Here is a 227,370-nt window from a genome sequence, read left to right on the forward strand (position 1 = left end):
GGGCTGGAGCCACGACGAATGGCTGGCGGTCCACGCATCGCTGCGTGGAGGATTGGACATGCTGGCCGAACCGACCATCGACTACCGGCAGCATGGCAACAACCAGATCGGTGCCAGTCGCCGCGGTTTCCTGCAACGCCTGCGCCATCTCGATCTGTTCGATTCGCAGGCACGCCAGCGCACGGCCCGGCGCCTGCTCGCCCTGGCCGATCTGCTGGGGCAGCGTGGCGTGGTGGTGGCGCCGGAGCGCTTCCAGGGACTCCACGCGCTCGCCTGGCGCATGGCGTGGTCGCGACTGCAGCTGTATCGCCGCGTGGATGTGCCGGCAGGCTGGATCGCCCATGATGCGCCGCGGTTGATCGCACGCCTGGCCAACGTCTGCCTGGCGGGGGGCGGCTGGAAAGGGGGCTGGGCAGCGCTTGCGGGCGCCTGGGCCGGGTGGCGGGCGCCGCGCGCTGCTTGAACTGCAGTGAAACCGCGGGCCATCGCCTGCCAGCCACCGCGGCGCCTGCGTTAGACTCGCCAGACCCTACCTGCCTGCATCCCCGTGCCCCGACGCTACGATTCCGACGACATCGACGATTTCGACGACGACGACCAGCAGGACGACAGCCCGCTGTGGCGGCGTCGCCTGATCACCTGGAGCATGGCTGCGGTCGCGTTGGGATTGGGCTTCCTGATCCCTTATACGCTGTACCTGAACCAACAGGTGACCCAGCGCTTCGGCGAACTTCGCTGGCAGATTCCGACCCGCGTGTACGCACGCCCGCTGGTGCTCACGCCGGGAAAGGCGATGGACGCGGCGACCCTGAAGACCGAGCTCGCCGCATCCGCCTACCGCGATGACGGGCAGGGCAAGGAGCCGGCCACCTATGCGGTGAACGGCGGGCGTTTCGTCATTTCCAGCCGTGGCTACAACGACGTGGATGGCCGCGTCGCACCGCGCCGGCTGGAACTGTCGCTGGCCGACGGTGCGGTCGCCTCGCTGCGTGACGCCGACAACCGCAAGGCGCTGAAGGCTGCGCGCCTGGACCCGGCACGCATTGCCACCCTGTACGGGCAGAAGCAGGAAGAACGCCGCCTGATCCGCATGGACGAGGCGCCGGACCTGCTGGTGACCGGCCTGCAGGCGGTGGAGGACAAGGACTTCAATCGTCACCACGGCATCGATCTGTCCGGCATTGCGCGCGCGGTGTGGGTGACGATCCGCTCCGGTGGCCAGAGCCGCCAGGGTGCTTCCACGTTGACCCAGCAGCTGGCCCGCAGCGGTCTGCTCGGGATCGGCAAGGAACAGACGGTCACCCGCAAGTTCAACGAAGTGCTGTACGCGCTGATCATGGAAGCGCGCTACGACAAGCGCACCATCTTCGAGGCCTATCTCAACCAGGTGTACCTGGGCCAGCGCGGCAGCCAGGCCATCCACGGCATGTCTTCCGGCGCCGAGTTCTGGTTCGGCCGTGACCTGCAGTCGCTGGAAACCGAGCAGATCGCGCTGCTGATCGGCCTGGTCAAGGGCCCGTCCTTCTACGACCCGCGGCGCAACCCGGAACGCGCGCTGGATCGCCGCAATTTCGTACTGGGCAAGCTGCACGAGGCGACGCTGATCGACGATGCCGAGTACCAGCGTGCGCTGAAGGCGCCGCTGGGCGTGCCCAAGACGCCGGGCCTGGTGGCAGCCAACCGCTTCCCGGCCTATGTGGACCTGGTTCGCCGCCAGCTCGGCCATGACTATCCGGAATCGGCGCTGCAGGGCGCCGGCCTGAGCGTGATGACCGGCATGTCGCCGTCCGCGCAGGCCTATGCCGAAGGCGCGGTGACCCGCACCATCAAGTCGCTGGAAAGCAAGCGCCGTCCCGAACTGCAGGCCGGCATGGTGCTGACCGACGTGCACAACGGTGACGTGCTGGCGGTGATCGGCAGCCGCGAGGTTTCCGAAGTCGGCTTCAACCGCGCGATCGAAGCACAGCGCCCGGTCGGCTCGCTGCTGAAGCCGTTCGTCTACCTGCTGGCGCTGGCGCAGCCGGATCGTTACTCGCTGGCCAGCTGGGTCGATGATTCACCGGTGACCGTGCAGCTCGGCCGCGGCCGCAACTGGAACCCCGGCAACGCGGACAACCGCAGCCACGGTACGGTGCGCCTGATCGATGCGTTGGCGCATTCCTACAACCAGGCCACGGTGCGCGTGGGGATGCAGGTCGGTCCCGAGCGCGTGACCCAGCTGATCCATGTGCTGGCGGGCATCAAGGCAGAGGCCAACCCTGCAGTGATCCTCGGCTCGACCGACCAGAGCCCGTACGCGATGGCGCAGCTGTACCAGTTCCTGGCGTCCGGTGGCGAGATCCAGCCGCTGCACGCGGTGCGTGGCGTGCTCGATCCGCAGGGCAAGCTGCTCAAGCGTTACGACAAGACCCCGGCACCGGCGCAGGAGGGCGACTCGATTGCCGCCAACCTGATCAGTGTCGGCCTGCAGCAGGTGGTTGCCAGCGGCACCGCGCAGCGCTTGAACGCCGATGGCCTGGGCCGCCTGCAGCCCGCCGGCAAGACCGGTACCACCAACGATGGTCGCGACAGCTGGTATGCCGGTTACACGGGTGATCACCTGGCGGTGATCTGGATCGGCAACGACCAGAACGAGCAGGCCGGCCTGTACGGTGCCACCGGCGCGATGCGGGTCTGGTCGGGCATCTTCCAGCGCCTTCCCAGTGCGCCGCTGCGGGTCAGCAACAAGGGCCTGGATTGGCAGTCGGTGGCCGCCACCGGCCTCAACACGACTGATGAGGGCTGCCCGGGAGCGCGCCGCTTCCCGTTCGTGGTCGGCTATGCGCCGGCCTATGCTCCGTGTGCGCCGGCGGTGTCGCCGGACGGGCAGGGTGCCGAAGGCGAGGGCGGTGGCTGGCGCAGCTGGTTCGGCCTGGACCGCAAGCCGGAACCGCCTGTCGAACCTGCTGCGGCGCCCGCCGCCGCCACTCCTCCCCCGAGCCGATGATGCCGATGAACATGCGATCCCTGCTGCAGCCCCTGGCCCTGACCGGCCTCAGCCTGGCCCTGGCCGCCTGCGTGAGCAGTGCACCGCCGGTGATCAAACCGGTCGATACCACTACGCCGGCACAGCGCCTGGCGGCGGTGGATGCGGCCGCAGGTCCTGACGACAAGGAGCTGTCGGTGCAGCCGCTGCGTGATTCGCAGGTGGAAGACCTGCGGGTGACCGCGCAGGCGCAACGCCAGGCGAACGACCTGGCCGGTGCCGCCAGCAGCCTGGACCACGCGCTGGAAATCGTCGCCGGCGACCCGGCAGTGCTGCAGGAACGTGCCGAACTGGCACTGCTGCAGGGGCAGTGGGCGCAGGCGGAGGCGTTCGCGCGCAAGGCGGTGGATCTGGGCTCGAAGACCGGGCCGCTGTGCCGGCGGCACTGGGCGACGATCGAGCAGTCGCGCCTGGCGCGGGGCGAGAAGGAGAATGCGGTGTCGGCGCATGCGCAGCTGGAAGGCTGCACGGTGCCGGGGATCAAGCGGTACTGAGTTATTCCACTCCATCGGGCGCTGCCCCCTCTGCGGCGCGCGCTCGCACTGATGGATGCTGGTGATGGGCCGGGTAGGTGGGGCGTGCAGGACACGCCGTAAACCCATCCTTGGGGGCTCGATGGCGCCATCCATGGCGCCAACGGTCCTGCACGCCCCACCCACCCGGCCTGCCATACATCGCGCGGGCCGCAGGCAAGAACAAAATCAAAATCAAAAGCGGGTCGCGCGCTGCGCGCGCTCGCTGCCATTTCTTTTCTTCTTTCCCCGTTACTCCCATCGCTTCTGAGCTGCCAGTCGAGCAGGCTCGGCTTTGCGAAGTCTGTCCCTCCGTCACCGGGAAACTGTCGAAGGCGGGGGACTGTGGGTTTGCGGGGTGTCCGCGGCATGGATGCCGCGGCCAAGCCCCCAGGGACGGGTTTACGGCGTCCCCGCAAACCCACAGTCCCCCGCCAGTCCCCAGTACAACCCAGAGCCATGAACACCGCTGTTGCTGTTGCTGGTGCTCTGGCTTGAAACGGGTGCCGGGCAGCGCCCGGCCGGGTATCCTTTCCCTCTGATGTCCGACCTTGTCCATGCCAGCCGCGAAGCCCTCAGCGACGGCGGCGCGCTCGCCTCGCATCTGGACGCCTTCGTCCCGCGCCCGGCCCAGCTGCGCCTGACCGAAGCCATCGCCGACGCGATGCAGCAGCGCGATCTGCTGCTGGCCGAGGCCGGTACCGGCACCGGCAAGACCTTCGCCTATCTGGTGCCGGTGCTGCTGTCCGGGTTGCGCACCATCATCTCCACCGGTACCCGCGCGCTTCAGGACCAGCTCTACCACCGTGACCTGCCGCGCGTGCGCCAGGCGCTCGGTGTCGGCCTGCGCAGTGCGCTGCTGAAGGGACGCGCGAACTACCTGTGCCGTTATCGCCTGCAGCAGGCGCGGGGCGAGCCGCGGTTCTCCAGCCCTGAACAGGCGGCGCAGTTCCAGCGCATCCTGGCGTGGTCCGGTCGTTCCGAGTTCGGTGACATCGCCGAACTGGAAGGCCTGGCCGATGATTCGCCGCTGCTGCCGATGGTCACCTCCACCGTCGACAACTGCCTGGGTACCGACTGCCCGTTCTGGGATGACTGCTTCGTGGTGCGTGCGCGGCAGCGTGCGCAGGCCGCCGATGTGGTCGTGGTCAACCATCACCTGCTGCTGGCCGACCTGGCACTGAAGCAGGACGGCTTTGGCGAATTGTTGCCTGGGGCCCAGGCCTTCGTCATCGACGAGGCACACCAGTTGCCCGAGCTGGCCGCGCAGTTCTTCGGCGAAGGTTTCGGCATGCGCCCGTGGCAGGAACTGGGCCGCGACTGCCTGGCCGAAGCGCGTGGCGTGGGAGGCGCGCAGTCGGCGCTGCAGGAACCGGTCGATCAGTTGCAGCAGTCGCTGTTGGCGCTGCGCTCGGCGATGGAGGGACTGCCGTCGCGTGGCACGCAATGGCGCGCGCTGGCGATGCCACAGGTGCGCGACGGATTCGATACGGTGATGGCGGGGTTGGTGGCCCTGGAGCGGGCACTGCAGCCGCTGCGCGAAGCGGCAGCGGGCCTGGATGCCTGCCACGCGCGGGCGCGCGAGGCGGTCTCGCGACTCAGCCGCTGGCTGGGCGATGATGAGCCCACGCTCGACTTCGATACCGATCCGGCGGACACAGCCAGTGTCGCTGATGTGCTCTGGTACGAGCTCACGCCACGTGGTTTCCGCTGCCAGCGCACGCCGATGGATGTCTCTGGCCCGTTGCGTGAGCATCGCGAGCGCAGTCGCGCGGCATGGATCTTCACCTCGGCGACACTGACCGTGGGCGGTGGCTTCGACCACATCGCCACCCGCCTGGGCCTGGACGACCCGCATACGCTGGTCCAGCCGAGTCCATTCAATTGGCCCGAGCAGGCGCTGTGCTACCTGCCCGAAGGCCTGCCCGATCCGGCCGCACGTGGCTTCGGCACTGCGCTGATCCAGACCCTGCGGCCGGTGTTGCAGGCCTCGCACGGCAGGGCATTCCTGTTGTTCGCCTCGCACCGTGCATTGCGCGAGGCCGCCGAGGCACTGCGTGATGGGCCATGGCCGTTGTTCGTGCAGGGCGAGGCGCCGCGCGCGACGCTGCTGCAGCGCTTCCGCGAATCGGGCAATGGCGTGCTGCTGGGGTCGGCCAGTTTCCGCGAGGGCGTGGACGTGGTGGGTGAGGCGCTGAGCGTGGTGATGATCGACAAGCTGCCGTTCGCGGCACCGGACGATCCGGTGTACGAGGCACGGCTGGAGGCGATCCGCAGCCAGGGCGGCAATCCGTTTCGCGATGAGCAGCTGCCGCAGGCGGTGATTGCGCTGAAACAGGGCGTCGGCCGCCTGATCCGCAGCGAGAGCGACCGTGGTGTGTTGGTATTGTGCGACCCGCGCCTGCTCAACCGTGGCTATGGTCGGGTCTTCCTCGATTCACTGCCGCCGTTCCGCCGTACCCGCAGCCTGGCCGATGTGCAGGCCTTCTTTACGCCACAATGGGCGCCCGTGGCCGATGATGCGGCTGCCCCGGCCGCTGTTGCGACCGGCCTCGAGCCGGCGCCCGGTGCCACGTTCCCCCTGTTCTGACCCGATCCGATGAAACTGCTCGCCTTTGAAACCGCCACCGAAGCCTGTTCCGTTGCCCTGCATGTCGATGGGCAGGTGCTGGAACGCTTCGAGATCGCCCCGCGCCGGCATGCCGAACTGAGCCTGCCGTGGGCCGAGGCGCTGCTGGCCGACGCCGGCATCAGCCGCCGCCAGCTGGACGGCATTGCGCTCAGCCGCGGCCCCGGTGCGTTCACTGGCGTGCGCCTGGCGATCGCCATTGCCCAGGGCATCGCACTGGCTCTGGACCGCCCGCTGTTGCCGGTCTCGACGCTGCAGGTGCTGGCGCTGCGGGCACCGGCAGAAGAAACGCAGATCCTGTCGGCGATCGATGCACGGATGGGCGAGCTGTATGTCGCGCGCTTCGAGCGTGTGGACGGCCTGCCGGTGGCTCGTGATGCCGAACGCGTGTGCGCACCCGCTGCGGTTGCGCTGCCGGGAGGGATGTCGGCCTACGGTGTCGGCACCGGTTTCGGTGCAGCAGAGGGGGCACTGGTGGCCCAGCTGGGCAACGGCCTGCGCGGCTTTGATGCGACGGCGCTGCCGCGGGCATCGGATGTACTGGCACTGGCGGTGCCGGCGTTCGCTCGCGGCGAAGCCATTGCACCGGAGAAGGTCGAGCCGGCGTACCTGCGTGACAACGTGGCACTGACCTTGGCCGAGCAGCAGGCCGCGCGCGAGGCGAAGGCGAAGGCCAACGGCTGAGCCCCTCGTGGCGGAGGGCGAAAGCACAAGCCGTGGTTTGGCCGGGCGGGTGGGCTGCGCAGGGGGCGCTGCAAGTACGTCCATGTGAGCTCGGTCGCCGCATCCATGCGGCTCACGCCCCTGCGCAGCCCACCCGCCCGGCCTCTGACAGTTTCCGTGAGCGTCCGCCACGGAAAATCAAAAAGAAAATCAAAATCAGAAGCGGGTCGCTTCGCTCGCATCCACGCATGGCGTGGATGTGTGTCGACCAAGGTCGACACCTACCAAAGCAATGGTGCGCCGCGATCTGTCAGAGGCGGGGCGGTGTCGAGTTGCGGGGTATCCGCGGCATGGATGCCGCGGCTAAGCCTACAGGGACGTACTTGCGGCGTCCCCGCCACCCGACACCGCCCCGCCAAGCCCAGCATCCTGACCGCTGCTGTTGACGTTGATTTTGACGTTGCTCCAGCCTTGCAGCGGGTCCCGGGCCGCTGGCCCGGGCAACAAACCCCTACCGGTCGTCGTGCAGGGTGCCGCCCGGCAGGAACACCCACGTACGGGTGACCTGCAGGATGTCGATCTCATCCTCGGTCTTCGGCAACGGCGGGAACGGCTGCGCCAGCTTCACCACCCGCAGCGCCGCCTCATCCAGCAACGGCGTCCCGCTTGAACGCAGGATCCGGCTGCTCTCCACGCTGCCATCGCGGCGCACGCCCACGCTGATCACCACCTGGCCGCCGAGGCGGCGCTGCCGGGCCTCGTCCGGATAGTTCAGGTTGCCCACCTTCTCGGCACGGTCGACCCAGGCGCGCAGGTAATTGGCGTAGGCATACTCGCGCGTGCTGGCCGACACGAACTTGCGGTTCGGACGCTTGGCGTACTGCGCCGAGCGCAGATGCACTTCGGCAGCCAGCCGCGCCATCTCCACATCGCGCTGCTCGCGTGCGCTCAACGGCGCATCCGGTTCGGGCTGATCCGGCGTGGGGCGGGACTGTGCCTGCGCCACCACCTCTTCGCCATTGCGGCTGCTGACCACCCGTGCCTGTGGCGGTGGAACCGGCGCGGCCGATTGCTGCTGCTGTGGAACCGGGCTGATTCCGGACTGGGCCTGCGGCACGATGCCGGCCTGGTTGTCGCGCGGACGCTGCGCGCGGTCGTGCTCGCCACCCCCTTCCTGGTTGGCCGCAGCCAGGAAATCGGCCTGTTTCGGGGTCAGCGCGGTGCGGGTCTGGCTGAAGATCACTTCCAGCGTCGGCACCAGCGGCGCATCGCCCTTCACGGCGAAGCCCACGCCCAGGATCAGCAGGGCGTGGACCAGCACCGACAGCGCGATGGTTGCCCCCAGCCGTTGCGCTTCGCGCGGCGGCGGGGGCAGTACGGCAGGTGCGGACGGCATCAGCGCAGGCCGGCCTCGAGTGCGTCGAACAGGGTGCCGGCAATGTTCAGGCCGTACTGCGCATCCAGTTCGCGCACGCAGGTCGGGCTGGTCACGTTGACCTCGGTCAGGTAATCGCCGATCACGTCCAGGCCGACGAAGCGCATGCCGCGGCGCTTCATTTCCGGGCCGACCTGGGCGGCGATCCAGCGGTCGCGCTCGCTCAGCGGGCGGCCTTCGCCACGCCCGCCGGCGGCGAGGTTGCCGCGGAATTCATCACCCTGCGGGATGCGCGCCAGGCAGTAGTCGACCGGCTCGCCATCGACCAGCAGGATGCGCTTGTCGCCGGCGGTGATGTCCGGGATGAATTTCTGCGCCAGTGCCATCCTGCGGCCGCCGTCGGTCAGGGTTTCCAGGATGACGTTCAGGTTCGGGTCGCCCTGGCCGCTGCGGAAGATCGAGCGGCCACCCATGCCGTCCAGCGGCTTCAGCACGGCCTGGCCATGCGCCAGCGCGAAGGCCTTCAATGCCTTGGCGTCGCGGCTGACCAGGGTCGGCGGGCAGCACTGCGGGAACAGCAGGGCGGCCAGCTTCTCGTTGTAGTCGCGCAGGCCCTGCGGGTTGTTGACCACGCAGGCGCCGGCCGCTGCGGCCACGTCCAGCACCTGGGTGTCATAGATGTATTCGGCGTCGACCGGCGGGTCCTTGCGCATCAGCACGATCTGGCCGGGGCCGAATTCGGTGCGGCTGAACGCGCCCAGCTCGTACCAGCCGGCCGGGTCGTCGCGCACCTGCAATGGCGCGGTCTGGGCCACCGCCACGCCGCCCTCCAGGGCCAGGCCGCCCGGGCGCACGTAGTGCAGGGCATGGCCGCGGCGCTGGGCTTCCAGCAGCATGGCGAAGGTGGTGTCCTTGGCGATCTTGATGTGGGCGATGGGATCCATCACCACGATGACGTTCAACGGCATGGGCGCACCTGTCAGGCAAGGCGTTGATGGTAGCGGCAACGCCGGTCGCGCGCCTCCCCGCCGTACTGCAACGCAGCGTCCGCCCGGCGCTCGCGCAGTCATTGCGAAACCCGTCACGTTCAGGAGGGTGCCATGCCCCGCGCCATGGGGCGGCCTTGAAGCGGGCGCGGAAAGTGCGATATAGATACGCTTTCGTAGCGGCCCCCGCCAGAGATCGGGCCGTGCGCTTGGGGATAGGCAATGACTGAAAACACGACTGCGGGCGGGGAACTCGCAGGACTCCGGGTGATGGTCATCGATGATTCGAAGACCATCCGCAGGACTGCGGAAACGCTGCTCAAGCGCGAAGGCTGCGAGGTGGTGACCGCCACCGACGGCTTTGAAGCGCTTGCGAAGATCGCAGACCAGCAACCGCAGATCATCTTCGTCGACATCATGATGCCGCGCCTGGACGGGTACCAGACCTGTGCGCTGATCAAGGGCAACCAGCTGTTCAAGGCGACCCCGGTCATCATGCTCTCGTCCAAGGATGGCCTGTTCGACAAGGCGCGGGGACGCATCGTCGGCTCGGAGCAATACCTGACGAAGCCTTTCACGCGTGAAGAACTGCTGGGTGCCATCCGCACATACGTCAACGCCTGACCAGGGGGGAAAGGCACAATGGCTCGTATCGTTCTGATCGAGGATTCACCGACCGACCGCGCGGTGTTCACCCAGTGGCTGCGCCGTGCCGGCCACGAGGTGCTGGAAGCGGACAACGCCGAGGATGGACTGCAGCTGGTCCGCGACCAGGTGCCGCAGCTGGTGCTGATGGACGTGGTCCTGCCCGGCATGAGCGGCTTCCAGGCCACCCGCGCGATGGCCCGTGATGCGGCGATCAAGCACATCCCGGTGATCATCGTCAGCACCAAGGCGATGGAAACCGACAAGGCATGGGGCCTGCGCCAGGGCGCGGCCGATTACATCGTCAAGCCGCCGCGCGAGGATGAACTGATCGCGCGGATCAACGAACTGGTGGCCTGATGCGCTCGCCCTTCGACATTCTTGAAGCCTACGAACGGCGCAGCCTGGCCCATGCGGTGCAGCTGCCCGAGCGTCAGTTCGCCCAGGACCTCTGGCGTGGCGTGGGGTACCGCGTCGGCCAGCGCCGGCTGGTGTCCGATTTCCGTGAAGTGGTGGAAATCGTGCCGATGCCGCCGGTGACTCCGGTGCCGTGCGCGCAGCCGTGGCTGCTGGGCGTGGGCAACCTGCGCGGCAACCTGTTCCCGGTGGTCGACCTGAAGTACTTCCTGGAAGGCACGCGTACCGTGCAGCAGGAAGGCCAGCGCGTGCTGATCATGCGCCAGGCCGGCGGCGACGTCGCCCTGACCATCGATGAACTGTTCGGCCAGCGCAGCTTCGAACTGGACCAGCAGATCGCGGCCGGTACGTTGGCCGAAGGGCGTTACGGCCACTTCGTCGATCGCGCCTTCCACGCCGACGGCCACGACTGGGGTGTGTTCTCCCTCTCGCTGCTGTCGCGTACCCCTGAATTCCGGCAAGCCGCGGCCTGAGGCCGGGCATCGCCCCCTGCATTGAAGATCGAGGTTGAACGATGAGTACTGCTTCGGACGCCACCAAGACCGGCAAGCTGCGGCTGGGCGGCAGCAACCTCTGGCTGTTCCTGCTGCTGGCATCGATGATCCTGTTCGGCGTCAACACCGGCGTCGCCACCTGGCAGGGCAGTCGCCTGGCCGATGCCGGCTCCAAGGCCGCCGACCTGCAGGTGCTGTCGCAGCAGCTGGCCAACCAGGGCCGTGACGCGGTGGGCGGCAACGCGCAGGCGTTCACCGCCTTCAAGGCGACCCGCAACGCGATCGAACAGAACGTGTCGACCCTGCAGGGGCGCTACGGCAAGGAGCCGGGCGTGTCCGGCGCGATCACCACGCTGGGTGAAACCTGGGCGCCGCTGGGCAAACAGGCCGGGCAGCTGGTCGCCAGCGAGCCGGCGGTGTTGGCACTGGCCGGCAACGCCAACAACTTCACCGGCGCGGTGCCGGGCCTGCAGGCCCAGCTGAACGAACTGGTGCGTGCGATGTCCGCCTCCGGCGCACCGTCGGCGCAGGTGTACAGCGCGCTGCAGCAGGTGGTGGTGGCCGGTTCGATGGCTCGCCGCGTGACCGAAATGCGTGCCGGTGGCAGCGCCGCTGCCACCTCGGGCGATGCACTGGCCCGCGACATCACCGTGTTCTCGCAGGTGCTCGACGGCCTGCGCAATGGCAACGAAGAACTGGGCATCACTGCCGTGCGCGGTGCCGCCGCCGTGGCCGCGCTGGAGCAGTCGCAGCAGAAGTGGCAGGCGATGAAGCAGGACGCCGACGCGATCCTGGCCAGCTCGCGCCAGCTGTTCGCCGCGCAGTCGGCCGCCACCGCGCTGGGCCAGGGCTCGGCGCACATGCTGGACGACAGCCGCAAGCTGTTCGAGGCGTTTTCCTCGTTCGGCTCGGTGTCCGATACCCGCCTGTTCCCGAACTTCTGGATCGGCGTGGTCTCCGGTGCGCTGTCGCTGATCGCGATCATCGGCTTCGTCTCGACCAACGTGCGCAGCCGCTCGCGCGAGCAGGAACTGCGCTACCAGACCCAGGTGGAGTTCAACAGTCGCAACCAGCAGGCGATCATGCGGCTGCTGGACGAAATCTCCTCGCTGGGTGAGGGCGACCTGACGGTGAAGGCCTCGGTGACCGAGGACATGACCGGCGCCATCGCCGACGCAATCAATTACGCGGTCGACGAGCTGCGCCACCTGGTGACCACCATCAACGACACCTCGGCCAAGGTCGCGCTGTCCACCCAGGAGACCCAGGCCACTGCCATGCAGCTGGCAGAGGCGGCGGGCCACCAGGCCAACCAGATCACCTCGGCGTCGGACCGCATCGGCGAAATCGCGGCGAGCATCGAGCAGGTGTCGCGCAACTCGGCCGAATCGGCCGACGTGGCACAGCGTTCGGTGGTGATCGCCGCCGAGGGTGCAGGCGTGGTGCGCGAGACCATCCAGGGCATGGACCAGATCCGCGACCAGATCCAGGAAACCTCCAAACGCATCAAGCGCCTGGGCGAGTCGTCGCAGGAAATCGGCTCGATCGTGGAACTGATCAACGACATTTCCGAGCAGACCAACATCCTGGCGTTGAACGCGGCGGTGCAGGCGGCTTCGGCCGGTGAAGCGGGCCGCGGTTTCGCGGTCGTGGCCGACGAAGTGCAGCGCCTGGCAGAACGTACCTCCGGCGCGACCCGACGCATCGAGAACCTGGTGCAGGCCATTCAGGCCGATACCAACGAAGCGGTCACCTCGATGGAGCAGACCACCGCCGAAGTGGTATCCGGTGCACGCCTGGCCGAGGACGCCGGCACCGCGCTGACCGAAATCGAGCGCGTGTCCAATGCACTGAACACCCTCATCAAGAACATCTCCATCGCCGCCCAGCAGCAGTCGGCCGCGGCCTCGGACATCACCCGCACCATGGGCGTGATCCGGCAGATCACCGGCCAGACCTCGCAGGGTGCCGGGCAGACCGCCGAATCGATCGGCCACCTCGCGCAGCTGGCGGCCGACCTGCGTCGTTCGGTCGCCGACTTCAAGCTGCCGGCGTGACGCGGGCAGGGCGGCGAGCAAGGAACCAGTCGATGAAGCATTTCCCTTCCCCACGCCAGAACTCGCGCGGCTTCCGCGCGGCGGCGAACGGAGCGCGTCCATGAGCAGTCTGCGCGATGCGATGAGCCACGCAGCGCTGGGCTGGGTCAAGCCGGAGCTGGACGAGACCCTGCGCCAGGTGCGCAACGAGGTCGAGTACTACGCGGAAGACCCGACCGATGCCAGCCGCATGCGCATCTGCGCCGGCTACCTGCACCAGGTGCAGGGCACCCTGCGCATGGTCGAGCTGTACGCCCCGGCGATGGTGGCCGAGGAGCTTGAACAGCTGGCCCATGCCATCGGCGCCGGTGGCGTGGCCGACCGCGATGAAGCCTGCGCGACCCTGATGCGCGGCAGCGTGCTGCTGCCCGACTACCTGGAGCGCCTGCAGAACGGCCATCGCGACATTCCGATCGTGTTGATGCCGTTGCTCAACGAGATCCGCGCCGCGCGTGGCGAGGAAGGCGTGCATGACAGCGTGCTGCTGGCGTTCGCGCCGGACAGCGTCACCGCCACCGAGGCCGAACTGGACCACGCGCGTGGCAGCCTGAGCGGGCGCAACCGCGAACTGCTCGACACCGTTGGCAGCGCGGTGAAGGAAGAACTGCTGCGCATCAAGGATGCACTGGACCTGCACCTGCGTACCGGAGGTGCGCCGGAACAGCTGCAGATCCAGGCCAATGAACTGGGCGCGGTGGCCGATACGCTGGGCATGATGGGCCTGGGCGTGGCCCGCGGCGTGGTCGTGCAGCAGCGTGATGCACTGCGTGGCGTGGTGGAAGGCCGCCAGCAGATCGACGAGAACCTGCTGCTGGATATTGCCGGTGCGCTGCTCTACGTGGATGCCTCGCTGGATGACCAGGTCGCCCATCTGGGTGCCGACGGCAGTGGCGAGGACGATCCGAGCGCAGTGGAGAACCGGCGCACGGTAGAGGTGCTGGCGCATGAGGCCATCGCCAACTTCGCCGCCGCCCGCGAGCATTTCGTCGCTTTCATCGAAACCGGCTGGCACCATGCCGAGCTGCAGGACGTGCCGCGCCTGCTGGGCGATGTCTCCGGCGCGCTGCGCATGCTGGATCTTGGCACGGCTGCCGATTACCTGCGCGGTGTGCAGCAGTACATCGAAGCCGAGCTGATCGGTCGCCAGCGCGTGCCCAGTGGCCGTCAGCTGGACACCCTGGCCGACGCCATGGCCAGCCTGGAGTACTACCTGGAAGCCCTGCGCGACCGCCGTCCGGGCCGCGAGGACATCCTCGACATCACCCGCAGCAGCCTTGAGGCGCTGCGCTACTGGCCACTGCCGGACCGCGATGCGGCCGAGGCGGCAACGTTTACGCCGCAGTCCATCGAGCGCGAGCCGGTTCCGCTGCTGGCCACGGCATTGCAGCCGGAGCCCATTGAGATCCCGGTACAGTCTGCTGCGCCGGCACCCGGTGAGGTGCCGGTACCGCTGCCGGACTTCACCTTCGATCCGCCACCGGCCACGCCTTCGCCGGCGGCGGTGGACAACAGCTTGATGTTCGGTGGGCTGGGGTCCGTCGCCGCCGCGCCGCTGTCGCTGCATGACGAGGCGGATGCACCGCTGGTCTTTGCCGCTTCCAGCGCGCCGGCGCCCGAAGTCCCGCAATGGGATCTGGCACCGTTCCATCCGGAGGCCGATCCGCTCGCTCCAGTGGACGATGAGCGCAGTCCGACGTTTGCCAGCTTCGATCCGGTCAGTTTCGAACAGGCCGATGCAGGGCAGGGGGCCGCCACGCAGTGGACGCTGTCGGAGGCGACGCTGCCGGTGCAGTCCGATGCGACGACTGGCCTGGACGTCGAGGACGCCGCCGACGCGACGCTGTCCATCGAGACCGGCACGCATGCCGCACCGGTGTTCGACCCGGTGGCCGCCGAACATGATGCGGTTTCTGCAAGCGACGACGTCGTGTTCCGTTTTGATGCCGATGCGCTGGACAATGCCGACGACGTGCTGTCGCTGCATGCGATGGAGACATTGTCGCTGGAGGACGCTGCCGGGCCGCATCCGTCGCTGGAGAGCGTCGATGCCACCGCCCCTGCGGTGGTGGAAGAAAACCCTGTTGCCGCAGAACCGGACATCACCCCGGTGGATGTGCCGGTGGAAACGCCCGCACCGCTTGGCGATGTACCGGCAGCGGCAGTGTCGATGATCGACATCGACACCATTGCGCCGATTGATTTCAGCGAAGCCGACGCGCAGTTCTTTGCCGAGCTGAGCGCCGCGGCGGCCGACTTCAATCCGCAGGCCACGGCGGCTCCGCCCACTGCGGACATCCCGGTCGTGGCAGGGACCGAGGCCGGCTTCGAAGCGGGTTTCGACGACGATGCCGAGAACATCGACGAGGACATCCGCGAGGTGTTCCTGGAAGAGTTCGACGACGAACTGGCCAACCTCGGTACGTTGCTGCCGGCATGGCGCCTGCAGCCGGACAACATGGACCGTCTGCGTCCTATCCGCCGCATCTTCCACACGCTCAAGGGCAGTGGCCGACTGGTCGGTGCACGCACCCTGGGCGAATTCGCGTGGAAGATCGAGGGCATGCTCAACCGCGTGCTCGACGGCAGCCGCGCGGCGACGCCAGCCGTGCTGGCCATGGTCGACAACGCACATGCCGCGCTGCCGCAGCTGAACGCCGCACTGCGTCATGGCCAGCGGATCAGCGTGGACCTGCAGGCGATGCAGGCCATTGCCGATCGCGTCGGCGCGGGTGAGGAAACCTATTACGTACCGCTGCCGGTTGCGGCCGCGCCCGCCGCACCGGTGGTCGAAGCCGATGGCGAGGACGAGATCAGCCGCATCCTCGAGGCCGAAGCAATGGCGTCGGTACAGGCTGAAGCCGATGCGGACCCGGCGCCTGAAGCCTTGGGCACGCCGGCCAACATCGACAGCGTGCTGCGCGAGATCCTGGAAGCCGAAGTGGAAGTCCACCAGGCGACCCTGCAGGACTGGCTGCGCTCGGCGCAGCAGGCGCCGCAGCCGGTCAGCGACGCGCTGCTGCGCGCGGTGCACACCATGAACGGCGCCTTCGCAATGACCGAAGTGCCGGAAATCACGGCCGTTACCGGCGGTGCCGAGTCCTACATCAAGCGCGCGCTGGCTGCAGACGTGGTGCCGGGGGACGAGGGCGTGGCTGCGCTGGATGCGACCGCGCAGGCGATCACCGCGACCATGGAAGCGCTGCAGGCCGAACAGCCGCGCATCACGCCGCAGGAAGCGCTGGTGCAGCGCCTGCAGGCGCTGGCCGGTGAACTGCCGGAAGCGCGCTGGCCGATGGTTGGGCTGGAGGACGACGACGAGGATCTGGCGCTGGAGACCGGTCCTGCGTTCGAAGCTGCCGCGCCTGGGGTCGAACCTGCCGGACCTGAGCCGGAACCGCTTGCGGTCGACGCGCAGGCCGCCGGGACCGCGGGCGTGATCGGCACAGGCCTCGATGTCGGCGAATTGACCGGCAGTGATGATCTTTCGCGATACTTCGATGCCGGATGGCCATCGGTACCGGGTGAAGGCGAAGCCACCACCGAAGGCACCGGATCGATTGAATCGATCCAGCCGGTCCAGAGCGAGCCGGTTGTTGCGACGACCGACCTGAACGTCGCAACGACGCCGGTCGCGGAGGCCGATCTGACCGCCGCGGACGACCTGTCGCCCTACCTGGATGCCCGCGCGCTGCCGGTGGATGACCGCGACGCCGATGAGATGCCGGCGTCCGTGGAGATTGACGCAATCGACCTGAATACGTCGATGTCCGCTGACCTGGGCGATGCCGACGCCAGCCTTGACGACGGCGCTGCTGCACTGCCACTCGACAGCGAGCTGTCGAGCCTGCAGGATGAAATGGCTGCGCCGGGTTTTGCAGAACCGGTCACGCTTGCAGCCGCGCTCGAGGCCGGCCTGCACGTGATCGACGAAGAGCAGACCCTGGACGACGACGGGCAATGGCCCGTGCTCGGCCTCCAGGCCAGCGAACTCGCGCCGGGCGAGGCGGAAGCCTTTGCCGAGGATGCGGACGTCGGCGGGGAGGCGGCGGTCGGCGAAGGAGAGAGCGCCGATCAGCCGTCCCCGGCGACGGTGAACGAGGTGAGCGCTGCCGAAGCACTGCAGGCCACCGCCGAGCCGGTACGGTTCTTCGAACTGGAAGATGCACCGGGCCAAGGCACGGCCCACGCCGATGCCGAACCTGCCGAGGCCGACGCTGTGGAGCGTGCACCGCTCCACGAAGAAGCCTCCACTCCGGAAGAAACCGCGGACGGCGCCGATGCGCTCGACTTCAGTGTGTACGACCGCGAGCTGGTCGACATCTTCGTCGAGGAGGGCAAGGATCTGCTCGATCATTGCGATGGCCTGATCAGCGAACTGCGCGATGCGCCGCAGGATCGAGAGGTACTGGCCGGCCTGCAGCGTGACCTGCACACCCTGAAGGGTGGCGCACGCATGGCGGGCATCAATGCCATCGGCGACCTTGGCCACAGCATCGAATCCCTGCTGGAAGCCGTGGCGGCCGGCCGCACCGAGATCGAACGCCGCGACGTGCAGCTGCTGGAGCGCGGCTTCGACCGCCTGCACCAGCTGCTCACCCGGACCGGTGCCCACCGCGTGGTGGAACCTGCACAGGACCTGGTGGAGGTCTTCGAGGTCCGCACCACCACCGATATCGCGGCAGCCGCTGCGGCCGCGCGTGCGGCCAGCGAGGCCGAGACCGTGCCGGCGCAGGCTGCGGGCCCGCTGACGCCGCCGGCCGATGCTCCGCTGTCGGCACCGCTGCCGGCCGAAGGCGTGGCCGACGAAGACCCGTTGGCCCGTCCGCAGCAGGAACAGGTGCGCGTGCGCGCCGACCTGCTCGACCGACTGGTCAACCACGCCGGTGAAGTGGCGATCTACCGCTCGCGTCTGGAACAGCAGCTCGGTGCCTTCCGTGGCGCGATGGGTGAACTGGAGCGCACCAATGCGCGTCTTCGCGACCAGCTGCGCCGCCTCGATCTGGAAACCGAGGCGCAGATCGTCGCCCGCTACCAGCGCGAGCAGGACCAGGCTGACCAGAAGTTCGATCCGCTGGAACTGGACCGTTTCTCCACCCTGCAGCAGCTCAGCCGTGCGCTGAACGAGTCCGCCGCCGACCTTGGTGGCCTGCAGGGCGTGCTGGACGATCTGTCGCGCCAGTACGACTCCCTGCTGCAGCAGCAGTCGCGCGTAAGTTCGGAACTGCAGGACGGCCTGATGCGCGCGCGCATGGTGCCGTTCGATGGCCTGGTGCCGCGCCTGCGCCGCGTGGTCCGCCAGTCCGGCATGGATACCGGCAAGCAGGTCCACCTGACCCTGGAAGGCACTCACGGCGAACTGGACCGCAACGTCCTCGATCGCATGGTCGCGCCGCTGGAGCACATGCTGCGCAACTCCGTGGCCCATGGCCTGGAAGCGCCGGAACAGCGTCGCGCCGCTGGCAAGCCGGAGGAGGGCGAGATCGCCATCCGCCTGCACCGCGAAGGCTCGGAAATCGTGCTGGAAGTGGCCGACGACGGCGCCGGCCTGGACCGCGAAGCGATCCGCCGCCGCGCCATCGACCGTGGCCTGCTGGCTGCCGATGCGCAGCCGAACGAGCAGGAACTGGACAACCTGATCTTCGCCTCCGGTTTCACCACTGCCGACCAGGTCAGCCAGCTGGCAGGCCGAGGCGTGGGCATGGACGTGGTGCGCAACGAAGTGCGCCAGCTCGGTGGTTCGGTCGACATCCAGTCGGTGCGTGGCCAGGGCGTGCGCTTCACCCTGCGCCTGCCGCAGACGCTGGCCGTCACCCAGGCGGTGTTCGTGCAGATCGGCGAAACCACCTTTGCGGTGCCGGTCGCCTCGGTCAGTGGCATCGGCCGCCTGTCGCGCGAGCGTTTCGAAGCGGCCGACAGCAGCTATCGCTACAGCGGCGAGGACTATCCGCTGTACGACCTCGGCAGCCTGGTCGGGCAGGCTCCGGCGCGTGCCGATGGCCAGGACCAGGTGCCGTTGCTGCTGGTCCGTGCCGGTGACCTGCGTGCCGCCGTGGCGATCGACCAGGTGCTGGGCAACCGCGAAATCGTGGTCAAGCCGGTCGGCCTGCAGATTGCTTCGGTGCCGGGCATCTACGGCGCCACCATCACCGGCGATGGCCGCGTGGTGGTGATCCTGGACGTGGCGCCGCTGGTGCGCCGCTTCCTCGCCAACCCGACGCTGCCGGTGCTGGCCAACGCGCCGCGCCAGGAGCGCCAGGTGCCGCTGGTGATGGTGGTGGACGATTCGCTGACCATGCGCAAGGTCACCGGGCGCATCCTCGAACGCCACAACTTCGAGGTCAGCGTCGCCCGCGACGGTGTGGAAGCACTGGAGCGCCTGGAAGAACGCGTGCCCGACCTGATGCTGCTGGACATCGAGATGCCGCGCATGGATGGCTACGAGCTCGCCACCGCGATGCGCGCCGACCCGCGCTACAAGGACGTGCCGATCGTGATGATCACCTCGCGCAGCGGCGACAAGCACCGCCAGCGCGCCTTCGAGATCGGCGTGCAGCGCTACCTGGGCAAGCCGTACCAGGAGCTGGACCTGATGCGTAACGTGTACGACCTGCTGGGGATCGCCCGTGTCCGTGAGTGAAGCCCAGGCGGCCCCGGCCGTCGCCCTGCTGGCCCGTCCCGGCGCGGCGCGCGAGCGCCTGCGCGAGGCGTTGTCGCATGCCGATGTGCAGCTGGTGCTGGAAGACGACCCGAACGGCCTGGAGCCGCAGCTGCTGCAGGACGCGCGTCCACAGTTCGTGGTGATCGCGCTGGAGGCGGCCATCGAGGATGCTCTGGAGCGGCTTGAAGCGGTGCTGTCCGCACCGGGCCTGACCCTGGTCTTCGACGAGGCCGAACTGGCGGCGCGCCGTGATGGTTGGGAGGCACAGCGCTGGGGCCGCCACCTGGCCGCCAAGCTGCACGGTCACCAGCAGGTGCTGCCGCCGGGTGCGGAAGACGAACCCGCCCTGCAGCTGGAACCGGGTCACCCGGCACCGCCGCCGGTACCACGGGAAGAAGCGCTTCTGCCGCATCTGGACCAGGCATTGAGCTGGGCCGACGAGGTACCGGCGGACAGCCTGTATGCGCCACCGGCGCACCTGCACGAACCGATCGCGCTGGAGCAGGCACTGGCCGCGCTGCAGCCGGTCGTGCCGGAGCCGCTGGATGCAGCGCCGATGCAGCCGGTTGCCCCGCCGGCCGCAGCGGCCCCGCCGCCGGTCTCCTTCGACCACACCGCGTGGTCGCTGGTCGAGGACGTAGCAGACGTATCCGCAGCCACCGGCCACAGCGCCGCGGTGGAAGCAACGCTGCCATCCTTCGATACCGATCACCTCAGCCTGGTGGACCTGGATGCTGCGGCGCCCGCGGGCGCACGTGCCGGTTCGCTGCTGGTGCTGGCCGGCATTGGTGGCCCGGATGCGCTGCGCCGTCTGCTCGGTGCGCTGCCGTCGTCGCTGAGCGTGCCGGTGCTGGTGCACATGCGCCTGGATGGCGGCCGTTATGGCAACCTGGTCAAGCAGATGGCACGCGTGTCGCCGTTGCCGGTGCAGCTGGCCGAAGCCGGCCAGCGGGCCGTCCCCGGTGAAGTACACGTGCTGGCCGATGACATCGGCGTATGCGTGACAGCCGACGGCCTGCATTTCCTCAGCGATGCGCAGGGTATCTCGCTGGCTGCGCTGCCGGCGGAACACACCGCGCTGGTGCTGCTCAGCGGTGCCGATCTGGCCCACGTCGGGCCGGCACTGGACCTTGCTGCGGCGGGTGCCTGGGTGGCCGGCCAGGTCGGGGAAGGCTGCTACGACCCGGCCGCGGCGACCGCCGTGGTGGCTGCCGGCATGGTGGCCGGCGAACCGCAGGACCTGGCGCAGGCCATCGCCGCGCGCTGGGGCGAGCAGGACGACAACGGAGACGCACCATGAGCTATGCCAGCAATGACGAAATCCGCGGCGTCCTGATCCAGGCTGGCAACGAGCGCGTGCTGCTGCCCAATGCCACCGTGGCCGAAATGATGTCGCGGGTGCCGGTGCAGCCGGTCTCCGATGCACCGCGCTGGCTGGTCGGCGAGATCGGCTGGCACGGCTGGCAGGTGCCGCTGGTGTCGTTCGCGCGGCTTTCCGGGCTGGGCGAGGAAGCGGTGGGCGGCCACAACAAAGTGGTGGTGCTGAAGGCCCTGAGCGGCAACGCACAGCGCCCGTACTACGCGCTGCTTACGCAGAATTTCCCGCAGTTGATCTCGGTGCCGCGCGATGGCCTGCTGGCCGATGCTTCCGAGGAAACCCTGCCGCAGATCGTGCACATGCGCGTGTTGCTGGGTGAGCAGAGCGCATTGCTGCCAAACCTGGACGCGCTGGAAGCCGCACTGGATTCGCTGGCGGCCTGATCGGGAATCGGCCGGTCGGATTCCCGGTAGTGCCGGCCGCTGGCCGGCAACCGCATGATCCCGTGGATGCCGGCCAGCGGCCGGCACTACCACCCATCAGCCTTACCCCAGATCCCCCAGCCGCGCCTGCAATGCCGCGATCGCGGCCAGGCCGGCCGTCTCCGTGCGCAGGATGCGCGGGCCCAGCTGCAGCCCCTGGAAGCCGGCCGCCGCCAGTTGATCGCGGTCGCGCGGCGACCACCCGCCTTCCGGGCCGATCGCGATCACGATGCCGCCCGTCGGCGCAGCGTCCAGTGTCGACAGGCGATGGGCGCCCAGGGGGTCCAGCGTCAGCCGCAGCGTATCGGCCGGCAGCGTCGCCGCAGCCTGCGCCAGTGACAACGGCGATCCCACCTGGGGAATGCGCGCGCGCCCGGACTGGCCGCAGGCCGAGGTCACCACGTTGTTCCAGTGCGCTACGCGCTTCTCCGCGCGCGCGGCATCCAGCTTCACTTCGGTGCGCTCGGCATTCACCGGAACGATGGCGCTCACGCCCAACTCGGTGGCCTTCTGCAGGATCAGGTCCATCTTCTCGCCACGCGCGATGCCTTGCAGCAGGGTGATCGCCAACGGTGATTCATTGTCGATGGCCTGCACTGCATCGATGCGCACCTGCACCTCGCGCTTGCCGGCCGCGGTCAGGGTGGCGCTGTAGTCGTGGCCATCGCCGTTGAACAGCACGCAGGTATCACCCTCGCGCAGGCGCATCACCCGCACCAGATGGTTGGCCGTCTCTTCCGGCAGGGTCACGGTCTGGCCGCTGTGCAGCGCCAGGTCGATGGGGCAGCGGGTCACGCGCATGCAATCGCCTCGTCAATCGCCGCCAGCGTGGTATGTGCCAGCAGCTCCAGTTGTTCGTCGTCCACGCAGTAGGGCGGCATCCAGTACAGCACGTCGCCCAGTGGACGCAGCACCACGCCACGCTTCAGCGCGGCCTTGTAGGCATGCAGGCCCAGTCGCAGCGCCGGGTCGAACGGGGTCCGCCTGTTGCCATCGCGTGACAGTTCGAAGGCCACCACCATGCCGGCCTGACGCACATCGGCCACATGCGGGTGATCGGCGAATGGCGCTGCCAGCGTGCCCATCACCGAGGCGATGCCACGGTTGCGGGCGATCACATCGTCGTCGCGGAAGATGTCCAGCGTCGCAAGCGCAGCCGCACAGGCCAGCGGGTTGCCGGTGTAGCTGTGCGAATGCAGGAAGGCGCGCTCGCGCGAGTCATCAAGGAAGGCGTCGTACAGCGCCTGCGTGGCCAGCACCGCGGCCAGTGGCAGGAAGCCACCGGTCAGGCCCTTGGACAGGCACATCAGGTCCGGCATCACCCCAGCCTGCTCGCAGGCGAACAGGGTGCCGGTGCGGCCGAAGCCGGTGGCGATCTCATCGGCAATCATGAATGCGCCGTGCGCATCACACAGTTCGCGCACACGCTGCAGGTAGACCGGGTCATGCATGCGCATGCCGCCGGCGCACTGCAGGCGTGGCTCCAGGATCACCGCGCAGATCTCGCCCGGATGCTGGTCGAACACGGTGGCCAGGCCATCGGCGGCCTGGCGTGCACGATCAGCCGCACTCTGCCCCGGCTCGGCCAGGTAGGCATCGGGCGAGGGCGCGAACAGGCCTTCGGCCAGAAGCGGTGCGTAGACGCGGCGGTACAACGGGATGTCCGCCATCGCCAGTGCGCCAAGGGTCTCGCCGTGGTAGCCGTTCTCCAGCGCGATGAAACGCGTGCGCCGTGGCTCGCCGCGGTTCTGGAAATACTGGAAGGCCATCTTCAGCGCGACTTCCACGCCGGCCGAGCCGTTGTCGGCGTAGAACACCTTGGCCAGCGGTTCGCGGCCGGGCTGGCGTGGCGCCAGCGCCAGCAGGCGCTCGGCCAGGGTGATTGCCGGCTCGTGGCCGAAGCCAGCCAGCATCACCTGTTCCAGCTGCCCGGCCTGCGCCGCGATGGCGCCGCCGATGCGCGGCTCGGCATGGCCGAACAGATTGGTCCACCAGCTGCTGACGGCGTCCAGGTAACGGTTGCCGTCGTGGTCGATCAGCCATGCGCCTTCACCACGGGCGATCGGTACCAGCGGCAGGGTATGCGGGTGCTCACGCATCTGCGTGCACGGGTGCCACAGCACCTGCAGGTCGCGTTGCCGCCAGTGCTGGGCCAGCGGGGAGGGGGTTGGGTCTGCTAGCATTTCGGGCTCATGAACATGTTGCTGCCTGCACATTCTATCGGCCCCGGCGCTGGCGCCGGCCGCCGCGGAGATTCCGCATGAACGATGACCGTGCCGGCCGTCGCTTGCCGATCATCCATCGGATCACCGATGAGGAGAACGGCCCCTTCCAGCGCCAGCACCTGGACCTGGAGTTTTCCAACGGTGAACGCCGCCGCTTCGAACGCCTGGTCAGCCGTGGCCATGGTGCGGTGGTGGTGGTGCCGATGCTGGACGACGAGACCGTGCTGCTGGTACGTGAATACGCGGCCGGCATGCACCGTTACGAGCTGGGCCTGGTCAAGGGCCGGATCGACGCCGGCGAGACTCCCGAGGAGGCGGCCGACCGTGAGTTGAAGGAAGAGGCCGGCTATGGCGCGCGCCAGGTCGACGTGCTGCGCGCGATGACCCTGGCCCCCACCTACATGAGCCATCAGTCGTGGCTGGTGGTGGCACGCGACCTGTATCCGGAAAAGCTGGCCGGCGACGAGCCGGAAGAACTGGAAGTGGTGCCGTGGAAGCTGGCCGAACTGGACCAGCTGATGCTGCGCGAGGACTTCTCCGAGGGACGCTCGCTGGCGGCGCTGTTCATCGCGCGCCAGTGGCTGCAGGGAACGCGATGATCAAACTGACCACGGACCTGCGCGAGACCGCCATCGCCATCGCCCAGGAAGCCGGACAGGCCATCATGCAGGTGTATGCCGATGGCTTCGAGGTGCAGATCAAGGATGACAACAGCCCGGTTACCGCCGCCGACCTGGCCGCCAACCTCGTGATCGAGCAGGGCCTGCAGCAGCTGACCCCGGACCTGCCGATCCTGTCGGAGGAATCTGCGCAGGTGGGGTGGGAGCAGCGGCGCCATTGGGGCGCGTACTGGCTGGTCGACCCGCTGGACGGCACCCGCGAGTTCGTCAAGCGCAATGGCGAGTTCAGCGTCAACATCGCCCTGATCTACCAGGGCGCACCGGCGTTCGGCGTGGTGCTGGCGCCGGTCACCGGCATCGTCTGGCACGCCATGCGTGGCGAGCTGGCCTATCGCCGGCAGGGCCTGCACGACACCGTGCTACGCACCCGCACGCCGGCCACCGCCCCGCTGCGCGTCGCCGCCAGCCGTTCGCACCGCTCGCCGGAAACCGAGGCGCTGCTGGCGCGCATGGGCCGCATCGAGACCATCGCACAGGGCTCGTCGCTGAAATTCTGCCGGATCGCCGAAGGCGGCCTGGATGTCTATCCGCGGCTGGGCCCGACCTCCGAATGGGATACCGCTGCCGGCCAATGCGTGCTGCATGCCGCCGGCGGCGCCGTGCTGTCGGCCGCGACCGGCAAGCCGTTCCGCTACAACCGCCGCGAAACCCTGTTGAACGGCGATTTCATTGCCCTTGGTGATACCAGCCTGCCATGGCGCGACTGGTTGTCCGACTGACCCTGGAGGCCGCATGAGCGCGCACGACACCCGCACCACCGGCAGCGCCGCCACCCATGAGCTGGAGCGCCTGCTGGCCATCATGGCGCGCCTGCGCGACCCGCAGGGCGGCTGCCCGTGGGACCTGGAGCAGAACTTCGCAACCATCGCGCCATACACCATCGAGGAAGCCTACGAGGTGGCCGATGCGATCGACCGTGGCGACCTCGACGACCTGTGCGACGAGCTGGGCGACCTGCTGCTGCAGGTGGTGTTCCATGCGCGCATGGCCGAAGAGCAGGGCAGCTTCGCCTTCGCAGACGTGGCCCGCGCGATCAGCGACAAGATGCAGCGCCGCCACCCGCACGTGTTCGCCGAGGTCAGCGTTGACGATGCCGATGGGGTGATGCGCAACTGGGAGGCGATCAAACGCGCCGAGCGCGCCGCCAAGGGCGAGCAGGACACCTCCGCGCTGGCCGGCATCTCGCGCGGCCTGCCGGAATGGCAGCGGGCAGTGAAGCTGCAGTCGCGCGCGGCCAAGGTCGGCTTCGACTGGCCAGGCCCGCTGCCGGTGCTGGACAAGGCGGCCGAGGAACTGCAGGAACTGCGCGAAGAGTTCGAGCGCGGCGACATCGCCGGCAACAAGGCGCGCCTGCAGGAAGAGCTGGGTGATCTGCTGTTCGTCTGCGCCAATCTCGCCCGTCACGCCGATATCGACCTCGGTGCCGCGCTGCGCGGGGCCAACCACAAGTTCGAACGTCGTTTCCGTGCGATGGAAGCGCAGGCCGACGCGCAGGGTGAAACGCTGGCCGCGATGGACCTGGATGCGCAGGAAGCGCTGTGGCAGCACGCCAAGGCGGCGGAAAAGGCGTGAAGACACTCGGCCTGTTCCTGCTGACCGCGCTGGCCGAGATCGTCGGCTGCTACCTGCCGTGGCTATGGCTGCGCAAGGGCGCCAGCATCTGGTTGCTGCTGCCGGCGGCCGCCAGCCTGGCGCTGTTCGCCTGGCTGCTGACCCTGCACCCGACCGCCAGCGGCCGGGTCTATGCGGCCTACGGTGGCGTCTACATCGGCACCGCGCTGTTCTGGCTGTGGCTGGTCGATGGCATCCGCCCCAGCCGCTGGGACATGCTGGGCGCGGCCCTGTGCCTGGCCGGCATGGCAGTGATCATGTTCGGGCCGCGCACCTCATCAGTGTAGAGCCGAGCCATGGTCGGCTGCTCTTCCTTCCGACCGCGCTGGCGCGCGCAAGCCGGGCATGGCTCGGCTCTGCAAGGGCAGCGATCCCTTCCCGGAAGGTGCATGATGGAGGCGCCCCCTGGTCCCCGGAGCACGCGCATGTCCCGCTTCGCCAGCTTCCGCGAGTTCTATCCGTTCTACCTCAGCGAGCACCGCCACCCGGTGTCGCGCCGCCTGCACTTCATCGGCAGCTGCGGGGTGCTGCTGCTGGTTGCGGCGGCGATCCTGCGCGGGCAAGCCATCCTCGTGCTGGCCGCCCTGTTCTGCGGTTACGGCTTCGCCTGGGTCGGTCATTTCTTTTTCGAGAAGAACCGTCCGGCGACATTCCAGCATCCGCTGTACTCGTTCATGGGCGACTGGGTGATGTTCGCCGACATCCTGCGCCGGCGCGTGCCCTGGTAGTTCCACTGTGCATGCGGCCTTCACGCGCTATGCTGGGGCCTGGACGTCATAGATAAGGAAAGCGCGATGTTCCCGACCATGTTCTTTACCGTGGTACTGGCCTTCGTGGCCGTGGTGGTCCTGTTCAAGGCGGTGCGGATGGTGCCGCAGGGATACGAATGGACCGTCGAGCGCTTCGGGCGCTACACGCACACCATGACCCCCGGCCTGCACTTCCTGATCCCGATCGTGTACGGGGTCGGGCGCAAGGTGAACATGATGGAGCAGGTGCTGGATGTACCCAGCCAGGAAGTGATCACCAAGGACAATGCCGCCGTGCGCGTGGATGGCGTGGTGTTCTTCCAGGTCCTGGATGCTGCCAAGGCGGCCTATGAGGTGGCCAATCTGGAAGTGGCGATGATCGCCCTGGTGCAGACCAACATCCGTACCGTGATCGGCTCGATGGACCTGGACGAATCGCTGAGCCAGCGCGAGGTTATCAACGCCCAGCTGCTGAGCGTGGTCGACCATGCCACCAACCCGTGGGGCGTGAAGGTCAACCGCATCGAGATCCGCGACATCCAGCCGCCGCGTGACCTGCTGGATGCGATGGCGCGGCAGATGAAGGCCGAGCGCGAGAAGCGCGCCCAGATCCTTGAAGCCGAGGGTTCAAGGCAGTCGGAGATCCTGCGCGCCGATGGCGAGAAGCAGGCCACCGTGCTGGAGGCCGAAGGCCGCCGCGAAGCTGCGTTCCGCGACGCCGAGGCGCGCGAGCGCCTGGCCGAAGCCGAAGCGATGGCGACCAAGGTGGTGTCGGCGGCGATCGCAGAGGGGGACGTGCAGGCGATCAACTACTTCGTTGCCCAGAAGTACGTGGAAGCATTCAGGGAGCTGGCCAGTTCGCCAAACCAGAAGCTGGTGCTGATGCCGATGGAGGCCAGCGGCGTGATCGGCTCGATTGCCGGCGTGGCCGAACTGGCCAAGCAGGCGTTGGCCAGCCAGGACAACAAGGCCGCCGGCAAGCGGCCGCCGCCGATTGGAGGTTGACATGCGCTGGGAGGTCGTAGGCTGGGGCGCGCTGGCACTGCTGCTGTTTGCCGCAGAGGCGTTGGCACCCGGGGCGTTCATGCTGTGGATCGGCATCGGCGCGGCGGCTGTGTTCGTGCTGGTGGCCGTGTTCAGCGGCATTCCATTGCTGTGGCAGGTCGTTGCCTTCGTCGTGCTGAGCGTGGTCTCGATCCAGTGCTACCGGCGCTGGGGCAAGGCAAGGGCGCGGCCCAGCGATGCACCGTTGCTCAACCGTCGCGCCGAACAACTGGTCGGACGGGTGGTGCCGTTGCAGCAGGGTATCGTTGGTGGGCAGGGCCGGGTCAGCATCGATGATGCGTACTGGCAGGTCAGTGGGCCGGAACTGCAGGCCGGCAGCCTGGTGCGGGTGGTGGCGGTGCAGGGCAGCACGCTGCAGGTCGAGCCGGCAGACCGCCCCGTGTAGAGCCGCGCCCACGCTCGGCTCCCACACGAAGAGCCGCCGAGCCTGGGCACGGCTCTGGAACTCCGCCGCTGCGCTGCGGCACGCCTGCGGGCGACCGATCTGGGATAATGGGGATTCTTGTTTCCTCTGCTGCCGGACCCGGTCATGACCCAGAAGACGCTGCTCAACGATACCCACCGCGCCCTTGGCGCCAAGATGGTCGATTTCGGGGGTTGGGACATGCCCATCCACTACGGCTCGCAGCTGGACGAGCACCACCTGGTGCGTCGCGAGTCGGGTGTGTTCGACGTCAGCCACATGACCGTGGTCGACCTGCGCGGTGACCAGGTCAAGCCGTTCCTGCGCCGCCTGCTGGCCAACTCGGTCGACAAGCTGAAGGTGCCGGGCAAGGCGCTGTACTCGTGCATGCTGAATCCGCGCGGCGGCGTCATCGACGATCTGATCGTCTACTACCTGGGCGACGATTTCTTCCGCATGGTGGTCAACGCCTCCACCCGCGAGAAGGACCTGGCGTGGCTGCGCGAGCAGGCCGCGCCGTTCGGCGTCAGCGTCGAGCAGCGCCCGGACCTTGCCATCCTCGCCGTGCAGGGCCCGCAGGCGCGCGACATCGTGATCGGCCTGGCCCGCGAATCCGAGCGCGAGGCGCTGACCAAGCTGGGTCGCTTCGCCGCCTTGCAGGTGCAATCCGACGACGGCGTCGAGCTGTTCGTCGCCCGCACCGGCTACACCGGTGAAGACGGTTTCGAGATCCTGCTGCCGCAGGATGCCGTGGTCGCCTTCTGGAACCGCCTGTTGGCGGCAGGCGTGAAGCCGGCCGGCCTCGGCGCGCGTGACACGCTGCGCCTGGAAGCCGGCATGAACCTGTACGGCCAGGACATGGACGAAGAGATCAGCCCGTATGAAGCGGCGCTGGCCTGGACCGTGTCGCTGGACGAAGGCCGCGACTTCATCGGCCGCGACGTGCTGGAAGCGCAGAAGGCTGCCGGCACCGCGCGTCAGATGATCGGCCTGGTGATGGACGAGAAGGGCGTGCTGCGCCACGGCCAGGCGGTGACCACCGCGGGCGGCCAGGGCGAGATCCTGTCCGGCACTTTCTCGCCGACCCTGGCCAAGGGCATCGCCTTCGCCCGCGTACCGGCCGGTGAACTCGGCGAGGTCACCGTCGACATCCGCGGCCGGCAAGTGCCGGTGCGCGTGGTCAAGTTCCCGTTCGTGCGCGAAGGCCAGGCCCAGCCCGGCGTGCTCGCCGACGCCTGATCCGAACATGCCGGTCGTCACTGACAGCAGTGGCGGCCGGTTGGTTACACTAGCCCCGTTTTTTCCACCCCTGCATATCTCTGGAGCAGTCCCATGAGCGAGATCCCCGGCGACCTCAAGTTCCTCAAGTCCCACGAGTGGGCCCGTGTCGAAGGCAATGGCCGTGTCACCGTCGGTATTTCCGACCACGCCCAGGGCCTGCTGGGTGACCTGGTCTACGTCGAACTGCCGGAAGTCGGCGCCGACGCCAAGGCCGGCGAACAGATCGCCGTCGTCGAGTCGGTGAAGGCCGCCTCGGACGTCTACAGCCCGATCAGCGGCAAGGTTGTCGAGGTCAACTCGGCCCTGTCCGACAAGCCGGAAACCATCAATGAAGATGCCTACGGCGAAGGCTGGATGTTCGTGGTCGAACTGACCAACGCCGAAGAGCTCAACGAACTGCTGGACCCGGATGCGTATGCCGAAGCCCTGGAAAACGACGACCACTGAGTCGTCGTTTCCGGGTTCTGGAACGGCCACCTTCGGGTGGCCGTTTTTGTTTTGGCGAGCACGTCGGCTCATGACGCAGGGTTTGCTGCGCGCCCTCGACGCGGCATCAGCAGACCCGCGAACGGTACCGAGGGGTGTGCGCAGTTTTGCGCAAATCCGCGTTTCCACCCCGCGCCGGCGCGTCCGGATGTGAAAACTTTTTGCCCCCCGTTGCGGTGCCGTTGTGCTGGCGTTGGTGCGGGCGGCGGCCGCTGCAGGCGATGCGTGCATGCAGTGGCCGCCAATATGCATGCATCTGCGCAGAGTGCTTATTTCAAGTGCTTTTTGTTCAAGGCGTGCGTTGTTGTCGTTGCAGGCAACGTGCGTGCGTGGTGCTTTGGTGGTCGTCGAAGGCGGAGCGTGGCGACCGTGCAGACAACACCGTGGATGGCGCGGATGTGAAAATTTTTCGCGGGGGTTGTTGACAGTAAAAAAAACCGTGATTAGGTTTCGCCTCAGCAGACCTTGCCTGCCCAACCGAGTGCGCAGAATCAATCGTCCGATGCGAAGCAGCCCCTTCAAGACCACCGCGACCCTGATGACGGTGGACATGGCCCCGCTTCCCCCGGAGAAATGCAAGGCACCTCCCGTTCCGATGCCCGCTCCGCCGATCGAGGCGGGCATTGCCGTATCCGTAACGGCGCGCCTGACGCGCCGGCGGTCCCCGCACGCAGCATCCGCGGGTTTGATCCACCTGGGCGTTTCAACTCCCTATCACTGACGAGGAGCCATCCCATGGCAACCAAGAAAGCTGCGAAGAAGAAGCCCGCCGCCAAGAAAGCGGTGAAGAAGGTCGCGAAGAAGGCCGCTGCCAAGAAGGCAGTGAAGAAGGTCGCGAAGAAGGCGACCGCCAAGAAGGCAGTGAAGAAGGCTGCGAAGAAGGTCGCCAAGAAGACCACTGCGAAGAAGGCAGTGAAGAAGGCGGCAAAGAAGGTAGCCAAGAAGTCCACTGCCAAGAAGGCCGTCAAGAAGACCGCGAAGAAGGCCGTCAAGAAGGTAGCCAAGAAGGCCACCAAGAAGACTGCCAAGAAGGCAACGGCCCGCAAGCCTGCCAAGAAGGTCGCGAAGAAGGCGACTGCCAAGAAGGCCGTCAAGAAGACCGCCAAGAAGGCAGTAAAGAAGACCGCGAAGAAGGCCACCAAGAAGGCTGCCCCGAAGAAGGCAGCGAAGAAGGTTGCCAAGCGCAAGCCGGCCGCCCGCAAGAAGAAGGCCGCTCCGGTCGCTCTGCCGGCAACCCCGGCGCCGCTGATCTAAGTACTTCCCGATAGCCGCATCCTGAAACCCCCTTCCCTGGCTGCCCAGCGGGGAGGGGGTTTTTTTATGGGGCCATTTGCAGCGTCAAGCCATGCTCGACTGTCTTTCTGATAGTTGACGCTAGCGGTGCGGCGTCGGTGGAAAGCGCTCCACCAGGAAATCGATGAAGCTGCGCAGGCGGGTCGAGTGGTAGCGGTCGTGGGCATAGACCACGTGCATCGGCCGGCCGGTCTGGCCATGCTCCGGGAACAGCTGCACCAGGCGCCCGGCGTTGACGTCGGCAGCCAGCAGCAGTGCCGATTGCAGCACGATGCCCAGCCCATGCAGCGCCGCCGTACGCAGCGCTTCGCCGTTGTTGATCTGCAGGCGGCCTGTGGGCACATGGTCGAGCCCGCCAGCATCGGCCTGCAGCCACTGCGCCAGTGCGCTGGGTTCGAAGGACAGGCATTGGTGCCGGGAAAGTGCCTGCAGGTCCGAAGGCGTACCGTGCCGGGCGAGGTATCCGGGCGAGGCGCACATCATCAATCGATAGGGTGTCAGCGCACGCGCGACCAGCGCGCTGCTGTCAGCCAGCGTACCGATTCGCAGGGCGGCTTCGAAACCTTCCTCGGCGAGATTGACGACGCGGTCGGTCAGCACCGCGTCGACACGCACGTCGGGATAGTGCGCCATGTAATCGGGCAACGCCGGCAGCAGTGCATGCGTGCCGAAGATCACCGGCGCGCTGATGCGCAGCGTGCCTGCCGGTGCCAGGTGCTGGTGCTGGGCCTGCGCATCGGTTTCCTCCACCAGCCGCAGGATCTCCCGGCAGCGGGCGTAGTAGTCCTCGCCGAACGGCGTCATGTGCTGGCGCCGGGTGGTACGACTGAGCAACTGCATGCCGAGCCGCGCCTCCAATGCACGCAGGTGCTTGCCGGCCATCGTCGCGGAGATGTCCAGTGCTGCCGCCGCAGCGCTGAGGCTGCCCTTGTCCACGATCAGCACGTAGACCTGCATGCTTTCCAGCAGGTTCATCTGACACTCCGGGTGTTGAATGCTGAAACCTGTGCGGAGTTTATCAATCAGGGGTGATCAAACAGCATGCACCGCACGGGCCGGATCCACCGGCCGCGCTGACAGGAGAACACCATGGATTTGAACCTTGAGGGACGCACCGCGCTGGTCACCGGGGCGGGCAGTGGCATCGGTGCCGCTGTCGCCAGGCAACTGGCCGCGCAGGGCGTGCGTGTCGCCATCTCGTCACGGCGGCAGGCACCGCTGCAGGCGCTGGCGGCGGAGATCGAAACGGCGGGCGCACCCGCGCCGATCATCCTGCTGGGCGATGTCACCGACGCTGGGGACGTGCGCCGCATCGCCGACGCCGCATTGGCGGCGTTGCAGCGGGTGGACATCCTGGTCAATGCGGCTGGCGGCTCGCGGCCAACGACCGTTGATGCAGCCGATACGATCTGGGAGGAGGCATTGGCCCTGAACTTCTCTGCCGCACGACGGCTGACCCAGGCACTGCTGCCGGCGATGCAGGCGCAGGGATGGGGCGGGTGATCAACTTCAGCGGTTCGATGGAGCCGCGCGCGGTGAACGCGGCCACGGCGGCAAAGGCCGCGCTGCATCTGTGGGGCAAGGGGCTGGCCTCCGAAGTGGCCGGGCAGGGCATCACGGTGAATGCAATCGCGCCTGGACGGATCAACAGCCCGCAGATCCTCGACCGCCTGCATCCCACCGAGGAAAGCCGACGCGAATTCATTGCGCGCAACATTCCGCTCGGGCGCTTCGGCGAGCCGGAGGAGGTGGCGCCGCTGGTGGCCTTCCTGGCTTCGCCGCTGGCCGGCTATATCACCGGTGCGGTGATTCCGGTGGATGGCGGCATGCACTACTTCGCGCACTAGCGCTGCGGCGCTGTAGAGCCGAGCCCATGCTCGGCTCCACAGGTCCGGCGGAGTCGAGCATGGCTCAGCCCTGCGAAAACAACAGAAAGGGCGACCCATGGGCCGCCCTTCATGCTTACGGTCGAGCCCGCCTGATCAGCGCGGCGACGCCACCGCGCGGTTGCTCGAGGCACCCTTGCCCTTGCGCTTGTCCTGCTGCGCCGGGCTTGCGCCTTCGGCCATCAGGTTGTCGCTGCCGAAGTCGGTGTCCACATCCAGCCAGCGCTGTGCCGGCAGGCCGAGCGCGGAATCGAGCACGGTCGGCAGCAGGCCGCTGGGCAGGCCGCTTTCGCCATTCCACATGATGGCGATGCCGAGATCGCGTTCCGGCACCAATGCCACCAGGCCGCGGTAGCCCTGCACGGCGCCGGCATGGAACACCACGTCGTGGCCGGCATAGTCGAAGGTGCGCCAGCCCAGTGCGTAGCCGGCCGAATGCAGGCGCTCGCGGCGCCAGCCCGAACGCATCTCACCGGGGGTGTTGATCAGACTGGAGTGCAGGGTGGCCAGCAGCGGCGCCGGCAGCACGTCAGGGCGGTGCCCGGTGTGGGCGAGCAGCCACTGCGCCATGTCGCTGGCGCTGGCATTGACGCCGGCAGCCGGGGCGACGCGGTAGTAGGTCGGCTTCGGCGTCAGCGACACCCAGCCATTGCGGCTGCGCACGTGCGGACGCGCCCAGCGCGAGCTGGCCTGGATGCCGGCCAGGCCCAGGCTGGCATCGTTCATGCCCAGCGGCTTGAAGATGCGGCGCTCGACCGACTGCTCGTAGAAGCTGCCGGAAGCGGCGTAGACAACGTCGCCGATCAGGCTGAAGGCCACGTTCTGGTAAGCGTAGCAGTCGCCCGGCAGGCACTTCAGGCTGGTGTTGGCCAGCTTCTGGGTCAACGAGTAGTACTCGGCGTTGCCTTCGATATCGCGGTCGTAGGCGTTGTACGGCAGGCCGACGCGGTGGCTGAGCACATCGGCCACGGTCAGGCGGTCGGTGGCTTCGGGCGAGTTGAGGCGGAAGCCCGGCACGTAATCGGTGACCTTGCTGTCCCAGCGCAGCGTGCCATCGTTGACCAGCAGGCCGGCCATGGTGCCGGCGAAGGCCTTGGACAGCGATGCCAGGCGGAACACGGTGTGCGCATCGACGGGCAGCGGATTGTTGACGTCAGTGACGCCATAGCCACGCGCGCTGAGGATGCGGCCGCCCTGCACGATGGCCACGGCCATGCCTGGCACGCGCTCGCCATAGGTGAGCTGCTGCGCCATCGATTCGATGTTGGCGACGTTGAAGCCTGCGGCGGGCGCCTGCACCTGCGGCACCAGGCCGGTGCGGTAGGCCGCCGGCTGGGTGTGGGCGACGGCGGAGGCCGCAGTGGACTCGATGTTGGCCGGCATCGGCGGCAATGGCGGCGGGGTCTGCGCGGTGGTGGACAAGGCAACGGGCATCAACATGCCCAGCAAACCGGTGGCCGCCGAACGGATCGGACGACGCAGGCTGTTCTTTTTCATCGTGGAGACCCGTGCGCGACTGCTGATGGCGATTCTAGCGCCGCTTTTCCCTTGTGCACAAACAAAGCGAAGATGAATGCGCATCTCGTTGAAAAAGTTGGAATTTTGACGCCCCGAAAGCATGTATCGGAACGTGTCGTACGGGTGGGGCCGTGACACTGCGTTGCAGCCTTCTGAGTGGCTGCTGCTGGCGATGTTGCAGTGCATTGGCTAACGTACGCGCTTCACCGCCCCCGGAGCCTGCCATGCCGCTGTCCAACCGCCGTCTTCTGGCGAGGGACGCCGCGTGAGCGCGGTGAAGGGCAAGGGGCCGTTGCGTGGGCTGACGGCGGCGCTGCGTGAGTCGCCGGCGCTGTGGTGGTCGTTCCTGTACTTCTTCTGCCTGCTCAGCGGCTACTACGTGCTGCGCCCGGTGCGTGAGGCGATGGCTGCCTCGGCCGATCTGGAGACCGTGTTTCCGCCGATGCTGATCGCCTGGTTCGCCAGCCACGGCATCGCGCTGAAGGACTTCGTGCTGCAGTTCCTGTTCTCCTGCGTGTTCGTGATCATGCTGGTGCTGCAGCCGGTCTATGGCTGGCTGGTCAGCCGCTTCCCGCGACGGGTGTTCCTGCCGGCGGTGTATGGCTTCTTCATCGTCACCCTGCTGGGCTTCTACGTACTGTTCGATAGCGGTGTGCCAGGCCGCGGCATGGCGTTCTTTTTCTGGATCACCGTCTTCAACCTGTTCGCGGTGGCGGTGTTCTGGAGCTTCATGGCCGATGTGTTTTCCAACGCACAGGCCCGTGCTTTCTACGGCTACATCGGCGCGGCTGGCACCATCGGTGCCTTCCTCGGCCCGATCATCACCAGTGCGCTGGTGCAGCGCGTGGGCATCGCCAACCTGATGCTGGTCTCGGCAGGTTTTCTCGCCATCTGCCTGTTGAGCATCTGGCGCCTGCGGCACTGGGCGGTGCTGCGCGAGCGCGAACAGCAACTGGTCGACGGTGAAAAGCCGATGGGCGGCAGCGTGCTGGACGGCCTGAAACTGATCGTGCGTGAGCCGTTGCTGCGCTGGCTGGCGATCATGGTGGTGTTCGGTGTGGGCGTGGGCACCCTGCTGTACAACCAGCAGGCCAGCATCGTGCGTGCGGCGTTCAACGATGCAGGCGCTGCCACGGCCTTCTTCTCGCGTATCGACCTGGCAGTGAATGCACTGGCGCTGCTGATGCAGCTGGGCCTGACCCGCTGGCTGCTGTCGCGGCATGGCATCGCGCCGGCCCTGTTGATCCCTGGATTTGCGATTCTGATCGGCTTCTCGGTGCTTGCCGCTTCACCCATGCCGTTGATGGTGGCGGTGGTGCAGGTGATGACCCGCGCCAGCGAGTTCGCACTGGCCAAGCCGGCCCGCGAAACCATCTACACCCGCGTGGACCGGCAGTGGCGCTACAAGGCCGGCGCGGCCATCGATACGGTGGTCTACCGCGGCGCGGACCTGAGCTTTGCGTGGGTGCACAAGGGCCTGTCCCTGTTCGGCTCGCATGTGGTGTTCATCGGCGGCATGCTGGTGGCCGCGTGCATGACCGCCGCCGCGTTCGGCGTGCTGCGCGAAGAAAAGAAACTGCCGCGCGACCGCTGATCCCACCCAGTCATTTCGAGGAGAGAAACGATGTCGCTGATCGCGCTGCTGCTGACCGTGCTGGTCGCGGTGCTGCACCTGTACTTCCTGGTGCTGGAGATGTTCCTGTGGACCCGCCCGCTGGGCCTGAAGACCTTCCGCAACACGCCGGAGAAGGCGGAGACCACGCGCGTGCTGGCGGCGAACCAGGGCCTGTACAACGGCTTCCTGGCGGCGGGCATCGGGGTGGGGCTGGTGATCGACCAGCCGGTGCTGCTGACGTTCTCGCTGGCCTGCGTGGTGGTGGCGGGGTGTTACGGTGCGTACAGCGTGAGCCGGCGCATTTTCATGATCCAGGCGGTGCCGGCGATCCTGGCGCTGGTTCTTCGCGCGCTGGCGTGATTTCCAGCCAACGGCGCAGCCCCTCGTGGGGTGGTCGCGAAATGCTTGTCATGGGGTTGGCCGGGCGGGTTGGGTTCGCGGGGGACGCCGCAAGTACGTCCGTGTAGGCTTGGCCGCGGCATCCATGCCGCGGACACCCCCGCGAACCCAACCCGCCCGGCCCCTGACAGTTTCCGTGCGCGGCCAGCCCACGGAGAAGAAAAAGAAGATCAAGAGCAACAGCGGGTCGCTGCGCTCGTGGATTCTGCGTGCATGAAAAAAGCGGCCAGTGGGCCGCTTTTGCTTTTGCTTTTGCTTCTGCTCTTCCTTTTTTTCTTGCGTGGGTGGACGCCGCAGAAATCTGTCAGAGGCTGGGGGTGGTGAGTTCGCGGGGGTGTCCGCGGCATGGATGCCGCGGCCAAGCCCCCAGGGACGGGTTCACGGCGTCCCCCGCGAACTCACCGCCCCCAGCCAAACCAAGGCTTTCCGCGATCAACCGTCCACCCACGAGGGGCTGCGCCGTTCGCGGGAACGCTACTTCGCCGGCGACATCCACATGTCGATGACCGCGCTGAACACCTCCGTCCCCGCGTGGTCGCGCACGCTCACCGTCACCGGCAGCGCATAGCCACGCTCCGCCGCCACGATCGGCTGCGCCGGCAGCGCCACTGCCTGCAGCGTGCCGCGCGCCTTGGCCAGGTACTGCACCTGCATGCCCTTCGGAATCCAGCGCATGCCCTTCGGCAGCGAGGCGTCGACCATCAGCCCGGCGGTGAGTTCGGCCAGGTTGCACATCGCGATCGCGTGCACCGTGCCGATGTGGTTGCGCACCCTGCGGCGGTCGGCCAGCGTGCCTTCGCAGCGACCGTGTTCCAGGCGGGTGATGCGCGGTGCGATGCTGGCGAAGTAGGGCGCCTTGAAGCACACCGCGCGTGAGAACAGCCAGGTGCCGGCAGGCCAGCGTTGCAGCCGGTGGTAGAGCGAGAGCAGGGGCGTGGACATGGTCGGTGTTCCGGTCGTCGGATAGAAAGACGGCGGGCCAAGGCCCGCCGTCGAAGGCAACGCGTGTCGCGGGCGATCAGGCCGCCTGCGAATGCGGGTCCTTGTGCTGGCGGTCGTAGTAGCTGGCCGCGCGCAGTTCGTGGGTGTCGAAGTCGTCCACGGTGATCGTGTCCAGGGTCAGCGTGCGCAGTTCTTCCAGCAGGCTGCGCTCGTCCTGGGTGATCACGCCCTCGGCTACGGCCTCGTCCAGCTGCGCCTTGAAGTCCAGCGCCTCGATGCCCTTGCTCTTCAGCGCCTTCAGGAACTTGCGCTCCACCGGCTCGGCCATGATCGCCTTGCTCAGGTAGCTGTTGATGCGGCCACCCGGGTTGTTCTCGCACGGGGTCAGGAACACGCCACTGGCCAGGCGGTCGCGCGCTTCGTTCGGCGCCATCAGCAGGGCGGCGACGCGACGGCTCAGGCGATCACCCGGGGCCTCGGCACGACGGCCGAGCGGGAAGATCAGTGCCCACATCAGCCAGCCGATCGGACGGATCGGGAAGTTGCGCAGCGCGGCCGACAGCGATTCCTCGATCTTGTGCACGCTGTCATGGAAGGCCCAGGCCAGCAGCGGCTGGTCGGCCTGCGGTGCGCCTTCGTCGTGGTAGCGCTTGAGCATGGCGCTGGTCATGTAGACATGGCTCAGCACGTCGCCCAGGCGGCCGGACAGCGACTCCTTGAACTTCAGCTTGCCGCCGAGGGTCATCATCGAGATGTCGGCCATCAGCGCCAGGTTGGCCGAATAACGGTCCAGCTTGCGGAAGTAACGGCGGGTGTAGGCGTCGCCCGGTGCGGCACCGAAGCGCGCGCCGGTCAGGCCGAACCAGAACGAACGCACGGCATTGGAGAGGCCGAAACGGATGTGGCCGAACAGGCTGCGGTCGAACTCCTGCAGGCCGGCACGGGTATCCGGATCCTGTGCCGCCTTCATTTCCTTCAGCACCCACGGGTGGCAGAGGATCGCACCCTGGCCGAAGATCAGCAGGCTGCGGGTCATGATGTTGGCGCCTTCCACGGTGATCGCGATCGGCGCGGCCTGCCAGCTGCGGCCGGCGAAGTTGCGCGGCCCCAGGATGATGCCCTTGCCGCCGATCACGTCCATCATGTCCGAGATCACTTCACGGCTCATGTTGGTGCAGTGGTACTTGGCAATCGCCGACGGCACCGACGGCACGTCACCACGGTCAACCGCAGCCGCGGTGGCCTGCGACAGCGCGCTGATCTTGTAGGCCTTGCCGCCGATGCGGGCCAGCGCTTCTTCCACGCCCTCGAAGCGGCCGACCGACAGGCCGAACTGCTTGCGGATGCGTGCATAGGCGCCGGTCACGGCAGCACCGGCCTTGGCGCCGCCGCTGGCGGTGGAGGGCAGGGTGATCGAGCGACCCACGGCCAGGCACTCGTTGAGCATGTTCCAGCCCTTGCCGGCCATGGCTGCGCCACCGATCAGCTGGGTCAGCGGAATGAACACGTCCTTGCCGCGGATCGGGCCGTTCTGGAACGTCGAGTTCAGCGGGAAGTGGCGACGGCCGATTTCAACGCCGGCGGTGTCACGCGGCAGCAGGCCCAGGGTGATGCCGATGTCGCGGGTATCGCCGATCAGGCCATCCGGGTCGTACATGCGGAACGCCAGGCCGATCAGCGAAGCGACCGGGGCCAGGGTGATGTAGCGCTTGTCGAAGGTCAGCTTGACGCCGAGCACCTGCTCGCCGTTCCACTCGCCCTTGCAGACGATGCCGTAGTCCGGGATCGAGGTGGCGTCGGAGCCGGCGAACGGACCGGTCAGGCCGAAGCAGGGCACTTCGCGGCCATCGGCCAGGCGCGGCAGGTACTGGTCCTTCTGTTCCTGGGTGCCGTAATGCACCAGCAGTTCACCCGGGCCCAACGAATTCGGCACGCCGACGGTGGAGCTGACCACCGAGGACACCGACGCCAGCTTCTGGATCACCTTGTGGTGGGCCAGCGCGGAGAAGCCCAGGCCGCCGTATTCCTTCGGAATGATCATGCCGAAGAACTTGTTCTTCTTGATGAAGGCCCACAGTTCCGGCGGCAGGTCGGCATGGACGTGGGTGATTTCCCAGTCGTTGACCATCGTGCACAGCTCTTCCACCGGGCCATCGAGGAAGGCCTGTTCTTCGGCGGTCAGCTGCGGCTTGGGGTAGTTGAGCAGGATGTTCCAGTCCGGATCACCGGTGAACAGTTCGCCCTCGAAGCCGACCGAGCCGGTTTCCAGCGCGATGCGCTCGGTCTGCGACAGCGGCGGCAGCACCTTGCGGAACACCTTCATCATCGGGCCGGTCAGCAGCGGCTTGCGGATGAACGGCAGCAGCAGCGGCACGGTGATGACGGCCAACACGGCGGCAGCCACGATCGTGGCGGTCTGGTTGACATAGGGGATGAACCAGCAGGCGACCAGCAGGGCCACGCTGATCAGCGTCCAGGTAACCAGCCGCATGCGGTGGTAGGCGACGAACGCGCCTGCCAGCAGCAGGGCGAGGAAGGGAAGAACGATGCTCATGAGCGTGCTCCGGTGACGTGCTCGTTTGTGGCGGACGAAGCCGCAGCATCCGCTGCGGGCAACACGTCCAGATAGTCCAACACAGTAGCGGTAAAGGCGTCGTTGTCATCGCCGGCGACCATGTGCGTGGCCTGCGGCAGCTGCACATGGCGCGCGTGCGGCGCCAACGCCAGGAATTCGGCCACGGTCTGTGGCGTGACCAGGTCGCTGCGGCCGCCGCTGACCAGCAGCAGCGGGCACTTCACCTGGCGTGCGGCCTCGGCCAGTGCGTCCTGGTGCTGTTCGCTGTCGCGGGCCAGTTCGGCCACCAGGCGCGGGTCCCAGTGCCAGCGCCAGCGCCCGTGGCCGTCCTCGCGCAGCAGTGCGCGCAGCGACTGCTCGGATTTGCGCGGACGGTGCGGCATGTAGGCCGAGATCACATCGGCGGCCTGGGTAAGCGAGCCGAAGCCATCGGGATGGGCGGTCATGAAGGCGAGGATGCGTTCAACACCGGCGGTATCCCAGCGCGGGGTGATGTCCACCAGCACCATCGCCGAGAACAGGCCCGGCCAGCGCGATTCGGCCAGCAGGCCGAACAGGCCGCCCATCGAGGCTGCGACCAGCACCGGCGGGCGCGGCTGTTCCCCGGCCAGCACGATGAGGTCATCAGCGAACTGTTCGCCGTGATAGGGCAGTTCGGCGGCATTCCAGTCCGAATCGCCATGGCCACGAGCGTCGTAGGCCAGCGTCTGCAGTCCCGCCGCAGACAGGGCCCGTGCGGTGGCGTTCCAGGCATGCCGGGTCTGGCCGAAGCCATGCGCGAACAACACCCGGCCACGGCGGCCATGGTCGCTGGCAGTCGCGGCCAGGCGCGCGCCATGGGCGGCCTCCAGGCGAAGATCATGGAACGCAGCGGGAGTAGGGGACGTAACCATACTTGCTAGTATGGATCGCTTGTGAGGGAAGTCAATACTGCACGGTATGGTGCGCTGCGGCAGGCGCCCTGGCGGGCGCCGCGACGGTTTCGGCCGCAACCGCGTACTGCAACGAACCCCGGCGTATGGTTAAATCAGCCCATGAATCAACCTGACGCTTCCGCCGGCGAACCGCGCGCCGGCCGCAACAGCCGCCTGAGTGCCGAAGACTGGGCCCAGGCAGCTCTCGATCTGATTGCTGAACAAGGTGTGGGTGCCGTCGCGGTGGAACCGTTGGCGCGGCGCCTGGGTGTGACCAAGGGCAGTTTCTACTGGCACTTCCCCTCGCGTGATGCACTGCTGCAGGCGGCGCTGGAACGCTGGGAACTGTTCGAACAGGAACAGGTGTTCGGCAGCCTGGAGGATGTGCCGGATCCGCGCGTGCGCCTGCGCCAGCTGTTCCAGATGGTGGCGCACGAAGTGCAGCCGCACATCATCTACAGCGAACTGCTGAAGGCGCTGGACCACCCGATGGTGCGCCCTGTGATCGACCGCGTGTCGCAGCGCCGGCTCGACTACCTGGTTGCTTCGTTCCGCCAGGCCGGGCTCAGCTCCACCGATGCACGCCATCGCGCGCGCCTGGCCTATGCAGCCTACGTCGGCTTCCTGCAGCTTTCGCTGCAGCTGCAGCAACCCAAGCAGGCCCGCGAGGATTTTGAGGCCTATGTCGAGCATCTGATCGAGACGCTCATTCCCAGCTGAATGGGAAAATGACGCCCTGCAAGTGCCGAATGCGCCTTGCAGGGCGACTTCAGTGCGCCAACGTATGTCGTAGTGAGATCGGTTTCACGCGATTTGGGCGTTTTCTTAACGACTCTTTAATTCCAGATCAAGTGTGGCTACTATCGGGTCACCAGCCGTTTTTTGTGCCTCCCTTTTGGGGTACGTCGGTTGGACTCAGCACACAACCCAAGATCCATGGAGAGAGAGCCCATGAAGTTGAACAGCAACAAGCTGCGCGATGCTGTGTGCGTTGCGCTGGCCGCCAGCGCCGCATCCGTTGCCGGCACCGGTGTGGCGTCTGCCCAGACCGCCACCAACCTGGACCGCATCGAAGTCACCGGTTCGCGCATCCGTACCGTCGACGTCGAAACCGCCCAGCCTGTCCTGACCCTCAGCCGCGCCGACATCGACAAGCAGGGCTTCTCGTCGGTCGCTGACATCCTGCAGAACATCAGCGCCGTGGGTACGCCGCCGATCAGCCGTGCCCAGCCGCTGTCCTCGGGCGAAGCCGTCGGCGGCACCTACATCAGCCTGCGTGACCTGGGCGCCACCCGCACCCTGGTGCTGCTCAACGGCAAGCGCCTGGGCATCACCACCGGTGGCCTGCAGGACATCTCGACCGTGCCGGTCTCGGCCATCGAGCGCATCGAAGTGCTGAAGGACGGCGCTTCGTCGATCTACGGTTCCGATGCCATCGCCGGCGTCATCAACATCATCACCCGTACCAACTTCGAAGGCGCCACCGGCAGCGTCTACTACGGCCAGTACAGTGAAGGCGACGGTGCCACCCGCACCATGGACTTCACCATGGGCGTGAAGGGTGAGCGCGGTTCGCTGACCATCGGTGCCGAGTACGCCAAGGAAGACAAGGTCGCCGCAGCGGATCGTCCGTACGGCGCCTTCCCGCGCAGCGCCAACCATCCGGACTTCGGCTGGACCACCGTCGGTGAGTTCGGCGGTTTCGTCAGCCGTCCGGCCGATGGCCTGCCGGGCGTCACCTATCCGGCGGCCAGCGCGAGCAACCCGAACCGCGAAGTGCGCGTGATCCTGCGTGAGGGTGGCAACGCGAGCAACAAGGCCGACTACGTCGCGCAGAACGTCAACAGCTTCTCCACCAAGGACAAGACCAACACCAACCTGCAGACCGACCTGCGTACCCCGCAGGAACGCCGTGCGGTGTTCGTCGATGGCATCTACGACCTGACCGACAACGTGCGCCTGCGCACCAACATGCTGTACAGCTTCCGCGATTCGAACCGCCAGATCGCCGGCTATCCGTACGGCGCACTGGCCTTTGGTTCGCCGATTTCGGCCAGCAGTGTGTTCAATCCGCTGGGCGCCGACATCGCCAACTGGTGGCGTCGTACTTCGGAAGTGCCGCGCAACACCCGTGCAGAGCTGACCACCTTCCGCTTCAGCGGCGGCCTGGAAGGCAGCTTCGAGTTCTCCGACCGCCTGTTCGACTGGGATGTCGGCTACCTGTACAACAACAACAAGCTGGTCCAGACCAGCACCGGCGACCTCAACCTGACCGCGCTGCGTGCGGCGGTGGGTCCGTCCTTCATCAACAGCAGCGGCGTGGCGCAGTGCGGTACCGTGGCCAACCCGATCGGGCTGAACCAGTGCGTGCCGTACAACCCGTTCCTGCATGCCGGCATCCAGAGCAATGGTGCCAATGGCGCATTGACCGGCAATACCGCCCTGCAGAACCTGCTGTTCCCGTCCGCGCACTCCACCGCCGAGACCACCACCAAGGTCGTCACCGCCAACCTGGCCGGCAGCCTGTTCACCCTGCCGGCCGGCGACCTGGGCTTCGCCGTGGGTATCGAACACCGCAAGGAAACGGGCAGCTTCAGCCCGGACGCGCTGGTGCAGTCGGGCAACACCTCCGGCCTGGCCAACTTCCCGACCGGTGGTGGCTACAAGGTTGACGAAGTCTATGCCGAGTTCAACGTGCCGATCCTGGCCGACCTGCCGGGCGCCCGCGAGCTGAGCCTCAACGCGGCCACCCGTCATTCGGACTACGACACCTTCGGCACCACGCTGAACAGCAAGTTCGGCTTCAAGTGGAAGCCGATCGACTCGCTGCTGATCCGCGGTACCTGGGCCGAAGGCTTCCGTGCCCCGACCATCGCCGACCTGTACAGCGGCGGTTCGCAGTCGTTCGACTTCTTCACCGATCCGTGCGACTCGGTCTACGGTGCGGCGCGCACCAACGCTGCGGTGCGTGCCCGTTGCGCCGCCGCTCTGCCGGCCGGCGTCAACGTCAACAACTTCCGCCAGCAGCAGCAGGGCTTCACCCCGACCACCGCTGCATCGTCGCAGACCCCGCTGGCCTTCGTCTCCGGCTCCAACGACCAGCTGACCCCGGAAACCTCGACGTCCAAGACCCTGGGCTTCGTCTGGAGCCCGGGTTTCATCCAGAACTTCAACATGTCGCTGGACTGGTGGGAAATCCGCGTCGAGAACACCATCATCTCCGACACGGCCAACCTGATCCTCAACGACTGCTACGTCAACGACATCGCGGCGCGCTGCTCGGCGTTCACGCGTGACCCGGTGACCGGCATCGTCAACAACCTCAAGCGCACCGGCATCAACGCTGGCTACCGCGAGGTGGAAGGCTTCGACCTGGATGTCAGCTACCGCCTGCCGACCGATCGTTTCGGCAACTTCAGCGCGCAGTGGACCAGCACCTACACCTCGCGTGATGACCTGGTCACCACCAAGAACGCGGTCACCCACCCGAACCCCCGCACCGGCGTGGGCTGGGCTGGCTACGCCTTCCGCGTGCGTTCCAACCTGAACCTGGGTTGGGAAATGGGTGACTTCGGCGCCAGCTGGACCGTCCGTTACTTCTCCGGCATGAAGGAAGCGTGCCTGAGTGCCGTGACGTTCCCGGAAGAGTGCAACCTGCCGAACTACGCTTCGCCGAACAACCAGGGCGTGGCGGTGGGCAGCGCGACCAACCAGCGTGGCGCGACCGTGTTCAACGACGTCCAGCTGCGCTGGAACGCACCGTGGAATGCGACCGTGGCCGTGGGTGCCAACAACGTGTTCGGCCGCGTGGGCCCGACCATGTACAGCCAGCCGAGCGCGAACGTCTCCTATTACGGTGGCTTCGACATCGGTCGCTTCCTGTACATGAAGTACACCCAGCGCTTCTGACCGCGGCGTAATCCGTACGTGTGACATGGCCACGCCCCGAAAGGGGCGTGGCTTTTTTCATGGGGCAGGCAGGCTTGATGGCGCAGGCACACCGCGCGGCCCGCGCTGGACCAGCCCGCGCATAGGCGCTTGCGCATCGCCAAGTGGTGGCGGCAAGGTTTTATTGCGGGGAAGGGGTGAAGGGAACGCGCGGAAACGTCGCGGTGATGCGGCAGGGGAGCTTACAGATCCTGCTCGTAGCGCACGTACGGCACGGTGCCGTCGTCGTTGCTTTCGTTGCGTGGCGAGAACGGATTCTTGCCGCGGCTGATCACGTTCTCGGCGCCCACGGTGAGCTGGCCGGACCACGGCGTGCGCCAGGTCAGGCCGATGCCCAGGCCTTCCCACTTGCCGGGCTTGCCCGGCACGTCGATGACGCGGCCGATGATGCTGCCGGTGAAATTGCCGTAGCCGGCGCCGATGCTCAGGCTCTTGCTGTCCCAGCGGTCGGCGATGGCCGGCGAAGCGTCGGCCAGCGGTACCAGGCGGGCCTTGGCGTAGGTGCCGGCGATGGAAACGAAGCCTTCGCGGCCGATGTTCTTCTGCGCGAACACGGTCAGGTCATTCTGCTCGGCGCGCAGCGAAGGGGTCTTGTTCGGGCCCGCCAGCCATGCCGGCAGGGTTTCACGGCCGGTTCCGGCGGTGATACCGAGGCGGCTGCTGCCACGGTTCAACGCGGCGGTGCCGGTGAAGCGCCGGCTGTTGAGGTCGTCCTCGTCGCCGAGGCTGGCCAGCATGCAGTGACTGGCCAGACCGCTCATGCTGGTCCCGCTGCTGCTGCAGAGCAGGCCCAGCGAATCGCCGGAGGACAGGCCAAAGGCCGCATCCAGCGAGTTGCGGCCGAAATGCCAGCGCGCCCCGGCCGCCTGTTCACCGGTCGGCTCAAGGTACAGCAGGGCCTCGACCTTGCCGCTGCCCTTGTTCCATACCGGCAGCACGGTGCGGGTGTCCTTGCTCTGCGCATGCACGCCCGTGATCGCGCCAAGGGCGATCATCATGGCCAGCGGTAGACGCAGGAAGGTACGCATCGAACCAGTTCAGACAGGAAAGGACAACGGAAGTTCCCGCAGATACGGGAACTTGATCGTAGGGTGTTTATGAATTCTTAACAAGCCTTGATCCCCCCAGATGCAAGACAAGCTGTTTTACTGAAGCCGTTCAGGTGCCGGCACGGTCCCCTCGGCACCGTGGAACAGTATGCCGAACTCCGTCAACGGAAAGTGATACTCCCGCCCGCAGAATTCGCAACGGACCTCGACGGCGCCGGTGTCTGCAGCGGCGGCACGGGCCTCGTCCTCACCCAGCGACTGCAGCATCGACGCGACCCGCTCACGCGAGCACGAACAGGCGAAGGACAGCGGCTTTTCGCCCATCAGCGCCGGCTTCTCCTCGTGGAACAGGCGGTGCAGCAGCTGCTCGGCCGGGGTGGCCAGCAGTTCGGCCTTGCCCAGGGTCTCGAACAGGGCGCTGGCGCGTGCCCAGCCGTCCTCGTCGCCCTCGTCGCCCGGCAGCTTCTGCAGCAGCAGGCCGGCGGCGCCATTGCGGTCGGCGGCCAGCAGCAGGCGGGTCGGCAGCTGCTCGGACTGGCGGAAGTAGTCCTCGAAGGCTTCGTCCAGTTCCGGTGCGGTCAGTCCGACCAGGCTCTGGTAGCGCTGTGGTTCACGCGGGTCCAGGCCCGGGTTCTCGATGGTGATCGCGAGCAGGGCGTCATCGCCAAGGCTGGACAGGTCGCGCGGCGCGTCGGCGCCTTCGCTGAGCTGGGCGATGCCACGCAGGGTGCCGGCGGCGGTGCACTCGGCGAACAGGGTGCGCAGGGCGGTGCTGCTGCGCAGCTGGATCGACAGGCGTCCGTCGATCTTGGTGTGGCCGGTGAACAGCGCCGAAGCCACGCAGGCCTCGCCCAGCAGCTCGGCAGCGGTATCCGGGTACTCGGCGTGGGACAGGATTTCCTGCCAGGTGGCCTGCAGGCGCACGTGGACGCCACGGACGCCAGCGTCGGGGAGCAGGAAGCGGATCAGGGAATCGGGGTTGGCGGTCATCGGCTCACATCGCGCGTAAACGGGGGCGGTTGCCGGATAATGCGCCGACAACCAGATAGAAGAAGGATGCACCAGTAATGGGGGCAGGGGGAGAGCAGCACAAGGTGGAAGCCGTCGCAGAAGGCCCGCGCCGCAGGCGCTGGCGCTGGAAACGGCTGCTGTGGCTGCCGGTGCTGCTGGCTGCTTTCAGCTGCCTGCAGGTCCTGGTGCTGCGGTTCATCGACCCGCCCGTATCCACCGTGATGCTGTGGCGCTACGCAGAGGCGCTGGGCGAGGCGGACTGGTCCTATCGCCTGCATTACCAGTGGCGCGACCTTGACCAGATGGCGTCGAGCCTGCCCATCTCGCTGGTGGCGGCGGAGGATCAGCGCTTCCCCGACCACAACGGCTTTGACCTGCAGGCGATCGAGAAGGCGCGCGACCACAATGCCAAGGGCGGGCGCCTGCGCGGTGCCAGCACGATCAGCCAGCAGGTGGCCAAGAACCTGTTCCTGTGGCAGGGGCGCAGCTGGGTGCGCAAGGGCCTGGAAGTCTGGTACACGGTGCTGATCGAAGCGCTGTGGCCGAAGGAACGCATCCTGGAGATGTACGCCAACATCGCCGAGTTCGGCGACGGTGTCTATGGCGCGCAGGCGGCAGCGCAGACGTTCTGGGGCAAGGATGCGGCACGGCTGAGTCCGGCCGAGAGCGCGCGGCTGGCAGCGGTGCTGCCGGCGCCACGGCGCTACAACGCCGCAAAGCCCGGGCCGTACGTGCAGCGGCGCGCCGCCTGGATCCAGCGCCAGGCACGGCAGCTGGGTGGGGCCGCGTACCTGTCGGACGAGTGAGCGCGCGCCGCCTGATCTGTGGGCGGCGGCAACGTACAATCCGGGCATGACCCGCGAACGGCTCACTTTCGTCATCGCCGCCTACAACGAGGCCCTGGCACTGCCGTTGCTGCATCCGCGGTTGTGCGCGGTACTCGATGCGCTGCCCGACATCGACGGCCACATCCTGTACGTGGACGACGGCAGCCATGACGGGACCTGGGAGGTGATCGCCCGCCTGGCGCAGGCCGACGCGCGGGTCTCCGCGCTCAAGCTGTCGCGCAATTTCGGCAAGGAAGCGGCATTGACCGCTGGTCTGGACCTGGTGCGCGAAGGTGCGGCGATGATCCTCGACGCCGATGGCCAGGATCCGCCTGAACTGGTGCCGCAGTTCATCGCGCGCTGGCGCGAGGGCCATGACAACGTCTATGGCACGCGCCTGGCGCGCGATGGCGAGGCCTGGATCAAGCGCGCCACGGCGGCGATCTTCTACCGCGTGATGGGGCGCCTTTCGCGTACGCCGATCCCGGCCGACACCGGGGATTTCCGCCTGCTGTCGCCACGCGCGCTGAGTGCGCTCCGCGAGATGCGTGAGCGCCACCGTTTCATGAAGGGGCTTTTCAGCTGGGTGGGCTTCAAGCGCGTGGCGGTGCCCTATCACCGCCACGCACGCGTGGCCGGCACCAGCAAGTTCAGCCTGTGGCGGCTGTGGAACTTCGCCCTGGAAGGCATTACCGGGTTCTCGACCGTGCCACTGCGTGCGGCGACCTACCTGGGGCTGGCAACCGCGGCGGTGGCCTTCGTGTTCGGGCTGTGGGTGATCGTCAAGGCCGCGCTTTACGGCGACCGGGTGGCGGGCTGGCCGACGATGATGGCGGTGATCCTGTTCCTGGGCGGGGTGCAGTTGATCGCGCTGGGCCTGATCGGCGAGTACCTGGGACGGCTGTACGAAGAGTCCAAGCAGCGGCCGTTGTACCTGGTTGACGCGTGGCTAGCATCGTCCGTGGCAGACTCGGCCCTGCAACCCACCCTCGGAGGGCAGGCGGATGACCACGGTACGGCAACTGTTGGACGGCAAGTCTCCTGAAGTACATGCGGTCGCGCCGGATGCGGCGGTGATCGATGCGATCCGGTTGATGGCGGAAAAGGGCATCGGTGCGGTGCTGGTGATGGACGGCCCGAGGCTGGTCGGTATCCTTTCCGAGCGAGATTACGCACGCAAGATCGTGCTGCGTGATCGTTCTTCGCGCGATACGGCGGTGGCGGAGATCATGACGGCGCAGGTGGTGACGGTGTCGCCGGGCGAGCAGGTGGAGCATTGCCTGCAGCTGGTGACCGACTACCGCATCCGCCACCTGCCGGTAGTGGAGGGCGCCCAGGTGCTGGGGGTGATCTCGATCGGTGACCTGGTGAAGTCGGTGATCGATGCGCAGCGGCGCGAACTGGATCAGCTGCAGCAGTACATCGTGGCCGGGTGAGGGTGTCGCTGGCGGGCCTGCGGCCCGCCGGCCCGCTTTTCGAAGCCAGAGCCAGAGCCAGAGCCAGAGCTGAGCGCAGCGCCTTCCTGATGCATGGGGAGGCGGGAGGGTGCGGCTGGGCAGGACACGCCGTAAACCCATCCATGGGGGCTCGATCGGCGCATCCATGCGCCTCACGGTCCTGCCCAGCCGCACCCTCCGCCTCTGGACACGTTCCTGCGAGCGCGGTGCGCACATGCGCGGTGGCTCGCCTTTGGTAGCTGCCAACCTTGGTTGGCAACAGCTTTTGAATTTGCTTTTTTCTTTTGACTTTGAATTTCCGCTCTCGTTCCGCGCGCGCAGAAAACTGTCGGGAGGGGGGCGGGTGACGCAGGCAGGACCGTTGGCGCCATGGGCCCGAGGCATGCCTAGGGCGGGTTGGGCAGGACGCCCAACCCTGGTCTTGCCGTGTGCGCAGGACAGCGCACACGAGCAAGGCGCCATCGAGCCTACAGGGACGTACTTGCGGCGTTTCCTGCCTGCGTCACCCGTCCCCCTCAAGCCGCGATCAATGCAGGCGCCGCGAACAACGCTGTAAACCTACTTCGCATACTGCCCACCGCAGTCGGCATCCTTGCCCGGCCCCAGCTCGATCGTTGCCAGCAATGCCGCCGGTGGGGCAATGCTGCCCAGCGCCAATGCCACTGCGCCTCGAATGCCCAGCGCCTTGAAGTCCGGGCGGAACGACGGGGCTTTGAAGGTGCCGGCGATGTGCAGTGGCGAGCGCAGCACCAGGATGCTCTTGTCCTTCGGGCGTGGCTTCAACAGCAGGTCCAGGGTCTCATCGCGCAGGCTGACCGTGCCTTCGCCGATGAGGATCGTATCGGTGGTATCCACCGCCAGTGCCTGGCTGGTCATCAGGCCGTCGCGCACGCCGAAGTCGGCGAAGGCGCAGCGCAGGGGAATCTGCTTGTCGCCGGTCACCAGGAATTTCAGCGACTCGGTGATGTCCAGGCCGGCCAGTTCCATCACCAGGTTGCCGACATGGCCACGGCCCATCGCCAGGCCGACCTTGCCGCTGCTGCTGCCGAGCATGGCGGCGATCGAGTTGCCGCGGCCGCTCAGGTCCACTTCGCCGCCGATGCCGCCCTTGGCCTGCTCGGCCAACTTCGCGTCCGGGAACAGTTGGCCCAGCTGCACGCCGCGCACGCTGGCCTTCAACGCGGTGCGGATCTGCGCTTGGCGTGCATCCATGTGGATCGTGCTGCGGATATCGCCGCCGGCCACGCCGAAGTTCAGCGGGTCCAGCCGCAGCACGCCGTCATCCAGCAGCAGGTGCGCGTCCATGTCGTCCAGCGGCAACGAGGGTGCGTTGATGCGGTGCGCCTTCCAGCGCACGTCGGCGTCCATCGCGCGCAGCTTGCCCAGGTTGTAGGGCGTGTCGGGCAATACCCGGCTGCTGGCGGCGACACGGGTGGCCTGCGCCTTCTGTTCCGCATTCGCGGTTTCGCCGCCGCCGGTCTTCGGCGGCGCTCCGATGAAGCCGGCCAGGTCATCGAAGTCCAGGCGCTTGGACTCCAGCGTTGCGGTCAGCCTTGGACGGTCGCGTCCCACCTCGAACTGCAGGTCGCCACCGAGGTCGCTGTCGCCGACCTTGCCGGTGAAGGCGTCGTAGTGCCAGATGTTGTGGTCGCGCTTGAGCCGGCCGTTCAACGCATAGGGCGGCGACGGCGGAATGGCAATGCCAAGCAGCGAGTACAGGTCCGACAGGTCCTGTCCGCTGAGCGCGAACTGCAGGTCGAACACCCGCAGCTGGAATGGATTGGTCAGCGTGCCACTGGCCACCGCGTGGGTAGCGCCGGCACGACCGTCGAGGTGGATGCGGAACGGGTGGTCGCTGTCGGTCAGCTCCAGCGGTGATTCGGTTCCGCCCTGCAGCGTGAACGGGTTGCCCTGCCAATGGCCCTTGCCCTGCACCAGCAGCGGCGGCGAGGCATCGGCCTGTTTCGGCTGGCCGCTGCGCACGCCCACACGGATGTCGGTGCGGCCCAGTGCATCGAGGAACTGCAGCCGACCGTCGTCGATGCGCAGGCGTTTGAGCTGTGGGCCTGTGCCGCCAGCGCTGTCACCGAGGAAATCCCAGTTGCCCGGTTCGCCCTTGCGCGGCGCGGTTTCCAGCAGCACGTCCGGTCGGGTCAGGCGCACTTCCGGCAGCTGCACGCTGCCACGCAGCAGGGGCCACACCCGCACGTCGATCTCGACGCGGTCGGCCGTGGCCATGTTCGGCTGCTTGGCCCAACCGGCGTTGGCGAAGGTGATCGCATCTGCACGGATCGTGCTGGTGCGGCCGAGGTCGACATCCAGGTGGCCGATGTGCAGCGCACGGCCGGTGCGTGCCTGCACCGCGCGCTCGACCGGCCCCTTGAACCAGTTCCAGTCCCACAGCGCGATCAGCACCAGCAGCGCGGCCAGCAGGAAAATCAGTACGGCCAGCCAGCGCCGGCCGCGCGGGCCCGGGGGGCGCAGCCAGCGCGAAGTACGAGGCGCGGCAGGGGACGTGGCAGCATTCACGCCGCCATGGTTGCCCCCTCATCGTGGACGGGGCGCGAAGCGTCCATGTGCATCATGTGCACATGCGGCGCGCTGGTCCGTGTTACAGCACCTGCATGGTCACCGCGACGAAGTGGCAGACGCTGCCGCCGATCACGAACAGGTGCCAGATCGCGTGCGAATAGGGGATCGATTCGCGGTGATAGAAGTAGGTGCCCAGCGTGTACGACAGGCCGCCGGCCAGCAGCCAGCCCAGGGTCCAGCCGTCGATCGAGGCCAGCATCGGCTTGATCGCCACGATCACCAGCCAGCCCATGGCGATGTAGATGCCGGTGGAAAGCGCCTTGAAGCGGCCGGTGTAGAACAGCTTGAACACCACCCCGGCCAGGGCCAGGGTCCAGATTGCGGCGAACAGGCCCCAGCCCCACGGACCGCGCAGGCCGATCAGGGTGAACGGGGTATAGGTGCCGGCGATCAGTACGTAGATCGCGCAGTGGTCGAACACCTTCAGCCGGCCCTTGGCGACCGGGTGCTGGATGGCGTGGTACAGGGTGGAAGCGGTGTACAGCAGCAGAAGCGCAATGCCGAACACGATCGCGCCCGCCAGCTGCCAGCCATCGCTGTAGATGGCGGCCAGGGTGATCAGTACTGCACCGGCGCCCAGGGCGAGCACGGCACCGAGGCCGTGGGTCAGGGCGCTGGCGATTTCTTCGCGGATCGAAGCAACGGAAGTCGTGGACATGGCGTAGGCATCGTTCGCGGGGAGGGGGACCCGCACCCCCCTATCATCGCCGCGATGGGCGGTGTGTGCACGCCCGTCACCGTATGGTCGGTGAATTCCTGTGTTGCGGGGATGAACCGCCTGCGACTGCCGGGGTCAGAGCCCTTTCCTGCCGGAAAGGGATCCGACCCCGTGTCATCAGCCTGCCGAAACGGTATGCGCCGCTTCGCGGGTGGCCGAGAAGCGCACGTCCGGCGAGCGTTCCTGCGCCAGCTGCAGGTTGACCCGGGTCGGGGCCAGGTAGACCAGGTGGCCGGCTGCATCCAGTGCCAGGTTCAGCGCATTCTTCTCGCGGAACTCTTCCAGCTTCTTATCGTTGCTGCAGTGGACCCAACGCGCGGTGGTCACGCTGACCGGCTCGAAGGTGGCTTCCACACCGTACTCGTCCTTCAGGCGATAGGCCGCCACGTCGAACTGCAGCACGCCGACGGCACCGAGGATCAGGTCGTTGCTGGTCAGCGGGCGGAAGAACTGGGTTGCGCCCTCTTCGGACAGCTGGGCCAGGCCCTTCTGCAGCTGCTTGAGCTTGAGCGGATCGCGCAGGCGCGCGCGACGGAACAGTTCCGGGGCGAAGTTCGGAATGCCGGTGAAGGTGACCGCTTCACCTTCGGTGAAGGTATCGCCGATGGAAATGGTGCCGTGGTTGTGGATGCCGATCACATCGCCCGGCCAGGCTTCGGCGGCGATTTCACGATCGCTGGCCATGAAGGTCAGGGCGTTGGCCAGCTTCATTTCCTTGCCGGTGCGCACGTGGAAGGTCTTCATGCCGGCGCTGAAACGGCCCGAGCAGACGCGCATGAACGCCACGCGGTCACGGTGCTGCGGGTCCATGTTGGCCTGGATCTTGAACACGAAGCCGGTCAGCTTGTTCTCTTCCGGGGCGATCTCTCGGCCGGTGGTGGAGCGTACCTGCGGCGACGGTGCATGCTCGACGAAGAAGTCCAGCAGCGGCTGCACGCCGAAGTTGTTCACGCCCGAGCCGAAGAACACCGGGGTCTGCTTGCCGGCGCGGTAGGCTTCCAAGTCGAACGGGTGGCTGGCGCCCTGCACCAGTTCCAGTTCGTCACGCAGGTCGGCCAGCATCTGTGCACCGATCTTCTCGGCCAGGCCGGGGGCATCGATGGACGGGAAGATGGTCGAGTCCTGGCGGGTGAAGTTGCGGCCCGGCTCGTACAGGTGTACTTCCCCGGTCAGCAGGTGGACCACGCCCTTCAGGCGCTGGCCCATGCCGATCGGCCAGGTCACCGGCGCGCACTGGATGCCGAGCACGGTTTCCACTTCATCCAGCAGCTCGATCGGGTCCTTGCCCTCGCGGTCGAGCTTGTTGATGAAGGTCATGATCGGGGTGTCGCGCAGGCGGCAGACTTCCATCAGCTTGATGGTGCGCTCTTCCACGCCCTTGGCCACGTCGATCACCATCAGCGCCGAGTCCACCGCGGTCAGCACGCGGTAGGTGTCCTCGCCGAAGTCAGCGTGGCCAGGGGTGTCGAGCAGGTTGACGATCTTGTCTTCGTACGGGAACTGCATCACCGAGGAGGTGACCGAGATGCCGCGTTCCTTTTCCAGCGCCATCCAGTCGGAGGTGGCGTGGCGGGCGGCCTTGCGGCCCTTGACCGAACCGGCCATCTGGATCGCGCCTCCGAACAGCAGCAGCTTTTCGGTCAGCGTGGTCTTGCCGGCGTCAGGGTGGGAGATGATGGCGAAGGTGCGGCGACGCGACGCTTCGTTGGCGACTTCGGACATGGCAGTGGCGCCCGCCCGGGGCGCTTTTCAAAGAGATAAGCGCCCGATTATACCGGCCGGGGCCGGTCAGCGCCCGGTGCCACCGTCGGCCTCGCCCTGGCGGGCGAACTGCAGCTGGCCCTGGCCGGTGAAGATGCGCACCGGTACCGAGCGCAGGCCCATGCCGCGGTTGACCTGTACCACGAAGTGCAGATGTGGGGCGCTGCTGTAGCCACTGTTGCCGGACAGGCCGAGGGGTTGCCCGGCTCCCACCGCCTGGCCACGGCGCACGCGCATGCCGCCCGCCTGCAGGTGGCCGTACAGGGCCATGCTGCCGTCACTGTGCAGCACGCGGATGAAATTGGCGCGGGCACCATCGCGTTCGCGGTCCTGGCCGTTGCCACGGAAGCCATCCTGGATCTGCATCACCGTGCCCTCGCGTGCGGCCAGCACCAACGTACCTTCAGGCAGCGCGAAGTCGACCGCATCGCGGTTCTCCTCGTCGTCGTGGCTGAACCGGCCCTGCGGCGCTTGATCCACGCGCGGGCGCGCATCATCGAAGGGCAGGCGGTAGGCCACATCCTCGGCCTGTGCGGCGGGGTTGCCCGGTACCGACTGCAGGCGCAGGTCCAGCATCCGGCCGTTGACCGGCGCGGGGAGGTGACCGACCACCAGGCTGCTGTCGCCCTGTATCAGTGACTGCACCGGCAAGCCGTCGACCGGGTGCCCGGGGGCCGCGCGCAGTTCGATCTGCAGCGGCCCGGCCAGGGTGTTGTCGATCCGGGCCTGCCACTGTTCGCCGATCGGCTGCAGGCGCAGCTGGGCCATCGGAAGGGCCTCCTTCGCGGCCCCGGCCCCCGCGTCGGCGCTGGAGGTGGTGGACGCCTTCGGCAGCATTCCCCAGCCCTGGCGCCAGTCGCTGGCGCCGGCGGAAGTACTGGCCAGCAGCGGCAGGAGCAGGCAGGTCAAGGGCAGGCGTGGCATCAGCGGATTCAGAAAAATGGACCGCCGGGACTGTACCCGATCCTGAACGGAGCGACCGCGACGCCTCTCGCATACCTGACCTGAAAATATTCATCGCTTTATCCGCATGAAGGGATTGACAGTGCCCGGAAGGGCTGGCATCGTGGCGTCACCATCGAGACCGGCAGAGGGACAGGCCCTTTGAAGCCGGGGCAGCCCGCGGATGCGAAAGCGTCCGCGTAGGTGCCAAATCCTGCGGGGACCGTGGCGTCCACCGAAAGATGGTTCGAACCATGCACTGCACGTGCATCTCGAACGCGAGCCCCGCGAAGGCTCGATGGCCGATTCCCCAACCGGATCCCGCCATGAGCTTCGCTGCCAGTACCGTCGTTCGCCCCGAACCCTTTGTCCCCGTCAGCGTGCCGGTCGAAGACCACGTGCATGCCGAGCGCGGTGAGTTCGCCGCGGTGCTGTCGATGCGTCATGCCGGCCCCAGCCCGGTGCGCCTGCGCTATGAGTGGGTCGGTCCGGCCAACGCGCCGGTTGTGGTACTGGCCGGCGGTATTTCCGCGCATCGCCATGTGGCCTCCAACACACAGTTCAGCGAGAAGGGCTGGGCCGAAGACCTGGTCGGCAGTGGTCGCACCCTGGATCCGCAGCAGCTGCGCGTGCTGGCGTTCGACTTCATCGGGGCCGATGGTGCGCTGGACGTGCCGATCGATACCGCCGACCAGGCCGATGCGTTGGCATTGCTGCTGGATCATCTGGGTATCCGCACGCTGAAGGCCTTCGTTGGCTATTCGTATGGCGCGCTGGTCGGCCAACAGTTCGCGATCCGTCATCGCGCCCGCGTGCGCCAGCTTGTGCTGGCCAGCGGTGCGCATCGCCCGCACCCGTATGCAGCGGCCTGGCGCGCACTGCAGCGCCGCGCCGTCGCCCTTGGCCAACTGCAGTGCGGCGAAGACCACGGCCTGGCGCTGGCACGGCAGTTCGCCATGCTCAGCTACCGCACCCCGGAAGAATTCGGCGAGCGCTTCGACGCCGCACCGGAAGTGATCAACGGCCGCGTGCGCGTCGCCGCCGAAGACTATCTCGACGCCGCCGGCGCGCAGTACGTCGCGCGCACACCGGTGACCGCCTACCTGCGCCTGTCCGAATCGATCGACCTGCACCGCGTCGACCCCGCCGCCATCCTGCCGCCGACCGTGGTGGTGGCCGTGGAAGGTGACCGCCTGGTGCCGCTGGCCGACCTGGTCGGCCTGGTCGAAGGGCTGGGCCCCCGCGGCAGCCTGCGCGTGCTGCGCTCGCCCTACGGCCACGACGCGTTCCTCAAAGAAACCGATCGCATCGACGCGATCCTCGCCACCGCCTTCCGCACCTCTGGAGAGTCCGCATGAGCCTGCACGCCAACGAGCCGTCCTGTAGCCGCACCACTGCCGCCGTCCGTGCCGGCATCGATCGGGACACCGCGCATGGCGCGGTCACGCCGCCGATCGTGCTGTCGTCGAACTTCAGCTTTGAAGGCTTCGGCAACAAGCGCCAGTACGACTACACGCGCAGTGGCAACCCGACCCGCGACCTGCTGGGTGAAGCGCTGGCCGAGCTGGAAGGCGGCGCCGGCGGCGTGATCACCGCCACCGGCATGGGCGCGATCAACCTGGTGCTGAACGCACTGCTGCAGCCGGGTGACACCCTGGTGGTGCCACACGATGCCTATGGCGGCAGCTGGCGCCTGTTCAATGCGTTGGCAAAGAAGGGCCACTTCGAGCTGGTCACCGCCGACCTGACCGATCCGCGCGCGCTGGCCCAGGCGCTGGCCACCCAGCCGAAGCTGCTGCTGGTGGAAACCCCGTCCAATCCACTCCTGCGCATCACCGACCTGCGCTTCGTCATCGATGCCGCGCACAAGGCCGGTGCCCTCGTGGTGGTCGACAACACGTTCCTGTCGCCGGCGTTGCAGCAGCCGTTGTCGTTCGGTGCGGACCTGGTGCTGCATTCCACCACCAAGTACATCAACGGCCACAGCGATGTGGTGGGTGGTGCGGTGGTCGCGCGCGATCCGGCATTGCACGAGCAGCTGGTATGGTGGGGCAACGCGCTGGGCCTGACCGGTTCCCCGTTCGATGCCTTCCTGACCCTGCGCGGCCTGCGCACGCTGGATGCGCGCCTGCGCGTGCACCAGGAGAACACCACTTCGATCGTTGCATTGCTGGACCAGCATCCGGCGGTCGGCCGCGTCTATTATCCGGGTCTGGCCGATCACCCGGGCCACGCCATCGCCGCCCGCCAGCAGAGTGGTTTCGGCGCGATGCTTTCGTTCGAACTGGCCGACTGCGAAGGTGATGATCCGCATGCCGCAGTGCGTGCCTTTGTCGATGGCCTGCACTGTTTCACCCTGGCCGAATCGCTGGGCGGCGTCGAAAGCCTGATCGCGCATCCGGCCACCATGACCCATGCGGCGATGACCGCCGAAGCGCGTGCCGCCGCCGGCATCAGCGAAGGCCTGCTGCGCCTGTCGGTCGGCATCGAGGCCGAGCGTGACCTGCTGGCCGATCTCGGCGCCGCGCTGCAGCGCGCCGAAGTGGTGATTGATGCGGCTGCGCGCCGCAAACAGGTGGTGGATGCATGAGCGCGCTCGCCGCTGAAATTCCTGCGCTGGCCGTGGGACGCCTGGCGCTGCTCGGCACCGGCACGGTCGGCTCGGCCTTCGTGCAGCGTTACCAGGCATTGCGGGCGCGTGGGCTGGAACTGCCCAGCGTGCAGTGGCTGGCCAATTCACGCACTGCGCTGGAAATCGATCGTGACCTGGCGTTGCCGCTGGAGCTGGCGCGGCGTGCGCCGCGTGATGGCCAGAATTCGCCGCCATGGGCCAGCACCGAAGGTCTCGAGCGCGGCGATGTGGTGGTCGATGCCACCGCCAGCGAGGATGTGGCTGCGCGTCACGTGCAGTGGCTGGCGCGCGGCGTGCACGTGGTAACCGCCAACAAGCTGGGCCGTGGTGCGCAGCTGGCACGCGCGCAGGCCATTGCGGAAAGCTGTGCCGACAGTGGCGCACGCTATGGCGACAGCGCGACGGTGGGCGCGGGCCTGCCGCTTTTGAGCAGCCTGCGTGCGCTGGTGGCCGGTGGCGATCACATCCATGCCATCGAAGGTGTGCTGTCCGGCTCGCTGGCCTGGCTGTTCCATCGTTATGACGGCCAGTCGCCGTTTTCGGCGGCGGTGCGCGAGGCGCTGGCTGCCGGCTACACAGAGCCCGATCCGCGCCTGGACCTTTCCGGCGAGGACGTGCGGCGCAAGCTGCTGATCCTGGCCCGCAGCAGCGGGCTGGCGCTGGATGCCGCGCAGGTGCAGGTGGATTCGCTGGTGCCTGAAGCGCTCGCAGCACTGCCACTGGAAGATGCCGTGGCGGCGTTGGAACAACTGGATGCGCCGCTGCAGGCGCGCTGGCAGCAGGCGCGCGACAACGGCCGCGTGCTGCGTTTCGTTGGCCGTGTTGATGGCGATGGCGCGCAGGTGGGCCTGCGTGAGCTGCCTGTGGATCACCCGCTGGCGCAGGGTGCGGGCACCGACAATCGCGTGGCCATCCACAGTGATCGCTACTGTCGCCAGCCGCTGTTGATCCAGGGGCCGGGTGCGGGGGCGGAAGTCACCGCTGCCGCGTTGCTGGATGATGTGTTGCGGATCGTGGGTTGATGGATCGCCGGGCATGGCCCGGCGTTATCAGGATCGGCACGGGTAGCGCCGGGCCATGCCCGGCGGACAGGGAACCTCAACGCCCCTTCAGTGCCTTCAACAACGCCGCATTGAACTGCTTCGGGTCCTGCACCTGCGGCGAATGCCCCAGGTCGGCGAACTCGACCAGGTTCGAGCCGGGAATCGCTGCGGCCGCAGCCTTGCCAAGCACCGGGTAGTTGCCCAGCGTCGCCTTCACCTGCGGCGGCGCCAGGTCGCGGCCGATCGCGGTGCGGTCCTTCTGGCCGATGAACAACGTGGTCGGCACCTGCACATTCTTGAGTTCGTAGACCACCGGCTGGTTGAACACCATGTCCGAGGCCAGCGCCTGGCTCCAGGCAACGGCCTGCTTGCCCGGGCCTTCGTACATGCCCGACTGCATGCGTGCCCACGGCTCGTAGGCCGGCTTCCATTTGCCGTCGTAGTACACCTCCAGCTGGTAGCGCCGGATGCTGTCATAGCTGATGTTCATTTCGCCGGCATACCAGGCATCCACGCTGCGCCATGGCACGCCAAGTGCCTTCCAGTCTTCCAGCCCGATCGGGTTGACCAGCGACAGGCTGCGCAGGTCCTGCGGGTACATCAGCGCGTAGCGCACCGCCAACATGCCGCCCATGGAGTGGCCTACCAGGTGTACCGGCACATCACCCAGCTGCAGTTGCTGCAGCAACGCATGGGTGTTGGCGGCCAGCTGCGCGAACGAGTACTGGTAGCGCTCGGGCTTGCTGGACTTGCAGAAGCCCACCTGGTCCGGGGCAATCACCCGGTAGCCGGCTGCGATCAGTGGCTTGATCGATTCCTTCCAGGTGGCCGCACAGAAATTCTTGCCATGCAGAAGCACCACGACGCCGACCGGTGTCTTCTTCGGCGCGATGTCCAGGTAGGCCATTTCCAGCGGCTGCCGCTGCGATTCCAGCGCGAAGGTCTTTACCGGATAGCCGTAATCGAAGCCCTCAAGCCGCGGCCCGTAAGTGGGCGCGGCCAGGGCGGGCAGCGGAAGGCAGGCAAGCAGGGCGGCAGCGATCACGCGCATGGGGCAGTCCTGGGTAGGGGAGCCCCGAGCCTAACCGGAACGCAGTGACGGTGTCGTCCGATGTAGAGCCGAGCATGGGCCCGGCTCTACAACTCAGCACTCGATGACGTTCACCGCCAGCCCACCGCGGCTGGTTTCCTTGTACTTGTCCTGCATGTCACGGCCGGTATCGCGCATGGTCTTGATGACCTTGTCCAGCGACACCTTGTGCTTGCCGTCGCCACGCATCGCCATGCGCGAGGCGTTGATGGCCTTCACCGCGCCCATCGCATTGCGTTCGATGCAGGGGATCTGCACCAGGCCACCGATCGGGTCGCAGGTCAGGCCAAGGTTGTGTTCCATGCCGATTTCCGCGGCGTTCTCGATCTGGCTGGGATTGCCACCCAGCGCCGCGACCAGGCCGCCGGCCGCCATCGAGCAGGCCACGCCCACTTCACCCTGGCAGCCCACTTCGGCGCCGGAGATCGAGGCGTTTTCCTTGTACAGGATGCCGATCGCTGCCGAGGTCAGCAGGAAGTCGAATACGCGCTGTTCGTTGGCACCCGGGCAGAAGCGATCGAAGTAGTGCAGCACCGCCGGCAGCACGCCGGCCGCACCGTTGGTCGGCGCGGTGACCACGCGGCCACCGGCCGCGTTTTCCTCGTTCACCGCCAGCGCGTACAGATTGACCCAGTCCAGCGTGGTCAGCGGATCGCGCATCGCCGCTTCCGGCTTCGACGACAGCTCGCGGTACAGCGCCGGTGCACGGCGGCCCACCTTCAGGCCACCCGGCAGCACGCCCTCCTCGCGGATGCCGCGGGTGACGCATGACTGCATCGCGCTCCAGATCTCGCGCAGGTTGGCGCGGATCTCGTCTTCGCTGCGCCAGCACTTTTCGTTCTCGAACATCAGCTGGGCAATGCTCAGGCCGCTGCGTGCGGTCTGTGCCAGCAGTTCGTCGCCGCTCTTGAACGGGTAGGGCAGCGGGGTTTCATCGGGCACGATGCGGTCATCGGCCGCGTCGTCCTGGTTGACCACGAAGCCGCCACCGACCGAGTAGTAATCGCGGGTGGCGATCACTTCGTCGTCGGCGTTGTACGCGGTGAAACGCATGCCGTTGGTGTGGTACGGCAGCTTCTGGCGCTTGTTCATGCCGAGGTCGCGCTTCTCGTCGAAGGCGATCTCATGCTGGCCCATCAGCTGGATGCGCTTGCTGCTGCGGATGCGCTCCAGCGTGGCCGGGATGATGTCCGGGTCGATCAGGTTCGGCCGCTGGCCTTCCAGGCCCAGCAGGATCGCCTTGTCGGTGCCATGGCCGCGGCCGGTCAAGGCCAGCGAGCCATAGACATCGGCGCGGATGCGCGCGACCTCGTGCAGGCGGCCCGGGTCGAGCAGCCAGCGATGGATGAATCGCTCGGCGGCCTTCATCGGCCCGACGGTGTGCGAGGAGCTCGGGCCAATGCCGATCTTGAAAACGTCGAACGTGCTGACAGCCATGGTTGCCGTACTGCGGGTACCGGAGGAGATCGCTATTCTAGCGGTTCATGCCGCACTTCCATGGCTGCGGCGCAGCATTTCGGCAGAGGGAGCAAAACCGGTGTTGACCCTGTTCCAGCGCGACGACTGCCATCTGTGCGACATGGCCCTGGCCGAGCTGGCCAAGGCGCGGGCACCGGAATTCGAATCGGTGTTCCTGGACGATCAGCCGGCGCTGGAAGCGCGCTACGGCGCACGGGTGCCGGTGCTGCGTGACGAGACCGGCGGTCGTGAGCTGGACTGGCCGTTCGACGCGGCCACGGTTCAGGCCTGGCTGGCCGTCGATCGGTAGTGCCGGCCGCTGGCCGGCAACCCCGCCATGCCCGGTGATGCCGGCCAGCGGCCGGCACTACCAGATGCGTTGCCATGCCCGGTGATGCCGGCCAGCGGCCGGCACTACCAGAGGCGATTTATTTCGCGTCGAACTTCACGATCGTGCTGATCGCGGTTTCGTCCGGGATGGTCTTGGTGTCGGCCCAGTCGCCGCCGCCGACGCCGAAGTCCAGGCGCTTGACCGTGGCCTTGCCGGTCAGCACCGGCTGGGTGCCCGGCTTCCAGGTGAAGGTGAGGGTGACCGGCTTGCTGACGCCTCGCAGTTCCAGTGTGCCATCGGCGGCGAACTGGTCATTGCCCACCGCGCGGAAGCCCTTGGCGGTGTAGCGTGCGGTGGCGAACTTGCCAACATTGAAGAAGTCGGCGGTCTGCAGGGTCGAGTCACGGTCGCTGTTGCCGCTCTTGGCACCGGCCAGCGGGATCACCACGTCCAGCGAACCGGCGGCCGGATTGGCCGGGTCGAAGCTGAGCTTGGTGGCAAAGCCCGGGAAGCTGCCGGTGAACACTTCGCCGTCGTACTTGGTGGCGAACACCAGGATCGAGCCGGCGCCGGGGGCCTGCGCGTAGTCGGCGGCGAGCACCGGGGCGGTGGCCAGCATGCCGGCCAGGGCGGCGGCCACGGCGGCCGGAGTGGTCAGTTTCAGGTTCATCGGTCAGTCCTTCTGAGGGGAGGCAAGCCAGCCGCGCGGCAACATGCGGGTCAAGGTCGCATCGCGCTGGAACAGGTGGTGGTAGAAGGCAGCGCCGGCATGGGCCAGCACCACCGCGATCAACAGCCAGAAGCCGTATTCGTGGATGGCATGCGATACCGCGACAACCTGCGGGTCGGGACCGCTCAGCTTGGGCACGTCGACCAGACCGAACCAGCGGAACGGGCGCAGGCCGCTGGCCGAGTCGTACAGCCAGCCCGACAGCGGGATGGCGAACATCAGCACATACAGCAGCACGTGGGTGGCGCTGGCGATGCGTTCCTGCCAGCTGGGCACGCCCGGCACCGGCTTGGGCGCGCCGGCATACAGGCGCCAGCCGAGGCGGAACAGTACCAGTGCAAGCACGGTGATGCCGATCGATTTGTGCGCGGTGTAGACCCAGAAGTACTTGGGCGTCTTGGGCAGTTCACCCATGGTCAGGCCGACCACGCCGAGGGCGAGGATCAGCAGTGCGATCAACCAATGCAGGATCTGGCTGACACTCCCCCAGGCGGCGGGGGTGTTCTTGGCGGTCATGAAGGGTCCTCTAGGGGGCCGTCTTGGGGTCGGAGTGCGGAACGGGAGCGGGAGTTCCCGGGGCGTCGCTGCGGTCGAGGGTGGCTTCAGCCTCGATCCTCAGCTGTACTGCATCACCGATGACGCCCGGCCAGGCGGTGATGCCGAACGCACGCCGGCTCAGTGTGGTGCTGGCGGAGAAGCCGGCGGTGCGTCGGAACGGGGGGAGCGGGTAGCGCTTGATGGCGTTGAGGGTCACATCCAGCGTGATTTCCTGGCTGACCCCACGCAGGGTCAGCGTGCCGATCACGTGGGCGCGCTTGGCATCGATCGGTTCGACCCGGTTGGAGACGAAGTGTGCCTTTGGGAAACGCTCGCCATCCAGAAGGCTGCGGGCCAGCGTGGCCTGGTTCCATTTGGCGTCACCAAGGTCCAACCGCGAGACTGGGACTTCGACATCCAGGGTGGCACCGCGCCAGTTGTCGGGATCGAACTGCAGGCGGCCCTCGCTGCCGGACACCGTACCCATGGCCTGCGAATAGCCGGCGTGGTCGATGCTGAACAGCACCCGCGTGTGCACCGGATCGAGGCGGTAGGTGTCTGCGTCCGCCCAGGCGGGGGCGGTGGCGAGCAGCATCGGCAGCAGGGCCAGGCAGGGACGCATCGATGGCGGGCTCCGGAAGGGGGACGCTGTGATCATACGCACAGGCCCCTGCCAACGATGCGTGCATGGCTGCAACAGTTCGTGGTGGTCCTGCCTCGGCAACAGGCTGTTGCAGCCATGACCCCGGCCCTGTGTGACAATCGGGACAGGACAGGGGGTTCAGGATGACGAGCAGCTGGCGCCTGTGGTGCCTGGGGATCGCGGCAACGGGGCTGCTGCTGTTGGCGTCTGCCACGGCGGCTGCGGCCCTGGACATGGCTGAAACACCACGCCTGCGGCGCTTCGGTGCCGCCGAAGGCATGCCTTCGCGCATGGTGCTGGCGCTGGCCGAGGACCGCCAGGGCCATGTATGGGCTGCGACCGATGGCGGCCTGGTGCGCTACGACGGCAGCTCGCTGCGGGTCTGGGAGCATGATCCGGAACAGCCCGGTTCGTTGCCCGGCAACGAGATCGAGACCCTGCTGGTCGATCCGCTGGACCGCGTGTGGGTGGGCATCAACGGCAAGGGCGTGGCCCGCCTGGATGCCGACCGCGAACGGTTCAAGACCTTTGATGCGGTCAATGGCCCCTGCCTGGGCCAGTTCTGGACGCTGGCCTACGCCGGGGATGCGTTGTGGATCGGCACCAGCGGCCAGGGCATCTGCCGGTTCGGGGAGGACGGCAGCCTGCGCTTCTTCAAACACGACCCCGCCCGCGCCGACGGCCTGCCCAGCAACACCATCTACAGCAGCCTGGTCGATGCACAAGGGCGCCTGTGGATTGGTACCGAGGCCGGGGTGGCACGCTGGAATGGCCGCGATTTCGAACCCGTGGCACCGCGCGAGCTGGGCACATTGAGCGTGCTGCGGATGAGCCGCGATCCGGATGGCTCGATCTGGATCGGCAGCCAGAACGACGGCCTGTACCGCATCGATGCGCAGGACCGGGTCAGCCGTCCGCGCTGGAGCGACAGCGCCAGCCTGCGCTCGGCGCTTGTGCTGGCCGATCGCCAGGGCGGCTACTGGGCGGGCACGTCCGACGGCCTGCTGCGTGGCGACGCCAGTGCGCTGTTGCGGCTCGACGGCGACCGTGGCAGTGGTTTCCTTACCGCACAGAGCGGTGTGCTGGACCTGCTGCAGGACCATGAGGGTGGATTGTGGGTGGCGCTGCTGACCCAGGGCCTGGCGTACCTGCCACCGGAGTGGCGCCGCTTCTCGATCTGGAACCAGCTCGATGGCAAGCCGCTGGACAGCCAGTACCTGCTGGGTGCGGCCAGTGACGGCCAGAACTACTACGTGGGTTCGGCACACGGCGTGTACCAGCTGGATGCGCACGGCACATTGCGCCTGCTGGCCAGCGACCGTGAGATCGGCAGCGGTGCGGTCTGGTCGGTACTGCCGCGGCCGGACGGGCGCCTGTGGCTGGGGCGTGCCGGTCGCATCACCGTGTATGACCCGGCCAGCCGCGCGCTGCACGATTGGCATATCGATGGAGGCGCCGACCTGCGCCAGCGCATCGACCTGATGCGGCAGGCACCCGATGGCACGGTCTGGCTTTCGGTGATGAATCTGGGCCTGCAGCTGCGTAGTGCAGATGGCCGGGTGCTGCGCAGCTATCCGCTCGACGATTTCCGCAAGTCGGCCGATTCACCCATCGAGCAGATCCGCTTCGATGCCCATGGCAAGGCATGGGTGATGGGCGAAATGGGCATCTGGCGTGAGCAGGCCGGTCGCTTCGAAGCGGTGCCGGGTGTCTCGCGCGGGCTGATCTTCGATCTGGTGTGGGTTGATCCGCAGCAGCTGTGGCTGGCCCGCCAGGGCGCGTTGGAGCGCTATCAGTGGGATGGCATGAGCCTGCACCTGATCCAGCGCATTGATGGAAGTGCCGGTGTGCCGCCGGTCAGCATGGGCGGCCTGGCATTGGCCGACAATGGCCGGGTGTGGGCGACCACGCCGCGCGGCCTGCTGCGTTGGGACCCGAAAGCACGACGCCTGCAGTTGTTCAACGAACGCGATGGCCTGTCCGATGCCGAGTTCACCAGCCGGCCGCCGGCGGTGAATGAAGATGGCCGCGTGCTGGCCGTGGCCCAGACCGGTCTTGTCGCTTTCGATGTGAATGCCGACGACGTGGTGCTGCCCGGGTCGTCGCTGGTGATTGCCGAGGTACGCGTGCGCCGCGATGACGCGCGCGGCTGGCAGCCGTTGCCGAACGCCGGCACCCTGCTGCTGGGACCGGATGATCGCGACCTGCAGATCGATGCACGATTGCTGTCGTATGCCAACCCACAGGGCAACCGCTACCGTTTCCGGGTACGCGGGTATGACCAGAACTGGGTGGAGCAGGGCGGCGACGGCCAGCGCACGCTGTCGCGACTTCCCACCGGCAGCTACGTCATCGAAGTACAGGCGGCCACCGCCAATGGTGCATGGACGCCTTCGCAGCAGCTGCAGGTGAAGGTGCTGCCACCATGGTGGCGCAGCGGCATGGCGATCTTCGGCTACATCCTGATCGGTTCGCTGCTGCTGCTCGTCCTGGTCTGGTCGATCCGTGCGCGCCTGCGCCGTCGCCAGCAATGGCAGTTGACTGTGCACAAGCAGGAGCTGGCCGAACAGGCCTCGCAGGCCAAGAGCCGGTTCCTGGCCACGCTGGGGCATGAAGTGCGCACGCCGATGACCGGTGTGCTTGGCATGAGCGAGTTGCTGCTGGCCACGTCGCTGGACCCGGTGCAGCGCAGCTATGCCGGCTCCATCCAGCAAGCCGGTAGCCATCTGCTGCGGTTGGTCAACGATGCCCTGGACCTCGCACGCATCGAGGCGGGCCGGCTGGAGCTGGATCTGCGCCCATTTGATCTGGCCGGCCTGCTCGACCAGGTGCAGGCGCTGATGCAGCCCATGGCGAAACAGCGCAAGCTGGATTTCCAGCGTGGCGACGATCCGCCCGGCCCGATCAGCGTCAGTGGCGACGAGATGCGCGTGCGGCAGATCCTGCTCAACCTGCTGGGCAATGCCATCAAGTTCACCGAACGCGGCCATGTCGGCCTGGCCGTGCACCTGGAAGAGAACGGCGGCGGTCTCTGTTTCGAAGTGCACGACAGTGGCCCGGGTATCAATGCCGAGCAGCAGGAGCGGCTGTTCCACCGATTCGAGCAGGCGGAGGGGCCGCGCACGGCCTCGCGTTATGGCGGCAGCGGGCTGGGCCTGGCGATCTGCCAGGAGCTGGCCGTGGCGATGGGCGGGCGCATCGAAGTGGACAGCCAGCCAGGCAAGGGCGCGCGCTTCCGGGTACGGTTGCCGCTGCCCTGGACCCGGCAGGCAGCCGCCACGGGCGAAGTGCCGGCACTGCCGGTACTGCCGCCATTGCGCATCCTGCTGGTGGAGGACGATGCCACCGTGGCCGAGGTCATCGCCGGCCTGCTGCGCAGCCGCGGCCATGACGTGGTGCATGTGCTGCATGGCCTGGGGGCTTTGTCGGAGATCGCTACCGATGGCTTTGATGTTGGCCTGCTCGATCTCGATCTGCCGGCGCTGGACGGCACTGCGATCGCCCGCCAGCTGCGCACCCTGGGCTATGAGCTGCCACTGGTGGCGGTGACCGCCCGCTCCGACGCCTATGCCGAATCGCAGGTGCTCGCTGCCGGTTTCGATGGTTTCCTGCGCAAGCCGGTCACCGGCGACATGCTGGTGGCAGCGATCATCCAGGCTCGCGCCAAACGACAGACCACAACTTGAAAACGTCGGCGCCGGGCGTGAACGGCGCGACTTTCGGTTTACCATGCCGACGCCCGCGGCGCGGGAATCATCAGGGCAGCGTGAGGAGGCAATCGGTGGTGTTTCTACGGGCGGCGATGCTGCTGCTGATCCTCCTGTGCGGCCTGTCACCCGCTGCCGCGCAGCCGGTGCCACCGAGCCCGCGCCAGGTGACGGTGTTCGACGGCCTGCCGTCCAATACCGTCAACCGCATGGCTGAAGACCGCTACGGCTACCTCTGGATCGCCACCAACGACGGCCTGGCCCGTTACGATGGGCGCAACTACCGGATCTGGCGTTCGGAGGATGGCCTGCGCGACAACCGCATCTGGACGGTCCTGGTCGATGCGCGCAACCAGCTCTGGATCGGGACCGAGAACGCGGGCCTGGTACGGATGTCGGCCGACCGCCGCCAGCTGCATTTCTACGATCGCAGCAGCCAGCCGTTGATGGGGACCAATACGGTCTGGAGCCTGGCGACCACGCCGGACGGTGCGATCTGGTTCGGGACCCACGAAGGTGGGCTGTACCGGCTGGACAGCCAGGACCGCCTGCAGCGTTTCCTGCCGGAGGCCAACAATCCACGCAGCCTGCCTGCCGCCTCGGTGCCGTATCTGGCTACCCTGGCCGATGGCAGCCTGTGGGTCGGCACCAAGCATGGCGTGGCGCGCTGGACGGGCACCGACTTCGAGCGGGTCGGCACGGATGTCATTCCCAGCCTGTTGATCAACGGGTTGACCAGCGAACCCGATGGCAGCCTGTGGATCAGTACGATGGCCGGTGCCACGGTGCGTCGCCCCGACGGGCGTTTTGAATCGCCGCCATGGAAACTGCCGCCGGGCGAGCAGGTGCTCGGCATGATGCTGCGCGATGAGCAGGGCGGGCATTGGCTGGATACCCGTACCGGGCTGGGCCGGGCCGTGGATGGGCAGTACCAGACCGTTCCGCTGTACAGCGCCGTTGCGCGCGGGCCGGTGCGCCCGAACTGGACTGGCGCCTACGAGGACCGCGAAGGCGGCATCTGGTTGGCCAGTACCAATGCCGGCCTGTGGCACCTGCTGCCGCGCTGGTGGCAGTTCTCGGTGCTGTCGCGATTGGAGGATGACGCCGGTTCGCTGCGCAATGCCTTCGTGCTGGGCACCAGCCCTTCCAGCAATGGCGGCATCTGGACGGTTGGCAGCCACGGGGCGCTGGACCGGTTCGATCCCAGGACCGGCAGGATCGAGCAGCACCGCACCTGGGTCAATGGCATGTACTGGCTGTCCTCGGTACGCGAGGATCGCCGTGGCCAGGTCTGGATCGGCTCGACCGATGCGTTGCTGCGCTATGACCCGAAGCGGCGTGACCTGCGTCGCTGGGGCCGTGATGCCGGGGCCGACGCAACCATGGAAGGGGTCATCGAGTCGATGATGACCTGCGACGGCGACAGCCTGTGGTTGATGTTGCCCGCAGGCCTGCAGCAGCGTGACCTTGACGGTCGCCTGCGCCGCCAGCTGGACAACGGCCAGCGCGGTCTGCAGCAGGGCCAGCTCAACCTCGATGTGGAATGCGGGCCGCAGGACCACATCTGGCTGGCCAGCAGCCGCGGCCTGCTGCAGTGGCTGCCGGAAAGCGAGCGCTTCCAGCCGGTGCCGGGTGCGCCGGCGACGGCGATCCATGCGTTGCACGTTGGGCGCGATGGCCAGGTCTGGTTGTCGGAGGATGGCCGCCTGTCGCGCTACCGCTGGAGCCAGGGGCGGCTTGAACGGCAGGCTGTGGTCGGCGCGGAGCAGGGTTACCCGGCGATTTCCGCGTCCGGGCTGGTGGTCGACGCACAGGGGGTGGCCTGGGCCACCAGTGCCCGCGGCCTGGTGCGGGTTGGCGCCGATGGGCAGAGCGTGCGCCTGTACGGCGTGCACGACGGCCTGCCCAGCCAGGAGTTCCGCGAGCACACGTTGACGATGTCCGGCGATGGCCATCTGGTGGCCGGCACCCCGGCCGGCGTGGTGGTGTTCGACCCGGAACAGGTGCGACCCTCGGTGCGGCGTGCACCGTTGGTGATCGAGCGGGTCGAAGTCCGCCGCAACGAGCAGGTACTCGACCTGACCCACGACACGCCGTTGCAGATTGCCGATGGTGACCGTGACCTGCGCATCGTCGCGCGACTGTTGTCGTTCGCCGATTCGGCTTCCAACAGCTACCGCTACCGCCTGGCCGGCTACGACCCCGATTGGGTGGAAGTGGGACCGGCCGGTGAGCGCCTGTTCTCGCGCCTGCCGCCGGGCAGCTACCGTCTGGAAGTACAGGCGCGCTCCGCAGACCATGTCTGGTCTCGGGTGCAGAGCCTGGAATTCCGCGTACAGCCACCGTGGTGGCGCAGCCTGTCCGGGCTGCTGGTACTGGCCTCGATCGCGCTTTTGCTGACCAGTTGGTTTGCCTGGTTGTATCGCCGCCGCCTGCAGCGGCGCCATGCCTATCAGCTGGCGCTGCACAAACAGGAACTGGCCGAACAGGCCTCGGCGGCCAAAACCCGCTTCCTGGCCAATCTCGGCCACGAAATCCGCACGCCGATGACCGGCGTGCTCGGCATGAGCGAACTGCTGCTGGCCTCACCTCTGGACCCGCAGCAGCGCGGCTACACACAGTCGATCCGGCACGCCGGCGAACACCTGCTTCACCTGGTCAACGATGCCTTGGACCTGGCACGTATCGAGTCCGGACGGCTGGAACTGCAGTCCAAGCCGTTCGCGCTGAGCTGCCTGCTGCAGGACCTGGCCGCGCTGATGGGACCACTGGCAGCGCAGAAGGGCCTGCGCTTCACCCTCGACAACCAGCTTCCGCCGGGCTTGCAGGCGACCGGCGATGCGATGCGGGTAAGGCAGATCCTGCTCAACCTGCTCTCCAACGCGGTCAAGTTCACCAGCCGCGGAACCATCACCCTGCATGCGCGCAGCGATGGCGAGCTGCACGCGCTGCATTTCGAAGTGCGCGACACCGGGCCGGGCATCAGCCAGGAACAGCAGCAGCACCTGTTCCGTCGTTTCGAGCAGGCCGACGGTGCCCGCACCGCTGCGCAGTACGGTGGCAGTGGCCTGGGCCTGGCCATCTGCCGTGAACTGGCGCAGGCGATGCAGGGGCGTATCCAGGTGGAGAGCCAGCTCGGCCGCGGCACGTGTTTTGGCGTGACCCTGCCGTTGCCGCTGGTGGTCGATGCCAGCGCAGAGGCCGAGGGCGAAGCGCACCGCGAGGATGTGGCCAACATGCCGCCGTTGCGCGTGTTGCTGGTCGAGGATGATGCAACCGTGGCGGATGTGGTGCGCGGGTTGCTGAGTGCGCGCGGGCACGAGGTCGTGCATGCGGGGCATGCGCTGGCGGCACTGCGCGAGGTCAGCGCCGGTGATTTCGACGTCGGCCTGCTGGATCTTGACCTGCCGGGCCTGAGTGGCTTCGAGCTGGCCCAGCACCTGCGCAACCAGGGCTACATGCTGCCGCTGCTGGCAGTGACCGCGCGGACGGATCCGGACCTGCAGCAGCAGGTGGAGGCGGCTGGCATCGGCGGTTTCCTGCGCAAGCCGGTGACCGGTGAGCTGCTGGTGGAAGCGATCGCCAGGGTCATGGGCAGGTAGGGTTTATTGCAGGGCTTGCAGCCCTGCACCTGCAGAATCAACGTCAACGTCAACGCAACGTCAACGCAACGTCAAAAGCCTGCATTCCGTGGGATGGCGGGGTGGGTCCGGTAGCGGGGGACGCTGCAAGTACGTCCATGTAAGCTCGGTCGCCGCATCCATGCGGCTCACGCCCCCGCAACCGGACCCACCCCGCCTTCGACAGAATCCTGCGATCTGCAGTAGATCCACGCCATGCGTGGATGCGTTTCGATCTCAATTCGAAGTATTCGATTTCGATGGAGATTCATCCACGCATGGCGTGGATCTACTGGCCACCGGGAAACTGTCGACGGCGGGGTGCTGTGGGTTTGCGGGGTGTGAGCCGCATGGATGCGACGACCAAGCCCCCATGGACGGGTTCACGGCGGCCCCGCAAACCCACAGTACCCCGCCATCCCACGGAATGCCTGCTTTTGCCGTTGCTGTTGCCTTGGCTTGAAGCCTCTGCAGGTGCAGGGCCGCAGGCCCTGCCGAACCACCCTCACTCCGCGACGTGCTCGACCTGCCGTGGCTCCGGCTTGGTATCGGGCAGCTGCCAGAAGATCATCGTCGAGGTCAGGGTGATCGCGCCGACGCACAGGAAGGTGGCGTGCAACGCGGCAGTCGCGCTGTTGCCGTCCAGGTGGTTGCCGAACGCGGCCAGTAGGCTGCCGGCCGCAGCAGCACCGAAGCCGGCCGCGAGCATCATCACCATCGACAACAGGCTGTTGCCGGAACTGGCGAACTCGCGGTCCAGGTCACGCAGGGTCACGGTGTTCATCACGGTGAACTGCAGCGAATTGACCGCGCCGAAGAACGCCAGCTGCAGCAGGCGCCAGGCCAGGTGCTGGCCGGGTGTCATCAGGATGAAGCTGGCCATGGCCAGGCCTACCAGCACGGTGTTGACCATCAGCACGCGACGGTAGCCGTAGCGCTCCACCAGTTTCACTGCCAGTTTCTTCGAGACCATGCCAGCGGCGGCCACCGGCACCATCATCAGGCCGGCGTTCATCGGGCCCAGGCCGAGGCCGACCTGCAGCAGCAGCGGGATCAGCATCGGCATGGCGCTGCTGCCGATGCGCGAGAACAGGTTGCCGAGAATGCCGATGCGGTAGCTGGGTACGCGGAACAGCGCCAGCGAGAACAACGGCGCCGTCGAATTGGCAGCGTGCAGCCAGTAACCCACCAGTGCCGCCAGGCCTGCAACGGTCATCAGCATCACCAGTGCATGTGGCGTACCGAGCCCGGAGATGCCGTCCAGCGCCAGTGACAGCACCACCATCGCGAAGGCCAGCATGATGTAGCCACGCAGGTCGAAACGGGTGCGATGGCTGGCGTAGTGGTCGGGCATGATCTTCATCGCGGCGATGAAACCGATCACGCCGATCGGCAGGTTGATCAGGAACACCCAGTGCCATGAGGCGATCTCGACCAGCCAGCCGCCCAGCGTGGGACCGATCAGCGGGCCGACCAGGGCCGGGATGGCGATGAAGCTCATCGCGCGCAGGAAATCCTCGCGCGGCACCGAACGCATCACCGCCAGCCGGCCGACCGGCAGCAGCATGGCACCGCCGATGCCCTGCAGCACGCGCGCACCGACCAGCTGGTGCAGGTGCTGGGCCAGCGCGCAGGCCAGCGAGCCGAGGGTGAACAGGATGATCGCCACCAGGAAGGTACGGCGGGTGCCGTAGCGGTCGGCGATCCAGCCGGAGGCGGGGATGAAGGTGGCCACTGCCAGCGCGTAGCTGAACACCACCGACTGCATCTGCAGCGGGCTTTCACCCAGGCTGGCGGCCATCGCCGGCAATGCCGTGTTGACGATGGTCGAGTCCAGCATCTGCATGAAGATCGCCAAGGACACCAGCCACAGCAGGGGGCGCTGGCGGTTGTAGGTCGATGGCGATGTGGACATGGGGTGCGGCCGGTGCAGCGTGGGGGCTGCCATGATCGCGCACTGCGGGTCACGGCGCGATCAACATCGCGCCGCAACCGTATGCCGAATGCTCAGCGCTGGCTGTGCGCGTGCACCGCGTCGACCAGCACCTGCACGTGGGCCGGGTCCATGTCCGGCGACATGCCGTGGCCGAGGTTGAATACATGGCCCTCGCGCGAACCGCCATTTCCCGCGGCATAGGTGTCGAGCACGCGTGCTGCAGCGGCGGCGATCGCATCCGGCGAGGCGTACAGCGTGGTCGGGTCGAGGTTGCCCTGCAGGGCAACGCGACCACCGGTGCGGCGCATGGCCTCGTCCAGGTCCAGTGTCCAGTCCAGGCCGAGCGCATCGGCGCCGGTCTGCGACAGTGCTTCCAGGTGCAGGCCGGTACCCTTGCCGAACAGGATCAGCGGCGTGCGCTCGCTGCCTTCGCCACGCTCCAGGCCCTGCGCAATCCGCTGCAGGTAACGCAGCGAGAACTCGCGGTACATCGACGGCGACAGCACGCCACCCCAGGTGTCGAACACCTGCAGCGCCTGCGCACCGGCCGCGCGCTGCGCGCCGAGGTAGGCAATCACCGCGTCGGTGGTGACCTCCAGCAGGCGGCGCAGGGCCTGCGGATGGTTCAGTGCCATCGCCTTGATGCGCGCGAAGTCCTTGCTGCCGCCGCCTTCCACCATGTAGCAGGCCAGCGTCCACGGGCTGCCGGAGAAGCCGATCAGCGGTACCTGTCCGTCCAGCTCGCGGCGGATCAGGCGCACCGCGTCCATCACGTAGCCCAGGTCCTGTTCCATGTCCGGCACCGCCAGCTTGGCGATGGCCGCTTCATCTCGTACCGGGTGGCGGAACTTGGGGCCTTCGCCTTCGACGAAGTACAGCTCCAGGCCCATCGCATCGGGAATGGTGAGGATGTCCGAGAACAGAATGGCCGCGTCCAAGGGGAACCGGCGCAGCGGCTGCAGGGTGACTTCGCAGGCGATCTCCGGATTCTTGGCCATGGCCAGGAAGCTGCCGGCCTTGGCCCGGGTCGCACGGTATTCCGGCAGGTAGCGGCCGGCCTGGCGCATCAGCCAGACGGGGGTGCAGTCCACCGGTTCGCGGCGCAGGGCGCGCAGCAGGCGATCGTTGCGGAGAGGGCTGGTCACGATGGGCATTCCTTGGACGAAAGTTGGCAGCGGCGTCAGTCGCCGTGCGAAAGGATCTGGAAGCCGCGATGCAGTTCGGCATCGCGGGCCTTCTCGAAGGCATGGCGGGCTTCGTCGGCCTGCAGGAACAGCTCGCGCCGCAGCTGCGACCGGCTGCCGACGCGGCCGCTCTCGCGCAGCAGCTCCCAGCCGCCGAGCAGGTCCGGCTGCAGGCTCAGGCGCAGGAAGCGCGGTGCCTGCGCACCGGCGTCGGGATGTTGCAGGTAGACGTGCATGGGCCGATTGTAGCGGGGCCAGGGTGACCCCGGCCGCAACGCGGTAGTGCCGACCGCTGGCCGGCAACCTCGTGAATCGTCCCCGGTAGCGCCGGGCCATGCCCGGCGAGCGCGGAAAGGTCAGCCCGCGCCCAGCACCTTCAGCACCGCCGCTTCATCCACGTCCGGCACCACTTCGGCGCGGCCCATGCCGCGCCACAGCACCAGGCGCAGGCGGCCGGCCACGTTCTTCTTGTCCAGCCGCATGCGGCCGAGCAGGGCCTTCGGGTCCAGTCCGGCCGGGATCGCCACCGGCAGACCGAGGCGTTCCAGCAGCGCCTGCAGGCGCGCGCGGTCGGCATCATCGGCCAGGCCGAGGTCGGTGGACAGCTTCGCGGCCAGTACCATGCCCACCGCCACCGCCTCGCCATGGTTCAGCGCATCGCGGCCCGGAGCCGAGTAGCCCTGCTCGGTCTCGATGGCATGACCGAAGGTGTGGCCCAGGTTGAGCAGGGCACGCTCGCCCTTCTCGAACGGATCGCGTTCGACGATCGCAGCCTTGTGCCGGCAGCTGCGTGCGATGGCTTCGGAGAGCACGTTGTCTTCGCCGGCGACCAGTGCATCGGCATGCTGCTGCAGCCATTCGAAGAACACCGCGTCACCCAGCGCGCCGTACTTCACCACTTCGGCCAGGCCGGCACGCAGCTCGCGCGGCGGCAGGGTAGCCAGCACGCGGGTATCGGCAATGACCGCACGCGGCGGATGGAATGCGCCGACCAGGTTCTTGCCGGCCGGGATGTCGACCGCCGTCTTGCCGCCCACCGACGAATCGACCATCGCCAACAGGGTGGTTGGAAGCTGCACGCAGTCCACGCCGCGCATCCAGCAGGCCGCGGCGAAACCGGCCAGATCACCGACCACGCCACCGCCGAGGGCGAACACGCAGGCATCGCGGGTGGCGCCGAGCGCGGCCAGTGCTTCGATCGCGCGGCCGAATTCGGCCAGGGTCTTGGAGGCTTCGCCCGCGGCCAGCACGTGCTCGCCGACGATCAGGTCGGGGCGTGCGGCCAACAGCGTCTGCTTCACGGCATCCAGATAGCGCGGGGCCACTTCGCTGTCGCTGAGCAGCAGCACATGGCGACCGCGCACATGTGAGGCAAGCGCGGCGCCGTCAGCCTGGGCACCGGCGCCGATGGTGATGGTGTAGGGGCGGTCGCCGCCAACGGCGACCTGCAGCAGGGCGGGGGAAGTCATGCAGTCAGGTCCTGGCGCTGCCATTGCGTGGCCAGCTTCACCACCAGGTGGGCGGTTGCGTCGGCAGCGGTGTACGGGTCGGTATCAAGGGTGAGGTCGGCCAGTTCGCGGTACAGCGGGTCGCGGTGCGCGGCCAGATCGTGCAGCACCTGCTCGCGGTCCGGGCGCTGCAGCAGCGGCCGGCCCTTGTCGCGGGCCAGGCGCTCCAGCTGAGCAGCCACGCTGACCCGCAGGTAGACCACGAAGCCGCGTCGTGCGATCAGCGCACGGTTGTCCGGATCCAGCACCGCGCCGCCACCGGTGGAGACCAGCTGGCCGCGGCCTTCCAGCACACGCGCAAGCGCCTCGCGTTCATGGCTGCGGAAGCCGGCTTCGCCGGAGTGCTCGAAGAGGGTCGGGATGCTTGCGCCGGCGGCATCGACGATGGCCTGGTCGACATCGACGAAGTCCAGCGTGAAGCGCTCGGCCAGGCGGCGGCCGATGCAGGTTTTGCCGGCGCCCATCGGGCCGATCAGGATCAGGTTCGGAGCAGGATTCATGCCCCGTGATGCTAACACCTCCGTGTCCCGACCTTTACGTTCTTCACGTCAGGGTAGGCGTTCCTGCGGGGTCTCCCGCGCCAGCCGGAGTACAGGCCATGACGGTCGCCAAGGTCATCGAAATCACCGCCTCCTCGCCGAAAAGCGTGGAGGACGCCGTGCGCAGCGGGCTGAAGAAGGTCTCCGAGACGGTCAAGGGCATCCAGGGCGCCTGGGTGAACGAGACCAAGGTGGTCACCAATGGCAGTGGCGAGATCACCGAATGGCGGGTCAATCTGCGGGTGACCTTCCTGGTGGAATAGGCGCGCTCAGCGCACGTCCTGCACTTGGCGCTGGCCGTCCAGCACCACCACGTGGTCGGCCAGGGCGGGCAGGGCATGCAGCGCCTGGCGGCTGACCCGCTCGTAGTACTGCACGAAGCGCTCCAGCTGTGGCCGGCTCATGCCGTGCCGGCCCGGCTGCGCGGCCTGCAGGTTCTGCTCCTGCTGCCAGCGCCAGCGCGGCACCACTGAAAAATCCGGTGGCTGCAGGAACCACAGGCGGTCGCAGCGCTGCCACAGTGCCGGGTAGTCGCGAGCCAGCGCCTGGTTGCACCAGCGCCGCCAGCGGCCATCGGCGTCGGCGTCGCGTTCCAGCGCGTTCAACGGGCTGTCCAGCGCGTCGTCATCCTGTGCGGGCGTGCCCAGGAACCAGCCTTCGAAGACCAGCAGGTCCAGCGGTTGCTGCAGCTGCGGCCATTGCGCTTCGGGCAGGCGTTCATCGGCCAGCTTGTCGAAGCGCGGCATCGCGAAAGGCTGGCGTGCGGCCATGGCGTCCAGCACTGCGTGGGCCAGCGGCAGATCATGGGTGCCCGGCGGGCCGCGGGTGATCAGCAGAGGGTGCACCTGGCGGGCCAGCCGCTGGCGCTGTGCGCGGGTCAGGTAGACATCATCGACCGACAGCGTGGCCGCGTTCAGACCGCGTGACTGGGCGCGCGCCACCACCTGCGCGGCCAGCGTCGATTTGCCGCTCCCCTGCAGGCCGCTGATCGCCAATACTGGAACCGCTGCACCGCTGCCCAGTGCATCGTCCAGCACCTGTTCGGCCAATGTTTCGGGGAATCCTTTCACCTGGGGCATATACGCAGCAGCGGCCATGCAGCCACAATAGCCCAATCCGTGTGAGAAGAACGCAATCATGAGCGACCTGTACGCCGAAGCCCTGTCCACGTTTGCCGGCCTGTTCGACGAGGCCAAACAGAGCCGCGAGGTCGAGCCGAACGCGATGACCGTGGCCACCGCTGATACGCAGGGCCGTCCCTCGGCACGTACCGTGCTGCTGAAGGCGTTCGACGAGCGTGGTTTCGTCTTCTACACCCACCTGGACAGCCACAAGGGCCAGGAACTTCATGCCAACCCGCAGGCCGCGCTGTTGTTCCTGTGGCGCAGCCTGCGCGAAGCCGGCATCCAGGTGCGCATCGAAGGCCGTGTCGAGCAGGTTGCCGACGCCGAAGCCGACGCCTATTTCGCCAGCCGTCCACGCATGAGCCAGATCGGCGCCTGGGCCTCGCAGCAGTCGAAGACGCTGGCAACGCGCGAAGAGTTCGACGCGCGCGTTGCCGAGGTCGAAGCCCGCTTCGAAGGCAAGGACGTGCCGCGCCCGGACGGCTGGAGCGGCCTGCGCGTGGTGCCTGACCGCATCGAGTTCTGGTACGGCGCGCAGTTCCGCCTGCACGAACGCTGGTGCTATGAAGCCGGCGCCGAAGGGCGCTGGAGCAAGCGCCTGCTGTACCCGTGATCGCCAGCGCGCCCACGATCCGCCAGGCCACGCCGGCCGATGCGGCCGCATGGGCGCAGTTGCGTCTCGTCCTGTGGCCTGATGCCGATGATCCGCTGGAGGAACTGACGCAGTCGCTGGCAGATGCCGAAGGTGCTGTGTTCTTGGCCTGTGCCGCGGATGGCGAGACGGTTGGTTTCGCTGAAGTGCGCCTGCGCCATGACTACGTGAACGGTACCGAGTCTTCGCCGGTGGGGTTCCTGGAGGGCTGGTACGTGCAGCCGCAGTGGCAAGGCCGCGGCGTCGGCCGCGCCCTGCTGGCGGCGGTGCAGGCGTGGACGCGCGATGCGGGCTGCCGCGAACTGGCTTCGGACAGTCGCGTGGAAGACGTGCAGGCTCACGCCGCGCATCGGGCCTGCGGCTTCGAAGAGACCGAACGGGTCGTCTATTTCCGCATGCCGCTGGAGCCATCGGCGTGAATCGCCTGCCGCTGTACCGCGTGGTGGTGTTCGTGCCGTCGGCAGCACTGGGCGCGGTGAAGCAGGGCATCCTGGCGGTGGATGCGCTGGCGGCCGGCGACTACGAGCACGGCATGTGGTGGTCGGCGCCGGGCTTCGAACAGTTCCGCCCGCGCGTGGGTGCGTCGCCCGTACAGGGTGAGGCGGGGCGCACCGAAGTTGTCGACAGCGTACGCCTGGAATTCTGCCTGCCGCGCGATCCGCAGCGGCTGCAGCGCATCTTCGAACAGGGCATCGTGCCGCATCATCCGTGGCAGGTGCCTGGCGTGCAGGTGGAGGAAATCGAGCTTCTGCTTACCGACGCACGGCGGTTGTAGAGCCGTGCCATGCTCAGATGCTGCTCCGACGCATGAGGCAGTCGATCAGGCCTCGACTCCACAAGAGCAGGCTGTCGCAAATGGACCGGATTGCTTCATCTGCGAGCAGGCCCATAACCGGCACACTCCGATGGATGATCTCGACTTCCGGAGTTGCCATGCCCTCCTGGCGTTGCCTGTTTGCGGTGCCGCCGCTGCGTCACGGCGTGGAAGCGTTCCTGCTGTTGATCGCCCGCATCGTCGCCGGGGTGATGTTCTGCGTGTCCGGCTGGAACAAGGTGTTCACCGATGCGGGACGTGAGCGCATGGTGCATACGCTGGTCGATGCGGGGATTCCGTTCCCGGTGTTCAGTGCGCCGGTGCTCGGAGGCATTGAATGGATTGCGGGCAGCCTGCTGGTGCTGGGCCTGCTCAGTCGCCCCTCGGCGTTGCTGCTGGCAGGTATCTGCGCGGTGGCTGCATTGACTGATGGCATCGCGCGCATTCCTGCCGGGCTGAGCGTGCCGGATTGGCTGAGCTGGTTCTTCTATCTGAGCGAAGTGCCGCTGGGTGTGCTGCTGTTGTGGATTGCCGCAGTTGGGAGTGGACGATTCGCGATAGAAGTGCGCTGGGCGCGTTGAACATTGAGTGATGCGGAGGCAATTGAATGCGGATGAATGATCTGATCCAGCGCGTAGTTCGCGCGTACCCGGATCGTCGGAATCCTGATTGCGCTTCGGCGGCCGAGGTCATGCGTCGCTTGGGCGTTGCTCCTCACTGCGATATGTGGATGTTCTACATGGCGATCAATGGCGCGCTGCCTGCCGTGAGCGGTAGGCTTGAGTTGTTGCGTATCGTTGGCCCTGGAATTCCGAAGATTCCAGACTAGGCTGAGTACGTTTGGGATCGGTACGAGCTCCCAGTTAATTTTCTTCCGCTGTCATCTGACGAGGGTGAGGGAATGTATTTGTACGATATGTCTACTGAAGAGGTACATGACTACAGCCTGGCTCGCCACGATCAGTTTGTGACGGGACAAGAGCAGCCTCGGTGGGAGAGCTTCCATGGCTTCATGATGTGGTATCTCGGTGAGGCAAGCGGTACGTAGCGTTGATTGATGCTCGGCTTTTCCATGGAGTTGAGCATGGCTCGACTCTACAGATTCTCCGCGCGCAGCCAGCGCCACAGCGTAGTGCGTGAGACGCCCAGCGCCTGCGCCATCCCCTCGCGGTCATTGCGGTGTTCCTGCAACAGCGTTTCCAACTGCGGACGCGGCGGCCGCTTGCCGTTGTTTTCCACCGGTAGCGCAGCGGCGCCCTCATTCACCAGTTCGGGTGCCAGCTGCAGCAGTCGCGCGGCATCAATCAGCCCTTCACCGGGTTGCCAATGGATGCGCAGCCGATCCACCAGATTGCGCAATTCGCGCACGTTTCCTGGCCACTGGGCGGTGGTCAGCACCGCCAGTGCCTCCGCATCCAGTGGCGCGTCGATACCACGCAGCTGGCGGAAGAAATGCTGCGCCAACAGTGGGATGTCACCGCGCCGGGCGCGCAGCGATGGCAGGGCAATGCGCAGCGCGGCCAGGCGGTAATACAGGTCGCGCCGGAAGCTGCCGGCTGCCGCGCGGTGCTCCAGCGATTGCAGGGTGGCGGCGACCACGCGCAGGTCCACCGGGGTCGGTTCGGTGGCGCCCACGCGCAGCACTTCACGTTCTTCCAGCACCCGCAGCAGGCGGGTCTGCAGCGGCAGCGGCAGTTCGCCGATTTCATCCAGGAACAGGGTGCCGCCGTCTGCGGCCTCGACCAAGCCGACGCGGCCACCACGGCGTGCGCCGGTGAAGGCGCCATCGCTGTAACCGAACAGCTCCGCTTCCAGCAGTGATTCGCTGATGGCGCCGCAGTTCAGCGCGACGAAGCGCCCACGACGGCCGCTGGCGGCGTGCAGCTGCCGCGCGACCAGTTCCTTGCCGGTGCCGGTCTCGCCGGTGACCAGCACGGTGCTGTCATGCGGCGCATACAGCGCGATCTGCGCGCGGACCTGCGCCATCGCGTCGCTGTCGCCGAGCAGTTCATGTGTGTCGGCACGTGCTGCCGGGCGCCGGCGCGGGGCGGCTCGGTTGCCGCTGGAGCGGGCAAGGGTCTGGGTCAGCTCCAGCGCATGTTCAAACGCTTGCCGCACCGAGTCGGCCGAGTACAGCAGCACGCCGGGCAGGCCGGCCTGTTCGGCGTGGTCGATGGCCATGCCGGTGCCGACGATCACTTCGATGCCGTTGGCGCGCAGGTCGGCAATGCAGTCGCGTGCGTCCTCGCGGGTGACGAAGCGGCGATGCTCGATATCCAGGCCGAAACTCTGCTGGAAGTTGCTGAACACCGGCACGTCGCTGGCGTGGGTGACCAGGCCGATGCGGCTGGCGATGCGCCGCGCACGCGCCAGCGCCTCCATCAGGTCGAAGCCGTTGGCCTGGATCGGCACCAGCGGCAGTTCCAGCCGGCTGCGCAGCCAAGCGGCGTTGGAGCCGCCGGCGATGACCACGTCGCAGTGCTCGCGGCGCAGGCGTTGGCCGATCACATCCACCGCTTCCTCGAAACCGAGGTTGATCTGCTCGATGCGCGCGCGGCGATCGAATTCGGGAATGACATCGCCGAGCAGGCCGGTCAGGCGCGAGACGCTGACCGTCCAGATCACCGGGCGACCGGGGTCGGCGTCGGCGTGGCGCAGGGGTGAGCGGGGCAGGTACATGGCGGCGGGAGGTCGGCGGGATGTTTCATGATACATCCGTTTCAATGTTTCATATGTTTCACTGTTGCATGGCAGTCATCCCCGTGAAATCAACGGCTTGCAGCTTGGCATGGTGCTTGCGCCTACCTACCCGTTCTCCAACCTGGATTGCCGCATGACCGCTTCCACTTCCTTCTCAGCCGGTGCCCGTTTCCGTGAGGCGCTGGCTGCCGAATCGCCGCTGCAGGTGATCGGCGCGATCAACGCCAACCACGCCCTGCTGGCCAAGCGCGCCGGCTTCCGCGCGATCTACCTGTCAGGCGGTGGTGTTGCCGCCGGCTCGCTGGGTCTGCCGGACCTGGGTATCAACACCCTGGAAGACGTGCTGGTGGACGTGCGCCGCATCACCGATGTCTGCGACCTGCCGCTGATGGTCGACATCGACACCGGCTTCGGTCCGAGCGCGTTCAACATCGCGCGCACTGTGAAGTCGCTGATCAAGGCCGGCGCAGCCGCCTGCCACATCGAAGACCAGGTCGGCGCCAAGCGCTGCGGTCACCGCCCGGGCAAGGAAATCGTTTCGCAGGGTGAAATGGTCGACCGCGTGAAGGCCGCTGCCGATGCCAAGACCGATCCGGACTTCTTCCTGATCGCGCGTACCGACGCCATCCAGGTGGACGGCGTGGACAAGGCCATCGAGCGCGCCATCGCCTGCGTCGAGGCCGGTGCCGACGGCATTTTTGCCGAGGCGGCCTACGACCTGGACACCTACCGTCGCTTCGTCGACGCGGTGAAGGTGCCTGTGCTGGCCAACATCACCGAGTTCGGTGCCACCCCGCTGTTCAGCCGCGATGAACTGGCCTCGGCCGGCGTCGCCATCCAGCTGTTCCCGCTGTCTGCCTTCCGCGCCGCCAACAAGGCTGCCGAGAACGTCTACCAGGCGGTGCGCCGCGATGGTCATCAGCGCAACGTGGTGGAGACCATGCAGACCCGCGAAGAACTCTACGACCGCATCGGCTACCACGCCTTCGAGCAGCAGCTCGATGCACTGTTCGCCGCCAAGAAATAAGCAGTACCCTGCACCATCAGTTTTCGGAGGGAAAACATGAACGATACGACCGCAACCCCGACCTTCAAGCCGAAGAAGTCCGTGGCCCTGTCCGGCACCGCTGCCGGCAACACCGCGCTGTGCAGCGTGGGCCGCAGTGGCAACGACCTGCACTACCGTGGCTACGACATCCTGGACCTGGCCAACACCAGCGAGTTCGAGGAAATCGCCTACCTGCTGGTGCACGGCAAGCTGCCGACCCGCGCCGAGCTGGTTTCGTACAAGGCCAAGCTGAAGTCGCTGCGTGGCATCCCGGCTGCGGTGAAGGCGGCGCTGGAAGAGCTGCCGCCGTCGGCGCACCCGATGGACGTGATGCGCACCGGCGTGTCCGTGCTCGGCTGCGTGGCACCGGAGAAGGACGACCACAACCATCCGGGTGCACGCGACATCGCCGACAAGCTGATGGCCTGCCTCGGTTCGATGCTGCTGTACTGGTACCACTGGAGCCACAACGGCCGCGCCATCGACGTGGAAACCGACGATGACTCGATCGGCGGCCACTTCCTGCACCTGCTGCACGGCGAGAAGCCGCAGGAATCGTGGGTGAAGGCGATGCACACCTCGCTGATCCTGTACGCGGAGCACGAGTTCAACGCCTCGACGTTCACCTGCCGCGTCATCGCCGGCACCGGCAGCGACATGTACAGCGCGATCTGCGGTGGCATCGGCGCGCTGCGCGGTCCGAAGCACGGCGGCGCCAACGAAGTGGCGTTCGAAGTGCAGAAGCGCTACGACAGTCCCGATGAGGCCGAGGAAGACATCAAGGCCCGCGTCGAGCGCAAGGAAGTGGTGATCGGTTTCGGCCACCCGGTCTACACCGTCTCTGATCCGCGCAACAAGGTGATCAAGGACGTGGCCCGCGAGCTGTCCGAAGAGCAGTCGAGCATGAAGATGTACAACATCGCCGAGCGCCTGGAATCGGTGATGTGGGACATCAAGAAGATGTTCCCGAACCTGGACTGGTTCAGCGCGGTCAGCTACCACATGATGGGCGTGCCGACCGCGATGTTCACTCCCCTGTTCGTGATCGCCCGCACCGCCGGCTGGAGCGCGCACATCGTCGAGCAGCGTATCGACGGCAAGATCATCCGCCCGAGCGCCAACTACATCGGTCCGGAAGACCGCGACTTCGTCGCCATCGACAAGCGCGTCTGATCCACCTGCTGCACCCATCCGGCCGGCCGTGTGCCGGCCGGGTGCTTTCGCCGCCGCACCGCCGGCACCCGGCCCGCCCCAAGTACTCCGCCAGCCCATGAATACCGATTACCGCAAGAACCTCCCCGGCAGCGCGCTGGATTATTTCGACGCGCGTGCCGCTGTCGATGCGATCCAGCCCGGCGCCTACGCCACCCTGCCGTACACCTCGCGCGTGCTGGCCGAGAACCTGGTGCGTCGCTGCGATCCGGCCACGCTCGGCGATTCGCTGAAGCAGCTGATCGAGCGCCGTCGCGACCTCGATTTCCCGTGGTTCCCGGCGCGCGTGGTCTGCCACGACATCCTCGGCCAGACCGCGCTGGTCGACCTGGCCGGCCTGCGTGATGCGATCGCCGACAAGGGTGGCGACCCGGCCAAGGTCAACCCGGTTGTGCCGGTGCAGCTGATCGTCGATCACTCGCTGGCGGTGGAGTGCGGTGGTTTCGATCCGCAGGCGTTCGAGAAGAACCGCGCGATCGAAGATCGTCGCAATGAAGACCGTTTCCACTTCATCGACTGGACCAAGCAGGCATTCCAGAACGTGGACGTGATTCCGCCGGGCAACGGCATCATGCACCAGATCAATCTGGAGAAGATGTCGCCGGTGGTCTACGTACAGGACGGCGTCGCCTTCCCCGATACCTGCGTGGGCACCGACAGCCATACCCCGCACGTGGATGCGCTGGGCGTGATCGCGATTGGTGTTGGCGGCCTGGAGGCAGAGAACGTGATGCTCGGCCGTGCCTCGTGGATGCGCCTGCCCGACACCGTCGGCGTCGAACTGAGCGGCCGCCCGCAGCCGGGCATCACCGCCACCGACGTGGTGCTGGCCTTGACCGAGTTCCTGCGCAAGGAACGCGTGGTTGGTGCCTGGCTTGAATTCTTCGGCGAGGGTGCTGCGGCACTGACCATCGGTGACCGCGCCACCATCTCCAACATGTGCCCCGAATATGGCGCCACCGCCGCCATGTTCTACATCGACGCACAGACCACCGATTACCTGCGCCTGACCGGCCGCGAGGAATCGCAGGTGGCGCTGGTTGAGAACTACGCGCGCACCACCGGCCTGTGGGCCGATGACCTGGCCACCGCGCAGTACGAGCGCGTGCTGCGCTTCGACCTGTCCAGCGTGGTGCGCAACATGGCCGGCCCGTCCAACCCGCACAAGCGCGTGGCCACCGCCGAGCTGGCCGAGCGCGGCATCGCCGACGAAGCCAAGCTGGAAGCGGGCAAGGCCGAGCAGGCGCAGGGCCTGATGCCCGATGGCGCAGTGATCATTGCCGCCATCACCAGCTGCACCAATACCTCCAACCCGCGCAACGTGATTGCTGCCGCACTGCTGGCGCGCAACGCCAACGCGCGTGGCCTGCAGCGCAAGCCGTGGGTAAAGTCGTCGCTGGCGCCGGGCTCGAAGGCCGTGCAGCTGTACCTGGAAGAATCCGGCCTGCTGCCGGACCTGGAGCAGCTCGGCTTCGGCATCGTCGCCTTCGCCTGCACCACCTGCAACGGTATGAGTGGTGCGCTGGACCCGAAGATCCAGCAGGAAATCATCGACCGTGACCTGTATGCCACGGCCGTGCTGTCGGGCAACCGCAACTTCGATGGCCGCATCCATCCGTATGCGAAGCAGGCCTTCCTGGCCTCGCCGCCGCTGGTGATCGCCTACGCCATCGCCGGCACCGTCCGCTTCGATATCGAGAAGGACGTGCTGGGCGTGGATGCCGATGGCAACGAGGTGCGCCTGAAGGACATCTGGCCGAGCGACGCCGAGATCGACGCGGTGGTGAAAGCCTCGGTGAAGCCCGAGCAGTTCCGCAAGGTCTACAACCCGATGTTCAACGTGCGCGTGGAGCATGGCGCGGCAGTCAGCCCGCTGTACGACTGGCGCCCGCAGAGCACCTACATCCGCCGCCCGCCGTACTGGGAGGGTGCACTGGCCGGTGAGCGTACGCTGGCAGGGATGCGCGCGCTGGCGGTGCTGCCGGACAACATCACCACCGACCACCTGTCGCCGTCCAACGCGATCATGGCCTCCAGCGCCGCCGGCGAATACCTGGCGAAGATGGGTCTGCCGGAAGAGGACTTCAATTCCTACGCGACGCACCGCGGTGACCACCTGACCGCGCAGCGCGCCACGTTCGCCAACCCGAAGCTGTTCAACGAGATGGTGCGCAACGACGACGGCAGCGTGAAGCAGGGTTCGCTGGCGCGCGTGGAGCCGGAAGGCAAGGTGATGCGCATGTGGGAGGCGATCGAGACCTACATGGACCGCAAGCAGCCGCTGATCATCATCGCCGGTGCCGACTACGGCCAGGGCAGCTCGCGTGACTGGGCCGCCAAGGGCGTGCGCCTGGCCGGCGTGGAAGCGATTGTGGCCGAGGGCTTCGAACGCATCCACCGCACCAACCTGATCGGCATGGGCGTGCTGCCGCTGGAGTTCAAGCCCGGCACCACCCGCCTGACCCTGGGCATCGACGGCACCGAGACCTTTGACGTGATCGGCGAGCGCACCCCGCGTGCCGAGCTGACCCTGGTCATCCACCGCCGCGACGGCCAGGACGTGATCGTGCCGGTCACCTGTCGCCTGGACAGCGACGAGGAAGTGGCGATCTATGAGGCCGGCGGCGTGCTGCAGCGCTTCGCCCAGGACTTCCTGGAAGGGGCCAAGGTGGCGTGATGCCGGGCTTAATGCCTGCCCCCGGAGACCGGGGGTGGGCTTGTCCGACACCAGGGCAGGGCGCACACTGACTTGGCAAAAACTGCCAAAGGAGAGTTTCATGGCCACCATGAACATTTCGCTGACCGACCCGCTCAAGCAGTTCGTGGACGAGGAAGTGCGCGAAGGCGGCTACTCCAGCACGTCGGACTATGTGCGCGACCTGATCCGCCAGCGACAGCGCAGCAAGGCCGAAGAACTGCTCAAGCAGCTGATTGCCGAGGGGCTGGCTTCTGGTCCTTCGGCACCTCTGGCGCCGGATCACTTTGACAAGCTCCGTGAGCGTGCACGGAACCGCAAGTGAAACCTTCGCACTGGTCCCCTGCAGCGGTTCGAGATCTTGACCAGGCAGCAGCTTGGTATGCAGATCAGGGCGGAGAAGTGCTGGAAATCGGCTTCATCGATGCGGTGGAATCGGTCGTCAAGCTGATCGAGGCCCACCCAGGTGCTGGTTCCGCACTGCATGCGGATCTATTGCCCTCGCTGCCAACGCCATTGCGTTTTCATCCGGTTCGTCGCTTCGACGGCTACCTGGTCTACTACGTGGAGCTACCTGCGCACGTTTCCATCGTGCGCATCTGGAACGCTTCGCGGGGCATGGAAGCACTGTTCGAAGACGAGGAGCTCAACCCCGATATTGGTTCGTCGCATCCAGGATACTGATCCATGACCTTCCTCCCGCAACTCCGTATTCCCGCCACCTACATGCGCGGTGGCACCAGCAAGGGCGTGTTCTTCCGCCTGCAGGACCTGCCCGAAGCCGCGCAGGTGCCGGGTGCTGCACGCGATGCGCTGCTGATGCGCGTGATCGGCTCGCCCGATCCGTATGGCAAGCAGACCGATGGCATGGGCGGTGCAACGTCCAGCACCAGCAAGTGCGTGATCATCTCCACCGCTTCTGTGCCGGACCACGATGTGGACTACCTGTACGGTCAGGTCTCGATCGATACCGCATTCGTCGACTGGAGCGGCAACTGCGGCAATCTCAGCACTGCGGTGGGTCCGTTCGCGATCGCCAACGGGCTGATCGATCCCGCCCGCGTGCCACGCGATGGCCTGTGCACCGTGCGCATCTGGCAGGCCAATATCGGCAAGACCATCATCGCCCACGTGCCGATGCGCGATGGCGAAGTGCAGGAAATCGGCGATTTCGAATTGGACGGCGTGACCTTCCCGGCGGCCGAGATCCAGCTCGAATTCATCGATCCGTCCGATGACGGCGATGCGGGCGCGATGTTCCCCACCGGCAACCTGGTCGATACCCTGGATGTGCCGGGCGTGGGCAGCTTCGAGGTAACCATGATCACCGCCGGCATTCCGACCATCTTCCTCAACGCCGCCGACCTGGGCTACACCGGCACCGAGCTGCAGCCGGCGATCAACGAGGACAAGGGAGCACTGGAGCGCTTCGAGAAGATCCGCGCCTACGGCGCCTTGCGCATGGGGCTGATCAAGAGCCTGGAAGACGCGGCGACCCGCCAGCACACGCCGAAGGTGGCCTTCGTGGCACCGGCACAGGACTACGTGTCGTCCAGTGGCAAGGCGATTCCGGCGTCGGCCATCGACCTGCACGCGCGTGCGTTGTCGATGGGCAAACTGCACCACGCGATGATGGGTACCGCCGCCGTAGCGATCGGCACTGCAGCGGCGATTCCGGGCACCCTGGTCAATCGTGCGGCTGGTGGTGGCGAACGCGAAGCGGTGACCTTCGGTCATCCCTCCGGCACGCTGCGCGTCGGCGCACAGGCTGGCCTCGTTGACAGCCAGTGGACGGTGACCAAGGCCATCATGAGCCGCAGCGCCCGCGTATTGATGGAAGGCAAGGTGCGCGTGCCGGCCGAGTGATGCGTTGGTAAACGCCAACCAAGGTTGGCGACTACCGAACCGCGGAGACCGATTGCTTTGGTAGATGCCAACCTTGGTTGGCATGGTGCACGGGCAACCGTGTACCCCGACAAGGAGACCTGCGATGTCTGACAGCCACACCCCATCCAACGAGCATGCAGCGTGGGATGCGCTACTGGTGGATATCGTCGATTACGTGCGTGATGCCCGCATCGACTCGCCGCTGGCCTTCCAGACCGCACACCACTGCCTGCTCGACACGCTGGGCTGCGGACTGGAAGCACTGTCCTTCCCGGCCTGCAGCAAGCTGCTCGGTCCACTGGTGCCGGGCATCAGCGTGGTCAACGGCGCGCGTGTACCGGGTACGCACTACGTGCTGGACCCGGTGCAGGCGGCCTTCAACCTCGGCGCGATGGTGCGCTGGCTGGATTTCAACGACACCTGGCTGGCCGCCGAGTGGGGCCATCCTTCAGACAATCTTGGCGGCATCCTGGCCGTGTGCGATTGGCTGGGGCGCAACGCGCAGGCCCTGCGCCGCCCGCCGCCGACCCTGCACGACGTGCTGCTGGCGATGATCAAGGCGCACGAGATCCAGGGCGTGCTGGCGCTGCAGAATTCCTTCAACCGGGTCGGGCTGGACCATGTGGTGCTGGTCAAGGTCGCCACCACCGCGGTGGTCTCGCAGCTGCTCGGGCTGGACCGCGAGCGCATGCTCAATGCGCTGTCACTGGCCTGGGTCGACGGCCAGGCGTTGCGGACCTACCGGCACGCGCCCAACACCGGCTCGCGCAAGAGCTGGGCGGCGGGCGATGCAACCAGCCGCGGCGTGCGCCTGGCGCTGATGGCTGCCAGCGGCGAGATGGGCTACCCCAGCGTGCTCAGCGCACCCACCTGGGGTTTTGAAGCGGTGTCGATGCATGGCAAGGCACTGGCGCTGGAGCGACCGCTGGGCAGCTATGTGATGGAGAACGTGCTGTTCAAGATCAGCTACCCGGCCGAGTTCCACGGCCAGACCGCGGTGGAGGCGGCGATTGCGCTGCACCAGCAACTGCGCGCGATGGGGCGGCGGGTCGAGGACATCGCGCACATCGCCATCCGCACCCAGGAAGCCTGCATCCGCATCATCGACAAGCAGGGGCCGCTGCATAATCCGGCCGACCGCGACCACTGCGTGCAGTACATGGTCGCCATCGCCCTGCTGCACGGACGGCTGGTGGCCGAGGACTACGAGGATGACGTCGCCGCCGACCCGCGCATCGACGCGCTGCGCGCGAAGATGACCTGTCAAGAGGATCCGCAGCTCAGCGCCGATTACCTGGACCCGGACAAGCGCAGCATCGCCAACGGCCTGAGCGTGCGCTTCAGCGATGGAATGGAACTGCCGGAGGTGCTGGTGGAGTATCCGCTCGGCCACGCTCGCCGCCGCGAGGAAGGTATTCCCCTGCTGATGGACAAGTTCCGCCGGCACCTGGCCCACCGCTTCCCGACCGCCCAGCAGCAGCGCATCCTGGCCGCTTCGCTGGACCCGGTGGCGCTGGCGGCGATGCCGGTGACCGACTACGTGGACCTGTACCTGCCGGGGTAGCAACGCCTTGGTGGATCTGACGCCACGTCTGCTTGCCGGGCACGTGGCTCGGCTGCTTTGGTAGGTGCCAACCAGGGTTGGCGGCTGCCGGACTGCCGGACTGCCGGCCAGCGGCCGGCACTACCTGCAGCTGGGGCAATTGCCGAATTCGCGTCAACACCTTGACGCTGCCTGCCTATAATGGCCACCTCGATCAAGGAGTGACGACATGAGCGGTCCGGCACGGCGGAAGCGGTGGGGATGGGCGGCGGCGGTACTGGCAGGAGGCCTGTTGCTGGGCCTGGCCGGCTGCCGCAACGACAGCGGGCAGCTGCCCAAGGCCAGCGGTGAAGCCATCACCACCAAGGCCGAGCAGGTGAAGGAGTTCACCCTGCTGCGTGCCTACCCGGACCAGAAGAATGACGGCTTGTCGCTGGCGCTGGAGTTCTCGCGCCCGCTGGTCGGCACCCAGGACTTCGACAAGCTGGTGCGCTTCGAAGAGAAGGTCGGCACCGACGACAGCAGCTGGACGCTGTCCGATGACGGCCTGACCCTGCGCTACCCGTTCGTCGAGGCCGGCAAGGAATTCAGCCTGGTGGTCTCGCCCGACCTGCTGGCCGCTGACGGCAGCCGCCTGGGCAAGGAGCTGAAGCAGAAGGTGTTCAGCGGCGAGCTGAAGCCGGTAGTCGGTTTCGCGTCGCAGGGCAGCGTGCTGCCGGCCAAGGACAGCCGTGGCCTGCCGGTGGTGTCGGTGAACGTGCCGGAGGTCGATGTCGAGTTCCTGCGCGTGCGCGAGAAGGACCTGCCAACCTTCTTCAGCCAGTACCAGCGTGGCGGCCGCCGTGGCAGCTGGGAACTGAGCAGCGACTACGAGCGCAGCCCGATCAACAAGCTGGCCGAGCCGGTCTACGTCAACCGCTTCATCCTGGGCGGCAAGAAGAATGAGCGGGTGCTGACCTACCTGCCAACCCAGGACATCAAGGAGCTGCAGGAGCCGGGCCTGTACTTCGCCCTGCTCAAGCGCACCGGCGACTACGAAGGCGAATTCGATACCGCGTTCTTCTCGGTCAGCGACATCGGCCTGCATACCCGTGCCTACAAGGACAAGCTGTTCGTCCACACCGCCGGCCTGAAGGACGGTGCGCCACTGAAGGGCATCGACCTGCGCGTGCTCGATGCCAAGGGCGAGGTGGTGCTGAAGGGCGGCACCGACGGCAACGGCAATGCGCTGCTGAACTACACCCTGGATGCCACCCACGTGCTGGTCGCCAGCAGTGGCAAGGACACCAGCTTCCTGCCGTTCAACCAGCCGGCGCTGGACCTGAGCGAGTTCGCCGTGGCTGGCCGTGACAACGCCTGGTTCGATGTCTACGCCTGGTCCGGCCGCGACCTGTACCGCCCGGGCGAGACCGTGCGCCTGTCCGCGCTGCTGCGCGACAACGACGGCAAGCCGGTCAAGGCACAGCCGGTGTTCCTGCGCCTGAAGCAGCCCGACGGCAAGACCTTCCGCGAGACCCGCCTGCAGCCGGGTGACCAGGGCTACATCAATTTCGAGCAGGTCATTCCCGCCGAGGCGCCGACCGGGCGCTGGCAGGTCGAGTTCCGCACCGACCCGGCCAGCAAGGAAGCGATCCAGGGCATGACCCTGCGCATCGAGGAGTTCCTGCCCGAGCGCATGAAGCTGGACCTGGACAGCGCGCAGAAGACGCTGAAGCCTGGCGAGGACCTGCGCCTGCAGGCCAATGGTGCCTATCTGTACGGGGCACCGGCCGATGGCAACCGCTTCACCGCACGCATGGCGGTGGCCGCCGAACAGACGCCGGTGGAAGGCCTGCCGGGCTATTTCTTCGGTGACCCGACCCTGCAGCTGCCGCGCGAAGCCAAGGACGTGATCGACACCACGCTGCCGGGCAACGGCCAGCTGCGTGAGGATGTGGCGCTGCCGGAAGAGGCGGCCAAGGCAAAGGCACCGATTGCCGTGGTGCTGTCCGGCAGCCTGTATGAAACCGGCGGCCGCACGGTCACCCGTACCCTGAAGCGGGTGATGTGGCCGGCCAATGCGCTGGTCGGTGTGCGCCCGTTGTTCAACCCCGAGGATGGTGCTGACTCCAACGGCAACGCACGCTTCGAACTGATGCGCGTGGATGCCGCCGGCACGCCGCAGCCGGCCAAGGGCCTGAAGATCACCCTGGTGCGCGAACTGCGCGACTACCACTGGACCTTCAACGACAACCGCTGGGACTACGATTTCACCCGCCGTTTCGAGAACAAGGAAACCCGCACTGTCGACGCTGGCAGCAGCGCGGTCGCCTTCGATTTCCCGGTGGAGTGGGGCGAGTACCGGGTGGACGTGTTCGATCCGTCCACCGGCCTGACCAGCCGCTATCCGTTCCGCGCGGGCTGGAGCTGGGGTGACGACAACCGCGGCCTGGACGCACGCCCGGACAAGGTCAAGCTGGGCCTGGACAAGACCGGCTACAAGGCCGGTGACACGCTGGAGGTGACGGTGACCCCGCCGCATGCCGGCAAGGGCATCCTGATGGTCGAGACCGACCGCATGCTGTACGTGCAGGACATCGAGGCCAAGCCGGGTTCGACCTTCAAGATCCCGGTCACCGCCGACTGGGAGCGCCACGACGTCTACATCACCGCGCTGGTGTTCCGTGGCGGCAGTGCGCCGAGCAAGATCACCCCGGCCCGTGCCGTGGGCGTGGTGCACGTGCCGATGGACCGCAAGGGCCGCACCGTGGCCGTCGGCCTGGCAGCGCCCAAGCAGATGCGACCGGAGCAGGACCTTCCGGTGACGGTCAGCGCGCCGCAGCTGGCCGGCAAGATGGCGCACGTCACCGTCTCGGCGGTGGACGTGGGCATCCTCAACATCACTCGTTTCCCGGTGCCCGATGCCGGCGCGCACTTCTTCGCCCAGCGTCGCCTCGGCATCGATGCCTACGACATCTACAGCCGGGTGATCGAGAGCTTCGATGGCGGCGCCGGCAAGCTGAAGTTCGGTGGCGATATGGCGCTGCAGGCACTTCCGCAGGCCAAGCGCCCGACCGCACGCGTGCAGACCGTGGACCTGTTCTCCGGCCCGGTGCAGCTCGACGCCAAGGGCATCGCCCGCATCCGCTTGAAGGTGCCGGACTTCAACGGCACGCTGCGGGTGTCGGCACTGGTCTACAGCGATGACCAGTACGGCAAGCGTGACGTGGAAACCGTGGTGCGCGCGCCGATCCTGGCCGAAGCCAGCATGCCGCGTGTGCTCGCCCCGGGCGACCGCAGCACCGTGACCCTGGACGTGCAGAACTTCACCGGCAAGCCGGGCCAGTTCAACGTGAAGGTGGAAAGCGAAGGCCCGCTGACCCTGGGCGAGGGTAGTCGCAGCGTGCAGTTGAATGCCGATGCCAAGACCACGTTGAGCTTCCCGCTGTCCGCACGCGAAGGCCACAGCGTGGCCAAGGTGCGGGTGCGCGTGGACGGCAACGGCTTCAAGGCCGACCGCCGCTACGATCTGCCGGTGCGTGCGGCATGGCCGCAGGTGCTGCGTTCGCAGGTGCGCACGCTGGATCCGCTGGCTGCGGTCAGCCTCGACAACAGCCTGACCGAGGGCCTGATGTCCGAGTCGGTGAACGCGCGGCTGCTGGTCAGCCCGCTGCCGCCGATTCCGTTCGCCAGCGCACTGCAGGGCGCGCTGAACTATCCCTACGGCTGTGCCGAGCAGACCACCAGCAAGGGCTATGCCGCGCTGATCCTGGACCAGGCGACGTCGTCGATGCTCGGCGCCGATGGCCTGGACGCCAAGGCCCGCCGTGAACGCATGGAAGGTGCGTTCGGTCGCCTGGCGTCCATGCAGGTGGCCAATGGCAACTTCTCGATGTGGGGTGACGACGGCTACGTGAATCCGTGGCTGACGCCGTATGTCACCGAGTTCCTGCTCGATGCCAAGGACGCCGGCTTTGCGGTGCCCGACAACGTGCTGCAGAAGGCACTCAATCGCCTCAGCGAGGACCTGCTGTCCGGTGGCAACCAGTTCTACGGCCAGGATGACCGCGAGAAGCTGACGTTCTCCAACAAGGCGTATTCGGGCTATGTGCTGGCCCGGGTCAACCGCGCACCGCTGGGTACCCTGCGCGCGCTGTACGACAACGAGCGCAGCAAGGCAGTCGGCGGCCTGTCACTGGTCCACCTGGGCGTGGCGCTGTCGCTGCAGGGCGATGCCAAGCGTGGCCAGGCGGCACTGGCGGCGGCCTTCGCCAAGTCCAGCAGCGAACGTCCGTCGTACTTCGGCGACTACGGCAGCGCGATCCGCGATGACGCACTGATGATCGCGCTGACACACGAGAACAAGCTGGCCAAGCCGGCCTGGGACGCGCGTGCGGTCGATCTGGGCCGTGGCCTCGATGCGCGCCGCAGTGCCGGCTGGATGTGGTTGAGTACGCAGGAACAGGTAGCCATTGCCCGCCTCGGCAAGGCCCTGGCGGCCAACCAGAAGGCACTGGTGGCCGGTGAACTGGTGATCGGTGGCAACAGCGAGTCCGTCGGCGAGCGCAAGCTGTTCGGCCGCAACTTCACCGCCAGCGAACTGGCCAGCGGCGTGCGCTTCACCCCGCAGGGCCAGCCGCCGATGTTCGCCAGCATCGACGTGGCCGGCATCCCGCGCAGTGCACCGGCGCCGGACAACAGCGTGCTGGGCGTCGAACGCAGCTACTACGGTACCGATGGCAAGCCGTGGTCGCCGCGCCCGCTGAAGGAAGGTGAAGCCCTGATCGTGCGCGTCACTGTCACCGCCGACACCACCATGCCGGATGCACTGCTGACCGACCTGCTGCCGGCCGGCCTGGAGATCGAGAACTTCAACCTGGGTGACGCCAAGCAGTGGGCCGATGTGGTGGTCGATGGCATCACCATCAGCGACCGCGGTGAAGCGGCCGATACCAAGCACGAGGAGTTCCGCGACGACCGCTATGTGGCCGCGCTGAAGCTCTCGCGTGGCAGCAAGGCCAACGTGTTCTACCTGGTACGCGCGGTGACGCCGGGAACCTACTCGGTGCCGCCGCCGCTGGTGGAGGACATGTACCGGCCGCAGCTGCGTGGCGTCGGCCGCAGCAACCCGACCACGATCACGGTGGTGCAGCCGTGATCCCACGGATGGGCCGCGACGGCGCGGCCCGTCCTGCGGGCACTACGCAATGAAAGACGCAATGAAGACCCGGCTGGCGGCACTGCGCCGCCGGCTGCGGCCGCTGTGGCCGTGGTTGCGCTGGGGTACGGCCGCCACGCTGGCGCTGCTGCTGGTGCTGGATCTCGCCTTCCCGCCGCCGCTGCCGAAGCAGCGCGATACCAGCACGCTGGTGGTGTCGGCGGACGGCACACCGCTGCGTGCGTTCGCCGATGCCGAGGGCGTGTGGCGCTATCCGGCCTCGGTCGACAGCGTCTCGCCGCTGTACCTGCAGGCGCTGCTGACCTACGAGGACCGCTGGTTCTGGAGGCACCCGGGCATCAACCCGCTGGCGATCCTGCGCGCCAGCGGCCAGCTGCTGCGCGGCGGCCGCATCGTGTCCGGTGGCTCGACCCTGACCATGCAGGTCGCGCGCATCCTCGACCCGCACACACGCACCCCCTGGGGCAAGCTCAAGCAGATGCTGCGTGCGGTACAGCTGGAAGTGCACCTGAGCAAGCGGCAGATCCTGGCCCTGTACCTGGAGCGCGCGCCGTACGGCGGCACCATTGAAGGCGTGGAAGCCGCCAGCTGGGCCTATCTCGGCAAGCCGGCGGCGCAGCTGTCGCATGCCGAGGCCGCGCTGCTGGCGGTGCTGCCGCAGGCGCCGAGCCGGCTGCGTCCGGACCGCCATCCGGAAGCGGCACAGAGGGCGCGCGACAAGGTGCTGTCACGCATGGCCGAACTGGGTGCATGGACACCGGAAGAGGTGGAAGACGCGCGCATCGAGAACGTGGTGGCGCGCTCGCTGCGGCCGCCGCTGCATGCTGCATTGCTGGCGCAGCGCCTGCACTCGGCGCATCCGGGCCAGGCACGCATCCAGAGCAGCATCGACATCGGCCTGCAGCGTACGTTGGAAGAACGCGTGGCCAGCTATTTCTCGACGCTGCCCGAGCGCACTTCGGCGGCCCTGCTGGTGATCGACAACCAGACCCTTCAGGCGCGTGCCTACGTCGGTACGTTGTCCTTTGGCGACCGCCAGCGGCTTGGCCACGTGGACATGGTGCAGGCCTGGCGTTCGCCCGGCTCCACGCTCAAGCCGTTCCTGTATGCAATGGCGCTGGACGATGGCCTGATCCATTCGGAGAGCCTGCTGGTCGATGCGCCGCAGAGTTTCGGCAGCTATCGGCCGGGCAATTTTGATATGGCCTTCAATGGGCCGATCGGCGCCTCCAGCGCATTGCGGCTGTCACTCAACGTGCCCTCGGTGGACCTGCTGCAGCGGGTCGGGGCCGCCCGCTTCGCCGCGCGGCTGTCGCACGCAGGCATCCAGCTGCGCTTCCCGCCGGGCAGCACGCCCAACCTGTCGCTGATCCTGGGTGGCACCGGCGCGCGCCTGGAAGACCTGGTTGGCGCCTTCGCCGCACTCAACCGCAACGGCATCGCCGGGCGTGTGCGCTACACCGATGACGAGCCGATGATCGAGCGGCGCCTGGCTTCGCCGGGTGCCAGCTGGATCGTCCGCGAGATGCTGGAATCGAATCCACGCCCGGGGTACAGCATCGGCACCTTCGATGTCGGTGCCCGCCCGCGCGTTGCGTGGAAGACCGGCACCAGCTATGGCTACCGCGATGCGTGGGCGATCGGCAGTACCCGCCATTACACCGTGGGCGTGTGGGTGGGACGGCCCGACGGCACGCCGCTGCCGGGGCAGTATGGTGCGGTCACCGCGCTGCCGTTGATGTTCGAGGTGGTGGACAGCCTGCCGCGCCAGCGCGGAGACTCGGCCGCTGCGCCGATGCCGGCCAGCGTCAGCCAGGGAGACGTCTGCTGGCCAACCGGTGAGCGTGCCGAGGGTCTGCCTGCTTCGCTTTGCCAGCGGCGGATGCCGGCCTACCTGCTGGAGGGGGCGGCACCACCGACCTTCCCCGAGCGCGAGGCGCGGCGCTGGCAGCCGGGCCGGCAGCGCTACCTTGCCGATGCGCGTACCGGGCTGCGCGTGTCAGCCGATTGCCGCTTGCCGCATGAAGAAGTCGCGCGCGAGATCGCGCGCTGGCCAGCGTTGCTGTCGCCGTGGCTGTCCAAGGCCACGCGCGACGCCTCGCAGCTGCCGGCGCTGTCGCCGGACTGTCGTGATGATGGCCGTGAGGCCAGCGTCGCACTGCACATCGATGGGCTCAACGACGGCGCTGCACTGGCGCGGGCCCCCAATGCGGATCATGGCGTGCGCCTGCAGCTGCGCGCGCTGGGCAGCGAGCAGGGCGTGGACTGGTTGCTGGATGGCCGATGGATCGCGCAGACCCACGGTGCGCAGCTGATGCAGCGCGAGTTCGCCGAACCAGGCGCGCACACCCTGACCGCGTTGGCCGCTGATGGCGCGTGGACGCAGGTACGGTTCAACGTCCTGCGGTAGATGCCGACCTTGGTCGGCGCTCGGTTCAACGCCAACGACACCGCCGCGCTCTGGTAGGTGCCAACCTTGGTTGGCACGCGGCAAAGGCGCCCACCAAGGTGGGCATCTACCAGATCATTCGCCGATCCACCCGTCCAGCAGGTCGGCGAACTCGTCGGCGTGCTCTTCTTCCTGCGCCAGGATCTCTTCCAGGATGCGCTTGGTGGTGGTATCGCGGTCGCCGATGAAGTTGATCATCTCGCGGTAGCTGTCGATGGCGATGCGTTCGGCCACCAGGTTCTCGCGGACCATGTCGCGCAGGTCGCTTCCTTCCTTGTACTCGGCGTGCGAGCGCGTGGTCAGCGTGTCAGGGTTGAAGTCGGGCTCTCCGCCGAGCTGGACGATGCGCTCGGCCAGCTTGCCGGCGTGCGCCTGTTCCTGCTGTGCATGCTCGAGGAACTCGGCTTTCACCGCATCGGCCAGCATGCCCTTGGCCATGAAGTAATGCCGGTAGTAGCGCAGCACGCAGACGTACTCGGTGGCCAAGGCGTCGTTGAGCAGCTTGATCACTACCTTGCGGTCGGCGCTGTAGCTGTCGGTGATCGCGCCGTCCTCGATGTTGCGCCGGGCGCGATCACGCAGGGTCTTGCGGTCGCTGATGCCGGGAATCCTCGCGGCGGGCTTGCTGGCTTTGGCTGGCTTGCTGGACATGGCTGGCCGTTTCCTCTTGCGGTGGAGAATCAGGTGGGCAGGTGCTCCAGCACGTACTCGGCCGAAGACACTTCGAACTGGCCGGGCTGTTCGACCCACGCCGCGCGCACCACGCCATCGACCACGTACAGTGCGAAGCGGCGCGAGCGGATGCCCATGCCCGAGGCGCTGGCATCGAGCTCCAGGCCGAGCGCGCGGGTCAGTTCGGCATTGCCGTCGGACAGCATCAGCAGGCCGTCGGGCACATTCTGGTCGGCCGCCCATGCCTTCATCACGAACGGGTCGTTGACCGCCACGCAGTAGACGTCGATGCCGCGCTGGCGGAACGCCTGGAGCTTCTCGACGTAGCCGGGCAGGTGACGGGCCGAACAGGTCGGGGTGAACGCACCGGGCACGGCGAACAGGACCACCTTGCGCGCGTCGAACAGCGAATGCGTGTCAAGCGTTTCGATGCCCTCGCGGATGCGCTTGAGGGTCACTTCCGGAATACGGTCGCCAACGTGGATGGTCATGGGGAACTCCTTGCAGGGGCAGGCTATTGGGCCGGATGGGACAGGGGCGTCAAGACATTGGAAACCCGGTGTGCAGGCCCCATCTTCAGGCTTTGCGGCGAGGGCTTCCAGCCACAGCCTGGGGCAGGGCGATGGCAGCCGCATTGCGCAGGATCAGTCGGCCTCACCGGGGCCGCACGAGGGGCGGCGTAGCATCGCCGGCGCGTAGAATGAACCCGGGGCGGCGCCACCGGCGCGGCCGAAGCGAATCGAGGTAGCTGGATGGAATTCAAGGATTACTACGCCACCCTGGGGGTGGAACCGAGCGCGGGCGAGGCGGAGATCAAGACCGCCTACCGCCGGCTGGCACGCAAGTACCACCCGGACGTCAGCAAGGAGGCCGGGGCCGAAGACAAGTTCAAGGCGGTCAACGAGGCCTACGAGGCGCTGCGCGATCCTGAAAAGCGCGCGGCCTACGACCAGCTGCGCGCGCAGGGCTATCGCCCGGGCGAGGAGTTCAACGTGCCGCCGAACTACGGCGGCGCCGGTGGTTTCAATTTCGAGGAAGTGTTCGGTGGTGGCGGCCCCAACGGCGGCTTCAGCGACTTCTTCGAAAGCCTGTTCGCGCGCCAGCGCGGCGGCGGAGCCGGTCCGGGCCCGGGTTTCAGCAGCCAGGGCCATGCGCCCAACCGCGACACCCGCGCCAAGCTGTCGGTGCCACTGGAAGCGGCCTACAGCGGCGACAGCCTGCGCATCACCGTCAACGGCAAGCAGCTGGACGTGCGCGTGCCCAAGGGCATCCGTCCGGGCCAGGTGATCCGTCTGGCCGGTCAGGGCAACCATGGCGGCAACCTGCTGCTGGAAGTGGAATACGCCGCACACCCGCAGTTCGAGGTTGACGGCCGCAACATCCTCTATACGCTGCCGGTCACGCCGTGGCAGGCCGCGCTGGGCACCAGTATCAGCGTGCCGACCCTGGGCGGCGCGGTGGAACTGAAGATCCCGGCCGATTCCGATGCCGGGCGCAAGCTGCGCCTGCGCGGGCGTGGCCTGCCGGCCAATCCGGACGGCGACCAGATCGTCGAGATCGAGATCGTGGCCCCGGCCGCGACCGACGAGGCGCAGAAGAAGGCGTACCGGAACCTGGCCAAGGCCTTCGGCGAGTCAATCTGAGCACGCCTTGCGGTAGTGCCGGCCGCTGGCCGGCAATTTCATTGCCCTGGACGGTGATGCGTGGTGGCCGGCCAGCGGCCGGCACTACCGCGCGCGTCTCAGCCCTGGCCGGCGAACACGCGTTCCAGGACCTCGGACAGTTCGTCTTCCGAGAACGGCTTGGTGATGTAGGCCTTGGCGCCCTGGCGCATGCCCCACATGCGGTCGGTGTCCTGGTCCTTGGTGGTCACCAGGATCACCGGGATATGCCGGGTTGCCTCGTCGCGGGCAAGGGTGCGGGTGGCCTGGAAACCGTTGAGGTTGGGCATCACCACGTCCATCAGGACCAGGTCGGGCAGCTCGGCCTTGGCGGTTTCGACCCCGGCGGCGCCATCGGTGGCGGTCAGGATCTGGTGCCCGAGCTTCTCGACGATGCGCTGTATCCCCAACAGCTGCGACGGTGAGTCGTCGACGATCAGAATGCGTGCCATGTTGTTCCCCATGTAATGCCCGCAGTGTAGTGCGGGCACATTACTGGCGGGAGGGCCGCGTCTGCCGTCCGTCGCCTGCCTGCGACGTTCAGTCGATCCGCACCACGGTGCGGCCCAGCGAACCACCGGCCAGCATCCGCTCGAACACGGCGGGAAGACCATCGAGGCCGACTTCGGCGGTGCAGATGCGGTCCAGCTGCTGCGGCTTCCAGTCGCTGCCCAGTCGCGACCACACTTCTTCGCGCAGCCCGCGCGGTGCATTGGCCGAAGACACGCCGAGCAGCGAGACGCCGCGCAGGATGAACGGCATCACCGTCATGTCCAGCGTCGGGCTGGCCGCCAGACCGGCACTGACCACGCTGCCGTAGGGCACGGTCTGCGCCAGCAGGCTGGCCAGCATGTCGCCTCCGGCATTGTCGAGGCCACCGCCGAAGCGGGCTGACTGCAGGGGGCCGGTATCGGCCAGTGCGTCGCGTGGCAGTACCTCGGTGGCGCCGATGCTGCGCAGGAAATCGGCCTGGTCCGGCTTGCCGCTGACCGCGTGCACGCTGTAGCCGGCACGGCTGAAGATCGACAGCGCCAACGCACCGACGCCGCCGCTCGCGCCTGTGACCGCCAGCGGGCCGAGTTCCGGGGTCTGCCGGTTGTCCTGCATGCGCAGCAGGGCCAGCGCCGCAGTGAAGCCGGCGGTGCCCAGCACCATTGCCTCGCGCGGGGTCAGCCCGGCCGGCTGGGCGATCACCGCGCGCGATTCCAGCCGCACGTACTGGCTGTAGCCGCCATCACGGGTCTCGCTGAGGCCGCAGCCGGTGGCCAGCACCGCGTCGCCTTCACGCCAGTCCGGGTCGGTGCTGGCGACCACGGTACCGGCGACGTCGACGCCGCCCACCAGCGGGAAACGGCGCAGGATCTTCCCCTTGCCGGTGCCGGCCAGGGCATCCTTGTAGTTGACCGAGGACCAGTGGGCGCGGATCAGCACCTGGCCGGGGTTGAGGTCGTCGACACCCAGCTGGGCCAGGCCGCTGCGGTAGCCGGCGTCGTCGTTTTCGATGCGGAAGGCGGTGAACGGGGTGGTGGGGGCCATCGGCGTTGCCTGACTTCGAGGAAAACGCCACCTTACCCCGTTGCCCCCCTTTCGATCCTGCCGATCCGCCCCATCTTGTATGATCGGTGATGGTTTCACGGCTGGCGCCGCGGGAAGGGCCCGCGCCGCAGCCCAAATCTTGATGGAGCGTGCATGGCCTGGAATACACCCGGCGGCAACAAGGGCGGACAAGGCCCCGAGGACAATCGACGCGGGCCCTTCGGGTCGCGCGGCGGTGGCAATGGTGGTGGCTGGGGCGGATTGCCCGGGCCACTGAAGGACCTGTTCGACGGCGGCATCGTGCGTTGGGTGGTGGCGGCCGTGGTGCTGCTGGTGCTGTTCTCCAGCTTCCAGCTGATCGGCGAACAGCAGCGTGGCGTGGTGCTGCGCTTCGGCCAGTTCTCGCGCATCCTGCAACCCGGCCCGAACTTCAAGCTGCCGTGGCCGATTGAGTCTGTCACCAAGGTCAACGCCACCGAGATCAAGACCTTCTCGATCCAGGTGCCGGTGCTGACCCGCGACGAGAACATCGTCAACGTCTCGCTGAACGTCCAGTACCGCATCGACGACCCGCAGCAGTACCTGTTCGGCACCGTTGATGCCAACCAGGTGCTGGAGCAGTCGGCGCAGAGCGCGGTGCGCGAGGAAGTCGGCCGTGCCGACCTCAACGCGGTACTGAACAATCGTGGCCCGCTGGCCGTGGCTGCCGAAGAGCGCCTGCAGGCGCTGCTGAAGGCGTTCAAGACCGGCCTGACCGTGACCGGCCTGACCCTGCAGGACGCCCGTCCGCCGGAAGAGGTGAAGCCGGCCTTCGACGAGGTCAACGGTGCCCAGCAGGTCAAGGAACGCCTGATCAACGAAGCCCAGGCCTACGCCGCCAAGGTCGTGCCGGAAGCCCGAGGCCAGGCCTCGCGCGCCCGTACCACCGCCGAAGGCTACAAGCAGGCCGTGGTGTCCAAGGCCGAGGGTGATGCGCAGCGCTTCAGCCTGTTGCAGGCCCAGTACAAGGACGCCCCGGAAGTGACCCGCAAGCGCCTGTGGCTGGAGACCGTGCAGCAGGTGCTGAGCGAGAACCGCAAGGTGATCGGTGGCGATGGCCGTCAGCTGATCTACGTGCCGATGACCGGCGATACCCGTCCCAGCACGTCGGCTCCGGCCGCAGTGGCCAACCCGGACGTGGTGATGCCGTCGCTGCCGGGTGCAGCGGCGGAAGCTTCCCGTGATCCGGGCCGGCCGGTGGGCCGCCCGACCGGGCGACCGAGTGGCCGTGAGGAGGGCAGCCGATGAAGAGTCCAATCTGGATCGCCGTGATCGTGGCGGTGGTGCTGGGCCTGCTCGGCTCGGTGTACGTGGTCCGTGAGGACCAGACCGCCATGGTGCTGAACCTGGGCAAGGTGGTGCGTTCGGACATCAAGCCGGGCCTGCATTTCAAGGTACCGGTGGTGGAAACGGTGAAGGTCTTCGACCGCCGCTTCCAGGTGCTCGACACTGCCCCGGCGCGTTACTTCACCGCCGAGCAGAAGGACGTCAGCGTCGACTTCTTCGCCATCGGTTACATCTCCAACGTGGGTGACTACTTCCGTGCCACCGGCGGCGATCCGCGCATCGCCAACGCCCGCCTGGCGCCGATCATCACCGACTCGCTGCGCAACCAGATCAACTCGCGCACCCTGCAGCAGCTGGTTTCCGGCGACCGCAGCGAGCTGATCGCCGAGCAGCTGAAGGGGATCAATGAAGCCGTGGCCGGCCTGGGCATGCAGATGATCGACCTGCGCATCAAGCAGGTGGACCTGCCGACCGACAGCCAGGTGATCAATGACGTGTACGAGCGCATGCGCGCCCAGCGCAAGCAGGAAGCCGCCAAGCTGCGTGCGGAGGGCGAGGAGCAGTCGCTGACCATCCGTGCCCAGGCCGACCGTGACAGCACCGTGCTGATCGCCGAAGCCGAGCGTGATGCCCAGCGCCTGCGCGGTGAAGGCGATGCCGATGCAGCCCGCATCTACGGCAAGGCCGGCTCGGCCGACCCGTCGTTCTATGCGTTCTACCGCAGCCTGGAGGCCTACCGTGGCTCCATGACCGACGGTAACGGCGTAATCGTGCTGGACAAGAACGACCCGTTCCTGCAGTACCTGAAGAACGACCGCTGAGGTCGCAGAGCATTACCCCACGGGGCCCGGCTGAATGCCGGGCCCCGTGCTTTTTCCGGAGTCCCCCATGAAAGATCTGTTCGCCGCCGTCTGCCTGGTGGCGGTGCTGGAAGGCCTGTTCCTGTTCGTCGCGCCGTTTGCCTGGAAGCGCATGGCCGAGCGCCTGCTGGATCTGCCCAGCCCGGCCCTGCGCAGCTTCGGCGGGCTGGTGTTGTTGGCCGGCCTGAGCCTGCTGTGGTGGGCGCGGAATTGAAAGGGTAGTGCCTGCCGCTAGCCGGCAACCCGGGATTGCCGGCCAGCGGCCGGCACTACCGCCTGCGTTCACATGCATGGCCCGGCTCTGGTAGAGGCCAACCTTGGTTGGCATTGCCGGCCAGCGGCCGGCACTACCGGGCGGGGCGGCTGACCGGCCGGTGAAGCCGTCCGTCGGAAAGGTGGCACCGGACCCCGGAAACCCGGATAATGCACAAAAGCCGGACGGGCCTCCCCGTTCGGCTTTTTCCGTGTCTGGGCCTTCCATCGCCGGCGCTCCCCGTTTGGAGCCGCCCTCCAGGTGCTGGCCAGCCCCGCCACGGTTTACCCGTCCGCGGCCCCGATGGCCGCAACATATGAGGAGCCCGTCATGGGTCAGTCTGTCGTAGTGCTTGGTGCCCAGTGGGGCGATGAAGGCAAGGGCAAGATCGTCGATCTGCTCACTGAGGAAATCGGCGCCGTCGTGCGCTTCCAGGGCGGCCACAATGCCGGCCACACCCTGGTCATCAACGGCAAGAAGACCGTCCTGCACCTGATCCCGTCGGGCATCCTGCGTGACGATGCGCTGTGCCTGATCGGCAACGGCGTGGTGATCTCGCCGGCCGCGCTGCAGAAGGAAATCGCCGAGCTGGAAGCCTCCGGCGTCGAAGTGCGTTCGCGCCTGAAGATCTCCCCGGCTGCGCCGCTGATCATGCCGTACCACATCGCCCTGGACCAGGCGCGCGAGCGCGCTGCCGGTGGCAAGGCGATCGGCACCACCGGCCGTGGCATCGGCCCGGCCTACGAAGACAAGGTGGCGCGTCGCGGCATCCGCATCGCCGACCTGCACTACCCGAAGCAGCTGGAAGAACTGCTGCGCACCGCGCTGGATTACCACAACTTCGTGCTGACCAAGTATCTGAACACCGATGCGGTCGATTTCCAGAAGACCTTCGACGAAGCGCTGGCCTTCGGCGAATACGTGCAGCCGATGAAGTCCGACGTGGCCGGCATCCTGCACGACCTGCGCAAGCAGGGTAAGCGCGTGCTGTTCGAAGGCGCGCAGGGTGCGCTGCTGGACATCGACCACGGCACCTACCCGTACGTCACCAGCTCCAACACCACCGTCGGTGGCGCGCTGGCCGGTTCCGGCGTCGGCGCCGATTCGATCGACTACGTGCTGGGCATCGCCAAGGCCTACGCCACCCGCGTCGGCGGCGGCCCGTTCCCGACCGAGCTGGACGACGAAGTCGGCCAGGGCATCCGTGACCGCGGTGCCGAGTACGGTGCGTCGACCGGCCGTCCGCGTCGTTGCGGCTGGATGGACATCGTTGCGCTGAAGCGCGCCGTGGCCATCAACGGCATCAGCGGCCTGTGCATCACCAAGCTGGACGTGCTCGATGGCATGGAAAAGCTGAAGGTCTGCATCGCCTACGAATACAACGGCAAGCGCACCGAGTACGCGCCGCTGGACGCGCAGGGCTGGGAAGACTGCACCCCGGTGTACCTGGAGTTCCCGGGCTGGAGCGAGAACACCCACGGCATCACCCACTGGGACGACCTGCCGCCGGCCGCACGTGCTTACCTGCGCTCGCTGGAAGAGCTGGCCGGCTGCCCGATCAGCATCGTCTCCACCGGCCCGGACCGTGACCACACCATGGTCCTGCAGGATCCGTTCGCCTGAGTGAGTGATCGGTAGCGCTGGGCATTGCCTGGCACCGCTGGAAGAAAAAGCCCCGCGAAAGCGGGGCTTTTTCGTTGCGTGATTTCAATGGTGGCGACTACTGAATTCTCAAGAGATACCCAGCCCGGCCGATCTGGAAAGTGTGAACATCAAGAATGGAGAGGGGTGATTGAACAGGATAGTGAGACGGGTTTGCGATCATTGGAAGCGCGTCGATCGCAAGGCAGGGCTAGGGATCCTTGGGTCAGGCGCATTGATGATGCTGGCGGTGCTACCTGCGAAAACAATGCAATTCGGATCGCAGGAACTCGCCGCGCTGATCGGGCTGGGGCTTCTGCTGGTGGGTTATGCGCTGATGGCCTATGTCACCAATAGCCGCCTGCGCTATAGGCAACAGGATGGGATCTTTGCTCCCCTGCTTTACGTGATGACATCGGCGATGCTCATCGGTGTGTTTGCCTTCTACTACGCCAGGTTCCCTTGGGCTGGTCCGGCCGCCCAGCAAGGCTGGACGATTGGGAACCTCACCGACTCGCTGTACTTCTCCGCGGCAACATTCACGACGTTGGGATTCGGTGACATGGTGCCGAAGTCGGATCTTGGGAAGTGGTCGGTGATCGTCGAATCAATTCTTGGGACCATGCACTCGGTGTTCTTCATTCTTGTGTTTCTACGCAACGCCAGCGCGGATGTTGGTTCACATCGGCAATCACCTGTCTGAACCGTACCCGGACGGAGGGCATTGCTGCCATCAAGCCACGGCGTGCAGCTGCCGATAGGGCCTCATCCCCCCCGTTTTGGATACCCCCATGAACTACTTGAGGAATGTCAGGGTTGCCTGGCGTCTTGGGCTGGGCTTTGGCCTGTTGCTGCTGCTGGTTGCTGCCGTGGTGGCCACCGGCGCCACCGCCAGTGTCGTGCAGAAGCGCGCGATGCAGCAGGTGGTCGACGTCAGCGTGGCCAAGGTGCGCCTGCTGTCGCAGATGCTCGATGCCAACAACCAGATGATGGTCGTGCGCCGCGAGATGCTGATCCGCCAGGGCGATGACCGCGGCCACGATGAGCAGCGCATCGCCGACCTGGTCAAGCGCTACGAGGCCAGCTGGAGCGCCTACCAGGCGCTGCCCAGCGACGCCGAAGGTAAGGCCATCGCCGAAACCATCGCGGCCAAGCGTGCCATCGCGCGCCCGCTCAACAAGCAGACCAGCGAACTGATGGAGCAGGGCGACTACCCAGGCGCCGTGGCGCTGACCCTGGGCCCGGTGCAGGAAGCGGCCAATGGCTGGAACAAGGCGCTGTCCGATGGCGTGGACTTTGAAGAGAAGGAAAGCCGCGATGCAGCCGCCGAGGCGATCCGCCTGGGCGAGCGCAGCCTGCTTCAGCTGCTGGTGCTGGGCGGCGTTGCGCTGCTGGTCGGCATCGGTGCCTCGGTGATGATCGGCCGCAGCCTGACCGGCCCGTTGGCCCGAGCGGTGAACCTGGCCGAACGCCTGTCCAAGGGACAGCTGGACCAGGAGTTCCGCCTCGGTGGCCGCGATGAACTGACCCAGCTGGGTGAAGCCATGGCCAGCGTTCGCCAGAGCGTGCAGGCGGCGATCGGCGCGCAGTTGCAGATGGCAGAGCAGCATGAGGCGGGCGCGATCCGCTATCGCATGGACGTCACCGCGTTCCCCGGTGACTTCGGCCGCATGGTGCAGGCCACCAACAGCCTGGTCGAATCGCACGTGCAGGTGGAACTGCTGATGGCCGAGGTGATGCAGCGTTACGCCATCGGTGACCTCAGCCGCGACCTGCCGGACTACCCGGGCGAGAAGGGCACGCTGACCCGCACCCTGGCGGCGGTGAAGCAGAGCCTGATGTCGATCAACGCGCAGATCGATGAACTGGCCCGCGCCGCACGCGCCGGTGATTTCAGCATGCGTGGCGATGCCGCTGCGTTCCAGTACCAGTTCAAGGCGATGGTCGAGCACCTCAACGGCATGATGGCCAGTTCGCAGGCCAGCATCGCCGATGTCTCCGATGTGCTGCGTGCAATCTCGCACGGTGATCTGACCGCGCGCATGGACGGCGAGTATGACGGCGTGTTCGCGCGCATGCGTGACGACGCCAACACCACCACCGCGCAGCTGACCGGCATCGTGCGGGGCATCCAGGTGGCCGCCGACAGCATCAACAACGCGGCGCAGGAACTGGCCGCCGGCAACAACGACCTGTCGCGCCGCACCGAGCAGCAGGCCGCAAATCTGGAAGAAGCGGCCGCATCGATGGAGGAACTGACCTCCACCGTGCGCCAGAATGCCGAGCTGGCCCGCCAGGCCGACAGCGAAGCGCATGCGGCCGGTGCCGCCGTGCGCGAGACCGAGCAGGCGATGGCACAGATGGCCTCGGTGATGGGTGAGATCGATCAGTCCTCGGCACGCATTTCGGAGATCTCCACGGTGATCGACGGCATCGCGTTCCAGACCAACATCCTGGCGCTGAACGCTGCGGTTGAAGCTGCGCGTGCCGGTGAGCAGGGGCGTGGCTTTGCCGTGGTCGCCAGCGAAGTGCGCACGCTCGCGCAGCGCGCCGGCGTCGCCGCCAAGGAGATCAAGGAGCTGATCGAAGACGCAGCGGCCAAGGTGAAGAGTGGCCTGGCGGTGACCGTTGAATCGGAAGCCGCGATCGCGCGCGTGGCCCAGGCAAGTTCGCGCACGACCCAGCTGATGAGCGACATCGCTGCGGCGAGCAAGGAGCAGGCCGCCGGTATCGAGCAGGTCAACCAGGTGGTGGTGCAGATGGATCAGGTGACCCAGCAGAACGCCGCACTGGTGGAGGAAGCCACCGCTGCCAGCCGCGCGCTGGAAGAGCAGGCGCATGCACTGACCACGTCGGTGGCGGTGTTCAAGGTGGAAGGCGCAGCGGCTTCGGCCGTGACGCGTCGTGCAGCCTGAGCAGGCTGCTGACCCCGTGACAGAAATGCGGCCGCCCTGGGCGGCCGCATTTCCGTTGCCTGCCCAGACAGGCGGACGCAGCGCCGTCATTGTTCAAGGACACTGCCGAGCATGGCCCCCACGGCATACAGCACGGCCAGGGTAGGGGGCATCACCAGAAGGTAGACGGTCGTCCAGGTCTTTCCGGAAAGCCATCCCCCCATGCCGATGACGTCGAGTGCTGCGGTCTGCAGCATCACTGACAGCTGCATGAGGATGTAGGCGCTCTTGGGATCGCTGTTGGCCTGGGCATCGAGCACCAGCCAGGCGGTCAGCGCGAGATAGAGTGTGCATATGGCAATGCCGGTCCAGCTGAGCCAGCGTGGCTTGCGCATGCCGTCTTGTCCGTTCCGTCGGGACCATCAGCGTAGCGCCGCGTGCGCTGCCGTGCACTTCCTTGTGCCCAGTCAATGAGTGAAGCTGCAGGCAGGGAGTCGTGCGAAGAGACCTGAAGGGTGATCAATGTGATGAATGCCGCGATGTTGCAAGTCGTGATGCTGCCAGGCCTGGATGGCACCGGCCTGCTGTCGGCACACTTCGTGGAGGCGATGCAGGCGCGGGGCATCCAGATGCAGGTGCTGCCGATGCCCGCGCGGGGGCCACAGGACTACACCACGTTGGCGTCGATCCTGCGCCCGCAGCTTCCGGCATCTCCTTTTGTGCTGCTGGCCGAATCGTTCGCCGGGCCACTGGCCATCGAACTGGCGGTGGCCGGGCTGCCTGGATTGCATGGGTTGGTACTGAGTACGACCTTTGCACGGCGACCGGTGCCGCTGCCTGCGGCGAGCGCACGGATACTGGCTCCGGCGTGGCCGTTGCCACCACTCGCGTTGATGGCCCGGTTGCTGCTGGGGCAGTGGCGGACGCGCGCGAACCTGCGTGAGCTGGGCCTGGCAATCATGCAGGTGCCGGCCGCAACCCTGCGCCAACGTGCTGCGACGACGCTGCAGGTGGACGTTCGTGCACTGCTGCCGGAACTCGTGTTGCCGACGCTATGCCTGCATGCCCGGCAGGACCGCCTGCTGTGGCCGCCCAGTGTGGCCGAGCTGCAGGCACTGTTGCCCGATGCCCGCCATGTGTCGCTGGAGGGACCACATCTGCTGCTGCAGGCCCGCGCTGATGCAGCGGCAGCCGAAGTTGCCGCGTGGGTGCGGGCGCTGCCACCCTGAACGCTGCTCTCAGCCGCGGGCGCGGGTACGTGCCGCTTTCTTCGCCGCCACCTTGCGCACGGTCTTCTTTGCCGCACGGGTCTTCGCTGCCTTCTTCGCGGCAGCACTACGCGAGGCGGGAGTGCTGGCCTTCTTGGCCACCGTCTTCCTTGTTGCCTTCTTCGTGGCTGTCTTGCGGGCCGGTGCCTTCTTCGCCGTCGTTGTCTTCGCAGCGGCCTTGCTGGCGGCCTTTTTCGCTGGTGCCTTCTTCGCTACCTTGCGACCACTGCCACTGCGCTTGCCGCCACCATCCTGCTTGTTCACGGTGGCCCAGGCGATGCGTTCGGCGGTGCTTTCGCTGGCACCGCGCTCGCGCTCGCTGTCCTCGATGTGCTCGGCCTGGCGCTTCTGCTTTTCGGTATAGGCGGACTTGTCACCGCGGGGCATGGCCGGTCTCCGGTAGGAACCGGCCCCACGGTGGGCCTGGCAGCGTTAAGCGCAAGTCCCGCAAGGGTGATCGCACCGGCAAGGGCGCCTCGGCTATGCTTGCCCCATGCGAGTCGAGCCCGCCGACATCGAAGCCCTGTTCGACGCCATCCCGGATGTGCTGTTCTTCATCAAGGATCTTCAGGGGCGCTACACCCACGTCAACCAGACCATGCTGCGGCGGCTGGGCCTGCGCGCGCGCAAGGACGTGATCGGGCGCACGGCGGCCGAAATCTACCCGACCGGCCTCAGTGCGGACTACGTCGATCAGGACGCCCGCGTGCTGTCCGGTGAGGTGATCGAGAACCTGATGGAGCTGCACCTGTTCGCCAACCGCGAACCGGGCTGGTGCCTGACCTGCAAGCGCCCGCTGGTGGTCGATGGGGCCATCGAGGGGCTGATCGGCATTTCCCGCGACCTTGGCCAGAAGGACAGCCTGGGTACCCAGTACGAACAGCTGCGGCTGGCACTGGCCCACCTCAACGCGCACTACGCCGAGAACGTGCGCATGCAGACCCTGCTGGACATCACCGGCTTTTCGCTGTCCAAGCTGGAGCGCAGCTTCCGCAAGGTGTTCCAGATGACCCCGCAGCAGGTGCTGACCCGGCTGCGGATCCAGATGGCCATGCACCTGCTGCACGGTGACGAGAGCATCGCCAGCATCGGCCAGGCCTGTGGTTTCAGCGACCAGAGCGCCTTCACCCGCAAGTTCAAGGCTGAAACCGGTTTCTCGCCGCGCGCCTACCGCGCCCGTATCGGCGGCAACGTCGGCGAGCCCGCACTGGCCTGAGCCGCCTGCTGCGCTGTGCCTATCCCCGCGGGCATGGGACAGGGTAAGGTGTCGCCCCTGTAGCCCGCCGCCAGCCCCGCCGATGCCCAACTCGATTCCGACCGCTTCGCCGTCCCGCCTCGGACATTCGCTCAAGCCCCGCCAGCTGATCATGATGGGCCTGGGCAGCGCCATCGGCGCCGGCCTGTTCCTCGGCTCGGGCGTGGGTGTGCAGGCGGCCGGTCCGGCGGTGCTGGTGTCGTATCTGGTCGCCGGCGCGCTGGTGATCATCGTGATGAACGCACTGGGCGAAATGGCGGCGGCCAAACCGACCAGTGGCGCGTTCTCGGTCTATGCCGCCGATGCCATGGGCGCCACCGCCGGTGCCACCGTCGGCTGGTTGTGGTGGGTGCAGCTGGTGATCGTGATCGCCGCCGAGGCGGTGGGAGCGGCCGGGCTGCTGGCCACGGTCTGGCCAGCAGTACCTGTACCGATGGCGGCGCTGGCCTTCATGCTGTTCTTCACCGCGATCAACCTGCTCGGGGTGAAGAACTTCGGCGAGTTCGAATTCTGGTTCGCCATCCTCAAGGTGGCGGCGATCCTGGCCTTCATCGCCATCGGCGTGGCGCTGCTGATGGGCTGGCTGCCGCAGGTGACCTCGCCGGGCCTGAGCAACTTCACCGAGCATGGTGGCTTCGCACCGAAGGGCCTGGCCGGTATTGGCGCTGCACTGCTGGTTGTCGTTTTTGCCTTCGGTGGCACCGAGATCGTCGCCGTTGCGGCGGCAGAGACTGAAGATCCGGAGCGCAGCATCGCCCGTGCCATCCGCACCGTGGCGTGGCGCATCCTGGTGTTCTACATCGGCTCGCTGAGCGTGATCATCGCCGTCGTGCCGTGGACCAGCGAAGCGTTGAAGTCGCCGTTCGCCGCCGTGCTGGACATTGCGCGTATTCCTGGCGCCGGCACCGCCATCACCCTGATTGCGGTGATCGCGCTGCTGTCGGCACTCAATGCCAACCTCTACGGCGCCTCGCGCATGATGTATTCACTGGCGCAGCGCCGCGAAGCGCCGGCGGTGCTGGGCTGGACCGATCCGCGCCAGGTGCCGGTGATTGCCGTGCTGGCCAGCGTGCTGTTCGGTTTCGCCGCCACGGTGATGGAACTGCTGTTCCCGGACCGGGTGCTGCCGGTGCTGCTGAACATCGTCGGTTCCACCTGCCTGCTGGTGTGGACGCTGTCGCTGGTCTCGCAACTGGTGTTGCGCCGCCGCGCGGATCGCCTGGGTACCCGGCTGCCGTTCCGCATGGCCGGTTTCCCGTGGCTGACGGTGTGCGCGCTGGCGATCCTGGCGTTGATCTTCGGCCTGCTGCTGAGCGAGTCGCATACCCGCCTGCAGTTCCTGTCGATGGTGGCGCTGACCGCCACCATCGCCGCCGGCAGCGCCATCGCCCGGCGCATGCGCGAGGCCTGATCCTGTAGAGCCGACCCTATGGTCGGCTGCTGTTCGCGCAGACGTCAGCCGAGCATGGGCTCGGCTCTACAGAAGGCATACATCCGCCGTGCCATCCTGATCGTGTGGGCCGTCAGCGGCCCGTTGACCAGGAGTACCGCATGCTGCGCAGTCGCCCCTTCCTGATGTTCACCGGCCAGGCCGAGGCCGCCCTGGCCCTGTACGCCGAGGCCTTCGCCGATTTCCGCCTGCTGGCAATGCAGCGCCATCCGGACGGCGCCGGTGCCGGCGTGCCCGGGCAGGTCCGCCAGGCCATTTTCCTGCTCGGTGGCACCCACTACCTGTGCTTCGACAGCCTGGACGTGCACGATTTCACCTTCTCGCCGTCGATCTCGCTGTTCGTGGAGTGCTCCGGCGCCGAACAGTTCGAGCGTGCCGCGCGCGTGCTGGGCGAGGGCGGTCACTGGTTGATGCCGGTGGGCGATTACGATTTCAGCAACCGCTACGGCTGGGTGCAGGACCGCTTCGGGGTGTCGTGGCAGTTGAGCCTGGGGCAGATGCCGGATCCGTGATCGGATTGTTGTGGGTGTGGATCTTGGTCCATGAGCCCTTATGAAAACGGCCCGCTTGCGCGGGCCGTTCTCATTTCCGATGGATCGCAGGCTTACGCCTCGACTTCATCATCCTTGTAGGCGTCGACCGGGATGCAGGCGCACATCACGTTCTTGTCGCCGTACACGTTGTCGACGCGTGCCACCGGCGGCCAGTACTTGCTCTGCTTCAGGCTGGCCAACGGGAATGCAGCCAGTTCACGCGGGTAGGCGTGGGTCCACTCGCTGGCGGTCACCGCGGTCGCAGTGTGCGGCGCGTTCTTCAACGGGTTGTCCTCGCGGTCCAGGCGGCCGTCTTCGATCGCGGTGATTTCCTCGCGGATCTGGATCATCGCGCTGATGAAGCGATCCAGTTCGTGCAGCGATTCGCTCTCGGTCGGCTCGACCATCAGCGTACCTGCCACCGGGAAGCTCAGGGTCGGGGCATGGAAGCCGAAGTCGATCAGGCGCTTGGCCACGTCCTCGGCGCCGATGCCGCTGGTCTTCTCCAGCGGACGTACGTCGAGGATGCACTCATGCGCCACCAGGCCATTGCGGCCGGTGTACAGGGTCTTGAAGTGCGGGGCCAGGCGCTTGGCGATGTAGTTGGCGTTGAGCTGCGCGACCTGGGTGGCCTTGCGCAGGCCTTCGCGGCCCATCATCGCGATGTACATCCAGCTGATCGGCAGGATCGAGGCGCTGCCGAAGCTGGCCGCGCTGACCATGCCGACCGGGCCGTTGTCACCCAGCTTGCCCGGCAGGAACGGGGCCAGGTGCTCCTTGACGGCGCACGGGCCGACGCCGGGGCCGCCGCCGCCGTGCGGGATGCAGAAGGTCTTGTGCAGGTTCAGGTGCGAAACGTCCGACCCCCACTTGCCCGGCTTGGCCACGCCGACCAGGGCGTTCATGTTGGCGCCGTCGGTGTACACCTGGCCGCCGTGCTGGTGGATGATCTCGCAGATCTCGACCACTTCCTCCTCGAACACGCCATGCGTGGACGGGTAGGTCATCATGATCGCGGCCAGGCGGTCGCTGTATTTCTCGGCGTTGAGGCGGATGTCCTCGACGTCGACGTTGCCGTTGGCATCGGTCTTGGTGACCACGACCTTCATGCCGCACATCTGTGCCGAGGCCGGGTTGGTGCCGTGCGCCGAGTCCGGGATCAGGCAGATGTCGCGGTGGCCTTCACCGCGCGAGCGGTGGTAGGCGCGGATCGCCAGCAGCCCGGCGTACTCGCCCTGTGCGCCGGAATTCGGCTGCAGGCTGACCGCGTCGTAGCCGGTGCATTCGACCAGCATCGCTTCCAGCGTGTCGATCAGTTCCTTGTAACCCAGCGCCTGGTCGGCCGGCACCAGCGGGTGGATCTGCGAGAACTCCGGCCAGGTCACCGGGATCATCTCGGCGGTGGCGTTGAGCTTCATGGTGCACGAACCCAGCGGGATCATCGTGCGGTCCATCGCCAGGTCCTTGTCGGCCAGCGAACGCAGGTAACGCAGCAGTTCGTGCTCGCTGTGGTGGGTGTTGAACACCGGGTGGGTCAGGAACGCGGACTGGCGCAGCAGGCCGGCCGGCAGCGCGTCGGCGGTGCTGGCATCCAGCGCGTCGACGTCCAGCGAGGCACCGAACACCGCAGCCACGGCGACGATGTCGGCGCGGGTGGTGGTCTCGTCCAGACTGATGCCGACCGAGTCGCTGTCGATCGCGCGCAGGTTGTAACCGGCGGCGCGTGCCTTGGCATGGATTTCATCGGCATGCACGCCGGTGACGTGCAGGGTGTCGAAGAAGTCGCCACCGACCTGCACGCCGGCATTGCGCAGCGCTGCGGCCAGGATCGAGGCCAGTCGATGGGTGCGGCGGGCAATGCGGGTCAGGCCTTCCGGGCCGTGGTAAACGGCGTACATCGAGGCCATCACCGCCAGCAGCACCTGCGCGGTACAGATGTTGGAGGTGGCCTTCTCGCGGCGGATGTGCTGTTCGCGGGTCTGCAGGGTCAGGCGGTAGGCCGGGTTGCCCTGGGCATCGATCGAAACGCCGATCAGGCGGCCTGGCATCGAGCGCTTGTAGGCGTCACGGCAGGCCATGAAGGCGGCGTGCGGGCCACCGAAGCCGAACGGCACGCCGAAACGCTGGCTGTTGCCGACCACGATGTCCGCGCCCCATTCGCCCGGGGCAGCCAGCAGGGTCAGGGCCAGCAGGTCGGTGGCCACGGCCACCAGGCCGCCGCGTGCGTGCACGGCATCGACCAGCGCCTTGTAGTCGCCGACCTGGCCGAAGGTGTCCGGATACTGCAGCAGCAGGCCGAAGGCTTCTGCTTCCAGCGCTTCGGCCGGGGTGCCGACGCGCAGCACGATGCCCATGGGCTCGGCGCGGGTACGCAGCAGTTCCAGGGTCTGCGGGTGCACGGCGTCGTGCACGAAGAAGGTGTCCGACTTCGACTTGGCCGAACGCTTGGCCAGGGTCATCGCTTCGGCGGCGGCGGTGGCTTCGTCCAGCAGCGAGGCGTTGGCGATTTCCATGCCGGTCAGGTCGGCGCACAGGGTCTGGAAGTTGATCAGCGCTTCCATGCGGCCCTGCGAGATTTCCGCCTGGTACGGGGTGTAGGCGGTGTACCACGCCGGGTTTTCCAGGATGTTGCGCAGGATCACGTTCGGCGTGTGGGTACCGTAGTAACCCTGGCCGATGAAGCTGCGCAGCACGGTGTTCTTGTCGGCGATCGCACGGATCTTCGCCAGTGCCTGCACTTCGGTCATCGACTCCGGCAGTGCCAGCGGTGCCGGCGACTTGATCTTGGCCGGCACGATGGCGTCGGTCATCGCATCCAGCGACGCGTGGCCGACGACGTCGAGCATCTGCGCGATCTCGGCGTCGTTGGGGCCGATGTGGCGCTCGACGAACGCGTTGTGGTGCTCGAGCTCACGCAGGGAAGGGGTGTTCTGGGACATGGCGAAGGATCCGTCAGGAAAGGGCACACGCACGGGCACAAGCCGCCGGTCGGCGGTCTGCGGGGCGCCCCTCTGTCCTTTTGCCTGAGAGTTTAAAAGCGCGGCGGACCGCAGCTTCGTGCCCCTTCGGCGCCGGATCGAACCGGTCTCTCCAGAGTTGTGTTACGGGTGGTATCGGGCCTGAGCGATTACGGGCGTTGCGCCTTCGGCAGCGGTGTTCCGCTTCTCCCACCGTGTTGCCCGCCGATTATAGCCCGTTGCGGGCGCGGCGGCCGCCTTCGGTCCTGGAGGCCGCGCCTGAATGGCCGATGGCCCGTCCGTGCGTTTTGTGCACTGCTGCATGGCATCAGGCGCAATCCCCACCTATGATGGGCGGATACCCGAATTCATCTGGCGCCGTCCCTGCTGCAGGGGACCGGCGCCCGCCGTGCGTGCCGCGCATGGCCCTGCCGGACGCCTTTCCCATGACCGCCGCTGTTGCTCCCTCCACCCGCCGCATGGCCCTGCTGCTCGCCGGCCTGGCCATGTTCGGTCCGTTCTCGATCGACACCATCTTCCCGGCGTTCCCGCAGCTGGCCCAGCGCCTGGCGGTGGACGAAGTGGCGGTGCAGCAGACCATCAGTGTGTACCTGCTGTTCTACGGTCTGATGAGCCTGGCGCACGGCCCGCTGTCCGATGCCTGGGGCCGCAAGCGGGTGATCCTGGGCGGCCTGGTGGTGTTCGTCGGCGCCTCGGTCGGCTGTGCGCTGTCCACCGACCTGACCACGCTGCTGGCGTTCCGCGCGCTGCAGGGCCTGTCTGCGGGTGTCGGCATGATTGTCGGCCGCGCGGTGATCCGCGACCTGTACCACGGCCACGATGCGCAGCGGCTGATGAGCCAGGTGTCGATGCTGTTCGGCATCGCTCCGGCGATCGCACCGATCATCGGCGGCTGGATCCTGCTCAGTGGCGCCGGCTGGCCGCTGATCTTCTGGTTCCTGGTGGTGTTCGGGCTGGTGCTGCTGGCGGCCACCGCGCGCTTCCTGCCGGAAACCCATCCGGTCGAGGCACGGGTACCGCTGTCGCCGCGCGTGCTGCTGCGTGACTATGTGCGCATCGGCTTCAACCCGCGCTTCCTGCGCCTGGCGCTGGCTGGCAGCATCGGTTTCGGCGGCATCTTCCTGTACATCTCCTCGGCACCGGTGTTCGTGATGCAGCACCTGCATCTGGGCGAGGGCGGCTTCGCCTGGCTGTTCATTCCCACCATCGGCGGCATGACCACCGGCTCGTTCCTGTCCGGGCGCATGGCCGGGCACACCACGCCCACACGCCAGGTCGCCATCGGTTTCAGCCTGTGCGCGCTGTCGGCGCTGCTGAATGTCGGCTACGTGGCGCTGTCGCCGCAGTTCGTGCTGCCGTGGGCGGTGCTGCCGATCTTCCTGGGCGGCATGGGCATGTCGCTGATCTTCCCGATCCTGGCCCTGGCGGTGCTGGACATGTACCCGCACCAGCGTGGCCTGGCATCGTCCCTGCAGGCCTTCGTGCAGCTGATGATCAGCACGGTGGTGGCTGGCGTGGTGTCGCCGCTGCTCAGTGCCAGCCCGCTGCACCTGGCACTGGGCCAGGCTGCATTCTTCGGCGCCGGATTCGTGTTCTGGTACTGGGAGCACCAGCGCGAGCGCGCGGCGCAGGCAGTCTGCACGGGCCATTGAGCAGTGCGCAGGGGTAGGGCGGGCCGCGCTGTCTCCAACGCTTGCGGCCAGGAACGACCGGACTAGGCTGGGGACTCCAGCCAGCCGGTGCGTGGATGCACGACAGCCAGCCGATCCGATGTCGTTGCATGAGGTTCCCCCATGGCTGCGCAGCAGACCTATCGCCTGTTCGAGGTGGCGCTGAAGGAGCGCCGCGTTCTTTCCCCTTCCCTTGACCGCATGGTGTTCACCGGTGCCGACGTGGCACGGATGAAGACCGAAGGCCCGGACCAGCGCATCAAGGTGTTCTTCCCCTTGCCCGGCCAGGACGTGCCGCAGGTCCCCAGCGGTGAAGACTGGTATCCACGCTATCGCGCGCTGCCGGACGACCAGCGCCCGCCGATGCGCACCTACACCATCCGCCAGCTGCGTGCCGAGCAGGGCGAGGTCGACGTTGATTTCGTGCTGCATGGCGAAACCGGGCCGGCCTCGCGCTGGGCCATCCGCGCGCGGCCGGGCGACCGCGTAGTGCTGCTGGCCCCCGATGCGGACTGTGCCGACAGCAGCGAAGGCTGGGAATGGAAGCCGCCGGCGGGTGTCGGCCAGGTGCTGCTGGTGGCGGATGAAACCGCGCTACCGGCGGTAGCCGGCATTCTCGAGGAACTGGCCGCGCTGGCCGATCCGCCACGCACGCTGGCGCTGCTGGAGGTCGCCCAGGCCGGGGATGCGGTGCCGTTGAAGGCCCCGGACACGGCCGAGCTGGTCTGGCTGCCACGCGGGCAGGCGGCCTACGGACAGCCTCTGTTGCAGGCGGTGCAGGCGCGCCTGGCAGCGGCCTCGAGCGTGGCCGCAGGCGACGAGCTGGAAGAGATCGACATTGACGCGCAGATCCTGTGGGAGCAGGCCGATGCCAGCGTGGCCGGGCCGCTGTATGCCTGGGTGGCAGGCGAGGCGGGGTCGGTGATGGCGGTCCGTCGCCATCTGGTCCGCGACTGCGGGCTGGACCGCCGCGCGATCACCTTCATGGGCTACTGGCGGCACGGCAAAGTGCTGGACTGAGGGGTGTGAAGCGGTGCTGCGGGCGGGGTGCGCTATCCTTGCGCCCCCCTTTCGCAGCGGTACCGCACCATGTCCACCAGCTCCAAGACCCGCCGCGACCAGCGCCGTCGCCAGGAAAAGCAGGCCGCCAACAAGGCCGCTGCCCAGGCCTCGCCGGTGGAGCCGCATGCGGAACTGCGCGATGCGCAGCGCACCCTGCTGGCCGGTGTCGTGCGCCGCGACGGCGAATGGGTGCTGGGCATGGATGGCCGCATTGCCGGCCACAGCGAAAGCGCCGCACAGGTGCTGGCGCTGATCATGCAGGCCGGTGAGCTGCACGAACGCAATGGCACGCCGGTGCGCCTGATGTACTCCGACGCGCTGCGCGATGCCGCACAGGCCGAAGCCAGGGAGAAGGGCCAGACCTTCGAGGAATTCAAGGCCGAGTTGGCCGCTGCGATGGCGGCCAAGAAGAACAGCTGATCGCTGTTGCGGTAGAGCCGGCCGCTGGCCGGCTGCCAGACGCATTTCCACCGTGCAGTTGCCGGCCAGCGGCCGGCACTACCGGAAAGGGGCGGATCCTCGCGGACCCGCCCCTTCTTTCATTTTGCCGCCGGGGCCGCGTTGGCCTGCCAGCCGCACATCTGGCCTTCGTTCTGCTGCTTCAGCCACTCGTTGACCGGCGTGAAGTACTCGATCATCGGGCCGGCATCGAGCTTGTCGGTACCGGTCAGCTCCTTCAACGTGGCCTGCCACGGCTGGCTGGCACCCTTGCTCAGCATCGCCCAGTACTTCTGGCCGGCTTCCTTGTTGCCGTAGAAGGTGCACTCATGCAGCGGGCCCTTGTAGCCCGACGCGTCGCACAGGCCCTTGTAGAACTGGAACTGCAGGATGCGCGCCAGGAAGTAGCGGGTGTAGGGGGTGTTGCCCGGCACGTGGTACTTCGCGCCCGGGTCGAAGAACTCTTCACCACGGGTGCTGGCCGGGGCCACGCCCTGGTACTTGGCCTTCAGGTCCCACCACGCCTTGTTGTAGTTGTCGGCGGTGATCGAACCGTCGAATACGCCCCAGCGCCAACGGTCGATCATCAGGCCGAACGGCAGGAACGACACACCGGACAGCGCCATGCGCATCTGGTTGTTGATGACCGCCTCGCGGCTCTCGGTCGGCGCGTCGACCAGGCCGATCGAGCTGAGGTACTTGGGTGTCATCGCCAGCACGATGGTGTCGCCGATCGCTTCATGGAAGCCATCGTTGGCACCGCCCTGGAACAGCGGCGGCAGCGGGTTGTAGGCCAGGTCGTAATAGATGTGGCCCAGCTCGTGGTAGATGGTGGTGAAGTTTTCTTCGTTCGGCTTGATGCACATCTTGGTGCGCACGTCGCCTTCCATGTTCATGTCCCAGGCGCTGGCGTGGCAGACCACGTCGCGGTCATCGGGCTTGATGAACTGGGTTTTTTCCCAGTACGACTGCGGCAGCGACGGCATGCCCAGCGACACGTAGAAGTCCTGCGCGCGCTCGGTCATCTGCTTGGCGGTACGCAGTTCGGCCTCGCGCTGCGCCTTGTACTGGGCAGCCACGTTGGCGTCCTTGCCGGCCTTGGCCAGCGCCGCGCTCAGGTTGGTCTGGTACTGCTTTTCCAGTGCCGCGGTGATGTCCAGGCTGCCAGCGCCCGGGTAGGGTTCCAGCTGGTCCCACAGGTTCGACCAGTCCTGCTGCCACATGTTGCCGAGCAGGTGCGCGGCGATCAGGCCATTGCCCACTTCTGCCTTGTCCTTGCCATAGGTCTTGTCCAGCTTGCCGCGTGCGTAGCAGTGCAGCTGCTCGTACATCGGCTTGACCTGTTCCCACAGGCGATCGGTTTCAGGGCCGATCTGCTCCGGCGGCATGTCGTAGCCGCTGCGCCACATCTGGCCGGCATCGGTGAAGCCCATGCCCTTGGCGCCTTCGTTCACCAGGCCGACGAACTTCTGGTAGTCGCCGCGCATGCTCTTGGTGGTGCTGTGCCAGCCCTGCCAGGCGTCGAGCTGCTTGTCGTAATCGCGGCTGCGTGCCAGCACCTGCTCCAGCTCGCCCAGCTGGCGGCAGGAGTTGGGATCGTTGGCATCGGTGCAGTACTTGCCGGCACCGTAGCTGCCTTCCATGCGGGTGGCGATCTGGGTCAGCTCGGCCAGCTTGGCCGGGTCGCGTGGCGCCGGCATCGAAGACATCAGTTTCAGCAGGTGGATCGCGCGCTTGCTGTCTTCGCTCATCGGCTTGCCGTCGAACTTGGCGGCCTGTTCGATCCAGCTGTTGAGCTGGGTCAGCGAGCGCTCGTTGGCCTTGGCCGCGATTCGTTCCGAATCACTGTTGATGTAGGTGGAGGACAGCCACTGCGCCGAGGTCATTTCCGGGTAGGCGGCCTTGAATTCGGCATTGATGCGGGCCACGAACTGGTCGGCGGTTTCGCCGGCCGGGGCGCTGCTGCTGGCGGTATCGGTGCCTGGGGTGGGTTCCTTCTTGCAGGCGGCCAGGGCCAGCGTGGCGGCGGCGATAGCCGAGGCCAGCAGGAGATGACGGTGTTTCACGGGCGGTCCTTGGGTGGTGAACGACGGCCGAAGGCTAGTGGGCAGCCGCTGCCACCGCAAGTGGCGGAAGTCGGCCGGGCCGCGCCCGGCACCCGCAGAGGCTTTCGAGCAACGGCAACGTCAACTTCAAAAGCGGGGATTCCGTGGTTTGGCGGGGCGGTGTGGGCTTGCAGGACACGCCGTAAACCCGTCCATGGGGGCTCGATGGCGCCATCCATGGCGCCAACGGTCCTGCAAGCCCACACCGCCCCACCTCTGACAGATCGTGGCGGCTGTTGGTAGGTGTCGACCTTGGTCGACACATCTGTCAGGTATCGACAATCAAAATGGGGTCGGATCCGTTTTCCTCCGGAAAACGGATCCGACCCCAAGGTCATTCCAACAGATCGCGGAAAACTGTCGAAGGCGGGGTGGGTCCGGTGGCGGGAGTGTCCGCGGCATGGATGCCGCGGCCAAGCCCCCATGGATGGGTTTACGGCGTCTCCCGCCACCGGACCCACCACGCCAAACCACGGATAGTCCGCTGTTGTTGTTGTTGTTGTTGCTGTTGCTTCGGCCTTTGCCTTTGTCTTTGCCGTCGCAGGTGCAGGGCTGCAAGCCCTGCCGAACAACCCTCAACCTTCGCAGTTGGCGAACACGTCGCGGTCGCGCTCGTACAGCGAGGTCTTCACCTGCATCAGGCCCAACACCGACGGGAACAGGTTGTCGTGGTCGGTATACGCCGCCGAACGCTTGCGCACGCACTGCAGGTCCAGCCCGCGGCTGCTGGCGAAGCCCGGTGAGAACCACATCGTCATCGGTACCCGGGTCTGCTCGGCCGGGGCGATGGCATAGGGCACGCCGTGCAGGAACAGGCCCTTCTCGCCCAGCGACTCGCCATGGTCGGACAGGTAGATCATCGCCGTGTCGTAATCCTGCATGCCCTGCAGCGTGCCGATGGTCTTGCTCAGGAAATGATCGGTGTACAGCACGGCGTTGTCGTAGCTGTTGGTGATCTCTTCGCGCGAGCAACGGCCGATGTCACGGGTGTCGCAGGTTGGCTTGAAACGAGCAAAGGCGGCCGGGTAACGCTCGAAGTACGCCGGGCCGTGGTTGCCCAGCTGGTGCAGCACTACCACGCGGTCGCCGGGTTTGGCACGCACCTGGGTGGCCAGGTCCTGCAGCAGGATCTCGTCCATGCAGCGGCCATCGGCACACAGCCCCGGGGTGGTCGCATCGGACAGTGACTGGAACTCCAGGCCTTCGCACACGCCCTTGCAGCCGGACTGGTTGTCACGCCACAACGGTGCGATGCCGGCACGGTTCAGTACGTGCAGCAGCGACTGGTGTGCACGGATCTTTTTTTCATCGTAGTCGTGGCGTCCCCACGGCGAGAACAGGCACGGCAGCGACACTTCGGTGCTGGTGCCGCAGGAATGCATGTCCGGGAAGTTGATCACCGGTGCCTGGGCCAGCTCCGGGGTGGTGTTGCGGCCGCCGTTGAGGCCCCAGTTCTGCGCGCGCACGGTTTCGCCCATGACGATCACCAGCAGGCGCGGCTTGCTGGCAGGTGCACGCGGGGTGGCCTTGGCATCGGTACCGATCGGCAGCTTCGGCGCGCGCTGCACCGGGTTGTCGCCACGCAGCGCACGCGGCAGGCCCAGCAGTACGTTGGCCGGGGTGGCGAGGTAACGCACTTCGCGCTGGTTGCGCATCAGTGCCGAGACATCCTGGAACGAGATCAGCGCACCGCCAACGGCAGTCACCGCTGCCACGACCAGGAAGCCGAGGCGCCACAGCAGGCTGCGGCCCCAGCTGCGGCGGCGCAGCTGCACGCGCCACAGCACGATCATCGGCAACACCGCCAGCAACAGCACCGGCCACACCAGCGACACGGTCATCAGCTCGCGGCTTTCCTTGGGGTCGGTCGCCAGCACGTTGCGCAGCATGTCCGCATCCAGATAGATGTGGTAGCGGCTCATGTAGTGCGCAGCGAATGCGGTCACCAGCAGCAACAGGCTGATCACCACCTTGGCATTCCAGCGCCAGACCAGGATGCCCAGCAGCACGCCGTGTGCACCCAGCAGCAACAGCAGCAGCGAAAGCGCGTAGCGCAGGCTGCCCGGATGGCTGGCCATCGCGCTGTGCCAGAACAGGCCATTGCCGGCCACCGCGAAGAACAGGCTGGTCAGCGCGATCAGTGCTTCGGTGGAAAGCTGCGGCCGCCAGTTGCGAAGACCCGCAAGGGCGGGGAGGCGGGCGGGGCGTTGGACCGATGCACTCATGCGTTTGCCTCCTGGCGGTTGGGACGGTCCAGCTGACGGCGGATCAGGACGCGTTTGACGATCAGATACAGGCCCAGCGAAAGCAGCCAACATATCAACGCAGTGGCAACGTCATGCGAAAGGAAATGGGCGCCCCGCAGCTGCTGGCTGATGCCGAACACCAGGCCAGCGCCGAGGCCGATCCACAACCCGGCCCAGCGCCATGAAGGGCGCCACAGCAAGGCGAAGAAGTACAGGGACAACCATGCGTAACCCGCGCTGGCGTGGCCCGCCGGGAAGCAGGCCTGTGCGGCCATGCCGGCCGGGCGCGCGGTGAAAAGCCCGATGAAAGGCTGGTGGCCGCCGTAGCGAAGCAGGTCCCAGGGGCATTCCATCGGCACCAGCGCCTTCAGCAGGGAGATCACACCCGTGCCCAGAGCCATGGCAATCACGACATAAAGCAGCGCCCACCGCAGGATGCGATCGCGACCCTTCCGCCAGTGGTGGAAGCACAGCAGGATCGCAACCAGCGCCGCTGCGGTGCTCAGCCATTTGCCGGCCTTGTGCACCACCGTGCGGGTGATCCAGGCGTCCTGCAGCGCCCAGTGGCCACCCTCCAGACGGAACAGATGATCGGCCACCCATTGGTCGCCGCCGAAACCCATCAGCAGCGTAAACAACGGCAGACCGATTGCGACAGGCAGCCAGAGGTGAGTTACGGCAAATCGTGACGCCAGTGGCGATGTTGCAAGCGGCGCTACCGAATCAAGGGGACGGACGGGCATGCTGGGAAAGGGCGGTTCGGGAATCCGCGGTCATGCTCGTCACCTGGATGTCGGAGAAGGGTCGGACGCTCGTTCGTGCCGGGTTAATGTTTTCCCGGCACGTGTCAACGTTCAGTCTTCTTCGGCGGTCGATCCTGTCCGCTCGGCGTGGCATTCCGGGTTCCATGCAGTACCGGGAAGCAGTTGCCAACGATTCCTGTTGGCAACACCGATGTCGATCACCTTGGCCGGATCCACACAGGGGCTCATTGCGTCGTCCAGCACCAGCAGCCAGCGCTTGCCAGGTGCCTCGGCCAGCCACGGGCCGGCGTCGTGCCATTGCTCGGCCCAGGGGCGCTTGAAGCCGAATTCGCGCACCGGGCGGTCGGCCTGCAGCAGGTTCTGTTCGCGCCAGGCCACCAGCGCCAGTTCGGCGTCCGGTCCGATCCGCGCGCCGACCCGGCGCATCAGCGCCGACGCCGATGCGTAGGGATCCAGCGCCGGGATCAGCACCAGGCCGTAGAGCATCCACAGCATGCCGTGGGTCAGCAGCACCAGCGTTGCGGCGCGGCGCACCCGCAACCAGACAATCAACGTCGCCAGCGCGATGGCGAAGGTCAGCAGGCCATCACCCAGCACCGGAAGCAGGGTGTCGGGCATCGCCCGGCGTTCCAGCTGAGCCACGGCCCACGGGTGCTCGGTCATCAGCATCACGCCCAGCACGCCGGTGGCCAGCATCAGCACCACGCTGTAGCCGAACAGGTAGCGGCGCACGCACAGGCGGCGCAGCAGGCCGGGCAGCAATGGCGCTGCGGCCAGCGCCATCGCCGGCAGCATCGGCAGCAGGTACACCTCGCGCTTGCCCGGGCTGGCGCTGAAGAACACCAGCACCAGCACGGCCCAGCCCAGCAGCAGCCACTGGCGGCGGTCGCCACGGCGGATACGGCGCCACCAGGGCTTGAACAGCATCGGCAGCAGCAGGCTGCCCGGCAGCCACAGGGTCAGGATCACCTGCAGGTAGTACCAGGCGGGCTGCCGGTGGTGCCAGGCATTGGCATAACGGGTACCGGTCTGCTTGAACAACAGCTCATGCGCGTAGGCCTGCAGTTCGGCAGTGGGCGTGTGCAGCAGGGCCCAGCCCAGTGGTGCCAGCCACACCCCGACACCCAGCAGGAAGGCCGGGATCAGCCACAGCAGGGTTGCCGGATGCGGGCCCTCCACCGTGTACCCCCGGCGACGCTGGTACAGCCACCAGCCGAACCAGGGCAGCACCATCAGCAGCGGCAGGAAGCCCACGCCCTTGGTCACCGTGCCGACGCCTGCGGCGAAACCGGCCAGCCACAGCGCGGGCAGGTTGCGGCGTTCGCACAGGTGCCGCATCAAGCCCCACAGTGCGACGGTGGTCATCCCCACCAGCACCATGTCGATCTGCGCACGCTTGGCCATCAGCCCGAACTGCAGGGTGCAGAACAGCGCCGCCAGGGCGTAGATGGAATGCCGAGGCGACCACAGCCTCCGTGCCAGGTCCGACACCAGCCACAGGCTGAGCAGGGCGCCCAGCAAGGACGGCAGCAGGAACGACCACTGCCAGCTGCCGACGATCTCGTAGGCGGCGGCCTGCAGCCACATGAAGACCGGCGGCTTCTCCGCATACAGCTCCACGCCGCGGTGCGGCAGCAGCCATTGCCCGCTCTCGACCATGGTCCTGGCCGCCAGCACGAAGCGCGGCTCGTCCGGCGGCTGCGGCTGCCGAAGGCCGATCCCCGCTGCCAGCGCAGCAATGATCAGCAGCCACAACAGGGGCAGGCGCCAACGGCGGGGCAGGGCTACGGGCACGGCAGGCTCCGGGAGCAAAACGGCCATTCTGAGGTGGCAGAGGTGGGAAAAGCGTCAGAGCGACGCCGGGGCGACCGCATTCCGACATGTGCGGCGCTACCATGGTACGAACTTCCGTGGATGTTTCGTGCATGCGTCTGTTGGTGATCGAGGACAACCGCCAGCTGGTGGCCAACCTGTTCGACTATTTCGAGTCGCGCGGGCATGTGCTCGACGTGGCGCCGGATGGCATCACCGGACTGCACCTGGCCGGAAGCCATCCGTATGACGCGGTCATCCTGGACTGGATGCTGCCGCGCATGGAGGGCCCGGAGGTGCTGCGCCGGCTGCGCGCCGAGCATGCATCGGAAGTGCCGGTGATCATGCTGACCGCGCGTGACGAGCTGCCGGACAAGATTGCCGGCTTCCGCGCGGGCGCCGACGACTACCTGACCAAGCCGTTCGCGCTGCCGGAGCTGGAGGTGCGGCTGGAAGCGCTGCTGCTGCGTGCGCAGGGCCGCAACCCGCGCAAGCGCCTGCAGGTGGGCGATCTGGTACTGGATCTGGCGACGCTGGAGGCTCAGCGTGAGGGCCAGGTGCTGCACCTGTACCCAGCCTGCCGCAAGCTGCTGGAGGTACTGATGCGCGCCAGTCCGGGCGCGGTCACCCGCCAGCAGCTGGAATTCGCCCTGTGGGGCGACGAACCGCCGGATGGCGACCTGCTGCGTTCGCATGTCTACGAACTGCGCCGCAGCGTCGATGGTCCGTTCGCCGAGAAACTGATCCATACCCTGCCGCGGGTGGGTTACCGTCTGGCGGTGACCACGGGCAGCGATGCCGGCAAGGATGGCGATGAAGGCGCGTAAGCCGGGGCCGCTGTACCGGCGCGTGGTGTGGTGGTTGCTGGGCTATCTGGCGCTGCTGTCGATCGCGGTGTTCAGCGTCGGCAACTACGTGCATGAACATGCCGAGCATGCCGCCTGGCGCGCGCTGCTCAATTCCGAACTGGACAGCATCGTCGAGCACGTCGAGCACGAGCCGCACTACCGCTGGCAGGATTCGGACACGCTCAGCCTGTACCGGTTCGATGCGGTCAACCTGCCCGAGGGGCTGCGCACATTGCATCCGGGGCTGCATGACGGCGTGATGGTCAAGGGACGTGAGACGGCGGTGATGGTGCGCGAAACCGAGCCGATGGGCCGGGTCGCGCTGGTTCTGGACATCTCCGATTTCCATGACCTGGAACAGTTCGCCACGCGCTGGGTGATGCTGGCCGGGGTGATCATGATCTTCGTCACCGTGCTGATGGCGTCGTTCGGCATGGAGCGCATGGTGCGCCCGTTGAGCCTGCTGGCGCAGCATATCGCCGCCTTGCGGCCGGGCGTTCAGGGCCAGCGCATCGAGGTCGACCCGCGCGGCAGCTCCGAACTGCATACCATTGCCGATGCACTGAACGACTACCTGGACCGCAACGAGCAGTTCGTCGAACGCGAACGGGTCTTCATCAGCACCGCCAGCCACGAACTGCGTACACCAATTGCGGTGATGACCGGTGCTGCAGAGCTGGCACTGGAACAGCCGGGCCTGCCCGAGCGCGCGCGCCAGCAGATGCAGCGCGTGCTGCGCACAGCGCAGAGCGTGGAGCAGCTGATCGAACTGTTGCTGGTGCTGGCGCGTGATCCGGCACGATTGGCCGCGCGCGCCGAACGCATCGCACTGGACCAGCTGTTGCCGGAAATCGTCGACGACCATCGTCACCTGCTCGGCGACAAGGATCTGAGCATCGGCATCCAGGCTGCTCCGGTGGATATCGTTGCGCCGCTGGCCGTTGTGCAGGCCGCGATCGGCAACCTCCTGCGCAATGCCATCGAGAACAGTGGCCGTGGTCACATTGAGCTGCGCCTGAGCTCGTCGGCGGTGCTGACCCTGCAGGACCCCGGGCATGGCATGAGCCCGGAGGAGATTGCGGCGATCCACGCGCGGATGGCCCGTGGCGAGCGCGCCGATCGGGGGGGCGGCATCGGACTGGACCTGATCGCGCGGCTGTGCGAGCACCTGGGCTGGACCCTGCAGCTGCAACCCTGTGACCCGCGCGGTACGCGTGCCACCCTCGACTTCAGCGCATCACGCCCTCCATCGCGGTAGTGCCGGCCGCTGGCCGGCAGCCCTACTGTCCGGTGCCCGCGCGCGCCACGTGCTGGTCGATCAGGATCACGTTGCCATCCGGATCGGCCAGCTGCAGATAGCCGGTGCCCTGCCCATCAGGGTCGGTGCGCACCGCCAGTTCGACGCCCTTCGCATCCAGCTCCGCCTGCAGCTCGCGCACATCCTGGAAGTGGGGCAGTTCCTGCTTGTGCTGGTCCCAGCCAGGATTGAAGGTCAGCAGGTTGCCCTCGAACATGCCCTGGAACAGGCCGATCACGGTGCCGTTGCTGCGCATCACCAGCCAGTTCTGTGCCGGATCGCCGCCGGTGACCGAGAAGCCCAGTGCTTCGTAGAAGGTGCGGGAGGCCCCAAGGTCCTTGACCGAGAGGCTGATGGAGAAGGCGCCGAGCTGCATGGGAGTGGCTCCGGGAAAGGGCAACCGGCACTGCAGCATGACCCGGCGTGAAGACAATGTTAATCTGCGGATGCGCCGCTTTATGCGGCGCTTTTTTTTTCCCGCTCTTTCGATCGACAGAGGATCCCATGCCGACCGAACCCGCTACTGCCCTGATCAGCAACGACATCGTTGGACTGGGCCTGATTGCCGCCACCCTGGCCCTGATCTTCTGGGCCGCCAGTGGTCCGACCCCGCTGCTGAAGAAGATCTTCGCCTGGGTGCCCGCACTGCTGCTGTGCTACTTCATCCCCGCCATCTACAACACCGCCGGTGTCATCGACGGCCACAACACCTCGCTGTACAACCCGGTCGCGCGTGACGTGCTGCTGCCGGCCGCGCTGGTCCTGCTGACCCTGTCGATCGACCTCAAGGGTATTGCCAAGCTCGGCCCGAAACTGCTGATCGTGTTCTGCGCCGGTACCGCCGGCATCATGCTCGGCGCCATCGTCTCGTTCCAGCTGATGAAGCTGATCCACCCCGAAACCGTGGCCGGTGATACCTGGGCCGGCATGGCGGCGCTGGCCGGCAGCTGGATCGGCGGCGGCGCCAACATGGTGGCCATGCGTGAAGTGTTCGGCACCGATGCCACCACCTTCGGCCAGTTCGCGGTGGTCGACGTGGCGTGCGCCAGCCTGTGGATGGCCATCCTGCTGTTTCTGGCCAACCGCGCGCAGCAGATCGATACCCGCAACGGTGCCGATACCCGTGCCATCGACGAGATGAAGGCGCGCATCAGTGCCTACGAGGCGCAGAACGCGCGCATTCCCAGCATGACCGACCTGATGGTGATCGTCGGCGTGGCACTGGGCGGCGTCGGCCTGGCCCATGCCATCGCCGCGCCGCTGGCGGGCTGGTTCAAGGCCAATGTCAGCTGGGCCAGCCAGTTCAGCCTGGACAGCCAGTTCGTATGGGTGATCCTGCTGTCCACGGCGATGGGCCTGGGCCTGAGTTTCACCCGTGCACGCCGGCTGGAAGCCGCAGGCGCTTCGCGGCTGGGCACGGTGTTCCTGTACTTCCTGATCGCCTGCATCGGCATGCAGATGAACCTGCTGTCGCTGCTGGATCGGCCGTGGCTGTTCCTGCTCGGCGCGATCTGGATGGCCACCCACGTGCTGGTGCTGTGGGTGGTGGCCAAGCTGCTGCGCGCGCCGCTGTTCTTCTTCGCCATTGGTTCGCAGGGCAATATCGGCGCAGCCGCTTCGGCCCCTGTGGTGGCAGCGGCGTTCCATCCGACGCTGGCCCCGGTGGGCGTGCTGCTGGGCACGGTGGGCTATGCGACCGGCACCGGTCTGGCGTATGTCACCGGCCTGATCCTGAAATGGATGGCGACCGGCTGAGTTTGGGCCGCCCTGGCGTCATGCTTCCGTAGATCCGCGCCATGCGTGGATGCACTTCATGGAGATCCATGAACATGGAAGGGGTCAGATCCGTTTCCCGGAGGAAACGGATCTGACCCCTGACGCTTCTCGCCGCCACCGGAAATCTGTCGAAGGTGGGGTGGTGTCGGATGGCGGGGTGTCCGCGGCATGGATGCCGCGGCCAAGCCCCCAGGGATGGGTTTACGGCGTCCCCGCCATCCGACACCACCCCGCCAAATCCACGGAAAACCAGAGCCGACGCTTTGGCCGTTGCAGTCGCCTCTGCGGGTGCCGGGCTGCAAGCCCGGCACCCACCTCACTCCTCAACAGCAGCGACCACCGTTGCGTCCGCCGTAGCGCGCTTCCTGGCGCTCGCGGAAGAACGTCTTGTAATCCATCGGCTCCTGGTCCGGATGTTTTTCCAGCATGTGCCGGACGTAGTTGTCGTAATCAGGGATGCCACAGCACAGTCGTGCGGTTTGCACCAGGCGCCGCCAGATACGGCGGTGTGCCTGGTACTGGCCGGCGGGAACCAGTTGCGTGCTCATCACAGATCCACCATTTCATGCGGCTTCAGCGCCACGTACGGGGTCTCGCGGTCGCTGCGCTGCGGATTGCGGCGGGCCGCCAGGATGGTCTTGATCGAATACACCAGCACTGCGCCCACCACCAGCAGGAACAGCGCGGTCAGGCCGGTGTTGACGTAGGCGTTGACCACGATCTGCTTCATCTGCGCCACCGATTTGGCCGGTGCCGTGATGGTGTCGCTGGCGAGGGCGGCCTGGAACTTGTGTGCCTGGGCCAGGAAGCCCTGCGCCGGATTGCTGTCGAAGATCTTGATGAAGCCGGCGTAGGTGGTGCAGATCAGCAGCCAGATGGCCGGCACGGCCGTCACCCACGCATAGCGGTCACGCTTCATCTTGAACAGCACCACCGTGCCCAGCATCAGCGCGATACCCGCCAGCATCTGGTTGGAGATGCCGAACAGCGGCCACAGCGTCTGGATGCCACCGAACGGATCGACCACGCCGGTGTAGAGCAGGTAGCCCCACAGCGCCACGCAGCCGGCGGTGCCGATGATGTTCGCGGTCCACGACTCGGTCTTCTTCAGCGCCGGCACGAAGTTGCCCAGCAGGTCCTGCAGCATGAAGCGACCGGCACGGGTACCAGCGTCGACTGCAGTGAGGATGAACAACGCTTCGAACAGGATCGCGAAGTGGTACCAGAACGCCATCATCGCGTCGCTGCCACTGGGAATCGCTTCGTGCAGGATCTGCGCGATGCCCACCGCCAGCGTTGGCGCGCCACCTGCGCGATGCAGGATGGTCGGTTCACCAATGGCCGCCGCGGTCGCGGTCAGCTGCTCGGGTGTGATGGTGAAGCCCCAGGTGTTGGTGATGTAGTGCGCGGCCGAGGCCGCATCGGCACCGATCACCGCCGCCGGGCTGTTCATCGCGAAGTAGATGCCCGGATCGATGATCGAAGCCGCCACCAGCGCCATCACCGCCACGAACGATTCCATCAGCATGCCGCCGTAGCCGATGTAGCGCATGTGCGCTTCATTGGCCAGCAGCTTCGGCGTGGTGCCGGAGGAAATCAACGCGTGGAAGCCGGATACCGCACCGCAGGCGATGGTGATGAACAGGAACGGGAACATGCCGCCCTTCCACACCGGGCCATCACCGCTGGCGGCGAACTGGGTCAGCGCCGGCATCTTCAGTTCCGGCATCACCACCAGGATGCCGATGGCCAGCGCGATGATGGTGCCGATCTTGAGGAAGGTCGACAGGTAGTCACGCGGAGCCAGCAGCAGCCACACCGGCAGCACCGAGGCGACGAAGCCGTAACCGATCAGCATCCAGGTGATCTGGGTGCCGGTGAAGGTGAAGGCCGGGCCCCAGACCGGATCGGCGGCGACCTTGCCGCCGTACCAGATCGCGGCCAGCAGCAGGATCAGGCCAACCACCGAGATCTCGCCGATCCTGCCGGGGCGGATGTAGCGCATGTACACGCCCATCAGGATCGCGATGGGCATCGTCGCGATCACCGTGAACATGCCCCACGGGCTTTCGGCCAGCGCCTTGACCACCACCATCGCCAGCACCGCCAGGATGATGATCATGATCAGGAACGCACCGAACAGCGCGATGGTGCCGGGCACCTGGCCCATCTCTTCCCGCACAAGATCGCCCAGGGAGCGGCCGTTGCGGCGGCTGGACAGGAACAGGACCATGAAGTCCTGCACCGCGCCGGCCAGCACCACGCCCACCACCAGCCACAGCAGGCCGGGCAGGTAGCCCATCTGTGCGGCCAGCACCGGTCCCACCAGCGGGCCGGCACCGGCAATGGCGGCGAAATGGTGACCGAACAGCACGTGCTTGTTGGTCGGCACGTAGTCCAGGCCATCGTTGTTGATCACCGCCGGGGTGGCCCGGGTCGGATCCAGCTGCATCACCTTGTTGGCGATGAACAGGCTGTAGAAGCGGTAGGCCACCAGGTACAGCGAAACGGCGGCGACGACGATCCACAGGGCATTGATGTGTTCGCCGCGGCGTAAGGCCACGGTGCCCAGACAGAAGGCGCCGAGCAGGGCGAGTACCGCCCAGCCTATTTTGGAAAACCCTTTCATGAGGTGCTCTCTCCCGGAAAGACAGTCAAAGAGTCCCGCGTGCCCTCGGCAGGGTCAATTGGCACAGGACGAATCGGCGGTAGTACTTTGGTCGTACGCTTGTTGTGCTGACATGCAGCGAACATCAGGGATGGAACAATCGGTTGCGGCGCCGTCCATTGGCGTGCGGCCATGTGGCGTCCATCTTCAGTGGCATCCATCCAACAGGAGTCGCCATGAGCTTTCCCGAACCGGTCCGCGTATTGCGGACCATCCGTGGCATGCCCACCTCCGACGGTGCCGGCGTGCGCCTGACCCGCGTCATCGGCGGCCCGACGCTGCCTGACCTGGACCCGTTCCTGCTGCTCGATGAATTCGGCACCGACCGTGCCGAGGACTACATCGCCGGCTTCCCGGAGCATCCGCATCGCGGTTTCGAGACCGTCACCTACATGCTCGACGGGCGCATGCGGCATCGCGACAACCACGGCAACGAGGGCCTGCTTACCCCGGGCAGCGTGCAGTGGATGACCGCAGGCCGTGGCCTGGTGCATTCGGAAATGCCCGAGCAGGAAAGCGGTCAGATGCGCGGCTTCCAGCTGTGGGTGAACCTGCCGGCGAAAGAGAAGATGACCGAGCCGAAGTACCAGGAGTTCGCGCCCGAGCGCATTCCCGTGGTGCAGCCGGACGCCGGCGTGGAAGTGAAGGTGATCGCCGGCAACGTGGATGGCACGCAGGGCCCGATCGTGCAGCCGGCCACCGATCCGCTGTACCTGGACATCACGCTGGCCCCGGATCGCGCCTGGACCTATGCCTTGCCGGAAGGGCACAACGCCTTCGCGTATGTGTTCGAAGGTGCGGTGACGGTGGGTGAGCAGGACGCGGCGCGCGACGTCGCCCGCCAGGAACTGGCGGTGCTGGGCGGTGGCGAGCAGCTGCATCTGTCGGCCGGCAGCGAGGGTGCGCGGCTGATCCTGGTGGCTGGTCGTCCGTTGCGAGAACCGGTGATGCGCCATGGCCCGTTCGTGATGAACACGCGGCAGGAACTGATGCAGGCCTTCGTCGATTTCCAGGAAGGCAAGTTCTGAGGCGGTGCCGGCCGCTGGCCGGCAACTGCCTGCGGTCACGGCGGATCGAGGTGCCGGCCAGCGGCCGGCACTACCGTCAGGTCGGCTCGCATTGCGGGGATGCTGCAAGGCAGTCATCCCCGCCATCGTCAGTTCCCGGCAGCCACGGCCGACGGGGTCAGGCTCATCCCCTGCGCCAGCTGTTGCAGCGAACCCAGTTCCTGCGCGCTGTCCGGATACAGCGAAATCTGCGCGTAACGCCCTTTGTCGAGCTTGACCACGCTGATGCGGCGCTCGGCATAACCGGGCGGCTGCTGGCCTCCCAGATCGGGCTGGTACCAGTACAGTGATTCACCGCCGAAGCTGCCCTTTTCGTGGCGCAGCGAGCGGTTCAATGGAAGGTTGGGATCGCGTGCACTGAGCATCAGGCTCAGTACCTCGCGGCCATCGCTGGTGCTGGCGCGGCAGACCAGGAAATCGGCCTGTGCCTGCTGTTGCCACTGCAGGCCGCTGTTGGCCGGCAATGAAGGACATTCGGTGGGAGCCTGCGCGGCGGCCTGGGCCGCAGCGAAAAGCAGGCTCGACAACACTACAGGCGCGAACTTCATGCATCCCCCAAGGTGGTGTGTCGTGGCTCCGTCGGATGGACCGGCGGCCTTGGCATCCCATCCCCGGATGCCCCGCCGGCCGGCATGTGCACGGACGGTCAACTCAACCTTAACGGAACGTGAGCGATCGCACAAATTGCGGTTACAAGCGTAACCATTGCGGCCGAAGGTCGGCCGCAATGGTCCGCACAGGCCTCAGCGGTCGTTGCCGAGCCACTTGTAGATGATGCCGCCGATCGCACCGCCCAGCAGCGGGGCGACCCAGAACAGCCACAGCTGGCTGACCGCCCCGCTGCCGGCGAAGAAGGCCACGGCGGTGGAGCGGGCCGGGTTCACCGAGGTGTTGGTGACCGGGATGCTGATCAGATGGATCAGGGTCAGCGACAGGCCGATCGCCAGCGGCGCGAAGCCAGCCGGTGCCTTGCCGTGGGTGGCGCCCATGATCACGATCAGGAACACGGCGGTCAGCACCACTTCGCACAGGAAGGCCGCCGCCACGCTGTAACCGCCGGGCGACAGCGCACCATAGCCATTGCTGGCGAACGCACCGGCCTGGCTGCCGTCGATGGCGAAGCCGCTGGCCCCCGAGGCGATCTGCAGCAGGATGAAGCCGGCCAACAGGCCACCAGCCACCTGGGCGATGATGTACGGCACCAGGTCCTTGGTCGGGAAGCGGCCACCGGCCCACAGGCCGACGCTGACCGCCGGATTGAAGTGCGCGCCGGAGATATGGCCGAACGCATAGGCGCCGGTCACCACGGTCAGGCCGAAGGCGAGCGCCACGCCGAGGAACCCGATACCCAGCGGATTGCTGTCACCGCCGAACTTGGCGGCCAGCACCGCACTGCCGCAGCCACCCAGAACCAGCCAGAACGTGCCGAGGAATTCGGCGGACAAGCGTTTACCCATGCTCATGTGTTGCACTCCTTTGACGGTCGAAAGTGTGATTTATGTCACATTTCAATGATCAGCGGGTGACTGTAGCGTCAACGCCGGGTGCAGGCATACACCTTCGGATGTGTGCAACACGCGATGTTCAGTACTGCGGCAGCGGGATGAATTCCTTGTCGTCGCCCGGAATGGTGCCGAAGCGGCCGGCTTCCCAATCGTGCTTGGCCTGCTCGATGCGCTCCTTCGAGCTGGATACGAAGTTCCACCACAGGTGACGCGGGCCATCCAGCGGCTCGCCGCCGAACAGCATCGCCTTCACCGGCGTCTTCGCACGCAGGCGGCCACGTGCGCCGGCTTCCGGGATTACCAGGTGCTGCGCCGGGATGTCCACGCCATCCAGCTGCGCCTCGCCCTCGAGGATGTACAACGCGCGTTCGCGGTGGCCGTCGTCGATGTCGATTTCCGCATCCGGGTCGAGATCGATCGCCACGTTGAGGGTGTCGGCGAACACCTTCACCGGCGATTCCTCGCCATAGGCGCGGCCGGCGATCACGCGCAGCCAGGCACCGTTGCGGCGCTGCTCCGGCAAGGTGGCCGCGGCGTGGTGGTAGAACGCCGGTTCGATTTCCTCATGCGATTTCGGCAGGGCCACCCAGGTCTGCATGCCGTGGATCGGGTTGTCATGCTCGCGGTCTGGCTGCGGCGTGCGCTCGGAATGGGCGATGCCACGACCGGCGGTCATCCAGTTGACGTCACCGGGGCGGATCACCTGATCCGAGCCCAGCGTGTCGCGGTGGCCGATGGCGCCCGACCACAGGTAGGTGACCGTGGCCAGGCCGATATGCGGATGAGGACGCACGTCGATGGCCGTACCGGGGTGCATGAGTGCCGGGCCCATCTGGTCGACGAACACGAACGAGCCGATGCTGCGCGCCTGCAAGGTGGGGACGGCGCGACGGACTTCGAGTCCGCCGATGTCGTGCACGCGCGGGGCGATGATGGTGGTCATGCGGGCGTTCTCGCTGGCAGGGATCAGGTGGCCAGCATCGCATGCAGCTGTGACGGGCACATGCCCCGTATGGGTAACAGGTTGTTCCAGCCAACGGCGCAGCCCCTCGTGGCTGGTTGCTTGGTCGCTGAAGGCACAAGCACAAGCCGCGCTTGGCCGGGCGGGTGGGTTGCGCAGGACACGCCGTAAACCCATCCATGGGGGCTCGATGGCGCCATCCATGGCGCCAACGGTCCTGCGCAACCCACCCGTCCGACCTCTGACAGTTTTCGTGTGCGTCCAGCCACGGAGAAGAAAAAAGAAAAACAAAGTCAGAATCAAACGCCGGTCGCTTCGCTCCTGGTGGCGACCCAGGTAGCCACCCACCAGTTCGTAGTGATCCACACCGGAATCGAGATTCACCGACCGTCACCGGGAAACTGTCAGGGGTGGGGCGGTGTGGGCAGGCAGGACCGTTGGCGCCATGGATGGCGCCATCGAGCCCCCATGGATGGGTTTACGGCGTGTCCTGCCTGCCCACACCGCCCCGCCCAACAAACAGAAAAGCCAGAGCCGCTTTGGCTCTGGCTCTGGCTTTTGCTTCGGCGGTTGCCTCTGCGGGTGCCGGGCCGCAGGCCCGGCCGATAGACTCAAACCACCGGTTCGCGCAGGGCGGGATTGTCCCAGCCCGCGCGCGGGGCGAAGCGGTCGCCGTGGCGCTGCTGCAGCGCCTTCAACCGCTCGACGATCGCATCGGCACCCTCCGCACGGATGTGCTGGATCGGGCCACCGCGGAACGGGGCGAACCCGGTGCCGAAGATCACGCCCGCATCCAGCAGGTCCGCATCGGCCACCACGCCTTCATGCAGGCACGCCACCGCTTCGTTCAACAGCGGCAGGATCAGGCGGTCCTCAAGATCGGTCGGGGCCTGGTAATCGCTGGCCACGTCCGGCTTCTTCGGCTTGCCGTTTTCCCAGGTGTAGATGCCCTGGCCATCCTTCTTGCCGCGCTTGTCCGGTTCCACCGTCTGCAGTGCGGCGGGAATCTGCAGGCCCAGGAACGGCGCCAGCTCGCGGCCGACGCCGGCGGCCACGTCCAGGCCCACGGTGTCGATCAGTTCGATCGGGCCCATCGGCATGCCGAACTTCACCGCCGCCTTGTCGATCACCGGGCCCGGAATGCCTTCGGCATACGCGGTGGCCGCTTCCAGCATGTACGGGAACAGCACGCGGTTGACCAGGAAGCCCGGGCTGCCTGCCACCGGCACCGGGAACTTGCCCAGCGCCTTGCAGAACGCGGCCAGGCGGCGCTCGGTCTCCGCCGCCATGCCGTCGTGATGGATGATCTCCACCAACGGCATCTGCGCCACCGGGTTGAAGTAGTGCAGGCCGGCGAACTGCGCCGGGCGCTGGATGTGGTCGCGCAGTTCCACCAGCGGAATCGACGAGGTGTTGGTGGTCAGCAGAGCGTCGTGCTTCATCTTCGGTTCCAGCGTCTGGTACAGCGCACGCTTGGCCTCCGGATCTTCGATGATCGCTTCGATCACCAGGTCGGCCTCGGCCACGCCGTTGCCTTCCAGGTCGGCACGCAGGCGTGCGGCCACCGCTGGGCGCTTGCTCTCGTCGCGCACCTTCTTGGCGAACAGCGCCTGCGCGCGTTCCATGGCGGGGTCGATGAAGCGCTGCTCGCGGTCCTGCAGGGTTACGTCGAAGCCCTTGTAGGCGGCCCACGCGGCGATGTCGCCGCCCATCACGCCGGCGCCGACCACGTGCACGTGGCGGATGCCCGAATCACCACCGCCGAGGCCCTTCAGGCGCTCGGTGAGGAAGAAGATGCGGATCAGGTTGCGTGCGGTCGGCGTGCTGGCCAGCTTCACCACCGCACGCCGTTCGGCATCCAGGCGTGCCTGGATCGGCTTGCCGCCGCTGCGCTGCCAGGTGCTGATCAGTGCGTACGGCGCCGGGTACTGGTCCTTCTTTGCCTTGCGCGCCACCTGCTTGACCATCTGCGGCGCCAGCAGGGTGCGGGCCAGCCAGGTGTTGGTGGCCCAGGCCGTGGCGCGCTGCTTGAACGGGCGGGTGGTGCCGGACAGGGCCAGCGCCACGGCGGTATCGAGCACCACCGCCGGTGCCACGACCTTGTCGACCAGGCCGATCCCACGCGCGGCCGACGCCGACAGGGTGCGGCCGGTCAGCATCATGTCCATCGCCGCCGGGGCGCCCACCAGCTGCGGCAGGCGCGCGCTGCCGCCCCAACCGGGGAAGATGCCCAGCTGGGTTTCAGGCAGGCCGATGCGGGTGCTGCTGTCATTGGAGGCCACGCGGTAGCGGCAGGCCAGCGCCAGCTCGGTGCCGCCGCCCAGGCAGTGGCCATGGATGGCCGCCACGGTGGGGCAGGGCAGCTCGGCCAGCTTCTGGTAAGTAGCCTGGCCGCGGCGGATGGCATCGTTGACGGTGCCGCGACGGTCGAACTCCTGGAACTCCTTCAGGTCCGCGCCGGCAATGAACCCCGCCTTCTTCAACGACTGGATCACCACGCCCTTGGGCGGGTCCAGCGCGATGCGTTCCAGCAGGTCCCCCAGTTCCAGCAGCACGTCCTGCGACATCGCGTTGACGCTGCTGTCCTGACGATCCAGGGAGAGGACCACCACGCCGTCGTCGCGGATCTCGGGGTGCCAGTGGCTGAAGCGGAGACCATCGAAGCCTGAGAGCATGGACGTTCCATCCGGTTGTGTATGGAGAAGCGGCTATGATCCAGAGGTTGTTTCCCCCGCGTCAAATCCCAATAGCAGGGGAGTGGCGACCCCGGATCCATGGCCGTGGACCGGGACGCTAACGGAACGGTGGTTAAAAGCTGGTGCGGCGCCGGGTGATCGGCGACTGAACTTTTCCCGGGATTGGCAGTCTCATTGCCCGACGTCGGTTGGGCTGACAGGAGTGCGGCCCCTCATGGCCGAGGTTGATACACCACAGGAGCTGGATCTGGAACTGGTCCGGCGCGTGCAGCACGGCGAGAGCGCCGCGTTCGATGTCCTGGTGCGCAAGTACCAGCATCGCGTGGTGGCCCTTGTCGGTCGCTACATCGCCGACTGGAGCGAATGTCAGGACGTCGCCCAGGACACTTTCATCCGTGCCTATCGCGCGATCGGAAGTTTCCGTGGCGATGCCCAGTTCTCAACCTGGTTGCATCGAATCGCCGTGAATACCGCCAAAAACTACCTGGCTTCACACAATCGACGGCCACCGACCGATGACATCGACATCGGCGATGCCGAACAGTTCGACAGTGGTACGCGCCTGCGCGACACCGACACGCCCGAACGCGAGTTGATGCGCCAGGAGCTGGAACAGACGGTGATGAAGGCCGTCAACGCGCTGCCGGAAGAGCTCCGGTCGGCGATCACCCTGCGCGAGGTGGAAGGCCTGAGCTACGAGGAAATCGCGCAGAAAATGGGGTGCCCGATCGGCACCGTGCGTTCACGGATCTTCCGGGCGCGCGAGGCGATCGACACCGAACTCCGGCCGCTGTTGGACATCGGCAGCGCCACCCGTGAGAAGAGCCGCGTATGACCAGTAATCCGTTCAACGAATCGCAGAACCATCAATCGCCCGCCGGGCAGCGCCTGGACCAGCGCCATCGGGAGCAGCTGTCGGCCCTGGTCGATGGCGAGCTGGGTGCCGATGAAGCGCGCTTCCTGCTGCGCCGGATGGAGCATGACCCCGAACTGGCCGGCTGCCAGGAGCGCTGGCAGCTGCTGGGCGATGTGATGCGCGGGCAGGCGTCGGCGCTGGCGCCGGCCGGGTTCAGTGCCGCCGTGGCTGCCGCCATCGCCGCCGAGCCTGCGCCGCAGGCCGAGCCGCGCCGTCAGGTGCGTCGCAGTGGCTGGCGGGCCTGGGGCGGTGGTGCCGCACTGGCCGCTTCGGTGGCGGCGGTGGCACTGTTCATGGGCGGTGAGAAGCTGAGGGAGGCCACCCCGGGCGAGCCGTTGGCACCACAGGTGATCGCCAGCCAGGCAGAGCTGCCGACCGTGCCGACCGACCCTGCCCCGGTGACCGAGGCCTCTGCAGACACTGCCGCGATGGCCGTGGCGGCGGCTCCCGCCCTGGCGATGGCCGCTGCCAGTCGCCGCCAGGATACCCGCCGCGCCAGTGCCACCCGCAGCCAGCAGGCCGCGCGTGCCGCCCAGCGTGAGGACCTGCCGCAACGCGCAGTGGCTGCTGCGCAGGCGCCGCTGACCCCGACCGTACCGGCCAATGCCGGCCGCAACATGCCGTTTGGTGAGGTCGGTGGGCTGCAGGCCCGGCCGTGGCCGCGTTCCAGCCTGGCGCCTGCCGCCGGCGGCGCGCTCAATACCAGCTTCCCGGCCCATACCGGTGGCGCCGCGTTCTACCCGTTCGAGCCGCGCCTGCAGGACGACCTGCCGGTGCCGCCGCGCCCGCGCGACTGAGCCGGGTGCTTTCACGCCCCGCCGTCGGCGGGGCCCGTATTCCTCTTTCCATCCGATCCGGAGGTTGCCGTCCGATGACTCCCCGATTCCGCACGCAGGCCATTGGCCTGCTGGCCCTGACCCTGCCGCTGATGGCCTGCGCGCAGGCCCCGGCTCCGGCCGCCCCGGCCCAGGCTGCCCCGGCCGCCGCGCCGCGGGCGCCGGCACAGCCGCTGGTTACCGGCCTGCCCGATTTCACCCACCTTGTTGAACAGGTCGGGCCGGGCGTGGTCAACGTCGACACCACCATCGTCCGCAACAACCGCCAGGCTTCGCGGGGCCCGATGGGCGGTGACGACGACATGCCGGAGTTCTTCCGCCGCTTCTTCGGCCCGGACTTCCCGATGCCGGGGCAGGGACCGGGTGGGCAGGACGGTGGCCCCAGCATCAAGGGCCGTGGCATGGGGTCGGGCTTCATCATCTCGCCCGACGGCTATGTGCTGACCAACTACCACGTGGTGGCCGACGCCAGCGACGTGAAGGTCAAGCTGGGCGACAGCCGTGAGTTCAACGCCAAGGTGGTGGGCAGCGACCAGCAGTACGACGTGGCGCTGCTGAAGATCGATGGCAAGAACCTGCCGACCGTGCGCGTCGGCGATTCCAACACGCTGAAGCCGGGCCAGTGGGTTGTCGCGATCGGCTCGCCGTTCGGTCTCGACCACTCGGTCACCGCCGGTATCGTCAGTGCACTGGGCCGCAGCACCGGTGGCGCCGACCAGCGCTACGTACCGTTCATCCAGACCGACGTGGCAATCAACCAGGGCAATTCCGGTGGTCCGCTGCTGAACACCCGTGGCGAAGTGGTCGGCATCAACTCGCAGATCTTCTCCGCCTCCGGCGGCTACATGGGCATCAGCTTCGCGATCCCGATCGACCTGGCGATGAGCGCGGTCGAGCAGATCAAGAAGAGCGGCAAGGTCACCCGTGGCCAGCTGGGTGCGGTGGTCGAGCCGATCGATGCGCTGAAGGCGCAGGGCCTGGGCCTGCCCGACAGCCGCGGCGCGCTGGTCAACCAGATCGTCGCTGGCAGTGCTGCGGAGAAGGCCGGTGTGCAGATCGGCGACGTGGTGCGTTCGGTCAACGGCAGCCCGGTCAACAGCTGGTCCGACCTGCCGCCGCTGATCGGTGCGATGGCGCCGGGCAGCCGGGTCACCCTGGGGGTGATCCGCGATGGCAAGCCGCGCGATCTCAGCGCCACGCTCACGGCGCTGAGCGAAGACGGTCAGGGCAATGCCCGTGCGGCGGCTGCCGCCAGGCCCGATGCGGCACCGCAGGCCGGTGCCAATGCCCTGCTGGGACTGGACGTGAGCGACCTGACCGCGCCGCAGCGCAAGCAGTTCGGGCTGGACGGCAACGAAGGCGTGCGCATCACCGGGGTCAAGGGCCAGGCGGCGCGTGATGCCGGCCTGTCTCCTGGCATGGTGATCCTGCAGGTCGGCCGCACCGCGGTCGGCAGCGTGGAGGGCCTGAACCGGGCGCTGTCCAGCTACAAGAAGGACGACGTGGTGATGCTGCTGGTGCGCACCGGCAACGGCAACAGCGCCTTTGTGGCGGTGAAGGCCGGCCAGTAAGGGTCGCCCGGGGCCGCCCCGCGGCCCTTGTCCGCCGCCGAAGCCCCGCCCTGGCGGGGCTTCGGCCATTCCGGGCCCGGCCTGATGAGGCCGCTTTCGCGGTGGGGCGCCGGGCATGCGATAATCGACCGTTACCTTGACGACGCCGCGCGCCGCCGCCACCTATGTCTTCTGATTCGATGCGGAACATCCGCAACTTCTCCATCATCGCCCATGTCGACCACGGCAAGTCCACGCTGGCCGACCGCATCATCCAGCTTTGTGGTGGCCTGCAGGCCCGCGAGATGGAAGCGCAGGTGCTCGACTCCAACCCGATCGAGCGCGAGCGTGGCATCACGATCAAGGCGCAGTCGGTGTCGCTGCCGTACCTGGCCAAGGACGGGCAGACCTACCATCTGAACTTCATCGACACCCCCGGCCACGTCGACTTCTCCTATGAAGTCAGCCGCTCGCTGGCCGCCTGCGAAGGCGCGCTGCTGGTGGTCGATGCGGCCCAGGGCGTGGAAGCGCAGTCGGTGGCCAACTGCTACACCGCGGTGGAGCAGGGCCTGGAAGTGGTGCCGGTGATCAACAAGATCGACCTGCCGACCGCCGACATCGAGCGTGCCAAGGCCGAGATCGAGGCCGTGATCGGCATCGACGCTTCCGACGCCGTGCCGGTCAGCGCCAAGACCGGCCTGAACGTGCAGGACGTGCTGGAAGCAATCGTGCATCGCATTCCGCCGCCGGCGCCGCGCGACACCGAGAAGCTGCAGGCGCTGATCATCGACTCCTGGTTCGACAACTACCTGGGCGTGGTCTCGCTGGTGCGCGTGATGCAGGGCGAGATCAAGGCCGGTGACAAGCTGCAGGTGATGTCCACCGGCCGCAACCACCAGGTCGACAACGTCGGCGTGTTCACGCCGAAGCGGAAAGTGCTGCCGGCGCTGCGTGCCGGTGAAGTGGGCTGGGTCACCGCCAGCATCAAGGACGTGCACGGCGCGCCGGTTGGCGACACCCTGACCCTGGCCGGCGACCCGGCACCAAAGCCGCTGCCGGGTTTCCAGGAAATGCAGCCGCGCGTGTTCGCCGGCCTGTTCCCGGTCGATGCCGAGGATTACCCGGACCTGCGCGAAGCGCTGGACAAGCTGCGCCTGAACGATGCCGCGCTGCGCTTCGAGCCGGAAAGCTCCGAGGCGATGGGCTTCGGCTTCCGCTGCGGCTTCCTCGGCATGCTGCACATGGAGATCGTGCAGGAGCGCCTGGAGCGCGAATACAACCTGGACCTGATCAGCACCGCGCCGACGGTGGTGTATGAAGTCCTGAAGACCGATGGCTCGATCATCAACATGGACAATCCGGCCAAGCTGCCGCCGGTGAACCAGGTCGAGGAGATCCGCGAGCCGATCATCCGTGCCAACGTGCTCACTCCCGAGGAGTACATCGGCAACATCATCAAGCTGTGCGAAGAAAAGCGCGGCAGCCAGATCGGCATCAACTACCTGGGCAGCCAGGTGCAGATCAGCTATGAACTGCCGATGGCCGAGGTGGTGCTGGACTTCTTCGACAAGCTGAAGTCGGTCAGCCGTGGCTATGCCTCGCTGGACTACCACTTCGTGCGCTTTGACGCCGGCCCGTTCGTGCGCGTGGATGTGCTGATCAACGGCGACAAGGTCGACGCGCTGTCGCTGATCGTGCACCGCAGCCATGCCGACCGCCGTGGCCGCGAGCTGTGCGAGAAGATGAAGGACCTGATTCCGCGCCAGATGTTCGACGTCGCCATCCAGGCGGCGGTCGGCTCGCAGATCATCGCCCGTACCACGGTCAAGGCCATGCGCAAGAACGTGCTGGCCAAGTGCTATGGTGGCGACGTTTCGCGCAAGAAGAAGCTTCTGGAAAAGCAGAAGGAAGGCAAGAAGCGCATGAAGCAGGTCGGTCGTGTGGAGATCCCGCAGGAAGCGTTCCTGGCCGTGCTGCAGATGGACAACAAGTAATCCCGCACCGGCCCTGCGGGGCCGGTCGTCCGGTGACGTTGCAAAGGACCCTGAATGAAACTGTTTGAGATCCTCCTGGTCGTGCTGACCCTGGCCTCGGGCCTGATCCTGCTTGCGGACAAGCTTTACCTCGCCAAGCGTCGCGCCCAGCGCGCCGGCCTGCTCGATTCCGAGCCGGTGCTGGTGGATTACTCGCGTGCGTTCTTCCCGGTGCTGGCGATCGTGCTGATCGTGCGCAGCTTCATTGCCGAACCGTACAAGATCCCGTCCAGCTCGATGATGCCGAACCTGCTGATCGGCGACTTCATCCTGGTCAACAAGTTCTCCTACGGCCTGCGCCTGCCGATCAGCAACACCAAGATCGTGCCGTTCGGCGAGCCCTCGCGTGGCGACGTGGTGGTGTTCCACTTCCCCGGCCACAGCGACAACGACCCGGCCAAGGGCGAGAACTTCATCAAGCGCGTGATCGGCGTGCCGGGTGACACCGTGGTCTTCGAAGGCGACGGCGTGACCCTCAATGGCGAGCCGTTGAAGTACGACAACAAGGGCATCTACGCCGGCCACAAGGGCCAGGGCGAAGGCGCCAACCTGCTGGTCGAGCACCTGCCGGGCCGCACCCACACCGTGCTGGAGACCGACTACCCGCGTGGCCAGGGCCAGTGGACCGTGCCGGCCGGCAAGTACCTGGTGATGGGCGACAACCGTGACAACAGCGACGATGGCCGTTTCTGGGGCCTGCTGCCGGAAGAGAACCTGCGCGGCAAGGCGTTCCTGATCTGGCTGAACTGCCAGGGCTGGTTCTGCAAGGATGGCTTCGAGCCGTCGCGGATCGGCTCGAGCATCAACTGACCGGGCGGCAACTGAGTATTTTCACATCCAACGCGTATCTGGGGAGAACGCAATGAAGACGATGAACGCGCAGCGCGGCATGACCCTGACCTCGTTCCTGACGGTCCTGATCGTGGTCGGTTTCTTCCTCTACATCGGCATGAAGCTGTTCCCGATGTACCAGGAGTACTACGCCGTGCGCTCGGCGATGAAGAGCCTGGCCAACGAGCCGGGCGTGGGTAGCATGGAGCCGTCGCGGATCCAGGACCTGTTCTTCAAGCGCCTGTACATCAACTACTCGGACAATGTGAAGCCGGCCAACGTGAAGTTCGATCGCCGCGACAATGGCTGGACCCTCAAGGTCAACTACGAAGTGCGCCGTCAGCTGATCGGCAACCTCGATGTGGTTGGCAAATTCGATTCTTCCCAGGACCTGACACGAAGCGGTGCCCAGTAAATTCATCCAACGTGGCGACCTGATTGGTCATGCCTTCAGCGATCCGGCCCTGCTCAAGCAGGCGCTGACGCATCGCAGTGCCGGTGCGCCGCACAACGAGCGCCTGGAATTCCTCGGCGACAGCATCGTCAACATGATGGCGGCCGAGGCGTTGTACCGACGCTGGCCCAAGGCTGACGAAGGGGCGATGACCCGTGCCCGTGCCGAGCTGGTGCGTGAAGGCGCGCTGGCGGTGATCGGGCGCAGCCTGGAACTGGGCGAGCGGCTGACCCTGGGCCCGGGCGAAATGAAGTCCGGCGGTCATCGCCGCGACTCGATCCTGGCCGACGCGGTGGAAGCCGTGGTGGCTGCGATCTACCTGGATGCCGGCTTCGAGGCCTGCCGGGCGGTGGTACTGCCCTGGTTCAGCGCATCGATCGAGGCACTGCCGGCCTCCGGCCGGCCCGAGAAGGACCCCAAGACCCGCCTGCAGGAATGGCTGCAGGCCCGACAGAAGGCGTTGCCGCAGTATGAACTGGTGTCAGAATCCGGTGACGACCACGCCAAGCACTTCCGGGTACGCTGCAACGTAGCCGACCCGGCTGCCAGCACCGAGGGCGAAGGCGCCTCGCGGCGGCTTGCCGAACAACAGGCGGCTGCGGCCGTCCTAGAACAACTGGATTCCAAGTGAGCGAACAAACCCCTCATCATTGCGGCAGCGTGGCCGTCATCGGCCGCCCGAACGTGGGCAAATCGACCCTGACCAATGCCTTGGTCGGTGCGAAGGTCAGCATCGTTTCCAACCGCCCGCAGACCACGCGTCATCGCCTGCTGGGCATCGCCACCTACCCGGAAGGCCAGCTGGTGCTGGTTGATACCCCCGGCCTGCACAAGGTGCAGAAGCGGGCGATGAACCGGGTGATGAACCGTGCCGCGCGTGGCTCGCTGGAGGGCGTCGATGCCGGCCTGCTGGTGATCGAGGCCGGTCGCTGGGATGAAGAAGACAGCCTGGCCTTCAATGTGCTGCGCGACGCCGGCATTCCGGTGGTGCTGGTGGTCAACAAGATCGACCGTCTGAAGGAAAAGGGCGCGCTGCTGCCGTTCCTGCAGCAGGTGACCGAGGGCCGTGATTTTGCCGCCGTGCATCCGATCTCGGCGCAGAAGCGCAACGGCCTGGAAGCGCTGGTGCGCGACGTGCTGAAGCTGCTGCCGGAAGCGCCGCCGATGTTCGGCGAGGACGAGATCACCGACCGCAGCCAGCGTTTCCTGGCCGGCGAACTGGTACGTGAGCAGTTAATGCGCCAGCTTGGCGAAGAGCTGCCCTACGCCACCACCGTTGAGATCGAGCGGTTCACCGAGGACGGCAACCTGCTGCGCATCGGTGCGGTGATCTGGGTCGAGCGCGAAGGCCAGAAGGCCATCGTGATCGGCAAGGGCGGCGCCCGCCTCAAGGAGATCGGCGCCAAGTCCCGCCTGCAGATGGAGCGTCTGTTCGGGGCCAAGGTGTTCCTGGAGACCTGGGTGCGCGTGCGTGAAGGCTGGTCTGATGACGAGGCCGCGCTGAAGGCCTTCGGTTACGAGTAAGCCGTTGCGGTCGCTTCGATGATGATCGAGGACGACACCGGCTTCGTGCTGCATGCACGGGCCTACCGCGAGACCAGCCTGCTGGTCGAAGTGTTGAGTGCGCAGCATGGCCGCATCGGCCTGCTCGCACGTGGTGTGTCAACGGCGAAGGGGCAGGTGCTGCGTGCTGCCCTGCAGCCATTGCAGTGGATCCGCTTCAGTGCCCAGCAGCGCGGTGAACTGGCCCAGCTGCGCGGCGCCGAAGCGCTGGATGCGGCACCCAGGCTGGTCGGCCAGGCGATGCTGGCCGGCTTCTACCTGAGTGAACTGACCCTGCGCCTGGCGCCCCGCCAGGACCCGTTGCCCGAGTTGTATCTGGCCTATGGCGAAGCGCGCGCGCGGCTGGCGGTCGGTGCCGGCCTGGCCTGGACGCTGCGTCGTTTCGAGCGTGAGCTGCTGACCGCACTGGGCCTGGGTTTCGAACTGGACAGTGCCAGCGACGGCCAGCCGATCGACCCGGCCGCGCGCTATGAACTGGACCCGCAGGAAGGCGCGCAGCGCCTGCTGAGCGAGCGCGGTGGGGAACGCCGGGCGGCGGCCACTGGCTCGGCGCTGCTGGCGTTGGCGGCCGACGAAGAGCCCGATGCCGCTGACCTGGCCAGCCTGCGCCTGCCGATGCGGCGGGTGCTGGCCCATCACCTCGGGCCGCGCGGCCTGAAGTCCTGGGAAATGCTCGAGCAGCTCGCGCCCCGCAGGTAGGGGGTGTCCGGCAGGGCCTGCAGCCCTGCACCTGCCGAGTCAACGTCAACGTCAACGGCAGAAGCTGGCTATCCGTGGGTGGGCGGGTTGGGTCCGGTTGCGGGAGACGCCGTAAACCCATCCCTGGGGGCTTGGCCGCGGCATCCATGCCGCGGACACTCCCTCAACCGGACCCACCCCGCCTTCGACAGATTCTTGCGAGCTGTCGGAACGGCACTCTGCTCTGGTGGGTGTCGACCTTGGTCGACACAGTAGAGCCACGCCATGCGTGGATGCGTTTCGATTTCAATTCGAAATATTTGATTCTGATTGAGATTCATCCACGCATGGCGTGGATCTACTGGCCACCGGCCCACTGTCGAAGGCGGGGCACTGTGGGTTTGCGGGGTGTGAGCCGCATGGATGCGGCGACCAAGGCTACATGGACGTACTTGCGCCGTCCCCGCAAACCCACAGTGCCCCGCCATCCCACGGAATACTGCTCTGGCCTTTGACGTTGCCCTGGCTTGAAGCTTCGGCAGGTGCAGGGCGCAGCCCTGCCGACCAACCCTCAATGCAGCAGGGCAGCCACCGCAGCGCGGAACCCAGCCTGGGCCTGCCCGGATTCCGGCGCATGATGCAACTGGCGCACCGCCCGTCCCAACCGTGCTGCCCCCACGAAGCCGCAGCTCGCCTGCAGCCGATGCAACTGGCTGCGCAGCTGGCGCTCGTCATGCTGGTCCACCGCCTGCTCGACTGCGTCTCGCACCCCCGGCAGCTCGGCCAGGAACAGCTCGCGCAGGGCGATCAGGTGATTGCGCTGGCCATTGAGCGCGGCCAGTGCCGCGGTCTCGTCCCAGTCCTGCACCTGCAGCTCGACCGCTGCCGGGGCCGGGGCAACGAAGATCCCCGCCGGGCTGTTCACCAGTGCGCGGCGCACGGCCTTCAGCAGCTGGTCGCGGCCCAGCGGCTTGACCAGCGTGTCGCTGAAGCCGGCTTCGCGCAGGCGGGCATGAATGGAGGTGTCGCCATCGGCCGTATGGGCCAACGCCGGGGTATCGGGGTGCGAACGGCGCAGTTCACGCAGCAGCTGCGCGCCGTTGCCGTCCGGCAGGTTGACGTCGATCAGCCACAGGTCATGCGCGCCGGGCTCGGCGCTGGCCAGCGCACTGGCCAATGAATCTGCGGTGTCCACGTCCGCCGGTAACGTTTCCAACGCCGCTTTGAAAAAACCGCGGCTGATGATGTCGTCCTCGACAAGCAGGAAGCGGGGCCGGCTGGCCCGCGGGGTCATCTGCATCAGGGCTGCCTCCATGTCAGCTGCTGCAATCATCAAGCACGGCGGCGGCGGGCGCAAGCGGGTCCGGACCCTGCCAGTCAGGATCTGCGACAATGTGCCCCCATTTTTGCCCGCAGCCTGTTGCCACGTGGCCCGATCCCGCTCCCGCATCGACCGTACCCCATTCCAGACCGAGATCCTCGACCTCAGCCATGATGGTCGCGGCGTCGCCCGCCGTGAAGGCGAGGGCGGCAAGGTCACCTTCGTCAGCGGCGCCCTGCCGGGCGAGGTGGTCATGGCGGAACAGACTGCCCGCAGCCGCCATTTCGATGAGGCACGCACGGTGGAAGTGCTGCAGGCCTCGCCGCAGCGCGTGACCCCGAAGTGCCCCCACTTCGGCACCTGCGCCGGCTGCGTGCTGCAACACCTGGACGAAGACCAGCAGATCGTCGCCAAGCAGCGCGTGCTGATGGACAACCTGGAGCGCATCGGCCACGTGAAGCCGGGTGCCGTGCTGGCGCCACTGGTCGGCGAGAGCTGGGGCTACCGCCGCAAGGGCCGGTTCTCGGTGCGTCGGGTCGAAAAGAAGGACAAGACCCTGGTCGGCTTCCGTGAACAGGACCCACGTTTCGTCGCCGACCTCAGCCAGTGCCTGACCGTGATCCCGGAAATCGGCACCAAGGTCGAGGCCTTGTCGTCCTTCATCGAATCGCTCGATGGCAAGCGCGACATCCCGCAGATCGAGTTCATCGCCGGTGACCAGGCCGTGGTGCTGACCGTGCGCCACCTGCAGCCGCTCAGCGATGCCGACCGCGCCGCCTGGGCCGCCTTTGGTCAGCAGCATGGCTTTGTGATCTACCTGCAGTCCGGTGGCGTGGATACCGTGCAGCCGCTGGACGGGCAGGGCGTGCCGCTGTCGTTCCGGCTGGCGCCGTGGGATGTCGAACTGGCGTTCCGCCCGCTGGACTTCATCCAGGTCAACGCCAAGCTCAACGAGAAGATGATCGCCCACGCCCTCGACCTGCTCGAACCGGGTGAGGAAGAGCGCGTGCTGGACCTGTTCTGCGGCCTGGGCAACTTCACCCTGCCGCTGGCGCGCCGCGTGCGCGAAGTGGTCGGTGTGGAAGGTGATGCCGGCCTGGTCGCGCGTGCCCGTGAGAATGCCGAGCGCAATGGCCTGGCCAACGCGCAGTTCTTCAGCGCCGACCTGACCCAGGACCAGCGCAGCACCCCGTGGATGCGCCAGGGCTTCGACAAGCTGCTGCTGGACCCGCCGCGTTCGGGCGCGATCGAAGTGCTGCAGCAGCTGCCGCTGAAGCAGTTCAAGCGCATCGTCTATGTCAGCTGCCATCCGGGCTCGCTGGCACGCGATGCCGGCTACCTGGTCAACGAACAGGGCTTCACCCTGGTCAGTGCCGGTGCCATGGACATGTTCCCGCACACCGCGCACGTGGAAAGCATCGCGGTGTTCGAAAAGCGCTGATCGGCTGTCATGCCCATCGCGCATAATGGCGCGATGGGCATCGAAATCGAACGCAAATTCCTCGTCAGCAGTGATGGCTGGCGTGCCGCCGCGCATCGGGTGATCCCGATGGCGCAGGGCTACATCAACGACATGGGCGCGCTTGACCGCGGCACCCAGAACGCCTCGGTGCGCGTGCGCATCGAGGGCGATCACGCCGCGCTGAACCTGAAGTCGCGCACCATCGGCCACACCCGCCAGGAGTTCGACTACCCGATCCCGGTGGACGATGCGCGCGCGCTGCTGGCGCTCTGTGTTGGCGGCCTGATCGACAAGCGCCGTCATCTGGTCGAGCACGCCGGCCTGACCTGGGAAGTGGATGAATTCCTCGGCGACAACGCCGGCCTGGTGGTGGCCGAGGTCGAGCTGGACAGCGCCGATCAGGCGATCGACCTGCCGGACTGGGTGGGTGCCGAAGTCACCGACGACGCGCGCTACTACAACGTCGCGCTGGCCAGTCATCCCTATTCACAGTGGTGAACCCCCAAAAAGGGGACGGAGGGGATTAAGTCGTCTTTACCCCACCTGTGCGGGAAACGACTTAATCCCCTCCGTCCCCTTTTATCGAGCAGGGCGGGCCCCATGTCGTGGGGATGAGAATCGACATCTACTCCGACGTGGTCTGTCCCTGGTGCTGGATCGGCAAGCATCGTTTCCAGCAGGGCGTGCAGTTGCTGGGCGCCGACGCGCCTGAACTCGATATCCACTGGCAGCCGTTCCAGCTGGATCCGGACGCGGACGACACCCCGGTACCGCTGCGCGAGGCCTATGTGCGCAAGTTCGGTGGCGTCGAGCGCACCGAGCAGATCCTTGGCCAGACCCAGACCACCGCGCGGGCCGAAGGCCTGCCGATGGACTTCAGCCAGGGCCAGGTGCGGGTGACCACGCTGCCGGCGCACCGGGTGCTGTGGTTGGCCGGGCAGCACGGCGTGCAGGATGCGGTGGGCGAGGCGCTGTTCCGCGCCCACTTCGAGCAGGGCCAGAACCTGGCCGACCCCTCGGTGCTGATCAAGGCCGGCGTGGCGGGCGGCCTTGATGCCGGCGAAATCGCGCAGATGCTGGCGTCCGACCGCGGCCTGGCCGAGGTCGAAGCCAAGCTGGCGCAGGCCCATGCATTGGGCGTTTCTTCGGTGCCGACCTTCGTCATCGATGGGAAGTGGGCCATTTCCGGGGCGCAGCCCCCCGAGGCCTTCGCCAACGCCCTGCGCCAGATCGCCGCCGAGCAGGGCGCGCTGGAGTCGCCCGCCGAGGGCGACGAGGCCTGCGGCCCGGACGGCTGCAAGGTCTGACCGGCCCCGAAAAGGGGACGCAGGGAATCAAGACGTATCCAGCCCGTAGGGGCCGATTGCGCCTTAATCCCCTCCGTCCCCTTTTTCTGACCACTGCGCCTGTCGGCCGGTTCTGCGACAATGCGGCACTGCGCCATGCGGGCGCGCGTTGTGGAGATCGACCATGCTGCTGATCGGCGTTGCCGGCACCGAACTGACTGCCCAGGAACGTGACTGGTTGCAGCACGATGCCGTGGCCGGGGTCGTGCTGTTCAAGCGCAACTTCGCCTCGCGCCAGCAGGTGACCGATCTGAGCGCGGCCATCCGCGCCGCCGCGCCGCGCCCGCAGCTGATCTGCGTGGACCAGGAAGGCGGCCGCGTACAGCGTTTCCGCGAGGGTTACAGCGATCTGCCGCCACTGCAGGACATTGGTGCGCTGTATGCCACCGACCCGCAGCAGGCCCTGGCACTGGCCGAACGGCATGCCTGGCTGATGGCCAGCGAGGTACGCGCCAGCGGCGTGGACCTGAGCTTCGCCCCGGTGGTCGATCTCGGCCGTGGCAACCGTGCCATCGGCAACCGCGCTTTCAGTGAAGACCCGCAGGTGGTGGCCGCATTCACCGCCGCCTACGTGCGTGGCATGCATTCGGTCGGCATGGCCGCCACGCTCAAGCATTTCCCCGGCCACGGTACCGTGCTGGAAGACACCCACGTGGATACCGCGATCGACCCGCGCGCGCTGGACGAGCTGCGCGCGCAGGACCTCGTGCCGTTCCAGGCCGGGATCGCCGACGGTGCCGACGCAGTGATGATGGCGCACGTGATCTACCCGCAGGTGGCGCCGGAACCGGCCGGTTACTCGCCGCGCTGGATCCAGGACATCCTGCGCGGCGAGCTCGGCTTCCGTGGCGTGGTGTTCTCCGACGACATCGGCATGGCTGCCTCGCACAGTGCCGGCGGCGTGCCGGCGCGCGTGCACGCCCATCTGGATGCCGGCTGCGACGTGGTGCTGGTCTGCCACCCGGAGCTGGTTGATGAAGCCCTGCACGCGGTGCAGGGGCGCTCCCTCAATACCGCTGCGCTGCTGGGCCTGATCGGCCGCGGCGCGCTTGGCTGGGATGGCCTGCTGGCCGATGCCCGCCATGGCGACACCCAAACCCGTCTGCTTGAAACCCTTGGAAGAACCGTCTGATGCCCAACCTCACCATTTCCCAGGCCCTGGCCCAGGCTGACCTGCTGGTCGACCGCCCCACCATCGACAAGGCCATTGCCGGTATCGCCGACGCCATCGCGCGCGACTACAAGGGCGAGGTGCCGCTGTTCCTGTCGATCATGCACGGCGCGCTGCCGTTCGCCGGCCAGCTGGCGCTGGAACTGGGTGCGCGCGGGCAGGACGTGCAGTTCGATTACCTGCACGCCACCCGCTACCGTGGCGAAACCACCGGCGGCGACCTGGTCTGGAAGCACAAGCCGGCCACCTCGCTGTTCGGCCGCCGCGTGCTGCTGGTCGACGACATCCTGGACGAGGGCTACACCCTGCAGGGCGTGCGCACCTGGTGCCTGGAGCAGGGCGCGACCGATGTGCGCATCGCCGCGATGACGGTGAAGAAGCACGACCGGGCGCTGCCGGACGTGACCGCCGATTACGCAGGCATCGAACTGCCGGACCGCTATGTGTTCGGCTTCGGCATGGACGTCAACGAAACCCTGCGCTGCGTGCCGGCCATCTACGCAATGAAGGAATAACCGCGCAGCCGCCTGCGGCGCGCCTTTTCCCATCGCCGGCATCCTCGGGTGCCGGCGTTCGTCTTTTCATGGAGTGCTTCGAATGCAACAGATCGCCCTGGCCGTGATCGGCGGTACCGGTGTCTACAACCTGGCCAAGCTCGACGACGTGCAGACCCACGAGGTCGACACCCGCTTCGGCCGCCCGTCCGGTCCGGTGCGCGTGGGCACGCTGCTCGGCCATCGCGTTGCGTTCCTGGCGCGCCATGGTGAAGGCCACTCGCTGCCGCCGCACAAGATCAATTACCGCGCCAACCTGGCCGCGCTGCAGCAGCTGGGCGCGCAGCGCGTGCTGGCGTTGAACACGGTCGGCGGCATCACCGAGGATTTCGGTCCGCGCGTGTTGGCCTGCCCGGACCAGATCATCGACTACACCTGGGGCCGCATCAGCACCATCTGTGAAGAAGAAGGCAGCGACGTGGTCCACGTCGATTTCGGCCACCCGTACACGCCGATGCTGCGCAGCAAGATCCTGGCGGCGGCCAAAGTGACCGGTGTCACGGTCCATGACGGTGGCTGTTACGGCGCGACGCAGGGCCCACGCCTGGAAACCATCGCCGAGATCGCCCGCATGCGTCGCGACGGTTGTGACCTGGTCGGTATGACCGGCATGCCGGAAGCCGCGCTGGCACGTGAGCTGGGGCTGGATTATGCCTGCCTGGCGATCATCGCCAACTGGGCTGCCGGCTGTGGTGATGGCGAGGAGATTACGATGGCCGAAGTGCTGGCCAACGTACAGGCGGCCAGCAACGGACTTCCGGAACTGGTGGGCGAATTGGCGCGGGGGTGATTGTCTTCCCCGAGCAAGCTTTGCATACTCAGCTTGTGCGCGGGTTCAGCGTACACCACCCATTCATTGCATAAGGTCTCGCATCACCATGCCGAACGGTACCGTCAAGTGGTTCAACGACGCCAAGGGATTTGGCTTCATCTCGCCGGAGGATGGCAGCGCCGACGTGTTCGCGCACTTCTCCGCCATCAACTCCAAGGGCTTCCGCAGCCTGCAGGAAGGCCAGCGTGTCACCTATGACGTGACCCAGGGCCCGAAGGGCGCCCAGGCTTCGAACATCACGCCGGCCGAGTGATCCACTCGACAGTGCGTTGAAAACCCCGCTTCGGCGGGGTTTTTTTTGCGCGGCGTGCCCGCGACCCGCTCGCGATCCACCCGTCTCGGGCACAATGCGGTCATGACGGAACGACTGCGTATCGCCGTGATTGGCTACGGCACCGCTGGACAGGCAGTGTCCATCCTGCTCACCCGTGACGGCCACGAGGTGGAGATCTTCGAACGCGTGCCCACGCCGGGGCCGGTGGGTGCCGGTTTCCTGCTGCAGCCCAGCGGCCTGCAGGTGCTGTGGCAGATGGGTCTGCTGGATGCGGTGCGCGCGCATGCCGCGCCGGTGCACCGCCTGTATGGTGACACGCCGTGCGAGCGCGCGGTGATGGACATGCGCTACGACGGCCTGGATGCGCGCCTGCACGGACTGGGCATGCAGCGTGGGGCGTTGTTCTCGCTGCTGGATGATGCCCGTGGCGGGCTTGGCCAGCTGCATGCCGGTACCACCATCACCGAGGTGGATGCGGAGCATGGGCGCCTGCGCGACAGCGAAGGGCGCGCGCATGGCCCGTTCGATCTGGTGGTGGCCGCAGATGGCGCGGCCTCTGCGCTGCGCGGCACGATCGCCGGCGGTGCCGGGCTGGACCGCGTGTATCCGTGGGGGGCGCTGTGGTGCCTGTTGCCGGCCGAAGACTGGCCGCACGTGCAGGAGCTGCGGCAGCGCTACGTGGCCGCGCGCAAGATGATCGGCCTGTTGCCGGTCGGTACGCGTCCCGGCGATGACATGCCGCGCCTGAGCTTCTTCTGGAGCCTGCCACGCGCCGACTTCGAGCGCTGGCAGGCCGATGGCATGACGCCCTGGCTGGACGAGCTGCATGCGCTGTGGCCGCAGGCCAGTGCGCGCTTTGCCCACCTGCACGATGCTGGCCAGCTGGCGCGCGCGGTCTATCGCGATGCAGTGATGACGCGCTGGCACCAGGGCCGCATGGTGCTGGCAGGGGATGCCGCGCACGCGATGAGTCCGCAGCTGGGGCAGGGAGTGAACATGGCGCTGCTCGATGCGTTGGCATTGCGCGATGCCGTTCGCAGGCATGGCGGTGGTGGCGAAGCGTTGCAGGCGTACCAGGCGCAACGCAGGGCGCACGTAGCGGTCTACCAGCGCTGGAGCCGTTGGCTGACGCCGCTGTTCCAGTCAGATCGCGATGCCTGGGCGAAGGCGCGCGACGTGCTGCTGGGCCCGATGGGGCGCCTGCCCGGAGGCCGTGGCCACATGCTGCGCGTGCTCAGTGGCACGCAGCAGGGATGGTTCGGTTCGCTCGCGCTGGATCCGGCGTTCATCGACGCAATGGCTGCCGTGGCGGCGCCACGCATCAGCACGATCACCGCCAGTGCGTGAAGCGTGCCGTCACGTGAATTAACGGTTGCCTCACCGCGGATATGCGAGAAGTAGGTTGCACGCGACTGCGCGTCGCCCGTTTTCCTTTCCGTGATCAACATCGCGCGTGGCTCGGGCGGCGCTGCCGTTGCTGCCTGTTGCGGCCCGGACGTGCCGCCTGATGTTGAAGAGGAGGATGCCATGTTGTTCGCGGTCGAGGAGCTGGAGTCGGAAATCTGCAAGCTGCGCGGCCTGCTGCAGATGCTGCACGAAGACCAGCCCGACGTACTGGAGGACGTGTTCGAGTTCCATGTCGGCAGCCTGATCAGCCATGCGTCACCGGAACACCACGCACGCATCCGCACCTGCGCGCAGGAGATGCTGGCGGCAATCCAGGCCTTGCCGCGGCGCCGCGAGGATGGCACGCCTGATTTCCAGTTGATGCCGCAGCTGGGCATTCGGCCGGCCTGAGTCAGGCGACCGGCAGTTCCACCAGGTCGCTTTCCACGCAGGCGATCATCTGCTCGCCGTGGGCGGGGGCAGGCACGATGCCGGCAGTGAATGCGGAGAAGGCCGGCAGGATCGTCATCCGGTCACGCAACCAGAATGCGGGGAAGCGCCTTCGCAAGGGCGCCAGAGCGATCTGCGGGTGCACATGTCCTGCGATCACGTGCAACGCTGCATCCGGAGCCGGCTCATGGCGAAGCAGGAACGGTGGCAGCTGTACGTCATCGTGGATCTGAACCTGCAGCTGTGCATGCGATAGCTGCCGGTCATGGTTGCCGCGAACGACGTGTACGTCCAGCGAAGCGTTGCGTTGGCGCCATCCCAGCCATTGCTGATACCACGCGGCGCGATGCGCCGGTCCGTGCAGGATGTCGCCCAGGATCCACAGTTCGCGGCAGGCATGCAGGTCCAGAAGTCGCTGCAGGCGTTGCAGGTCTTCGCCGGTGCCGCCGCTGGGCAGCGCGATGCCGGCACGGCGGAACACATCGGCCTTGCCCAGGTGCAGGTCTGCGATCAGCAGTGCCTGCCGCGCGGGCAAGTACAGCGCACGCGCGCCAACCAGAAGCACGGACTCTCCGGCAAGCATCAGCGGAAGTTCAACGGCCATGGCGACGCTCCAGCTGCTGCGCCGCGCGTTGTACGCGTGTACGCCAGTCTTCGTTGCTGAACTGGCCGCGCAGGCGTTCGGCCCACAGTGGAAAGCCCAGTGGCGTGAGTGATGAAGGGCGCTGCACCGACAACCGCTGCGTGCCGATGCGCTCCAGTACCTGCTGCAGCCCGGGCAGGTCGAGGCTGTCATACAGCACTTCACGTTCCGCCAGCCCTAGCAGCAGGTGGTCCGGATCGTGCTCGCGCAGCACGTCGTACAGCAGGCCGGCGGACGCCTGCAGTTGGCGCAGTGACCGTGGCATGCCACCGGGAAGGCTGGGTACCAGCAGGCCCGCCACGCGCGCGATGCCACGGAACTGGCGTCGCGCCAGCTCGCCCAGGTTCACTGCCGCGCGCAGATCGTCCAGCAACAGGTCATTGCTGAACAACGCACGCCATTGCGCCGCATCCAGATCGATCGGCTGCGCCGGCGCCAGCACCAGGCCGTGATCGTTCACTGCAAAGCCGATGCTGTTGCGTTGCTGGCGGGTGCAGCGCAGCGCCAACAGCGCGGCCAGTGCTTCGTGCACGTGGCGGCCGGCAAACGGATAGACGAACAGAAACTGGCCGTCGCGGCGCCTCACGTCTTCCACCAGCAGGTGATCCGCGCCGGGACGTGCCGACAAGCGCGCCTGCAGTGCCAGCAGCGGCGCCAGCCAGCGTGATTCTGCGCTGTCATCGGCACCGGACAGGACCGCTTCCAGTTCGCGGCCGAGCGCCATCGACAGCGGCAGCTGGCCCCCTTGCCAGCGCGGCACGACACCGTCACCGCGTCCGCGCGCCAGCCGCACGAACGCAGTCATGTCGCGCAGCTGCACCAGTTCCAGCAGGCGCCCTGCGAACTGGAAGCGGTCGCCGCGACGCAGGCGGCTGGCGAACTGTTCCTCCACCGCGCCCAGGCCACCCCCACGCAGGAACTGCACGCGCACGCTGCCATCGCTGCTGATGGTGCCGATCGACAACCGGTGGCGCAGCGCCTGCCGGCGGTCGTGCATGCGGTAGCAACCATCGGCGTCACGCACGACCTTGTGGAAATCGGGATACTGGGCCAGGGGCTGGCCGCCCTGCACGATGAACATCAACACGGCCTGCCATGAGGCGTCACCGAGCGACGCGAAGGCATGCGTGCGCCGTACCTGCGCCAGCAGTGCGTCACCGTCGAAGCCGCCGGCCAGCGCCCGGCTGACCGCATGTTGGGCCAGCACATCCAGTGACAGCGTCGGCGGCCTGCGTGCCTCGACCACGCCTTCGGCCAGTGCACGTCGCACGGCGGCGTACTCGGCCAGTTCCAGCGCATGGCTGGGGATGCACAGGATGGCGCCGCGGGTGCCGGGGCGGTGGCGTGCGCGCCCGGCCCGCTGACGCAGCCGCGCAACGCCCTTCGGGCTGCCCAGCTGCAGCACCTGGTCGACCTCCGGGAAGTCAACGCCCAGGTCGAGGCTGGACGTAGCGACGACGCAGCGCAGCGTGCCCGCGCGCAGGCCATCCTCCACCTGTTGGCGCAGTGCCGGGTCCAGCGAGCCGTGATGCAGTGCCAGCGTATCGGCGTCTTCCGGCCAGACCGCCGCCAATGCCTGGTGCCACAACTCGGCCTGCGCACGGGTATTGGTGAACAACAGGCTGCTGCGCGCCTGCATCAGTGCATGCAGCACGCGCGGCAACTGTGCCAGCCCCAGGTGCCCGGCCCACGGGAAACGTTCGCCGGGTTCCGGCAGCAGGCTGCGCACGGTGATCGCGCGCGGGCGAACGCCCTGCACGATCGGTGCGTCCGGCTGGTCAGGCAGCAGCACGTCGCGGGCCTGGGGCAGATTGCCCAGCGTGGCCGACAGCCCCCACAGCTGCAACGAAGGGGCGCTATCGCGCAGCACCGCCAGGTTCAACTGCAGCAGCACCCCACGCTTGTTGCCCAGCAGTTCGTGCCATTCGTCCACCACTACGCAGCGTAGCTGGCGCATGCGGGGCAGCGTATCGGGATAGCTCAGCAGCAGCGCCAGCGATTCCGGCGTGGTCACCAGCACGTCGACGCGGCCTTCGCGCGCCTGCCGGCGCTCGCGGTTGCTGGCATCTCCGCTGCGCAGGCCGACCCGCCAGCCCAAGCCCAGCCCGTCGATCACCGTCTGCAGTGCGCGTGCGGTGTCGCTGGCCAGTGCACGCAGCGGCGTCACCCACAGCACCTGCAGCGGCCGCACCGCACTGGCCCGGCGCGGTGCGGGCGGCGGATCGAGCATCGCCTGCAGCAGTGGGCCGCCGAACATGGCCAGCGTCTTGCCGCTGCCGGTGGGCGTGTGCAGCAATCCGGAGTCGCCTGCCAGATAGTGCCGCCACATCGCGCGTTGGAACGGCAGCGAGCGCCAGCCCCGCGCAGCGAACCAGTCTTCCAGCCGGCGCAGCGCCTGGCGGCGCGTCATCGCGCCAGCGCCTGCAGCGTGGCCAACCGGTCGGCTTCAGTGGCGGGCTTGTCGTGGCGCCAGCGCAGGATGCGCGGAAAACGCACGGCGATGCCGGATTTGTGCCGTGTGCTGCGGTTGACCGCCTCGAAGCCCAGCTCGAACACCTGTTCGGCATGCACGCTGCGCACCGGGCCAAACCGTTCGCGGGTATTGGCGCGGATCCAGCGGTCGAGGGCCAGGATTTCCTTGTCGTCCAACCCCGAATAGGCCTTGGCCACCGGCACCAGCGTATCGCCGTCCCAGACGCCGAAGGTGTAGTCGGTATACAGCGTGCTGCGCCGCCCATGGCCGGCCTGCGCGTACAGCAGCACGGCATCGATGGTCAGCGGATCAACCTTCCATTTCCACCAGTCGCCGCGTCGTCGCCCCGACTGGTAAGTGGACGTCAGGCGTTTCAGCATCAACCCTTCCACGCCCCGCTCGCGGGCGGCGTCCCGCAATGCGGCGGCCTGCAGCCAGTCTTCAGCGGGTACATCGGGTGACAGTTGGATGCGCGCGTCGCCCAGGGCACCGATGACCTCGGCCAACTGTGCACGCCGTTGCTGCAGCGGCAGTCCGCGCAGATCCTCGCCGTCGCGTTCAAGCAGGTCGTAGGCGAGCACGCGCACCGGGGTGTTGCGCAATGTCGCTGCGCCAGGCTTGCGGCGCTGGATGCGGGTCTGCAGTGCGGTGAAGGCGCGCGGCAGATCGTCGCTCTCGTCCCAGGCCAGCAGTTCTCCGTCCAGCACGCAGCCGTCGGGCAGTGCCATCGCGGCCTGTTCGATTTCCGGGAAGCGGCCATCCAGCCGCTCCTCGCCACGTGACCACAGCGCCACCTCGCCACGGCGGCGCAGCAGCTGCAGGCGGATGCCATCCCATTTCCACTCCAGCAGCCAGTCTTCGATCGAACCCAGCCGTTCGCCCGGGTCTCCTTCCAGCGGCGAGGCCAGGAAGAACGGGTACGGCTGCTGCCGGTCCAGTGGCAGTTCGTCCGGCGACAGCAGCTGCTCCAGCAAGCCGGGCGAGGGCACCCATTCGCCGAGCATGCGCTGGGCGATGCGCGCGATGTCCAGGCCGGACCATTCGGCCAGCGCCTGTTGCACCTGCCGTTGTGAAACACCCACGCGCAGCGCGCCGGTGAGCAGCTTGTTGAACACCAGGCGCTCGCCACTGCGCAGCTGTCGCCACCCAGCAACCACCGCTGCGCGCCGCTCCGCCTCCGGGTGGTTGGCCACCGTCAGCAGGTGCTGTTCGATCCAGTCCGACAAGGGCCGGTCTGCGGCAGGATGCGGTGGATCATCCAGCAGCAGGGTCAGTGTTTCGGCCAGATCGCCGACCTGCGCGTAGCTGTCTTCCACCAGCCAGGCGGGCAGGCCGGATTCTTCGGCGATCCAGCTGCGCAGCTCGCCACTGGCGGCGATTCTGCGGCGTGCACCGCCGACCTTGCCGCCGCTGAGTAGGTACAGCGCCCACGCCGCATCGTGCGCCGCTGCCTGGCGGAAGTAGTCGACCAGCGCGGCACGCTTGTCCAGCGTCGCGGTGCTGCGGTCCAGGCGCTGGTAGAGCGCGGCGAAGGCCTTCATTCCTCGCTCCCGTAATCGGTGCGGAAGGCCTCGGCGGCGACGCCGTGTTCGCGCAGGAAGGGAATCAGGGCATCGGTATTGCCGTGGGTGGCGATCACCCGTTTGGCGCCGGTCTGTTCGATGGTCTGAAGCAGCGCGGGCCAGTCGGCGTGATCGGAAATGACGAAGCCGCGGTCGACATTGCGCCGGCGGCGGTTGCCGCGCAGTTGCATCCACCCGGAGGCGAACCCCAGTTGATGCGGTCCGAAGCGCCGCATCCACGGGGTGCCTGCGGCCGAGGGCGGGGCCAGGATCAGCTGGCCGGCGGCATCGGGATGGCGACCCTGTTCGGCCACGGTGAGCGTTTCCAGCATCGGCACGCCGGCCTGCCGGTAGACCGCGACGCCATTGGCGATGGCGCCATGCAGCCAGGCGGGGCGGTCGTCCAGCGGCAACAGCTCGGCCAACACACGCTGCGCCTTGCCGAGCGCATAGCAGAGCAGGATCGCCGCTTCGCCGCGCTGCTCGCAGTCGCGGCGCCAGGCCACGATCTCTGCGGCGACCGCGGGGGTGTCCGGCCAGCGATAGATCGGCAGCGCGAACGTCGCTTCGGTGATGAAGGTATCGCAGGGCACCACTTCGAAGGGCGTACAGGTCGGGTCGGGTTGCCGCTTGTAATCGCCGGACGCCACCCAGACCTGTTCGCCATCATCGATGCGCACCTGCGACGAGCCGAGCACATGGCCCGCCGGGTGCAGCGATACCTGCACCCGCCCGAGGCGGAACGCCACGCCTTCGGCATGTGCCTGCACATCGACATCGCCCAGCCGCCAGCGCAGGATCGGCAGGCTGCCCGCGCTGCAGTGGTACTCGCCCATGCCCGGGCGCGCGTGGTCGCCATGGCCATGGGTGATGACCGCGCGCGGCACCGGGCGCCAGGGATCGATGTGGAAATCGCCGGCGGCGCAGTACAGCCCTTCCGGGCGCAGCACCACCAGATCGTCATTGCCTGCCATGCGGCCACTGTGGCGTGCGTCTCGTGCACGGGGTGAGAACCGGCCTGAACACGGGCTTGGCGGGGCATGCGGCACAATCGGACCGCATACCTCTTGCCGCCAGGATGGATCGGATGAGTGGACCCAGCTTCAGCAGCAACGCGCCCTTTGAAACCCATGTGGTGCTGAACCAGCCACCGCCCTTCGCCGGTCGCCAGTTGTGGACCGATGATGCAGCGTTGATGGAAGCGGTGAAGCGCGAGGGGGCGGGCAGTTTCGCGCCGCGGCTGGCCGCATATGGAGCACTGGCCGGCGACGAGTTGTACCGGCTCGGCTTTGACGCCAACCGTGATCGCCCGCGCCTGCGCACGCACGATGCGCAGGGCCATCGCATAGATGCGGTCGAGTTCCACCCTGCGTACCACCAGCTGATGGCCGCAGCGAAGCAGCATGGCGTGGCGGGTTTGTCCTGGCATGAGCCGCAGCCCGGCGCGCATGTGGCGCGTGCGGCACTGAGCTATCTGCACCACCAGGCCGAAGCAGGCACCAGTTGCCCCTTGACCATGACGCATGCGGCGGTGGCAGTGCTTCAGTCGCAGCCGCATCTGGCCGAATGGGCGCGCAAGGCCAGCGCGCCGGTCTATGACCCGCGTGATGTGCCCGTGGCGGACAAAGCCGGCATCACTCTGGGCATGGGCATGACCGAGAAGCAGGGCGGTTCGGACGTACGCGCGAACAGCACGCGGGCCGAACCGATCGATGGCGAACGCTACCGCCTGGTCGGCCACAAGTGGTTCTTCTCCGCGCCGATGTGCGATGGCTTCCTGGTGCTGGCACAGGCGCCGGGCGGACTGACCTGCCTGTTGATGCCGCGCCGCTTGGCCGACGGTGACCGCAATGCGTTCCGGCTGATGCGGCTGAAGGACAAGCTTGGCGACTGGGCCAATGCGTCCAGCGAGGTCGAGTTCTGTGGCGCGCAGGCATGGCGTGTGGGCGAAGAAGGGCGTGGCGTGGCGACCATCATCGGCATGGTGATGATGACCCGCCTGGACTGCATGCTGGGTGCGACCGCGGAGATGCGCATGGCGCTGGCGCAGGCGCTGCATCATGCACGCCATCGGCGCACCTTCGGCAAGTTGTTGGTGGAGCATGCGTTGATGGCCAATGTGCTGGCCGATCTGGCGCTGGAGTCGGAAGCGGCAACCGTGTTGGCGATGCGCATCGCGCGGGCGGTGGATCGCGCCGGCGAGGATGCCAGCGAAGCCGCGTTGGCACGGCTGGGGACCGCACTGGGCAAGTATTGGCTGTGCAAGCGCGCGCCGTCCTTCGTCAACGAAGCGCAGGAATGCCTGGGCGGTGCGGGCTACGTGGAGGAGTCGATGCTGCCGAGGCTGTACCGCCAGGCGCCGTTGAATTCGATCTGGGAAGGCAGCGGCAACATCCAGTGCCTGGACGTCCTGCGCGCGCTGTCACGCGAGCCGGAGGCGATGGCGGCATTGCGCAGCGAGCTGGCCGCAGTGGCCGATCTCGATGCGCGTTATGCAGCTGCATTGCAGCGTTGGGCAGCGGCGCCGGCGCCTGAGGAATCACAGGCGCGGCTGTTCTGCGAGCGCACTGCGCTGCTGCTGCAGGCGGCGCTGCTGCTGCGTGCGCGCAGTCCAATGGCGGAGGCGTTCGTGCGCAGCCGGTTGGACAGGGAGCATGGGCTGGCATTCGGGACGCTGCCGGCGGGATTGGATCTGTCGGCGATGCTGGCGCGCGCGTTGCCGTAGGGAGCGGCCAACGGCGGAGCCCCTCGTGGTGGGCGCTGATATCGGCAGTGGCCGTGCGAGTGGGTTGCACAGGGGGCGCCGTGAACCCGTCCTTGAGGGCTTGGCCGCGGCATCCATGCCGCGGACACCCCTGCGCAACCCACTCGCACGGCCTTGGACGGTTTCCGTGCCGTCCACCACGGAATCAACAGAAAGAGCGGAGAGCGAAAAGCAGAAAAGCCGCAGCAACGCCGCGGCTTTTCCTGTGGAGCCGAGCCGGTGCTCGGCTGCCGGTAAGGCTTAGTGCTTGGCTTCTTCCTTGGCGGCATTTGCCTTCGCGTCATTGGCGACATCGCGGGCCTTGTCGGCGACCTTCTGCGCGGCGTTGGCGGTGGCGTCGCTGGCGTGCGCAGCGGCGTCGGTTGCGGCGTCCTTGGCCTTGTCGGCGGCGTTGGCTGTGGCGTCTGCGGCCTTGTCCAGCGCCTGCTGGGTATCGGCGGCGGCCTGCTCGGAAGCGGCTGCGGTCTTGTCGGCGGCTTCGCGGGTGGCAGCAGCAGCCTTGTCGACGGCGTCGCGGGCGGCAGCGCCGGCGCTGTCGGCCGCCTGCTGCGCGTCCTGCTTGGCCTGTTCGGCTTCCGGGCCCTTGCAGGCGGCCAGGGCCAGCAGCAGGGAGGCGGCCAGCAGGGTGGTGGTGATCGGACGAATCTTCATGGCGGTCTCCGGCACTGCAATGGATGGGGACGCCAGCCTATTCATGCCGTTGTGAAGACCGGGTCGCGATGCAGGGGCTTGATCGCCGACATCCACGCAAAGAAAAAGCCGCTGGCGAACCAGCGGCTTTTCCAGAACAGCGTGAAGAAAGAAGTTATTACTTCTTGGCTTCTTCAGCAGCGTCCTTGGCCTTCTCAGCGGTGCCTTCAGCAGCCTTGGCAGCGTCAGCAGCGGCGCCGGCAGCGGCGTCGGTGGCAGCAGCGCCAGCCTGGGCAGCAGCGTCGACCGAAGCGTCAGCAGCGGTGGCGGCGGTGTCAGCGGCCTGCTGGGCAGCGTCGGCGGTCTGGGCGCCAGCAGCGGCGGCCTGGTCGGCAGCAGCCTGGGCTTCGGTGGCGGCTTCGTTGGCCGAAGCAGCGGCGTCCTGGGCAGCTTCCTGCTTCGAGCAGGCGGCCAGGGCCAGAGCCAGGGACATCGCGACCAGCAGCTTGTTGATGCTCATTGTGTAAATCCTCGTCGTTAGAATTAGGCAACGCGCATGCTGCGCGCCGACAACATGATGACAAGCCAAGATTGGGTGTCAAGCGATCCCGCATTCATTTTTGCGAAATCATCGTTAAATCTTTTTAAATCAATTCGATGGCGATTGCCGTTGCTTCGCCGCCGCCGATGCAGAGGGTGGCAATGCCGCGCTTGCCACCACGCGTGCGCAGAGCGTTGACCAGGGTCACCACAAGACGTGCGCCCGAGGCACCGATGGGATGACCCAGCGCGCAGGCGCCGCCATTCACGTTGAGCTTGTCGTGAGGGATGCCCAGTTCGCGCATCGGGGCCATCGCCACCACAGCGAAGGCTTCGTTGATTTCGAACAGATCGACCTGGTCCAGCGACCAGCCGGTCTTGTCCAGCAGCTTGTGCAGCGCGCCGATCGGGGCGGTGGTGAACCACTCCGGTTCCTGCGAGTGGGTGGCGTGGCCGACGATGCGGGCCAGCGGCGTGATGCCTCGCGCGGCAGCGTCCTCTTCGGTCAGCAGCACCACTGCGGCGGCGCCGTCGGAGATGCTGGAGGAGCTGGCCGCGGTCACGCTGCCATCCTTCTTGAAGGCCGGGCGCAGGGTCGGGATCTTGGCGATGTCGGAGCGCCCCGGCTGCTCGTCGGTAGCGAGCTCGACCTCACCCTTGCGGGTGGCGACCTTCACCGCGACGATTTCATCGGCAAATGCACCATTGGCCTGTGCAGCCTGCGCACGCTTGACCGACTCGATCGCATAGGCGTCCTGCTCTTCGCGGCTGAACTGGTACTTGTCCACCGCGCACTCGGCGAATTCGCCCATGGCCTTGCCGTCGTAGGCGTTGACCAGGCCATCGTGGGCCATGTGGTCGACCGCCTGGAAGTTGCCGAAACGGTTGCCGGTACGGGAGTTCGGCAGCATGTGCGGGGCGTTGGACATCGATTCCATGCCGCCGGCGACCACGATGCTGGCCGAGCCAGCCTTGATCAGGTCATGGCCGAGCATGATGGTCTTCATGCCCGAGCCGCACACCTTGTTCAGCGTGGTGGCACCGGCCGACAGCGGAATGCCGGCGGCGATCGCAGCCTGGCGGGCGGGCGCCTGGCCGAGGTTGGCCGGCAGCACGCAGCCCATCAGGACTTCAGAAACGTCGCTGGCCGGGACACCCGATTGTTCCAGCGCGGCGGCGATGGCGGCCGCGCCGAGGGTCGGGGTCGGCACGCCGTTGAACTGGCCGAGGAAGGAGCCGATGGCGGTGCGCTTGGCGGCGGCGATGACGATGTTGGACATGGCAATCTCGTTGATGCGTAAGCAATGTTCGGAAAGGAGACCGGAGGCTGTTGGATGCGCCCCGGTTTCCCGGCAGACTGCGTGGGGGTCGGCCCAAGTATAGAGGGTCGGGGAGGGCTGCCGCTGTGCGGCGCCGAACGCCTGCCGGGATGAAGGCAGGCCAACGTTCACGGGAAGGAATCGATGGAACGCACGATGATGGTGAGGTCTGTGCTGGCAACCGCGCTGGCGATGGCGCTGACGGCCTGTGGTGGAGGCGGCGGAGGCGGCAGCAACGTGCGTGTCGACCCGCCCCCGACCACGCCGACACCTCCGACCACGCCTCCCCCGACGACACCACCACCGGTCAAGCCGCAGGAGCCGGCCTTTGATGCGCATCTTTCAGTCACCAACGCGCGTGCCGCACAGGCCGCAGGCCTGACCGGGCAGGGCGTGCGCATCGGCATTGTCGATTCGGGCGTGCAGCGCAACGCGGTGGCCTTGAATGGTCGCGTGCTGGCCAACTTCAATTACATCGATCCGGCCAGGAACAACCTGGGGGTTGATGACGTGGTCGGGCATGGCACCGCCGTGGCCAGCCTCGCCGCTGGCGCGGCAGTGGGAACCTGGCCGGGCGGTATTGCGCCAGGTGCGCAGATCGTCTCGGCACGGATCATTTCCGACAAGCCGCCGACCGATGACGGCAGTGGCAATGGCAATGCCTTCAGTGGGCCACTGGGTGTGGCCCAGGTCCACCAGGACCTGATCAGCTACAACGTGAAGGTGATGAACAACTCGTGGGGTGGCCTGTACTGGACCGATCTGCCCACCACGGCGCAGGTGGCCGCCGAATACCGGCCGTTCGTGATCAATCACGGCGGCCTGGTGGTGTTCGCCGCCGGCAATGACGGCCGCAGCGAGCCGAGCAGCCTGGCCGCGCTGCCCAGCCAGAAGGGCGTGGCAGGCACGCTTCCGGCGGCCGATCTGGAGCGCGGCTGGCTGGTGGCCACGGCGGTGGACCCGTTCACGCCGGGCGCGCTGGCCAGCTATTCGAATGCCTGCGGCCAGGCGGCCCGCTATTGCCTGGCGGCGCCGGGCAGCGCGGTCTACCCGGATGCCAATGGTGGCAGCTACTACTGGAACTACGGTACGTCGTTCGCCGCGCCGCTGATCTCCGGTGCGGCTGCGCTGGTCTGGCAGCGCTTCCCCTACTTCAACAACGATCTGGTGCGGCAGACCCTGCTGGGTACCGCCAAGGACATCGGTGCGCCCGGTGTGGATCCGGTGTTCGGCTATGGCCTGCTCGACATCGGTCGCGCGATCAATGGTCCCGGCCGCTTCGACTGGGGTGATGTGACCGCCAGTGTGGATGTGGCCTCGACCGGTTCGACGTGGAGCAACGACATCACCGGCAGCGGTGGCCTGGTCAAGCAGGGAGACGGCAAGCTGGTGCTGACCGGCAACAACGGTTACACCGGTGCCACCCGTGTCGAGCGCGGCATCCTGACGCTGCAGAACGGTGGCGTGATCCGTTCCAACGTGACGATCCTCGCCCAGCCTGATCCGGATTCCAGCGGTCTGCAGTTCAACGGTGGCACGCCGCGGGTGATCGGCAATGTGGTCAACGGCGGCAGCGTGTTCCTCACCACCGGCAACACCACCGGCACCATCGAGGGCAACTATACCCAGCAGCCCGGCGCGCAGCTGATGATCGCCCTTGGCGCCAACGCGCTGCAGGTCACCGGCAGCGCAACGATCAATGGCAGTGTGCGCGTGCATGGCTTCGTCTCCGGCTATGTGCCGCAGAACGGAACCCGCCAGGACCTCATCCACGCCGCGGGGGGGCTGAACGGCAACTTCAGTACCGAGGCCACTTCCACCGGCCTGCAGGGACTGACCCTGGTGGCCCCCACGTATGGCTACGACCGCAACAACGCCTGGTTGAACGTGACCCAGGTCAACGTCACCGCCGCGGCCAGCGGCCTGAGCGCTTCTGCGCAGGTGGCCGCGCAGCGCCTGGAAGGCGCATTCGCAGTGCTCGACGGCAACACCGGCCTGCAGGGATCGCCCTTCGGTGCGGCAGCCGGTGCGCTGCAGTGGGCCGGAGGGGGCCAACAGGGCCTGGCCGACAGCCTGCAGAGCCTGTCCGGCCAGGCGCATGCCCGCGCCGAGGCCGCCACCTTCGACAGCATCGACATGTCGCGGCGTGCGATCGCCGAACGCTTCGATCGTGTGCAGGCCACGCCGCGCCTGCGGGGTACCTGGCAGAGCGCGTTGGGCGAGGCCGGGCAGGGCAGCTTTGCCGGCAATGCCGCCGATAGCCGCGGTTGGATGGCTGGTCAGGACCTGCCGCTGGGCAGCAATGGGTTGATGGGTGTGGCCTTTGGCGAAACCCGCAGCAATGGTGGCAGCAGTTTCGGCGGTGATCGCGGGCGTGACCGCCAGGCGCAGGCGCAGCTGTACGCCGGCTGGAATCTGGGGCGTGGCTATGCGCTGGCCCAGGTCGGCAGCGGCCAGTTCACCCGCGCGCTGGATCGTCAGCTGCTGCTCGGTGCGGGCGCCTATGGCGTTTCTGCGCGGTACGGTGGTCGTTTCAGCAGTGCCAGCGTGGAGGGCGGGTACCGGCTGGGGCGTGCGGGCGCATCGTTGACGCCCTACCTCGGTGCCAGCACCACGCGTGTGGATACTGACGCCTTCAATGAACTCGGCGGCTTTGGCTTCGGCCTGCGGGGTGATGCCAATCGCTCGCAGCGCAGCCAGATGCTGGCCGGTATCCGCGGCGAGCGCGGCTGGGGGCGTTGGATGCTGCGTGGGCATGCCGAATGGCAGCAGCGGCTTGATGGTGCGGATGCGGACTGGCAGGCCAGTTTCGTCGGCGTCGATGCATGGGCGCCGCTGGCAGGCTGGAATGCGCCGCGTGGCAGTGCGCTGATAGGCGTGGCGCTGGAGTCGTGGTGGGGCCGCAATGGCCGCCTGAGCCTGGGCTTTGACCAGCGTATCGGTGGCGAGGGCGCGCGGCAGGCTGCGGTGCGCTACAGCACCGGGTTCTGAGGAATCGGTCGCGCCGGGAAGACTCCCGGCGCGACGTCTGCAGCCTCAGCCGCCGCGCAGGTTGCCCAGGCGCGGAGTGCTGCGCCCCAGCGGCATCTTCAGCTTGCCGATCGACAGGATGCGGCTTTCCGCAATGCGGTCGGCCGCACGCTGTGGCGCGATGTTCTCGCGCTGCGACAGTTCGAAGATGCGGGTGAGGTTGTGGTAGATGCTGCGGATCAGGCGCATCGCGCGTTCGCGGTTGTAGCCGTCGATTTCCAGCGACACGTTCATCACGCCGCCGGCGTTGACCGCGTAGTCCGGGGCGTAAAGGATGCCGCGCGCATGCAGTTCGTCGCCGATCTCCAGGCTCGACAGCTGGTTGTTGGCGGTACCACAGATGATCTTGGCCTTGATCCGCGGCAGGGTGTCGGCGTTGATCGCACCTTCCAGTGCACACGGTGCGAACACATCGGCGTTCACCTCGTGGATCTCGTCCGGCTTGACCGCTTCGGCGCCGAAATCGCTGACTGCACGATCAACCAGCGCACTGTCCAGGTCGGTGACATACAGCTTGGCGCCGCGGTCACGCAGCAGTTTCACCAGTTCCATGCCGATGTGGCCCAGGCCCTGCACCGCGATGCTGGTCTTGCCCACTTCCTCATGGCCGAACTTGAAGCGCATCGACGCCATCAGTGCCTGCAGTGCACCGTAGGCCGTGAAAGGCGCCGGATCGCCGGAGCCACCATGGACCTGGTGCACGCCGGTCACGAACTGGCTCTCCAGGTAGATGTTCTCCATGTCGTTGACGTCGGTGCCAACGTCCTCGGCGGTGATGTAGCGGCCGCCCAGCGAATCTACGTAGCGGCCGAAGGCGCGGAACAGTACCTCGGTCTTGTCCGTCTTCGGGTCGCCGATGATCACCGCCTTGCCGCCGCCCACGTTGAGGCCGGCCAGTGCATTCTTGTAGGTCATCGTCCGGCTCAGCCGCAGCGCATCGGCCAGCGCCTCCTCGGTGCTGGCGTAGGGGCGCATGCGCACACCGCCCAGGGCCGGGCCCAAGGTGGTGTTGTGGATGGCGATGATCGCCTTCAGGCCGGCATCGTGGTTGTGGCAGAACACCACTTGTTCGTGGCCGGTGGTGGCGAGGGTTTCGAATAGCATGGCGTCTCCGATGGCACGAACAGCGGCGAACTGCAGCGAACGGCCAGTGAACGGTAGGGTCCCAAAACAAAAAAAGCGACGTCGTCAGTGCAGGGGGACGGGTCGCGCGGCGCCATTCTAGTCCATTCCCCCGGCCGCTGCCGTCGACATCGGCGACCTTCCGGTTAAAGAAGATGAAAGTGCGGCCGATGCTGCGACGACGGCGGGTGGCCGGATTCGCGTGAAGAGGCAGGGCGGTCAGTGACGGCAAGGGCACCACAACGACAGGGCGGGCGGCGATGACGCCGGCCTGGTGGCGATCGCTGCGCGCCTGGCTGGCGCGCTCGACCGGGGCGGCTCCGTTGCGTCTGGCGGCCGCATCGCGACAGGCCGTCGCTGCTGCCGCAGCCAGCCTGCAGGGCGAGGCCCTGCAGGCCGGTGAGATCGCCGCGCACCTGCAGCGCGGCCTGCACGCACTGGCCCTGTACCCACGGCTGGCCGGCGAGCCTGCCCCCGTCCAGGACCCGGCACTGGGCGAAGCGGTGGCGCGCGCGCTGCAGGATCGTGACTGGGCCGCCCGGCACCTGCCGCGACGCCCGCAACTGCTGCCGCAGCTGATCCAGACCGTCAACGACGATGCCGCCTCGGCACGGGTGATGGCGGCGATCATCGGCCAGGACCCGGTGCTGACCGGCAATCTGCTGCGCATCGCCAACAGCCCGGCCTACAAGGTGCATGAGCGGCCGGTGGAAAGCCTGCAGCGTGCGGTGACCCTGGTCGGTACCGAGGGCGTGCGCCAGATCATCAGCGCGGTGCTGGTGCAGCCGGTGATGCAGGTGCAGTGCGGCATGTTTCCGCAGTTCAGCACGATCATCTGGGAACACGCTCTGCTGGCTTCGCGTGCGGCCGCCGATCACGCGCGCACGGTCACCTTCGGCGATGCCTTCGCTGCGCAGTGGCTGGGCCTGGTGCAGGGGCTGGGATCAGCGCTGGTGATGCGCCAGTTGCTGCAGGAAGCGCAGGCGCGCGACGAAACCGTGGAGCCGGCGCTGGCCCTGCAACTGCTGCAGCAATGGTCGTTGCCGCTGGCACAACGCGTGGCTGCAGCCTGGGAGCTGCCCGAGCCCGTGCACCAGGCACTGGCGCCGGAGGCCGATGGCCCACTCGCCGACAGCCTGCGTCTGGCCAGCGCGGCGGCGGCGGCCAGCCTGCTGTGCCGGCATGGACATGCCAGCCAGAGCCGCATGCTGGCCCTGCTCGAACAACTGCCGTCGGCGCCACCGCATGCGCTGCGCTGGATCTGGCGGCGTCTGCATGGGCGCAGCGTGGAAACGCGGGATGAAGCCGGCCAGGAAGAGGTTGGTCCGGTGCACTGAGGGTTGGGCGTTACAGCTGCGATTCCACCGGCAGCCAGCTGATCACGCGCGCGGTCCAGCGCTTGCCCAGGCTGGCACCGGGCTCGGTTTCCACCCAGTGCGGTGGTGGCTGCCGTTCCAGCCAGCGCAGTCCATCGTCGTGGCCGAGCGTCAACCACCAGCTGTGTTCCGGGCTGGCCAGGCGCAGGTACTCGTTGCGCAGCTGTGCCCCCAGCACCGGGTCGTCAAACAGAACGCCCATCTCGGTATTGAGATAGGCCGAGCGCGGGTCGAGGTTGAACGAGCCGACGAAACCGCGGCGATCATCGACCACGAACGCCTTGGTGTGCAGGCTGGCCCCACTACTGCCGAACAGGCTGGTATCGGGCCTGCCGTGTGCCTTCAGTTCGTACAGCTGCACGCCGGCCTTCAGCAGCGGAACGCGGTAGCCCATGTAGCCGCCGTGTACTGCGGCCACGTCGTTGGCGGCCAGCGAGTTGGTGACCACGCCAACCTGCGCACCACGCGCCGCGAGCGCCGACAGCGCCTGCACGCCATCATCGCCAGGCACGAAGTAGGGGGAGATCAACAGCGCATTGCTGCGGGTGCTGTGCAGTTCGTCGCTGAGCGTACTGACCAGCCAGCTACGGCGATCATCGCCGCGGTGCTTCATCGGCGGATCGGAGGCGATGCGCACGTTCGCGCTCCAGTGCAGCGGTTCCGGGCTGGGCCGCTGCAGGGCGCGCGATTCGGCCACGCGCTGCAGGTAGGGCTGTGCCCGGGCATGCATCGCATCCAGGTCTGACTGCCGCACCAGCTGCCGCAACTGTGCATCGGTGTATGAGGCCAGCGCGGCAATCGGGATCGCCGCGCTGCTGTTCCAGTAGTCGTCGAAGATCTGGTTGGCCTGCTGCACCGCCGGCCCGGCCACGACCAGGTCCAGGTCCTGGAAGTTCACATCGTCGCGCGCGCTGAAGTATTCCTCGCCGATGTTGCGGCCGCCGACGATCGCGATGCGGCCATCGGCGATCCAGCTCTTGTTGTGCATGCGGTGGTTGACGCTGAAGGCGCGTTGCACCAGTTCAAGCGTGCGCGCGACGCCGCTGCGGTTGCGGAACGGGTTGTACAGGCGGATCTCGATGTTCGGATGCGCATCGAGCGCCATCATCAGCGCGTCCTTGTCCTTGGCGTTCATGTCATCGAGCAGGATGCGCACGCGCACGCCGCGCTCGGCGGCGTCATACAGCGCCTTGGCCATCAGGTGGCCGATCAGGTCGTCGTGCCAGATGTAGTACTGCAGGTCCAGGCTGCGGCCAGCGTGGGCGGTGATCATCGCGCGCGCGGCGAAGGCATCCATGCCATCACTGAGGAACGCCACGCCCGATTGCCCGGGGTGTGCGTCCTGCAGCGGCACGATCTGCTGGTCGATGCGGGTCTGCGCCGGCTGCAGCGGCAGGACGTGCGAAGGGGCGCCCTGCGCCTGCGGCGTAAGGTGGTCGGCCAGCAGCAGCCCGGACAGGACCAGCAGCAACAGCGCGGCGAGGATGAGTGCAGCGACGCGCAGCAGGCGTCGCCACAGGGGCTTGGGCAGGCTCATGCCCCGATGGTAGAGCCACGCGATGCGTGGATGAAAGCCAACAGGCCCATCGCCGTAGATCCACGCCATGCGTGGATGGCTTCTTCAGACAACGTCACGCCATGCGTGGATGACAGGGGCTTCGCGGTCAGAACCGCTCGTCGCTGCCCAGGTAACGCCACTGCCCCGCAGGCAGCGGTCCCAGTGCCACGCGGCCAATACGCAGCCGACGCACGGCCGTCACCTGCAGGCCGGCAGCGGTGACCGCCACGCGCAGGCCCTTGGCCGTCAGGCCCTTGCCCGCGAAGCGCAGGCGCTGCTCGCTCTGCCAGCTGACCTTGGCGCCGCCCGATTCCTGCTGCAGCCGCGCCATCAACCACGGGCCGCGCTCGGGACCGCCTTCGGCCACTTCGATCAGGTATTCCTGTTCGGTGCGGCCCAGATTGCGCTGCAGATGGGCCAGCGTGGCCGGATCCTGGCTGACCACCACCAGGCCGCTGTCGCTGGCCGGAAGCGAGGCGGCCAGCTGCAGGCCGTGGAAATGGCGCTGCAGCGGACGGATGTCGCTGGCATCAAGTTCGCTGCGGCTGTCACTGCTGACCAGCGCACACAGGGTCTCAGCGGCAACGCCGGCCGGCTTGTGCAGCAGCATGCTGACGCGCTCGGCCTTTTCATCGCTGGCCTGCTCGGCCACCACAATCTCGGCGCTGTCATCGACCGGGCGCTGCGGCTGTTCCACCACCTCGCCGTTGACCGTGACCCAGCCGCCTTCGATGTAGCGTCGCGCTTCGCCGCGCGGGATGCCGAGCAGGGCGGACAGGCGTTTGTCGAGACGGATCGGTTCCATGGCGGAAAGGTCAGGCAGGGGGCGCGCAGTGTAGCTGCTGCGGCCGGTCAGCGCTGGCCGCGGTTGGCCAGCTCGGTCAGGTACAGGCGGGTATCGAACTCCAGCTGCAGGTAGTCCGGCTCCATGTGCTGGCACAGCTGGTAGAAGGCCTTGTTGTGGTCGGCTTCCTTCAGGTGGGCCAGCTCATGCACCACGATCATGCGCAGGAACGCTGCCGGCGCCTGGCGGAACACGGTCGCGATGCGGATCTCACGGCTGGCCTTGAGGCGGCCGCCGTGGACGCGGGAGATGGCGGTATGGGTACCCAGCGCGTGCTTGATCACTTCCAGCGTGTTGTCGTAGCAGACCTTGTTGAGCGGCACCGACTTGCGCAGGTAGCGGTCCTTCAGGTCCTGGGTGTAGTCGTACAGCTGGCGATCGCTGCGCACCTCGTGCGGGTCGGGATAGCGCTGCTGCAGCCAGGGGCCGAGCTTGCCCTGCGCCAGCAGGTCACTGACCTGGGCGACCAGGGGTTCGGGATAGCCGGTGAGGTACTTCAGGACTGCCATGCAGGGGCGGCGGGGCGTCGGTAGAATGGGGCATCCAAGATTACACGCGGTACGCATCGACCATGGCAAAGCCCAACGCGCTGCAGGAACAATTGCTCAAGGCCGGCCTGGCCAAGAAGTCGCAGGCCAGCGCTGCCGCGAGCGCGCAGGCCAAGGCCCGCCAGGGCAAGGCCGAATCGACCTCGGCCGAGGTCCAGCGCGAGGCTGAACGGGCCCGCGCCGAGAAGGTCGAGCGCGACCGCGCGCTGGCCGCCGAGCGCAACGCCCAGGCCAAGCTGGCTGAACAGAAGGCCCAGGCCCGGCAGATCATCACCGCCCATGCCGTGCCCCACAAGGGCGACGACGAGTATCGCTTCAGCGATGGCGCGGCGATCCGCACCCTGCTGATCGACCCCAAGCTGCGCAAGGCGCTGTCGGTCGGCGTACTGGTCATCGTTGCCCACGGCGACGGTTACGCCCTGTTGCCGCGTGCCGCCGCCGAAAAGGTGCGTGAGCGCGCGCCCGAAGCGATCATCGTTGACCACGGCCAGCCAGGCTCGACTGCCGAGATCTCCACCGGCAACGCCGAGGACGACGCCTACTACGCCCAGTTCCAGGTACCCGACGACCTGGTCTGGTAAGCAAAAAGGGGACGGAGGGGATTAAGCCGCAATCGGCTTGATTGAAACCCTCCATGTTCTGCTCAGCTTGCTGAAGATCAGCCGGGCATGGCTCGGCTCAACACAGGTCTGCTCCTTTGTGCGCGGGTGTATCGTCCCCATATCAGGCGACACACCTGCGGAGGATGGCCATGGCCACCGGTTGGGCGGGAGACGGCGCGGTCCAGGACCAGATCGACGCCACCGTCGACGATGCGATTGCCCGCGCGCGGCGCCAGCTGCGGCAGGGCCCGGGTCTGGAACACTGTGAGGAATGCGACGCGCCGATCCCGTTGGCGCGTCGCCAGGCTGTGCCTGGTGTTCGACTGTGCGTGGCGTGCCAGCAGGCGCATGACGACGAAGAACAGGCGCATGCCGGCTACAACCGGCGTGGCAGCAAGGACAGCCAGCTGAGGTAAGGGGTGTTTTATTGCAGGGCTGCGCCCTGCACCTACAGAAGCAACGTCAACATCAAAGGCTGGCATTCCGTGGGTTGGCAGGGCGGTGTCGGAGTGCGGGGACGCCTTGAACCCGTCCATGGGGGCTTGGCCGCGGCATCCATGCCGCGGACACCCCGCACTCCGACACCGCCCCGCCTCTGACAGATTTCCGCGATCTGTTGGAACGCGCTGCTGATGCCGACCGTTGGTCGGCACGGGGTCGGATTCAATTTTGACTATCGATATCTGACAGATGTGCCGACCAACGGTCGGCACCCACCAACAGCGCGCGGAATCTGTCAGAGGTGGGGCGGTGTGGGTGGGCAGGACCGTTGGCGCCATGGATGGCGCCATCGAGCCCCCATGGACGGGTTTACGGCGTGTCCTGACCACCCACACCGCCCCGCCATCCCACGGAATGCCGCTCTTGATCTTGCTTCGGCCTCGGCCTCGGCAGGTGCAGGGCGCAGCCCTGCAAAGGCAAACCCCCTCAGCCGTCGCCCTGGATGCCGCCGGGGGCCTGCGCCGGGTCGCGCCAGCGCCGCACCGTGCGCTGGAAGAACAGGTTGTTCGGCAGCTGCAGCACCGTGCCCTCGTGGCCGTCGCCGGACTCCTGCAGCGTTGTGTAGATCAGGTTCACGTCGATCACCCGGCCCTTCAGGCCCGGTTTCTCGCCGTTCTCCAGCACCTCGATGTAGTCATGCAGGCGGAACGGGCGCGTGGTGAAGATCAGCAGCGTGCAGAAGATGTTGGAGAGCACGCTCCAGGCCGCGAAGAAGGCCACTGCGCCCACGGCCGCGAAGCCGGTGAACGCGGTCCACAGTACCGACGGCGATGCGCCGAGCAGGCTGAGGATGTACAGCACTGCGCTGAAATAGACCACGAAGCTGCTGATCCGGCGCGCACCCATCGCCATCTCCGGCGGCAGCGTGTAGTGCTCGGCGAAGCGGCGGATCAAGCGCCGTGCCAGCATCCGCAGCAGCCACGCGGCCAGCAGGGTGAGCAGGATCTTCACGGCGATACCCGCGTCGTGGAGCCAAGGGTGGGTCCAGGCCGGCAGGTGATCCTTCAGCGACAACATCATGGGGGCGACGACAGGTGGCAATAACGGCCTTCGATGTTACCCGGCGCGTGCAGTGGATTCGACCGCCGGAGTCCAGGCCAGACAGACCAGCTCCTGGCGGTGCTGCTGCAGGCAGGCGCGGCCGTTTTCTGGACGCAGCTGCAAGGACAGGCCCAATGCCTGCAGCAGTACGCAGGCAGTGATCACCAGCAGGGCGGCGCAGGATGGGCTGGACATGGCACAACTCCTGGACGGCAATTTCGCGAAGGACCTTCCATGGATGCAGCAGCCGTCGAAAAGGTTGCATGGCATCGGTCGTCGATCGGCTCTAAACCTTTTTCCGGGTCGCCGCATCCAAGCGATATGCTCGACACCACCATGCCCGCGCTGCCCGCGCTGCCCGCGCTGCCCGCGCTGCCTGCCGCCAACGACGCCGTCGATGAACCCGCTCTGGTGCGGGCGGCGGCTGCGGGCGACACCGCTGCCTACGAACTGCTGTACCGGCGTCACGCGCCGCGTGTATTCGCTGTCCTGTGGCGGTTGTGTGGCGGCCAGCAGGCACGTGCCGAGGATGCGCTGCAGGAGGCCTTCCTGCAGGCCTGGAAAGCACTGCCAGGGTTCCGTTTCGAGAGCAGCCTGTCCACCTGGCTGCATCGGCTGGGCGTCAACGCCGCGCTGATGGAGTTGCGCGGCCGGGCTGCCGGGCAGGACCACGACAGCCTCGATGATATCGACGGCGGCCTGCAGGAACTGGCGGTGCATGACCGTTGTGCCGGCACCGAGCGCGATCTTGAGCGCGCACTGTCGACACTGCCACCACGGGCGCGTGCGGTACTGGTACTGCACGACATCGAGGGCTGGAAACACCAGGAAATCGCCGAACAACTGCAGATGGCTGTCGGCAGTTCCAAGGCACAGTTGCATCGTGCGCGCGGCCTGTTGCGCGCACGGCTGGGAGACATGACATGAGTACGCACGAACACGATTCCGATCACGACCTGCTGGCCCGGCTGCGCGCGCTGCCAAACGAGCGCGATGTACCCGCCGATGGCTGGGCGCGTCTGTCCGCCCGGCTGCCACCGCGTGAACCGCAGGCAGCACCTGCGCCAGCGGACAACGTGGTGGCCCTGCCTGCGCGTTCGCGACGCCGCTGGTGGCTGCCGGTGGGGGCTGCGCTGGCAGCCAGCCTGGCAGTGTATGCGGTGGCGCCGTGGCGGCATGCGCAGCTGGACACGCCGGTGCCGTCCGCCCTGCAGCTGCAGGCCGCGGCGATGACCGAGCAGTACCAGCAGGCCGTGGCCGCGCTGCCCGATGGCCGGGCGCCGGAATGGCAGCCGGCCCTGCATGAACTGGATGAAAGCGCGGCGCAGATCCGTGCCGCCCTGGCGCAGGACCCGCGTGCGCCGCACCTGCTTGGCCAGCTCAAGCGTACCTACACGCTGCGGCTGGAACTGACCCGGCAGGCGGCCTATGCCGCCGAGTCCGGCTTGACGACCTGAGGAGACCGCCATGACCCGAACCCTGATTTCCTGCTGTGTCGCGCTGCTGCTGGCCCCTGCCGTGGCGCTGGCCGACACCCGCATCGACGAGCGGCATACCCTGGCCGCGGGCGGTCGCATCGAGCTGAGCAACGTCGCCGGCAAGGTGACCGTGCGTGGTTGGGACCGCAATGACGTGCAGCTCACCGGCACGCTCAGCGACGGCCTGCAGCTGCGGCAGGAGAAAAGCGCCAACCGCGTGCGCTGGGAGATCGAATACCCGCGCCGCAACAACAACGGTGGGGCCACGCTGGTGCTGAACGTGCCGCGCTCGGTGGAGCTGCTGCTGAGCACGGTCAGCGCCAGCCAGGACATCAGCGGCATCGACGTGCGACGGCTGCAGGCCGACACGGTCAGCGGCAGCCTGAGCGCATCTGGCCGCAGTGGTGACAGCAAGCTCAACACGGTCAGTGGCAGCGTCAGCGCACGCCTGCAGACGCCAAAACTGGATGTGAACACCGTCAGTGGCCGGATCGAGGCCGGCGGCGGCGTGTCCGGTGATATCGGTGCGCAGACGGTATCCGGACGGGTCGAGGTCGACGTCGGGCGCGTGCAGCGGCTGGCGGTGGAGACCGTCTCGGGCAGCATCGACCTGGCAGCAGCCGGATTGGCGCCCGGCGGCCGCGTCAATGTCGAATCGGTCAGTGCCTCGGTCACGCTGAGCCTGCCGCGCACGGTGTCGGCACAGCTGTCGGTGAACAGCTTCAGCGGCTCGATCAACAGCGATGCCGGTCAGGTGGAGCGGCCGCGCTATGGGCCGGGCAGCCATCTCGATACGCGTCTGGGCGGCGGTGATGGAGACATCCGCATCCAGTCGCATTCGGGCAGTGTGCGGGTGCGGCTGGACCGCTGAGCACGGTCCGGCAGGCCGCGGCGGCAGCGCCGCCGCGGTCAGTACTGGGTCAGCTGGCTTTCTTCAGCGCCCAGGTGGTGCCGAGGACTTCGATCTTGCCACCGGCCTTGCGGAACGCTGCCAGGTCCGAAGCGATCGAATCGCTGCTGACCACGGTGCTGGCGGCCGCGCCCTTGCGTTCGCTGCGGATGCTGTTGCTGGCCTTCGCGGGGGTCTTTGCCTTGCGGGGCATGGTTGCTCCTGTCAGGTGGAAGGGGAGGAAAGCGCCCAGGCGTCGGCCTGGCGCAGGTAGTCCTGCCGCTCGCGGCGGCAGTCATCGCCGCCCATCGAAAACTGGCGGCAGATCGCCGGGCGCTGCGAATAGATCGTGCAGCGCAGGTGATAGGGATCGATCGCCGCGCACCAGCCTTCCTCGTTGCGCGCCATCACGGCACGGCCGTGGGTGTCGCGTGACAGGAACTGGCCAGGCACGTGGTCGCCGGGCTGCAGCAGCACGGGCAGCCGGCAACAGACCGCGTCACAACGGCGGCAGTCGACGGGTGCAGGTGTTGCGTCAGGTTGTAAGGCCACAGGGGCCTGGCGGGTGCCCAAAGCGGGTCTCGATGGCGGCTCAGGTGCTGCGCGGACCATGAACGAGCCAGGAAGGCATGGCCGCTAGGCCCGCAGGGCGGGCCAGGCTGCACTGTGAACACACACCGGCGTGGCCGGTGGAAGGTGCAGCGGGGTTCTAGCCGACCAAGAGTAACTTAGACCGCGTAACGTTTTGTTAATCCTGGCTGGCTGCCGCCAGCGCAAGGCCCTGGACCACGCCCAGCGAGGGTTCGCCGTGGACCATGCGGGCGCCCGGGAAGGCCTCGGCCACGGCTTGGCGCAGGTAGCCGGCACGGGACATGCCGCCGGTCAGGAACACCGCATCCGGGTCGCCGCCGATGTCGCTGCGGACCTGGGCCAGCAGCTCGCGGATCTGCTCCAGGTAGCCATGGGCGGCGCCGGCCAGGCCATCGGCGCTGCTGTCGGCATGCAGGTCGCGGGCGATGTAGTCCAGCGTGCTCCGATGCTCGCTGGCGGCGCTGAGGGCGATCTTGGCGCGCTCGACGTCGCGGTACAGGCGGGCGGTATTGCCGGCGTCCTGCAGGGCCTGCAGGCGCGCGCCCCACGGGTCGTCGACATGGTCGTACTTGTGCTGGCGGAAGTCGCGCTGGCGGGTCATGTCCTGCACGGTGGCCGCTTCCACGTAGTGGTGGGCGGGCACGCGGGTGATGCCGCGGCCGAACAGCGGCATGTAGCTGGACAGGCTCAGGGCCAGGTCGATGTCGGTACCGCCGCGGGCGATACCCCAGGCGCGGTGGATGCGCGGGGCGTCGTTTCCGCCGACTTCGGCATGCGCGATATCGGTGGTACCGCCGCCGATGTCGACGATCACCGCCTGGTGCCGCTCGCGGCTTTCGGCGTGGTAGTGCATGGCCGCCGCCGCGGGTTCTTCGAGGAAATCGATCTGGTCGAAGCCGGCCTGGGTGGCAGCCTCGCGCAGGATGTCCAGCGCCTGGTCATTGCCGGCCGCGCCGATCGAGCTGCGGAACTGCACCGGGCGCCCGAGCAGGGCCGAGCGCAGTGGTTGGCCGAGCTGGGCGCTGGCGGTCAGGCGGATGTGCTCGAGGATGTGCGCGGCGATGCCGGTGATGGTCTGCTTGGCGCGCGGGTGCAGGTTGTAGCCCAGCATCGACTTCGGGCTCTGCACCAGGTTGCCTTCGTGTTCCTCGAAATAGGCTTCCAGCGCTTCGTCGCCGTAGACTGCGTTCTGCAGCAGGTCGCTGGCGCTGCGTTCCTTGCCGGCACGGGCCTCCATCCATTCCCGGCGCAGTGCGCGCAGGGCTTCCCGGCGCAGTGCCTGTGGCGTGCGTTCCTGGCCGGCGGCACGGGCCGCGCGCGCGGCGCTGTCGATCATCTGCTGCAGCTGGTGCTCCTGGCCGTCATCGAGCTGGAAGTCGTCCGGATCGGGCACCACGCCTGGGAAATAAACGCTGGTGCGGAACTGCTCGGCATCGCCGAAGCGGATCGGCAGCAGTTTCCCCTCATGCACGATGGCGGCGGCGGAGTTGCTGGTACCGAAGTCGATGCCGAGGCGCATGGGGAGTTCCGGGGGCGGTCAGGGGCCGCGCACTCTGCTGCAGTTCGCCGCCGACTGCAAGTTCCAGGGGCGTGCTGTTCTGGTTCGGGTCCAGTGGCCAGCCCGGAGCCTGTCCGGAAAAGGGGCAGGGAAGCCAGCCGGTTACAATGGCGGCTGTTGATTCACTTGGAGGTACTTGCCGATGTCGTCTGTTCCCGCCTGCCCGCAGTGCACCCTGGAAAACACCTATGCCGATGGCGCGCTGTGGATCTGCGCCGATTGCGGTTTCGAATGGACCGCCGAGGAAAGCGCCGGTTCGACCCTGGTCGTGCGTGACAGCAACGGCAATACCCTGCAGGCCGGCGACACCGTCACCGTGATCAAGGACCTGAAGGTGAAGGGGTCTTCGATCCCGCTCAAGCAGGGCACCGTGATCCGCAACATCCGCCTGGTTGACGATGATGCCGAGCACATCGAAGGCAACTCGGACAAGATCAAGGGCCTGGTCCTGAAGACCTGCTTCCTCAAGAAGGCCTGATCGGTCTCAGCGCCTGGCCTGCTGCTGCGCGCGCCAGCGGGCCAGGCTGTCCAGCTTGGCCTGGTAGCGTGCCTGCTCCGGTGCACCGCCGAGCAGCCGCGCGCGGGTCAGTTCACGGTCGGCGCGCTCGAGCTGGCCGGACAGGAAATACACGCGCGCCAGCCCGAAGTGGAACTGGTGCGCGGTGTCATACAGGCGCACGGCCTGCCGGTAATAGCGGATGGCTTCGGCCAGCTTTCCGGCCTGTTCGGCCTGCGTGCCCAGCATGTACTGCGCGAACGGATCCTCGCGCTGCACCGATGCCAGGCGGCGCGCCAGTGCATTGGCCTGCGCATCCAGCCCCAGCCGCCGGTACAGCGCGCTGGCGTTGGTCAGCGCCGCATCCTGGCGGCCGTCCAGGCGCAGGGCGCGGTCCAGTGCCTGCCGCGCCGCATCGGTGTTGCCCTCACGGTTGTCGAGCACGCCCAGGTTGTTCCAGACCGAGGGGAAGGCGCGATCCTGCACGACCGAGGCATCGAAGAACGCGCGGGCGCCGACGAGGTCTCCTTCGGCCATGCGCTCGGCACCACGATTGTTGTAGAAGTGGGCCAGTGCACGCGCGCGGCTGACCGGCTGCGGGCCGTGGCGGTCGTAGAGCACGTTGCGATCGAGGTCGACCGTGGCGTAACGCCCCGCGATCTCCACGCCCGCGTTGACGTGGCCCACGCTGTAGACCACACCGGCTTCCTGGTCCTGGTACCAGGACACGACCTGGCCGACTTCCTGCACGCGGGCCTGGATGCCAGCCTCGCGCGCCAGTGCCACGAACATCAGCGTGAAGGCCAGGCAGTTGGCGCGGCGCTGCTGCCAGACTTCGCCCACGGTGTAGGTTGCGTTCGCGTCGTACTGCAGGTCCAGTCCCTGCCGGCCGAAGATCATTTCCACCAGCGCCTGCAGCCGCTGCTCGCGCGATGAACTGCGGTCCATCACCTGCGCCTGCAGCATCGCGCGCATTGCGGGAGGAATCGCAAAGACCTGTTCCGGTGAGGGAATTTCCGCCGGGGTGATGCTTCCGATGGGCGGGATTGCATCGGTGCGCGGGCGGTCCTGTGCGCAGAGTGGCGCGGCCATCAAGGCGGCCAGGGCCACGACGAAGATGCGGGCGGCAGGGCGGTACATGACAGTTCCCGGCAGCGGCGGGCGCTCCCGCCTGCAGCGAGTGTAGACCCGGCGGCGGCGCGCTGCAGTGACCGTTGGTCGGCGCGTGGCGGCACCCTGATTCATCCACAACCGATGTGGACCAGCGCTCGACAAAGCTGTGGACAACCGGGTCCAGGCCTCACCGGGCAAGCGTTGTGAGTGCATGGTGAAAAAACCACCAGCTTGCCGCAGGGCAGCGCAGGCGGGATGATCCGGGTATGGATTTCTCTCCGCTGACGCTGGCGCCAGCGCAGTGGCAGGCGCTGCAGGACAGCTACGCAACGCCGCCCCGCGCCTATCACCACTTCGGACACGTACGCGCGGTGCTGCAGCACTGCCAGGACGTGGCTGACGGCCCGGGCTGGCAGGGGCCCGCCGAGGTGTACCTGGCCGTGCTCTACCATGACGCGATCTATGTGGCGGGGCGCAAGGACAACGAAGCGCGTTCGGCGGCGCTGGCCCTGCAGGCGATCGCACGGGCCCCGGAACTGGCCGGCGTCGACGCCGCGCGGGTCGAGCAGTTGATCCTGCTGACCGCCCGTCATGGTGATCTGGGCCCGGACGACGTTGATGCCGAGGCCGCGCTGTTCCTGGACTGCGACATGGCGATCCTGGCAGCGCCCGAGCCGGTGTTCGCTGCTTACGATCGTGGCGTGGCCGAAGAGTACAAGGGGGTCGTGCCGGGCTTCCTGTACCGCGCCGGGCGTCGCCGTTTCCTGCAGGGGCTGCTGCGGGCGCCGCGCATCTTCCTCAGTGACTTCTTCCACCAGCGCCTGGACGCAGCCGCGCGGGAAAACCTGCGCCGACAGCTGGCCCGCTGAGCCAGCCCGGTACACTGGGGCCTGCTTCCACCGATTGTCGCTTCCGACTGTGTCCGTCCCTGATCCCGATCCCCGCCCGCTGCCCCCCGAAGAGCCCGGTCCCAACGAGTGCTGTGGCAGCGGCTGTCCGCTGTGCGTGCTGGATCTGTATGCCGATGAGCTGCAGCGCTATCGCAAGGCGCTGGCCGAATGGAAGGCACGGCATCCGGAGGCAGCGCCATGAGCCGTGCACGCCCGGCGGCAGTGCTGGCACTGGTGGCGTTGCTGCTGTTCGCCGCCACAGCGCTGTGGACCCAGTTCGCACGCAGCGATCTGGACTGGGTGCGGGCCACGCTCAGCCTCTACCTGCACGGGCCGTGGGGGTTGGCGCTGCGCGCTGCGTACTGCCTGCTGGCGCTGGCCATCGCGGTGCTTGGCATTGCGCTGTATCGCGGCAGCATCGGCCCACGGCGCAGCGCGGCGGCGCCGCTGTTGTTCACTGTCTCCGCACTGGGGCTGGCGACGGTCGCCATCGGTGACAGCTGGCTGCCCGACGCCACGCCACTGCTGGCGCCGTTCATCCATGGGCTGGCGGCCAACACCGCATTCCTCTGCGCCAGCGTCGGCATGCTGCTGCAGGCCTGGTACCTGCGCCGCGAACCGGGCTGGCAGTCTGCCGCCGGCCTGCTCTGGGGCTGGGCCTGGCTGGCCTTCGTGCTGTTGTGGCTGCACGTACTGTGGCGCGGCGGTCCGCCACGCGGGCTGGGCCAGAAGGCTGTGATCGTGGTGATCGTGGGCTGGCTGTTGTACCTGGCGCTGGCGTTGTACCAGCGCGGTCGCCGTACCGCGGCCCACTGAATCCCCAACGGCCTGCGCCGGTACGTGCCGTGCACGCGGCGGCGGCGTATCGTGTGCGCATTCCATCGGGGATGCGATATGAAGCGTGCAGGGCTGGGCAGGGCAATGGGTGTGGTTCTGGCGCTGGCAGCGCTGCCGGCAATGGCGGCGGCCAACGTGCAGCAGTTCAGCCACGGGCGGTTCGAGCAGATTCCGGTGCACCTGCCGGCCGGCACGCCGCAGCGGGTGGTGATCTGGTTCCATGAACCGACCGCCGGTGGTGATACCAGCCGCCTTCCGATCGAGGCCCTGCGTGCCGATGGCGCGATGGTCGCTGCCGTGGACATCGCGCACCTGCGCAGCGTGCTCAAGCGCGAGGGTGATCCGACCTGTTCGTTCGGTTCCGGCGACGTCGAGAACTTCTCGCGCTGGTTGCAGGCCTCCCTGCATCTGCCCGGCTACCACCTGCCGCTGGTCGGTGGTGATGGCGAAGGCGCCGAGATGGCCTACACGCTGGCCGCGCAAGCCGACACCCAGGTGTTCGCCGGCCTGCTGACCACCGGCTTCTGCCCGGACCACAGCCACGAACGCATGGTCTGTGGCGACGGTGTGAATCACAACAAGCTGCAGCCTGCCGAGTTGAATTTCCCGTGGCTGAGCGCCGCCGGCGACCATGGCTGCAAGGTTGGCGAGGCCAGCCGCTTCGTGCAGCAGGTGGCGATGGCGCGCGAGTTCAAGCGCACCGCACGCGGCGATGCTTCACCGGGCCTGGTGGCGGCGGCGCGGGTGATGGGCGCGCAGGTGGGCGTCAGCCTGGCACCGCCCCCGGCCGCGCTGAAGGGCCTGCCCGTAGTGGAGGTGCCCGCTGCCGGCAATGGCGACACGTTGGCCGTGTTCGTTTCCGGCGATGGCGGCTGGGCCGGCCTGGACAAGGACGTGGCATCGTCGCTCAACGAACATGGCGTGGCCGTGATCGGCATCGACTCGCTGCGCTACTTCTGGAGCGAGCGCACGCCGAAGGGCTTCGCCACTGACCTGCAGAAGATCATCGATCACTACCGCCAGCAGTGGCATCGCGACAAGGTGATGCTGATCGGTTTCTCGCAGGGTGCCGACGTGCTGCCGGCCACCATCAACCAGCTTGATGCCGGCACCCGCGAGGCGCTGGACCGTATCGTGCTGCTGTCGGTGGGCAGGAAGGCGGACTTCGAATTCCATGTCAGCAACTGGCTGGGTGGCGGCGGCGACGGCCTGCCGATCGCGCCGGAAGTGGCGAAGCTGCCGGCGGCGAAGACCCTCTGCGTGTATGGCGACAAGGATGACGACGCGCTGTGCCCGGACCTGCCGGCCAGCGACGGCGTGCAGAAGGTGAAGCTGCCGGGTGACCATCACTTCAATGGTGATTACGACCGCCTGGCCGAAGTGATCCTCAAGGGCGGCGCGTAGCGCCGGGCCACGCTGGCCAGCGTGTTGGTAGATGCCGACCTTGGTCGGCGCTGGCGTGTCGACCAAGGTCGACACCTACCGGGTGGTGCGGGGCGTCAGTTCCGCCGCGGGTCCAGCGAGATCAAACGCGTGGCATCCAGCAGCGCAGCCGGCAGGTGCATGCCGCCAGGTGCGGCGAGATAGCGCGGCCGCCACTGAGGGTCGAACTTCGACTTGAAGCGGCGCAGGCCACTGAAGCCATAGAAGCGTTCGCCATGCCGCGCCAGCAGGCCGGCCAGCCGGTTCCAGCGCCCAGCCAGGCGATGCTGGGCCAGCCCGGACAACGGCGCCATGCCCAGCGAGAAGCGCGCATAGCCCTGCGATCGGCCCCACAGGAACAGTTCGATGAACAGGAAATCCATCGTGCCCTTCGGTGCCTCGTTGACGTGGCGCATGAGGTCCACCGACAGCTCGGCACCGGCCGGGGCCTGCCACAGGTTGGCGAATGCCACGATCTGGCCCTCGGCTTCGACCAGTGCCACCGGGAAGCGCGCCAGGTAATCGGGATCGTAGCTGCCCAGCGAGAAGCCCTTCTCATCGCCGGCCTTGTCCTCCAGCCAGGCATTGGAGATCGCATGCAGGCGCGGCAGCAGGCTGGGAATTTCCTCCACCGGCGCCACGCGGAACGACAGGCCGCTGCGCTTGCCACGGTTCCAGGCCTGTCGAAGGTCGGCGCGTTCGCGGCCTTCCAGGCCGAAGTCGTGCAGTGGCACGATCGCTTCCTCGCCCAGCTTGACCAAGCCCAGGCCAAGGTCGAGATAGGTCTGCCAGTAGGTCTCGCCGATCTGGTAGAACACCGGGCGCAGGCCGAGCCGGTCGGCTTCCTCGCGGAAGCGCCAGATCAGCGCGCGCGCGACCTCGGGCGGGCCGACCGGATCGCCCATCGCGATCAGCGATCCGCCATAGCGCTGCATCATCACGAAGCCCTGCTTGGCGTCATCGCGCAGCACCGCCTTGTCGGCGGTCAGCACCAGGCAGGCCTGGGTGTCGGTGGCACCGGCCAGGACCGGGGCCAGTGACTGCAACGTGGCTTCGTCGGCCGGTGGCAGCGGGCTGCGGGTGCTGTGCAGCAGCCGCGCCAGGCCGAACATCACCAGTGCAATGGCGACCACCAGCAGGGCGCGCAGCGCACGCGGTGCGTTGCCGGATATCGCAAACTGCCACCACAGCTCGTTCTGGTATTCGACATGGCTGTAGGTGAAGAACAACAGCCAGGTGACCGCCACCAGCACCAGGCCGAGGTTGCGCAGCCATGGCCACGACCATGCTTCATCCAGCAGCGCGCCCTGGCGATAGAACTCGCGGCGCGCAGCCCACAGCGCCATCGCCACCAGCAGGGCGGAGACCGCGATCAACGGTTGGCCACCGCGCAGCCACAGTGGCAACGGGGTGATCACGCACACGGCCATCGCCAGCATCCACGCGGCATGGCTGCGCCGGGCCAGGCCCTGGCCGATCAGCAACAGGGCGACGCCGCTGAGGCTGCCGATCAGATGGGAGGTCTCCAGGATCGGCAGTGATGCGTTGAGCAGGTGGCGGCGCGGCGTGGGCAATGTGCCGTCGATGACCAGTGCAGCACCGATGCTGAACACCGCCAGCGCGATGATCTGCGGAAGCCACGGCCGCAGTGCGTTCCAGCCGGCACGGGTTGCCCCGGCACTGGCCTGCAGCGGTTGCCGCAGCGCCGGCGCCAGCGCGAGCAGGGTGGCCAGCAGCAGCGGCAGCACGTAGTAAGTGACGCGGTAGATCAACGCCGCAGCCAGCACCGCAGCTGGTGCGACCTGTGGCAGCAGCTTCAGCAGGCTCCATTCGAACACGCCGAGGCCGGCGGGCACGGTCGAAACCAGTCCGGCCAGCACCGCGACCAGGTACAGGCCAACGAAGCCGGGCAGGCCGGTCGGCGTCGAATCCGGCAGCAACACATAGAACGCGGCGCTGGCCAGCACCAGCTCGATCACGCTGAGCACGGTGACGCCGATCATGGTGCGTCGGTCGGGCAGCCACAGCGCATGGCCGAGCACGCTGAACTGACGCCCATCGCGGCCGACCAGCAGCAGGGTGGCCGCATAGGCCAGCAGCGCGACGATGCCGACCACGCGCACCGCATCCGGGTCCAGCGGCAGTGCAAGTGCCGCGGCCGCCGGCTCCATGCACAGCGCCACGCTGATCAGCAGCCACGCACCGAACACGAAGCCGAGCGTGCTCATCAGCACGACCTGGCCGATCTGCGCCAGGTCCAGGCCGGCGGTGCGATAGCCGCGCAGGCGCACCGCACCGCCGGTCAGCGCGGCAAAGCCCACGGTCTGGCCAAGCGTGTGTGCAAGGAACGCCGTAATGCCGATGCGCGCGGGATGCACACGGATGCCGCTGCGGCGCAGGCCGATGGCATCGAAGCCGATCAGGCAGGCATAGCTGGCCAGGCCCAGCACGACAGTAAGTGCGATCTGCGTGCCACTGAGCTGGTGGAAGGCATGGCGGATGGCGCGGTAGCCGTTCTCATCGAACTCGTTGGCCAGGCCGTGCAGCGCCAGCGCAAGGATCAGCAGCGGGACGACGATGGTGAGGACCCGCTTCCATGCCGGGGTGGAGGGAGCGGTGGCGGGGTCGGTGGTTTCGGTCATCGGCGCAAGCGTGCGTCAGGGAGGGCGAGGGCGGTGTCAATGCAGCCGTGGCGCATCGTGCGCCTGTCGCTGGCATTTGACCAGCGCCGCTGTCGGAAGCCGGTAGTGCCCGTGCGTGGATGGCTGCCCCGCACCCATCGTTGACCGGTTTGGAGGACAATGCAGGCCTGATCACCCGCAGGAGCCACGCCCATGATGGAGCGTTACGACGTCGGACCGCGCATGTCCGAAATGACCGTGTACAACAAGGTCGCCTACCTCTCCGGCCAGATTCCGGAAGACACCAGCCAGGACATCACCGGGCAGACCCGGCAGGTGCTGGCCGAGATCGACAAGCTGCTGGCGCTGGTGGCCAGTGATCGCCAGCACGTGCTGCGCGCCGAAGTGTTCCTGGCCGACATCGCCGACTTCGACGGCATGAACAAGGCGTGGGACGAGTGGGTGGTCGAGGGCGCGACCCCCGCCCGCGCAACTTTCGAAGCCAAGCTGGCTCATGCCGAGTGGAAGGTCGAGATCGTGGTGACGGCGGCCGTGCCGTAACTGCGGGATGGGGTCAGATCCCTTTCCTGCGGAAAGGGATCTGACCCCTGTTACAGGCGCACCAGCTCGATGCAATCCACCGGGCATGGTGGAATGCACAGCTCGCAGCCGGTGCACAGATCGGCAATGACCGTGTGCATGTACCTGGCGCCGCCGACGATGGCATCCACCGGGCACGCCTGGATGCACTTGGTGCAGCCGATGCAGTCGGCTTCCACGATCAACGCCACCTGGGCCGCCTCGTGTTGGCCGCGCGAACGATCGAACGGAATCGCCGGGACGCCCAGCACCTGCGCCAGCGCCCGTGCACCGGCATCGCCACCCGGTGGGCAGCGGTCCACGCCTGCTTCGCCACGCGCCATCGCCTGTGCGTACGGGCGGCAGCCGTCGTAGCCGCATTGCCCGCATTGGGTCTGCGGCAGCAGGCGGTCGAGGCGTTCGGTCAGGGGCGGGATCAGGCTCATGCGTGGCGAAGGCTGCGCGTTGGGTTACTTCAGGGGTTTGCCGCGGAACCAGCGCTCGTGGGCCAGTGCCAGCATCGGCTTGTCTTCAGAACTGTCACCGTAGGCATGGATGCGCACGTAACGCGACAGGTCGAACTGGCGACGGATGTGCTCAACCTTGCGCGGGCCGCAGTCGCCACCGGCATAGCGACCGGTCAGGCGGCCGTCCTGGCTTTCCAGCCGGTTGCAGATCAGCTGCAGACCCAGCTGCTCGCACCACGGCCGCAGGTACAGGTCCAGCGAGCCGGACACGATCACCACAGTGTGCTGCTGTTCCTTGTGCCAGCGGATCTGCTCCAGCATTTCCGGGCGCACCACGTCGGGCAGGAACTCACGCGAGAAGCCGGCCGCCAGCGTGGCGATGTCGTCACTGTGGCGGTCGCTGAAGGTCAGGCGGGTGACGCGCACGCGGATGCGTTCGGCCGAGATCAGCTTCAGCTTGTACGCGAGCAGCCACGGGCCGACCTTCCACCACGCCTGCGCCAGTTGTTCGGCGGTGGCCACGCGGCGCAGGAAACGGCCATAGGTATCGCAGGTAGTCACGGTGTGGTCGAAGTCGAACAGCGCCAGTTCCATTCCGTTGCCTCCCATCGCGTTGCCCCGTGACCGGTGCTGCCGGCGGGCGTGGCCGCAACCACGCCCGCTGCAGGCATCAGCGGACCGACATGCCCGGCTGTGCGCCGCTGTCGGCGTCCAGCAGCGCCAGCGCGCCGCCGTCGAAACCGGCCGACAGGATCATGCCTTCGCTCAGGCCGAAGCGCATCTTGCGCGGGGCCAGGTTGGCGATGAAGACCACGCTGCGGCCGACCAGCTTTTCCGGCTCGCCGTAGCTGGCGCGGATACCGGAGAAGATCTGGCGCTTGCCCAGTTCACCGGCATCCAGTTCGAAGCGCAGCAGCTTGTCCGAACCGTCCACGAACTCGCAGGCCAGCACCTTGCCGATGCGCAGGTCGAGCTTGGCGAAATCGTCGATGCCGATGTAGGCCGGGGCGTCGGCGCTGCTGGCTTCTTCCTTGGCCGGTGCCGGTGCGGGTTTGACCGCTTCGGTCTTGGCGGCGGGAGCGGCGGCAGCGGCCGGCTGCAGGGTGTCCTTGGAGGCGTCGATCATGGCGTCAATCTTCTTCGGGTCGATACGGGTGAACAGCGGGGTGTAGTCGGTGATGCGGTGGCCGAGCAGCGGCTGCGCCAGGTCGGTCCAGTCGTTCACCGGTGCGGCCAGGAAGGCCTCTGCCTGCGCGGCGGTGGCCGGCAGCACCGGCTTCAGGGCGGTGACCAGCACGCGGAACAGGTTCAGGCCCTGGCTGCACACGGCCTGCAGCTGCGCATCGGCGCCTTCCTGCTTGGCGATCACCCACGGCTTGACGTCGTCGATGTAGCGGTTGGCTTCGTCGGCCAGGGTCATGGTCAGGCGGATCGCCGCGGCCGGGTCGTTGCGCTCGTAGGCTTCACGGATCGGCGCCAGGCCATCGACGAAGCGCTGGTACTGCGCCGCGTCGGGCAGCTGCGCGGCCAGCTGGCCATCGAAGCGCTTGCTGATGAAGCCGGCGCAGCGGCTGGCCAGGTTGACGAACTTGCCGACCAGGTCGGCGTTGACGCGGGCGATGAAGTCACCCAGGTTCAGGTCGAGATCGTCGACGCCACCGCCGGACTTGGCCGCGTAGTAGTAACGCAGCGCTTCCGGTTCCAGGCCGGCGTCGAGGAAGGTACGCGCCATCACGAAGGTGCCACGCGACTTGCTCATCTTGGCGCCGTCCACGGTCAGGTAGCCGTTGACGTGCAGACGGGTTGGCGCGCGGTGGCCGGTACCGTGCAGCACCGCCGGCCAGAACAGGCCGTGGAAGTTGACGATGTCCTTGCCGATGAAGTGGTGCAGCTCGGTGGCGGTACCGGCACGCAGGTGTGCTTCGAAGTCCTCGCCGATCCTGCCGCACAGGGTCTGGAAGCTGGACAGGTAGCCGATCGGCGCATCCAGCCAGACGTAGAAGTACTTGCCCGGCTGGCCGGGAATCTGGAAACCGAAGTACGGCGCATCGCGCGAGATGTCCCATGCACGCAGGCCACCTTCGGCATTGAGCCATTCACCGAGCTTGGCCTTCACGCCCGGCAGGGCGACGTCGCCGGCCAGCCATTCGCGCAGGAACGCGTCGAAGTGGCCCACCTCGAAGAAGAAGTGCTCCGAATCGCGCATTTCCGGCGTGGCACCGGAGATGACCGAGCGCGGCTCCTTCAGGTCGGTCGGTGCATAGGTCGCGCCGCAGACTTCGCAGTTGTCGCCGTACTGGTCGGGGCTGCCGCAGTTCGGGCAGATGCCCTTGACGTAGCGGTCGGGCAGGAACATGCCCTTGGCCGGGTCGTAGAACTGCGCCACCGAACGGCGGCTGATGTGGCCGGCCGCTTCCAGCTTCAGGTAGAACTGCTCGGTCAGCGCCTTGTTGGCCGCCGAATTGGTCGAGTCGTAATGGTCGAAGGCGACGCCGAACGCGGCGAAGTCACGTTCGTGGCTGGCCTGAATGTTGGCGATGAAGGTTTCCGGGGTGACCCCGGCCTTTTCCGCGGCCAGCATGATCGGCGTGCCGTGGGTGTCGTCGGCGCAGACGAACCAGGCCTTGCCGCCGCTCATTCGCCGCGCACGCACCCAGATGTCGGCCTGGATGTAGCCGACCAGGTGGCCCAGGTGCAGCGGGCCGTTGGCGTAGGGCAGGGCGGTGGTGACGAGCGCGGTACGGGTCATGGTCGCGGGTGGATCCGAGGGGAACCGCAGAGTATCGCATGCCCGCAACGAGGTGACCCGGCCGGGGCCGGGTCACGGGGGTGAAGCGGGGCCGGGCGCTTACTCGCGCTGCCAGGTCTGCGCGCGGCAGATGAAGGCGATGCAGCCGGACACGTCCAGCTTGGTGCCGCCCGGCTGCAGCTCCATCTTCGACTTGTAGGTCTTGCCGTTGGCCGGGTCGAGGATGGTGCCACCGGACCACTTGTTGGCGCCGTCGGCCTTCAGGTTCCAGAGGATGGTCATGCCCTTCACCGGCTTGTTCCTGTTGGCGCCTTCACATCCGTCACAGACCGGGTTCGGGCCCTTGTCCGAGTGCAGGATGTCGACCACCTTGCCGGTCAGCGTGCCGTTGGCGGCCTCGGTGATCTCGACGATCGACTTCACCTTGCCGGTCTTGTCGTCGATGGTCTTCCAGCGGCCGGCGGCGCCATCGGCGGCCTGCGCCGAGAGCGCGGCCAGGCACAGCGGCAATGCCAGCAGCAGGGTCTTGAAGGTCTTGCGCATGGTCCCCTCCCAGGGTTCATTCCGGCACGATGCCGGTACGGGTCGACTGTATACCCATTCGGCGGGGTATGGGGAAGTGGGGGCTTTGCAGGGCTGCGCCCTGCACCTGCGGTAGTGCCGGCCGCTGGCCGGCAACCTCAACGGCAACGGCAACGGCAACGGCAACGGCAAAAGCAAAAGCGGCCATTCCGTGGGATGGCGAGGTGGGTCCGGTTGCGGGGGACGCCGTAAACCCCGCTCCGCGGTCCGGCCCAGCCGCTGGCGGCTGTGCGTTCGGGCGCTTGCGAAGCAGTGCTTCGCAAGCAAAGCGCCCTCACCCATGGGGGCTTGGCCGCGGCATCCATGCCGCGGACACCCCCGCAACCGGACCCACCCCGCCTTCGACAGTTTCCGGAGATCTGTCGGAATGGCTCGGCCTGCTCTTGGTGGGTGTCGACCTTGGTCGACACGTACGATCCATGCCATGCATGGATGAATCTCGATTGAAAAACGCTCAACCGACTTCGTACAACTCCAGCGGCAGGTCGTCAGGATCGGCGAAGAAGGTGAAGCGTCGGCCGGTGTACTCGTCCACGCGGATCGGTTCGCAGGTCACGCCATGCGCGGCCAGGCGCTGGATGAAGGGTTCCAGTGCAGTCACCCGGAACGCGAGGTGGCGTAGGCCCTGGGCTTCCGGGCGGCTGGGACGGGGCGGCGGCGAGGGGAAGGAGAACAGTTCCAGCTGGCCGCCGTCGGGCAGGGCCAGATCGAGCTTCCAGGAATCGCGTGCGGTGCGATGGTTCTCCGCCAGCACGCGCAGGCCGAGGATGCGCACGTAGAAGTCCTTCGAGCGTGCGTAGTCGCTGCAGATCAGTGCGGCGTGGTGGATGCCCAGCAGGGCATCGGAATCGGCGGTCATTGCAGGGTGTCCAGCCAACGCTGGGCGATCTTCAGCGCCAGCGGATAGGGTTCGGGGTCGTTGCGGTTGGTCAGCACGATCACGGTCAGGTGCTTTTCCGGGTGGCGCACGATCACGTTGCGGAAGCCGATGCTCTCGCCGCTGTGCCATTGCACCGGGCCGTTCAGGCGCCAGCCGAAACCGTAATGCGGCACGTCCGGTTCCGATGTGGCCGTGGCCGGGCTGAACATCGCGCGGCGCGAAGCCTTCGACAGCAGGCGATCGTCATACAGCGCGGCGTCCCAGCGGGCGAGGTCGTCCAGCGAGGAATAGATGCCGCCGTCGCCCAGCACGGCGCTGGTGGTGCTCTGGTCGGTGCGCTGCCAGCGGCCGTCGATCCAGCTGTAGCCATAGGCACGTGCTGTCACCGTATCGACACCGTCCTGGTGGGCCACGGTGTGGACCATGCCCAGCGGCGCGAAGATGCGCTGCTGCAGGAAGGCGGCGAAGTCCTGGCCGGAAGCGCGGCCGACGATCAGTGCCAGCAGCGCGTAGCTGCTGTTGCTGTAGCGGTACTGCGTGCCCGGTGCGAAGTTCAGCCGGTCTTGGCGCGACAGCAGGGCCAGCACATCGGCATCGTGTACCTGCCGTGTGTCCGCCGGGTCCATCAGGTCTTCGTAGTCGAGCAGGCCGCTGGTGTGCGACAGCAGTTGGCGGAGGGTAATGGCCGCTGCGGCCTGCGGCAGTTCCGGAAGCCAGCGCCGCGCCGGCTGGTCCAGCCCAAGCCGGCCGTCTTCCACCAGCAGCAGCACCGCCGCAGCGGTGAACTGCTTGCTGACCGAGGCCAGCCGGAAGTTGCTGGCGGGGGTCACGGCAGTACCGTCTTCCACCACCGCCAGGCCATAGCCGCGACGGAACACCGGTTGCCCGTCGTGCAGTACCAGCACCGCGGCGCCAGGAACCTGCCCATCGTAGGCCTGCATCAGGCCGTCGATGCCGGCATCCGGTGGGGTCAGCTCTGGTGCGGCGGAACTCGCCAGTGGCAGCAGGCCCAGCACGGCGGTGAACAGGGCGACGGCAGGGCGCATGGCGGCTCCGGAAGCGTCAGGGTGAAGGCGCGGGCGCAGCGCTGGCCGGCTGCGCCATCCAGCGCTCCATCTTGCGGTCCAGCACATCCAGCGGCATCGAGCCGTCCTTCAGCAGTTCTGCATGGAACCGGCGCAGATCGAAGGCTGCCCCCTGGCGTGCCTTGGCCTTGTCGCGCAGGGCAACGATGGTGGTCAGGCCGGCGACGTTCGACAGTGCCTGGCCGGGCTGGGCCATGATCCGTTCGACTTCGGCATTGGCATCATCGCTGCTCATGTCCACCGTCTTCTGCAGGTAGGCCACGGCCTGCTGCTTGCTCCAGCCCTGTGCATTGACGCCGGTGTCGGCGACGACGCGTGCGGCGCGCAGCAGGCGTGAGTACAGGTAGCCGATACGGTCGTAGGCATCGGTGTAGACGCCCAGGTCTTCACCCAGCGTTTCCGCGTACAGGCCCCAGCCTTCGACGAACGCCAGATCGCCACCGAGGCGACGGAAGCGCGGCAGCTTGGCCAGTTCCTGCTGCAGGCCCAGTTGCACGTGATGGCCGGGAATCGCTTCATGCAGGTACTGCACCGGCACGCTCCAGCGCTTGCGGCTGGGCAGGTCGCGGGTGTTGATGTACAGCACGCCAGGCTGCCCGGCCGGCGACGGCTGGTAGGCGGCAGCGGCGGCGGTGAGCGCACGTTCCGGTTCCACCGCACGCACTTCCAGTGCGGACTTCGGCAACGTATCGAGTACCTGCGGCAGGCGCGCGTTGACCTGCTGCTGCACCTGGCGGTAGCGGCTGATCAGTGCATTGGCATCGCTGTACTGGAACTGGCGATCGTTGCGCATGCTGCGCAGCAGCTTGGTCGGCGTGCCACGCAGCTTGGCGTCCTTCATCACCGTGGCGATCTGTGCCTGCAGTTCCTCCACGCGCTGCTCGCCCAGCGCGTGCAGCTGCGCGGCGGTCTGGTCGCTGGCGGTGGTCTGCACGATCAGGTTGGCGTACCAGGCCTGGCCGTCGGGCAGCGCGCCCATGCCGCTGCTGGCGCGCGTGGCCGGCAGGTACTCGGTGGCGATGAAGCCGCGCAGGGCGCGGTAGGCGGGCATGATCCGCAGCTCGATCATGCGCTTGTATTCTGCGCTGATGCGCGCCTTGTCCTCGGCCGCAATCGTGTTCGGCATGGTGCGGATCGGCGACCAGAAGATGCTCTCTTCAGCGGTCGGCTTGATCACCGCATCCAGCTGCGGCAGCACCTTTTCCATCAGGTCGCGCGGCTGCACCACGCCGGCCTTCATGCCCTGGCGCATGTTGTCGATGGCCTGGTCGAACAGTTCGGGAATGCCGAGCGAGCGGCGCGACCAGGTGTCGTAGTCCTGCACGGTGTTGAACGGCTGCGCGCCGGCGCCGGAGCCGAGGATCGCCATGATGCTGCCGATGTTGTAGTACTGGCTGATCGGCATCATCCAGCTTGGGTAACGCTCGGCAGCCAGCGAGGCGCGCGCGTCACGTACGAAGATCTCGTAGCTGAGCAGGTCCTGGCCCTGCAGGCCGTCGTTGCCGAGTTTTTCGACCTTGCCCAGCCACTGCGTGGTGAAGTCGTGCGACTGCTGGCGCCAGGCGGCGGACAGGATGTTGGGCAGCTGGTCGTTGTAGCGCGGTTCGCCCTGGAAGGTGGCCTGCAGCGGATTCAGCCGCATCGAGGCATCCCAGTACTCGTCGTACAGCCGTTCCAGCTGCACCTGCTTGGGCACTGCGCGTGCGGGGGCGACCGGACGCGGCGCAGCGCGGCGCGCCGAACTGCCACGGGCCGGTGCGGTGGCACGGGCGGGCCGGGCCTTGGGCTTGGCGGCCTGGCGGGTCTGCGCAGCGGCAGGGCGGCTGGCCTTCTTCTTCGCTGCTTCGGCCGACGGCACGGCACTGAACAGGAACAACGCGGCAATGGCAGCGGCCAGGACGCGGGGGGAATACGGCATCAAGAAGCTTCCGTGGAACACAGACCGTGGAGCTTGCACGATCCGCGCGCGTACGGCCAGCGTGAAGACGCAGTCAGCTGGGTGGCGCTGGGGCTTCAGTCAGCCGCGGCGGCGACACGCAATGCCGCCGCGCGATCGGCGCCCAGATAGCGGGTGATGGCCCGCCGCATCAGGTACAGCAACGGAATCAGGGCGATCGCAAAGCCCATCTTGTACACATAGTTGACGCTGGCGACCGCAAGGAACAGCGAGGTCGGCCAGTGCTGCGGGCCCAGCACGAACGCGATCCAGATCACCACGAAGCTGTCCACCACCTGCGAGACCGCGGTGGAACCGGTCGCGCGCAGCCAGACATGGCGTTCCCCGGTGGCCTGGCGGATGCGATGGAACACCGCCACGTCGATCAGCTGGCCCAGCAGGAATGCCACCAGCGAACCGGCAATGGTCCACATGCCCTGGCCGAACACGGCTGCGAACGCGGCCTGGTAATCGGGCACGCCGTGGCCCTCCATCGAGGTGACCCACCAACTGGCCGGCGCCAGCGAAATGGCGGCGAAAGCGAACAGGAAACCGTAGCCGATCAGCACCACCGCCAGCCACGAGATGAAGCGCACGCCGCGCTTGCCGAAGAACTCGTTGATGGTGTCGGTCATGATGAACACCACCGGCCACAGCAGAGTGCCGGCGGTGAAGCTGAGCGAGCCGGTCTGGCCGAACAGGTTCCAGTTCAGCGGATCGATGCCGAGGGTATCTTCCAGCGCGAAGATCTTCACCCCGATCAGCTCGGCCAGCACCGCATTGCCGCAGAAAAACGCGGCCAGCACGATGAACAGCAGCACCGCGCGGTCCTGCAGCGGGCGCTCGATCGGCGCTGCGGTCATTCGGCGCGTTCGCCGGCGCGGGTGAACGGCACGCTGGACGGTGCGACGGCGCCGCCGGAAATGATGAAGCTCATCGCCTGGTCGACGGTCCAGTCGGTGGGCGTCAGCAGCTCCACCGGCACGATTTCCAGGTAGCCCGAGGTCGGGTTCGGCGTGGTCGGCACATACACCGCGGCCAACTCACGGTCGGTGCCGTGTTCCTTGATCACGCGGGTGACCAGGCCGACCGATTTCATGTCGCGGTGCGGGAAGTCGATCAGCACCACGCGCTGGGTGCTGCCCGGTTCGGTCTGCAGCATGTCCAGCAGCTTCTTGGCGCTGTCGTAGATGATGCTGGCCAGCGGGATGCGCTTGATCACCGCGCCGACCCAGCGCAGCAGTCGCTGGCCCAGCACGCGGCGGCTGGCCACGCCCACCGCCAGGATCACCAGCAGGGTGGCCAGCAGGGCGATGGTGTCCTGGATCCACTCGGCTCGGACCCAGCCCAGATAGTGCGGGAAGCTGGTTGCGATCTGTTCGGACAGCGGCACCACCAGCGGGCTGGAGATGCCCGACAGCAGTACGAACACGAACTTGACCACTACCCAGGTCAGCCAGATCGGCAGCAGGGTCAGCAGGCCGGTCAGGAACAGGCGCTGCAGGGAAGGGCGGGGGACCAGGGCGGGGGCTTCGAGCGACATGTGCGCATTGTAGCGGTCACTGCCGCTCGATTACGCTGGCGGATCGACTGCGGCAACGAGCCATGGAAGGGAAGCTGTGTTGAAGATTCTGCGCGGACTGGGATGGACCCTGGCGGGCCTGCTGGTGCTGGCCATCGTGGTGTGGTGCGCCTCACGCATGTGGCCGGTGCCGGAATCGCGGTTGCAGGCCCAGCAGCGGCTGGAAGCGCGGCTGCCGGCGAGCGGGCGCAATGGTTATCCGCTGTTGTGGACACTGGCTTTTGACGACCTGGATGGCGGCCAGCGCGAGCAGGCGTTGGCCGAGGACGTGCGGCGCTGGGACGCCGACCCGGACGGTAACAGTGTTACCCGCCCTCATCAGGCCGCCGGCCACCAAGGATTGCGCTCGCGGGCGGCCGCCGGTTGCGGGCCGGCGGCCCGCGACTGCCTGGCCCAGGTACGCGCCGACCCGCAGCGCTTCGTCGACGCCCATGCGGGTCATCACCAGTTGCATGCGCGGCTGGATGCGCTGGCCGACGCGGACCACTTCGTGTCGCCGTTCCAGCCGAAGCGGGAGGGCATCCTGGTGCCTATGCCGACCTACGGGCTGGTGGTCGATGCCACCAGCGCACGCGCGCTGGCGTTCGTACAGGGTGACATCGACGGTGCCCTGCGCGGCAGCTGCCGGGGAGTGCAGCTGGGCCGGCGGCTGGTGCCCGGTGGCAGCTATCTGTTCGACAGCATCATCGGCGCAAGCCTGGTGCAGGCCAATGCGCAGCTGCTGGCCGACATGCTGGTTGAACTGCCTGCCGATCACCCGCTGCCGGCCGAATGCGAACAGGCCATGCAGCCGATGCGGGCCGACGAGCAGAGCCTGTGCCGTGCGATGCAGGGCGAGTATGCGATGAACCGGGTGGCGATCGAGACCTCGGCGCGGGAATTCGGCGGCGTGCTGGTACTGGACCGCAGCAGCACCCTGGCCCGTGCGGCCGGCAATCTCGGTTGGGCGTGTGGCGCGACGGCGACCGCTGCGCTGGAGGCGGACCGTCCGTTGCCGGTACCGGCGCCGCTGCAGCGTGACTTTGGTTGCCTGTCGAACGTCATGGGCTGCCTGTTGACCGACATTGCGGGTCCGGTCTATCCGGCCTATTCGTCGCGCACCCAGGACGCGGCGGCGATGCTGCGCCTGCTGGGCGCACAGCGCTGGCTGCGGCAGCAGCCGGGGGATCCGGTAGATGCCCTGCAGCGGTTGCCGGCGCAGTTCGCCTCGCCGGTGCGGGCGCCGCAGGTGTCGGCGGATGGCCGCCATCTGCAGGTGCCACGCCGCTCGCCGTCCCGCAGCAACGACGAAAGCCCGTGGCTGTCGGTGCCGTTGGTGGCCGGCGCCGCCCCAACCTCCGCTGCCCGCGACTGAGCAGCGGATCAGTCGTCGCTGACCTGCGGATCGAACGCCCAGCCATCTCCAACGGTCTGCAGCGTCCAGCGGCGGTTGCTGCGCAGTGGCTGCCAGCGCACGCTTTCCTTGTCGTCCTCGATGCTGCCCTCGGTATGCCTCACCTTGCGCGTGGAAAAATTCACGCTCACCGAAGTGGCCTGTCCTGAATTGCGCATCACCGAGTTCTGGTCGTAGCCGATCAGCGCGAAGGCAGCGTCCTGCCAGCGGAAGGTGAAGGTGGTGGTACCCATCGACCAGCTTCCCGCGCTGGAGAAGGAAAACAGCGCCACCCTCAACGTGCCGCGCTGGATGCTGACACCGCCATCTTCAAGCGGGTCGCTCATCACCGGGTTGTCCGGGCGCGGAATCAGCTGATGGTCCTGCACCGCCAGCACATAGCCGGCCGGGCGTGACCACGCCACGGCGAAAATGCGCGGGTTGCTGTCGTATGGCGATGGGCCGAAGCCATCGTGTTCGATGACATTGCGCGGGTCCTGCTGGCGCAGCACCAGCACCAGGTCCGCGCGGCCATCCTGGTCGAGATCGCCTTCGATGCTGGACTCCAGCGTCCAGCCCTCGGGCACGAAGCCGGCGGTACTGGCAGCCTGGGCCGGCAGCGTCGGGTACTGCACCGGCGGCAGGTCGAGTGCATGGGACGCGCACGGCAGGGTGCCCAGCAGTGCTGCAAGGGTGTGGGTGCGCATCGGAGCCTCCATGGCAGGGGGCCAGAGGATAGCGCCTGTACGGTGGATCAGCGCGCGTGCGGCTTCAGGCGCAGGTACACCTGCTTGCGGACCTGTGCGACCACCTCGCCGCTTTCATCGACCACGTCGTTGCTGAACCAGCGCAGCACCTTGTCGCCGCTGGCGGCTTCCGCGCGCAGTTCGTCCAGCAACGCGTCGTCGATGCGGAATGATGTGCGTACGGTGCCGCGGCCGGGCTTGAGGAAGTCGATGGCGCCTGCGCGGTCCCACACGTAGTAGTCGCGGCCGAGGATGTGCAGCAGGCCGAGCATCCAGAACGGATCGGTCATCGCGAACAGGCTGCCACCGAAGTGGGTACCAACGTAGTTGCGGTTCCATGGCCGCAGGCGCAGCTCGACATCGATCTGCCGGTAGTCGGGGGTGATGCGGGTGACGTGGATGCCGGTGAACAGGAAGGGCGGCCAGAGGTTGATGCCGAAGCGGAACAGACGGGCGTTCATGCGGATCCGGGGGCGCTGGGCGAGATGTCCAGTCTAACCATTCGCATGCGTATGTTGCACCCCGGTGGCACCGGTCACGCGCCGCCGTCGATCACATACCCGTCGCGTCCATTCGCTTTGGCCTGGTACAGCGCGGTGTCGGCCCCTTCGACGAAATGATGCGGTTGCAGCTCGCCTTCCGGTACCCGGGTAAACACGCCGATGGTGAGCGTCACCCGATCGTCGCTGCCATCACCATGTGCCGGCAACGCACGTACGCAGGCGATCAGGTCCTGGATCACAAGCCGCGCGCCCTCGGCCGGGGTATCGGGCAATACCAGCGCGAATTCATCGCCACCGTAACGCGCGGCCATGTCGCGCGGACGCCGCGCATGCGCGCCGATCAACCGGGCGACGTCCCGCAGCACGCGGTCGCCGACCTGGTGGCCATGGCGGTCGTTGTGGCGCTTGAAGTGGTCGACATCGATCAGCGCCAGGCTCAGTGGCTTGCCGTTGCGTCGTGCGGCGTCGCATTCCTGCTGCAACGCCTGTTCGAAGCGCAGGCGATTGCCAAGGCCGGTCAGTGCGTCGCGGTTGGCCTGCCGGTGCCAGGCCGAAATCCGCCAGATCGCCCAGGCCAGCAGTACCAGCAGGACGCCCAGCAGGGCGGTGGCTGGCGCCCACCAGAGGTTGCTGGTGCGCAACAGCAACCAGCTCAGCAGAGGGGCAAGCGGCAGCGAACACAGCGCCGCCAGCCACGGCAGGCGCAGGCCGAGCAGGATCACGCACAGCGCCACCAGCACAGCGCTGATGGTGTGCTGCCAGAAGCGGGGCAGCACCTCGATCTGCTTGTGCTGCAGCAGCATCGAGGCGATGTTGGCCTGGTACTCGCTGCCGCTCATCCAGAACTCGCGGGTGGTCGGGGTCAGCAGGCGCGGTGCGATGCCGCTGGCGGTCATGCCGACGATGATGCGGCGGCCATGCAGCATCGCCATGTCCACGTGGCCATCGAGCACGTCTGCGTAGGAAACCTGCGGCAACTGCTCGGGAGGTCCGGCATAGCGCACCCGCACGTAGTCGTTGCGCCGCCATTGATAGGGCGAGCCCACCTCGGGATCAGGGTCGGGCAGCCCGCGCACCGCGCCCGCGGGCAGGCCGGTCAGGGCCAGCCCGAGCGCCGGCCAATGCGCCTTGCCGATGCCCGCATGCAGGTAGATGCCGCGGGCGACACCGTCACTGTCCACCTCAACGTCGGTGTGGCCGATGGCGGCGGCACTGGCTGCGATCTGCGGAACAGGCAGCATTTCCTCTGCCATGCGATCACCGGCTGCCGGTGCGGCCAGCACCGGCAGCACCACCCGGCCATTGCGACGGATGGCAGCGGCCAGCGCCTCGTCCTGGCGGCTGTCGCGGCGGTCCGGCTCGGACAGCATCAGGTCCAGCGCGACCCGTTCGGCACCGGCATCGGTCAGGCGATCCAGCAACCGGGCGTGGACCGAGCGCGGCCACGGCCATTGGCCGATGCGTTGCAGGCTGCCTTCGTCGATGGCCACGATCAGCACGCTCGGGTCGGGTCGATAGTCCCAGTTGCCGACCATCGCGTCGTAGGTGGCCTCGTCCTGCCGCCACAGCCATTGGCCCTGGCTGGCGACGATGGTCAGTATCCCGGCCAGCATGGCCAGCAGGATCCGCTTCGACCATGGCAGCGGCGAGCGCCTCACAACAGCAGCCACAGCAGCAGGGCACCACCGCCGGTGCCATAGCAGAGGCGACAGGGCAGGGCGATCTGCTGGGCAGGCGAGAACTCGCCGGCATGGCCGTCATCGTCGATGTACTGCACGCGCACATGCAGGGTGCCGCGCCACGGACGCTTGAAGCTGACCTGCGGTTCGGCCACGGTTTCGTCGACCAGGGGGGCCTTGAAGTCGCCGCGGCGGTCGACCTGCACGCGATAGCGCTGGCCTTCGCTGCCGGCCTGCCAGCGCAGGGTCAGTTCACCGTGCGCGGCCTCGGGCGGTTGCAGCGCAGGATCGACCGGCTCGTTGCTCAGCTGCAGTGGAAGGGCCTGGCCATAGCGCCCCTGGTGCCCATTGGCATCGCGGGAGGCGACCCGCCAGAAGTAGTGACCCAGCGGCAATGGCTGCGCCAGGCGCAGATCGGTGCCGGTGCTGGTCTGTTCCTGCAGTGGCTGTACGAAGCTGGAATCAGCCGCGATCTGCAGCACGCTGCTGTGCGCACCGGGGGCCTGGCTCCAGCGGAAACGCGGGCGGTCGCTGTTGATTGTCTGTCCGTGCAGCGGGGCCAGGGTCAGCGGCGGTGGAGGCTGGTCGCTGAGTTCGAAGTCGGCACTGGCGTCGATGCCTTCCACACCCTGCGCATCGACTGCGCGCAGCAGGATGCGCAGCTGGCCTGGCGGCAGATCGCCGATGGCCAGGCGGGTATCGGTGGTGGTGGCAGCGAACAGCAGGATCTCCGGCGTGGCTGCCTGTACTACTTCAACGCGGTACTGCGCGGCGCCGGTGACCGGAGTCCATGCCAGCAGCGTCGGCAACGGGGCCAGGCGCAGTTCATCGTTGCGCAGCTGCGGTGCCGGCAGCAGTGCGGAGACTGCGTCCGGTGCGGCGTCTGCGCTGGCGCTGCGGGTGGCCTGTCCCGGCTGGACCATGCGCTGGCCATGGGTGTTGCCGACCTGCACCTTGCCCTGCAGGACCTCTGTGGCCGCGACATCATGACCGCCGCCGGCACTGACCCGGAAGACGGTGCCGCGCACGCTGCTGGTGGCGGTGGGCGCATCGATGATGTAACGCGATGCCGGGCCGCGCGCGGGCGTCACCCGATTGCTGGCCCGGCCCTGCTGCAGGCGCAGGCGGGTGTCGACCATGCCGGTGTGGCCATAGCGGCTGAGCTGGTCCAGGCGCAGGCGCGAGTACTCACGCAGCTGCAGGCGCGACGCATCGGCAAATTCCAGCGTGACGCTGGATTCGCCCTCGGTCTGCACGGTGTCACCGATGTGCAGCTGCTCGCCGGCCTGGATGGCGCGGCTGGCGCTGCCGTCTCCGCCGGACAGTTCGACCTTGCCGCGGACCGAGAGCACCCGCGCCGGTGCCGGTTCGGTGCGCAGCCAGCTGATCGGAAAGCGCAGCAGCTGGCCGGGCGGCAGCCGGTAAGGGTTGTCGATGCGGTTGTGCTGCTGGAGCTGTTGCCAGCGCACCGAGGGTTTCAGATACACGCCACCCAGATCCCACAGGGTGTCGCCGGGACGGACCCGGTAGTTCCAGTCCTGCGCGGCGGCGATGGCCGGCAGCAGGAGGAGGGCACAGAACAGAGCGCCCTGGAAGCGCATGGCAAACAACAGCAAGCGGACGAAGGTCACAGTTTTGCAATCCCGGCAATGCGGGGGTGCAGCTGCAAGACCCCATGGCCCCGACCTCATCCCCCCGAACGGATCGTGGCGGCCGTACGGCCGCCATCGCGCGCATTATTGCCCGCGTCCAGTGCAGGGATTCTGAACGAACCCGGCTTCCGTTCAGAACAGCAGGGAAGCCATCCTGCGGCGGTACTGGCCGACCAGGTCCTCGTCGGAGATCACATTGAAGGCGTCGATCAGCGCCCTGCGCGGCAGGCCTTCCTCGAAACTCCGGTCGATCCGCAGCATTTCCAGGAACTGCGCCAGCGCGGCTTCGTCATGGCCGCCAAGCAGCAGCTGCACGCCGCGCAGGTGGCGGGCCTTGAGGTCCTTGCCGTCGGCGGCGATACGCGCGTCCAGCACTTCGGCGGCCGGGGCGTCCTTCAGCGCGGCGGCAAAGGACAGGCGGGCGCGGGCGCGCACGGCGCGGTCGTCGGTGGCCAGGTTGGCGGGCAGGCCGTCGATCAGCGTGCCGGCTTCGTCCACGCCGCCAATCTGCAGCAGGGCCAGGGCCAGGTCGAGCTTCAGCTCGTCCTTGTCCGGCTCGGCGGCGATCTGCGCACGCAGTACGTCCACCTGTGCCTGCGGATCCAACGGCGCTTCGTCCTCGGCGGCAGTGTCGCCGACGTCGGCCGGCACGATGCCGTGCTGGGCCAGGAACTCACGCAGCTGGCCTTCCGGGATGGCGCCGGGGAAGCCGTCCACCAGCTGGCCGCCCTTGACCAGGAACACAGTGGGCACCGAGCGGATCTGGAAGGCGGCGGCGATCTGCTGTTCCTTGTCGACATCGACCTTGGCCAGCTCGAAGGCGCCGTTGTATTCGGCGGCCAGTTTTTCCAGCATCGGGCCCAGGGTCTTGCAGGGGCCGCACCACGTGGCCCAGAAGTCCACCAGCACCGGCGTCTGCAGCGACTTCTGCAGGACTTCGGCCTCGAAGGTCGCAGTGGTGGCGTCGAATACGTAGGTCGTCTCGGTCATGGGGGAGGCATCGATTGGCATCTGGAGATCGATTCTATGGTGACGATCGATGCCAGTCTCAACCCGGACTGCGGCAAATGCCCGACAATGCGTCGTTCCCGCCGCCGTTGCTCCCGGAGCCTGCATGACCTCCCCGTCTTCCTTGTTGCGCCTGTCCGGCCTCGCCGCCGCACTGCTGTTCGTGCTGGCGGTGCTGGGCTTCGGCGCCGGCCTGGACGGCTATGCACAGGCCCGTCACCCGGTGGCCCTGCTGGGCGCACACGGCGTGCCGCACGCGCTGGCCTTCAATCTGCTGGGCTTCGTGTTGCCGGGCCTGCTGGCGGGGGTGGTGGCCGAGTGCCTGCGCCGGCGGCTGCCTGCCACGGCCGGCTGGGCACCGCGGGTCGGCAGCCAGATGCTGCTGCTGGCCGGCCTCGCATTCGCTGCGATGGGCCTGCTGCCGCTGGATGTGGACGACCTGCACGGGCCGGCCAGCCAGCTGCATGCCAGCGCCTGGATGATATGGGTGCTGGGCTTCGTCACCGGCACCCTGCTGCTGGGCATTTTCAGCATGCGCCAGGTGCACGGCCGTGTTCAGGGTGGACTGTCGGTGGCCTGCGGGGTGCTTGCGGCACTGGCGGCCTTCGCCCTGCAGGGCCTGGTGCCCGCACCACTGGCACAGCGCGTGGCGTTCGCCTGCTGGGCGCTGTGGCTGGTGGTTGCGCTGCCGCTGTCGCGACCGCGCTGAGACGGATCGTGGGCGCTGGCGGCGACAGTCGTGGCCAGCCGGGATTGGAGCCCTATGCCGCACTGCGGTACGCTGTACCGCTTTGCCGCCGCATCCGCGTGTTCCATGACCAGCGCTGAAACCAACGCCTACGACCCGCAGCAGGTTGAATCCGCCGCCCAGCAGTACTGGGACGCCACCCGTGCCTTCGAAGTGGACGAGACTTCGGACAAGCCGAAGTACTACTGCCTGTCGATGCTTCCGTACCCGTCCGGTGCGCTGCACATGGGCCACGTGCGCAATTACACGATCGGCGACGTGATCAGCCGCTACAAGCGCATGACCGGCCACAACGTGCTGCAGCCGATGGGCTGGGACGCGTTCGGCCTGCCGGCGGAGAACGCGGCGATCAAGAACAAGACTGCACCGGCGGCCTGGACCTACAAGAACATCGAGCACATGCGTGGCCAGTTCAAGGCCATGGGCTATGCGGTGGACTGGTCGCGCGAGTTCGCCACCTGCCGCCCGGACTACTATGTCCACGAGCAGCGCATGTTCACCCGCCTGATGCGCAAGGGCCTGGCCTACCGCCGCAATGCGGTGGTGAACTGGGATCCGGTCGACCAGACCGTGCTGGCCAACGAGCAGGTCATCGACGGCCGTGGTTGGCGTTCCGGCGCGCTGGTCGAGAAGCGCGAGATCCCGCAGTGGTTCCTGCGCATCACCGATTACGCCCAGGAACTGCTGGACGGCCTGGATGAACTGGACGGCTGGCCGGATTCGGTCAAGACCATGCAGCGCAACTGGATCGGCCGCTCCGAGGGCCTGGAAATCCAGTTCGACGTGCGTGACATCGACGGTGGCGTGCTGGATCCGCTGCGCGTGTTCACCACCCGTCCGGATACCGTGATGGGCGTGACCTTCGTGTCGATCGCCGCCGAACATCCGCTGGCGCTGCACGCGGCGAAGAACAATCCGGAACTGGCTGCGCTGCTGTCGGAAATGAAGCAGGGCGGCGTGTCCGAGGCCGAGCTGGAGACCCAGGAAAAGCGCGGCATGGACACCGGCCTGCGTGCCATCCATCCGGTCACCGGCGAGAAGGTGCCGGTGTGGGTCGCCAATTTCGTGCTGATGGGCTACGGCACCGGTGCGGTGATGGCGGTTCCTGGCCATGACCAGCGCGACAACGAAGTGGCCAACAAGTACGGCCTGCCGATCGTTCAGGTCATCGCCCTGAAGGACCCGCGCAACGACGACGAGCGCACCTGGGATGGTGCCCGCTGGCAGGACTGGTACAGCGACAAGAGCCGCCAGACCGAACTGGTCAACTCTGCCGAATTTGATGGGCTGGATTTCCAGGGCGCCTTCGAAGCCCTGGCCGAACGCTTCGAGCGCAAGGCCCAGGGCCAGCGCCGCGTCAACTATCGCCTGCGCGACTGGGGCGTGAGCCGCCAGCGCTACTGGGGCTGCCCGATTCCGGTGATCTACTGCGACAAGTGCGGTGCGGTACCGGTGCCGGAAGAGCAGCTGCCGGTGGTGCTGCCGGAGGACGTGGCGTTCTCCGGGACCGGTTCGCCGATCAAGACCGATCCGGAATGGCGCAAGACCACCTGCCCGGAATGCGGCGGCGCTGCCGAGCGCGAGACCGACACCTTCGACACCTTCATGGAGTCGAGCTGGTACTACGCCCGCTACACCTCGCCGGGCGCTCGTGATGCGGTCGACAAGCGTGGCAACTACTGGCTGCCGGTAGACCAGTACATCGGTGGCATCGAACACGCGATCCTGCACCTGATGTATTTCCGCTTCTACCACAAGCTGCTGCGCGACGCGCGGATGGTGGACAGCAACGAACCGGCACGCAACCTGCTGTGCCAGGGCATGGTGATCGCCGAGACCTACTACCGCCCGAATCCGGACGGCTCGAAGGACTGGATCAACCCGGCCGATGTGGAAGTGCAGCGTGACGAGCGTGGCCGCATCACCGGCGCCACCCTGATCGCCGACGGCGAGCCGGTGGTGGTCGGTGGCACCGAGAAGATGTCCAAGTCGAAGAACAACGGCGTGGACCCGCAGGCGATGGTCGACAAGTACGGTGCCGACACTGTGCGCCTGTTCTCGATGTTCGCTGCCCCGCCGGAACAGTCTCTGGAGTGGAACGAGGCCGGTGTGGACGGCATGGCGCGCTTCCTGCGCCGCCTGTGGGCCCAGGTGCAGAAGCACGCCGCCGACGGTGCCGCACCGGCGCTGGATGTGGCCGCGCTGGATGCCAACCAGAAGGCGCTGCGCCGCAAGACCCACGAGACCATCGGCAAGGTCGGTGACGACTATGGCCGCCGCCACAGCTTCAACACCGCCATCGCGGCGGTGATGGAACTGATGAACGCGCTGGCCAGGTTCGAGGACAGCAGCGAGCAGGGCCGTGCGGTGCGCCAGGAAGCGCTGCAGGCCATCGTGCTGCTGCTGAACCCGATCACCCCGCATGCCAGCCACGCCCTGTGGCAGGTGCTGGGCCATGGCGAGACGCTGCTGGAAGACCAGCCATTCCCGCAGGCAGACACCGGTGCGCTGGTGCGCGACGCGCTGACCCTGGCCGTGCAGGTCAACGGCAAGCTGCGTGGCACCATCGAGGTGGCCGCCGATGCTGCACGCGAGCAGGTCGAATCACTGGCCCTGGCCGAGCCGAATGCGGCCAAGTTCATGGAAGGCCTGACGGTGCGCAAGATCATCATCGTGCCGGGCAAGATCGTGAACATCGTCGCCGCCTGATGTACCCCGCATCCGCCGCCTGCAGGGTGGCGGGTGCCCTTCCGGTGCGGGGCCACGCAGTTGATGGCCCTGCATTCACGCGGCTTCGGGCAGGCTGTGTGTTGCCGTGATCGCCCGGCTCCGCCAGACTGTCTCCATGACCCGAATCCTGCTTGCCCTCGTTCTTGCCCTCGTTCTTGTCCTCGGCCTTGCCGGCTGCGGTTTCCATCTGCGCAACAAGCTGATGCTGCCGACCGACACGGCGCCGGTGAAGGTGGTCTCCACCGCGCCTTACAGCGAACTGGTCAAGCTGCTCAATCGCAGCCTGCTGGCATCCGGTGCCAAGCTGGCAGACGAGGACAGCAAGGGGCCCAGTACCCAGCTCCAGGTGCTGTCCGAACGCTGGGGTGACCTGCCGATCGCCATCGACTCGCAGGGCCGTGCGCAGGAATACAGCCTGCGCTATGCGGTGATCTTCATCTTCCGTCGCGAGGACGGCAGCGAGCTGGTGCCGCAGCAGGTGATCGAACTGTCGCGCGACTACGTCTCGCCGCCGACCGACGCCACCGGTACCACCACCGAACGCGAAATCCTGGCCGATGAGCTGCGACGGGAAATGTCCGCATCGATCATCCGCCGCATCGACAGCGTGGTGCGTGCCGAGATCGAGAAGGGCGGCAGCCTGTCGGCGCCGAAGGCCAAACCGCTTGAAGGCGCGGTGCCGGCCGAGCCGGTCCCCGCAGCCAAGCACTGAGTCGCGGCGATGGAACTGCGTCCGGAGCAGCTGGCCAGCCAGGGCGCTGACACCCCGCTGGCGCCGGTCTACCTGATTGCCGGCCCGGAAACCCTGCGCGTGCTTGAGGCGGCCGACGCCGTCCGTGCGCGCGCGCGCGCCGCGGGCATCGGCGAGCGGGAAGTGTTCGACGCCGATGGCCGTGATTTCGACTGGAACCAGCTCGACGCCAGCTTCAACGCGCCCAGCCTGTTCAGTGCCCGCCGCCTGGTCGAGGTGCGCCTGCCCAGTGGCAAGCCCGGCAAGGACGGGGCCGAGGTGATCAGTCAGTTCTGCGCCAACCCGGCACCGGACGTGGTGCTGATGATTACCGCCAACGAATGGAGCAAGGCCCACCAGGGCAAGTGGGCCGAGGCGGTCAATCGCATCGGTGTGCTGTCGGTGGCCTGGGCGATCAAGCCGCACGAACTGCCGGACTGGATCGAGCGCCGCCTGCGTGGCAAGGGCCTGCGTGCCGACCCTGCCGCCGTGCAGCGGCTGGCCGAGCGGGTGGAAGGCAACCTGCTGGCCGCTGCGCAGGAAATCGACAAGCTGGCGCTGCTGGCCGACGGCCAGCCGCTGGACGTGGAACGGATGGAATCACTGGTGGCCGACGCCGCGCGCTATGACGTCTTCCGGCTGCTGGAAGCCACGTTCTCCGGCCAGCCGCCGGCGGTGCTGCGCATGCTGGCGGGCCTGCGTGGCGAGGGCGAGGCCGTGGCCGCACTGATGCCAATGGTGATCCGCGAGCTGTTGGCCGGTGCCGGCCTGGCCCGGGTACAGGCGCGCGGCGGCAATCTGGCCGCCGAAATGAAATCGCGCGGCATCTGGGAATCGCGGCAGGCGCCCTACAAGCGTGCGCTGCAGCGGCATCCCGAGGGCAAGCGCTGGGAGCGTTTCGTGGCCGAGGCCGGACTGGTCGACCGTATCGCCAAGGGGCGCGCCGACGGTGACGCTTGGCTGGCGCTGGAACGCCTGCTGGTAGCCGTGGCCGAACCGCGTGCCGTGCGCCTGCTGGCGCGGGCCTGAGTGATGAGCCTGCGGATCTATTACGGGGGCACCTTCGATCCGGTGCACCTCGGACACCTCGCTATCGCACGTGCTGCCCGTGACGAACTGCAGGTCGCTGTACGCATGCTGCCGGCGGCTGATCCGCCGCATCGCTCGGTGCCGGGCGCAACCGCTGACCAGCGCTTCGCCATGCTCTCGCTGGCCATCGGCGATGAGCCTGGCCTGCTGCTGGACCATCGTGAACTGGACCGCGCCATCCGCTTTCCCGGCCGCCCGTCCTACACCGTCGACACCCTGCGCGAACTGCGCGGCGAGCTGGGCCCCAGCCGGCCATTGGCCTGGCTGGTCGGGGCCGACAGCCTGCTGGGCCTGACCCGCTGGCATGAATGGGAGGCGCTGTTCGGCCTGGCCCATTTCGTGGTGGCCGAGCGCCCGGGCAGTCCCCTGCAGGCCTCGCTGGATGGCGAACTGGGCCGCGCCCTGGAAGGGCGCTGGGCCGACAACGAGCAGACCCTGTTTGCCAGTCCGGCCGGGCGCATCCTGCGCCTGCATCATCCGCTGCGCGAGGAATCGGCCAGTGCCGTGCGTGCACAGATTGCCGGCGGCGGCCCCTGGCGGGCGTTGCTGCCACCGGCCGTGGCCGACTATGTGGCCGCGCATGGCCTGTACCGCTCCCCTACGCCGTGAATGCCGCCGCCCCGGCTTGCCCGTATAATCGCCCCCACGTTTATCGAGTCGATCCACTTTGAGCAACCAGACCCAGCCCCAGACCATCAAGGTCGATCTGCCCAGCCCGCCGCCGTCCGTGCCGGAACTGCTGGCCAGCGTCCGCCAAGCCACCGAAGACCTGAAGGCCAAGGACCTGGTCGAGATCGATGTGCGCGGCCGGTCCAGCGTTGCCGACTACATGATCGTCGTTTCGGGCACCTCGACCCGCCACGTCAAGTCGATTGCCGATGAAGTCGTGCGCTTCGCCAAGAATCTCGACGTGATGCCGCTGGGTGTTGAAGGCGAGCGCGAAGCCGAGTGGGTGCTGGTCGACCTGGGTGACGTGATCGTGCATGTGATGCTGCCGCGCGTGCGTGAGTTCTACGCACTTGAACGCCTGTGGACCGTTGGCGACCAGCCGCCGTCCAGCGACGACGAAGTGGCCTGAGCCGCACGTTGATGCATCCCTTCGACGGCGCCGATGGCGCCGTCGACGTTTTGGAGGACCGTTGATGAAAGCCCGCCTGATTGCTACCGGTGAACGCGCACCCAGCTGGGTGGCGCAGGGTTTCGCCGAGTACCAGAAGCGGCTGTCGCACTGGTTGCCGTTCGAACTGGTGGAAATCGAGCCTGGCCTGCGTGGCAAGGGCCGTGATGCGCGCCGCGCCACCGAAGACGAAGGCAAGCGCGTGATCGCCGCGCTGCCGAAGAATGCCTACGTGGTCGCGCTGGATGTGCCCGGTCGCCAGCTCAGTTCCGAGCAGCTGGCACAGCGCCTGGAGCATTGGCGCGGGCAGGGCAGGGACCTTGCCTTCCTGATCGGCGGCCCGGAAGGGCATTCGCCGGAAGTCTCCGCGCTGGCCGATGAGAAATGGTCGATCGGACCGTTGACGCTGCCCCACATGCTGGTGCGCCTGGTGGTGGCCGAGCAGTTGTACCGGGCCGCCGCAATGATTGCGAATCACCCCTACCATCGCGCGTGAAGAGTGGTTATACTAGTCGTCTGCCCGAATAGCTCAGCCGGTTAGAGCACTTGACTGTTAATCAGGGGGTCGTTGGTTCGAGTCCAACTTCGGGCGCCACATTGAAGAGACCTGCATCTGCAAGATGCAGGTCTTTTTTTTGCGTTGGTGTAGAGCCGAGCCCGCGCTCGGCTTCGAGAATGCAGCCGAGCGCGGGCTCGGCTCTACAATCTGCTGTATCCAACCACGGATGTTGATCGTGCGCGCACTCCTGTCCGTCGTCTTTCTGCTGCTTGCACAACCGACGTTCGCCGCAGCGAATGCGGCACCACCGACCTGGCATCCGCCGCAGGGCACCACCGAGCTGCCGTTGTGGCCGCAGGGCATGGTGAAGGCGCCGCCAAAACTGAAAGGCCCCGAGCAGGTTGGCGAAGCAGTTTCCAAGGCCAGCGGAGAACGCTGGACGATGCTGCAGAACGTGGCCGTGCCGACACTCACTGTGTTTCCGCCGAAGGGACCGGCCAATGGCACCGCAGTGATGGTGGTGCCTGGTGGTGGTTATCGGGTGCTGGCGATGGACCTGGAAGGCAGCGAAATCTGCGATTGGTTGAACGCGCAGGGCATCACCTGCGCGCTGCTGAAGTACCGCGTGCCGGCGTCCGGCCCGAACTGGGATCCCGACTGCAACTGTCGCGACAACCCGACGGTGCCGATGGCCTTGCAGGACGCGCAACGTGCAATGGGCCTGCTGCGCGCGCAGGCAGAGCGCTGGAACATCGACCCGAAGCGGGTGGGGGTGATCGGTTTTTCGGCGGGTGGGCACGTGGTGGCGGGATTGAGCACGCATGCACGTCGCAGCTACACGGCGGTCGACGCGGCCGACTCAAAGTCCAGCCGCCCGGATTTCGCGATGGTGATGTACTCCGGCCATCTGTGGGCCGGGCATGGCAAGGGGCTCTCGCTGGTCAGGGACATCGTCGTGGATGACGCGGTGCCGCCGACGTTCATTGCGCAGGCCACCGATGATCGCACCGATGACGTGCGCGAATCACTCGCCTACTACCAGGCCCTGATCGACGCAGGCGTGCCCGTCGAGATGCATCTGTTCGCCCGCGGCGGCCATGCGTTCGGTCTGCGCATGAAGAATGCACCGGTCACGGCGTGGCCGCGGCTGGCCGAACGCTGGATGCAGGATATCGGCATGCTGCCGGAACGCCAGCTGTAGAGCCGGGCCATGCGCGGCTGCCTGTGCCAAGCCGGGCGCGGGCTCGGCTCTACAGTGCCAGCTCACCTCTGGAGAACGCGACCAGCGTAGCGATGGCCACCACCAGAATGGCACCGAACAGCACCCATTCCCAACGCGTAAATACCTGCTCACCGCGTTGGAGCCGGGTCAGTGCGAACACCACCACGCCGGGCACATACAGCAGCACCGACAGCAGCAGGTTGTCGAGACCTCCTGCATACACCAGCCACAACGCGTAGGCACTGGCCAGCAGCGCCACCGCGAAATCGCGCCAGCGCACGCCCGGTTCACCCGCATAGGCGTGCCCGCGCCACGCCAGTTGCACGCCGAACGCGGTCGACAGGAAGTAGGGCACCAGGCTCATCGACGCGGCCAGCAGCACCAGGCCGGTGTAGCTGCCGGAGTTGACCAGCACCAGCAGCAGGAACAGCTGGATCAACCCATTGCTCAGCCAGAGTGCGTTGGCCGGCACGCCGCGCGCGTTCTCGCGGCCCAGGAAGGCCGGCATGGTGCCGTCGCCCGCAGCGGCGTACAGCACTTCGGCACACAGCAGCACCCAGGCCAGCAGCGCGCCGAGTACCGAAATGATCGAGCCGATGATGATCACCGTCGCGCCCCACTCGCCAACGATGGCGCGCAGCACGTAGGCCATCGACGGATTGGGCAATCCGGCCAGTTCGGCCTGCGACAGTACGCCCATCGACAGCAGGCTGACCAGCACCAGCAGCAGCCAGACGCCGAGGAAGCCGATCACCGTAGCGCGGCCGACATCAGCACGGCGGGCCGCGCGGCGCGAGTAGATGCTGGCGCCTTCGATGCCGATGAATACCCACACGGTCACCAGCATCATGCCGCGCAGCTGCTGGCCGAGGTCGCCGAGCGCGGGCGTGCCCAGGAAACCGGCACGGAACACATCCATGCGGAACGCACCGGCGGCCAGGATCAGGAACAGCGTGATGGGCAGCAGCTTGGCCACCGTCACCAGGCCGTTGACGATGGCGGCGGTGCGCAGGCCGCGCAGCACCAGCAGGTGCACGGTCCAGAGGAGCAGCGACGAAGCGGCCACGGCGGCCGGGGTATTGCCTTCACCGAAGACCGGCATGAAGTGGCCGAGGCCACTGAAGATCAGCACGAAGAAGCTGGCGTTGCCGAGTACCGAGGCGACCCAGTAGCCCCATGCCGCGGAGAAACCGATGTAGTTGCCGAAGCCCTCGCGCGCATACGCGTAGATGCCGGTATCGAGATCCGGCCGGCGGTTGGCCAGGGCCTGGAACACGAAGGCCAGCATCAGCATGCCGGCGCCGCTGACCGCCCAGCCGAGCAGCGCCGCCGCCGGTCCGGCGCTGCGCGCCACGTTCTGCGGCAATGAAAAGATGCCGGCGCCGACCATCGAGCCGACCACCAGTGCGGTCAACGCGGGCAGCCCGAGGCGTTGTGAGGTCGCGGTCATGATGTCCCCTGCGGCAGTGATGCCGCTACCCCACGGTAGCGGCGTGCCCGTGAACATGCGCGCAAGGGGCCGCAACGACGAAGGCCCGGGCAGATGCCCGGGCCTTCGAAGGTGGTGCGTTGAACGGTATTACTTGAAGGTGTACTTGGCGCCGACGGTGAAGTAACGGCCGATGGCACCGCTGAAGTGCAGCGGGTTGTAGTTCACGCCACCGTAGGTGGTCGGGTCGAGCGGAGCGATGCGATCGAACACGTTCTGCACCGAGGCATTCAGCTCGAAGGCTTCGGTGATGTTCCAGCGGCCGGACAGGTCGAAGGTGGTGAACGAGGAGATCTTGGTGACGTCGGTACCGTCGAAGTACGAGAACTGGTACGAGCCCTCCGGACCACGGAAATCCTTGTTCTCCATCTTGGAGATGTAGTTGGCGACGCCGCTCACACTCCACGGACCCTGGCGCCAGGTGGTGCCGAAGTTGATGCGATCCTTCGGCGTACCGATGCAGTTGGTCACGTCGCAGTTGCCGTGGGTGCCGGCGTAGTCGCGGGTGACGTCGGCATCGGTGCGCTCGAACTTGAGCACATGGCTCCACTGCAGGTCCATTTCCAGCTGGCCCGGGCCGATATCGAAGGTCTGGCGGATATCGGTATCGATACCGCGGACGCGGGTCGATGCGGCATTGATGTACGCAGTGTTGACGGCCAGGATGCTGCCGGTGCCCGGGACGCCGTTGAGCAGGTTGTTGTCACGCAGCACATTGCCTGCCGCGATCGCCGCACCCGTGTCGCCCTGGGCGATTTCATTGGTGCGCTTGATCTGCCATGCATCCACGGTCAGCGAGGTGGTGGAAGTCGGCTGCAGCACGATGCCCACCGAGTAGCTCTTCGACTCTTCCGGCTTCAGGTCCTTGTTCGGACGGGTGATGATCGCGACCGGCAGGGCGCCGCAATCGTCGGAGGTCGCACCTGGTGCGGGGTTGCCGCCCGGGCAGCGCACCGGGTCGGCAGCATTGGAGAAGGCAGCCAGGCCACCATCGCCGTTCTCGGCCGGGTTGGGCGCGCGGAAGCCTTCGGCGTAGCTGGCACGCAGGGCGATCCAGTCAGCCGGGGTCCACTTGATGCCCAGCTTCGGCGTTGCCTTGCCTTCGCCGCTTTCGTACTTGTCGTAACGCAGCGCGCCGGACAGTTCCAGCTGTTCCAGCACCGGTGCCGACAGTTCCACATAGCCGGCGTAGACGTTCTGGGTGCCGTCGTAGGCCGAATAGCCCAGGCCGATGATCTGGCCCTGGTCGGTGAAGGTCTGCGGGGTCAGGCTGTTGCTGGTCTTGCGCCACTCGGTACCGATCGCCAGGCCCAGCGGGCCACCCTTCAGGTCCATCAGGCTGCGCGACACGGTGAAGTCGAACATGTCCAGGGTCGACTTGGCACGTGCACTGATCCGCGGCGAGATGAAGTCGTACAGCGCCTGCGAATTGAGGTTGGCGTTGTCGCCGATGCGCCACACACCACCGGCACAGTTCGGATTGGCCAGGGCGCAACGCACGTTGTCGTAGTTGAGGAAGCCGGTGCGCTTGTTGACCAGGTCGGTGCCGGAGTGCAGGTAGGCGGTATCGTAGCTCCAGTCACCCCAGTTGCCCTTGACGCCGACCAGGAAGCGGGTGAACTCGTTGGAGTTGTCGGTTACGCGCGGGCCGACATCCCAGGCCGAGTAACGCAGGCGCGAGGCCTGGCCCGGGATCGGGTTGTCCGGATGGTTCGGGCCCAGCACGGTGGCGCCATCGCCACTGTTGGCGTTGATCGGGCCACCGGGGTAGCCCCAGCCACCGGAAACACCGGACGGCGTGTTGCTGAAGGTGGTGTCCTTCTTCGAGTAGCCGATCTCGGTGTAGATCTCGCCGCCTTCGCCGAAGGCGAAGCTGGCACGACCGAACACGTTGACGTACTTCTCTTCCGGGGTCAGGTCACGGTACAGCTGGTTCGGATCCCACAGGCAGCCCTGTGCCTGGGCGGTTGCGTCGTTCTGGCCGGGAATGGTGGTCAGGCCGGCACAGCCCGGCAGGGCGACCAGATGGCCGGTGCTGTCGTACACCGAACCATTCGGACCTACGCCGCCGCGGGTACCGCCGCTGAGGAAGGCGCCGCCCAGGAACTGGGCGTTGTTGCCGTAGCCCCACGGGCGGGTATCGCCGGTGCCGATCCACTTGCGGTTCTTGCGATCGCTGATCTTGATCGCGTCGGTCTTGCCGACGTCCAGGCTGAAGAAGGCATTCCAGCCGTCAGTGGCCAGATCGCCGGTACCGGCGGTCAGGGTCGCCTTCTTCGCGTCGCCATCGCCGTCGCCGGAGACACCGTAGGAACCGCGCAGGATCGCGCCCTGGAAGTCACTGCGCAGGATGATGTTGACCACGCCGGCGATGGCATCGGAGCCATAGATCGCCGAGGCGCCATCCTTCAGCACTTCCACGCGTTCAACCGCGTCGAGCGGAATGGTGCTCAGGTCGGTGAAGACCTTCTGGCCGTCGTCAGCCAGGCCGTAGGTGGCCATGCGGCGGCCGTTCAACAGGACCAGGGTCGAACCCGCGCCCAGGCCACGCAGCGAAATACCGGCGCCACCGCCGGCGAAGCCGTTGCCGAAGGTCTTTGGAATGGAGCCGGAACCATCAGCAGTCAGGGTCTGCAGGTATTCGGCAACCGTGGTCTTGCCGGTGCGGTCGATTTCCTGGCGGGTCACCACCTGCACCGGGGACGGTGTTTCGGTGTTGGTGCGCGGAATGTTCGAACCGGTAACCGTGATGCGGTCCAGGTTGGTGGCCTTTTCCTGCGCGAACGCGGAGGTGGAAGCCACGGCGCCAACCAGCAGCAGGGTGCCGCCGGTAAGGATGTGGGTGATGGACGATGCCAGGGTGCAGCGGCGGCGGCTGGCGGGCCGTTGGATCAGGTGTTTCACAGCTTCTCTCCTAACTGGAAAACCGTAGCGTTGAGGGCTGTCTCCGGAGTGACCGGGACGGGCCAATCTAGGTTTCCGACGGGTGACGAAGTCGTGAAATTTTGCTTAATCCGTAACGTTTGAGCTCGAACTTTGCCGAGTTTGGCATTTCGATCCCGAAGGCCGGTCCGACAGGCGGTCGGACCGGCCCCGAATCGTCAGTCCGGCAACGAGAACTGCACCGGCACCAGGCCGATGGCCGGTACCGCTACGCCATCACGCTGGGCCGGTTCAAAGCGCCAGCGCTTGAGCACCTGCTGGCGTGCGGCCTGGTCCAGGTGGCGCGAGCCACTGCTGCGCTCGATGCTGACCGCGACCGGCTGACCGCTGCTGTCGACCTCCACCCGCAGCAGCACCGTGCCCTGCTCATGGTTGCGCAGCGCGGCGACCGGATAGGCCGGCGGTGGGGCACTGCGGTACTGCAGCTGGGCGCCGGCCAGCGGTGCATGGGCGTCGATGCTCGGCGCGAGTTGCGGCGCGGCCTGTTCGGCGGCCGGCAGCGCGATGCCCTGGGTCTCTTCCACGGTCGCCGTGGGAGCGGGCAGTGGCGGAACCACCGGCTGGGTGCGCGGTTTCGGCACGACCCGGGCGACTTCCTCCGGTTCCTGCAGTACCGGAGGGGGCGGCGTTGGCGGAATCTTCTCGATCAGCCTGACCGTGGTCTTGTCACGCGGGACCTGCACGGCCTGGTAGGTCGCCGGGATCAACAGCAACAGGAACGCGAGCAGATGCAGGGCGATGGCCGCGCTCCAGGCGGCAACGCGGGCGGGGTCGAAGTGCGGGGATGCAACGGGATACGTACGAACCATGGTCCACCTCCATGCCAGTGACGAAGTCCTCAACGCACCAGGGCCCGTGGCGGGGTTGCCGCACGCGGCTGGCAGCCAATCATTAACGCCAGGCCCCGGCCACTGCCTAGAGGCAGGGACAGGATCGTTGGGCTGGCCTTCAGCCAGCCGCCCCGGCCCACATGAAAAAGGCGGGCCCCCTGCGGGACCCGCCTCTGTCTACCGGAAGGGATGGGATCAGCGACCCAGTTCGAACACCACGTCCAGATTGACCGAAACAGTGGATTCACCCGGTGCGACCGGGGTGGCCTTGTCCATCGCTGCGCCGGCCGACATGGCCCGCATCATCGGCATCGGGCGGTAGCCGCCGCCGGCGTTCTCGGAAATGCTGACGATGCGGCGCACCTGCAGGCCCAGCGACTTGGCGTAGGTCTGGGCACGGGCCTGGGCCTTCTTCAGCGCGGCGAGGCGGGCTTCGTCATAGACCGGTTCGGGCTGATCGATCTCGAAGCTGGGGCCGTTGATCTGGTTGGCGCCCTGTGCGGCCAGCGCATCCAGCACCTTGCCGAGCTTGGCGATGTCGCGGACCTTCAGGCTGACCGTGTTGCTGGCCTGGTAGCCGGTGATCTTCGGCGCTTCGTTGTCGGCGTAGCGGTACTGCGGGTTGAGGCTGACCCCGCTGGTCTGCACGTCGCGCTCGGCGATGCCGGCGGCCTTGACCGCTGCCAGCACCTTGTCCATCTGCTGGGCGTTCTGGCGCATCGCGCTGTTGCCATCGGCGGCCTGGGTGACCACGCCGGCCGACAGCGTGGCGACGTCCGGCACACGGGTGGCTTCGGCGTTGGACGAGATGTTCAGCAGGGTGCCTTCGGCCGCGGCGGCGATCGATGGCGACGACGGGGCAGCATGGGCGGTCATCGAGGTTCCAAGGGCGAGGGACAGGGCGAGCAGCAGCGGGGTGGCGGTCAGGCGCATGGGATCTCCTTGTTGTGCGGTGAGGGTGGTGTCGTAGCGATGAACGCGCTGTGAGCCCGTTCGGGGTTGTGTGCGTTCCTCGACGGGTTGCCGACGATTCAGGTGACGGGCTCAGGTTATGCTGTGCCGATGCTCTATCTTGCTTCCCGCTCCCCCCGACGCAACCAGTTGCTGGCCCGACTCGGACGCCCCTTCCAGGCCCTGGACCTGGAGGTCGTCGAGCAGCGCGCCGCGACCGAGAGTGCCGAACAGTATGTGTGCCGGGTCGCCGCCGACAAGGCGCGTGCCGGGCTGGCGCGGGTGCTGGCCGAAGACCCGCAAGCGCGGGTGCTGGGCTCGGACACCGAGGTGGTGCTGGACGGTGAAGTGTTCGGCAAGCCGGCCGACGCAGCCGACGCTTGTGCGATGCTGGCGCGACTGGCCGGGCGCACCCACCAGGTAATGACCGCCGTGGTGGTGGTCGGTGCGGATGGGCTGGACAGCGAACTGGTCATTTCCGAAGTGACCTTCGCGCCGATCGACGCTGCCGACATCGCCGCCTACGTGGCCACCGGTGAGCCACTGGACAAGGCCGGCGCCTACGCCATCCAGGGCGGGGCCGAACGCTGGATCGAACATCTTTCCGGCAGCTACTCCGGCGTGATGGGACTGCCGCTGCTGCACACTGATCGTCTGCTGGCGCGCTGCGGCGTGCCGGCCCCAACTGCTGATGCCGCCAGGGAGGCTGCCGATGTCTGAGGAAATCCTGGTCAATGTGACCCCGCGCGAAACCCGGGTCGCGGTGATCGAAAACGGCATGCTGCAGGAACTGCACATCGAGCGCGGCTGGCGCCGTGGCGTGGTCGGCAACATCTACAAGGGCAAGGTGCAGCGGGTCATGCCTGGCATGCAGGCGGCCTTCGTCGAAGTGGGGCTGGAGCGCGCCGCGTTCCTGCACGCCAACGACGTGGTGCGCCCGGCCCCGGTGGCCAGTGCCGACACCGAGAACACGACCCTGCCGCCGCCGGCCAGCGTGCCCATCGTCGAGCTGCTGCGTGATGGCCAGGACATCGTGGTGCAGGTGGTGAAGGACCCGATCGGCACCAAGGGCGCGCGCCTGACCACGCAGATCAGCATTCCTTCGCGCTACATGGTGCTGCTGCCGCAATCCAAGGTCGTGGGCGTGTCCGCGCGCATCGAGGATGAAACCGAGCGCGCGCGGCTGAAGGCATTGGTGACCGAGCTGTCGGCCCAGCATGGTGGCTACGGCTACATCGTGCGTACCAACGCCGAGGGCCAGCCGGCCGAAGCCATCGCCGAGGACATCGCCTACCTGTCGCGGGTCTGGAACGTGGTCGAGCGTCGTGGCCGCGAAGCTGCCTCGTGCAGCAACATCTATGAAGACCTGAGCCTGCCGCTGCGATCGGTACGCGACCTGATCCGCAAGGACGTGGACAAGGTGAAGGTGGACTCGAAGGAGACCTTTGGCCAGCTGCAGGCCTTTGTTGCCAAGTACATGCCGGTGCTGGCGGAGAAACTCGAGCTGTATGCCGGCGACCGTCCGATCTTCGACATGTTCGGGGTGGAGGACGAGATCGGCCGTGCGCTGGACAAGCAGGTGCCGCTGAAATCCGGTGGCTACCTGGTGATCGACCAGACCGAGGCGATGACCACCATCGACGTCAACACCGGTTCGTTCCTCGGCCAGCGCAACCTGGAAGAGACGGTGTTCCGCACCAACCTGGAAGCGGCGCAGGCGGTGGCACGGCAGCTGCGGCTGCGCAACCTGGGCGGCATCATCATCATCGACTTCATCGACATGGATGATGCCGAGCACCGCCGCCAGGTGCTGCGCACGCTGGAAAAGGCGCTGGCCCGCGACCATGCCAAGACCACGGTGTACGACTTCTCGCCGCTGGGCCTGGTCGAAATGACCCGCAAGCGCACGGTCGAGAGCCTGGAGCGCCAGCTGTCGGAAACCTGCCCGCAGTGCAGCGGTCGTGGCAGCATCAAGACCACCGAAACGGTGACCTACGAGATCTTCCGCGAGATCACCCGTGCCGTGCGCCAGTTCGATGCCGCGCGCCTGCTGGTGATCGCCTCGACCAAGGTGGTCGCGCGCATCACCGACGAGGAGTCCTCGGCGGTGGCCGAGCTGGAGGAATTCCTCGGCAAGAGCATCCGCTTCCAGGCGGACGAGCAGTACCTGCAGGAGCAATTCGATGTTGTTCTGCTCTGATCCTCGCCGGCCGCAGGCCGGCGGTGGCCGATGAGCGCGCCGCCGCGCCTGCGACTGCGAAGGATCCGCCGTCATTTCATTGCCGCCTGCGCGGTGGGCCTGGTCGGGCTGGCACTGCTGGTGGGCACCCTCAGCCAGCTGCTGCCGCTGGCCGAGCGCCATCCCGACAGGATTGCCGCCTGGTTGAGTGAACGCGCCGGCCAGCCGGTGCATTTCGACCAGCTGCAGACGGCCTGGACCCGGCGTGGTCCGCTGCTGCAGCTGAAGGGCCTGCGCATCGGCGCCGGCCAGGGCCTGGCCATCGGCGAGGCCGAGGTGCTGGTGTCGATGTACAGCGGACTGCTGCCCGGCCGCTCGTTGACCGAACTGCGCCTGCGTGGCCTGGCACTGGACCTGCAGCAGGGCGAGGACGGCCGCTGGTCGGTGCGTGGCCTGCCGCAGTCCAACACCGGCGGCGACCCGCTGGACGCGTTGCGCCGGCTGGGCGAACTGCAGGTGATCGGTGGCCGCCTGGGCGTGCATGCGCCGGGCCTGGGCATCGACACCACGCTGCCGCGCATCGACCTCCGCCTGCGCGTCAACGGCCAGCGCCTGCGGGTGGGCGTACGGGCATGGGCACAGGCCGATGCGCTGCCTTTGACCGCGGTACTGGACGTGGACCGCGCAGGCGGCAACGGCCAGGCCTGGCTTGGCGCAGACCCCGTTGATTTCCACGCCTGGTCGCCGCTGCTGGCGGCCGGGGGCATCCGCCTGCGCGAGGGCAAGGGCGAACTGAACCTGTGGCTGACCCTGCGCGATTTCGCGCCGGTGGCCCTGACCACTGATTCGGACCTGCGTGACGTCCGCATCGACGGCGCACCGATGCCCGACGTGGCTGCTCCGCAGCTGCAGCTGCAGCGCGTGCAGGCCCGCCTGCGCTGGCAGCGCCAGGCCGATGGCTGGGCGTTGCAGGTGCCGCGCCTGCGCCTGAAGTCGGAAGACGGCGAACAACAGCTCGATGGCCTGCACCTGCAGGTCGGCAAGCAGTTGCGGGTTGGTTCCGGCGAGGTACAGGCCGGTACCGCGCTGCGGGCCCTGGCGCTGAGTGATCGCCTCGACCCCGGCCTGCGCCATTGGTTGTTCCTGTCCAAACCGCAGCTGGATGTGCGTGAGCTGCAGCTGGCCGGTGAACGTGATGGCCCGTTGTGGGTGCAGGGTGAGCTGCAGTCGCTGGGCTTCGCCAGCGTGGGTCACTCGCCGGGCCTGCGCGGCCTGGGGGGGCGCTTCGAGGGCGATGCCGATGGCTTCAGCCTGCAGCTGCAGCCGCAACGTCAGCTGCAGTTCGATTGGCCGACCGGCTTCGGGGTGCGCCACGACCTGCATCTGGCCGGGCAGCTGGTGGGCTGGCGCGACGAGGCCGGTGGCTGGCGCATCGGCACCGCGGCGATGCGGGTGGAAGGTACCGATTACGCAGCCGACGTGCGTGGCGGCGTCTGGTTCCAGGGGGACGGCACGCGGCCGTGGCTGCAGCTGGCGGCCAAGCTGGACGATGTGCCGATGACCGCGGCCAAGCGGTTCTGGATCCATTCCAAGATGAGCAAGGGCGCCACCGACTGGCTGGACATGGCACTGGCCGGTGGGCAGGTGCGCAACGGTGTCGGGCTGGTCAGCGGTGACCTGGATGACTGGCCGTTCGACAACAATGATGGCCGCTTCGAGGCCACCGGGCACATCACAAATGGCGAGATCCGCTTCCAGCACGATTGGCCGCTGATGCGCCAGGTCGATGCCGACATCGCCTTCATCGGCCCCGGCTTCGACATGCGCGGGCGCGGCGATCTGGCCGGCGTGGCGGTACAGGCATTCGAAGCGGGCATTCCGGACTTCGGCCAGCAGCCGCTGTATGTGCGCGCGAATGCGCCCAGCGATGCGGGCAAGCTGCTGGCGATGCTGCGGCAGAGCCCGCTGCAGAAGGACTATGGCGATACCCTGGACAACCTGGTCGCCAGCGGCCCAGCGCACGTGACCTTCGACCTGCTGCAGCCGCTGCACCACGATGAAGGCGGCGGTCACCTGCAGGGCACGGTCGACCTCAACGGTGTGAAGCTGGTGGACAAGCGCTTCCAGCTGGCCTTCGACAACATGCATGGGCAGGCGCGCTACAGCAATGGTGGCTTCGGTGCCGAGGAACTGGCGGTGCGCCACCTTGGTCAGGATGGCCGCTTGAGCCTGCGCGCCGGCGGCTACGTGCACGACAGCAGGCTGGCGTTCGAGTCGCAGCTGGCGGCCAACCTCGACGCGGGCGTGCTGATTGACCGTGCCCCGGAAATGGCGTGGCTCAAGCCCTATATCGCCGGTACCTCGCCATGGACCATCGCGGTCAACCTGCCCAAAGTCGCACCGGGAGCGCCCTCACCGCCCAGCGAGCTGCGCCTGAGTTCGGATCTGGTGGGAACCCGCCTGGACCTGCCGGCGCCCCTGGACAAGCCGGCCACCGAGCCGCTGGCGACCACGGTGGCCGCGCAGCTGCCGATGGGTGCCGGCCGCATCGACGTGGCCTTTGGCCAGCGGCTGGCGCTGGCCGCGCGCAGCCACAACAACCGCACCGGCGTGCAGGTCACTCTGGGCAGCGACCATGCCGATCGCGAGCCGCCGCCGAGCGGATTGTCCGTCAATGGCCGCAGCCCGACCCTGGATGCGCTGGAGTGGATCGGCCTTGCCCGCGGTGGCAACGACGATGACGGCATGCCGCTGCGTGCCGTAGACGTGCAGGTCGGCAAGCTGATGCTGATCGGCGGCGTCTTCGAGCAGACCCGGTTGCAGCTGCAGCCGGGACCGCAGGCGCTGGATGTGCGCCTGGATGGACCTTCGCTGGCCGGTCGCCTGACCGTACCCAACGCCGAAGGAGGCACCATCAGTGGTCAACTCGACCGCGTTCACTGGCAGTCGTTGCCGCCGGCACCGGGCGCGGCCGCGCCAGCGCGGGTGCAGGCGGGCGCCAATGACATGGACCCGGCCAAGCTGCCGCCGTTCGCGCTGGACATCGCCGACCTGCAGTTCGGCAAGGTCGTGCTCGGCCAGGCGGTGCTGCGCACGCGGCCACTGGCCAACGGATTGAACGTGGACGAGCTGCGCTTCCGGGCGCCGGACCAGGAGATCGACATCAGTGGTCGCTGGCTGGGCCGCACCGGTGGCGCCCGCACCGAACTGACCGCGCAGGTGCGTAGTGAGGACCTGGGCGGCCTGATGCAGAACCTCGATTACGGCGGCCAGCTGCGCGGCGGCTCCGGCCAGGCGCAGCTGCAGGCGTCGTGGAGCGGAGGGCCGTCGGACTTCCAGCTGGCCAACCTGCAGGGCCGCCTTGACCTGCACGCGCGCAATGGCCAGCTGCTGGAGCTGGAGCCGGGCGCCGGTCGTGTGCTGGGCCTGCTCAGCGTGACCCAGCTGCCGCGGCGCCTGATGTTCGACTTCCGCGACTTCTTCTCCAAGGGCTTCGCGTTCAACCAGGTCGACGGCAGCGTGCAGTTCGGACAGGGCATGGCCCGCACCGACAAGGTGCTGATCGAAGGCCCGGCGGCGAACATCACCATCCGCGGCCAGGCCGACCTGCGCAACCAGCAGTTCGACCAGACCATCGATGTCAACCCGCGGGCCGGCAATCTGCTGACCGTGGTCGGCGCGGTGGCAGGTGGCCCGGTCGGCGCGGCACTCGGCGCGGCCACCAATGCGGTATTGTCCAAACCGCTCGGCGAGATCGGCGCCCGCACCTACAAGGTGACCGGCCCATGGAAGGAGCCGAAGGTGGAAGTGATCGAACGCAGCCGCGACAAGACCCCGCCAGCGCCCGTACCGCGCCCGGCCCCGGCCGTACCGCCGACCGTTACCGACCTGCCACGCTCACGCTGAGCGTGGACCTCCTGTTCACGGGGCTTGCCTGAGCGCCCCCGCACCCCCAGATCGAGACCATGACTGATATCGCCCTGACGCTTGCCCAAGACCGCCTGCTGCGCCCCGGCGGCCTGGATACCGCTGGCCTGGAGCGCACCTTCGGCCAGCTGCTCGGCCCCGGTGTGGACTTCGGCGACCTCTATTTCCAGCACGCCCGCCGCGAGAGCTGGAGCGTGGAAGACGGCATCGTCAAGGACGGTGCCCATTCCATCGAGCAGGGCGTGGGCGTGCGGGCGATTTCCGGCGAGAAGACCGGTTTCGCCTACTCCGATGACATCCATGCCGATGCGCTGCTGGCCGCGGCGCAGTCGGCGCGTGCGATTTCGCGCGAAGGCGGCGCCCAGTCCGGGCGATCGCTGCTGCGCGGCGACGCGCGCGCGCTGTACCCGGCGCTGGACCCGATCGATGGCATCGGCAACGAGGCCAAGGTCGAGGTGCTCAAGCGCCTGGATGGCTACCTGCGCGCCGCCGACCCGCGCGTGAAGCAGGTGATGGTGAGCCTGTCCGGCGGCGTCGATACGGTGCTGATCGCCCGCAGCGACGGTGTACTGGGCGCTGACGTGCGCCCGCTGGTGCGCCTGAACGTGCAGGTGATCGTCGAACACAACGGCCGCCGCGAGTCCGGCTATGCCGGCGGTGGTGGCCGCTATGGGTACGAGGCGCTGTTCGCCGACGGTCGCCCGGAAGCGTTTGCGCGCGAGGCCCTGCGCCAGGCGCTGGTGAACCTGGACGCCGTGCCGGCGCCGGCCGGCGTGATGCCGGTGGTACTGGGCCCTGGCTGGCCCGGCGTGCTGCTGCACGAAGCGGTCGGCCATGGCCTGGAAGGCGACTTCAACCGCAAGGGCACCAGTGTCTACGCTGGTCGCATCGGTGAGCGCGTGGCGGCACCGGGCGTGACCATTGTCGACGATGGCACCCTCGACGGTCGCCGTGGTTCGTTGAACATCGACGATGAAGGCCACCCGAGCCAGTGCACCACGCTGATCGAGGACGGCATCCTGGTCGGCTACATGCAGGACAGCCTCAATGCACGCCTGATGGGCATGGCGCCGACCGGCAACGGCCGCCGCGAATCGTTCGCGCACCTGACCATGCCGCGCATGACCAATACCTACATGCGTGCCGGCCAGCACGACCCGCAGGAAATGATCCGCTCGGTGAAGAAGGGCCTGTACGCGGTGAACTTCGGTGGCGGCCAGGTCGACATCACCAGCGGCAAGTACGTGTTCTCGGCCACCGAG

General features: G+C 67.2%; 195 protein-coding genes, 1 tRNA gene, 1 pseudogene and 2 riboswitches (2 of these 199 only partly in view). Of the genes and pseudogenes, 115 read left to right on the forward strand and 82 right to left on the reverse strand.

Translation table 11 applies throughout. From position 1 onward, the window contains the following. The 5 genes from AC5P57_RS07630 to tsaB form a co-directional block, all read left to right on the forward strand. Positions 1 to 463: the 3' end of a glycosyltransferase family 2 protein gene (locus AC5P57_RS07630; protein ID WP_099551953.1), read on the forward strand. It extends 590 nt beyond the left edge of the window; only the last 463 of its 1,053 coding nucleotides appear in the window; the start codon falls outside the window, past its left edge; the stop codon is at positions 461 to 463. An 84-nt stretch (positions 464 to 547) separates the two neighbouring features. Further along, complete coding sequence (gene mrcB, locus AC5P57_RS07635; RefSeq protein ID WP_262234683.1) at positions 548 to 2,986, forward strand: penicillin-binding protein 1B; 2,439 nt, start codon at positions 548 to 550, stop codon at positions 2,984 to 2,986. After that, the gene (locus AC5P57_RS07640; RefSeq protein WP_262234684.1) at positions 2,983 to 3,519 is read left to right on the forward strand and encodes a hypothetical protein; all 537 of its coding nucleotides are present in this window, start codon (positions 2,983 to 2,985) and stop codon (positions 3,517 to 3,519) included. The genes mrcB and AC5P57_RS07640 overlap by 4 nt, the downstream gene beginning before the upstream one ends. Before the next feature lie 559 nt (positions 3,520 to 4,078). Beyond that, positions 4,079 to 6,127, forward strand: a complete 2,049-nt coding sequence (gene yoaA / locus AC5P57_RS07645) for a DNA repair helicase YoaA (protein WP_262234685.1) — start codon at positions 4,079 to 4,081, stop codon at positions 6,125 to 6,127. A gap of 9 nt (positions 6,128 to 6,136) precedes the next feature. After that, a complete protein-coding gene (gene tsaB / locus AC5P57_RS07650; RefSeq protein ID WP_142806580.1) occupies positions 6,137 to 6,850 on the forward strand; it encodes a tRNA (adenosine(37)-N6)-threonylcarbamoyltransferase complex dimerization subunit type 1 TsaB in 714 nt (237 codons plus the stop codon). Positions 6,851 to 7,340: 490 nt separating this feature from the next. On the opposite strand, the gene AC5P57_RS07655 is transcribed toward tsaB, so the two are convergent. Beyond that, positions 7,341 to 8,225, reverse strand: coding sequence for an energy transducer TonB family protein (locus tag AC5P57_RS07655; protein ID WP_099552037.1), 885 nt, complete (start codon positions 8,223 to 8,225; stop codon positions 7,341 to 7,343). Beyond that, complete coding sequence (gshB, locus tag AC5P57_RS07660) at positions 8,225 to 9,172, reverse strand: glutathione synthase (RefSeq protein WP_099552038.1); 948 nt, start codon at positions 9,170 to 9,172, stop codon at positions 8,225 to 8,227. Before gshB ends, AC5P57_RS07655 begins: the two co-directional genes overlap by 1 nt. A 240-nt stretch (positions 9,173 to 9,412) precedes the next feature. On the opposite strand from gshB, the gene pilG reads away from it, so the two are divergent. The 7 genes from pilG (at position 9,413) to AC5P57_RS07695 (ending at position 21,261) form a co-directional block, all read left to right on the forward strand. Beyond that, positions 9,413 to 9,814 carry a twitching motility response regulator PilG gene (pilG, locus tag AC5P57_RS07665; RefSeq protein ID WP_005418455.1) on the forward strand — a complete coding sequence of 134 codons (402 nt, stop codon included), beginning with the start codon at positions 9,413 to 9,415 and terminating at the stop codon, positions 9,812 to 9,814. An 18-nt stretch (positions 9,815 to 9,832) separates the two neighbouring features. Then, positions 9,833 to 10,195: a response regulator gene (locus tag AC5P57_RS07670; protein WP_005410717.1), complete on the forward strand. Its 363-nt coding sequence runs from the start codon at positions 9,833 to 9,835 to the stop codon at positions 10,193 to 10,195. Next, entirely contained in the window at positions 10,195 to 10,725 is a 531-nt protein-coding gene (locus tag AC5P57_RS07675; protein ID WP_005410716.1) for a chemotaxis protein CheW, read from the forward strand. Before AC5P57_RS07670 ends, AC5P57_RS07675 begins: the two co-directional genes overlap by 1 nt. A 41-nt stretch (positions 10,726 to 10,766) precedes the next feature. Further along, entirely contained in the window at positions 10,767 to 12,803 is a 2,037-nt protein-coding gene (locus AC5P57_RS07680; protein WP_099552039.1) for a methyl-accepting chemotaxis protein, read from the forward strand. Between the two features lie 100 nt (positions 12,804 to 12,903). Further along, positions 12,904 to 19,479, forward strand: a complete 6,576-nt coding sequence (locus tag AC5P57_RS07685; RefSeq protein WP_495219522.1) for an Hpt domain-containing protein — start codon at positions 12,904 to 12,906, stop codon at positions 19,477 to 19,479. Then, positions 19,466 to 20,800 (forward strand): chemotaxis protein CheB, encoded by a 1,335-nt coding sequence (locus AC5P57_RS07690; protein ID WP_262234687.1) that lies wholly within the window; start codon positions 19,466 to 19,468, stop codon positions 20,798 to 20,800. Before AC5P57_RS07685 ends, AC5P57_RS07690 begins: the two co-directional genes overlap by 14 nt. Next, positions 20,797 to 21,261 (forward strand): chemotaxis protein CheW, encoded by a 465-nt coding sequence (locus AC5P57_RS07695; protein ID WP_005410712.1) that lies wholly within the window; start codon positions 20,797 to 20,799, stop codon positions 21,259 to 21,261. The genes AC5P57_RS07690 and AC5P57_RS07695 overlap by 4 nt, the downstream gene beginning before the upstream one ends. 102 nt (positions 21,262 to 21,363) lie before the next feature. Here AC5P57_RS07695 and AC5P57_RS07700 read toward each other — a convergent pair whose 3' ends face one another. Further along, positions 21,364 to 22,101, reverse strand: a complete 738-nt coding sequence (locus tag AC5P57_RS07700) for a 16S rRNA (uracil(1498)-N(3))-methyltransferase (RefSeq protein ID WP_099552042.1) — start codon at positions 22,099 to 22,101, stop codon at positions 21,364 to 21,366. Continuing rightward, the gene (gene bioA, locus AC5P57_RS07705; RefSeq protein ID WP_239503823.1) at positions 22,092 to 23,483 is read right to left on the reverse strand and encodes an adenosylmethionine--8-amino-7-oxononanoate transaminase; all 1,392 of its coding nucleotides are present in this window, start codon (positions 23,481 to 23,483) and stop codon (positions 22,092 to 22,094) included. The genes AC5P57_RS07700 and bioA overlap by 10 nt, the downstream gene beginning before the upstream one ends. Before the next feature lie 77 nt (positions 23,484 to 23,560). Between bioA and nudE the strand changes: the two genes are divergently transcribed. From nudE to AC5P57_RS07755, 10 genes are all read left to right on the forward strand, one after another. Beyond that, positions 23,561 to 24,124, forward strand: coding sequence for an ADP compounds hydrolase NudE (gene nudE / locus AC5P57_RS07710; protein WP_099552044.1), 564 nt, complete (start codon positions 23,561 to 23,563; stop codon positions 24,122 to 24,124). Next, positions 24,121 to 24,924 carry a 3'(2'),5'-bisphosphate nucleotidase CysQ gene (gene cysQ / locus AC5P57_RS07715; protein WP_099552045.1) on the forward strand — a complete coding sequence of 268 codons (804 nt, stop codon included), beginning with the start codon at positions 24,121 to 24,123 and terminating at the stop codon, positions 24,922 to 24,924. The genes nudE and cysQ overlap by 4 nt, the downstream gene beginning before the upstream one ends. A gap of 13 nt (positions 24,925 to 24,937) precedes the next feature. After that, positions 24,938 to 25,777 carry a nucleoside triphosphate pyrophosphohydrolase gene (gene mazG, locus AC5P57_RS07720; RefSeq protein ID WP_262234688.1) on the forward strand — a complete coding sequence of 280 codons (840 nt, stop codon included), beginning with the start codon at positions 24,938 to 24,940 and terminating at the stop codon, positions 25,775 to 25,777. Further along, positions 25,774 to 26,103: a YnfA family protein gene (locus AC5P57_RS07725; RefSeq protein ID WP_099552047.1), complete on the forward strand. Its 330-nt coding sequence runs from the start codon at positions 25,774 to 25,776 to the stop codon at positions 26,101 to 26,103. The genes mazG and AC5P57_RS07725 overlap by 4 nt, the downstream gene beginning before the upstream one ends. Positions 26,104 to 26,241: 138 nt before the next feature. Next, a complete protein-coding gene (locus AC5P57_RS07730; RefSeq protein ID WP_049431766.1) occupies positions 26,242 to 26,544 on the forward strand; it encodes an Mpo1-like protein in 303 nt (100 codons plus the stop codon). A gap of 66 nt (positions 26,545 to 26,610) precedes the next feature. Beyond that, positions 26,611 to 27,570: an SPFH domain-containing protein gene (locus tag AC5P57_RS07735; protein WP_099552048.1), complete on the forward strand. Its 960-nt coding sequence runs from the start codon at positions 26,611 to 26,613 to the stop codon at positions 27,568 to 27,570. Position 27,571: 1 nt separating this feature from the next. After that, positions 27,572 to 28,015, forward strand: coding sequence for an NfeD family protein (locus tag AC5P57_RS07740; protein WP_142806572.1), 444 nt, complete (start codon positions 27,572 to 27,574; stop codon positions 28,013 to 28,015). Positions 28,016 to 28,159: 144 nt separating this feature from the next. Further along, complete coding sequence (gcvT, locus tag AC5P57_RS07745; RefSeq protein WP_099552050.1) at positions 28,160 to 29,272, forward strand: glycine cleavage system aminomethyltransferase GcvT; 1,113 nt, start codon at positions 28,160 to 28,162, stop codon at positions 29,270 to 29,272. A 93-nt stretch (positions 29,273 to 29,365) separates the two neighbouring features. Then, entirely contained in the window at positions 29,366 to 29,761 is a 396-nt protein-coding gene (gcvH, locus tag AC5P57_RS07750; protein ID WP_010482723.1) for a glycine cleavage system protein GcvH, read from the forward strand. A gap of 774 nt (positions 29,762 to 30,535) precedes the next feature. Further along, positions 30,536 to 31,054 carry a hypothetical protein gene (locus AC5P57_RS07755; protein WP_032130057.1) on the forward strand — a complete coding sequence of 173 codons (519 nt, stop codon included), beginning with the start codon at positions 30,536 to 30,538 and terminating at the stop codon, positions 31,052 to 31,054. A gap of 120 nt (positions 31,055 to 31,174) precedes the next feature. Here the strand turns inward: AC5P57_RS07755 and AC5P57_RS07760 are convergent, their stop codons facing one another. Further along, positions 31,175 to 32,068, reverse strand: a complete 894-nt coding sequence (locus AC5P57_RS07760) for a LysR substrate-binding domain-containing protein (RefSeq protein WP_495219523.1) — start codon at positions 32,066 to 32,068, stop codon at positions 31,175 to 31,177. A gap of 114 nt (positions 32,069 to 32,182) precedes the next feature. Between AC5P57_RS07760 and AC5P57_RS07765 the strand changes: the two are divergent. Continuing rightward, positions 32,183 to 32,940: pseudogene (locus AC5P57_RS07765) on the forward strand (SDR family NAD(P)-dependent oxidoreductase). 135 nt (positions 32,941 to 33,075) lie between these two features. Here AC5P57_RS07765 and AC5P57_RS07770 read toward each other — a convergent pair. Next, complete coding sequence (locus tag AC5P57_RS07770) at positions 33,076 to 34,476, reverse strand: serine hydrolase domain-containing protein (protein ID WP_099552054.1); 1,401 nt, start codon at positions 34,474 to 34,476, stop codon at positions 33,076 to 33,078. A 286-nt stretch (positions 34,477 to 34,762) separates the two neighbouring features. On the opposite strand from AC5P57_RS07770, the gene AC5P57_RS07775 reads away from it, so the two are divergent. Both AC5P57_RS07775 and AC5P57_RS07780 read left to right on the forward strand, forming a co-directional pair. Beyond that, positions 34,763 to 36,091, forward strand: a complete 1,329-nt coding sequence (locus AC5P57_RS07775; protein ID WP_099552055.1) for an NTP/NDP exchange transporter — start codon at positions 34,763 to 34,765, stop codon at positions 36,089 to 36,091. Positions 36,092 to 36,121: 30 nt separating this feature from the next. Then, the gene (locus AC5P57_RS07780) at positions 36,122 to 36,472 is read left to right on the forward strand and encodes a DUF1304 domain-containing protein (protein ID WP_262234689.1); all 351 of its coding nucleotides are present in this window, start codon (positions 36,122 to 36,124) and stop codon (positions 36,470 to 36,472) included. A 513-nt stretch (positions 36,473 to 36,985) separates the two neighbouring features. Here AC5P57_RS07780 and AC5P57_RS07785 read toward each other — a convergent pair. From AC5P57_RS07785 to AC5P57_RS07795, 3 genes are all read right to left on the reverse strand, one after another. Then, positions 36,986 to 37,453, reverse strand: a complete 468-nt coding sequence (locus AC5P57_RS07785) for a hotdog fold domain-containing protein (RefSeq protein ID WP_099555266.1) — start codon at positions 37,451 to 37,453, stop codon at positions 36,986 to 36,988. A 76-nt stretch (positions 37,454 to 37,529) separates the two neighbouring features. Beyond that, positions 37,530 to 40,007, reverse strand: a complete 2,478-nt coding sequence (locus AC5P57_RS07790; protein ID WP_099555268.1) for an acyl-CoA dehydrogenase — start codon at positions 40,005 to 40,007, stop codon at positions 37,530 to 37,532. After that, positions 40,004 to 40,921, reverse strand: coding sequence for an alpha/beta fold hydrolase (locus AC5P57_RS07795; RefSeq protein ID WP_099555270.1), 918 nt, complete (start codon positions 40,919 to 40,921; stop codon positions 40,004 to 40,006). The genes AC5P57_RS07790 and AC5P57_RS07795 overlap by 4 nt, the downstream gene beginning before the upstream one ends. A gap of 141 nt (positions 40,922 to 41,062) precedes the next feature. Between AC5P57_RS07795 and AC5P57_RS07800 the strand changes: the two genes are divergently transcribed. Both AC5P57_RS07800 and AC5P57_RS07805 read left to right on the forward strand, forming a co-directional pair. Next, on the forward strand, positions 41,063 to 41,662 hold the full coding sequence (locus tag AC5P57_RS07800; protein WP_005410690.1) for a TetR/AcrR family transcriptional regulator: 600 nt from the start codon (positions 41,063 to 41,065) through the stop codon (positions 41,660 to 41,662). A 231-nt stretch (positions 41,663 to 41,893) separates the two neighbouring features. Further along, positions 41,894 to 44,851: a TonB-dependent receptor domain-containing protein gene (locus tag AC5P57_RS07805; protein WP_099555272.1), complete on the forward strand. Its 2,958-nt coding sequence runs from the start codon at positions 41,894 to 41,896 to the stop codon at positions 44,849 to 44,851. A 221-nt stretch (positions 44,852 to 45,072) separates the two neighbouring features. Here AC5P57_RS07805 and AC5P57_RS07810 read toward each other — a convergent pair whose 3' ends face one another. Further along, positions 45,073 to 45,885 carry an XOO1806 family protein gene (locus AC5P57_RS07810; protein WP_024956328.1) on the reverse strand — a complete coding sequence of 271 codons (813 nt, stop codon included), beginning with the start codon at positions 45,883 to 45,885 and terminating at the stop codon, positions 45,073 to 45,075. Positions 45,886 to 46,035: 150 nt separating this feature from the next. Next, entirely contained in the window at positions 46,036 to 46,929 is an 894-nt protein-coding gene (gene hslO / locus AC5P57_RS07815) for an Hsp33 family molecular chaperone HslO (RefSeq protein WP_099555274.1), read from the reverse strand. Positions 46,930 to 47,006: 77 nt separating this feature from the next. Here hslO and mtgA point away from each other — a divergent pair, with 77 nt between their 5' ends. Genes mtgA through AC5P57_RS07830 form a run of 3 tightly spaced genes read left to right on the forward strand, consistent with a single transcriptional unit; the run spans position 47,007 to position 49,213 of the window. Next, entirely contained in the window at positions 47,007 to 47,756 is a 750-nt protein-coding gene (gene mtgA / locus AC5P57_RS07820) for a monofunctional biosynthetic peptidoglycan transglycosylase (protein ID WP_262234692.1), read from the forward strand. Between the two features lie 46 nt (positions 47,757 to 47,802). Beyond that, a complete protein-coding gene (locus AC5P57_RS07825) occupies positions 47,803 to 48,822 on the forward strand; it encodes a glycosyltransferase family 2 protein (protein WP_099555279.1) in 1,020 nt (339 codons plus the stop codon). After that, positions 48,782 to 49,213 (forward strand): CBS domain-containing protein, encoded by a 432-nt coding sequence (locus AC5P57_RS07830; RefSeq protein ID WP_012511858.1) that lies wholly within the window; start codon positions 48,782 to 48,784, stop codon positions 49,211 to 49,213. The genes AC5P57_RS07825 and AC5P57_RS07830 overlap by 41 nt, the downstream gene beginning before the upstream one ends. 579 nt (positions 49,214 to 49,792) lie before the next feature. Here the strand turns inward: AC5P57_RS07830 and AC5P57_RS07835 are convergent. From AC5P57_RS07835 to AC5P57_RS07850, 4 genes are all read right to left on the reverse strand, one after another. Further along, positions 49,793 to 51,763 (reverse strand): AsmA family protein, encoded by a 1,971-nt coding sequence (locus AC5P57_RS07835; protein WP_262234693.1) that lies wholly within the window; start codon positions 51,761 to 51,763, stop codon positions 49,793 to 49,795. Between the two features lie 82 nt (positions 51,764 to 51,845). Further along, a complete protein-coding gene (gene trhA / locus AC5P57_RS07840; protein WP_010482744.1) occupies positions 51,846 to 52,484 on the reverse strand; it encodes a PAQR family membrane homeostasis protein TrhA in 639 nt (212 codons plus the stop codon). 177 nt (positions 52,485 to 52,661) lie between these two features. Beyond that, entirely contained in the window at positions 52,662 to 54,266 is a 1,605-nt protein-coding gene (locus tag AC5P57_RS07845; protein WP_262234694.1) for a peptide chain release factor 3, read from the reverse strand. A 66-nt stretch (positions 54,267 to 54,332) separates the two neighbouring features. Then, positions 54,333 to 55,229 (reverse strand): M23 family metallopeptidase, encoded by an 897-nt coding sequence (locus tag AC5P57_RS07850; protein WP_099555285.1) that lies wholly within the window; start codon positions 55,227 to 55,229, stop codon positions 54,333 to 54,335. 148 nt (positions 55,230 to 55,377) lie between these two features. Next, positions 55,378 to 55,496: riboswitch (SAM riboswitch) on the forward strand. A gap of 77 nt (positions 55,497 to 55,573) precedes the next feature. Between AC5P57_RS07850 and metX the strand changes: the two genes are divergently transcribed. From metX to AC5P57_RS07865, 3 genes are read left to right on the forward strand one after another with little or no spacing between them, the layout of a single operon-like run. Then, the gene (gene metX / locus AC5P57_RS07855) at positions 55,574 to 56,605 is read left to right on the forward strand and encodes a homoserine O-succinyltransferase MetX (RefSeq protein ID WP_262234695.1); all 1,032 of its coding nucleotides are present in this window, start codon (positions 55,574 to 55,576) and stop codon (positions 56,603 to 56,605) included. Continuing rightward, positions 56,602 to 57,837 (forward strand): O-succinylhomoserine (thiol)-lyase, encoded by a 1,236-nt coding sequence (locus AC5P57_RS07860; RefSeq protein ID WP_142806563.1) that lies wholly within the window; start codon positions 56,602 to 56,604, stop codon positions 57,835 to 57,837. The genes metX and AC5P57_RS07860 overlap by 4 nt, the downstream gene beginning before the upstream one ends. Continuing rightward, entirely contained in the window at positions 57,834 to 58,901 is a 1,068-nt protein-coding gene (locus AC5P57_RS07865; RefSeq protein WP_099555291.1) for a homoserine dehydrogenase family protein, read from the forward strand. The genes AC5P57_RS07860 and AC5P57_RS07865 overlap by 4 nt, the downstream gene beginning before the upstream one ends. Before the next feature lie 76 nt (positions 58,902 to 58,977). On the opposite strand, the gene AC5P57_RS07870 is transcribed toward AC5P57_RS07865, so the two are convergent. Continuing rightward, the gene (locus tag AC5P57_RS07870) at positions 58,978 to 59,973 is read right to left on the reverse strand and encodes an alpha/beta fold hydrolase (protein WP_142806562.1); all 996 of its coding nucleotides are present in this window, start codon (positions 59,971 to 59,973) and stop codon (positions 58,978 to 58,980) included. A gap of 93 nt (positions 59,974 to 60,066) precedes the next feature. Next, positions 60,067 to 61,449 carry an L-serine ammonia-lyase gene (locus AC5P57_RS07875; protein ID WP_014038149.1) on the reverse strand — a complete coding sequence of 461 codons (1,383 nt, stop codon included), beginning with the start codon at positions 61,447 to 61,449 and terminating at the stop codon, positions 60,067 to 60,069. 100 nt (positions 61,450 to 61,549) lie between these two features. On the opposite strand from AC5P57_RS07875, the gene AC5P57_RS07880 reads away from it, so the two are divergent. Beyond that, a complete protein-coding gene (locus AC5P57_RS07880) occupies positions 61,550 to 61,780 on the forward strand; it encodes a glutaredoxin family protein (RefSeq protein WP_024956919.1) in 231 nt (76 codons plus the stop codon). A 118-nt stretch (positions 61,781 to 61,898) separates the two neighbouring features. Here the strand turns inward: AC5P57_RS07880 and AC5P57_RS07885 are convergent, their stop codons facing one another. From AC5P57_RS07885 to AC5P57_RS07895, 3 genes are read right to left on the reverse strand one after another with little or no spacing between them, the layout of a single operon-like run. Then, positions 61,899 to 62,471 (reverse strand): YceI family protein, encoded by a 573-nt coding sequence (locus AC5P57_RS07885; protein WP_006384701.1) that lies wholly within the window; start codon positions 62,469 to 62,471, stop codon positions 61,899 to 61,901. 3 nt (positions 62,472 to 62,474) lie between these two features. Next, on the reverse strand, positions 62,475 to 63,047 hold the full coding sequence (locus AC5P57_RS07890; protein WP_262234696.1) for a cytochrome b: 573 nt from the start codon (positions 63,045 to 63,047) through the stop codon (positions 62,475 to 62,477). 10 nt (positions 63,048 to 63,057) lie between these two features. After that, entirely contained in the window at positions 63,058 to 63,690 is a 633-nt protein-coding gene (locus AC5P57_RS07895) for a YceI family protein (RefSeq protein ID WP_099555295.1), read from the reverse strand. Between the two features lie 164 nt (positions 63,691 to 63,854). Here AC5P57_RS07895 and AC5P57_RS07900 point away from each other — a divergent pair, with 164 nt between their 5' ends. Together AC5P57_RS07900 and AC5P57_RS07905 are read left to right on the forward strand one after the other, a co-directional pair. Beyond that, positions 63,855 to 67,397 carry a sensor histidine kinase gene (locus AC5P57_RS07900; protein ID WP_262234697.1) on the forward strand — a complete coding sequence of 1,181 codons (3,543 nt, stop codon included), beginning with the start codon at positions 63,855 to 63,857 and terminating at the stop codon, positions 67,395 to 67,397. A 95-nt stretch (positions 67,398 to 67,492) separates the two neighbouring features. Continuing rightward, on the forward strand, positions 67,493 to 71,020 hold the full coding sequence (locus tag AC5P57_RS07905; protein WP_495219524.1) for a hybrid sensor histidine kinase/response regulator: 3,528 nt from the start codon (positions 67,493 to 67,495) through the stop codon (positions 71,018 to 71,020). A 523-nt stretch (positions 71,021 to 71,543) separates the two neighbouring features. Here the strand turns inward: AC5P57_RS07905 and mdtD are convergent. The 5 genes from mdtD to AC5P57_RS07930 all read right to left on the reverse strand — a co-directional run bounded on the left by mdtD (position 71,544) and on the right by AC5P57_RS07930 (position 76,166). Next, on the reverse strand, positions 71,544 to 72,953 hold the full coding sequence (gene mdtD, locus AC5P57_RS07910; protein ID WP_088430823.1) for a multidrug transporter subunit MdtD: 1,410 nt from the start codon (positions 72,951 to 72,953) through the stop codon (positions 71,544 to 71,546). 92 nt (positions 72,954 to 73,045) lie between these two features. Further along, complete coding sequence (hemE, locus tag AC5P57_RS07915) at positions 73,046 to 74,128, reverse strand: uroporphyrinogen decarboxylase (protein ID WP_262234700.1); 1,083 nt, start codon at positions 74,126 to 74,128, stop codon at positions 73,046 to 73,048. Between the two features lie 26 nt (positions 74,129 to 74,154). Further along, a complete protein-coding gene (locus AC5P57_RS07920; RefSeq protein WP_099555305.1) occupies positions 74,155 to 74,394 on the reverse strand; it encodes a WGR domain-containing protein in 240 nt (79 codons plus the stop codon). Positions 74,395 to 74,514: 120 nt separating this feature from the next. Further along, complete coding sequence (aroB, locus tag AC5P57_RS07925; protein ID WP_099555307.1) at positions 74,515 to 75,627, reverse strand: 3-dehydroquinate synthase; 1,113 nt, start codon at positions 75,625 to 75,627, stop codon at positions 74,515 to 74,517. Next, positions 75,624 to 76,166, reverse strand: coding sequence for a shikimate kinase (locus tag AC5P57_RS07930; protein WP_099555309.1), 543 nt, complete (start codon positions 76,164 to 76,166; stop codon positions 75,624 to 75,626). The genes aroB and AC5P57_RS07930 overlap by 4 nt, the downstream gene beginning before the upstream one ends. 98 nt (positions 76,167 to 76,264) lie before the next feature. Here AC5P57_RS07930 and AC5P57_RS07935 point away from each other — a divergent pair, with 98 nt between their 5' ends. Continuing rightward, positions 76,265 to 76,468: a dodecin family protein gene (locus tag AC5P57_RS07935; RefSeq protein WP_005410663.1), complete on the forward strand. Its 204-nt coding sequence runs from the start codon at positions 76,265 to 76,267 to the stop codon at positions 76,466 to 76,468. 6 nt (positions 76,469 to 76,474) lie between these two features. Here AC5P57_RS07935 and AC5P57_RS07940 read toward each other — a convergent pair whose 3' ends face one another. After that, entirely contained in the window at positions 76,475 to 77,302 is an 828-nt protein-coding gene (locus tag AC5P57_RS07940; protein ID WP_495219525.1) for a kinase, read from the reverse strand. A gap of 40 nt (positions 77,303 to 77,342) precedes the next feature. Between AC5P57_RS07940 and pdxH the strand changes: the two genes are divergently transcribed. From pdxH to AC5P57_RS07965, 5 genes are all read left to right on the forward strand, one after another. Beyond that, complete coding sequence (pdxH, locus tag AC5P57_RS07945) at positions 77,343 to 77,942, forward strand: pyridoxamine 5'-phosphate oxidase (RefSeq protein ID WP_099555313.1); 600 nt, start codon at positions 77,343 to 77,345, stop codon at positions 77,940 to 77,942. After that, positions 77,939 to 78,400 (forward strand): aminoglycoside N-acetyltransferase AAC(6')-Iz, encoded by a 462-nt coding sequence (aac(6')-Iz, locus tag AC5P57_RS07950; RefSeq protein WP_099474498.1) that lies wholly within the window; start codon positions 77,939 to 77,941, stop codon positions 78,398 to 78,400. Before pdxH ends, aac(6')-Iz begins: the two co-directional genes overlap by 4 nt. Beyond that, positions 78,397 to 78,756 carry a YqfO family protein gene (locus AC5P57_RS07955; protein WP_099555315.1) on the forward strand — a complete coding sequence of 120 codons (360 nt, stop codon included), beginning with the start codon at positions 78,397 to 78,399 and terminating at the stop codon, positions 78,754 to 78,756. Before aac(6')-Iz ends, AC5P57_RS07955 begins: the two co-directional genes overlap by 4 nt. A 158-nt stretch (positions 78,757 to 78,914) precedes the next feature. After that, the gene (locus AC5P57_RS07960) at positions 78,915 to 79,376 is read left to right on the forward strand and encodes a DoxX family protein (RefSeq protein ID WP_099555317.1); all 462 of its coding nucleotides are present in this window, start codon (positions 78,915 to 78,917) and stop codon (positions 79,374 to 79,376) included. Positions 79,377 to 79,408: 32 nt separating this feature from the next. Then, a complete protein-coding gene (locus AC5P57_RS07965; RefSeq protein WP_262234701.1) occupies positions 79,409 to 79,624 on the forward strand; it encodes a hypothetical protein in 216 nt (71 codons plus the stop codon). Positions 79,625 to 79,890: 266 nt separating this feature from the next. Here the strand turns inward: AC5P57_RS07965 and prpR are convergent, their stop codons facing one another. Continuing rightward, positions 79,891 to 81,474, reverse strand: a complete 1,584-nt coding sequence (prpR, locus tag AC5P57_RS07970) for a propionate catabolism operon regulatory protein PrpR (RefSeq protein WP_099555320.1) — start codon at positions 81,472 to 81,474, stop codon at positions 79,891 to 79,893. Between the two features lie 154 nt (positions 81,475 to 81,628). On the opposite strand from prpR, the gene prpB reads away from it, so the two are divergent. The 9 genes from prpB (at position 81,629) to pbpC (ending at position 97,448) form a co-directional block, all read left to right on the forward strand. Continuing rightward, complete coding sequence (gene prpB, locus AC5P57_RS07975; RefSeq protein WP_099555390.1) at positions 81,629 to 82,522, forward strand: methylisocitrate lyase; 894 nt, start codon at positions 81,629 to 81,631, stop codon at positions 82,520 to 82,522. Positions 82,523 to 82,558: 36 nt separating this feature from the next. Further along, entirely contained in the window at positions 82,559 to 83,716 is a 1,158-nt protein-coding gene (gene prpC, locus AC5P57_RS07980; protein ID WP_005410655.1) for a bifunctional 2-methylcitrate synthase/citrate synthase, read from the forward strand. Positions 83,717 to 83,813: 97 nt separating this feature from the next. Further along, positions 83,814 to 86,432, forward strand: coding sequence for a Fe/S-dependent 2-methylisocitrate dehydratase AcnD (acnD, locus tag AC5P57_RS07985; protein WP_099555323.1), 2,619 nt, complete (start codon positions 83,814 to 83,816; stop codon positions 86,430 to 86,432). A gap of 100 nt (positions 86,433 to 86,532) precedes the next feature. After that, positions 86,533 to 86,775: a type II toxin-antitoxin system ParD family antitoxin gene (locus AC5P57_RS07990; RefSeq protein WP_005410653.1), complete on the forward strand. Its 243-nt coding sequence runs from the start codon at positions 86,533 to 86,535 to the stop codon at positions 86,773 to 86,775. Beyond that, the gene (locus AC5P57_RS07995) at positions 86,772 to 87,134 is read left to right on the forward strand and encodes a type II toxin-antitoxin system RelE/ParE family toxin (protein ID WP_099555325.1); all 363 of its coding nucleotides are present in this window, start codon (positions 86,772 to 86,774) and stop codon (positions 87,132 to 87,134) included. Before AC5P57_RS07990 ends, AC5P57_RS07995 begins: the two co-directional genes overlap by 4 nt. Before the next feature lie 3 nt (positions 87,135 to 87,137). Continuing rightward, the gene (prpF, locus tag AC5P57_RS08000; protein WP_099555327.1) at positions 87,138 to 88,316 is read left to right on the forward strand and encodes a 2-methylaconitate cis-trans isomerase PrpF; all 1,179 of its coding nucleotides are present in this window, start codon (positions 87,138 to 87,140) and stop codon (positions 88,314 to 88,316) included. Between the two features lie 124 nt (positions 88,317 to 88,440). Continuing rightward, a complete protein-coding gene (locus AC5P57_RS08005; protein ID WP_262234702.1) occupies positions 88,441 to 89,901 on the forward strand; it encodes a bifunctional 2-methylcitrate dehydratase/aconitate hydratase in 1,461 nt (486 codons plus the stop codon). 208 nt (positions 89,902 to 90,109) lie between these two features. Beyond that, positions 90,110 to 95,017: an alpha-2-macroglobulin family protein gene (locus tag AC5P57_RS08010; RefSeq protein WP_495219526.1), complete on the forward strand. Its 4,908-nt coding sequence runs from the start codon at positions 90,110 to 90,112 to the stop codon at positions 95,015 to 95,017. Positions 95,018 to 95,066: 49 nt separating this feature from the next. Further along, complete coding sequence (gene pbpC / locus AC5P57_RS08015) at positions 95,067 to 97,448, forward strand: penicillin-binding protein 1C (protein WP_099555334.1); 2,382 nt, start codon at positions 95,067 to 95,069, stop codon at positions 97,446 to 97,448. Positions 97,449 to 97,562: 114 nt separating this feature from the next. Here the strand turns inward: pbpC and AC5P57_RS08020 are convergent, their stop codons facing one another. Beyond that, positions 97,563 to 98,138: a ferritin-like domain-containing protein gene (locus AC5P57_RS08020; protein ID WP_099555336.1), complete on the reverse strand. Its 576-nt coding sequence runs from the start codon at positions 98,136 to 98,138 to the stop codon at positions 97,563 to 97,565. A gap of 29 nt (positions 98,139 to 98,167) precedes the next feature. Continuing rightward, positions 98,168 to 98,650: a peroxiredoxin gene (locus AC5P57_RS08025; RefSeq protein WP_495219527.1), complete on the reverse strand. Its 483-nt coding sequence runs from the start codon at positions 98,648 to 98,650 to the stop codon at positions 98,168 to 98,170. A 261-nt stretch (positions 98,651 to 98,911) separates the two neighbouring features. Between AC5P57_RS08025 and AC5P57_RS08030 the strand changes: the two genes are divergently transcribed. Next, a complete protein-coding gene (locus tag AC5P57_RS08030) occupies positions 98,912 to 99,802 on the forward strand; it encodes a DnaJ C-terminal domain-containing protein (protein ID WP_495219528.1) in 891 nt (296 codons plus the stop codon). A 98-nt stretch (positions 99,803 to 99,900) separates the two neighbouring features. Here the strand turns inward: AC5P57_RS08030 and pilH are convergent, their stop codons facing one another. Continuing rightward, positions 99,901 to 100,272 carry a twitching motility response regulator PilH gene (gene pilH, locus AC5P57_RS08035; RefSeq protein ID WP_005410644.1) on the reverse strand — a complete coding sequence of 124 codons (372 nt, stop codon included), beginning with the start codon at positions 100,270 to 100,272 and terminating at the stop codon, positions 99,901 to 99,903. Positions 100,273 to 100,360: 88 nt separating this feature from the next. After that, positions 100,361 to 101,356, reverse strand: a complete 996-nt coding sequence (locus tag AC5P57_RS08040) for a YhdH/YhfP family quinone oxidoreductase (protein WP_262234704.1) — start codon at positions 101,354 to 101,356, stop codon at positions 100,361 to 100,363. Positions 101,357 to 101,509: 153 nt separating this feature from the next. On the opposite strand from AC5P57_RS08040, the gene hflK reads away from it, so the two are divergent. From hflK to AC5P57_RS08070, 6 genes are all read left to right on the forward strand, one after another. Beyond that, positions 101,510 to 102,643 carry an FtsH protease activity modulator HflK gene (gene hflK, locus AC5P57_RS08045; protein ID WP_005410642.1) on the forward strand — a complete coding sequence of 378 codons (1,134 nt, stop codon included), beginning with the start codon at positions 101,510 to 101,512 and terminating at the stop codon, positions 102,641 to 102,643. After that, a complete protein-coding gene (hflC, locus tag AC5P57_RS08050; RefSeq protein WP_010482785.1) occupies positions 102,640 to 103,503 on the forward strand; it encodes a protease modulator HflC in 864 nt (287 codons plus the stop codon). The genes hflK and hflC overlap by 4 nt, the downstream gene beginning before the upstream one ends. A gap of 67 nt (positions 103,504 to 103,570) precedes the next feature. Next, a complete protein-coding gene (locus AC5P57_RS08055) occupies positions 103,571 to 103,756 on the forward strand; it encodes a DUF2065 domain-containing protein (RefSeq protein ID WP_099555344.1) in 186 nt (61 codons plus the stop codon). Positions 103,757 to 104,125: 369 nt separating this feature from the next. Continuing rightward, positions 104,126 to 105,418 (forward strand): adenylosuccinate synthase, encoded by a 1,293-nt coding sequence (locus tag AC5P57_RS08060; protein WP_099555347.1) that lies wholly within the window; start codon positions 104,126 to 104,128, stop codon positions 105,416 to 105,418. A 256-nt stretch (positions 105,419 to 105,674) separates the two neighbouring features. Continuing rightward, positions 105,675 to 106,139, forward strand: coding sequence for a potassium channel family protein (locus AC5P57_RS08065; RefSeq protein ID WP_099555348.1), 465 nt, complete (start codon positions 105,675 to 105,677; stop codon positions 106,137 to 106,139). Positions 106,140 to 106,227: 88 nt separating this feature from the next. Beyond that, on the forward strand, positions 106,228 to 108,351 hold the full coding sequence (locus AC5P57_RS08070; RefSeq protein ID WP_099555350.1) for a methyl-accepting chemotaxis protein: 2,124 nt from the start codon (positions 106,228 to 106,230) through the stop codon (positions 108,349 to 108,351). Positions 108,352 to 108,437: 86 nt separating this feature from the next. Here the strand turns inward: AC5P57_RS08070 and AC5P57_RS08075 are convergent, their stop codons facing one another. Next, complete coding sequence (locus AC5P57_RS08075) at positions 108,438 to 108,725, reverse strand: hypothetical protein (RefSeq protein ID WP_099555352.1); 288 nt, start codon at positions 108,723 to 108,725, stop codon at positions 108,438 to 108,440. Positions 108,726 to 108,857: 132 nt separating this feature from the next. Here AC5P57_RS08075 and AC5P57_RS08080 point away from each other — a divergent pair, with 132 nt between their 5' ends. Beyond that, positions 108,858 to 109,559 carry an alpha/beta fold hydrolase domain-containing protein gene (locus tag AC5P57_RS08080; RefSeq protein ID WP_099555354.1) on the forward strand — a complete coding sequence of 234 codons (702 nt, stop codon included), beginning with the start codon at positions 108,858 to 108,860 and terminating at the stop codon, positions 109,557 to 109,559. A gap of 9 nt (positions 109,560 to 109,568) precedes the next feature. Here AC5P57_RS08080 and AC5P57_RS08085 read toward each other — a convergent pair whose 3' ends face one another. After that, complete coding sequence (locus tag AC5P57_RS08085) at positions 109,569 to 109,985, reverse strand: hypothetical protein (RefSeq protein WP_099555356.1); 417 nt, start codon at positions 109,983 to 109,985, stop codon at positions 109,569 to 109,571. Positions 109,986 to 110,091: 106 nt separating this feature from the next. On the opposite strand from AC5P57_RS08085, the gene AC5P57_RS08090 reads away from it, so the two are divergent. The 3 genes from AC5P57_RS08090 to AC5P57_RS08100 all read left to right on the forward strand — a co-directional run bounded on the left by AC5P57_RS08090 (position 110,092) and on the right by AC5P57_RS08100 (position 112,815). After that, on the forward strand, positions 110,092 to 110,814 hold the full coding sequence (locus tag AC5P57_RS08090) for a helix-turn-helix transcriptional regulator (RefSeq protein WP_049429965.1): 723 nt from the start codon (positions 110,092 to 110,094) through the stop codon (positions 110,812 to 110,814). A gap of 82 nt (positions 110,815 to 110,896) precedes the next feature. Further along, positions 110,897 to 112,264, forward strand: coding sequence for an amino acid permease (locus tag AC5P57_RS08095; RefSeq protein ID WP_049429964.1), 1,368 nt, complete (start codon positions 110,897 to 110,899; stop codon positions 112,262 to 112,264). Between the two features lie 140 nt (positions 112,265 to 112,404). Beyond that, a complete protein-coding gene (locus tag AC5P57_RS08100; protein WP_005410627.1) occupies positions 112,405 to 112,815 on the forward strand; it encodes a VOC family protein in 411 nt (136 codons plus the stop codon). A 92-nt stretch (positions 112,816 to 112,907) separates the two neighbouring features. Here AC5P57_RS08100 and gcvP read toward each other — a convergent pair whose 3' ends face one another. Further along, a complete protein-coding gene (gcvP, locus tag AC5P57_RS08105; RefSeq protein ID WP_227415864.1) occupies positions 112,908 to 115,775 on the reverse strand; it encodes an aminomethyl-transferring glycine dehydrogenase in 2,868 nt (955 codons plus the stop codon). Positions 115,776 to 115,837: 62 nt separating this feature from the next. Next, positions 115,838 to 115,940: riboswitch (glycine riboswitch) on the reverse strand. Positions 115,941 to 116,239: 299 nt separating this feature from the next. Here gcvP and AC5P57_RS08110 point away from each other — a divergent pair. From AC5P57_RS08110 to AC5P57_RS08120, 3 genes are all read left to right on the forward strand, one after another. Continuing rightward, positions 116,240 to 117,466, forward strand: a complete 1,227-nt coding sequence (locus AC5P57_RS08110; RefSeq protein ID WP_099555392.1) for a multidrug effflux MFS transporter — start codon at positions 116,240 to 116,242, stop codon at positions 117,464 to 117,466. Between the two features lie 141 nt (positions 117,467 to 117,607). After that, on the forward strand, positions 117,608 to 118,504 hold the full coding sequence (locus AC5P57_RS08115; RefSeq protein ID WP_099555358.1) for a siderophore-interacting protein: 897 nt from the start codon (positions 117,608 to 117,610) through the stop codon (positions 118,502 to 118,504). 69 nt (positions 118,505 to 118,573) lie between these two features. After that, complete coding sequence (locus AC5P57_RS08120) at positions 118,574 to 118,966, forward strand: hypothetical protein (protein ID WP_005410623.1); 393 nt, start codon at positions 118,574 to 118,576, stop codon at positions 118,964 to 118,966. A 119-nt stretch (positions 118,967 to 119,085) separates the two neighbouring features. Here AC5P57_RS08120 and AC5P57_RS08125 read toward each other — a convergent pair whose 3' ends face one another. The 4 genes from AC5P57_RS08125 to AC5P57_RS08140 all read right to left on the reverse strand — a co-directional run bounded on the left by AC5P57_RS08125 (position 119,086) and on the right by AC5P57_RS08140 (position 125,920). Continuing rightward, positions 119,086 to 121,050, reverse strand: a complete 1,965-nt coding sequence (locus AC5P57_RS08125) for a M2 family metallopeptidase (RefSeq protein WP_099555359.1) — start codon at positions 121,048 to 121,050, stop codon at positions 119,086 to 119,088. 614 nt (positions 121,051 to 121,664) lie between these two features. Beyond that, the gene (locus AC5P57_RS08130) at positions 121,665 to 123,314 is read right to left on the reverse strand and encodes a phosphoethanolamine transferase (protein WP_262234705.1); all 1,650 of its coding nucleotides are present in this window, start codon (positions 123,312 to 123,314) and stop codon (positions 121,665 to 121,667) included. Beyond that, positions 123,311 to 124,078 carry a phosphatase PAP2 family protein gene (locus tag AC5P57_RS08135; RefSeq protein ID WP_262234706.1) on the reverse strand — a complete coding sequence of 256 codons (768 nt, stop codon included), beginning with the start codon at positions 124,076 to 124,078 and terminating at the stop codon, positions 123,311 to 123,313. The genes AC5P57_RS08130 and AC5P57_RS08135 overlap by 4 nt, the downstream gene beginning before the upstream one ends. Positions 124,079 to 124,189: 111 nt before the next feature. Continuing rightward, positions 124,190 to 125,920, reverse strand: coding sequence for an ArnT family glycosyltransferase (locus tag AC5P57_RS08140; RefSeq protein WP_278252666.1), 1,731 nt, complete (start codon positions 125,918 to 125,920; stop codon positions 124,190 to 124,192). A 104-nt stretch (positions 125,921 to 126,024) separates the two neighbouring features. On the opposite strand from AC5P57_RS08140, the gene AC5P57_RS08145 reads away from it, so the two are divergent. Together AC5P57_RS08145 and AC5P57_RS08150 are read left to right on the forward strand one after the other, a co-directional pair. Then, on the forward strand, positions 126,025 to 126,738 hold the full coding sequence (locus AC5P57_RS08145; protein ID WP_099555367.1) for a response regulator transcription factor: 714 nt from the start codon (positions 126,025 to 126,027) through the stop codon (positions 126,736 to 126,738). Continuing rightward, positions 126,725 to 128,017, forward strand: a complete 1,293-nt coding sequence (locus tag AC5P57_RS08150; RefSeq protein ID WP_099555369.1) for a sensor histidine kinase — start codon at positions 126,725 to 126,727, stop codon at positions 128,015 to 128,017. The genes AC5P57_RS08145 and AC5P57_RS08150 overlap by 14 nt, the downstream gene beginning before the upstream one ends. A gap of 22 nt (positions 128,018 to 128,039) precedes the next feature. On the opposite strand, the gene AC5P57_RS08155 is transcribed toward AC5P57_RS08150, so the two are convergent. Then, positions 128,040 to 128,432, reverse strand: a complete 393-nt coding sequence (locus AC5P57_RS08155) for a VOC family protein (protein ID WP_099555371.1) — start codon at positions 128,430 to 128,432, stop codon at positions 128,040 to 128,042. 128 nt (positions 128,433 to 128,560) lie between these two features. Between AC5P57_RS08155 and AC5P57_RS08160 the strand changes: the two genes are divergently transcribed. After that, positions 128,561 to 129,811 (forward strand): DUF819 family protein, encoded by a 1,251-nt coding sequence (locus AC5P57_RS08160; RefSeq protein WP_262234708.1) that lies wholly within the window; start codon positions 128,561 to 128,563, stop codon positions 129,809 to 129,811. 344 nt (positions 129,812 to 130,155) lie between these two features. Here AC5P57_RS08160 and AC5P57_RS08165 read toward each other — a convergent pair whose 3' ends face one another. Both AC5P57_RS08165 and AC5P57_RS08170 read right to left on the reverse strand, forming a co-directional pair. Then, positions 130,156 to 130,380 carry a YbdD/YjiX family protein gene (locus AC5P57_RS08165; protein ID WP_005410613.1) on the reverse strand — a complete coding sequence of 75 codons (225 nt, stop codon included), beginning with the start codon at positions 130,378 to 130,380 and terminating at the stop codon, positions 130,156 to 130,158. After that, entirely contained in the window at positions 130,380 to 132,461 is a 2,082-nt protein-coding gene (locus AC5P57_RS08170) for a carbon starvation CstA family protein (protein WP_262234709.1), read from the reverse strand. Before AC5P57_RS08170 ends, AC5P57_RS08165 begins: the two co-directional genes overlap by 1 nt. A 215-nt stretch (positions 132,462 to 132,676) precedes the next feature. Between AC5P57_RS08170 and AC5P57_RS08175 the strand changes: the two genes are divergently transcribed. After that, a complete protein-coding gene (locus AC5P57_RS08175) occupies positions 132,677 to 133,528 on the forward strand; it encodes a pirin family protein (RefSeq protein ID WP_005410611.1) in 852 nt (283 codons plus the stop codon). Between the two features lie 128 nt (positions 133,529 to 133,656). Here the strand turns inward: AC5P57_RS08175 and AC5P57_RS08180 are convergent, their stop codons facing one another. From AC5P57_RS08180 to AC5P57_RS08195, 4 genes are all read right to left on the reverse strand, one after another. Next, on the reverse strand, positions 133,657 to 134,115 hold the full coding sequence (locus AC5P57_RS08180) for a hypothetical protein (RefSeq protein WP_005410610.1): 459 nt from the start codon (positions 134,113 to 134,115) through the stop codon (positions 133,657 to 133,659). 195 nt (positions 134,116 to 134,310) lie between these two features. Further along, positions 134,311 to 135,030, reverse strand: a complete 720-nt coding sequence (gene aqpZ / locus AC5P57_RS08185; RefSeq protein WP_005414195.1) for an aquaporin Z — start codon at positions 135,028 to 135,030, stop codon at positions 134,311 to 134,313. A 121-nt stretch (positions 135,031 to 135,151) separates the two neighbouring features. Next, positions 135,152 to 136,015: a pirin family protein gene (locus AC5P57_RS08190; RefSeq protein ID WP_099555394.1), complete on the reverse strand. Its 864-nt coding sequence runs from the start codon at positions 136,013 to 136,015 to the stop codon at positions 135,152 to 135,154. A 629-nt stretch (positions 136,016 to 136,644) separates the two neighbouring features. Next, on the reverse strand, positions 136,645 to 138,708 hold the full coding sequence (locus AC5P57_RS08195; RefSeq protein WP_099555374.1) for a 3-hydroxyacyl-CoA dehydrogenase NAD-binding domain-containing protein: 2,064 nt from the start codon (positions 138,706 to 138,708) through the stop codon (positions 136,645 to 136,647). 235 nt (positions 138,709 to 138,943) lie between these two features. On the opposite strand from AC5P57_RS08195, the gene rpoE reads away from it, so the two are divergent. From rpoE to recO, 9 genes are all read left to right on the forward strand, one after another. Further along, positions 138,944 to 139,564: an RNA polymerase sigma factor RpoE gene (rpoE, locus tag AC5P57_RS08200; protein WP_005414197.1), complete on the forward strand. Its 621-nt coding sequence runs from the start codon at positions 138,944 to 138,946 to the stop codon at positions 139,562 to 139,564. Then, a complete protein-coding gene (locus AC5P57_RS08205) occupies positions 139,561 to 140,442 on the forward strand; it encodes a sigma-E factor negative regulatory protein (protein ID WP_262234711.1) in 882 nt (293 codons plus the stop codon). Before rpoE ends, AC5P57_RS08205 begins: the two co-directional genes overlap by 4 nt. 74 nt (positions 140,443 to 140,516) lie before the next feature. After that, the gene (locus tag AC5P57_RS08210) at positions 140,517 to 142,052 is read left to right on the forward strand and encodes a DegQ family serine endoprotease (RefSeq protein ID WP_142806526.1); all 1,536 of its coding nucleotides are present in this window, start codon (positions 140,517 to 140,519) and stop codon (positions 142,050 to 142,052) included. A gap of 179 nt (positions 142,053 to 142,231) precedes the next feature. Beyond that, positions 142,232 to 144,025 carry a translation elongation factor 4 gene (gene lepA / locus AC5P57_RS08215; protein ID WP_164145992.1) on the forward strand — a complete coding sequence of 598 codons (1,794 nt, stop codon included), beginning with the start codon at positions 142,232 to 142,234 and terminating at the stop codon, positions 144,023 to 144,025. Positions 144,026 to 144,079: 54 nt separating this feature from the next. Further along, positions 144,080 to 144,874, forward strand: coding sequence for a signal peptidase I (gene lepB, locus AC5P57_RS08220; protein ID WP_049429924.1), 795 nt, complete (start codon positions 144,080 to 144,082; stop codon positions 144,872 to 144,874). A gap of 52 nt (positions 144,875 to 144,926) precedes the next feature. After that, positions 144,927 to 145,310, forward strand: a complete 384-nt coding sequence (locus AC5P57_RS08225; protein ID WP_099555386.1) for a DUF4845 domain-containing protein — start codon at positions 144,927 to 144,929, stop codon at positions 145,308 to 145,310. Further along, positions 145,300 to 145,980 carry a ribonuclease III gene (gene rnc / locus AC5P57_RS08230; RefSeq protein WP_019662167.1) on the forward strand — a complete coding sequence of 227 codons (681 nt, stop codon included), beginning with the start codon at positions 145,300 to 145,302 and terminating at the stop codon, positions 145,978 to 145,980. The genes AC5P57_RS08225 and rnc overlap by 11 nt, the downstream gene beginning before the upstream one ends. Then, positions 145,977 to 146,873: a GTPase Era gene (era, locus tag AC5P57_RS08235; RefSeq protein WP_005410599.1), complete on the forward strand. Its 897-nt coding sequence runs from the start codon at positions 145,977 to 145,979 to the stop codon at positions 146,871 to 146,873. The genes rnc and era overlap by 4 nt, the downstream gene beginning before the upstream one ends. An 18-nt stretch (positions 146,874 to 146,891) precedes the next feature. Continuing rightward, entirely contained in the window at positions 146,892 to 147,611 is a 720-nt protein-coding gene (recO, locus tag AC5P57_RS08240; protein ID WP_099555388.1) for a DNA repair protein RecO, read from the forward strand. Between the two features lie 550 nt (positions 147,612 to 148,161). Here recO and AC5P57_RS08245 read toward each other — a convergent pair. Next, complete coding sequence (locus AC5P57_RS08245; protein WP_099552126.1) at positions 148,162 to 148,890, reverse strand: response regulator; 729 nt, start codon at positions 148,888 to 148,890, stop codon at positions 148,162 to 148,164. A gap of 127 nt (positions 148,891 to 149,017) precedes the next feature. On the opposite strand from AC5P57_RS08245, the gene rlmD reads away from it, so the two are divergent. The 9 genes from rlmD (at position 149,018) to AC5P57_RS08290 (ending at position 156,347) form a co-directional block, all read left to right on the forward strand. Beyond that, on the forward strand, positions 149,018 to 150,352 hold the full coding sequence (gene rlmD, locus AC5P57_RS08250) for a 23S rRNA (uracil(1939)-C(5))-methyltransferase RlmD (RefSeq protein ID WP_142806523.1): 1,335 nt from the start codon (positions 149,018 to 149,020) through the stop codon (positions 150,350 to 150,352). Positions 150,353 to 150,385: 33 nt separating this feature from the next. Next, positions 150,386 to 150,871, forward strand: a complete 486-nt coding sequence (locus AC5P57_RS08255; RefSeq protein ID WP_043402365.1) for a CYTH domain-containing protein — start codon at positions 150,386 to 150,388, stop codon at positions 150,869 to 150,871. 113 nt (positions 150,872 to 150,984) lie between these two features. Next, the gene (locus AC5P57_RS08260) at positions 150,985 to 151,680 is read left to right on the forward strand and encodes a DsbA family oxidoreductase (RefSeq protein WP_262234713.1); all 696 of its coding nucleotides are present in this window, start codon (positions 150,985 to 150,987) and stop codon (positions 151,678 to 151,680) included. Between the two features lie 163 nt (positions 151,681 to 151,843). Then, positions 151,844 to 152,851: a beta-N-acetylhexosaminidase gene (gene nagZ / locus AC5P57_RS08265; RefSeq protein ID WP_262234715.1), complete on the forward strand. Its 1,008-nt coding sequence runs from the start codon at positions 151,844 to 151,846 to the stop codon at positions 152,849 to 152,851. Next, positions 152,851 to 153,405 carry a hypoxanthine-guanine phosphoribosyltransferase gene (locus tag AC5P57_RS08270; protein WP_005410592.1) on the forward strand — a complete coding sequence of 185 codons (555 nt, stop codon included), beginning with the start codon at positions 152,851 to 152,853 and terminating at the stop codon, positions 153,403 to 153,405. The genes nagZ and AC5P57_RS08270 overlap by 1 nt, the downstream gene beginning before the upstream one ends. An 82-nt stretch (positions 153,406 to 153,487) precedes the next feature. After that, positions 153,488 to 154,234: an S-methyl-5'-thioinosine phosphorylase gene (locus AC5P57_RS08275; RefSeq protein ID WP_099552119.1), complete on the forward strand. Its 747-nt coding sequence runs from the start codon at positions 153,488 to 153,490 to the stop codon at positions 154,232 to 154,234. A gap of 88 nt (positions 154,235 to 154,322) precedes the next feature. Continuing rightward, on the forward strand, positions 154,323 to 154,529 hold the full coding sequence (locus AC5P57_RS08280; RefSeq protein WP_005410590.1) for a cold-shock protein: 207 nt from the start codon (positions 154,323 to 154,325) through the stop codon (positions 154,527 to 154,529). A gap of 102 nt (positions 154,530 to 154,631) precedes the next feature. Further along, on the forward strand, positions 154,632 to 155,897 hold the full coding sequence (locus tag AC5P57_RS08285) for an FAD-dependent oxidoreductase (RefSeq protein ID WP_099552118.1): 1,266 nt from the start codon (positions 154,632 to 154,634) through the stop codon (positions 155,895 to 155,897). A gap of 180 nt (positions 155,898 to 156,077) precedes the next feature. Then, positions 156,078 to 156,347: a hypothetical protein gene (locus AC5P57_RS08290; RefSeq protein ID WP_099552117.1), complete on the forward strand. Its 270-nt coding sequence runs from the start codon at positions 156,078 to 156,080 to the stop codon at positions 156,345 to 156,347. Position 156,348: 1 nt separating this feature from the next. Here AC5P57_RS08290 and pdeM read toward each other — a convergent pair whose 3' ends face one another. The 4 genes from pdeM to AC5P57_RS08310 are packed head-to-tail and all read right to left on the reverse strand — an operon-like array spanning position 156,349 to position 162,038. Next, positions 156,349 to 156,990, reverse strand: a complete 642-nt coding sequence (gene pdeM, locus AC5P57_RS08295; protein WP_099552116.1) for a ligase-associated DNA damage response endonuclease PdeM — start codon at positions 156,988 to 156,990, stop codon at positions 156,349 to 156,351. Then, complete coding sequence (locus AC5P57_RS08300; protein ID WP_099552115.1) at positions 156,980 to 159,439, reverse strand: ligase-associated DNA damage response DEXH box helicase; 2,460 nt, start codon at positions 159,437 to 159,439, stop codon at positions 156,980 to 156,982. Before AC5P57_RS08300 ends, pdeM begins: the two co-directional genes overlap by 11 nt. Further along, a complete protein-coding gene (locus tag AC5P57_RS08305; protein WP_099552114.1) occupies positions 159,436 to 161,043 on the reverse strand; it encodes an ATP-dependent DNA ligase in 1,608 nt (535 codons plus the stop codon). The genes AC5P57_RS08300 and AC5P57_RS08305 overlap by 4 nt, the downstream gene beginning before the upstream one ends. Continuing rightward, positions 161,040 to 162,038 carry a ligase-associated DNA damage response exonuclease gene (locus AC5P57_RS08310; RefSeq protein ID WP_099552113.1) on the reverse strand — a complete coding sequence of 333 codons (999 nt, stop codon included), beginning with the start codon at positions 162,036 to 162,038 and terminating at the stop codon, positions 161,040 to 161,042. Before AC5P57_RS08310 ends, AC5P57_RS08305 begins: the two co-directional genes overlap by 4 nt. A gap of 113 nt (positions 162,039 to 162,151) precedes the next feature. Between AC5P57_RS08310 and AC5P57_RS08315 the strand changes: the two genes are divergently transcribed. After that, entirely contained in the window at positions 162,152 to 163,789 is a 1,638-nt protein-coding gene (locus AC5P57_RS08315) for an acyl-CoA dehydrogenase family protein (protein WP_099552112.1), read from the forward strand. Positions 163,790 to 164,068: 279 nt separating this feature from the next. On the opposite strand, the gene AC5P57_RS08320 is transcribed toward AC5P57_RS08315, so the two are convergent. From AC5P57_RS08320 to AC5P57_RS08330, 3 genes are all read right to left on the reverse strand, one after another. Next, on the reverse strand, positions 164,069 to 164,479 hold the full coding sequence (locus AC5P57_RS08320) for a hypothetical protein (protein WP_006461120.1): 411 nt from the start codon (positions 164,477 to 164,479) through the stop codon (positions 164,069 to 164,071). Between the two features lie 157 nt (positions 164,480 to 164,636). After that, the gene (locus AC5P57_RS08325) at positions 164,637 to 164,978 is read right to left on the reverse strand and encodes a hypothetical protein (RefSeq protein WP_004153024.1); all 342 of its coding nucleotides are present in this window, start codon (positions 164,976 to 164,978) and stop codon (positions 164,637 to 164,639) included. A gap of 124 nt (positions 164,979 to 165,102) precedes the next feature. Beyond that, positions 165,103 to 166,278, reverse strand: a complete 1,176-nt coding sequence (locus tag AC5P57_RS08330; RefSeq protein ID WP_099552111.1) for a thiolase family protein — start codon at positions 166,276 to 166,278, stop codon at positions 165,103 to 165,105. A gap of 183 nt (positions 166,279 to 166,461) precedes the next feature. Between AC5P57_RS08330 and AC5P57_RS08335 the strand changes: the two genes are divergently transcribed. After that, positions 166,462 to 169,308 carry an autotransporter serine protease gene (locus tag AC5P57_RS08335; protein WP_099552110.1) on the forward strand — a complete coding sequence of 949 codons (2,847 nt, stop codon included), beginning with the start codon at positions 166,462 to 166,464 and terminating at the stop codon, positions 169,306 to 169,308. A 45-nt stretch (positions 169,309 to 169,353) separates the two neighbouring features. Here the strand turns inward: AC5P57_RS08335 and AC5P57_RS08340 are convergent, their stop codons facing one another. Next, positions 169,354 to 170,451 (reverse strand): Glu/Leu/Phe/Val dehydrogenase dimerization domain-containing protein, encoded by a 1,098-nt coding sequence (locus tag AC5P57_RS08340; protein WP_099552109.1) that lies wholly within the window; start codon positions 170,449 to 170,451, stop codon positions 169,354 to 169,356. Positions 170,452 to 170,729: 278 nt separating this feature from the next. On the opposite strand from AC5P57_RS08340, the gene AC5P57_RS08345 reads away from it, so the two are divergent. Beyond that, positions 170,730 to 171,806: an HDOD domain-containing protein gene (locus AC5P57_RS08345; protein ID WP_142806516.1), complete on the forward strand. Its 1,077-nt coding sequence runs from the start codon at positions 170,730 to 170,732 to the stop codon at positions 171,804 to 171,806. 10 nt (positions 171,807 to 171,816) lie between these two features. Here the strand turns inward: AC5P57_RS08345 and AC5P57_RS08350 are convergent, their stop codons facing one another. The 3 genes from AC5P57_RS08350 to AC5P57_RS08360 all read right to left on the reverse strand — a co-directional run bounded on the left by AC5P57_RS08350 (position 171,817) and on the right by AC5P57_RS08360 (position 174,756). Next, positions 171,817 to 173,406 carry a phospholipase D family protein gene (locus tag AC5P57_RS08350; RefSeq protein ID WP_099552124.1) on the reverse strand — a complete coding sequence of 530 codons (1,590 nt, stop codon included), beginning with the start codon at positions 173,404 to 173,406 and terminating at the stop codon, positions 171,817 to 171,819. 103 nt (positions 173,407 to 173,509) lie between these two features. Next, on the reverse strand, positions 173,510 to 174,208 hold the full coding sequence (locus AC5P57_RS08355) for an RNA pseudouridine synthase (RefSeq protein ID WP_099603914.1): 699 nt from the start codon (positions 174,206 to 174,208) through the stop codon (positions 173,510 to 173,512). Positions 174,209 to 174,255: 47 nt separating this feature from the next. Continuing rightward, positions 174,256 to 174,756, reverse strand: coding sequence for a M48 metallopeptidase family protein (locus AC5P57_RS08360; RefSeq protein WP_010482861.1), 501 nt, complete (start codon positions 174,754 to 174,756; stop codon positions 174,256 to 174,258). Positions 174,757 to 174,818: 62 nt separating this feature from the next. On the opposite strand from AC5P57_RS08360, the gene AC5P57_RS08365 reads away from it, so the two are divergent. Further along, on the forward strand, positions 174,819 to 175,376 hold the full coding sequence (locus tag AC5P57_RS08365; RefSeq protein ID WP_099552106.1) for a DUF2058 domain-containing protein: 558 nt from the start codon (positions 174,819 to 174,821) through the stop codon (positions 175,374 to 175,376). A gap of 170 nt (positions 175,377 to 175,546) precedes the next feature. After that, positions 175,547 to 175,813 carry a DksA/TraR family C4-type zinc finger protein gene (locus tag AC5P57_RS08370; RefSeq protein WP_005414219.1) on the forward strand — a complete coding sequence of 89 codons (267 nt, stop codon included), beginning with the start codon at positions 175,547 to 175,549 and terminating at the stop codon, positions 175,811 to 175,813. Positions 175,814 to 176,324: 511 nt separating this feature from the next. Here the strand turns inward: AC5P57_RS08370 and AC5P57_RS08375 are convergent. Continuing rightward, entirely contained in the window at positions 176,325 to 176,918 is a 594-nt protein-coding gene (locus tag AC5P57_RS08375) for a mechanosensitive ion channel family protein (protein ID WP_099552105.1), read from the reverse strand. Between the two features lie 36 nt (positions 176,919 to 176,954). Then, positions 176,955 to 177,134 (reverse strand): hypothetical protein, encoded by a 180-nt coding sequence (locus AC5P57_RS08380; protein ID WP_099552104.1) that lies wholly within the window; start codon positions 177,132 to 177,134, stop codon positions 176,955 to 176,957. A gap of 126 nt (positions 177,135 to 177,260) precedes the next feature. Between AC5P57_RS08380 and AC5P57_RS08385 the strand changes: the two genes are divergently transcribed. Genes AC5P57_RS08385 through AC5P57_RS08395 form a run of 3 tightly spaced genes read left to right on the forward strand, consistent with a single transcriptional unit; the run spans position 177,261 to position 179,288 of the window. Then, positions 177,261 to 177,866, forward strand: a complete 606-nt coding sequence (locus AC5P57_RS08385; protein WP_495219529.1) for an RNA polymerase sigma factor — start codon at positions 177,261 to 177,263, stop codon at positions 177,864 to 177,866. Further along, a complete protein-coding gene (locus tag AC5P57_RS08390; protein WP_099552102.1) occupies positions 177,863 to 178,396 on the forward strand; it encodes a hypothetical protein in 534 nt (177 codons plus the stop codon). Before AC5P57_RS08385 ends, AC5P57_RS08390 begins: the two co-directional genes overlap by 4 nt. Before the next feature lie 10 nt (positions 178,397 to 178,406). Then, entirely contained in the window at positions 178,407 to 179,288 is an 882-nt protein-coding gene (locus AC5P57_RS08395) for a DUF4097 family beta strand repeat-containing protein (RefSeq protein ID WP_099552101.1), read from the forward strand. Between the two features lie 49 nt (positions 179,289 to 179,337). Here AC5P57_RS08395 and AC5P57_RS08400 read toward each other — a convergent pair whose 3' ends face one another. The 3 genes from AC5P57_RS08400 to AC5P57_RS08410 form a co-directional block, all read right to left on the reverse strand. Next, a complete protein-coding gene (locus AC5P57_RS08400; protein ID WP_005410566.1) occupies positions 179,338 to 179,520 on the reverse strand; it encodes a hypothetical protein in 183 nt (60 codons plus the stop codon). An 11-nt stretch (positions 179,521 to 179,531) separates the two neighbouring features. Next, positions 179,532 to 179,858, reverse strand: a complete 327-nt coding sequence (locus AC5P57_RS08405) for a YkgJ family cysteine cluster protein (protein WP_260678451.1) — start codon at positions 179,856 to 179,858, stop codon at positions 179,532 to 179,534. 196 nt (positions 179,859 to 180,054) lie between these two features. Further along, positions 180,055 to 181,416, reverse strand: coding sequence for an Hsp70 family protein (locus tag AC5P57_RS08410; RefSeq protein WP_262234716.1), 1,362 nt, complete (start codon positions 181,414 to 181,416; stop codon positions 180,055 to 180,057). 181 nt (positions 181,417 to 181,597) lie between these two features. Here AC5P57_RS08410 and AC5P57_RS08415 point away from each other — a divergent pair, with 181 nt between their 5' ends. After that, the gene (locus AC5P57_RS08415) at positions 181,598 to 181,933 is read left to right on the forward strand and encodes a zinc ribbon domain-containing protein YjdM (RefSeq protein ID WP_099552098.1); all 336 of its coding nucleotides are present in this window, start codon (positions 181,598 to 181,600) and stop codon (positions 181,931 to 181,933) included. Between the two features lie 6 nt (positions 181,934 to 181,939). Here the strand turns inward: AC5P57_RS08415 and AC5P57_RS08420 are convergent, their stop codons facing one another. Beyond that, positions 181,940 to 183,091 (reverse strand): tetratricopeptide repeat protein, encoded by a 1,152-nt coding sequence (locus tag AC5P57_RS08420; RefSeq protein ID WP_262234718.1) that lies wholly within the window; start codon positions 183,089 to 183,091, stop codon positions 181,940 to 181,942. A 239-nt stretch (positions 183,092 to 183,330) separates the two neighbouring features. Here AC5P57_RS08420 and AC5P57_RS08425 point away from each other — a divergent pair, with 239 nt between their 5' ends. The 4 genes from AC5P57_RS08425 (at position 183,331) to AC5P57_RS08440 (ending at position 186,195) form a co-directional block, all read left to right on the forward strand. Next, the gene (locus AC5P57_RS08425; protein WP_099552096.1) at positions 183,331 to 183,933 is read left to right on the forward strand and encodes an HD domain-containing protein; all 603 of its coding nucleotides are present in this window, start codon (positions 183,331 to 183,333) and stop codon (positions 183,931 to 183,933) included. A gap of 49 nt (positions 183,934 to 183,982) precedes the next feature. Further along, positions 183,983 to 184,156 carry an oxidoreductase-like domain-containing protein gene (locus tag AC5P57_RS08430; RefSeq protein ID WP_088026730.1) on the forward strand — a complete coding sequence of 58 codons (174 nt, stop codon included), beginning with the start codon at positions 183,983 to 183,985 and terminating at the stop codon, positions 184,154 to 184,156. Continuing rightward, the gene (locus tag AC5P57_RS08435; RefSeq protein ID WP_262234720.1) at positions 184,153 to 184,770 is read left to right on the forward strand and encodes a DUF998 domain-containing protein; all 618 of its coding nucleotides are present in this window, start codon (positions 184,153 to 184,155) and stop codon (positions 184,768 to 184,770) included. Before AC5P57_RS08430 ends, AC5P57_RS08435 begins: the two co-directional genes overlap by 4 nt. A gap of 78 nt (positions 184,771 to 184,848) precedes the next feature. Next, complete coding sequence (locus AC5P57_RS08440; RefSeq protein WP_495219530.1) at positions 184,849 to 186,195, forward strand: virulence factor family protein; 1,347 nt, start codon at positions 184,849 to 184,851, stop codon at positions 186,193 to 186,195. Between the two features lie 95 nt (positions 186,196 to 186,290). Here the strand turns inward: AC5P57_RS08440 and mprF are convergent, their stop codons facing one another. After that, positions 186,291 to 188,855, reverse strand: coding sequence for a bifunctional lysylphosphatidylglycerol flippase/synthetase MprF (gene mprF, locus AC5P57_RS08445; RefSeq protein WP_262234721.1), 2,565 nt, complete (start codon positions 188,853 to 188,855; stop codon positions 186,291 to 186,293). Positions 188,856 to 189,047: 192 nt separating this feature from the next. Between mprF and AC5P57_RS08450 the strand changes: the two genes are divergently transcribed. Next, positions 189,048 to 189,395: a RidA family protein gene (locus AC5P57_RS08450; RefSeq protein WP_005418155.1), complete on the forward strand. Its 348-nt coding sequence runs from the start codon at positions 189,048 to 189,050 to the stop codon at positions 189,393 to 189,395. 50 nt (positions 189,396 to 189,445) lie between these two features. Here the strand turns inward: AC5P57_RS08450 and rnfB are convergent, their stop codons facing one another. The 9 genes from rnfB to AC5P57_RS08495 all read right to left on the reverse strand — a co-directional run bounded on the left by rnfB (position 189,446) and on the right by AC5P57_RS08495 (position 198,655). Next, complete coding sequence (rnfB, locus tag AC5P57_RS08455; protein WP_262234722.1) at positions 189,446 to 189,859, reverse strand: Rnf electron transport complex subunit RnfB; 414 nt, start codon at positions 189,857 to 189,859, stop codon at positions 189,446 to 189,448. Between the two features lie 24 nt (positions 189,860 to 189,883). Continuing rightward, the gene (locus AC5P57_RS08460; RefSeq protein ID WP_099552090.1) at positions 189,884 to 190,474 is read right to left on the reverse strand and encodes an HAD family hydrolase; all 591 of its coding nucleotides are present in this window, start codon (positions 190,472 to 190,474) and stop codon (positions 189,884 to 189,886) included. A 76-nt stretch (positions 190,475 to 190,550) separates the two neighbouring features. Continuing rightward, complete coding sequence (gene metG / locus AC5P57_RS08465; RefSeq protein WP_262234723.1) at positions 190,551 to 192,629, reverse strand: methionine--tRNA ligase; 2,079 nt, start codon at positions 192,627 to 192,629, stop codon at positions 190,551 to 190,553. 99 nt (positions 192,630 to 192,728) lie between these two features. Next, positions 192,729 to 193,172, reverse strand: a complete 444-nt coding sequence (locus AC5P57_RS08470; RefSeq protein WP_099552088.1) for a DUF2147 domain-containing protein — start codon at positions 193,170 to 193,172, stop codon at positions 192,729 to 192,731. 493 nt (positions 193,173 to 193,665) lie between these two features. Then, positions 193,666 to 194,070: an SMU1112c/YaeR family gloxylase I-like metalloprotein gene (gene gloA2, locus AC5P57_RS08475; RefSeq protein WP_099552087.1), complete on the reverse strand. Its 405-nt coding sequence runs from the start codon at positions 194,068 to 194,070 to the stop codon at positions 193,666 to 193,668. Further along, a complete protein-coding gene (locus AC5P57_RS08480) occupies positions 194,067 to 195,137 on the reverse strand; it encodes a serine hydrolase domain-containing protein (RefSeq protein ID WP_099552086.1) in 1,071 nt (356 codons plus the stop codon). The genes gloA2 and AC5P57_RS08480 overlap by 4 nt, the downstream gene beginning before the upstream one ends. A gap of 16 nt (positions 195,138 to 195,153) precedes the next feature. Further along, positions 195,154 to 197,094 carry a DUF885 domain-containing protein gene (locus tag AC5P57_RS08485; protein WP_099552085.1) on the reverse strand — a complete coding sequence of 647 codons (1,941 nt, stop codon included), beginning with the start codon at positions 197,092 to 197,094 and terminating at the stop codon, positions 195,154 to 195,156. A gap of 95 nt (positions 197,095 to 197,189) precedes the next feature. Then, positions 197,190 to 197,975, reverse strand: coding sequence for a queuosine precursor transporter (locus AC5P57_RS08490; protein WP_099552084.1), 786 nt, complete (start codon positions 197,973 to 197,975; stop codon positions 197,190 to 197,192). Continuing rightward, a complete protein-coding gene (locus AC5P57_RS08495; RefSeq protein WP_049427719.1) occupies positions 197,972 to 198,655 on the reverse strand; it encodes a DUF502 domain-containing protein in 684 nt (227 codons plus the stop codon). The genes AC5P57_RS08490 and AC5P57_RS08495 overlap by 4 nt, the downstream gene beginning before the upstream one ends. 76 nt (positions 198,656 to 198,731) lie before the next feature. Between AC5P57_RS08495 and AC5P57_RS08500 the strand changes: the two genes are divergently transcribed. Further along, positions 198,732 to 200,048, forward strand: a complete 1,317-nt coding sequence (locus AC5P57_RS08500) for a hypothetical protein (protein WP_099555052.1) — start codon at positions 198,732 to 198,734, stop codon at positions 200,046 to 200,048. Between the two features lie 8 nt (positions 200,049 to 200,056). Here the strand turns inward: AC5P57_RS08500 and AC5P57_RS08505 are convergent, their stop codons facing one another. The 5 genes from AC5P57_RS08505 to trxA form a co-directional block, all read right to left on the reverse strand. Beyond that, positions 200,057 to 200,773 (reverse strand): hypothetical protein, encoded by a 717-nt coding sequence (locus AC5P57_RS08505; protein WP_495219531.1) that lies wholly within the window; start codon positions 200,771 to 200,773, stop codon positions 200,057 to 200,059. Between the two features lie 47 nt (positions 200,774 to 200,820). After that, complete coding sequence (locus tag AC5P57_RS08510) at positions 200,821 to 201,273, reverse strand: DUF4442 domain-containing protein (protein ID WP_049427725.1); 453 nt, start codon at positions 201,271 to 201,273, stop codon at positions 200,821 to 200,823. Between the two features lie 74 nt (positions 201,274 to 201,347). Continuing rightward, positions 201,348 to 202,973: a CHASE2 domain-containing protein gene (locus tag AC5P57_RS08515; protein WP_262234724.1), complete on the reverse strand. Its 1,626-nt coding sequence runs from the start codon at positions 202,971 to 202,973 to the stop codon at positions 201,348 to 201,350. Beyond that, positions 202,970 to 204,625, reverse strand: a complete 1,656-nt coding sequence (locus AC5P57_RS08520) for a FecR family protein (RefSeq protein WP_495219532.1) — start codon at positions 204,623 to 204,625, stop codon at positions 202,970 to 202,972. The genes AC5P57_RS08515 and AC5P57_RS08520 overlap by 4 nt, the downstream gene beginning before the upstream one ends. 153 nt (positions 204,626 to 204,778) lie before the next feature. Continuing rightward, positions 204,779 to 205,636 carry a thioredoxin gene (gene trxA / locus AC5P57_RS08525; protein WP_142806498.1) on the reverse strand — a complete coding sequence of 286 codons (858 nt, stop codon included), beginning with the start codon at positions 205,634 to 205,636 and terminating at the stop codon, positions 204,779 to 204,781. Positions 205,637 to 205,760: 124 nt separating this feature from the next. On the opposite strand from trxA, the gene AC5P57_RS08530 reads away from it, so the two are divergent. The 9 genes from AC5P57_RS08530 to AC5P57_RS08570 all read left to right on the forward strand — a co-directional run bounded on the left by AC5P57_RS08530 (position 205,761) and on the right by AC5P57_RS08570 (position 213,768). Beyond that, positions 205,761 to 206,363 carry a DUF998 domain-containing protein gene (locus AC5P57_RS08530; protein WP_262234727.1) on the forward strand — a complete coding sequence of 201 codons (603 nt, stop codon included), beginning with the start codon at positions 205,761 to 205,763 and terminating at the stop codon, positions 206,361 to 206,363. Between the two features lie 105 nt (positions 206,364 to 206,468). After that, a complete protein-coding gene (gene leuS / locus AC5P57_RS08535; RefSeq protein ID WP_099555066.1) occupies positions 206,469 to 209,111 on the forward strand; it encodes a leucine--tRNA ligase in 2,643 nt (880 codons plus the stop codon). Positions 209,112 to 209,247: 136 nt separating this feature from the next. Next, positions 209,248 to 209,844: an LPS-assembly lipoprotein LptE gene (locus AC5P57_RS08540; RefSeq protein WP_495219533.1), complete on the forward strand. Its 597-nt coding sequence runs from the start codon at positions 209,248 to 209,250 to the stop codon at positions 209,842 to 209,844. A 9-nt stretch (positions 209,845 to 209,853) separates the two neighbouring features. Beyond that, positions 209,854 to 210,891, forward strand: coding sequence for a DNA polymerase III subunit delta (gene holA / locus AC5P57_RS08545; protein ID WP_099555039.1), 1,038 nt, complete (start codon positions 209,854 to 209,856; stop codon positions 210,889 to 210,891). Beyond that, positions 210,892 to 211,560, forward strand: coding sequence for a nicotinate-nucleotide adenylyltransferase (gene nadD, locus AC5P57_RS08550; RefSeq protein ID WP_185959219.1), 669 nt, complete (start codon positions 210,892 to 210,894; stop codon positions 211,558 to 211,560). A gap of 58 nt (positions 211,561 to 211,618) precedes the next feature. After that, complete coding sequence (rsfS, locus tag AC5P57_RS08555; protein ID WP_005410536.1) at positions 211,619 to 212,029, forward strand: ribosome silencing factor; 411 nt, start codon at positions 211,619 to 211,621, stop codon at positions 212,027 to 212,029. A gap of 64 nt (positions 212,030 to 212,093) precedes the next feature. Next, positions 212,094 to 212,564, forward strand: coding sequence for a 23S rRNA (pseudouridine(1915)-N(3))-methyltransferase RlmH (gene rlmH / locus AC5P57_RS08560; RefSeq protein ID WP_079222687.1), 471 nt, complete (start codon positions 212,094 to 212,096; stop codon positions 212,562 to 212,564). Positions 212,565 to 212,586: 22 nt separating this feature from the next. After that, positions 212,587 to 212,663: transfer RNA gene (locus AC5P57_RS08565), tRNA-Asn, on the forward strand. Between the two features lie 151 nt (positions 212,664 to 212,814). After that, the gene (locus AC5P57_RS08570) at positions 212,815 to 213,768 is read left to right on the forward strand and encodes an alpha/beta hydrolase (protein ID WP_428843479.1); all 954 of its coding nucleotides are present in this window, start codon (positions 212,815 to 212,817) and stop codon (positions 213,766 to 213,768) included. 49 nt (positions 213,769 to 213,817) lie between these two features. Here the strand turns inward: AC5P57_RS08570 and AC5P57_RS08575 are convergent, their stop codons facing one another. The 4 genes from AC5P57_RS08575 to AC5P57_RS08590 all read right to left on the reverse strand — a co-directional run bounded on the left by AC5P57_RS08575 (position 213,818) and on the right by AC5P57_RS08590 (position 219,984). Continuing rightward, positions 213,818 to 215,239: a basic amino acid/polyamine antiporter gene (locus AC5P57_RS08575; protein ID WP_262234730.1), complete on the reverse strand. Its 1,422-nt coding sequence runs from the start codon at positions 215,237 to 215,239 to the stop codon at positions 213,818 to 213,820. A 129-nt stretch (positions 215,240 to 215,368) separates the two neighbouring features. Next, the gene (locus AC5P57_RS08580; protein WP_099555030.1) at positions 215,369 to 218,182 is read right to left on the reverse strand and encodes a TonB-dependent receptor; all 2,814 of its coding nucleotides are present in this window, start codon (positions 218,180 to 218,182) and stop codon (positions 215,369 to 215,371) included. A gap of 197 nt (positions 218,183 to 218,379) precedes the next feature. Continuing rightward, the gene (locus AC5P57_RS08585; protein ID WP_099555028.1) at positions 218,380 to 219,030 is read right to left on the reverse strand and encodes an energy transducer TonB; all 651 of its coding nucleotides are present in this window, start codon (positions 219,028 to 219,030) and stop codon (positions 218,380 to 218,382) included. A 216-nt stretch (positions 219,031 to 219,246) separates the two neighbouring features. Then, positions 219,247 to 219,984 (reverse strand): SIMPL domain-containing protein, encoded by a 738-nt coding sequence (locus AC5P57_RS08590; RefSeq protein WP_099555025.1) that lies wholly within the window; start codon positions 219,982 to 219,984, stop codon positions 219,247 to 219,249. A gap of 129 nt (positions 219,985 to 220,113) precedes the next feature. Here AC5P57_RS08590 and AC5P57_RS08595 point away from each other — a divergent pair, with 129 nt between their 5' ends. The 4 genes in view from AC5P57_RS08595 to tldD are tightly spaced (at most 59 nt apart) and all read left to right on the forward strand, a layout consistent with a single transcriptional unit that may run on beyond the window. Beyond that, positions 220,114 to 220,722 (forward strand): Maf family nucleotide pyrophosphatase, encoded by a 609-nt coding sequence (locus AC5P57_RS08595; protein ID WP_262234731.1) that lies wholly within the window; start codon positions 220,114 to 220,116, stop codon positions 220,720 to 220,722. Beyond that, positions 220,715 to 222,202, forward strand: a complete 1,488-nt coding sequence (gene rng, locus AC5P57_RS08600) for a ribonuclease G (protein ID WP_099555021.1) — start codon at positions 220,715 to 220,717, stop codon at positions 222,200 to 222,202. The genes AC5P57_RS08595 and rng overlap by 8 nt, the downstream gene beginning before the upstream one ends. Positions 222,203 to 222,232: 30 nt before the next feature. Then, complete coding sequence (locus AC5P57_RS08605) at positions 222,233 to 226,087, forward strand: YhdP family protein (protein WP_495219534.1); 3,855 nt, start codon at positions 222,233 to 222,235, stop codon at positions 226,085 to 226,087. 59 nt (positions 226,088 to 226,146) lie between these two features. Then, positions 226,147 to 227,370: the 5' portion of a metalloprotease TldD gene (tldD, locus tag AC5P57_RS08610; RefSeq protein WP_099555017.1), read on the forward strand. The gene runs 222 nt beyond the window's last position; only the first 1,224 of its 1,446 coding nucleotides appear in the window; it begins with the start codon at positions 226,147 to 226,149; its stop codon lies off the right edge, out of view.

This window comes from Stenotrophomonas sp. YJH_SMC_79 (assembly GCF_059367995.1).

Excerpts from the sequence above, each read along its gene's own strand:
- AC5P57_RS08255 (WP_043402365.1), top strand. The coding sequence starts at position 150,386 with ATGGGCATCGAAATCGAACGCAAATTCCTCGTCAGCAGTGATGGCTGG.
- trxA (WP_142806498.1), bottom strand. The coding sequence starts at position 205,636 with ATGACCGAGACGACCTACGTATTCGACGCCACCACTGCGACCTTCGAG.
- AC5P57_RS08380 (WP_099552104.1), bottom strand. The coding sequence starts at position 177,134 with ATGTCCAGCCCATCCTGCGCCGCCCTGCTGGTGATCACTGCCTGCGTA.
- AC5P57_RS08595 (WP_262234731.1), top strand. The coding sequence starts at position 220,114 with ATGCTCTATCTTGCTTCCCGCTCCCCCCGACGCAACCAGTTGCTGGCC.
- AC5P57_RS08100 (WP_005410627.1), top strand. The coding sequence starts at position 112,405 with ATGCTGCGCAGTCGCCCCTTCCTGATGTTCACCGGCCAGGCCGAGGCC.
- AC5P57_RS07785 (WP_099555266.1), bottom strand. The coding sequence starts at position 37,453 with ATGTCCACGCCCCTGCTCTCGCTCTACCACCGGCTGCAACGCTGGCCT.
- AC5P57_RS08360 (WP_010482861.1), bottom strand. The coding sequence starts at position 174,756 with ATGGCAGTCCTGAAGTACCTCACCGGCTATCCCGAACCCCTGGTCGCC.
- AC5P57_RS08425 (WP_099552096.1), top strand. The coding sequence starts at position 183,331 with ATGGATTTCTCTCCGCTGACGCTGGCGCCAGCGCAGTGGCAGGCGCTG.
- AC5P57_RS08195 (WP_099555374.1), bottom strand. The coding sequence starts at position 138,708 with ATGCTCTCAGGCTTCGATGGTCTCCGCTTCAGCCACTGGCACCCCGAG.
- AC5P57_RS08315 (WP_099552112.1), top strand. The coding sequence starts at position 162,152 with ATGAGTGGACCCAGCTTCAGCAGCAACGCGCCCTTTGAAACCCATGTG.
- AC5P57_RS08340 (WP_099552109.1), bottom strand. The coding sequence starts at position 170,451 with ATGCTATTCGAAACCCTCGCCACCACCGGCCACGAACAAGTGGTGTTC.
- AC5P57_RS07685 (WP_495219522.1), top strand. The coding sequence starts at position 12,904 with ATGAGCAGTCTGCGCGATGCGATGAGCCACGCAGCGCTGGGCTGGGTC.
- AC5P57_RS08480 (WP_099552086.1), bottom strand. The coding sequence starts at position 195,137 with ATGCGCCCTGCCGTCGCCCTGTTCACCGCCGTGCTGGGCCTGCTGCCA.
- cysQ (WP_099552045.1), top strand. The coding sequence starts at position 24,121 with ATGATCAAACTGACCACGGACCTGCGCGAGACCGCCATCGCCATCGCC.
- AC5P57_RS08060 (WP_099555347.1), top strand. The coding sequence starts at position 104,126 with ATGGGTCAGTCTGTCGTAGTGCTTGGTGCCCAGTGGGGCGATGAAGGC.
- gcvT (WP_099552050.1), top strand. The coding sequence starts at position 28,160 with ATGACCCAGAAGACGCTGCTCAACGATACCCACCGCGCCCTTGGCGCC.
- AC5P57_RS08335 (WP_099552110.1), top strand. The coding sequence starts at position 166,462 with ATGGAACGCACGATGATGGTGAGGTCTGTGCTGGCAACCGCGCTGGCG.
- AC5P57_RS07760 (WP_495219523.1), bottom strand. The coding sequence starts at position 32,068 with ATGAACCTGCTGGAAAGCATGCAGGTCTACGTGCTGATCGTGGACAAG.
- AC5P57_RS07930 (WP_099555309.1), bottom strand. The coding sequence starts at position 76,166 with ATGAATCCTGCTCCGAACCTGATCCTGATCGGCCCGATGGGCGCCGGC.
- AC5P57_RS08365 (WP_099552106.1), top strand. The coding sequence starts at position 174,819 with ATGGCAAAGCCCAACGCGCTGCAGGAACAATTGCTCAAGGCCGGCCTG.
- AC5P57_RS08470 (WP_099552088.1), bottom strand. The coding sequence starts at position 193,172 with ATGCGCAAGACCTTCAAGACCCTGCTGCTGGCATTGCCGCTGTGCCTG.
- leuS (WP_099555066.1), top strand. The coding sequence starts at position 206,469 with ATGACCAGCGCTGAAACCAACGCCTACGACCCGCAGCAGGTTGAATCC.
- AC5P57_RS07825 (WP_099555279.1), top strand. The coding sequence starts at position 47,803 with ATGACCCGCGAACGGCTCACTTTCGTCATCGCCGCCTACAACGAGGCC.
- AC5P57_RS07845 (WP_262234694.1), bottom strand. The coding sequence starts at position 54,266 with ATGTCCGAAGTCGCCAACGAAGCGTCGCGTCGCCGCACCTTCGCCATC.
- AC5P57_RS08575 (WP_262234730.1), bottom strand. The coding sequence starts at position 215,239 with ATGACCGCGACCTCACAACGCCTCGGGCTGCCCGCGTTGACCGCACTG.
- AC5P57_RS08585 (WP_099555028.1), bottom strand. The coding sequence starts at position 219,030 with ATGGTTCGTACGTATCCCGTTGCATCCCCGCACTTCGACCCCGCCCGC.
- tsaB (WP_142806580.1), top strand. The coding sequence starts at position 6,137 with ATGAAACTGCTCGCCTTTGAAACCGCCACCGAAGCCTGTTCCGTTGCC.
- AC5P57_RS08300 (WP_099552115.1), bottom strand. The coding sequence starts at position 159,439 with ATGACGCGCCGCCAGGCGCTGCGCCGGCTGGAAGACTGGTTCGCTGCG.
- AC5P57_RS08450 (WP_005418155.1), top strand. The coding sequence starts at position 189,048 with ATGATGGAGCGTTACGACGTCGGACCGCGCATGTCCGAAATGACCGTG.
- AC5P57_RS07680 (WP_099552039.1), top strand. The coding sequence starts at position 10,767 with ATGAGTACTGCTTCGGACGCCACCAAGACCGGCAAGCTGCGGCTGGGC.
- prpB (WP_099555390.1), top strand. The coding sequence starts at position 81,629 with ATGACCGCTTCCACTTCCTTCTCAGCCGGTGCCCGTTTCCGTGAGGCG.
- hemE (WP_262234700.1), bottom strand. The coding sequence starts at position 74,128 with ATGCCCATCGTGACCAGCCCTCTCCGCAACGATCGCCTGCTGCGCGCC.
- AC5P57_RS08190 (WP_099555394.1), bottom strand. The coding sequence starts at position 136,015 with ATGACCACCATCATCGCCCCGCGCGTGCACGACATCGGCGGACTCGAA.
- gloA2 (WP_099552087.1), bottom strand. The coding sequence starts at position 194,070 with ATGACCGCCGATTCCGATGCCCTGCTGGGCATCCACCACGCCGCACTG.
- AC5P57_RS07770 (WP_099552054.1), bottom strand. The coding sequence starts at position 34,476 with ATGAAAAAGAACAGCCTGCGTCGTCCGATCCGTTCGGCGGCCACCGGT.
- AC5P57_RS07900 (WP_262234697.1), top strand. The coding sequence starts at position 63,855 with ATGACGAGCAGCTGGCGCCTGTGGTGCCTGGGGATCGCGGCAACGGGG.
- AC5P57_RS07960 (WP_099555317.1), top strand. The coding sequence starts at position 78,915 with ATGCCCTCCTGGCGTTGCCTGTTTGCGGTGCCGCCGCTGCGTCACGGC.
- AC5P57_RS08210 (WP_142806526.1), top strand. The coding sequence starts at position 140,517 with ATGACTCCCCGATTCCGCACGCAGGCCATTGGCCTGCTGGCCCTGACC.
- AC5P57_RS07810 (WP_024956328.1), bottom strand. The coding sequence starts at position 45,885 with ATGATCGCCCTTGGCGCGATCACGGGCGTGCATGCGCAGAGCAAGGAC.
- pilH (WP_005410644.1), bottom strand. The coding sequence starts at position 100,272 with ATGGCACGCATTCTGATCGTCGACGACTCACCGTCGCAGCTGTTGGGG.
- AC5P57_RS08440 (WP_495219530.1), top strand. The coding sequence starts at position 184,849 with ATGAAGCGTGCAGGGCTGGGCAGGGCAATGGGTGTGGTTCTGGCGCTG.
- pbpC (WP_099555334.1), top strand. The coding sequence starts at position 95,067 with ATGAAAGACGCAATGAAGACCCGGCTGGCGGCACTGCGCCGCCGGCTG.
- AC5P57_RS08505 (WP_495219531.1), bottom strand. The coding sequence starts at position 200,773 with ATGCGCACCCACACCCTTGCAGCACTGCTGGGCACCCTGCCGTGCGCG.
- gcvP (WP_227415864.1), bottom strand. The coding sequence starts at position 115,775 with ATGTCCCAGAACACCCCTTCCCTGCGTGAGCTCGAGCACCACAACGCG.
- hflC (WP_010482785.1), top strand. The coding sequence starts at position 102,640 with ATGAAGAGTCCAATCTGGATCGCCGTGATCGTGGCGGTGGTGCTGGGC.
- aqpZ (WP_005414195.1), bottom strand. The coding sequence starts at position 135,030 with ATGAGCATGGGTAAACGCTTGTCCGCCGAATTCCTCGGCACGTTCTGG.
- AC5P57_RS08485 (WP_099552085.1), bottom strand. The coding sequence starts at position 197,094 with ATGCCGTATTCCCCCCGCGTCCTGGCCGCTGCCATTGCCGCGTTGTTC.
- gcvH (WP_010482723.1), top strand. The coding sequence starts at position 29,366 with ATGAGCGAGATCCCCGGCGACCTCAAGTTCCTCAAGTCCCACGAGTGG.
- AC5P57_RS08370 (WP_005414219.1), top strand. The coding sequence starts at position 175,547 with ATGGCCACCGGTTGGGCGGGAGACGGCGCGGTCCAGGACCAGATCGAC.
- pilG (WP_005418455.1), top strand. The coding sequence starts at position 9,413 with ATGACTGAAAACACGACTGCGGGCGGGGAACTCGCAGGACTCCGGGTG.
- AC5P57_RS08005 (WP_262234702.1), top strand. The coding sequence starts at position 88,441 with ATGTCTGACAGCCACACCCCATCCAACGAGCATGCAGCGTGGGATGCG.
- AC5P57_RS08290 (WP_099552117.1), top strand. The coding sequence starts at position 156,078 with ATGTTGTTCGCGGTCGAGGAGCTGGAGTCGGAAATCTGCAAGCTGCGC.
- rng (WP_099555021.1), top strand. The coding sequence starts at position 220,715 with ATGTCTGAGGAAATCCTGGTCAATGTGACCCCGCGCGAAACCCGGGTC.
- AC5P57_RS08590 (WP_099555025.1), bottom strand. The coding sequence starts at position 219,984 with ATGCGCCTGACCGCCACCCCGCTGCTGCTCGCCCTGTCCCTCGCCCTT.
- mdtD (WP_088430823.1), bottom strand. The coding sequence starts at position 72,953 with ATGTCCACATCGCCATCGACCTACAACCGCCAGCGCCCCCTGCTGTGG.
- AC5P57_RS08320 (WP_006461120.1), bottom strand. The coding sequence starts at position 164,479 with ATGAAGATTCGTCCGATCACCACCACCCTGCTGGCCGCCTCCCTGCTG.
- AC5P57_RS08510 (WP_049427725.1), bottom strand. The coding sequence starts at position 201,273 with ATGAACGCCCGTCTGTTCCGCTTCGGCATCAACCTCTGGCCGCCCTTC.
- AC5P57_RS08270 (WP_005410592.1), top strand. The coding sequence starts at position 152,851 with ATGCCCAACCTCACCATTTCCCAGGCCCTGGCCCAGGCTGACCTGCTG.
- AC5P57_RS08390 (WP_099552102.1), top strand. The coding sequence starts at position 177,863 with ATGAGTACGCACGAACACGATTCCGATCACGACCTGCTGGCCCGGCTG.
- AC5P57_RS07675 (WP_005410716.1), top strand. The coding sequence starts at position 10,195 with ATGCGCTCGCCCTTCGACATTCTTGAAGCCTACGAACGGCGCAGCCTG.
- AC5P57_RS08285 (WP_099552118.1), top strand. The coding sequence starts at position 154,632 with ATGACGGAACGACTGCGTATCGCCGTGATTGGCTACGGCACCGCTGGA.
- AC5P57_RS08345 (WP_142806516.1), top strand. The coding sequence starts at position 170,730 with ATGACGCCGGCCTGGTGGCGATCGCTGCGCGCCTGGCTGGCGCGCTCG.
- holA (WP_099555039.1), top strand. The coding sequence starts at position 209,854 with ATGGAACTGCGTCCGGAGCAGCTGGCCAGCCAGGGCGCTGACACCCCG.
- AC5P57_RS07740 (WP_142806572.1), top strand. The coding sequence starts at position 27,572 with ATGCGCTGGGAGGTCGTAGGCTGGGGCGCGCTGGCACTGCTGCTGTTT.
- AC5P57_RS08130 (WP_262234705.1), bottom strand. The coding sequence starts at position 123,314 with ATGAGTGCATCGGTCCAACGCCCCGCCCGCCTCCCCGCCCTTGCGGGT.
- rlmH (WP_079222687.1), top strand. The coding sequence starts at position 212,094 with ATGAAAGCCCGCCTGATTGCTACCGGTGAACGCGCACCCAGCTGGGTG.
- AC5P57_RS07805 (WP_099555272.1), top strand. The coding sequence starts at position 41,894 with ATGAAGTTGAACAGCAACAAGCTGCGCGATGCTGTGTGCGTTGCGCTG.
- AC5P57_RS08170 (WP_262234709.1), bottom strand. The coding sequence starts at position 132,461 with ATGAAAGGGTTTTCCAAAATAGGCTGGGCGGTACTCGCCCTGCTCGGC.
- AC5P57_RS08120 (WP_005410623.1), top strand. The coding sequence starts at position 118,574 with ATGTCCACCAGCTCCAAGACCCGCCGCGACCAGCGCCGTCGCCAGGAA.
- AC5P57_RS08280 (WP_005410590.1), top strand. The coding sequence starts at position 154,323 with ATGCCGAACGGTACCGTCAAGTGGTTCAACGACGCCAAGGGATTTGGC.
- AC5P57_RS08490 (WP_099552084.1), bottom strand. The coding sequence starts at position 197,975 with ATGACCGCAGCGCCGATCGAGCGCCCGCTGCAGGACCGCGCGGTGCTG.
- mprF (WP_262234721.1), bottom strand. The coding sequence starts at position 188,855 with ATGACCGAAACCACCGACCCCGCCACCGCTCCCTCCACCCCGGCATGG.
- acnD (WP_099555323.1), top strand. The coding sequence starts at position 83,814 with ATGAATACCGATTACCGCAAGAACCTCCCCGGCAGCGCGCTGGATTAT.
- rpoE (WP_005414197.1), top strand. The coding sequence starts at position 138,944 with ATGGCCGAGGTTGATACACCACAGGAGCTGGATCTGGAACTGGTCCGG.
- AC5P57_RS08145 (WP_099555367.1), top strand. The coding sequence starts at position 126,025 with ATGCGTCTGTTGGTGATCGAGGACAACCGCCAGCTGGTGGCCAACCTG.
- AC5P57_RS07870 (WP_142806562.1), bottom strand. The coding sequence starts at position 59,973 with ATGCGCGTGATCGCTGCCGCCCTGCTTGCCTGCCTTCCGCTGCCCGCC.
- prpF (WP_099555327.1), top strand. The coding sequence starts at position 87,138 with ATGACCTTCCTCCCGCAACTCCGTATTCCCGCCACCTACATGCGCGGT.
- AC5P57_RS08085 (WP_099555356.1), bottom strand. The coding sequence starts at position 109,985 with ATGCCCCGCGGTGACAAGTCCGCCTATACCGAAAAGCAGAAGCGCCAG.
- AC5P57_RS08115 (WP_099555358.1), top strand. The coding sequence starts at position 117,608 with ATGGCTGCGCAGCAGACCTATCGCCTGTTCGAGGTGGCGCTGAAGGAG.
- AC5P57_RS08165 (WP_005410613.1), bottom strand. The coding sequence starts at position 130,380 with ATGAGCACGCAACTGGTTCCCGCCGGCCAGTACCAGGCACACCGCCGT.
- metG (WP_262234723.1), bottom strand. The coding sequence starts at position 192,629 with ATGACCCGTACCGCGCTCGTCACCACCGCCCTGCCCTACGCCAACGGC.
- AC5P57_RS08065 (WP_099555348.1), top strand. The coding sequence starts at position 105,675 with ATGATGCTGGCGGTGCTACCTGCGAAAACAATGCAATTCGGATCGCAG.
- lepB (WP_049429924.1), top strand. The coding sequence starts at position 144,080 with ATGAAACTGTTTGAGATCCTCCTGGTCGTGCTGACCCTGGCCTCGGGC.
- trhA (WP_010482744.1), bottom strand. The coding sequence starts at position 52,484 with ATGTCCACGACTTCCGTTGCTTCGATCCGCGAAGAAATCGCCAGCGCC.
- AC5P57_RS07895 (WP_099555295.1), bottom strand. The coding sequence starts at position 63,690 with ATGCGTCCCTGCCTGGCCCTGCTGCCGATGCTGCTCGCCACCGCCCCC.
- bioA (WP_239503823.1), bottom strand. The coding sequence starts at position 23,483 with ATGCTAGCAGACCCAACCCCCTCCCCGCTGGCCCAGCACTGGCGGCAA.
- AC5P57_RS07860 (WP_142806563.1), top strand. The coding sequence starts at position 56,602 with ATGAGCCTGCACGCCAACGAGCCGTCCTGTAGCCGCACCACTGCCGCC.
- AC5P57_RS08225 (WP_099555386.1), top strand. The coding sequence starts at position 144,927 with ATGAAGACGATGAACGCGCAGCGCGGCATGACCCTGACCTCGTTCCTG.
- AC5P57_RS08605 (WP_495219534.1), top strand. The coding sequence starts at position 222,233 with ATGAGCGCGCCGCCGCGCCTGCGACTGCGAAGGATCCGCCGTCATTTC.
- AC5P57_RS07700 (WP_099552042.1), bottom strand. The coding sequence starts at position 22,101 with ATGCGCGTGACCCGCTGCCCCATCGACCTGGCGCTGCACAGCGGCCAG.
- AC5P57_RS07730 (WP_049431766.1), top strand. The coding sequence starts at position 26,242 with ATGTCCCGCTTCGCCAGCTTCCGCGAGTTCTATCCGTTCTACCTCAGC.
- AC5P57_RS08095 (WP_049429964.1), top strand. The coding sequence starts at position 110,897 with ATGCCCAACTCGATTCCGACCGCTTCGCCGTCCCGCCTCGGACATTCG.
- AC5P57_RS08205 (WP_262234711.1), top strand. The coding sequence starts at position 139,561 with ATGACCAGTAATCCGTTCAACGAATCGCAGAACCATCAATCGCCCGCC.
- AC5P57_RS08245 (WP_099552126.1), bottom strand. The coding sequence starts at position 148,890 with ATGCAGATGACCCCGCGGGCCAGCCGGCCCCGCTTCCTGCTTGTCGAG.
- hslO (WP_099555274.1), bottom strand. The coding sequence starts at position 46,929 with ATGACCGCCAACCCCGATTCCCTGATCCGCTTCCTGCTCCCCGACGCT.
- AC5P57_RS08155 (WP_099555371.1), bottom strand. The coding sequence starts at position 128,432 with ATGCAGCTCGGCGCCTTCTCCATCAGCCTCTCGGTCAAGGACCTTGGG.
- AC5P57_RS07865 (WP_099555291.1), top strand. The coding sequence starts at position 57,834 with ATGAGCGCGCTCGCCGCTGAAATTCCTGCGCTGGCCGTGGGACGCCTG.
- pdeM (WP_099552116.1), bottom strand. The coding sequence starts at position 156,990 with ATGGCCGTTGAACTTCCGCTGATGCTTGCCGGAGAGTCCGTGCTTCTG.
- AC5P57_RS08415 (WP_099552098.1), top strand. The coding sequence starts at position 181,598 with ATGTCGTCTGTTCCCGCCTGCCCGCAGTGCACCCTGGAAAACACCTAT.
- AC5P57_RS07780 (WP_262234689.1), top strand. The coding sequence starts at position 36,122 with ATGTCGCTGATCGCGCTGCTGCTGACCGTGCTGGTCGCGGTGCTGCAC.
- AC5P57_RS07885 (WP_006384701.1), bottom strand. The coding sequence starts at position 62,471 with ATGAACCTGAAACTGACCACTCCGGCCGCCGTGGCCGCCGCCCTGGCC.
- AC5P57_RS07920 (WP_099555305.1), bottom strand. The coding sequence starts at position 74,394 with ATGCACGTCTACCTGCAACATCCCGACGCCGGTGCGCAGGCACCGCGC.
- AC5P57_RS08530 (WP_262234727.1), top strand. The coding sequence starts at position 205,761 with ATGACCTCCCCGTCTTCCTTGTTGCGCCTGTCCGGCCTCGCCGCCGCA.
- AC5P57_RS08040 (WP_262234704.1), bottom strand. The coding sequence starts at position 101,356 with ATGGCCCCCACCACCCCGTTCACCGCCTTCCGCATCGAAAACGACGAC.
- AC5P57_RS07695 (WP_005410712.1), top strand. The coding sequence starts at position 20,797 with ATGAGCTATGCCAGCAATGACGAAATCCGCGGCGTCCTGATCCAGGCT.
- AC5P57_RS08150 (WP_099555369.1), top strand. The coding sequence starts at position 126,725 with ATGAAGGCGCGTAAGCCGGGGCCGCTGTACCGGCGCGTGGTGTGGTGG.
- lepA (WP_164145992.1), top strand. The coding sequence starts at position 142,232 with ATGCGGAACATCCGCAACTTCTCCATCATCGCCCATGTCGACCACGGC.
- gshB (WP_099552038.1), bottom strand. The coding sequence starts at position 9,172 with ATGCCGTTGAACGTCATCGTGGTGATGGATCCCATCGCCCACATCAAG.
- AC5P57_RS08090 (WP_049429965.1), top strand. The coding sequence starts at position 110,092 with ATGCGAGTCGAGCCCGCCGACATCGAAGCCCTGTTCGACGCCATCCCG.
- AC5P57_RS07890 (WP_262234696.1), bottom strand. The coding sequence starts at position 63,047 with ATGACCGCCAAGAACACCCCCGCCGCCTGGGGGAGTGTCAGCCAGATC.
- AC5P57_RS08020 (WP_099555336.1), bottom strand. The coding sequence starts at position 98,138 with ATGTCCAGCAAGCCAGCCAAAGCCAGCAAGCCCGCCGCGAGGATTCCC.
- recO (WP_099555388.1), top strand. The coding sequence starts at position 146,892 with ATGATGATCGAGGACGACACCGGCTTCGTGCTGCATGCACGGGCCTAC.
- rnfB (WP_262234722.1), bottom strand. The coding sequence starts at position 189,859 with ATGAGCCTGATCCCGCCCCTGACCGAACGCCTCGACCGCCTGCTGCCG.
- AC5P57_RS07670 (WP_005410717.1), top strand. The coding sequence starts at position 9,833 with ATGGCTCGTATCGTTCTGATCGAGGATTCACCGACCGACCGCGCGGTG.
- nudE (WP_099552044.1), top strand. The coding sequence starts at position 23,561 with ATGAACGATGACCGTGCCGGCCGTCGCTTGCCGATCATCCATCGGATC.
- AC5P57_RS08110 (WP_099555392.1), top strand. The coding sequence starts at position 116,240 with ATGACCGCCGCTGTTGCTCCCTCCACCCGCCGCATGGCCCTGCTGCTC.
- AC5P57_RS07875 (WP_014038149.1), bottom strand. The coding sequence starts at position 61,449 with ATGGCTGTCAGCACGTTCGACGTTTTCAAGATCGGCATTGGCCCGAGC.
- AC5P57_RS08080 (WP_099555354.1), top strand. The coding sequence starts at position 108,858 with ATGAATGCCGCGATGTTGCAAGTCGTGATGCTGCCAGGCCTGGATGGC.
- mtgA (WP_262234692.1), top strand. The coding sequence starts at position 47,007 with ATGGGGGCAGGGGGAGAGCAGCACAAGGTGGAAGCCGTCGCAGAAGGC.
- AC5P57_RS08075 (WP_099555352.1), bottom strand. The coding sequence starts at position 108,725 with ATGCGCAAGCCACGCTGGCTCAGCTGGACCGGCATTGCCATATGCACA.
- AC5P57_RS07795 (WP_099555270.1), bottom strand. The coding sequence starts at position 40,921 with ATGGTTACGTCCCCTACTCCCGCTGCGTTCCATGATCTTCGCCTGGAG.
- AC5P57_RS08140 (WP_278252666.1), bottom strand. The coding sequence starts at position 125,920 with ATGGCCGTTTTGCTCCCGGAGCCTGCCGTGCCCGTAGCCCTGCCCCGC.
- prpR (WP_099555320.1), bottom strand. The coding sequence starts at position 81,474 with ATGTACCTGCCCCGCTCACCCCTGCGCCACGCCGACGCCGACCCCGGT.
- AC5P57_RS08435 (WP_262234720.1), top strand. The coding sequence starts at position 184,153 with ATGAGCCGTGCACGCCCGGCGGCAGTGCTGGCACTGGTGGCGTTGCTG.
- AC5P57_RS07850 (WP_099555285.1), bottom strand. The coding sequence starts at position 55,229 with ATGCCACGCCTGCCCTTGACCTGCCTGCTCCTGCCGCTGCTGGCCAGT.
- AC5P57_RS07940 (WP_495219525.1), bottom strand. The coding sequence starts at position 77,302 with ATGGCCGCTGCTGCGTATATGCCCCAGGTGAAAGGATTCCCCGAAACA.
- yoaA (WP_262234685.1), top strand. The coding sequence starts at position 4,079 with ATGTCCGACCTTGTCCATGCCAGCCGCGAAGCCCTCAGCGACGGCGGC.
- AC5P57_RS08495 (WP_049427719.1), bottom strand. The coding sequence starts at position 198,655 with ATGTCGCTCGAAGCCCCCGCCCTGGTCCCCCGCCCTTCCCTGCAGCGC.
- AC5P57_RS08385 (WP_495219529.1), top strand. The coding sequence starts at position 177,261 with ATGCTCGACACCACCATGCCCGCGCTGCCCGCGCTGCCCGCGCTGCCC.
- AC5P57_RS08275 (WP_099552119.1), top strand. The coding sequence starts at position 153,488 with ATGCAACAGATCGCCCTGGCCGTGATCGGCGGTACCGGTGTCTACAAC.
- AC5P57_RS07735 (WP_099552048.1), top strand. The coding sequence starts at position 26,611 with ATGTTCCCGACCATGTTCTTTACCGTGGTACTGGCCTTCGTGGCCGTG.
- AC5P57_RS08325 (WP_004153024.1), bottom strand. The coding sequence starts at position 164,978 with ATGAGCATCAACAAGCTGCTGGTCGCGATGTCCCTGGCTCTGGCCCTG.
- AC5P57_RS07990 (WP_005410653.1), top strand. The coding sequence starts at position 86,533 with ATGGCCACCATGAACATTTCGCTGACCGACCCGCTCAAGCAGTTCGTG.
- AC5P57_RS08030 (WP_495219528.1), top strand. The coding sequence starts at position 98,912 with ATGGAATTCAAGGATTACTACGCCACCCTGGGGGTGGAACCGAGCGCG.
- AC5P57_RS07935 (WP_005410663.1), top strand. The coding sequence starts at position 76,265 with ATGACGGTCGCCAAGGTCATCGAAATCACCGCCTCCTCGCCGAAAAGC.
- AC5P57_RS07800 (WP_005410690.1), top strand. The coding sequence starts at position 41,063 with ATGAATCAACCTGACGCTTCCGCCGGCGAACCGCGCGCCGGCCGCAAC.
- metX (WP_262234695.1), top strand. The coding sequence starts at position 55,574 with ATGAGCTTCGCTGCCAGTACCGTCGTTCGCCCCGAACCCTTTGTCCCC.
- pdxH (WP_099555313.1), top strand. The coding sequence starts at position 77,343 with ATGAGCGACCTGTACGCCGAAGCCCTGTCCACGTTTGCCGGCCTGTTC.
- AC5P57_RS07790 (WP_099555268.1), bottom strand. The coding sequence starts at position 40,007 with ATGAGCATCGTTCTTCCCTTCCTCGCCCTGCTGCTGGCAGGCGCGTTC.
- AC5P57_RS08305 (WP_099552114.1), bottom strand. The coding sequence starts at position 161,043 with ATGAAGGCCTTCGCCGCGCTCTACCAGCGCCTGGACCGCAGCACCGCG.
- AC5P57_RS08135 (WP_262234706.1), bottom strand. The coding sequence starts at position 124,078 with ATGCCCGTCCGTCCCCTTGATTCGGTAGCGCCGCTTGCAACATCGCCA.
- AC5P57_RS07755 (WP_032130057.1), top strand. The coding sequence starts at position 30,536 with ATGGCAACCAAGAAAGCTGCGAAGAAGAAGCCCGCCGCCAAGAAAGCG.
- AC5P57_RS08330 (WP_099552111.1), bottom strand. The coding sequence starts at position 166,278 with ATGTCCAACATCGTCATCGCCGCCGCCAAGCGCACCGCCATCGGCTCC.
- prpC (WP_005410655.1), top strand. The coding sequence starts at position 82,559 with ATGAACGATACGACCGCAACCCCGACCTTCAAGCCGAAGAAGTCCGTG.
- AC5P57_RS08395 (WP_099552101.1), top strand. The coding sequence starts at position 178,407 with ATGACCCGAACCCTGATTTCCTGCTGTGTCGCGCTGCTGCTGGCCCCT.
- AC5P57_RS08540 (WP_495219533.1), top strand. The coding sequence starts at position 209,248 with ATGACCCGAATCCTGCTTGCCCTCGTTCTTGCCCTCGTTCTTGTCCTC.
- AC5P57_RS08010 (WP_495219526.1), top strand. The coding sequence starts at position 90,110 with ATGAGCGGTCCGGCACGGCGGAAGCGGTGGGGATGGGCGGCGGCGGTA.
- AC5P57_RS08400 (WP_005410566.1), bottom strand. The coding sequence starts at position 179,520 with ATGCCCCGCAAGGCAAAGACCCCCGCGAAGGCCAGCAACAGCATCCGC.
- AC5P57_RS08355 (WP_099603914.1), bottom strand. The coding sequence starts at position 174,208 with ATGGAACCGATCCGTCTCGACAAACGCCTGTCCGCCCTGCTCGGCATC.
- AC5P57_RS08055 (WP_099555344.1), top strand. The coding sequence starts at position 103,571 with ATGAAAGATCTGTTCGCCGCCGTCTGCCTGGTGGCGGTGCTGGAAGGC.
- AC5P57_RS08260 (WP_262234713.1), top strand. The coding sequence starts at position 150,985 with ATGAGAATCGACATCTACTCCGACGTGGTCTGTCCCTGGTGCTGGATC.
- hflK (WP_005410642.1), top strand. The coding sequence starts at position 101,510 with ATGGCCTGGAATACACCCGGCGGCAACAAGGGCGGACAAGGCCCCGAG.
- AC5P57_RS07965 (WP_262234701.1), top strand. The coding sequence starts at position 79,409 with ATGAATGATCTGATCCAGCGCGTAGTTCGCGCGTACCCGGATCGTCGG.
- AC5P57_RS08460 (WP_099552090.1), bottom strand. The coding sequence starts at position 190,474 with ATGGAACTGGCGCTGTTCGACTTCGACCACACCGTGACTACCTGCGAT.
- AC5P57_RS08420 (WP_262234718.1), bottom strand. The coding sequence starts at position 183,091 with ATGTACCGCCCTGCCGCCCGCATCTTCGTCGTGGCCCTGGCCGCCTTG.
- AC5P57_RS08160 (WP_262234708.1), top strand. The coding sequence starts at position 128,561 with ATGCCGACCGAACCCGCTACTGCCCTGATCAGCAACGACATCGTTGGA.
- AC5P57_RS08410 (WP_262234716.1), bottom strand. The coding sequence starts at position 181,416 with ATGCGCCTCGGCATCGACTTCGGTACCAGCAACTCCGCCGCCGCCATC.
- AC5P57_RS08025 (WP_495219527.1), bottom strand. The coding sequence starts at position 98,650 with ATGACCATCCACGTTGGCGACCGTATTCCGGAAGTGACCCTCAAGCGC.
- AC5P57_RS08175 (WP_005410611.1), top strand. The coding sequence starts at position 132,677 with ATGAGCTTTCCCGAACCGGTCCGCGTATTGCGGACCATCCGTGGCATG.
- aroB (WP_099555307.1), bottom strand. The coding sequence starts at position 75,627 with ATGACTTCCCCCGCCCTGCTGCAGGTCGCCGTTGGCGGCGACCGCCCC.
- AC5P57_RS08070 (WP_099555350.1), top strand. The coding sequence starts at position 106,228 with ATGAACTACTTGAGGAATGTCAGGGTTGCCTGGCGTCTTGGGCTGGGC.
- AC5P57_RS08180 (WP_005410610.1), bottom strand. The coding sequence starts at position 134,115 with ATGAAGTTCGCGCCTGTAGTGTTGTCGAGCCTGCTTTTCGCTGCGGCC.
- AC5P57_RS07640 (WP_262234684.1), top strand. The coding sequence starts at position 2,983 with ATGATGCCGATGAACATGCGATCCCTGCTGCAGCCCCTGGCCCTGACC.
- nagZ (WP_262234715.1), top strand. The coding sequence starts at position 151,844 with ATGCTGCTGATCGGCGTTGCCGGCACCGAACTGACTGCCCAGGAACGT.
- mazG (WP_262234688.1), top strand. The coding sequence starts at position 24,938 with ATGAGCGCGCACGACACCCGCACCACCGGCAGCGCCGCCACCCATGAG.
- AC5P57_RS07655 (WP_099552037.1), bottom strand. The coding sequence starts at position 8,225 with ATGCCGTCCGCACCTGCCGTACTGCCCCCGCCGCCGCGCGAAGCGCAA.
- AC5P57_RS07830 (WP_012511858.1), top strand. The coding sequence starts at position 48,782 with ATGACCACGGTACGGCAACTGTTGGACGGCAAGTCTCCTGAAGTACAT.
- AC5P57_RS08375 (WP_099552105.1), bottom strand. The coding sequence starts at position 176,918 with ATGATGTTGTCGCTGAAGGATCACCTGCCGGCCTGGACCCACCCTTGG.
- AC5P57_RS08310 (WP_099552113.1), bottom strand. The coding sequence starts at position 162,038 with ATGGCAGGCAATGACGATCTGGTGGTGCTGCGCCCGGAAGGGCTGTAC.